We start from the raw sequence: 230,686 nt of genomic DNA on the forward strand, positions 1-230,686 counted from the left end.
ACCCCGACAGCCAGCACCCGCTCAAGGGTTACGTGACCCAGCATATCGAGCCCCGGCATTTGAACGATGGCGACGTAGACGTCTACCTGTGCGGCCCGCCGCCGATGGTCGAAGCGGTAAGCCAGTTCATCCGCGAGCAGGGCATCGCGCCGGCCAATTTCTACTACGAAAAATTTGCCGCCAGCGCGGCGTGACTGTCTTCGCTGCGACATATTTTTGTAGCAGCTGGCGAAGCCTGCGTTCGGCTGCGAAGCAGTCGTAAAACCTGAGCGCGAGGTCTTCCTGGAATACCGCGTCGCCTGATATCACGACTGCTTCGCAGCCGAACGCAGGCTTCGCCAGCTGCTACGGATCGCGTTTTGTGCAAGTGAGGGATATATGAACAGATTTGTTGAAAAAGTCGTGCTGATCACCGGTGCCGCGCAAGGCATCGGCCGGCGGGTTGCCGAGCGAATGGCCGCAGAGGGCGCGCGGTTGATTCTGGTCGATCGTTCGGAGCTGATATTCGAGGTGCAACAGCAATTGGGCCAGGCCCATCAGGTGCTCGCGCTGACCGCCGATCTTGAGCAGTACAGCGAATGCAGTCGCGTGATCAAAACCGCCGTCGAGCGCTTCGGGCGCCTGGATGTACTGGTCAACAACGTCGGCGGGACGATCTGGGCCAAGCCGTTCGAGCATTACGAAGAACAGCAGATCGAAGCCGAAGTCCGGCGCTCGCTGTTTCCGACGTTGTGGTGCTGCCATGCCGCGTTGCCGTTCATGCTGGAGCAGGGCAGTGGCGCCATCGTCAGCGTGTCATCGATCGCCACCCGCAGCATCAATCGCGTGCCTTACGGCGCGGCGAAGGGTGGAGTGAATGCACTGACCGCGTGCCTGGCCTTCGAAACCGCCGGGCGCGGGGTTCGGGTGAATGCCACGGCCCCCGGCGGAACCGAAGCGCCACCGCGTGCGATACCGCGCAACAGCGCCGGGCAAAGCGCCCAGGAGAAAGTCTGGTATCAGCAGATCGTCGACCAGACCCTCGACAGTAGTTTGATGAAGCGCTACGGCACGCTGGATGAGCAGGCGAGCGCTATCCTGTTTCTGGCCAGCGACGAGGCCTCATACATCACCGGGATGATCATGCCGGTGGGCGGTGGCGATCTGGGCTGAGCACCTTACAAGCGGCGCTGAAACGCTTTGACGATTCGCAGCGTGGCGTCGCTGGTTTTCAGGTTGTGGACGGCGTCCAGCGGATGCCACATGCAATCAATAATCTCGTTGAGCGGCCGGGCTTCATGCAGGTTCAGCACCGACGCTTCATAAACATGGTGGCGGGTGCTGCCGTCCTCCAGTTCCATCAGGTACAGCATGCCGTCGACCCCAAGCCCGGTTTCTTCCGCCAGTTCCCGCACGGCGGCATCCATTTTGGTTTCGCCTGGCTCGACCTTTCCGCCGGGCAAGGTCCAGCGACACCTTGGCTTGCGCACCAGGAGGACGTGTCGGTCTTGCTCGCAAATAACGGTGGCGCGTACTTTCATGTGTTACCTGATTGCCCGTTTGTCATAAAACAGTCATAAAACTGCAATATTCGGGCCGAGGCCCCGTATTTCGGCGGTTTCAAGGGTTGGAGTTGTCGTGCAAGCCGAAAGTGCCACCCGATGTCGCGACGTCTGGTCGGCACCCGCGCCGGGGCCGGGTGTAAGGTAGGCCAGTCAATCTTTGATTTTCACTGCCCAAAAGGAGGTGACTATGAGCATTGAGATGCTGACCAAGATGCACATCAACGGTTACGACGTACTCAGCGTGAACCACGGCCCATGGCGGGTGTGCACCAAAGGTGACCGCCTGGGTGCCTTTGGCAGCCGCGAAGAGGCACTCGCATTCGCCGCGTCTTTGCCGGCCTACAAGGTTCGGGCGAGTCGGCCGGCGCGTAGCCAGTAGTTAATGTCGTACGAGTAGCCCCGGCCTGTGCCGGGGCTTTTTTATAGGGAGCGACCGGTTACCGCCATCATTGCCCATGCCGCCGGAGGGCCGGGAGAGGCGTTATTGAGGTTTCGTTCGGCTGATGCGCCGCGCCTTGACCTCCTCGGCGTAGCGCTTCAGCCGTTCTTCGTCCCCCTGGAGCACTTCCCGCAGCCGTAGGGCTACTTGGGCATCCACTTCATTGCCGGCCTGGCGAAACTGCTCCGCCAGGCGCAAAAGTTCTACCGCCGACCACCGCAGATTCGACTCCACGCCCTGGAGGTCGCGCCGAAGTTCCTGTTCGAGTTCGTTAAGCCACATGATGATCTCCTGCAAAATCCCCGCTACGAAAGATTAGCCCCGTTTGCCGCGCCGGGTGTTCCGTTCGTAAGGCCGCGTGGCGGTCTGTCGCTTTTACCAATCGTTCGCTGGATGTCTTTGCAACGACGCGTTACATTCGCCGTTTTTCAGGATAAGGAAGCATCATGCGGATGTTGATAGCAGGGGTAGCGGTGGCTATGTTGGCGGGTTGCTCATTGCCAGCGTCCCTGGTTCCCGGCGAGCCCAATGTCAGCAAATACAGCAGCAAGCCGCCCAAGGAATACGTCGCGTGCGTGCTGCCGTTGTGGCAACAGCAGATTCCCAAGACCACTCAGATTGGCATTTCCAACGGCTATCGCCTGACCGCGCCGAGCATCATCACGGCGGACGAGATCCTGGATATTGTGAAGTCGAAGGATGGCAGCCGGGTGTCGTTGTATCAGGGGCCGCCGTGGGCGAAATCGGCGGCGATGCGGCAGGCGGTGCGCGACTGCCTGTAAGACTGGGTATTGAATATGCAAAAAGCCGAAGCCGGATGATTCCAGCTTCGGCTTTTTTTGTGGCGAGCGAGCTTGCTTGCCACAGTTAGTTAGTCAGTGATGTCGGTCAGCGTAATGCTCTGTTCGCTGCCGATGCCTTTCTTCTCCCGTCGATCCCCCAGCCATTCATCTACTTGCCCGGCAAACTCCGGCGGGGCCTTGCGCCCGACCTTCCGGGCCAGGTCCAGAATGGTGGTCTGGGCGAGGGCGTCTTCCATACGTTTCTGCGCGGTCATCATTGCCCCGTGCACTGCGCAGCCACCGTCCAGCGCCCAGGCCGGCGCCGAGCCTTCGAACAACGCGCAACGGCCACGAATCTCGCGGCAATCGAAGATCAGCTTCTGGCCGTCGATGGCGTTGACGATATCCAGCAGGGTGATTTCATCGGCAAACCTGGCCAGTTTGAAACCACCGCGCACGCCTTCGGTGGCCACCACCAGTTTGGCCTTGGCCAGTTTGGTGAAGATCTTGGCCAGATAATCCAGCGGCACGCCTTGCAGCTCCGCGAGGTCGCGCACGCTCGCCTCGCGGGAGTCTCCGCCATTGCCCACCAAAAAAAGCAGGCAATGAATGCCGTACTCAACGCCTGCGCTGTAAAGAGACATAGTGATCTCCGACTAATGTAGTCGCAAATATTAGCAGCGGAACGGGAGGGCGGCAACGCGCTTCATCGGCTGCGGTTGCTGGGAGCTTCATGTTTTGAAGATGAGCCGGGCCAGTGATGGCCGGTTTAGAAGGGTTGAACAAACAGATCTGAAAAACCGATTGGAATGATCAGTAATGTTGACTTGTTTGATTTAAAGGCGACCAATAGAGTCGTAGTTGTTCGGTCAGCAGCGGTCGTTGACCCTAAACAAATTCATTACCTGGTTTTCCACTCGGAGTTAAAAATGAAACAACAGATTCTGGTCATTGGTGCAGGTTTCGGTGGCATGTGGACGGCTTTGAGCGCTACGCGTCTGTTCGATATTCACAATCACGACGCCGTTGAAGTGACCGTTCTGGCCCCGCAGGCCGAGCTGCGCGTGCGTCCGCGCTTCTACGAACCGAACGCCCATCAACTGGCGGCGCCGATTGGCGAGCTGTTCGACGCGGTCGGCGTGAAGTTCCTCCAGGGCGCCGCTGAAACCATCGACGTCGAGCAAAAACAGGTTGGCTATATTGATGCTTCGGGTGCCAAACAGGTGTGCAGCTACGACAAACTCGTTCTGGCCACTGGCAGCCGCCTGGCGTCATCCAACACCCCGGGCGTAATCGAACATGCCTTCGACGTTGATCAGATCGAACAAGCCGTGCGCCTGGAAAACCACCTGAAATCCCTCGCCAACCTGCCAGAAAGCAACGCTCGCAACACCGTTGTCGTGGCTGGTGGTGGTTTCACCGGGATTGAAACTGCGACTGAAATGCCCGCCCGCCTGCGAGCGATCCTGGGTGATCGCGCCGACATCAATGTGATCATCGTTGATCGCGGCGAAAAAGTCGGTGCGTCCATGGGTGCTGAAATCAGCCAGTCGATCGCCGAGGCCAGTACCGAACTGGGTGTGAGGTGGCAGCTGAAATCGACGGTGGTGTCGGTTGATGAAAACGGTGTGACTTTGGCCGACGGCCAGCGCATCGAAGCCAACACCGTGATCTGGACCACCGGTGTGCGCGCCAGCTCGCTGACCGAACAGATCCCGGGCGAACGCGATAACCTTGGCCGTCTGCACGTGGACGCGCACCTGAAAGTCATTGGCCAGGACGATATCTTCGCCACCGGAGACGTGGCTTATGCAGCCTCCGACGACATCGGCAACCACGCGCTGATGACCTGCCAACACGCCATCGTCCTCGGTCGTCATGCCGGCAACAACGTGGCCGCGCAGATTCTCGGCGTAGACCCGACGCCGTACAGCCAGCCCAAGTACGTGACGTGCCTGGACCTGGGCGCTTGGGGCGCGGTGTACACCGAGGGTTGGGATCGCCAGGTGAAACTGGTGAAGCAGGAAGGCAAAGAGCTGAAAACCCAGATCAATACCGTGTGGATTTACCCGCCAGCGGCCAATCGTGAAACGGCGTGGGCGGCGGCAGATCCGCTGATTCCGATCGCTTGATGAGCGCAAGTCCGCACAAATAGTGTTGATATATAAGGGCTTACGATTTTAATTAACCGAACGGTGTGCAGAAAAATATTGTTTCAAAGTGTTTTAGTAGGTTAATATTGCCCTGCGTTCACCACCACGGTTTATGCATTTTTAAGTCCCAGGCGTCCATCAGCTGCCTGGGATTTTTTTTTGCCTGCGATTTGTGTCCTTCAAAAGAAGTGGCGATCAAAACGCATATTGCAACCGGGTGTAGTAGTAGCCGCCGGTAAAGCCGAACGGCGAATAGCTGCCCCAGTTGTCGCCGAACGATGAGTTGGATACGCCGATGTGGTCCGGGTATTTGTCGAACAGGTTCTGCGCGCCCACGGCCACGGTCAGCTGTTTGCTCAGGGCATAGGCGACGTCGAGGTCGGTGATCCATTTGGCTGAGTACTCGCGGTCCAGGCTTGGATCGCTCGAACTGTTGACCTCGGTGTAGGTGCCATAGCGGGTCAGGCGCAGGTTGACGTCGAAGTCGCTGATGCCCCAATCGGCGGCGAAAATCATCTTGCTGCTCGGCGAGGTCTTGGTGATCAGCGCCCGGGATTGGCGACCCATCAGTTGAAAATTCCCCAGCGCAGTCAGCTGCTCCGGGGTGTCGTTCACGCTGAGGATCTGCGTGTGGTTGTAGTTCAGCGCCGCCGTCCATTTCACCGTGCCGTAGCGATTCAGGTTCTGCCGATAATTACCCACCACATCGACCCCGGAGGTGCGGGTGTTGGCGCCGTTGGTAAAGTACTGCGCACCCGCCGTGGCCGGTACGCCGATGCCGTCGAGCAGGGCGGCGACGCCGGGACCCTGGAAGCGTTCGCTGAGGACCAGGCGATCACGCAGGTTGATCACGTAGCCATCGACAGTCAGGCTCAGGTCTTCGCTTGGCGTCAGGGCAAAACCGAGGCTGAAGTTGGTCGAGCGTTCGGGTTTCAATGCTTCGGCGCCCAAGGCCTGAGCACCCGCAGAGTCCACCGGCAAAATCACGTAGTTATAGGACTGGTAGACGCCATTGATGGTGTCGAACCCGGTCGAGCGTGCGGTGAAAATCTGGTTCGCCAGGGACGGCGCACGAAAGCCGTTGCTGACGCTGCCGCGCACCGAGAACACCGGGTTGAACTCGTAGCGGGTGCTGAGCTTGCCGCTGCGGGTGCCGCCGACGCCTTCGTTGTAATGCTCGTAACGCCCGGCGACGCCGACGTACCACTGTTCCACCGGATAGAAGCCGAGATCGATGTAGCTGGCGACGCTGTTGCGGCTGACTTTCTGCGCATCTTCCGGGGTGATGCCATTGGTAACCTGCGCCCCCGGATCGGGACGTTGCCCGGCCCGTGGATGGCCGGCCGGGAACACGTAGCCGCCATCGATATACGAAGCTTCGGAGCCGGCGCGGGTTTCGTAGCTTTCGCGCCGATGCTCGAAACCGAAGGCCACGTCCATGGGTTTGGCCAGGCCGATTTCGTAGCTGTTTTTCAGGTCGAGGTTGCTGGTCAGTTGATCGGCGATGTAGATGCCGGAAGTGAACTTGTTCGGGGTGTTCTCGCCGAGGGACGGGTTCTGATTGTTGTAAGTTCGTTGCTTGGCGTAGTTGCGCCCGTAGGTGCTGCTCAGGTCCCAGGCCCAGCCGCCGAAGTTGTCGCCCTTGGCGCCGAACGCGGACTGGAAGTCGGTTTCGTTGACCAACCAATAAGGGCTGTAGCCATCGGGATAACCATTGGGGCCGGTGGTGATGGTGTTGCGCCCGCTGGGCAGGCGGAAGTTCTGGCCGTCGTTGTTCTCGCGGGTGGCCACAGTCGAAAACGAATACAGGGTCAGCGCATCGCTCAGCGGCAAGTCGAGGTTGTAGCCGGCATCGGCCAACTGACTGCGCGGCAAGCCGTAGCCCTTGTAGGTGTGATGGCTGGCGTCGGCTTCGCGCGGGTCGGGCGAGCCGTCCGCCTGCGGGTAGTAATGGGCGCTGTAGCCGTTGCTGCCGGCCTTGTTGTCGCGCTCCTGATAGCGGGTGTCGAGGGACACGTTGAGCACTCCTGCCTCACCGACCTGGAAACCATAATTCAGCGCTTCCTGGCCGGTGCCGCGCTTGCCGTCGTAACCCTGGCCGAGGGTGGTGTCGGAGCTGCCGCCGGTGGTCTGCTTGAGGATGATGTTGATCACCCCGGAGATCGCATCCGAACCGTATTGTGCCGCCGCGCCGTCGCGCAGCACCTCGATATGGTCGATGGACGCCACCGGGATCAAGTCCAGATCGCTCGGCGCCGCGCCGCTGTTGATCCCGTTGATATTCAGCGTGGCGCTGGTGTGCCGACGCTTGCCGTTGACCAGCACCAATACATGGGAGGCGGTCAGTCCGCGCAGGGTCGCCGAGCGCACCACGCCGCTGGCGTCCCAACCGGCGCGGTCCGGTAGGTTGAACGAGGGAATGAATTTGCTCAGCGCCTCGAGCAGGCTCGGTTTGCCGACGGAACGCAGTTGTTCGCCGGTGACCACATCGATCGGTGTCGGGCTGGTGGTAACGGTGCGTTGCTCGGCGCCACGGTTACCGGTCACGACGACGGTGTCGAGGGTCGGCGCTCCGGTTTCAGCGGCTTCGAGGCTGAACGAGGTCAGGCTGCAAGCAAAGGACAGCGGCAATAATAAGGGGCGATAAGCAGGTACTGGGCAGTTGCGCATAAAGGTGAAGCTCCTGGATTTCGGGTGTTGTCCGTGTCATTTCTTGCGTGCGGCGACGGCTTCGATTTCCACCAGGCCACCGGGCAGCGGCAGCGCTACGACTTGAATCGCCGTGCGGGCCGGTTTGTTCGGTTGCGCAGTGCTGCCGAAGAACGGCGTATAGCCTTCCTGCAAACCGGCGAAATCGAGCTTGTTGCCCTTGGCCGGATCACCCACCAGGAACACCCGCAGTTGCACCACATCGCCAAGGTCCAGGCCCTGGCTTTGCAGTACGCCTTTGAGTTTGTTGAGGATCGAAGTGGTCTGGGTCGCCGTATCGCCATAAGCGGCGAAGGAGTCTTTAGGTGCTTTCGGGTCATGCAGATCGGCGAGTAAACCGCTGACGAACAGCAATTCGGTTTGCGCCGGCACCGACACTGCCAGCGAGATCGGGAAGTTAGAGTTGGGCAGGGCGATGCGTTTGATTTCATCGGCCTGGCTGGTGAGGGCGGTGGCGGTCATGAGCAATCCTGTGAGCAAAGTAATGGCTTTCATGGGTTATTCCTTTAAATGAGTCGATGACCTGTGGGAGCGGGCTTGCTCGCGAAAGCGGTGTGTCAGGCAACATTGATGGCGGCTGATACACCGCTTTCGCGAGCAAGCCCGCTCCCACAGGGTTTGTGCTTGACTGACTGGCTTCAGGCAGCAACGCCCGATTGAGTGCGCTCCGCATGTCGTCCAATCAGCCCGACGATGCGTCGCGCCGAGTCGGCGGCGCTGTTCTGCCAGATGCCGACGCCGCCGTGGGCGAGGGCGTCGCTGGCCAGGTAGGTGCGGCCTTGCGGTTCGTTGAGAATCTGATAGGCGCTCTCGCCAACCTCGTCGTTGACGATCCACGGGCCTTTGCTGAACGGCACCTTGGCCCAGTTGATCGCCACCGGTTTTTGCAGTTGCGCGCTGTACCCGGGGTGCAGCAGTTCGACGGCCTGCCGGGACGAGGCAAACTGTTCGGCGAGGGATTTTTTGCTGAAGGCCTGGGCTGATTCGCTGGTGTTGTAGGCCGCGACCAGAATGCCTTGGGCGCTGTTCAGGCGATCGCTCGGATACCACAGGCCTTTGACTTCGTGATCCAGGTACGAGAGGCCGCCGTAGATGTTGAAGTCGGTTTCCCAGAAACGCGGCGACTGCCAGGCGACTTTGTTGGCCTGATCGCTTTGCGCGCTGAGAATCGCTTGCTTGAACGGCGGGCTGAAGTTGCTCGGCAGTTTCGCCAGCAGCGGCAGCGGCACCGTGACCACGGCGTAATCGGCGCTCAGGGTTTGTGTCTTGCCAGTCTTGCGATCCCGATAAGTGATGCGGCTGCCGCTCTCGGAAGTCTGGATATCGCTGACCTCGGCGTTGAAACGCACCGCGTCCTTGAGCTTGTCGTAGAACGCATAGGGAATTCGGTCCATGCCGCCAACCGGTTGGAACATGGTCGAGGAAAACTCCGGGATTTCATCGAACACCAATGCGCCCCAGAGCTTGGGATTGAGCAAGGTTTGCAGCTCCAGCGGTGCGCGGGTCACGCCGGTTTGATCGCCTGCGCCGGGTACGCGGGTGTAGCCGGAGCGCACCGAACCCTTGTATTGGAAATCGGCGTTGAGGTCGCCGTAGACCTTGAGGAAATTCAACAGTGCCTTGCGGTCGTCGACGCTCAAGTCCTGGTCGAGAGCTTTGCGGCTGACGGTCCTTGCCAGCAACTCTGATAACTGACCGCGTGTGTCGTTGACCGCTTGGCGCAACTGGAACGCCGGTTTGCTCGGGTCCGGCAGGGCCAGCGCGTTGCGGCTGCTGTTGACCAGCACTTGCAGCTCGACACCCAGCTCACGGCAGTAGCCGAGAATGGTCTGGTGGTGGCTGGGAATCCGTGCCGGGCCGGCGTTGAAAAACTGCCCATCATCGAAGTCGACGGTCTGGCTGACGCCGTCGTCGAAATCGACTTTCGTGCCACGCCGCAAAGTCCAGTTGCGTCCGCCAACCCGCTCGCGGGCTTCGAGAATCGTCACGTTGAAACCGGCCTTGCGCAGCTCATAGGCACTGACCAGTCCGGAGATGCCGGCACCGACGATCACCACGTTTTTACCTTTGCCACTGCTGCCCAGTTGCAACGGTTTGAAGCTCGCCGCCACGGCCTGAGGCGTGAGCCCCAGCGCGCCGAGAGCGCCGACAGCGGCACCATAACCGCCGACGGCGGCAATGCGGGTAATCAGTTCTCTGCGGGTAAAAGCCATTGTGTTGCTCCTTGGCATGAAGAGGTGTGGATCCTGCGTAGGAGCTGCCGCAGGCTGCGATCTTTTGATCTTGATCGTTAAAAGCAAGATCAAAAGATCGCAGCCTGCGGCAGCTCCTACGGGGTGTTTGTGTGAGGTTTAGAGGTCGTAACGCACCGACAACAACAGGGTTCGCGGGTCGTTGATCGAGTAGTAGCGAGCGCCACTGGACGGCACGTAGCCGACCGATTGCGGGTAGGCGCGGTCGAGCAGGTTTTTCACCGCCAGCGTGGTGGTCCAGTGACCGTCGCTGGAGATGTAGCGGGTGTTGGCGTTCCAGAAGGTCTGCTTGGGGATTTCCTGCACGTCGTCGTTCAACGCGTTGGCGTAGGACTTGGTCTGGAACTGCGCGTCGGTGCCCGCCAGCCAGGTGCCGGGCAGTCCGGCCGGGATCGTGTAATTGAGGCCGAGGCTGGCGTTCCAGCGTGGCGAGAACACCAACTGCTTGCCGTTGGCATCGACCCCGGGACCGCTGGCGTTTTCGAAGTCGTCGTACTGGCTTTGCAGGTAGCCGACGTTGGCGGTCAGTTGCAGGTCGCGGGTCAGGGCGGTCAGGGTTTCCAGCTCGACGCCGTAGGTGTGGGCCTGTCCGACGTTGGTCCGCAGGCTCACGCCCAGCGCCGGGTCGTAGGCGTTGGTTTGCAGGTCCTTGTAGTCGTTGTAGAACACCGCGACGTTGGCCCGCAGGCGCTGGTCGAAGAAGTCACCCTTGAAGCCGGTTTCCCAGGTGGTCACGTCTTCCGGCGAGAACGCCTGTTCGGCGGCGGCGCGGGTTGGTGCGCGGTTGTCGTAGCCGCCAGCCTTGAAGCCTTTGGCGACGTAGGCGTACTGGTTCAGGTGCGGAGTCCAGGCATATTCGAAGCCAATTTTCGGGCTGGTGGACTGCCAGGATTTGCTCGAATCAGCGGTGAAGTTGGTCTCGGTGATCTGCCGGTTGGTGTTGATCGCGTAGTTGGTGTAATCGAAATTCTTGTGCTCGCGGGTAAAGCGCAGCCCGGCGATCAGCGACAGTTGCGGGGTGATCTTGTAACTGCCCTGACCATACAGCGCGTAGCTTTCGGTGTTGGTCGTGCTGTATTGGCCCTGGCCGATCACCCGGTTGCGCGCCACGGAATAAGTGAGGTTGTCGCGGTCGGCTTCGAATTTTTCGCGGTACAGGTACAGGCCGGTGCTGAAGCTGAATTTGTCGTAGTCGCCGTTGAGCTGGAATTCCTGGGTGGCGTAGTCCTGCTTGTAGGTGATCAGGTTGTTCTGGATCAGCGCGGCTTGACCGGAGTTGTCGTAGTCCACCGGCTGGTTGAACGCCGAATAGGCACTCACCGATTTGAAGCTCAGGTTGTCGTTGATCGTATAGATCGCGCGCAGTACCGAACTGCCTTGATCGAGGCGGTTCTTCGGGTCGAGGCTGCTGTAGGTCTTGAATTTGTCGAAGTGGCCGTTGGCATCAAACGGCGTGTAGCTGGTGGTGTCGCCACGGTCGAAAGTGCCGGCAAGGGTCAGTTGCACATCCCACGGCGAATCGATGGGGTTGAAGCGCAACTTGCCGCGATAGGACTGGATGTCGACGTTGTTCACATCCTTGCCGCGCGTCGGGTTGGAGACGGTGCCGTCGCGGGTCAGGCGGATCGCCGAAAAACTGCCGAACAAGGCGTTGTCCACCAGCGGTCCGCTGATCAGGAAGCGGCCGTTCTGCGCGTTGTAATTGCCGGCGCCGAGTTCGAAGAAACCACGGGTTTCCTGGGTCGGATCGCGGGTGATCACGCGGATCGCACCGGCGCTGCTGTTGCGTCCATAGAGCGTGCCTTGGGGGCCGCGCAGCACTTCGACGCGCTCGACGTCGTTGAAGTCGAGCATCGAGGAAATTGCCCGCGGGATGTACAGGTCATCGGCGTACACCGCGACGGCGGACTCCTGGATCGGGTCGGTTTCGCCGATGCCGCGAATGCCGTAGGTCTGGGCGCTGTAGGAGATCGACTGGCGGCTGAGGGTCAGGTTCGGTACTTGCCCGGAGAGGTCGCGGATGCTTTTGATCTGCTTGTCGTCGAGGGTTTTCTCATCGAACGCCGAGATCGCCAGTGGAGTTTTTTGCAGGTCTTCGCTGTGGTGTTCGGCGGTGACCGTGACAACAGGGAGGGCACCATCCTTGGTGTTTTCATCGGCGTGGGCCGACAAGCCGAACAGGGCCAGCGAGACGGCCAGCGTCAGACGGTTTGCAGTGAAGGTGTTGTGCATGGTGAGCCCCAGGTGTGTAAGTGCAGCGTTGGCGATGTCAGTTTTTTTTAGGCAAAGCGTTGCCGTGGCCATGGTTTGAAAGCCATGGCGGTGGGGGCTTTAGCCGTTTTCAGGTTTTGGGTGTGGCGGTTGACCGTGGAGTGGTGTCGGCCGGAAAAACATGCAGTTCCGTGGGCCTCCACCTGGTCAGGGGTCGGTGATGGTTGTAACAATATTTGTATAATACGGCGCTGTAAAAGTCCGATTAGTTATAAGTTAATTATAAAAAATAGGCATTAAGTGTTTAGTTGAAATGCGTAAAGCTGATGTTGTTGTGGCGGATGATAAAACGCCTTCGCGGGCAAGCCTCGCTCCTACAATTGGAATGCATTCCCTTGTAGGAGCGAGGCTTGCCCGCGAAGGCGGCAGAACGGCTGGAATCAATACCCGCGCTGTACGTTCGCCAGATTCTCCGGCGCCAACCCATTCAAGAAGCGCTCAAGATTGGCCAGGAAACTGTCCGCAATCTCATGCCGGCTGTTGCTGGAAATCGCCGAGGTGTGCGGCGACAGGCGAACCCTAGGGTGGGAGTAGAGCGGATGTCCATCGGGTAGCGGTTCCGGCTCGGTCACATCCAGCGAAGCGAGTCCAATCGCGCCGCTGTCCAGCGCTTCAAGCAACGCCCCGTGATCGAGCAAACCACCCCGGGCAATGTTGATCAGGTGCAGGCCTGGCTTGGCGCTGGCCAGCACCGCGCTGTTGACGATATGCCGCGTCGCACCGGTCAAAGGCGCGGCCAGCACCAGGTGATCGGCGCGGGCAAACAGATCATGGATATCCCGCGCGGACTCTACGCCTTCGACCTCGAATGGCGTTTCACTCTGTCGCAACGCGACCACATTAATGCCCAAGGCATGGGCCTTGGTCGCCAGGCTGCGGCCAATCGCGCCGAAACCGAGAATCCCCAATGTGGTGCCCTTGAGCGGCGTCAGTGCGGTGAAATTCCACTGTGAGTCATGCACCCAGATGTCCGGCAGATGCTTGGCGGCGGCGAAGATCGCAGCCAGGGCGAACTCGGCGATGTTCTCGGCGGCGCTGCCGCGCGAAGTGCTGACTGGCGGGCCGTTGAACAGCCATTTGGGGTAGAAGTCGATGCCGGACGACACCACTTGAATCCACTTCAAACCGTAGGGCCAACCCGGTGGCGGTGTGTCCGGCGCCAGGTAACCGCGCACGTTGATTGGCCGCGCCAGCAGAATGCTGACCTCGGCTGGCAAGTCGCTGGGCACGCCGGCCGGGACGTCCAATACCTCAGCGCCCGGGTGTGTGAGGGCGAGGCGTTGGCGGATCACCTCATTGAAATCTGCGTCCAGTTGGCTGGCGATCACGAGCTGGCTCATTGGCTGTCCTTTGGCTGGCGCTGGGCGAATACGGCTTTGCCGACGCCTTGCAGCACGGCGTCGTTTTGCGGGGTGTGGACGCGACTGCACAGCACATCGCGGTAATGCCGTTGCAGCGGATTGTGCCGCGACAGACCGGGATTGCCGGATGCTTCAATGGCCAGCTCTACGGCGCGGATCGCGTTGCCGGTCACCAGGAATTTCAGCTGCGCGGCGTTGCTCGCGGGGGTGCGGCCCTCGGCGGCGGCATCCAGCAGGCTGCGATTGGCGAACAGCAACGTGTCGATGTGGCCGACGGTCTCCTGAAAACGCGGCAAGGTGGAGAGTGCCGCACCGAGGTTGGATGGCTTGCGTTGTTCGAGCCAGCCGACCAACCAGTCGCGGGCAGCTTGGGCAACGCCGTCGTAGACCGACGACAGCAACACCGACATCCACAGGAAGCCATCGCCATCCAGTTCCGGTTGCGGCGCACTCCACGGGCTGACGCTGACGGCGTGATCCAGCGGCACCAGCACGTTGTTGAATACCACTTCATGGCTGCACGTGGCGCGCATGCCGAGGTGATCCCAGTCGTCGATGATGCTGATCCCCGGCGTGTCCTTGTGCACCAGCCAGGCGCCGACTAGCGGATCTTCATCGGTGCTGCGCGCCCAGACGCTGAACCACGTCAGGCCATGGCTGCCGGTGGAATAGATCTTGCGCCCGCTGATGCGCCAACCGGCGGACGTGCGTCGGGCAACCGTTGCCGGCAACCCACCGCGAGCCGGGGTGCCTAGGTCGGGCTCGACCCGCAAGGCATTGATCAGCGCGCCGTGCTCGACGGCGTCTCGGGCCACTTGCAGACGCAGGGTTTCGGGCCAGGTTTTGCTGTCCTGCAGGCGTGTGTGTTGCAGGTATTGCATCACCAGGATCAACGCTGTCGAGGGTTCACCCTTGGCGATTGCGCTGATTGCCTTACGTGCCTGAACCAGACTCGCGCCGCCACCGCCGAGGGCTTTGGGCACGGTCAGCGCGACCAGACCGTGCTCGTGCAGCAGCTTGAAATTGTCGTGGGGGAAGGCGCCGCTTTCGTCATAGACGTGCGCCGTGGCGCCGAGTTGTGCGCCGAGGGTTTCCAGCAGTGCTTCGAAATTGGCCGCTTCGATGGAGCGCAGCGGCGGGGCGTGTTGAGAAGAAAGACTCATGATGGAATCACTCGATCAAAAATGGCTTGGAATCGATATCTATGCCGGCGCAATCAACTGTGGCGAGGGGGTTTACCCCCGTTGGGTCGCGAAGCGGCCCCAGCATTTTTTCAGTCATACCGTGCCAGCAGGTTTTGCGACTGCTTCGCAGCCGAACGGGGGTAAACCCCCTCGCCACAGGGTTTTGCGCTCGGCCTTAGGACTCATATCGGCAACAACTTGAACTGCCGATCCCACAACGGCCCGACATCCAGCCGTTCACTCAGCACCCCGGCATCAAAGAACAGATCCGCGACTTCCTGCTGCGAGGCAATCGCCTGATCGTCCACTTCGAGGACTTTCCACGGCTGGCTGCGGCTGTTGTACATGTCGAGGAACACCGCTTTGTCGACGCCGAGCAACTGCGCGGATTTGCTCGCCCACGGCTCGGGGTTGTTGTTGATCCATTCCAGTGTGCGTGCGGTGCGTTGCACATAGTCCTGAATCGCCTGCTTGCGCAGCGGGTCTTCGAGAGCGGCGGGGCGGGCGGCCATCAGATAGTTGCCGGACAAATAACCCTGCGCAGTCTTCAACACCCGGGCGCCGCTGCGGAATTTCGCCAACTGGATAAACACCCCATAAATCACCCACGCATCGAGCTGGCCGCTCTGGAACGCGCTGAAGCCATCCTGCGGCGTGAGCGCGACTGCGGTGATGTCCTTCATGGTCAGGCCCTGTTCCTTCAGGGCCTTGATCAGAAAGTAGTGCGAAGTGGTCGAGCGCACGTACCCGACGCGTTTGCCGCGCAACTGGCCGACGGATTCGAGTTTTGAATCCTTGGGAATCAGGAACACTTGGTTGTTCACGTCGCCCTGAATCACCGCGATCAGCTTCGGTTGGCGATGGCTCTGGATCGAGAAAATCGGCGGGATTTCGCTCATGGAACCGATATCCAGACTGCCCGAGGCCAGTGCTTCGACGATCAGGTTGCCGCCGGCAAATTCCGCGTAATCGACCTTGTAAGGGCGGTTGGCGGTGCCGGCGTCTTCGGTGAAGTACGATTCCTGGCCGCGATAGGTGGCGACGCCCAGGGTCACGTCCGAGAGCAGGGTGTTTTGCGCGAATGCACGCGGGCTCAAGCCGAGCGAGGACAACCCCAGCGCGCCGACGGCAATCGAACTGGCCGTCAGGAAGCCGCGACGATTGAACTGCCCCTGTGAGATGTTTTTCGTCATGGTCAGACTCTGGTCAGATAGCGAGTTGCAAGGCGGTTTGCCCCAGCAGTTGTTCAACGGCGTGCAGCACCGGGTCGGCTTCGGTGCGCACCAGCCAGTCGGGGCTGACCTCGGCGAAGGCCACGCTGCCGTCCCGGGCGATCACCACCACGGTCGGCTGCGGCAATTCCCAGGTGCCGGTGCCGGTGGTTTCGCCGATACTCTTGCCTTTGGCCAGCGCGGCGTTACGCGAGGCTTCATCGAAGCTGTAAAGAATGCCCAGGCGCCGGCCGAGCTGGTTATCCGGGTCGCTGGCTACTTGCAGGTCGAGGGTGTGGCGGGTCTTGATTTCGATCAGGCGCTCCGGCACTTGCGGGCTGACCGCCACCAGCGGCACCCCCAGCGCATGCAATTGCGGATAGAGCCGGCGCTGGTAAAAGGGCAGGGCGATGTTGCACGCCGGGCAGCCGGCGAAGCGGAAGAAAATCAGCACCGCCGGACCGTTCGCGAGCAATTCGTCACGGCTCAGGCTGCCGCCTTCGACCTTCAGCAAAGTGAACGGCTCCAGCGTGTCGCCGACCCTGACGAAATCGTCGACCCTGGCTTCATCCACCAAGCGTTGACGCTGATCGATATTGATTTGCAGGGCCGCCGGCTCCCAGGTCGCCACGCGTTCGGCATGCAGGTTCGCGAGCAGTTGATTGAGGGATTCGCTCATGCCACTGCCTCGCTTTTCTCTTGAACTTGAGGGGTGGTGTGACGGTTGGCGGGCACGTCGAGCCCAAGGTTGTCACGCAAGGTGGAGCCGCTGTACTCGTCGCGGAACAGACCGCGCTGTTGCAGCACCGGCACCACCAGTTCGGTGAAATATTGCAGGCCATCGGGCAGCAGCGAGTTGATGATGAAGCCGTCGGCGGCGCCTTCTTCGAACCAGGTCTGCAACGCATCGGCGACCTGCTCCGGCGTGCCGACGAAGTCTCGACGTGGTCGTGAGAAGCGCAGGGCGACCTGGCGCAAGGTCAGGCCTTCGTCCTTGGCCAATTGTTTGATCCGGTCGGACCCGCCTTTCTGGCTGTTGGAACCCAGATCACCCAGTTCGGGGAACGGTGCGTCCAATGGATACTGGCTGAAGTCATGGTCATTGAATGGCCGGCCGAGCGCGACAATCGCATCCTCGATGCCCACCAGCTCCACTGCTTGCTGATAACGGCTTTCGACTTCCGCTTCATCGCGACCAACGATCGGGCGGATGCCCGGCAGGATCGACAGTTTCTGTGCATCCCGGCCGAAACCGCTGGCGCGTTGTTTCAGGTCGTTGTAGTAGGCGCGGGCTTCGTCGAACGACTCGGGGCTGACGAAAATCGCATCGGAGTTCTCGGCGGCGAAATTGCGTCCGTCCTCCGAGGTGCCGGCCTGGAAAATCACCGGCTGACCTTGCTGCGAGCGCGCAATATTGAGCGGGCCTTTGACCGAGAAAAATTCACCCTTGTGCTCCAGCGCGTGCAATTTGCCGGGGGTGAAAAACTCGCCGCTTTGCTTGTTGTAGGCGAAGGCGTCGTCTTCCCAGGAATCCCACAAACCCTTGACCACATTCACGTGCTCCTTGGCGATGCGGTAGCGCACGGCATGCGGCGGATGCTCGGTCTTGCCGAAGTTATCGGCGGTGCCGCTGAGCCACGAGGTCACCACGTTCCAACCGGCGCGACCGCCGCTGATGTGGTCCAGGGAGGCGAACTGGCGTGCGACCTGGAACGGTTCGGTGTAGCTGACGGTGACGGTCGCCACCAGGCCGATATGTTTTGTGGTGGCCGCCAGCGCCGAGAGGATGGTCAGCGGCTCGAAGCGATTGAGGTAGTGCGGGCTGGATTTTTCGTGGATGTGCAGGCTGTCGGCGATAAACACGAAGTCGAACTTCGCGCCTTCGGCCAGTTGCGTCTGCTGCTTGTAGAAATCGAAGTTCACGCTGGCGTTGGGCTGCGCCTGCGGGTGGCGCCATTCGCCCCAGCCGTGGCCGACGCCATGCACCATCGCGCCGAGTTTCAATTGACGTTGTTTGCTCATGGTTCTACTCCTGAATTAGCGCGATGCCTGGGTGGTCGGGGCACGCTGGGCGTTGAAGCTCTTGTCGAAGCCTTGGGAGACGTCGATGTGTTTGGTCAGAATTCCTTCTTCCTGATAGATGTCCGCAGTGGTTTGCAGGCCTTTGATCACTGTGTCGTCAATGGTGACTGGCTGCATGTGCGTGCCCTTGGCCACGGCGACGTGCACGGCCAGCGGCAGGCCGGTGACCTTGGCCTGGGCGGCGGCGTATTCCTCGGGATGGTTGTTGATCCAGCGGTAGGCGCGATCGACCCGGGCGACGAAATCGTCGAGTTGCTGGCGCTTGCCGGCGATCGCCTGGCTGGTGGCGGCGAGGTACAAATGGTTGGTCAGCAGGGAGTCGCCGCTGGCCAGAACCTTGGCCTGGCTTTGGGTGGTGGCAATCGTGGTGTACGGGTCCCAGGTCGACCAGGCATCGGCGCTGCCGTTGTCCAGCAGGATTCGCGACTCGCTCGGCAGCAGGTAGATGAACTGCACGTCGTGGGTGCTCAGGCCGACGCTGCGCAAGGCCTTGATCGCCAGGAAGTGGCCGATGGAACCGCGAGTGGTGACGATCCGCTTGCCCTTGAGGTCGCTGGCGTTGTTCAGGGGCGAATCCTTGAGCGCTAGGATCGCGGTGGTGTAGCGACCTTCGGCGTGGATGATGCTGACGACTTTCAGCGGTGCGCCGGCGCCGAGGGCGAACACGTAAGGCGCATCGCCGAGGGCGCCGATGTCCACCGCGCCGGCATTCAACGCCTCGCCTAACGGTGCGGCGGCGGGGAACTCGGAAAACTGGATTTCGTAGGGCACATCCTTCAATTCGCCGGAGACTTCCAGCAGCACTTTGATCGAGGATTTTTGATTGGCCACCAGCAGCGGTTGCAGGTCGGCGGCGTGACTGGTGGCGGTGAAGCCCAGAGTGCAGAAGAGGCTCAACAACAGTGGTTTGAGTGACATGAGATGCTCCAGGCGAGTTGTTGTGCTTCGTATTGCCTCCGCCTGGAGAAGGGGTCGGTCTGGAGTTGACGTTATCTCTATAAAAAGCGCTTGGGAAAGTCTTTCTGGTTATATGCTAATTATTAAGTAAGCTGATTATAGGGATGTTCAATATGAAATAAATGCATTTAGTTGAGGCCGAAACACAAATTCCCTGTGGGAGCGGGCTTGCTCGCGAAGGCGCCGTGTCAGCCGACATCAATGTTGAATTTGAAACCGCCTTCGCGAGCAAGCCCGCTCCCACAGGGGATCTTCGTCGTGTGCAATATTTGCGTGCACAGCAAATCCCTTGTGGGAGCGAGCTTGCTCGCGAAGGCGGTGGGTCAGGCAACATCACCGTTGACTGATCAGCCGCCATCGCGAGCAAGCTCGCTCCCACAGGTCTGCATCGTCAGAAGTTGTAGGCCAACCGCGTGTAGTAATACGCGCCGCCAAATCCAAACGGTGAAAACTGTCCGTATTTGTAGGCGCCGGCCCAATCCTTGATGCCGTTTTTATCCGGGTACACGTTGAACAGGTTGTTCGCGCCCAACGCTACCGTCAGGTGCTTGGTCAGGTCGTAGGCCGCGTCCAGGTCGGTGATCCATTTGGCGCTGAATTTGCGGTCGTTCACCGGGTTGTTGTCGCCCTCGGTGTAGCTGCCGAAGCGGGTCAGCGCCAGGTTCAGGTTGTAGTCGGTAACTTTCCAGTTAGCCGCCAGGATCAGTTTCGATTGCGGCGTGGCGACGGTCAGGTCCTTCTGCAGACGGCGGTCGAACAACTGGTAATTCGAGCCCAGGCTGGTGAGTTTGGCCGGGTTGTCCTGGAGCTTTTCGATCTTGGTCTGGTTCCAGTTGTAGGCGGCGCTCCAGCGCACCTGGCCGTATTCATCCAGTTGCTGGCGGTACTCGTTGATGATGTCGATGCCGCGCGTTCGGGTGTCCACCGCGTTGGTGTAGTACTGGGCAAACAGTCCCGGCGACAAGCCGTTGGCGACCAGGATCTGCGAAACTGCCGGGCCGCCCAACAGGCTGGTGGAGACGATGCGGTCGCGAATACCGATCTGATACAGGTCGGTGGTCAACCGGTAGTTTGCCGTGGGGTCGTAGGTGAAACCGAGGCTGTAGTTCAGGGATTTTTCCGGCTTGAGCTTTTCCGCGCCCAGGGCCTGAGCCTCCGGAGTGTCCACCGGCAACACCTTGACCGGCACCGAAACCTGCTCGCCATTGACCACGCCGCCCGAGGTGAAAGTCGACGAGGCATAAATAGTCTGCGCCAGGGACGGTGCGCGGAAGCCGTTGTTGACCGTGCCGCGCAGGGCGAAGGCGTCGGTGATTTTGTAGCGGGTCGAGAACTTGCCGCTCCAGGTACTGCCGATGTCCTGGGTGTAATGCTCATAGCGCGCAGCGGTGCCGACGTACCACTTATCCGTCACGTCCAACCCCAGATCGACATAACTGGCGACGTTGCTGCGACTGATTTCCCCGGCGTCGGCGGTGCTGGTGCCGTTGTAGGAGGCCAGGCCCGGCAGCGGCGTACGGCCGGCAAACGGTCCGCTGGGGATCACATAATCACCGGGGGTGTAGGACGCAAAGTCACCCGGCTCGATCTGGTATTTCTCCCAGCGGTATTCAAATCCGAAGGAAGTTTGCAGCGGATTTTTCAGGCCGATGTCGAAGCCGCGACTGAAGTCGAGGTTGTTGGTCCACTGATCGAAAATCTGCGAGGCCAGGTTGAACGAGGTCGGGCTGGTCGGCCCCAGAGACGGGTTGAGGGTGTTGTTGGCATTCAGGGTCGAATCGTCCTCGCCCCAGGTCGAACTGGCGTCGTAGTTCCAGCCGCCGACCTCGCCCTTGAAGCCGCCCGCCACCTGGAAGTCGATGGTGCGGTTGCGCCGTTGCGCGTGCACGCCGTCGGGGTAGGGCGTGTTCGGGTCGCCCGCCAGGGACGTGATGTCGTTGGGGCGATAGTTGCCGGTGACCTTGGTGGTTTCCATGTAGCTTGCGGTGGAGAACGAGTAGAACTTCAGATCATCCTGAATGGGCAGCTCAAGGTTATAGCTGGCGTTGGTGACCTTCTCCCGGCCCAGCCCATAGCTCGGGTTCCAGCCGTGGCGATTGACGGTCTGGTCGCGGCTGTCGGGGAAACCGGGTGATGAATAAAGATTGCCGGTGGCACTGCCGGTGCGGTCGAAGGGTTCCTGTTCCTTGCTGTCCAGCGCCAGGTTGGCGAATCCGTCATTTGGCAGCGCCAGGCCGTAGTTGACCGTCTGGTGCACGGTGTCGCCATCGCCACTGCCGTAGCGTCCGAACGAGGTTTCGGCGCTGCCACCGCTGTCGTTTTCCTTGAGAATGATGTTGATCACCCCGGCGATGGCATCCGAGCCATATTGCGCCGAGGCGCCGTCGCGCAGCACCTCGATATGATCGATGGCCGAGACCGGAATCAGGTCGAGGTTGACCGGCACCGCCGCCGTGCCGATGCGCGCCAGGTTGTTGATCAGCGCGGTGTTGTGCCGGCGTTTGCCGTTGACCAGCACCAGCACCTGATCCCCGGACAGACCGCGCATGGTCACGCCGCGCACCGACCAGGACGTCCCGCCGCCATTGATCGCCGGCAGGTTGAAGGAGGGCAGCAGGCGTGCGAGCAATTCCTTGAGGCCGACTTTGCCGCTGGCTTGCAGTTGCTCGGCGCTGATCACATCGATCGGCGAAGGGCTGTCGGTGATGGTGCGCGGTTGATTGCCACGATTGCCGGTCACCACCACGGTGCTCAGGGTTTTGTCCGGCTCACTGGTTTCGGCATGCACCTGAAGGCTTGCCGTCAGCAGGCTCAAGGCTGCGGCGGCGTAATAATCGTATTTCACTCGGGGGCTGGATGAGGTCATGACGCGAATTCCTGAAAGATTGCACGCACAGGCAAAAATACCGATCAGCTAAAAATCGCCAGCCAAACATGCTTCCCGTAGCAGCTGCCGAGGCACGAGGCTGCGTTCGGCTCGTAGCAGCTGTCGAGGCACGAGGCTGCGTTCGGCTCGTAGCAGCTGTCGAGGCACAAGGCTGCGTTGGGCTCGTAGCAGCTGTCGAGGCACAAGGCTGCGTTGGGCTCGTAGCAGCTGTCGAGGTACGAGGCTGCGTTCGGCTGCGAAGCAGTCGCCAAACCTGAACACGCGGTCTGCCTGAAACACCGCGTCGACTGGTTTCACGACTGCTGCGCAGCCGAACGCAGCCTCGCAGGCTCGGCAGCTGCTACGGGGCGTTTGGTGGCTAGTTGATCGGCATTGGGTTGCCGGGTCTTTTCTTGGGGGGTGAGGTCAGGCCGCGTTGGCGCGTTTTACCCGATGTGGAATGTCGTCATAAGCGATGAGGACCCGTTCCATGCGGCGCGGATAATCGCCGTAGTTGTAGACCGGGTAGTGCAGCGTCGAGCGGTTGTCCCAGAACGCCACGGAGTTTTCACGCCATTTGAAGCGAACCTGATGCTCGGGCTTGTTGAATTCCAGCAGCAGCCGATCGATCAGTTGCTTGCTCTTTCCCGGCGTCCAGCCGATCACCGAAGGGTTCTGCGAGAAGTTGATGAGCAAGCCATCCTCGCCGGTTTCCGGGTGGGTGCGCACCAGCGGATGCGCCAGGATCGGGTAGTCGTAGCCCACTTTATCCAGGGCTTTCTTGAAGTCGTGGACCACATACACATCGTCGATTTCTGCGCGCAGGTCATCCGGCAATGCGCGATACACCGCGCCGGTGTCGGCCCACAAGGTATCGCCGCCCACCGGTGGCAAATCCACGGCGCGCAATATCGCGCCGAGGGTCGGGCGCAGCAGCCAACTGGTATCGGTGTGCCAACGGCCGCTGATCTTCGGACCATAAAGCTTGCGTTCATCCTGGGCTTGAATCAGGTGCGCTTGCGGTTGCGTCGGATCGTTTTGCTGGGTGGTCGGGTGCACGTACAGCTCACCGAATTCCCGGGCGAAGGCGATCTGCTGTTCGGTGCTGATCACCTGGTCGCGGAAGAAAATCACTTTGTGCTCCAGCAGCAACTGGCGCAGTTCATCGCGCAGGGCTGGGGTCAGCGGCTGGCTCAAGTCGAACCCGGAGATTTCGGCGCCGATGGTCGGTTCCAGGCGGGTGACCTGCAAGGTTGGTTGTGGCTGTAAGTCAGTGCGGTGCAAGGCAGAAGGCATGGTGAAACTCCTCTCGGTTGTGGGTTCAGCCTCCGCCTGGAGAGGGGTCGGATGTTTGTGTGTGTGACGTGTTTTTGTAGCAGCTGTCGAGCAGCGCGAGGCAGCGTTCGGCGGCGAAGCCGTCGTGAAATCGGGCGACGCAGTGTTTCAGATAAACCGCGTGCACAGGGTTTGCGACGGCTTCGCCGCCGAACGCAGCCTCGCGCTGCTCGGCAGCTGCTACAACGGGTTGTAGTTAGATTACGAAAAAGCCATGGGTGGCGTCGCGAGCCAGTTGCGCGACCAAGCCATATTCCCAATCCAGATAGGCTTGCATCGCTTCGCGCGGGCTGTCGGTGCCTTCGTACGGGCGGCGATAGCGGTCGATGCGCGGCGAGGCCAGGTGCGTTTCGCCTTCCTCCAACGGCAGTTGTGCAGCGATCCAGCTGGCCGTGCCGCCCTTGAGCAGGAACACCGGTTTTCCGGTCAAGGCCTCGACGTCAGCCACGGCCAGCCGAGCCAATTGGCTGCTGCCACAGGTCAGGACGTAGCGTTCTGCTTTTGGCACATTGGCCAGCGCTTCACGCAACTGCCCGCGCAATGCCCACCACGCGCCGGGGATGTGGCGTTTGACATAGTTGGCGCTGCTGGTGAAATCCAGCACCACGCTGTCGCCATGGGTCAGCCATTCGGCCAGGGTTTCCGGGCTGATTTCCTCGGCTTGCCGGGGTGCAGGGGCCGGCGCCTGCCAGGCACCTTTTTCGCTGAAATGCGCAGGCTGCGCATCGTCCAGCACATGCACCTCCCAACCCAGTTGCGACAGCCAGGACGCCGACATGTTGGCGCGCACGCCGTCGTCATCCACCAACACCAGACGTGCGCCGCGCACACTGGCGAAGTGATCGGTTTCCTGCACCAGTTGGCCGCCGGGGGTCGAGCGTGCAGCGGGTAGGTGACCCGCTTCGAATTCCTCCGGCGTACGCACGTCGAACAGGTAAGTGCTGCGGGTCGATTCCTGCTGCCAACGCTGAAAATCTGCCAGGCTGGCGCGACCGACCAGGGCGTTGTCGGCAACGCGACGGGCATCCTGAGCGGCAATGTGCCGGTGTTCTTCGCTGGTCGGTGCAAATCGGCGTGACTGACCGTGTTGCAGTTGTTGACCGGCGAGGGTCCAGCCGATGGTGCCGTTGCGCAAGGCCGACACCGGGTTCGGAATGCCTGAGTTGATCAGCGATTGAGTGCCGATAATGCTGCGGGTACGCCCGGCGCAGTTGACGATGATCCGCGTCGTCGGGTCCGGCGCCAGTTCGCGGGCACGCAACACCAGTTCCGCGCCCGGAACGCTGATCCCGGTGGGAATGCTCATGGTCTGGTACTCGTCGAAGCGCCTGGCATCCAGCACCACCACGTCGGCTTCGCTGTCGAGCAGCGCCTGAACCTCTTCCGCCGCCAGGGACGGCGTATGGCGCTGGCTTTCCACCAGTTCACCAAACGCTTTGCTCGGCACGTTGACGTCGATAAACAACTCGCCACCGGCCCGGCGCCAACCGTCCAGGCCACCTTCCAGCAGGGCGACATTTACATAGCCCAAACCTTGCAGGCGCTGTGCGGCGATCTGTGCCAACCCTTCGCCGTTGTCGTAGACCGTCACGGCGGTGTCGAGCCGTGGAATCCGCGAGTACACCTCCAGCTCAAGTTTCGACAAGGGAATATTGGCCGCGAACAATGGGTGCGCCTCAGCGAAAGGCGCTTCTTCACGCACATCCACGAGGGCCAGTTCTTCCTTCTTCAGCAGAGCCTTGCGAATGTCGGCGAAGGTGCGGGTCAGTACGTTGCTCATAGGGCTTGGCTCTCTTTGGACAGATCCCAGATGTTGGGGAGAAAGGCGTTGGAATAACCGGAGATAAACAGTTTCTCGCTGCCGTCGGGCTGATACACCGCGCGGCGCACGGCACCGATGTTGGCGCCGTAGACATGAATGCTGATCGAGACCTGATCTTCAAACGCGTTGCTGACTTGATGGATGTCGCCAATCTTCGGCGACACGGCCTCGACCTGACCGGGTTGCAACTGAATCCGGTTGCCCTCGGGCACCAGCGTGCCGTCGGTGTGACGGGCGAACCCCTGGGAATACTCTGCACCGCGCAACATGCCGATCAGGCCCCAGACCCGATGATCGTGGATCGGCGTGCGTTGTCCCGGCCCCCAGACAAAACTGACCACACTGAAACGCTGCCGCGAATCGGCGTGCAGCAGGTATTGCTGATAGCGCTCCGGGTCGGGGCGGGCAAAATCTTCCGGCAGCCAGTCGTCATGGCTGACCAGTTGGCCGAGCAGTTTGCCGCCGCGATGCAACAGGTCACCCTCGCGCGGGTTGCTGTCGATCAATTCCGCCAGGGCGCCTATGAATGCTCTGAGTCTCTCCGGGTGTCGGGCCTGGGTCATGGCGATTCCATCGTTGGTTTCGAAGGTTGTTGTGGTTATCTAAGCATAATGATTGGTCTTAATATGCAATTTTTATATGATTAGGTTATAGCTGAAAGGAATTTAGAACCCATCTGAATAGCGTTAGACGTTATCGATAGAGGCACACGTACGCTTCGGGCTATCCAGATGCCAGCAATGGAACTATGCTTTTCAGACATCTTATTGACTGTTCTCTATGTGCGGCCCAAATGAAAATTGATGATATCGATGCCTTCGTCGAAGTGATCCGTTGCCAGTCCATCAGCCATGCCGCCGAGTCGTTGCAACTGACTCAACCCGCGATTACCCGGCGGGTGCAGAACTTCGAGCAAGCGTTGGGCGTGGAATTGTTCGACCGCAACACCAAACCGCTCAAGCCTACTTTGATCGGAACCCGGGTGTATGAACAGTGCCGTTTGATCCTTCGGGAGATGGACGCATTGCGTGAACTCGTGGCGACGGACGCACCGCCCACCGGGCTGCTGCGCCTGGGCGTGCCGCAAACCATCGGCGACGTGGTGCTGCTCGATGCCCTCAAGCATCTGCGCGTCGAGTACCCGGAATTGCGCGCCCAAGTGGCGACGGGCTGGGGCAGTCAACTGGTGGGCAAGATCGAACGCGGTGAACTCGACGCGGCGGCAGCGCTGTTCCCGGCGGGCAAGATTTTCCCGGACAACATCGTCGGCGAGTCCATCGGCAAGATGGAACTGGTGGTGGTCTGCGCCAAGGCCGAGGTGCCCAAGCGTCCGTGCAAACTGGCCGACGTTTACCAGAGTGGCTGGATTCTCAATCCCGACGGCTGCGGTTTCCGCGCCGGGTTGCAGCGGACCTTATCGGATCAAGGTCTGGCGCTGCGGGTCAACCTGGAAACCTTCGGCACCGAGTTGCAGCTGGGCCTGGTCGCCGATGGCCTGGGCCTCGGCTTGGTGCCGCGTCCGCTGCTGGAACGTAGTGCGCATTTCGATCAGTTGGCGGTGGTGCCGCTCAAGGATTTCAAACCGGTGATGGACCTGTGGCTGATCTACCCGCACTTCCTCGGCAACCTGCAAGGACCGGTGGATGCCTTTGGCAAACTGGTCGCCGGCTCGCTGCAGAAGATCAAGAGCGCCGCATGACGGAGGGCTTAAGACATAAAAAAAAATGATAATTAGCTTAGATTAAAATGTGCTTTTTATTATTTTTTTGCTTCCCATAGGCTGGCTGCAATTCTTAAGGCCATCCAGGAAGTTTTGCCATGAGCAGCGTCAGCCCGTTGTCCAGTGTCTCGAAAAATGTTCGCCAGCGCGTCACCCCTGAAGAATGGGAAGTACGGGTCAAACTGGCCGCGGCCTATCGGCTGGCGGCGTTGTTCAAGTGGACCGACCACATCTACACGCACTTTTCCGCACGGGTGCCGGGGCCTGAAGAGCATTTCCTGATCAACGCCTTCGGGCTGCTGTTCGATGAAATCAGCGCCTCCAACCTGGTCAAGGTCGACCTCGACGGCACCATCGTCGACGACCCCACCGGCCTCGGCATCAACTACGCCGGCTACGTGATCCACAGCGCCATCCACGGCGCGCGTCCCGACCTGCAAGCCGTCCTGCACACCCACACCCGCGACGGCATCGCGGTCTCGGCTCAGCGCGACGGGCTGTTGCCGATCTCCCAGCATTCCATCGCTTTTTCCGGGCGAGTGGCCTATCACGGATACGAAGGCATTGCCCTGGACCTCGACGAGCGTGAACGGCTGGTGGCGGACCTGGGGGATAAAAGTGTGTTGATCCTGCGTAACCACGGTTTGCTGACGGCGGGTGTCAGCGTTGAACACGCGTTCCAGCAACTGCAAAGCCTGGAGCGCGCCTGCAATATCCAGATCGCGGCCCAGGCCGGGGGCAATGCCGAACTGGTGTTCCCGCCGGCCGAAGTGGTGGCCAAGGTCGAGCAGCAGGCGGAGGCATTCAAGAGTGGAACTGGGCCGGGCGTGGCGCGGCACTGGAATGCGTTGATCCGGCAACTTGAGCGGACTGATACCGCTTACAAAGATTGAATTAACACCACAACCCTTGTGGGAGCGGGCTTGCTCGCGAAAGCGCTGGATCAGTCAATATTGATGTTGGCTGACACTCCGCCTTCGCGAGCAAGCCCGCTCCCACAGGGGGATTATTTATGACTCGCGATCCGCCAGCTCTTCCAGCAAATCCGCAGCAGGCACAAAGAACAACCCGCCCGTGACCGCCGTGCTGAAGTCCAGCAAACGGTCATAGTTGCCCGCAGGCCGGCCGACAAACATGTTCTCCAGCATCAGCTCAATCGGCTCCGGCGAGCGCGCATAGCCGATGAAGTACGTGCCGAACTCGCCCGCGCCAGGCCGGCCGAACGGCATATTGTCGCGCAGAATTTTCACTTCCTGGCCGTCCTGGGTGATGGTGGTCAAGGCGCTGTGGGAATTGCTTGGCTTGGCCGCATCATCGAGTTCGATATCCGACAGCTTGGTCCGCCCGATCACGCGTTCCTGCGCCTCGACGGACAGCGCGTTCCACGCGTCCATCTTGTGCAGGTACTTCTGCACCAGCACGTAGCTGCCGCCGGCAAACGCCGGGTCTTCATCGCCAATAATGGTGAATTTGGCCATGTGCCGATCATCCGGATTTTCCGTGCCGTCGACAAAACCGATGATGCTGCGCATGTCGAAATAGCGGAAACCCTGGACCTCATCGACCACCGAAACCGCATCGCCCAGCGCCGAGAGCAACTGCGTGGCCAGTTCGAAACACAGGTCCATCTGGTCCGCACGAATGTGCAGGAGGATGTCCCCCGGCGTTGCCACCGCGCGGCGTCCTTCGTCACCGAATTCGCGGAAGGGGTGCAGCGCATTCGGACGTGGGGTGCCGAAGAGCGTGTCCCAGGCGCTGGAACCAAAGCCGCAAACGCAGGACAGGTAACCGGTCGGCACGCGTTTGCCGACGGAGCGGGTGAGGGCGGCGATATCGCCACACCAGCCGCGGACTTTTTCCGCGGCATCGCTGCCGGGTGCCACGGTGGCCACGATGAAAATCGCGCTTTTGGTGATCGGGGCACAAACGGCTTGAGGATCAGGCGTAGGGTTGGTCATGGTGTGAGCACTGTCGTTGATGCGAAGTGCAAAGACAGTAGCAGGATAAAGGCTGTGAATCAGCCTTCGAGACGCTCCGGTCTGCTCGCGAAAGTGTCTTGTCAGTCACCAGCAATGTTGACTGTGAAATCGCTATCGCGAGCAAGCTCGCTCCCACAGGGGAGTGGCTTTGTCTGCGATGGTGGCATTACGCAGGGCAAATGTGGGAGCGAGCTTGCTCGCGATGAGGCCAGCTCAGTCAAATCAATGCCGCCTGTCAGGCCGCCTTCGCGAGCAAGCCCGCTCCCACAGGGATTAGTGGTGGTACAAAAAATTTGCATGCACCGCAGACCCCTGTGGGAGCGAGCCTGCTCGCGAAGAGGCCATCACATGCACCGCTCAATCAAGCCATTCAAGCGACTTTCTCCGCCGCCTGCCGCTCCCGCTCGGCCACCAATTGGCGAACCAGCGGGATCAGACGCTTGCCATAGTCGATAGCATCATTAAGCGGATCGAAACCGCGAATCAGGAACGTGGTGATACCCAAGTCGTAATAATCGAGCAACGCTTCGGCGACCTGTTCCGGCGTGCCAACCAGCGAGGTCGAATTACCTTGCGCCCCAAGCAACCCGGCAATCCCGGTCCACAGCCGCTTATCCAGCCGCGAGCCTTGCGCCGCTGCCGCCAACAACCGCCGTGAGCCTTCGTTCGGCGGTTCGCGGCGCACGAAGCCATTCTTTTCCGCCAACGCCGTAGCCTGTTCCAGAATGCTTTGGGCGCGTTCCCAGGCCTGCGCTTCGGTGTCCGCCAGGATCGGGCGCAGCGACAGGCTGAAGCGAATACTGCGTCCATGCTTCGCCGCTTCGGCGCGCACCTGGTTCACCACTTCACGCACCTGTTCGTAGGTTTCGCCCCACAGCGCGTACACGTCCGCATGCTTGCCCGCCACCGCAATGGCCGCCGCCGACGAGCCGCCGAAATACAGCGGAATGTGCGGCTGCTGCGGCGACTTAACCGCCGAGTGCGCGCCTTCGACCTGGTAGTACTTGCCCTGATAGTCGAACGGCTTCTCGCTGGTCCATTCCTGGCGCAACACGTCGAGGTATTCATCGGTGCGGGCGTAGCGTTCGTCCTTGCCGATGTAGCTGCCATCGGCCCTTAGTTCGCGGTCATCGCCACCGGTAATGATGTGCACGGCGGTGCGACCGCCATTGAACACATCGAGAGTATTGAACTGTCGCGCAGCCAGGGTCGGCGCGGCGAAGCCCGGGCGATGCGCGATCAGGAACTTGAGGTTTTTCGTCACGCTGGCGGCGTGGGAGGCAATCAGCGTGCTGTCCGGGCTGTTGGAGTGGAACGCCACCAGCGCGCGGTCGAACCCGGCCTCGTCATGGGCGCGGGCGACGGTTTCCACATAGTCGGGTTGCAACACCGGGCCGCTGCGCGGATGGATCTCCGAGGAATGGTGGCCGCCGATGTAGCCGATAAATTCGATGCTCATGCTGAGTTCCTTGTCTTTAGATAGAGATAGGCGTGATTCACCTCCACCGGGCAAGGGGTCGGTCCGTGGTGTCGAAAGTAGGCGCTGCGAGGGCGGGCTGTGAAATGCCGTTTTGTTCTAAGTTAATTATTAATTTAATGAATCATAAGAAATTACAGATATCAGAAATCCGCATTTTAATCGGGGTCGGAGATGCACGCCGCGAAGGGCGCGGGCTGAACGCTTTAATTATGCAAATAATTTATCTGGATAGTGTTCTATCTGATTTTTAATCATATTAGGTTATTCCTAAAAAGAATTTCACTGGCGTTTTTTATGCGAATAGCATGAATCCGAAGCCATGATTTTGATGAGGAAGGAAGCCTGATGACCGAAAAGACCTTCGATACACCGAGCGCCAGTAGCTCATTTTCCGTCAATAAGGCGATTGATAGCCCACGTGCGTCGCGGCTGATCCCCAACTGGCTGAGCAATTGGCGAACCCCGGAAGTTTTCCTGCGCTTGCTCAGCCCGATCGCACTGCTGTTGTTATGGGAGCTGGCCTCGCAGTTTGGCCTGATCCCGCAGCGGGTCATCGCCGCGCCGTCACAGATTGGCGGCACGCTGTGGGCGATGATCGTCTCCGGTGAGCTGGGCAAGCATTTGCTGGTATCCCTGCAGCGCGCGCTGTTGGGCTTGAGCATCGGGGTCAGCGTTGGCGTCGTCGCCGCGCTGATCACCGGCCTGTCAAAGCGCGGCGAGGTGATCCTCGATTCGCCGATGCAAATGCTGCGCACCATTCCTTCACTGGCGCTGGTGCCGCTGTTCATCCTCTGGTTCGGCATCGGCGAGTTCACCAAGATCGCGCTGATCGTCACCGGCACCACCTTCCCGGTGTACCTCAATCTGTTCTCCGGCATTCGCAACATCGACCCCAAATTGATCGAGGCCGCCAACACCCTCGGCCTGAATCGTCGCGAGTTGATCTGGCACGTAATCCTGCCGGGCTCCTTGCCTTCGTTCTTTGTCGGCTTGCGGTATTCGTTGGGGATTTCCTGGCTGGCCCTGGTGTTTGTCGAGCAGATCAACACCACCGCCGGCATCGGTTTCCTGGCCAGCGATGCCCGGGACTTCATGCGCACCGACGTGATCGTTATCTGCCTGTTGATTTACAGCGTCCTCGGTTTGTTGATCGACGGACTGATCCGCACGCTGGAGCGTTTCGCTTTGGCCTGGCGCCCATCTTTTGTGAGGAACTGACATGTCGAACGTCGATATTCTGGACGCACCATCAACAGCGCCCGTGCAACTGCGTAACGTCGTGCGCCAGTTCGGTCAGCAACGGGTCATCGATGGCCTGGACCTGGACATCGCACCGGGCGAGTTCGTCGCGTTGCTCGGGGCCAGCGGTTCCGGCAAGACCACTTTATTGCGCAGCCTGGCCGGGCTCGACAGCATCGACAGCGGCCAATTGCGCGTGCCGAAGGCACGGGCGGCAGTGTTCCAAGAGCCACGTTTGATGCCCTGGAAACGCGCCTGGAAAAACGTGATCCTCGGCCTGCACATCCCGAATGCCAAGGAGCGCGCAGTGCAAGCCTTGACCGAAGTCGGGTTGGCCCATCGCCTGGAAGCCTACCCGGCAACCCTCTCCGGCGGCGAAGCGCAGCGAGTGGCGCTGGCCCGTGGCCTGGTGCGCGAGCCCAAGCTGTTGCTGCTCGACGAACCGTTCGCCGCCCTCGATGCCCTGACCCGGATCAAGATGCATCGATTGATCATCGAATTGTGGCGCAAACACACGCCAGCGGTGCTGCTGGTGACCCACGACGTGGACGAAGCGATCCTGCTCGCCGACCGGGTCATCGTGCTGGCCAACGGCAAGATTGCCGAGCAGTTGACCATCGACTTGCCCCGCGCTCGCGACACCGGGCAAGACGGTTTCCAGGCCATTCGCGCACGGCTGCTGAGCTTGTTGGGTGTGGAAGTGGAAAGCGCTGCGGTAGCTGAACGTCAACCCGTGCTTCGGCGGTTTGCCCATGCTTGATCGACCTCTATGGAAATCGGCGGTGCTGTTGCTGTCAGGTGCCGCGCTGTTGCTCGGTGGCTGCGGTGATGCCGTCGAACCCAAAAAACAGGCGGACTTGTCCAGCGTCAAACTGATCCTCGGCGATCAAGCCAAGGGCCTGCGCACGGTGGTCGAAGCCGCCAATGCGCTGGAGGGTATTCCGTACAAGGTCGAGTGGGCCAACTTCCAGGGCGCCGCGCCGTTGTTCGAAGCCTTGCGCGCCGGTGCTGTCGATCTGGCCCCGGCCGGTGATACGCCTGTGCTCGCGGCCGCTACCGGTGGCACGCCGCTGCGCATCGTCGCGGTACGCCGCAGTCAATCCCGAGGCATCGGCATTCTGGTGCCGCAGGATTCGCCGATCCACAGCGTCGCCGATCTGAAAGGTCGCAACGTGGTGGTGTCGTCGGCCCGGGGCAGCATTTCCCAGTACCTGTTGATTCGCGCACTGGCCAACGCCGGGGTCGATGAGAAGGACGTCAACGTCGGCTTCGTCCTGCCCACCGACGCCTTGTCCGCGTTCAACGCCGGCAAGATCGAAGCCTGGGCCACGTTCGGTATCTACCAGGCGTTTGCCGAGCAGCAGGGCGCCCGGGTGTTGATCAGCGGCGAAGGCATCAACACCGGACTGACGTTTATCACGGCCTCGGATGAGGTGTTGACCGACCCGCTAAAACGCCAGGCCCTCAGCGATGTGTTGCAGCGTTTCGCCAAGGCCTTCGAATGGGCCCGGCAAAACCCCGACGAGTACGCGCGGGTGTTCGCCAAAGCCAACGATGTACCGCTGGAAGTTTCGCAGCGGCTGCGCAGTTGGGGCGATGAATCGCTGGTGCCGGTCGAGCCACGGGATGTCCAGGCCTTGCAGCAGGTTGACGATTTATTCGTCGAGAAGAAGATCTTTCCGCACCGTGTGGACGTGGAGAAATTCACCGATGCGCAGGTGTTTTCCAGTGAGTCATTGGCGCTGAGTCGAAGCACTTCCGCCCAATAAAACCGGGTTGATCCTCAACAACGCTCCTGTCTCTGGCAGGGGCGTTTTTGTGCTTCCAAACCGGTGAAAGCCTTGGTGAAGCGAACCTAAGCTAATGCAAAAAAGATATTTATTACGAGTTTTTAAGATCGTTTAGCTTGGATGCATCGCCACACAAAACAGCGTTTCACATGGGAGTGAACCATGCCGCATCCACTGGACATCACCACCTTGCCGACCCTCGACCTGTCATTGCTCGACGGCACCCCGGAGCAGCGCCAGGGCTTTCTCGACGACCTGCGCCACGCCGCCCGGGATGTGGGTTTTTTCTACCTGACCGGGCATGGCATCGACGGCGATTTGCTGAGTCAGGTACAGAACCACGCTCGTCAATTCTTTGCCTTGCCTGACAGCGAAAAGACCGCGGTCGGCATGATCAACTCGCCACACTTTCGCGGCTACAACCGTGCCGCTTCGGAGATCACTCGCGGCAAGCCTGACTTGCGCGAGCAGTTCGATCTGGGCGCCGAGCGAGACGTATTGCCGCAAGATGAAAACAGCCCGTTCTGGGCGCGCCTGCAAGGCCCCAATCAATGGCCGGCCGCACTGCCGGCGCTCAAGCCGTTGCTGCTGGATTGGCAGCAAGCGATGACCCGCATGTCCCTGCGCCTGCTACAGGCTTTCGCCCAGGCGCTGGCGTTGCCACATGACGCGTTCGACCGCTTGTACGGCGACAAGCCTAACGAACACATCAAGCTGATGCGCTATCCGGGGCAGGGGCCTGGCGGCAGCCATCAGGGCGTCGGCGCACACAAGGATTCGGGTTTCCTGAGCTTCCTGCTGCAAGACCAGCAGGCCGGTTTGCAAGTCGAAATCGAAGAGGGCCGCTGGATCGATGCGCTGCCCCGGGACAACACCCTGGTGGTGAACATCGGCGAATTGCTGGAGCTGGCCACCAACGGTTATCTGCGTGCCACGGTGCACCGCGTGGTGTCGCCGCCAAAGGACAGCGAGCGCTTGTCGATTGCGTTTTTCCTCGGCGCGCAACTCGATGCGGTGGTGCCGCTGTATCCGTTGCCTACCGCACTGCTGCGCGAAGCGCGGGGCCCGGCGAGTGATCCGGACAATCCTTTGTTTCGCGATGTGGGCTGGAATTACCTCAAGGGCCGCCTGCGTTCCCATCCAGATGTCGCCCAGCGTTTTTACGCCGATGCACTGATCCCCAAAGCACTGTCTGCCTAATCAAAAAAGGACTGCGAACATGTTGAAAAAAACAGGATTGACCCTGGCCGTGCTGGGCGCTCTGGTGACCTCTTTCAGTGCCTTGGCCGTGGAGCCATTGCGCGTTGCAGCGGACCCGGTGCCTCACGCACAGATTCTGGCGTTCGTGCAAAAGCTCGACCCAAAACTGAACCTCAAGGTGATCGAGATCCCCAACGGCGTGAACTCCAATGAGCTGCTGGTGCACGGCGATGTCGATGCCAATTACTTCCAGCATTTGCCGTACCTGAAGTCCCAGGAACAGGCCCTCGGCGAAAAACTCGCGGTGGCGGCGACCGTGCATATCGAACCGCTGGGGATCTATTCCCATCGGCATAAAACCTTCGCCCAGGTGCCGCAACAAGGCACCGTGGCCGTACCGAATAACGTCACCAACCTGAGTCGCGCGTTGTACCTGTTGCAGGACTACGGCCTGATCAAACTCAAGGCTGGGTTCAACGACCCGGCCACCGATCAGGCAACGCCGAAGGACATCGCTGAGAACCCGAAACAGCTGAAGATCCTCGAAATCGAATCGCCACAAATCCCTCGCGCCCTGGATGACGTGGACCTGGCGGTGATCAACGGCAACTACGCGCTGGAGGCCGGTCTGTCGCCGGCCAAGGATGCCCTAGGGCTGGAGAAGGCCGAGCACAACCCTTACGCGAATATCCTGGTGACCACGCCAAAATTGCAGGACGACCCACGGATCAAGCAACTGGCCAAGGACCTGACGTCGCCGGAAGTGGCCAAGTTCATCACCGATAACTTTGCCGGTTCGGTAATCCCGGTGGTGCCGGTGAGCGTCGCGGCCAACAAGCCATGATCGTCGTCGAGCAGTTGAGCAAAACCTACGGGCCAGGGCAGGCACCGGCGCTGGATCAGGTGTCCCTGAGCATTCCCGATGGCGCGATCTACGGGATCCTGGGGCGCAGCGGGGCGGGCAAATCGACGCTGCTGCGTTGCCTCAATCTGCTCGAACGGCCCAGCGCCGGGCGCATTCTGCTGGATGGCGAGGACCTGACGGCGCTGTCCGACATCGAACTGCGCCGCCAGCGCCAGCGCATCGGCATGATCTTTCAGGGCTTCAACCTGCTGCACTCGCGCAACGTCTTCGACAACATCGCCGTGCCGCTGGAAATCGCCCGCGTCGGCAAAGCCCAGCGGCAGGCGCGGGTCAAGGAATTGCTCGATCTGGTGGGCCTGAGCGACAAGGCCCAGGCGTTTCCTTCGCAACTGTCCGGTGGGCAGAAACAACGGGTGGGCATTGCCCGGGCCTTGGCGGCGCGACCGGCGTATCTGCTGTCGGACGAAGCCACCAGCGCCCTCGACCCGGAAACCACTGCTTCGATTCTTGAACTGCTGCGCGACATCAATCGCCAATTGGGCCTGACCATCGTGCTGATCACCCATGAGCTGGACGTGGTCAAGTCGATCTGCGATCACGCTGCTTCGCTGGCTCACGGCCGATTGGTCGAGGCCGGGCCGATTACCGAATTACTGGCCAATCCGGATTCCAGCCTTGGCCGCTCACTGCTGCCTGGGTACAGCACACCGTTGGGCAGCGATGCCCTCGACCTGAGTTTTTTCGACAACCTGTTGGCCACCCCGGTACTCAACGAACTCAAGCAACAAGGCGTGGAACTGGACTTATTGGCCAGCGGCGTCGAGTCCATTGGCGGGCGACGCGTGGGGCGCCTGCGCGTGGCGTTCCGGCAGCCTGCGGATGAGCCGAAATTGAACCAGGTGGTGGCGTTTCTCAAGCAACGTGGCGTCAGGGTGGAGCGCTCATGAACCGTGTGATCGACTGGAACGAAATCCTGCAACTGGTGCTGACGGCCACCGGTGAAACCCTGTACATGGTGCTGTTGGCGGGATTGTTTACCTTGCTGATCGGCTTGCCGCTCGGTGTGTTGCTGTTCATCAGCCGCAGCGGCGGCTTGTTCCCGATGCCGCGACTCAACAAAGGCCTGGGCAGTCTGGTCAACGTGGGTCGCTCGCTGCCCTTTGTGGTGATGCTGATTGCCCTTATCCCGCTGACTCGGCTGGTGGTCGGCACGACCCTGGGCAGCACCGCCGCCGTAGTGCCGATCACCATCGGCGCCTTTCCGTTCTTCGCGCGCATCGTCGAAAACGCTCTGGACGAAGTCGACAAGGGCCGCATCGAAGCGATCCTCGCCATGGGCGGTGACATCTGGCATGTGATTTTCAAAGTGCTGCTGCCCGAAGCGATGCCGGCGTTGCTGGCGGGCATCACGCTGACGCTGGTGATGCTGATCGGGTTTTCTTCCATGGCCGGGGTCATCGGTGGCGGCGGACTCGGCGACCTGGCGATTCGCTACGGCTACCAGCGTTTCAATAACCAGGTAATGGTCGCCACGGTGGTGGTGCTGGTGATTCTGGTGCAGAGCGTGCAAAGCCTCGGCGATCGGTTGGTTCGCTCGTTGGCGCACCGTCGATGAGGCCGCTGGCCGTGGCGCCCGAGCCGCTGATTCGTGTGCGTGAACTGAGCAAAACCTTTGGCGCCAGCCGCGCGCTGGATCGGGTCAGCCTGGAAATTTATCCCGCCGAAGTGGTGGCGCTGCTGGGTGCCAACGGCGCGGGCAAATCGACTCTGGTGAAGATTCTCGGCGGCAGTCAGGCCGCCGATTCCGGTGAGCTGTGGGTCGATGGCCAACCCCGGCATTTTGCCTCGCCACTGTCGGCGCGGCGGGTCGGGATTGTCGCGGTGCATCAGCAGGTCAACGATGGCATTGCCCCCGGTTTGAGCGTGGCGGAAAACCTCTTGCTCGATGAACTCTGCCAGCCCGGCGCGGACTTCTGGCTCAACCGCAAGCGCCTGTTCGAACGGGCCGCGAGCATCGCTGCCGGCCTCGGGCTGGAGCTGCCGCTGGAGCAACCGATCGAACGCCTCGGCCAAGCCGAACGGCAACTCGTGGTGCTGGCCCGGGCCTTCGCCCTGCAACCGCGTTTGCTGATTCTCGATGAACCGACGGCGGCGCTCTCGGACGTCGAGGCCCAGCGGTTGTTCGGGTTGATCGACACCTTGCGCAGTCGCGGGGTGGCGATTCTGTACATCTCCCATCGTTTGTCCGATCTGCAGCGAGTCGCCGACCGCGCCATCGTCCTGCGGGATGGTCAATTGGCTGGCGAGTTCAGCGCCCGGCAGTTACCCGAAGCAGTCGAGGCCATGCTCGGGCACGCACTGGACACCCATGTTTATGAACCGCGCACGGCGGGGCGGGAAGTCCTGACTTTGCTTGGGGCGAAAATCGCTCCGCAAAAGCAGGCTTTCGATTTGACCTTGCGCGAAGGCGAAGTGGTGGTGCTCACCGGACTGCTCGGCGCCGGCAAAACCGAGATCGCCGAAGTGTTGTTTGGTCTGCGAGAAGCGGCGGCCGGCAACTTGCAACTGGATAGCGTGGACTGGCAACCGGGATCACCACGGGAAGCGATTCGCAGCGGTGTGTTTTTCGCCGCCGAGGATCGCGCCAGCCAGTCGTTGATTGCCGACTTTTCCCTGCGCCGCACCCTGACGTTGCCGTTCCTCGAACGCTTCACCCGTGGCGGTTTTATCCGCAATCGGGCGGAGGCCGCAGCGGTGGAAGCGCAGGTCGCGGCACTCGGGATCAAGACGGCCGGTATCGACGTGCCGATGAATGCACTGTCCGGCGGCAACCAGCAGAAAGTCGTGCTGGGCCGCTGGTTGCTGGGGGAAGGGCGGGTATTGATTCTTGATGAGCCGTTCCAGGGTGTCGATGTGCGCGCCCGCCGCGAGATCGGCCAATTGCTGCGCGACAGTGCCGCTGGCCGCGCCACCCTGGTGATCTGCGCCGATGTCGACGAAGCCCTGGAAATCGCCGACCGGATTCTGTTGGTGCGCGATCACGCCGTGGTCGCCGAATACCCCCGCGCCGGCCTGAGCCGCGCCACGCTGGTGACAGCGCTGGCCGGCGTCGAAGCCACGTTTTCACCTGTTCAAGCCACGCCAAGGAGTAGAGCGAGTGCCTGATTCGAGTTCGTTGTTATCGACTGCCCCCGCACCAGGGGAGCGCCTGCTGCAAGCGCTGATTCGCTATGGATTGCTCTGGGTGCTGGCGCTGATCGTGGTGTTTTTCAGCTTCGCCGAACCGGCGTTCCTGCGGGTCGGCAACCTGTTCAGCATCTTGCAGTCGGTGTCGATTGTCGCGTTGCTGGCCTTGGGCGTGACCCTGACCATGGCGGTCGGCGGGCTCGATTTGTCGATTGGTGCAGTGGCGGCGATGAGTTTGATGATCGCCAGTTACGTGATGGTGGTGCTCGGTTGGGGCGCGGTGCCAGCGGTGCTGATCAGCCTCGCGGGCGGCGCGCTGGTGGGGCTGCTCAACGGCTGGCTGATCGTGAAGATGCGGGTGCCGGACATCCTCGCCACCCTCGGCAGCATGTTTCTGGTGATCGGCGTGCAGTTGATTCCTACCGGCGGGCGTTCGATTGCGGTGGGCATGACCCTGCCCAATGGTGATGAGGCCGAAGGCACCTTCAGTGCGTTGTTTCTGGCCCTCGGTCGCGGGCGGCTCTGGGACACGGTGCCGATCCCGGTGTTGATCACCGCCGTTGTGGCGTTGGTGGTGTGGCTGTTTCTGGAGCGCACGCGCATCGGCCGTTTGTTCTACGCCATTGGCGGCAACGAGCAGGCTGCACGTCTGGCGGGGGCGCCGGTGCAGCGATTCAAGTTGCTGGCTTACGTGCTTTCAGCGGTGCTCGCATCGTTGGGTGGATTGTTGCTGGCGGCGCGTTTGGGCCGGGGCGATGTCAGCTCCGGCAATGGCCTGGTGCTCGATGCGCTGGGCGCGGCGTTGATCGGTTTTGCGGTGCTCGGGGCCAAGAAACCGAATGCCTTCGGGACTCTGGTCGGCGCATTGCTGGTGGCCACGTTGCTGAATGGCCTGACCATGCTCAACGCGCCGTATTACGCCCAGGATTTCGTCAAGGGACTGGTGCTGGTGCTGGCCCTGATGTTCACCTTCGGCCTCGCGCATCGGGCGCGTTGAGCCGCTTTTAACGTTTGACCAAGGAAGCTGTATGCGCGGATCACTCAAGGTTTTTGTTCGTCATTGCCTGGCCACCGCCGTGTTCTCGGCGCTGGCGCTAAATGCCCAGGCCAAGGCACTGCCGGGGGCTCCGGCGCCGTTCGACAAGGGCAATGTGCAAATCGCCCTGGTGGGTTATCTGTTCTCGGGGGATTTCACCGAAGCCTATTTGCGTGGCGTCGAGAAACAGACCGAAGCCCTGGGCGCGACCTTGCGCGTGTTCGACGCCCGGCAGCAGGCGGCCAGCCAGCGCGAGATGATCGATCAGGCGATTGACCTCGGCGTGGACGGCATCATCGTCCAGCTCGGTCTGGCAGAAACCCTCAAGGGCCCGATTGACCGGGCCATCGCCAAAGGCATCAAAGTCGTGGCGTTCGACGTCGACCTGAACACCCCGCAAGTCACCCAGGTCGAGCAGGATCACCACGCCCTGGCGCGTCTGGCACTGGATCAAGCGGTCAAGGACAACGGTACGCGCTTCGATGCCGGTTACGTCTACATCAGCGGCTTCACCCCGATGGAGCGCCGCGACGAGATTTGGAGCCAGGTCAAAGCCGCGAATCCGGGGATCATCGAAAAGGCGCGCTTCGGTACGCTCAATCCACCGATTGCCAACTCGGTCGCGGATCAGGCCAGCGCCGTGTTGCGCGCCAATCCGGGGATCAGCGTGATCTTCGCGCCGTTCGACGAGTTCGCCAAAGGCGCGAAAATCGCGGTGGACGAGGCGGGTCTTGGCAAGAAAGTGAAAATCTACAGTGCGGATATTTCCACCGCCGATATCCAGATCATGAAAGAGCCGGACAGCGCCTGGGCCGCCACCGCGGCGGTGAATCCGCAAGTGGCGGGGGCGATCAGTGTGCGCAGTCTGGCGATGCTGATTGCCGGGGAGAATCCGGGGCATAAAGTGCTGGTGCCACCGACCTTGATTACCCGGCAACAATTGTTGGATCTGGATGTGAAGAACGTTCGGGACCTGGCGCAGAAACTGCCGGCGTTTGGTGATACCGCAAATGTGGCGCGGACTTCGTGGATTCCTGCTGCGGACTAAGGTAATACACACAATTCCTGTGGGAGCGGGCTTGCTCGCGAATACGGTGTATCAGTCGACATTAATAGCGCCTGACACACCGCATTCGCGAGCAAGCCCGCTCCCACAGTTTTATTGTGTTTGACTTGATGTGGCTTGCGTTAGTTAGTTGGTTTTTTGCCGATATAACCTAAGTAGTATTGGTTCTTTTCCAAACTTCACCCCCTCGTCTAGCATCGCCCCTGTACTAACTCTGGGGTTCTACAGTTCGGGTGCTATTGCACTTGAAAACATGCTTTAACAGCGTTCGCTGCCTTCCTGATTACTAAAACTACAGCAGACATTGCCGTGCACTTTTTGCCGACTTCTTTTTGTTGGCAAGGGCCGGGTATTAGCTGCGATATAAGGAGCTGTTCCATGTATCACCGTTCTCGTTCATTACTCGCCGCTGCTGTCGTCACAGCAATGGCGCAACTTCCCGTGCAGGCCGAAGAAACTTCCGCACGCGCCGACGACGACACACGGCTGGGGACCGTGTTGGTTACCGGCACCCGTGGCACCGCGCGAACGGTGCTGGATTCGCCGGTGCCGGTGGACGTGCTGACCGCCGAAGACCTCAAGTCCGCCGGGGCCAGTAACGGCGAACTCGGCCAGGCGTTGCAGACGTTGTTGCCGTCGTTCAGTTTTCCGCGTCAATCCAACTCCGGCGGCGCCGACCATGTGCGGGCCGCGCAGTTGCGCGGCATGAGTCCGGATCAGGTGTTGGTGCTGGTCAACGGCAAGCGCCGCCACACTTCAGCGCTGGTCAATGATTCGTCGAAGATCGGCCGGGGCACGGCGCCGGTGGACTTCAACTCGATTCCGATCAGTGCGATCAAGCGCATCGAAGTGCTGCGCGACGGCGCCGGCGCGCAATACGGTTCCGATGCGATTGCCGGGGTGATCAATATCATCCTCGACGACGCGCCGGAGGGCGGCGAAATCTCCACCACTTACGGCGCTTACCACACCCATCAGGATGCGATCGGCAAGACCACCACCGACGGCCAGAACAGCATGACCACGGCCAAGATCGGCACACGACTTGGCGAGGAGGGCGGGTTCATTCGTGGCGGCACCGAGTACAAGGATCGCGACCCGACCAACCGCGCCGGTTTCGACGGTTTCGCCGACACGCCGGGCCAGCGCAACTACGTGATGGGCGACGGCATCGCGCGAGACGTGAACGCCTGGTTCAACTCCGAATTGCCCCTGGCCGGCGGCAAGGCCTATTCCTTCGGCACTTACAACGAACGTCACACCACCGGCGCGGAGTTCTATCGCTACCCGTCCGAGCAGCCGCAGTTCTATCCTAACGGTTACCTGCCGCAATCCCTCGGCGACAACCAGGACATCTCCGCCACCGCCGGTTTCAAGGGCTTGATCGGTGACGATTGGGACTTCGACAGCAGCGTCACCCACGGCCGCAACCACTTCGATTCCGCGACCCGGCGCACCCTCAACGTCACCCTCGGTGCCGACTCGCCGACCCGGTTCGACACCGGCGAATACGAACTGCGCCAGACCACCGCCAACCTCGATTTCACCCGCGAGTTGCGACTCGCTGGACGTCCATTTGTGCTGGCCTTGGGCGGTGAATATCGCTACGAAAACTACCTGACTTTTGCCGGCGACGAAGCTTCGTACATCGGCACCGGCGCGGACGGCGCGAACGGTTTACGCCCGAGTGAAGAGGTGGACCTGGATCGCAACGTGTTCGGCACCTATGCCGAGTTGTCCGGCGACGTCACTGACCGTTTGTTCGTCGACGCCGCCACGCGCTGGGAGCGTTACGACGACGCCGGCAGCAAGCTCACTGGCAAGCTCAGCGGACGCTATCGCCTGACCGATCAATGGGCGTTGCGCGGTGCGGTCTCCAACAACTTCCGTGCGCCATCCCTGGCGCAGATCGGCTTCCAGAACACCACCAGCAACTTCGGCGACGGCGGCACGCTCACCGACATCCGCGTGCTCTCGGTTAACGACCCGATTGCCCGTGCCCTCGGCGCTGAAAAACTCGATCCGGAAACCTCGAAAAACTTCAGCCTCGGCCTGACCGCGCAACTCAGCGAGCGCTTCGATGCGTCCCTCGACGTGTTCCGCATCGACGTCAAGGACCGCGTGACCCTGTCGCAACGCATCGGCAGTGACGCGCTGGAGCAGTACATCAACGACAACTTCGGCGTGGCCGGCGTGCACGACGTGAACTTCTTCACCAACGCCGCCGACACCCGCACCGACGGTGCCGAACTGGTGCTCAACTACCACCAGCCGTTGTACGAAGGGTTACTCGGATTGACCACGGCCTACACCTACAACCACACCAAAGTCACCAAGACCAAGGGCACACCGTCGCAACTCACGGCCCTGGGGATCGGCAACGACGCGTTGGTCGGCGTCGAGGAACGCAACACCCTGACCGACGCCGCGCCCAAGGATCGCTTCATGATTTCCGCGAATTGGGCCAGTCAGCACTGGGGCTTGCTCGGACGCCTGACCCGTCAGGGCGAAACCACTCGGGTCTTCGATTTCGGCAATTCGCAGCCGGAGCAAACCTACGGCGCGGTCTGGCAACTGGATGCCGAAGTGCAATACAAATTCACCCCCAAGTTCGACATCGCCTTGGGCGGCAACAACCTGACCGACAACTACCCGGAGCGCTCCAAGTCGGAGATCAACTACGGCGGCAACCTGCCGTATGACGTGCTGTCGCCGATCGGCACCAACGGCGCGTACTACTACGCTCGCGCTACGTATGGGTTCTGAACAAGCGCAACAGCGGGGGCCGAAGCGGCATCTGCCGGTGTTCCAGGCGTTGCTGGTTACGCTGGGCATGGTGATCACCACTGACATCCTGAAAACCGCGCCGACCGTGGCGTTGAACGTGGGGCCCGAGTATTTCTATTGGGTCTGGGTGCTTGGCGGTGTGTGCTCGATGGTCGGGGCGCTGTGTTTTGCGGAGATGGCCACCGCGTTTCCCCATCCCGGGGGCGACTACCACTTCCTGCGCACGGCTTATGGCGAACGACTGGGGTTTGTGTTCGCCTGGTCGCGCTTTTCGGTGATGCATACAGGGTGGATCGCGCTGTCGGCGTTTATGTTTGCCGACTACTTCAACGCCATCGTGCCGCTGGGCACCTATGGCTCGGGACTGTTTGCCGGCGGGGTGATTGCTTCGCTGGTGCTGCTCAATCTCACGGGCAAACACATCGGGTTCATCACCCAGACGGTACTGGTGGCGTTGCTCACTGTGGGGTTTCTGAGTATTGCCGGCGCGGGTGTCTGGCTGACGTGGCGCGGCGTTGAAGTGCCGGTTCCGGCTGTATCGGTAGCGCCTGAACAAACCGGCATGGCGGGGTTCTCTTCGGCGATGATTTTCGTGTTCCTGGCCTTTGGTGGCTGGAGTGACGCGGCGACCTTGTCAGCGGAAGTGCGCGACGGTCGGCGGGGGATGCTCATCGCCATGCTGGGTGCGTTGACTGTGCTGATGAGCATCTATCTGGCGTTGAACTGGGCGTTTGTCCAAGGCCTGGGGTTTGCCGGTCTGGCCGCCAGCAATGCGCCGGCAGTCGAGTTGCTGAACCGTGCATTCGGCGCGCCGGGCGGGGTGTTGATTGTGCTGATGGTCGGGATCGCGGCGGTCGCCAGCATCAACTCGACGCTGCTGGTGGGCGCCCGGACCACGTACGCTGCCGCCCAAGATGTGCCGCAGTTGCAAGGGCTGGGCGACTGGGACGAACGACACGGCGTTCCGCGCAAGGCGTTGTTGGCCGAAGGCGCGGTGGCGCTGTTGCTGGTGCTGCTCGGCAGTTTTACCCAGAGCGGTTTCAACACCATGGTCGAGTACCTGACCCCGGTCTACTGGTTGTTCCTGAGCCTGAGCAGCGTGGCGTTGCTGATACTTCGTCGACGTTTTCCCGACACGCCACGGCCGATCAAGGTGCCGTTGTATCCGCTGTTGCCCCTGCTGTTTTTCGCCCTGTGCCTGTACATGCTGTATTCCAGCGTGACGGCGGTTGGTTATGGCGCGTTGCTGGGCATCGGCGTGTTGCTTTTTGGCGTTGTGCTGCTGGGTGGGCTGAGCCGCTGGGCGTCACCGTCCCAGCGGGCGCCGGCAGCCTAGAAAGAAACTTGCGCCGGTTGCGACAGCCGCAGCACCGACAGGTCGCCGGTAATCCGCTTCCACGCGAGGCGAATCGCTTCGATGTCCTTGTCATGCCGCGCGTCGTTTTCGTGAAGAATCACGATGACTTTGGTGCCCAGGCGCTCCGGCTCCTTGGCGCCGTGGTCGCGCCATTGGCCGTAGGCGTCGAGCACGCTGAAGCCGTCCGGAAAACGCGGCGTGACTTCCTGATCGAGAAACTCGCGCCAGCGCGCGGGGCTGATCACACCTTCCTTGCCTTCCAGTGGCCCCACCGAAAAATACAACTCGGTGCGCAACCATTGCGCCTGCGCCGGACGCGTGGCGTCGCCTTGCAGGGTTGAACTGGCGGGATCTTTGGTATGAACGGAAACCGGTGTCGGGCTGGCACACCCGGCGACCGCCAGGAACAGTGCAGCCAGTAAAAGGCGTTGAGGCATGGAACGTCCTTATTTAGCGAGTTGGAGAGCGTGGCTATTATAAGGTGGCGGCTTAATAGCTAGAAAAGATTAAAAAGTCAGGCTGGTGGTAACTAACGGAATAAGCGAGCGAATGAAAAAAGTTGGCGCTGGTTAGAACGAATATTTCTTTCAGTTATTTATATAGCTTCCGGTCGAATATCCATGACCGATAAAAACACGTCGCAGTACTTATCTTTTCCGTGATAGCCATCAATAAGCTGCTACAGCAGTCGCAAGTGTCCCGTGCACGACACTAAGTCGGCTCCGGCGTCCGTTTTTGCTGTTTTATCCCCCTCTTGTCGCCCGGTCGGCAATCTTTAGAATCCACTCCATCAGCTTCATCCAACTATTCAATCCTTCGGGGAACAACACCATGATGAACGCCATGCAGATGCAAATGCCGATGAACGCCAACATGCCAATGATGCCGATGATGGGCATGCCGATGATGATGGCGACCATGACCTGCGACATGATGGACGACGGCATGATGTGCAAAATGATGCCGGCTGCTGGCATGGACATGGCGATGTTCAAGAACAGCGCTGAAATGATGCAGATGATGATGAACTGCGGCATGCCGATGATGATGCATTGCGGCAACATGAGCATGATGTGCATGTCCCAGGCGGCCATGACCATGCCGATGATGAACATGATGATGCCAATGCCGATGATGGGCATGCCGATGCCATCGATGAAATGCGTCATGGAATGCACCATGATGGACGACAGCATGATGTGCAAAATCATGCCGATGGCCGGCATGAACATGGACATGATGAAAAACTGCTGCACCCTGATGATGAAAATGATGAACGACTGCAGCATGCCGATGATGATGAGCTGCAACGGCATGCCGCTGATGTGCTGCACCTGCTGATACCGGGCAGCATAAAAAAAGCCCCCGCAGGCCATCAGGCCGCGGGGGCTTTTTTATATCTGAAATCACCAAAAATCAAAATTGTAGGAGCGAAGCTTGCTCGCGAAAGCGGTCTTTCAGTCGACATCGTTGTTGTCTGACACGCCGCCTTCGCGGGCAAGCCTCGCTCCTACAGTGGATCACGGTCGTACACAAAATCTGCGCACGCAGCCGATTTCCTGTGGGAGCGGGCTTGCTCGCGAAAGCGGTCTTTCAGTCGATAGTGTTGTTGTCTGACACGACGCCTTCGCGGGCAAGCCTCGCTCCCACAGGGGACAGGGGAATGTGGTTCAGTCCAGGCGTTCGGGGTAGGTCACTACCAGATACGCGACAGCCTCACTGTCCGCCGGGTTGCGATAGCGGTGGGGCTGGTCGGCGTAGAACAGGATCGAATCGCCGGTGGAGAGAAGGTAGCGTTCATCGTTGACGCTGATTTCCAGCACGCCTTGGGACACCACCAGGTTCTCCTGGACGCCGGGGCCATGGCCCTCGGAAACGTCCTCACCCAGCGGGCTCAAGCGCAGTTCGTAAAACTCCGATTGCCGCGCCACGTCGAACGGAAACAGCGCCCGACTGACAAACGCACCACTGGCACTGACCAGGCGTTTGCTCTGGCTTGCCGACAAAACCGCCACGCCTTCAAAGGCGCGGTGCTCAAGAAACGCGGCCACCGACACTTTCAGACCCTTGGCGATTTTGCACAGGACTTTGATCGACGGCACGCTGCGCCCGGATTCGATCTGCGCCAGCATCGCCCGGCTCACGCCGCACTGGCGGGCGAGGGCGTCGAGGGACAGATGCCGCTTGCCGCGCAGGCGTTGCAGGTTCTGCGCGACACGCTCGCAGATCGGGTCTTCTTCCTGTGATTCCAGGTTATTCAAATCCACGACAGGCTCGTCGGCGCTCGCCAGAAAGCGCGAGGGTTGCTGCCCGTTCACGCGTGACGCGTCTCGGAAGTATTGGCCGCTTGCACCCATTGAAAGGCCTGCAAACCGGCGTTGCGTGCGTACATTTCCCACATGGCCCGTGCCCGTTGCTGAGCCTGTTTGCGTTTGCGGTAGCTGGCGAAGTCGATGACGTTGGCAGTCGGATTCATGGGGCACTTCACTGTGTGATGAATGACGGGATGAGCTGACAGTACGCGAATATTTTTATAACGATAAATACTGATTTTGTATTTATTAATTCTTTTTGGTTCTTATAGGGGCCGCGACAGGACGCAAGTGTTGGTGGAGCAACAGGGATTCGGCAGGCTGTGCTTCGGCGATACAAGGGGCTAAACCGGTGGTGTGGTCTAACTGATTGATAGGTCAGCATTTAGTGGCTGGCACGGAGGCTGCAATGGCTGTTTGCAGTCAGCCCCCCGAAGAGATCGCCCCATGACCCAGACACTGCCCCAGGCCTTGTTATTGCAAGCCGCCACCCGAGGTTCGGCGATTGCCCTGCGTTACAAACAGTTAGGAATCTGGCAGGTCCGGCGCTGGAGCGATGTGGCGCAGGACGTCAGCCGTCTCGCTGCGGGTTTGCAGCAACGCGGGTTCAGTCACGGCGATGACTTGCTCATTATTAGCCAGGCCAGAGCCGAAGCCTTGTTACTGGCACTGGCGGCGCAATGGCTGGGCGGCAGTGTCACGCTATTGGACCCGGACCTTGATCACCGGCATCTATTGGCCACGCTGAAACCAGCGTTTGTTCTGGCCGAAACTCTCGACGCCGTGCAGCAGGTTCGCAACGCCGATCACGCGCCTCGGGTTCTGTTGTACCTCGACGGACGTGGCCTGAATGCCGCCACCGATACCGGGTTGAGTGCGTATGCCGACTTGACGGTGGGCATCACGGCCGAGCCACCGGCCCCCGCCACGGAATCAGCGTCCACGGCGTTTGTTTTTCACCGCGTTAATGACAGCCAGTCCCAGCGCTTGAGCCACGGCCAGTTGCTGGAGGGCGCGCGCAAATTGGTCGCGCGGGAACACCTCAGCGCCAATGAAGAGGCGCTGGCCGCGCGAGTGTTCGCCGCCAGCGGCCAGGCCCGTTATCTGCTGGCTCCCTGGCTGAGCGCCGGGTTCTGCCTGAACTTTCCCGAAGCCCTGGCCACCCGCGACACCGACCGCCGCGAGCTCGGGCCGACCTTGGTGCTGGGCACCCGCGAATCCTATGCGCGCCTTGAACACTGGGCCCGGGAACGCTTGCCGTTGCCGGGCACGCTCAGTCAATACCTGTATCGCTGGGCGATGGTCCCGGATGCGCACGGTATTCGGCGCTGGCTCGGCCATTGGCTGATCCGTCGGCCCTTGCTTGATGTGTTAGGCATGAGCCGTTTGCGCGTGCCGTTGCTGGTGGGGCCGGCGCTGACCGAGGACAGCGCGGCGTTCTTCGCGGCGTTGGGGATTCGCCCCGGCCACTGGCAAGAACCGTCCACACCGCGTGAACCCGCCGAAGTTCCGGCCCACCTGATTCCTCACTCCGTCTGACGAGCCACCATGCGCGCGACTACTGAATCCATATTATTGCGGCTCGATGACATCTCCCTATCGTTCAAGGGCGTCAAAGCCATTACCTCCATCAGCTTCGCCGTGAAGACCGGGGAGATCTGCGCCCTGATTGGCCCGAATGGCGCCGGCAAAAGTTCGTTGCTGAACGTGATCAATGGCGTCTACCAGGCCCAGAGCGGCAGTGTCAGCTATGCCGGCCAGACCCGACGCCGCATGCGTCCGCATCAGGCTGCCGAGGGTGGGATTGCCCGCACCTTCCAGAACATCGCGCTGTTCAAAGGCATGAGTGTGCTCGACAACGTGCTGACCGGGCGCAACCTCAAGCGCCGCAGCAGTTGGATCGAGCAAATGTTGCGCATTGGCCGCGCCCCGCTTGAAGACGACGAGCAACGCCGCCACGCCGAAAAAGTCATCGAGTTCCTGCGCATCCATCCCTGGCGTCATGTGCTGGTGGGCAAGTTGTCTTACGGTTTGCAAAAACGCGTGGAACTGGCCCGGGCGCTGGCCGCTGAGCCGAAGTTGCTGCTGCTCGACGAGCCGATGGCCGGCATGAACGCGGAAGAGAAGGGCGAGATGAGCCAATTCATCCGCGACATCAACCGTGAGTTCGGCACCACCGTCGTGCTGATCGAACATGACATTAGCGTGGTCATGGGCCTTTCCGATCACGTAGTGGTGCTCGATTACGGCCGCAAAATCGGCGACGGCACCCCCGAGCAAGTGCGCGCCAACCCAGAAGTGATCGCGGCCTACTTGGGCACACGACGTTCCCGCGCGGAGGCTCGCTGAGCATGGAATTTTTCTTTGAAGTGCTGATCGGCGGTTTGCTGGCCGGCGTCATGTACGCCCTGGTGGCGATCGGGTTTGTGCTGATCTACAAGGCCTCCGGGGTTTTCAACTTTGCCCAGGGCGCGATGGTGCTGTTTGCCGCGCTGACTTTCGTCAGTCTGCTGGAGCGCGGCTTGCCATTCTTCTGGGCGTTTGTCGCGACGCTGGCGAGCATGGTGGTGCTGGCGTTGCTGATCGAAAAAATGGTGCTGCGGCCCCTGGTGAATCGCCCGCCGATCATCCTGTTCATGGCCACCCTCGGGCTGTCTTACATGATCGAAGGCCTGGCGCAATTCCTTTGGGGGGCGCAGGTGCATGGCCTGGAATTGGGCATCCCGGATGAGCCACTGGAAATTCGCGGGATGCTGCTTTCGCAGTTCGACCTGTTCGCCGCCGGCACCGCCGCGACCTTGGTGATTGCCTTGTCACTGCTGTTCAACAAAACCCGGGTCGGTTTGTCCTTGCGCGCAGTCGCCGATGATCCGCTCGCGTCCTTGGCCGTGGGCATTCGACTGCCACGGATCTGGGCTTTGGTGTGGGCAGTGGCGGGTTTCGTGGGACTGGTGGCGGGGCTGCTGTGGGGCGCGCGTCTGGGAGTGCAGTTCTCGTTGTCGCTGGTGGTGCTCAAGGCGTTGCCGGTGTTGATCATCGGCGGTTTTTCTTCGATTGGTGGCGCGATTGTCGGCGGCTTGATCATCGGCGCGGCGGAAAAAATCGCCGAGATATACCTCGGCCCGATCATCGGCAGCGGCATCGAAAACTGGGTGCCTTACGTCCTCGCGTTGCTGTTCCTGCTGGTGCGGCCTGCCGGGTTATTCGGCGAGCGCGCCATCGAGCGGGTCTGACTTTTTTCAAGGAATGCCTCCATGCTTTATCAAGAAGCCGGTCAACTGAACAGCACCTATGCGGCCGAGCGGCGCACGTTTCGCTTGCGCCAGGATCGCCTCGGCCTGTGGCTGCTGTTGGCGTTTGCCTTCGTCGCCGTGCCTTGGCTGGGCAATGACTATTGGTTCAGCGCGATTCTGGTGCCGCTGCTGGTGTTGTCCCTGGCGGGGCTCGGTTTGAACCTGCTGACCGGCTATGCCGGACAACTCTCGCTGGGCTCGGCGGCGTTCATGGCGGTGGGGGCGTTTGCTGCCTACAACCTGCAACTGCGCGTGCCCGGTTTGCCGTTGCTGGTGAGCTTCGCCCTCGGCGGCTTGATCGCGGCGTTGGTGGCGGTGTTGTTCGGCTTGCCGAGCCTGCGGATCAAGGGCTTTTACCTGCTGGTGGCGACCCTGGCCGCGCAGTTTGTCGTGGAATGGGTGTTGACCCGTTTCAGTTGGTTCACCAACGACAACGCCTCCGGGGTTATCACTTCGCCGCCGCTGTTGATCGCCGGGCTGGATTTCAGTTCGCCAAGGGGCCGTTACGTGCTGACCCTGGCGGTGGTGGTCGCGCTGTTCTGGCTTGGCAAAAACCTGGTCCGCAGCGAGTTGGGCCGCAACTGGATGGCGGTTCGCGACATGGACACCGCCGCTGCGGTAATCGGCATCCGCCTGTTCAAGGCCAAGCTGTTGGCGTTTGCCATCAGCGGCTTTTACCTCGGGGTTGCCGGGTCGCTGTGGGCCTTCGCTTACCTGGGCACAGTGGAACCCCACGGCTTCGACCTCAGCCGTTCATTCCAGGTGTTGTTCATCATCATTATCGGTGGCCTGGGCAGCGTGCTCGGCAACTTTCTCGGCGCCGCGTTCATCGTGCTGTTTCCGATTCTGCTGGCCAATGTCTGCGGGTTATTACCGGCGGGGCTGATCGATTCCGGCCAGTTGGAAAACATCCAGAAAATGCTGTTCGGCGCACTGATCATCGCCTTTCTGATCAAGGAACCCGAAGGCCTGGCCCGACTGTGGCAGCGCTTTCGGCAACGGGCCAGGGTCTGGCCGCTGCGTTACTGATTGCTTTCATCCCTGACAAAAAACACCATCGATCTCCCACGAGGAACTGCCTTCATGACTCACCGCACAACGCTGCGCCGCCTGGCACTGGGCCTGGCTTTACTGACTGCCGGCCTGAGTGCCGGGGTCCAGGCTGCCAACGAACAGTATTTCCCGTTGCAGAGCTATCGGGTCGGGCCTTATGCCGCTGGCGGCACCGGTTTCTTCGGCGGGTTTATCGACTACCTGCAATACATCAACGCCAAGGGTGGGGTGAATGGGGTCAAGTTGACCTGGAGCGAATGCGAAACCGAGTACGTGGTGGAGAAGGGCGTCGAGTGCTATGAACGCCTCAAGGGTGGCTTGAACGGTGCGCCGGCCGCCGCCACCAACCCGCTGTCGGTGGGCATTGCCTACGCGACTCTCGACCGCTCGACCGCCGACAAATTGCCGCTGATCACTATCAACCACGGGCGCACGGATTCCACCGACGGCAGCGTGTTCCCGTATGTGTTCCCGTTGCAGCTCAACCCGTATTCCGAAGTGTCGGCGATCATCAATTACATCGGCGAGCGTGAAGGCGGGGCGGACAAACTCAAAGGCAAGAAAATCGCCGTGCTCTACCACGGCTCTCCGTATGGCAAGGAAACCAACGGCGTGCTGGAGACACTGGCGAAAAACGCCGGTTTCGAACTGACCCTGCTGGAAGTGCCGCACCCCGGCAACGAGCAGCAATCGCAATGGCTGAACATCCGTCGCCTCAAGCCAGACTGGGTGATCCTGCGCGGTTGGGGCGTGATGAATCCGGTGGCGTTGAAGTCGGCACAAAAAGTCGGGTACCCGGCGGATCACATCATCGGCAATATCTGGAGCAACTCGGAAGAAGACGTGGTGCCGGCCGGCGCGGCGGCCAAGGGTTTCATCGCGATCACCACGCACCCGTCGGGCACCAATTTCCCGGTGCTGCAAGGCATCAAGCAAAGTGTGGTGGACGCCGGCAAAGGCAACCTGGCCGATCCGAAACGTTTCGGCACCGTGTACTACAACCTCGGCGTGGTGAACGGCATTCTCAACGTCGAAGCCGTGCGCCTGGCCCAGGAAAAGTACGGCAATAAACCGCTGACCGGTGAGCAGGTGCGCTGGGGCTTCGAACACCTGAATCTCGACGATGCGCGCTTGCAGGCCTTGGGTGCGAAGGGGCTGGTGCAGCCGCTGAAGCTGTCGTGCGCCGATCATGAAGGCGGCGGTGCGGTGCGCTTCCAGCAATGGGATGGGCAACGCTGGAACCTGATCAGTGATTGGGTCCAGGCCGACCGCGCCTTGTTGCGGCCGATCATCGAAGCTTCCGCCGCGCAGTACGCCAAGGAAAAAGGCATCACCCCGCGCAATTGCAGCCAGGAGCAATAAAGTCCGATGAGCCAGAGCCCGATAGCCGACCCGCTGCTGAGCGTGGAGCAGGTTGAAGTTTTCTACGAACAGTCGATTCTTGCCTTGCGCGGCGTCTCGTTGCAGGTCGGCAAAGGGCAGATGGTGGCGTTGCTCGGGGCCAATGGCGCCGGTAAAAGCACCACGCTGAAGGCGATTTCCAGCCTGGTGCGCGCCGAACGCGGTGAAGTGACCACAGGGCGGATTGTCTATCAAGGGCAAGAGATCACCGAGGCCGACCCTGCCAGTTTGGTGCTGGCGGGTTTGGCGCAGGTGCTTGAAGGGCGGCACTGCTTCACGCACCTGAGCGTCGAGCAGAACCTGTTGATCGGCGGCTTTGCCGGGCGACCTTCACGCAAAGTGCTGAGTCAGCGGCTGGAACGCATCTACGGTTACTTCCCGAGGTTGCGGCTGTTGCGCAAACGCCTCACGGGCTACACCTCCGGCGGCGAGCAGCAAATGGTCGCCATCGGGCGTGCGCTGATGTCCGAGCCGCGTCTGTTGCTGCTGGACGAACCGTCCATGGGGTTGGCGCCCCAGGTGGTTGAGGAGATCTTCGATATCCTCTCCCGGCTTAACCGCGAGGAAGGTTTGAGCCTGCTGGTGGCCGAACAGAACATCAACATCGCGCTGGATTACGCTCAGTACGCGTTTGTGCTGGAAAACGGCAGGGTGGTGGACGAAGGTTCAGCGGCCGAACTGGCCGCGCGGGAGGATTTGCACACTTACTACCTGGGGGCTGTGGGGTAGCCTGGTACACCGCGTTATCGTTCTTCGCGAGCAAGCCCGCTCCCACATTGTTTGGTGTTGTTCGAAAGATTTGCGGTCAACACCGTCCCCTGTGGGAGCGGGCTTGCTCGGGTAGAAACCGGGGACATCCTTTACGTTTTAAACCGGAGACATCCTTTACAGGTGCGAAATGCTTGGGGTCAGTGCGGGGCTGGGCTACTTCATCCTGGATACGCGGGATCGACTGGCCTATTCGGAACTGATGGCGATGGTGCTGCTGATCGGTGTGCTGGGCTTTGCCTTTGATGCGCTGGCCAGAGGACTGCATCGGCGTTGGGGTCACACGAGTCTGGCCTAGGTATCTTTCGAGGCTGACGGGCAGTCTTGTATATGCGTTTATTGAATAAACAAAGCTTTAAATATTCCTTTTAGTGTTGTTACGGGCAGTGCACTTTGAGCGCCTGCGCATCCGTGCGGATTTTGTTTTCCCTTTCTTGCAATGACTTTGAGGTGTTCATGGCAACTCCCTTCAAACGCTCAGCGTTGACACTATTGGCAGCCTCCCTGGCGACGGCGAGCCTGTTGCTGAGTCCCGGCGTTCAGGCCGAAGGCAAGATCAGCATCGCCCAACAATTCGGCATTGGTTATCTGATTCTGGATGTGGTGCGCGATCAGCAACTCATCGAGAAACAGGGCAAGGCGCAAGGCCTCGATATCAAGGTCGACTGGAACAGCATCTCGGGTGCCACGGCGATGAACGAGTCGCTGCTGGCCGGTGCGCTGGACGTGGTGTCGGCCGGTGTGCCGCCGATGCTTACGATCTGGGACCGCACCAAGGGCAAGCAGAACGTCAAGGCCATCGCATCGCTGGGCTCGATGCCCAATTACTTGCTGACCAACAATCCGAACGTGAAGAGCCTCAAGGACTTCACTGAAAAGGACCGCATCGCCGTTCCGGCGGCGGGTGTGGGTTTCCAGTCGCGCACGTTGCAGATCGAAACGGCGAAACAGTTTGGCCCAGAGCATTACAAGAAATTTGACGATATCTCGATCAGCCTTGCCCACCCGGATGCAACAGCGGCGCTGATTGCGGGCGGCTCGGAAATCAACGCGCACTTTTCCAGCCCGCCGTTCCAGTATCAGGAACTGCAGAATCCCAACGTGCACAAGGTGCTGAGCTCCTACGACGTACTCGGCGGCCAGGCCACGTTCAACGTCCTGTACACCACTGAAAAATTCCACGACGAAAACCCGAAGACCTACAAGGCCTTCTACGACGCGCTGGTTGAAGCCGAGAAAATCATCAAGGCCGACAAGCCCGCAGCGGCCCAGACCTACATTCGCGTAGAGCAATCGAAACTGGCCCTGCCGCTGGTTGAGAAAATCGTCTCCGACCCGGAAATCGATTTCACCGTCGTGCCACAGCGCACCTTTATCTATGCCGAGAAATTGCAGGAGTTGGGTGTGTTGAAAAACAAGGCGGCGAGCTGGAAGGATTATTTCTTTGAAGAAGCCCATGGCGGGGCGGGTAGTTGAAGCCGGGTTAGCGCTAACGTTGCCAGAAGCGGCGCGAAGGGGCCGGTACATCCGACACATCCTCTGTGCCTGGAATACCGCTTTCGCGAGCAGGCTCGCTCCCACAGTTGATCGAGGGTTAATCAGATATTTGCGTACCACCACACTCTCCTGTGGGAGCGAGCCTGCTCGCGAAGAGGCCGGTGCATCCGACACATCCTCTGTGCCTGGAGTACCGCTTTCGCGAGCAAGCCCGCTCCCACAGTTGATCGAGGGTGAATCAGATATTTGCGTAACACCACAAACCCCTGTGGGAGCGAGCCTGCTCGCGAAGGGGCCATCCCAGTCAACATCCAGGTTGACTGTTACACCTTCTTCGCGAGCAGGCTCGCTCCCACAGGGTGGGCGTTATGGCTTCCAGATGTTGACGTCTTTGGCATCCACTGCTTTAGGCAGTAACCCCTCGGCAAAAAATGCATCGGCAATTTTCTGCTGTTCGCCCAGTTGGTCAGCCTTCACCGGTTGTACCTGGTAACTGCGATGGGCGTTCGCCGCCTCGACGGTTTCCACATCCAGGTTGCCCCACAGCGGCCCGAGTACTTGTGCGGTATCGCGCGGGTTGTGTTTGATCCAGTCGCCGGCCTTGTGCAGTTGGTCGTAAACCAGTTTCAGGACTTCCGGGTGTTCCTTGGCGTAGGCATCACTGGTCAGGTAATAACGTTTGTAGCTGGCCAGCCCGGCGCCGTCTGCCAGGGTGCGGGTCGGCAGTTGGCGTTGCACGCCAGTGAGGAACGGTTCCCAGGTGACCCACGCATCGACCTTGTTGTTCTCGAAAGCCGCCCGGCCATCAGCCGGGGACAGGTACGCCGGCTCAATGTCGGAAAACTTCAAGCCAGCCTTGTTCAGCGCAGCGATCAGCAAGTAGTGGGAGCCCGCCGCTTTGGTCACCGCGATTTTCTTGCCTTTCAAATCTGCCAGTTGCTGCAATGGCGAATCCTTGCGCACCACAATCGCCTGGGCCGAAGGCGAGGGCGCTTCCTCGGCAAAGTAGGTCAATTTGGCCTGCGCGGCCTGGGCGAAAATCGGCACGGTATCGGCCACGTCGGCGCTGATATCGACGTTGCCGACATTCAACGCTTCCAGCAGCGGCAAGCCACTGGAGAACTCATGCCAGGTCACGTCGATGTTGTTTTGCGCGAGGGTCTTTTCCAGGGTGCCCTGGGTTTTCAGCAGGGTGATCAGGGTCGATGACTTCTGGTAACCGATGCGTACCGTTTCCCGGGCTTGAGCCGGCAGTGCGAAGGACAAGGCCAGTGCGACAACCAGACCGGACAGGACAGCATTCTTGAGGGGTTTTGACATGGCGAACTCGACAGTTGGCAATGGAGAAGGTGGCGAACTGTCGTGAGCATAGGGTTCTAAGAATTATTCTTTAAATAATTTTTAGATATTAGCTTAGGGGTTTTGCATATGCGATTCAGGAATAAATAAATCGTTATTTATTCCTTTTGTAATCTGCCGAAGCAGTGCATTTTGAAGGCCTGCACCTCAGTGCGGTTTCGCCCCACATCAGACAGGAAGCCTCAACATGACTATTAAAGCGATCAACGTTCGTAACCAGTTCAAAGGTGTAATCAAAGAAATCCTGGAAGGCGAAGTGGTCTCGGAAATCGACGTGCAAACTGCCTCCGGCATCGTCACCTCGGTGATCACCACCCGTTCCGTGCGCGATCTGGAATTGAAAATCGGCAGCGAAGTGATTGCGTTCGTGAAATCCACCGAAGTATCGATTGCCAAGCTCTGAAACCGAGCGAAATACCCTTTCCGTAGCAGCTGCCTACGTCGTTCGCTTGTAGCAGCTGTCGAGGCACGAGGCTGCGTTGGGGGTGTAGCAGCTGTCGAGCCTGCGAGGCTGCGTTCGGCTGCGAAGCAGTCGTGAAATCAGGCTGCGCGGTGTTTCAGGAAGACTGCATGCTCAGGTTTTACGACTGCTGCGCAGCCGAACGCAGCCTCGCAGGCTCGACAGCTGCTACGGGCGAACGGCCTCGACAGCTGCTACGGAGGGGGATGGCTTATCGGGAAATCAACCCGCGCTCAATCGCGTAGTTGAGCAGCGCCGCCGGTTTGTCGATGTTGAGTTTGCGGCGAATGCTCAGGCGATGGGTTTCCACGGTGCGCACACTGATATCCAGTTCGCGGGCCATTTCCTTGTTGTTCATGCCCAACACCATTTTGCACAGCACCTCGCTTTCACGCGGGGTGAGCTCGTTGTCGGCAGGGCGCTCGGCCGCCAGTTTCTGGGCGATTTCCGCGCTATAGAACGTGCCGCCACTGGCAATCGCTTCGATCGCGGCGATGATTTCGCGCGAAGGCGAGTTCTTCAGCACATAGCCGCTGGCGCCCGAGCGTACCGACTCGCTCACGTACTCGTTGTTGTCGTACATGCTCAGGATCAGGATCTTGATCTCCGGGTGCTCGCGGCGCAGTTGCCGGGTCAGCTCCAGGCCATTCATGTCCTTGAGACCAATATCCACCAGCAGCAAATCCGGCTGGGTCTCGCGGACCATTTCAATCGCGCTCGCGCCACTGTCGGCTTCACCGACGATGGCGAGAAAATCCACCACCGTCAGCAACGCACGGATGCCGTCACGCACCAGTGAATGATCATCGACCAAAGCGACGCGGATCGGGAAGGGCAGGCTCATCAATGCAGCTCTCTTATTGTTGTGTGAGGATGATCGGCTTCAAGCGGCCGTCATGCTCATCGGGATAAGGACGTTCAGTTCACTTCGGCCCGGCGTTGAATGCAGATCGAGTCGGCCACCGAAGTGCTCGACTCGTTCACGGATATTGCGCAAGCCAATCCCGGCGTTCAGGCGATCGACGCGGTTGACGTTAAAGCCGACGCCGTTATCCACGACAACCAGTCGCAACGCCTCTCTGGAACCCTGCAACGTGATCGACACCGAGCTGGCCTGGGCGTGCCGTTCAATGTTGGTCAGGCCTTCCTGGGCGATGCGGAACACGGCCACGGCGGCGCCGTCCACCAGATCACAGTCGAACAGGTCGCTTTCGTAGTTCACCTGCAAGCCACTGCGCTGCTGGAATTCGGCGGCCAGTTGGCCGATGGCGGCGGGCAGGCCGAGGGTGTCGAGCAACGATGAACGCAAGTCATGGGAAATGCTGCGCACCTCGCCGATGGCACTGCCCAGACGCTCCGTGGCTTCGCGCAAAATACTCAGGCCATTGTCGCGACCGGCCTCGATCAGATGGCTGGCCAATTCGAACTGAAATTTGATCGACACCAGCAATTGGCTGATGCCGTCATGCAGTTCCCGGGAAACCCGCGAGCGCTCCTCTTCCTGCAAGCTGACGATGCGCTGGTTGAGGCGCTGGAGTTTTTTGTCGGCCAGGCGATGTTCGCTGACGTTCAATGTCATGCCGCTGACGAACACCAGCAGCACCGCAATCAGTGCGACCGCGGCAATCGCCAGCATGGTGCCGTGGATGCCATTGGCAACTTCATCCCGGGCTTGTTGCGTAGCCTGCTCGACGTCTTCGAGGTAGATGCCAGTGCCGAGCATCCAGCCCCAACGGTCGAGCATCACTACGTAGGCGAGTTTGTCGGTGACCGCGCCGGTCGATGGTTTTTTCCAGGCGTAGCGTTGGAAACCGGCGCCGGATTCGGCGCTTTTCAGCAGGGCTTGAATCACTGGCAGACCGTGCGGGTCGGTCATGTTCCACAGGTATTTGCCCACCAGGTCCGATTGCCGTGCATGCATCAGGCTGCGGCCCTGGCGGTCGTAGACGAAGAAATAACCGTCGATACCGAAGCTCAGTTTGCGCAACTCTTCGAGCACTCGCTGCTGCGCGACTTCGTCACCCTTGCCTTCGGCATACAGCGGCTCGATCAGGCTCTTGGCCATTTCTACGTAGTTTTTCAGTTCCGCGCGTTTGCTGGCGAGGATGCTGTCCTCGATCAACTGCGCCTGCTGCTCGCCGAGCTGGCGATTCTGGAACATGACCAGGGCGCAAATCACTGCAATCGCCAGGATCAGCGGCAGGATGCCCAGGGCAACGATTTTGTGTTTGAGCTGCATATCTACTCCTGTCCAGACCGGGCGACGGTGCGGCAGGGCCGTTGGTGGGTGGCGTGGTTGGCGCATCATAGGCCAAAAAGATCTTCACTTCCCCAGCGTAAAGCGCCGTCGGACTAATGGATAAATCCGCTCTGCGTAGTACTACGTAGAAGAGCCTTACGTAGTACTGCGGATTTCACTGATGGCGACATGCGCGGATATTAGGCACGCTCGCATAACGGGCACCATTATAAAAATTATCGCCGCGGCCTATCGGACTGCCGGCAGGAGACACGCAATGACCCGTCTGGTTAAACACCTCGCCTGGTTTGTCGTGGCTGTCATTGGAGCGATTGCGCTGAGTGTCGTGGCCTTGCGCCGCGGCGAAGCGATCAACGCCCTCTGGATCGTCGTCGCCGCCACCGCCATCTACCATGTTGCCTACCGCTACTACAGCCTGTTCATCGCCACCCGGGTGATGCAACTCGACCCCAATCGAGCCACTCCCGCAGTTCTCAACAATGATGGCCTGGACTACGTCCCGACCAACAAACACATCCTTTTCGGTCACCACTTCGCGGCCATTGCTGGCGCGGGGCCTTTGGTCGGGCCGGTATTGGCGGCGCAAATGGGCTATTTGCCCGGCACGCTGTGGCTGATCGCCGGTGTAGTGTTTGCCGGTGCGGTGCAGGACTTCATGGTCCTGTTCCTGTCCACACGCCGTAACGGTCGCTCTCTGGGCGATATGGTCCGTGAAGAAATGGGCCGCATCCCCGGCACCATCGCGCTGTTTGGCTGCTTCCTGATCATGATCATCATCCTTGCGGTGCTGGCGCTGATCGTGGTGAAAGCCCTGGCCGATAGCCCGTGGGGCATGTTCACCGTGATGGCGACCATCCCGATCGCGATGTTCATGGGCATCTACATGCGCTACATCCGCCCGGGTCGCATTGGTGAGATCTCGGTGATCGGCGTGGCGTTGCTGCTCGGTTCGATCTTCGTCGGCGGGCAGATTGCTGCTGATCCAGCCTGGGCCAAGGTCTTCAGTTTCACCGGTGTGCAAATCACCTGGATGCTGATCGGCTACGGTTTTGTCGCGGCGGTGTTGCCGGTGTGGCTGATCCTGGCGCCGCGTGACTACCTGTCGACCTTCCTGAAAATCGGCACCATCCTGGCGCTGGCCGTCGGGATACTGGTGACCATGCCCGAGCTGAAAATGCCGGCGCTGACCCAATTCATCGACGGCACCGGGCCGGTGTGGAAGGGCGGTCTGTTCCCGTTCCTGTTCATCACCATCGCCTGTGGCGCGGTCTCGGGTTTCCACGCGCTGATCGCTTCCGGCACCACGCCGAAACTGCTCGCCAGCGAAGGCCATGCCCGTTACATCGGTTACGGCGGTATGTTGATGGAATCCTTCGTCGCGATCATGGCGATGGTTGCTGCCTCGGTGATCGAGCCGGGCGTGTACTTCGCCATGAACAGCCCGGCCGCTGTGGTCGGTGGTGACGTGATCCAGGTTGCGCAAACCGTCAGCAGCTGGGGTTTTGCGATTACTCCAGAAGCGCTGCAAGCCGTCGCCCATGACATCGGTGAAACCACCGTGCTGGCTCGCGCCGGCGGTGCACCGACCCTGGCCGTAGGTATCGCGCAGATCCTGCACAGCGTGCTGCCGGGTGAAAACACCATGGCGTTCTGGTACCACTTTGCGATCCTGTTTGAAGCGCTGTTTATCCTGACCGCTGTCGATGCTGGCACCCGTGCCGGACGTTTCATGCTCCAGGATTTGCTTGGCTCCTTCGTTCCGGCGCTGAAACGCACCGAGTCCTGGACTGCCAACCTGATCGCCACCGCCGGTTGTGTGGCGATGTGGGGTTACTTGCTCTATCAAGGCGTGATCGATCCGCTCGGCGGGATCAACACCTTGTGGCCGCTGTTCGGCATCTCCAACCAGATGCTCGCCGGCATCGCGCTGATGCTTGCCACGGTTGTGCTGATCAAAATGAAACGCCAACGCTACATCTGGGTGACCTTGTTGCCCGCCGCGTGGTTGCTTATCTGCACCACGACTGCGGGCTTCATCAAGCTGTTCGACGCGAATCCGGCGATTGGTTTCCTGGCCCTGGCCAAGAAATACAGCGACGCATTGGCCAACGGCCAGATCCTCGCGCCGGCCAAGGACATTAACCAGATGCAGCATGTGATCTACAACGCGTACACCAATGCAACGCTGACCGCGCTGTTCCTGTTCGTGGTGTTCAGCATCCTGTTCTATGCGCTCAAGGTCGGTATCTCCGCCTGGGGCACCAAAGAACGTACGGATAAAGAATCGCCATTCCAGGCTGTGCCGGACGTGTGATCGAGGATTGCCACGATGTTCAATGACCTGAGTCGCCTCGGTAAATACCTCGGTCAGGCCGCACGCCTGATGGTCGGCATGCCCGACTACGACAACTACGTCGAGCATATGCAAACCAAACACCCGGACAAACCGGTGATGGACTACGAGATGTTCTTTCGGGAGCGTCAGGAAGCACGTTACGGGAGCAAGGCCGGGCCGAAGTGTTGTTAAGCCGATAGCCCGGTAGATGCAATTCCCCCTGTGGGAGCGGGCTTGCTCGCGAAGGCGGTGTGTCAGTCAGCATTTTTATCGACTGACACACCGCCTTCGCGAGCAAGCCCGCTCCCACAGTGGTTTCTGGTCGTTCACAAATGCCCGGTTCAACCCGATCAAATGTGGGAGCGAGCCTGCTCGCGAAGGCAATCTGTCAGTCGATATCTTTGTTGGCTGACACTCCGCTTTCGCGAGCAGGCTCGCTCCCACATTTGGTTTGTGTTGTTAGTGCCCAAACACCCGGATAACCCTCTGTAGGAGCCAGGCTTGCCGGCGAAGGCGTACTCAAGAACGCCTTCGCCGGCAAGCCTGGCTCCTACATATGCGTTTTGGGGTGTCAGTGGCCCTGATTGCTTTTGATTAGATCGTAGGCCCTGCGCACCAGCGGGTTCACGGTGTTCGGCCGGATCCACAGGTGATACGTCACATCCGGCAGCCGCGGTAACCCATCGTTTTCCCCCAGCACCCGCATGTCCGGCCCGAGCATTTCCATGCTTCTCGGGGTCACGCCCAACCCTGCGCGGGTCGCGGCTTTGATGCCGATCAGGTTTGACGCCAGATACGCCTGACGCCAGGGAATGTTCGCGCGTTCCAGGGCTTCCAGCGCATAACGCCGATAGATGCTCGGCTCATCCACCAGGATCAGCGGCAACGGTTCGCCAGGGTTGTGGATGTACTGCGCCGAACAGATCCACCACACCGGCGAGGTGCGCAAGGCGAAGCCTTCGAGATTGGGATCGGCGCGGGTGGAGATCACCATATCGACTTTGCCACGGTGCAGGTCATCCATCAAAAACGGACTGCGCCCGACATCGATCTCCAGGCGCAAGCGCGGTGCCGAGCGCGCAATGTGGCTGAGCATCGGCGGCAGGATGGTGTCGGCAATATCGTGAGGCGAGCCGATGCGCAACACGCCGCTCAAGCTGCTTTCGCGCAGGGAATTCAGCGCATCGTCATTCAAGGAAAGCATCTGCCGCGCATGCCGCAGCAACTGCTGGCCGGCTTCGGTGAGCTGTTTCTGTCGCCCACGTTTCTCGAACAGACTCACGCCAACCTGCTGCTCCAGGCGTTGCATATGCTGGGTGACGGACGATTGCGTGCGGTCCAGTTGCGCGCCGGCTTCGGCGAAGCTGTGGTGATCGACCACGGCGATAAAGGTGCGCAGTAATTCGAGATCAAGGGTCGACATGGCGGCTGCTTTTTATATCAAGGGTGCAAACCTAAACATTACATATTTTTATGTGTTTGTTGATGGGTATTTTTCGCAAAGACCGTGAGCCCCAATAAATACGGCGATATAAGCGTTTTGCTCAAAAAGGAAATACTGCGAGTTATAACGATATTAGATATTTGTATTTCCGTTACCTGGGCGCTGTACCCAGGATGCCCACTCAATCAGGTCGGGGAACGCCGATCATCCATGAGGGGGAAATCCATGTTGCTCGAGCGCTCACCCGTAAAACGATTATTGCCTGTGATGCTGGGCGCCCTGATCTCCTTGTCCGGCATCACCGCCGCGCAAGCCGATGCGACCCTGGACAAGATCCAGGAACGCCACGTGTTGGTGGTCGGCGTGCTGCTGTCCGGCGGCCCATTCGGCGGGATCGATCCCACTAGCCAGAAACCTCGTGGCTTGAACGTTGACCTCGCCAACGAACTGGGCCGGCAACTCGGCGCCGAAGTGCAACTGGTGCCGGTGCTGCCCGCCAACCGCGTGCAATTCCTGCAGCAGGGCAAAGTCGATTTGCTGATCGCCAACATGGAATGGACCGCCGAACGCGGTGAGATCCTCGGCTTTGTGCCAACGCCGTTCTATCGCGTTGGCGGCACTGCAGCCGTCCTCAAGGACAGCAAGATCACCCGTTGGGAAGACCTGAAGAATCAACCGGTCTGCACTTCCCAGGGCAGCAGCTACGTCAAGCCGCTGACCGAGTTGGGCGCCGAAATCAAAGCGTTCAAGAGCTCGTCGGAATCCTTGCTGGCCCTGCGCGGCAACAACTGCGTCGCCGCCGTGCACGACGCCACGCTGATCAACCCGCTGATCGCCGACACCTCCGAATGGCAGGGCTATCGCGCGATCTCCCCGGAACTCAACCCGGCGCCGTCGGTGATCTGGACCCGTCGTGGCGAGAGCGACACCCAGGCCAAACTCGACCCGATCATCAAAGAGCTGCACCGCAGCGGCTGGTTGATCGAGGCCCAGACCCGCAACCACATCACCCCGGCGTCCCCGGCGCTGGTCGAGTTGCAGAAACAGTTCCAGGCCAACGGTGCCTGAGTCCGGCTCCTGGTTTTCAACCGATCAACGCTCAAGGTAGCCGTGCATGAAGCCACTTTTTTCCGCCAGAACCCTGACCACCCTGTGCCTGGCCGGATGCGCCGCACTGGCCGCCAGCCTCGCTCAGGCTGACGCCACCCTGGACAAAATCCAGCAGCGCCACGCCATCAGCGTCGGGGTGATTCTCAGCGGTCCGCCGTTCGGCACCATCGACCCGAAGAGCGGCGAACACCAGGGCTACAACGTCGAACTGGCCAAGGGCATCGGCAAGGTTCTGGGGGTCGAGGCCAACACTGTTTCAGTGCTGGCGCCGAACCGCGTGCAGTTCCTGCAACAGGGCAAGGTCGACATCCTGATCGCCAACATGCAGTACACCGACGAGCGCGCCGAGATTCTCGACTACGTGCCCACGCCTTATGAAGAAGTCGGCGGCGCCGCACTGATTCGCAAAGGTGCGGGCATCACTCAGTGGGCCGACCTGAAGGGCAAACCGGTGTGCGTGTCCCAGGGCAGCAACTTCATCAAACCGTTGCAGGAAACCTACGGCGCCGAGATCAAGGCATTTCGCAGTCAGTCCGAGTCGCTGCTGTCCCTGCGCGGCAATGGCTGCGTGGCGGCGGTGCATGTCAGCCCGACCATGCATGCGTTGCTGAGCGATGCCGAGTGGGCCGGTTATGAAATCCCGCTGCCGGGGGATTTGATCCCGTCGAACTCGGTGATCTGGATTCGCAAGGGTGAGCACGATACCCAAGCCAGACTGGATGCCATCGTCCGCGACTGGCACCGCAGCGGCTGGCTGATCGCGTTGGGCGAACGCACCGGCATGGCGCCGTCCCAGGCTTTGCGTGACTTGCATGAGCAGTATCGCAACGCGGCGCCATTGGCGGTTCAACCATGAGCCAAGGGTTGTTCGCGACATTGCAGCAACTGCTCGGCGCCAGCCATGTGCAAAGTGGCGAAGAGGCTGCGCCGTACCTGACGGACAAGCAGGGGCGCTACGTCGGGCAAGTGATCGCCGCCGTGCACCCGGCCAACACCGAAGAAGTCGCAGCGGTGGTCCGCGCTTGCGTGACGAATGACACACCGATCGTGGTGCAGGGCGGCAACACCGGTTTGATGGGCGGCGCGACCCCGGACGCCAGTGGCCGCGCCGTGTTGCTGTTGCTCGATCGCCTGAACCGCGTGCGCAATGTGGACACCGACAACGACACCCTCACCGTCGAGGCCGGCTGCGTCCTGCAAACCGTACAGGACGTGGCGCGCAACGCCGGACGCCTGTTTCCCCTGAGTCTCGGTGCCGAAGGCAGTTGCACGATTGGTGGCAACCTCGGCACCAACGCTGGCGGCACGGCGGTGTTGCGCTATGGCAACACCCGCGAACTCACCCTCGGCCTGGAGGTAGTCACCGCACAAGGCGAAATCTGGAATGGCCTGCGCGGTTTGCGCAAGGACAACACCGGCTACGACCTGCGCGACCTGTTTATCGGCAGCGAAGGCACGCTCGGCATTATCACCGCTGCGACCCTGAAACTGTTTCCGCTGCCCAAGGCTCAGGCCACGGCGTTGTTGGCGTTCGATTCGCTGGCTCAAGCCGTTAAATTCCTGTCTCACGCCCGTGCCGGTTTCGGCGCCAGCCTGACCGCATTCGAATTGCTCAGCGCCGATTGCCTGGCGTTGCTGCGCGAACAATTTCCCCAAGGCCCGCAACCGTTTCTCGGCGCGGCGCAGCCGTGGTTTGCGCTGCTGGAACTCTCCGATAACCACAGCGAAAGCCATGCCCGCGAAGCCTTTGAAATGGTGCTGGGCGATGCCTTTGAAGAGGAGTTGCTGGCCAACGCGTTGATCGCCGAAAGCCTGGCTCAGAGCGAAGGTTTGTGGCTGCTGCGGGAAAACATGAGCGAGGCGCAGAAGCGTGCCGGGCGCAACATGAAGCACGACATCTCGGTGCCGATTTCCCAGGTCGTGGCGTTTGTCGCGCACACCGATGCGCTGCTGCAACAGCACTTTCCTGGCGTGCGGCATTTCACCTTCGGTCATTTGGGCGACGGCAACCTGCATTACAACGTCGCGCACCCGCTGGATTCGACGGTCGAGGCGCACATGGCGAATTACGCGGCGCTCAGCGAACTGGTGCACGACAGCGCCCACGCCCACGGCGGTTCGATCAGCGCCGAACATGGCATCGGCCAGCGCAAGGTCGGCTTGCTGGATCGCTACAAAAGTCCGGTGGAACTGGACCTGATGCGCCGCATCAAGCACGCGCTGGACCCGAAAAACCTGCTCAATCCGGGCAAAGTCGTGGAGGTGGCCAAGCCATGAGTGTTCGCCTGTCTAAACGCGTGCAGCGCGTCTCGCTGTCGGCCAACGCCGCCGCCAAATCCCAGGCCACGGCGTTGCGCGAGACCGGTCGCGACATCCTTGACCTGACCACCGGCGAGCCGGATTTCGACACCCCGGATCACATCAAGCAAGCCGCGTATGCCGCCATTGCCGCTGGCGCCACGAAGTACACGCCGACGCCGGGAGTGAAAGCGTTAAGACTTGCCGTACAACGCAAACTCCAGCGCGAAAACCGGCTGGAATATCCGCTGGAATCCATCGTGATTGCCAACGGTGCGAAACAGATCATCTTCAACGCCTTCGCCGCGACCCTCGATGAGGGCGATGAAGTGCTGGTGCCGACGCCGTACTGGCCGTCGTTCCCGGACAGCGTGCGCATCAATGGCGGCGAGCCGGTGTTTATCGAGTGCGGACTGGTCCAGGGTTGCAAGCTGACGCCGCAACAGTTGGAGCAGCACATCGGCGAACGCACGCGATGGCTGATCCTCAACGGTCCAGGCAACCCGAGTGGCGCGGTGTACAGCGCCGCCGAGTTGCAGGCATTGGCCGAAGTGCTGCGGCGCCATCCGCACGTGTTGATCTTGCTGGATGAGCTTTACGAACATATTCGTTTTGACGGTCAGCAACCGTTGAGTTTGCTGAACGTTGCGCCTGATCTGCAGCCGCGTTGCCTGTTGGTGGGCGGTGTGTCCAAGACCTACGCCATGACCGGTTGGCGCATCGGTTTCGGTGCCGGACCGCAAGTGCTGACCAGTGCGATGGCTGTTGTGCAATCGCAATCGACGTCGGGCGCCTCTTCGGTCGGACAGGCTGCGGCGCTGGCCGCTTTCGACGGCGGACTGGATTTCCTGCCGGCGCAGGTCGCGGCCTATCAGCAGCGTCGGGACCTGTTGGTCACGGCGTTAAAAGCCGTAAACGGTTTGGAAGTGCTCGAACCCAAGGGCGGTTTCTTCGTGTTCGTCCGCTGCGAAGGCTTGCTGGGACGTTATCGCCCGAACGGCGCGCACCTCGACAGTGACGCCGATGTTGTCGCGTATTTGCTGGAGGAGGGCGTCGCTGGCGTGGCGGGCAGTGCGTATGGCTTGTCGCCGTGGTTTCGCCTGTCCATTGCCACCGCGACTGACAGCGTTGCCGAAGCCGGCCGCCGCATCGCCCACGCCTGCGGGCAATTGCGAGGCGCAGCATGAGTCATCTGTTGGAGCTGTTCGTCCACTGGACCGCCGGGTTTGGTCTCAACTACAACTTCCTGCTGGATGCCTATCAACGCGGCACTCTGGAACAAGGCGCGCTGACCACCGCGTTGCTGTGCCTGTTCACCATCGTCGGCAGTCTGCTGGCGGGTGTCGGGTTGGCGGCGATGTTGACCTCGGGCAAGCCGTGGCTGGCCAAACCGGCGCGGGTGTTCATCGAAGTCACCCGTAACACGCCGACGCTGGTGCAACTGTATTGCGCATTCCTGGTGTTGAACATGCTGTTGACCCAGGCCGTCGGCGCGGCGAATCCACTGACGCCGTTTGCCTGGGTGGTGATCGTGATCTCGCTGCACAAAGGCGCGTTCCACGCCGAAGCCTTGCGCGCCGGGATCGAAGCCGTACCAGCCGTGACCCTGGAAGCCGCCAGTTCCCTGGCCTTCAGCAGCCGCCAGTTGCTGTGGAATGTGCAACTGCCGCTGGCCCTGCGTTTTGCCTTGCCGTCGCTGATCAACAACCTGATCGACTTGGTGAAAATGACCGCCGTGGCCTCGGCGATTGCCGTGGGCGACATCACCTATGCGGCGATCATGATCTGGACCCAGAGCGATAACGTGCTGGAGCTGATGATCCTGATCCTGAGCTTTTTCGGCCTGCTGAGTTTTATCGTCAATTGTGTGGGGCGCCTGCTCGAAGCGCGCCTGAGGATGCCCGGCTATGGCCATTGAATCGTCCGTCAGCGCACCGCTGGCCTGGCCGCGCCGGCATGTCGGCAAGTTACTGTTGTTGGCTGGCGCGGTGCTGTTCCTGCTGTATTTCGCGCCGCAAAGTCCGGTGTTCAAGGCCTTGCTGCAATGGTCGCCGGCTCTCGCGGTCGGCTTTGGTCAGAACATTCTGATCAGCCTGGTGGCAATTGGTTTGGGCTCGGTGCTCGGATTGCTGGTGGGGGCGTTGGCCGTGTCGCCGCTGCGCCTGTTGCGCTTGCCGGCGCAGATCTGGGTGCAGATTTTCCGCAACGCGCCGTGGCTGGTGCTGATCTATTTCACCACCTACGTGTTCCCGTTCGAGATCAAACTCGGCAGCACCTATGTCTCGTTTCCGGACTGGGTCAAGGTCACCATCGGCCTGGCCTTGCCGGCGAGTGCCAACGTCGCGGAAATCTTCCGGGGCGCCATCGCCTCGATCCCCAGCACCCAATGGGAAGCCGCGCGTTCCCTGGCGTTTACCCGTGGGCAGATTTTCCGTTCGATCATCCTGCCGCAGTGCTTCAAACGCATGTTGCCGCCGTGGATGAACCTCTACGCGGTAATCACCATGGGCACCGCGCTGGCTTCGCTGGTGGGCGTGCATGACGTGATCGACACCGCGCAGATCGCCAGCAACACCGTGAACATGACCGGTTTCACCGTGGTGATTTACCTGAGCCTGCTGGTGCTGTTCTTTGCCTATTGCTACCCGATTTCCCGACTGACCCAACGCCTGGAGCGACGTTATGCCTTCTATTGAAACCGTCGCCGAGCCCTTGGTCAGCCTGCGCGACCTGCACCTTTCGTTCGGCGCCAACCCGGTGCTCAAGGGCATCGACCTTGACGTGCATCGCGGCCAGGCCGTGTCGATCATCGGCCCGTCGGGCTCCGGCAAGTCGACGATCCTGCGCTGCATCACCGGCCTGTTGCAGCCCCAGCGCGGCAGCATCCGCGTCGGCAGCACCGAAGTGCACACGTTGGCCAAGGAAGCCCAGCGCATCGAATTGCGCAAACGCGTGGGTTTTGTATTCCAGCAGTACAACCTGTTCCCGCATTTGTCGGTGCTGGAAAACCTGGTGATCGCCCCGCGCAAAGTGTTGGGCCGTAGCCGCGCCGAGGCCGAGAAAGAGGCCCGGGCGCTGCTGGCCAAAGTGCGCATGGAACACAAGGCCGATGCCTATCCGGGCCAGCTGTCCGGCGGCCAGCAGCAACGTGTGGCGATTGCCCGCGCACTCGCCATGCGCCCGGAACTGATTCTGTTTGATGAGGTGACTTCGGCCCTCGACCCGGAAACCGTCGGCGAAGTGCTGACGGTGATTCGCGAGCTGACTGAAGAGGGAATGACCTGCGTGCTGGTGACCCACGAAATGCGTTTCGCCGAGGAAATCAGCGACATCGTCTACTTCACCGAAAACGGCGTGATCGTCGAACACGGCAGCGCCGCACAAATCTTTCAGCACCCGAGCAGCGAGCGCACCCAGGAATTCCTGCGCCATGCCTTAGGTGATCCGGGTCGTCGCCCGGCGAATTCCAATGATCCGTACCTGTTGACCAACCTGAGCCGCTACAGCCTGTCTGTGTAACGAGGAGACAATTCATGAGTACCGATAACCGTGCCGTCGTCATCGAGGATTTCCTCAAGAAAATTCGTGTGATCAATCAACGTGGCGTCGACCGCGCCGCGCTGGTGGAAATTGTTGCCTTGCTCGAAACCCTGGCCGAGCGCCGCGACTTGTTCAACTTCGACGCGTTCCCGGCGCCCGTGCCGGGGCAGGGCAGCACCGCGTTCCGTTACCGCCTGAACGACGATGGCGACACGCCGACGCTGTACCTGAACTCGTTGTTGCCGGGCAAAAGCACAATCGCGCATAACCACGAAACCTGGGCGATCATCAGCGCCGTCGAAGGCCAGGAAATCAACTACGTCTACGGGCGCAGCGATGAAGGTCGCGAACCTGGGTTCACCACCCTGCACCTGGAAAAAGAAGTGATCGTGCAACCCGGCACGTCGATCTCGTTCCTGGGCGAAGACCTGCACGGTATTCGCGTCGAAGGCGAGCAGGCGACCCTGCATTTCCACCTCTATGGCTTGCCGCTGGAATCCCTCAACGGTCGCTACGGCGTCGAAGCCGACGGGCGGATTCTCAACTACAACGCCTCGCAAATGGCGCCGTCGATCAAGGCCTACGCATGATCGATTTGTACTACTGGCCGACCGGCAACGGCTTGAAGATCGGCATCCTGCTCGAAGAGCTCGGGCTGGAATACCGCGTGGTGCCGGTCAACATCCGTACCGGCGAGCAGAAGCAGCCGGCGTTCCAGCGCATCAGCGCCAACGGGCGGATTCCGGCGATTGTCGATCATGCGCCTGAGGCGCTGGACGCACCGCTGAGCCTGTTCGAGTCGGGGGCGATCCTCAATTACCTGGCCGACAAGGCCGGGCGTTTTCTGCCGCCAACCGGGACAGCCGAGCGGCAAAAGGTCCAGGAATGGCTGTTCTGGCAAGTAGGGCATGTGACGCCGTACCTGAGCCAGTTGCAGCTGTTCAAGGAGAAGGCGCCGGAACCGATCCCATTCGCCCTCGACCTGCTGAATGCCGAGGCGACGCGACTGTATCGGGTACTGGAAACACGCCTGTCGGAAGTGCCGTATGTGGCGGGCGAGTACTCCATCGCCGACATGGCGATCTTCACGTGGATTCAGCCGCTGCGCCAGGGCCAGGATTTGGCGGACTACCCGCACATTCACGCCTGGCGCGAACGCCTCAAGGCGCGGCCGGCGATCCAGCGCGCCTATGCCAAGGGCCGCGACATTGCTGCCAACGAGCGCTCCCTCGCGCTTCAATAATTTCTATTTTCAAGCGGGACTTCCATGAGCCAGACCGTAACCCCAGGGCAACTGCAACAGTGGCTGTTCGACGGGCAGGAAATTGCCCTGTTCGACGTGCGTGAGCATGGCCAATATGGCGAAGCCCATCTGTTTTTCGGCGTGAACCTGCCCTATAGCCGCCTGGAGCTGGAGGCCCGGCGTTTGGCGCCGAATCCTCAAGTACGGCTGGTGATTTACGACCAGGACGGTGGCGACGTTGCGGCACGTGCCGCCCGAAGTTTGCAGGCGCTGGGCTATGGCCGCGTGCATATTCTGGAGGGTGGTGCCGAGGGCTGGCAGGCCGCCGGTTTCCAGCTGTTTGCCGGTGTGCATGTGCCGTCCAAGGCGTTTGGCGAGTTGGTGGAGGAGGCCAGTCATACGCCTCACATCACCGCCACGCAGTTGGCCGAATGGCAGGCGCGGGGCGAGCCGTTGGTGGTGCTCGACGGTCGGCCGTTCGATGAATACCGCAAGATGACCATTCCCGGTTCGGTGTGCTGCCCGAATGGTGAGTTGGGCTATCGCGTCCACGATCTGGTGCCAGACGAGAGCACGCCAATCGTGGTCAATTGCGCCGGTCGGACCCGCAGCATTATCGGCGCACAAACGCTGATCAACCTAGGCGTGAAGAATCCGGTTTACGCCTTGGAAAACGGCACGCAGGGCTGGTATCTGGAAGATTTTCAGCTGGAGCATGGCAGCACGCGGCATTACGCCGATGAGGTGTCATCCGCAGCCATGCCAGGTCAACGCCTGGCTGCTGCGCAACTGGCGGACAAGGCTGGGGTGAAAACCGTCGGGGCCGCGCAGGTTGAACAGTGGGCCAAGGAGAGTGGTCGCAGCCTGTTTTTGTGCGACGTGCGCACCGCTGAGGAATTCGCCGCTGGCACGCTGCCGGGCGCGCAACACACGCCGGGCGGGCAGTTGATTCAATCCACCGACTTGTACGTTGGTGTGCGCAAGGCGCGGTTGGTGCTGATCGACAGCGATGGCGTGCGCGCACCGATTGTCGCCAGTTGGCTGCGGCAATTGGGGCATGAGGCGTATGTGCTTGAGGGCGGTGTGGGCAGTTCCCTGGCGTTGCCGGCGCTTGAAGCCGGTGCGCCTGAAGCGTTGCCAACCATCACGACGCAAGCGCTGGCCGACGCGTTGAAAGATGACGCAGTCGCGTTGATCGATCTGCGCCCGAGCATGGTGTATCGCAAAGGTCATATCGCCGGGGCGCGTTGGTCGATCCGTTCGTTGCTGGCGGCCGAGGTCGCCGGTGAGCAACGGCCATTGGTGCTGCTGGCCGACGATCCACGGTTGGCGGCGTTCGCGGCGCTGGAGTTGCCCGAGCATCAGCGCCAGCAAACCCGGTTCGCCGGGAATGTGGCGGGGCTTGAACTGCAAGAGACACCCAACACGCCGCCCGACGCGCAATGCATCGATTTCCTGTTTTTCACCCATGACCGCCACTCCGGCAACAAGGACGCGGCGCGCCAGTACCTGGCCTGGGAAATCGGTTTGCTGGCGCAGATGAGCGAACAGGAAATCGCCAGTCTCAAGCCGCTGCGTGAGCAAACGCCTCGGGTTCGCACTCAACTGGTTCATTCCGCGCGCACGGAGAAGGGCAATGGCGGTCGTGCCGTCAACGTCCCGGTCACACGCTTGAGCACGGTGCTGTTCGACAACCTCGCACAAATGCGCGATGCGCGTTCCCGTCGCGACCACGAGCGTGTCCTGAGTTACGGCGCACGCGGCAATCCGACGGCGTTTGCCCTCGAAGACTTGGTCAGCGAATTGGAGGGCGGCTATCGCACGCGCCTGTTCGGCACCGGGCTGGCAGCGGTGGCGCAGACGTTCCTCGCCTATCTGCGGCCCGGCGATCATGTGCTGATCACCGATGCGGTGTACTCGCCGGTGCGGCGTCTGGCCCGGGAATTTCTTCAGCCGTTTGGTATTGAAGTCGGCTACTTCGCCCCCGACGGCAGCGATCTGTCCGCGAAGCTGCAAGCCAACACCAAAATGGTTTACACCGAAGTGCCCGGTTCGTTGCTGTACGAGCTCTGCGACTTGCCGGCCATCGCCGCCCTGTGCAAACCGCGCGGCATCCTGCTGGCGGTGGACAACACCTGGGGCTCGGGCTACCTGTACCGGCCGCTGACGTTGGGCGCGGACATCTCGATCATGGCGCTGACCAAATACCTGTGTGGCCACAGCGATGTGGTCATGGGCAGCGTCTGCACCCGGGAAGAGGTGTGGCAACCTTTGGCAGCGATGGGCGACACCTTCGGCAACGCGGTCAGTCCCGACGACGCTTATCTGGTGCTGCGCGGCGCCCGCACCCTGGCCACACGCCTCGACGTGCATGAACGCCAGGCCCTGGAAATCGCCCACTGGCTCCAGGCTCAGCCCCAAGTGAAGCGAGTGTTCCATCCGGCGTTGCCCGATCATCCTGGCCACGCCCTGTGGCAGCGTGACTTCAAGGGCAGTAACGGCCTGCTCTCGTTCGAGTTGCGCGACGCTGACGAAGCTTATCTCGAGCGCTTCATCGATGCGCTGCAACTGTTCGGGCTGGGCGCTTCCTGGGGCGGCTACGAAAGCCTGGTCACCGTCGCCGAACTCAAGGAACGCGAAAGCGCCGAAGATCGAGCACTCAATCCGGTGCTGCGATTACACATCGGGCTGGAAGATGTCGAGGCGTTGATCGAGGATCTGCAGCGGGGATTCGCTGCGACAACGTGAGGATTGAAACCTCCCTGGCAGCGAATCGACGGTGAGCGGCCTTACCAGAACTTGTCGCGCTTGACCGGACCGGCATTGCGCCGTTCCGGGCCGGCGTGGTTGCCGATGTCCACCAGCCGGCGTTCTACCAGCACATTCTGCAATGCCTGGCGGGCCACCGGGTCCAGCTGATCTTCGCGCTCCTTGAGTTCCAGCAGGATCGGGCTGGACCAGGTGCGATAGGTTTGCTCGGCGATACGAACGGGGGTCATCTATCTCTCCTTGATTAAGCGCCCGCGATGAAGCGGGAGCTGTTCGATGAGGTAGAAACGTTAGTTGAGGAAACGGGTTGTTGCCAGCCGTGGGGACTGGCGGCTCGTCGTTGAGTAAACACATCTTGAAAAACACTTCTCCACAAGCAGAAAGCCACGTACCTTACCGCGCAAAATAATCAGACATTCAGGGATGATGTGCGTGGGGGCTTATCGACTGCTGCTGGCGATGCTGGTGGCGATTTCTCATATGGGCGTGGCGTTTGCGGGTTTCAATCCTGGCGTCATTGCGGTGGTTTCCTTCCTGCTCATCAGCGGCTTTGTGATGACCTCGTTGATCGAGAGGAACTACAACGCGCCGGAGCAATTTCAACGGTTTTACGCTGATCGGGTATTGCGGCTTTATCCGCAGTTTCTGCTCTACTTCGTCAGCTCCTGCGCCGTGATCCACTTCCTGTTGCCCGGTACGCCCCAAGCGGCGGCGCTGACCATCAACAACATCGTCACCAGCCTGCCGATTGTGCCGATGGGTTTTTATATGTTCGGCATTACCATTCCCGAGATCCTGCCGGCGGCCTGGTCGCTGGGGCTCGAAATGTGTTTCTACCTGCTGATTCCGTTCCTGATCGTCTACAAGGTTCGGGGTATCGCGTATGCGCTGTCCGTGGCGGTATTCATGGTCGCAGCGCTGGGTTACATCAACACCGATGTCTACGGTTACCGACTACTGCCCGGTGTGCTGTTCATCTTCCTTTGCGGCAGCTACCTGTATCGCATGCGTGCCAGGGCAGGGATGATCGTTGCCGGCACCGCCATCGTCGCGGCCCTGATGTTCCTGGCGATTGTCACGGGACTCATTCCCCGGCGGCCCTTCAACGCGGAGGTCACTGCCGGTATTGCCTTGGGCGTTCCGGTTGTCTTTGTGCTGAGCAAGCTGAAGTACCATCGGGTGGATGAGTTGTTGGGGAACATCAGCTACGGTGTGTTCCTCAACCATTTTGTGGTGATGTATGTGCTGCGGGCTTTCTGGCCGGTGGCGTACGACGCATCGATGATCTCGCTGGTCCTGCTGCTTTCGTTCGCGCTGAGCGGGATTTCGTATTACTTCGTCGAACGGCCAGCCCTGAAGCTGCGTCATGCGCTGCGGGCCGGCGTCAGGAATGGCGCAGGTCAAGAACCGCGCGGTGAAACCTTCGCTTAAGCGACCCAGGGTTGGACATTACTTTTCGGAGATAGCGAAAGATGACGCTGGATAACCTTGCGCTGTTTTTGATGATCGTCGAAAAGGGTGGCCTGTCTGCCGCCGGCCGCGAGTTGGGGCTGTCGCCGGCGTCGGTGTCCGAGCGCCTGGCGGTGCTGGAAAGTTACTACGGCGCGAGCCTGCTGACCCGCACCACTCGTTCGCTCAGCCTGACCGATGAAGGTCGCCTGTTGGCGGACGGTGCCCGCCGCTTGTTGGCCGAGGCCGATGAACTGGAGACCAGCATCCGTCTGGGCATGCAAAAAATCTCCGGGCTGATCCGCCTCAGTGCGCCGGTCGATCTCGGGCAATCGCGGATTGTGCCGATCATTGACCGGTTTCTGGCGGAGCATCCATCCGTGACCATCGACCTCAATCTCACCGATGGATTCGTCGACCTGGTCAGCCAGGGGATCGACTTCGCCGTGCGTTATGGAACCCTCTCCGACAGTACCTTGCGCGCCAAACCGATTGGCGAGAACCGCCGCGTCATCTGCGCCGCACCACAATACCTTGAACGCAACGGCACACCTCGAAACCCGGACGACCTGGCCGACCATGACTGCATCGTCATGCGCTTTGGCAGCAACATTGATCGGGTCTGGACGTTCCGGGTGGCGAACGAGGCTTATCGCGTGGTGGTCCGGGGCCGCCGAGTGGCGAATGACGGCGGGCTGGTCCGGCAGTGGTGCCTGGACGGCCATGGCCTCTGCAACAAGTCCATATGGGATGTGCAGGCCGACCTCGCCGCAGGCAGACTCGTGGAAGTGCTGCCTGATTATTCGGCCGGTCAAACCGCGCTGCAGATTGTGTATCCGCCGGTGAGTGTCCTGCCGCGCCGTGTCCGGGCGTTGATCGACACGATCGCTTTGGAGTTGGCGTTAGGTGATGGCTGATTTAGACGTTAAGAATAAATTAGACATAAATTCTAAGCACGGGTAGTCTCAAGTCGTTGTCATCGGCCAACCGATCATCGACCTGAGGAAACAAGCATGGCCACACTTCCGGATTTCCGACTGGAAACCTACTTCTCAAAGTGGGAGTTTTCCGCGCGTTACCACATGACGGCCTCCGATGCGCAAAGCATGTCCATCAAAAACCTGCTGGCACTGGCGGACAACGCGGATCGGGAGGCTTTTGAAACGCTGTCCCTGGGCTACACCCAGACGTTCGGGTCGCCGGAATTGCTGGAGGTGATTGCCTCGACCTACGAACGCCAGACCCCGGCCGACATTCTGTGTTTCGCCGGTGCGGAGGAGGGGCTGTACGTGGCGATGCACGCGATCCTCGACAAGGGGGATCATGCGATTGTCATTACGCCCAACTACCAGTCCTCCGAGACGGTGCCGTTGAGCATTTGCGAAGTGAGCGGAGTCGCCCTCGATCCGGCGCGCAACTGGACGCTGGATATCGATGAAGTCGCGGCGGCGATTCGTCCCAATACCAAGCTGATCTCCATCAATTTCCCGCATAACCCGACGGGCAAGATCCTTGAGCGCGAGCGTTTCGATGCGTTGGTGAAGCTGTGCCGCCAGCACGGAATCTACCTGTTCAGCGACGAGGCTTATCGGTTGCTGGGCGTCGGCGCCGAGCAGCTACCGGCGGTGGCAGATGTCTACGAGCGTGGCCTGTCGCTGGCGGTGATGTCCAAGCCTTATGGGCTGCCGGGCCTGCGCGTCGGCTGGATTGCCTGCCAGGATCGCGACCTGTTGTTACGCATGGAGCGCATGAAGCATTACCTGTCGATCTGCAACTCGGGGCCGAGTGAAGTGTTGTCGCGCATCGCCCTGAAAGCCCGGGAACAGATCCTGGCGCGCATTCACACGCTGATGAGGCACAACCTTGGGCTGCTGGACGAGTTCTTCAAAGAGTTCGAAGAGCGTTTCGAGTGGTATCGCCCCGATGGCGGCTGCATTGCCTATCCGCGTTATCTGGGGGCCGAAGGGGTCGAGCGTTTCACCACCGATCTGGTCGAGCGCACCGGGGTGCTGTTGCTGCCATCGAGTATCTACAAGTCCGAGCTGGGGCCGACGCCGACGGATCGCTTTCGCATCGGCTGCGGGCGGGCGCATATCGAGGAAGGCTTGCAGGTGTTCCGTGATTACCTGCGGGGGCAATGACCCATGACCTCGGCAATGTTTCCGATCTACAGCCTGAGCGAGGTGCGCACGGTGTTGCGGCGCAAGGACATGCTCGACGTGGTGCGTGAGGCCATTGTGCGGCATTCACTGGGTGAGGTCGTCGCGGCGCCCTCCGGCGAGTTGTTGTTCCAGCAGCCTCCTGGCGACTGCCATATCCGCTTCGGTTATTTCCGTGGCGGCGCGGTTTTTGTGGTGAAGATTGCGATGGGTTTCTATGAGAACCCGGCCCGTGGGCTGGAAACCAACAACGGCCTGATGCTGGTGTTCGACGCCCAGACCGGCAAGATCATCGCCGTGTTGAATGATGAAGGCTGGCTCACCAGTTGGCGCACTGCGGCGGCGGGAGCTCTTGCGGCGAAGGCCGGTGCACCGTCGCAGATTACAGCTCTGGGGATTCTCGGCAGCGGGCATCAGGCTGAACATCAGGCGCGCTGGGCGTCGGAGATCCTCGGCACCGATCAGGTGGTGATCTGGGGGCGTGATCCGGCCAAGGCGAGTCGACTGGTCCAGAGTCTTTGTCATCAGGGTTTCAGCGCTCGGACAGCGGCGACCGTGGAAGAGGTGTTCGAACACTGCAATGTGGTGATTACCTGCACGCCATCAACCCAGGCGATCGTGCCCGTGTCGGCGGTGAAACGGGGCACTCACATTGTTGCCATGGGCGCTGACAGCCTCGGTAAGCAAGAACTCGATCCGCGGATTCTGGGCCTGGCACGGGTGATCATGACCGATGACCGTCAACAGTGTGCGCAGCGCGGCGAGCTGGCCCATGCCATTGCCGCAGGGCTGGACACTTCCAAGGCTGAGGTTTCATTGGGGCAGGTGCTGGCCGGAAATGGCGCGGGGCGGATCAGCGATGACGATGTGACCGTCGCCGATCTGACGGGGCTGGCGGCGCAGGACATCGCCATCGCGACCCTGGCCATCGAGTTGATCCAGTCCACGCCGTTGGGCCGGTCTGTCCAAGGCTGAGGTGAGCCCGTACAATTCCCGTCCATTTCAAGGTTTTCCAGTGCTCCTATGGTCGATATCGCCTTCATGAATGCAACGGCAGACGGCATCGCCGCGTTGCTGTTCCCCGATCTGGAAGCGGTAGTCCATGACATCCGCAGCGGCCTGATCACGCACATCGCCAACGGTTTTTCCGAGCGCAAAGTCGGCGACCCTTCGTTGATTGCCGACCTGCCGGAGCTGGACAAGGGCCTGGATGTCATCGGCCCCTATGAAAAGGTCGGGCCCAACGGCCGCATGCTGCGCTCAATCACCATGGCCGCCCGTTCTGACACGGGCGAGATCGTCGCGCTGCTGTGCCTGAATTTCGACGTGACGGCGCTGGCGCAAGTGCAGAAGCTGCTGAGTGGTTTCGCTGCGGGCGTGAAGCCGCAAGCCCGGCCGGAAGCGTTGTTCAGCGCAGACTGGCGGGAAAAACTCAATGAAATCGTCGAGGCCATTTCGGCAGAAAAGTGTGTGCGTCGCAGTGACTTCGGGCGCGCCGAGATCATGTTGGCGCTGATCGAAGCCCGAGCACACGGCTTGTTGGATGTTCGAAACTTTGTCGACTATTTCGGCGAGTACTTCGAGATCTCCCGCGCCACGGTCTACAACTATTTGAAAGCCGTCCAGGCCGCATCGCCGGAATGAAGCAAGAGGCATCGAGTGATGCCTCTTTTCATGTGCGTTACCGGGTCAGGCGCAGGCCTGGCCGAGGTGATTGTCCACTGCGCCAACGATGAGGTGCACCGGAATGTGCTGTTGCGTCTCAACGGACGTGACTTCGAAACTGCCTACGATATGAAGGTGTCGCTCGCTCAGCCCGGTCGACTCTTCTTCCTTTGCCTTAGCCATTCTCGCGTGGTTCATTGCGATTTCATTGAGAGTTGACACGTTACTTCTCCGGGGGGACTGACCAAGGTATTGATTGGGTGGCTGCCGCGTCAGAATTACGTCGTTCCGGGGCCGCCAAGACCGGCTTTTGCAAAGCCCAAGCCAAGATTTGGTCGCTTGCCTTTGCAGGTTTTTGCAGGCGACGAACGGCTTGTCGCGCGGGTTTTTCAAGGCGCACCGACCGTCAGACTGCTTGAATTATCGGCGCTGGCCGGACTCCATGATTCGAGAGGCAATGGTTTCTCGATGGCGGTGTACTCCGCACTGAGGTTAGGCAATGACATCATTTGAAGACTTCAGGACCCAATCGCAGGCGCTTCTGATAGAGCTGGATGCCGCCACGATGGGAATGATGACGTTGGTAACAGCTAAATGTGTTTCCGGGCCGGAATGGGACGCGGCCACGCAAAGGCATCACGATGCCTATGAACGCTGGAATGCTTTCCTGAATATCCCTGGCTAGGACCCGTAACGCGGGCTGTTTGCGGGCCACTCACGAAGACCGGCAGAATCTGTTGATCGAAAGAGCCAAAATGCTCGCCGACAAGATGATGCAAAACAGACAGTGAAAAGAGCCCAGCCACCGCGCTGGGCTTTTCATGACTGGCCGAAGGGAAACGGTTTAGTATTCCTTTCCCACCCCCTCAAGGAACATGGAAGTGAGAAACACCTACACAGTAGGGATGTGCCTTTTTTTATTGACGGTTTTGACGGCTCCATGTGCTTATTCAAGCGCTGAAGACACGTCCGCCGAGAACGCCTCGTTGCTCTGCAAAATCCTCGACGGCAACGACGCCCTGACCCAGGCTTCCGAGTTCTCTGCCGAGAATCGCTCGGTCTACATCTCCGTAGACGCCTCTCCAGAAGAAGCCGAAAAGCTTTGCCCCGTAATCAGCGCCATTGTCGTGGATAACGAGATGGAGTTTGCACAGGGCTGGACGGTGCAGATCAGTTCTCCGGGCAATGACTATAAAGTGGCGGCTGTGTGCCCGTTGTCACTTTAGATCAGCCGTTATTGGCAGCGTTTTGACACCCTGGCCGCGTTCCACCATGGCGCGCCATTCCTGAACACTAGAGCGCTCCAGCATCCTGGCATGCCAGGCGCGCAGTGCTTCGCATTCATCAGGTACCGGCAGTTTCACCAGCGAGGCGAAAATCATGCCGCCGAGTACCGCGATATCGGCCATCGAAAATTCGTTGCCCGCCACGAACGGCCGGTTTGCCAGGACGCCGTTGAAATAGTGCATCCCGCGCACGGCCTTATCGCGCATTCGCTCACCCCATTCACGATTCTGGTAAAGCTCGACGTCCGGCCCAAGACCGGGCGTGGCGTGATGGAAGTAGGTGCTGACCGCATCCAGGAATTCGATTTCCGCACGCTTGGTCATCATGTGGATGATGCCTTTTTCAGCGGGGGTTCTGCCGGTGAGCAGCGGGTTGCCATCCAGCACGTCAAGGTACTGGGTGATGGCGGTGCACTCGGCAATCAGTGTGCCGTCGTCGAGTTCCAGGACGGGCAGTGTCCCGGAGTAGTTGATCGCTAGAAACGCGGGCTTCTTGTGCTCGCCGGTCCATAGATTGACCGGCACGAATTCGATCCGCGACAGCAAGCCTTTCTCTGCCAGCGCAATACGCACACGCGCCGGGTAGGGGCCATCGAACCAGTCGTAGATTTTCATCATCGGGAAGCGGGACACGTCGATATCGGGTTATTCGACGAGCTGATTCAGAGTTATCAAGAGGCGGGACTTCTTTCGACCTGACCTGGCTAAATGCGTCAGTTTGAAGGGGCTCCAGTTGCTGGCACCATTTGCTCCACCAATCCAGGCGTCATGTAGTGCGGTCCGTCGAACAGGTACAGCGGATAACCGCTATAAGCCGCCAATTGCGCTTTCAGTTCAGCGGCGGTCGCGGAGCGGAAGCCACCGCCGAAATTGGGGCGGAAGGCTTCGGCGATGATTCGCACACGGTCTTTGCCCAGGCGCTGACGCAAGGCGTCGGCGTAAGTTCTGGCGACCGGCGCAGTGCGCGCATACACACCGACGCCGTCCTGGAAGAACACGCCGATGTCATTCGGCAGCCACTGTTTGAGCCAGTCGGCCGTTGCGGCGGGGCCGATGTTGGCACCGTCGTAGACGCTGATCCACAACGGTCGCGGCAGCTTGGCCAGCAGCGCCGGCAGTTCTTTGGCGCGGGTCCAGCTCGGGTCGACTTCGGCGGGGAAATACCAGCCGGTGACGTGCAGCGGCGTTGGCAATTTGGCGATGCGTTCCGAGACCGCCGCCAGTTGCTCGATGTTGTCCCGGGAACGGTTCTCGCTGAAATAACCCGCCAGCCCGAGGATCACGTCCTGCGCCCACGGCGCCTTGGCGATGCGCTTCCAATCCGGCAGCACCGGAACGGCAGGCAAGCCCGTGCCGGGAACGAAGGCCTGATCGTCGACGACGGTCCATTGCACCAGCAACTCCCGCGCGCCCAGTTTTTCCCAATGCCCATTGATCCCGACCGTCTTGTTGTCCGGCTGCCAGACGATGCCGACAATCCCCGGGGTCAGGGCCTTGTTGTGGGTCACGTAGAGCATCCCTGTCCCGGCGCTGAGGGTGACGGCGAACAGCAAAGCCGCCGCCGTCGCACGATTGACGGCATAACCGAAGACGTTCACCTCAGAGCCTTCTGGATGTGCTGATGCGCTGCGCCAGAACGCTGCCAACCATCAATTCGAACCTTCATGCAAATCCTCAATAGGAGTAAGTCAGGCGAGCGAACACGCCTTCGGCACGCTCATCGCCCAGCACTTTCACGCGGTATTGCAGGGAAAAATCCACGTAGGAGCGGGGCGCGTTGTAGGCATCCTCGCGGAACCAGTAGCGAACGTTGTTGCCGATCCCGATCCCGCCGGCCTTGCCCGAGGACGAGTCCGAGCGGCCATCGCTATCGGTGCCGCTGTTCATCTTCGAGTCATAGTCGAACGCGGCCACCACATGCGGGAAGCTGACCCAGCGCGAACCGGCGCCGCCGATGGCGTAGCTGCGACCGACCTGCCATTCGCTGTTGAAGTAGTTGCGCGAATCGTTGACGTAATGCCCGGCTTCGGCGAACAACTGCGAGGTCCACCAACTGGAGGCATCCACGCGCAAATCGGTGCCGATGCTGGAACCGTAGCCCAGGCGCAGCAGCCAGTCACCGTCGACGTCCGACGAACCCAGCGGGAAGGTGCGCTCGACGGCGGCCATCACGTTTACCGCAGTGAACGGTTTGACCCTTACACCCACGGCGCCTTGCAGCGCATCGAAACCGGTGTCCGAATCGCCGTTCTTGCTCCACAGCGTGTCGGTGACGCGTCCGTAGAGTTCGACAAAGCGCGCGTTGCGATAACCCAAGGGGCGCCAGGACAGTTCGGTGCTGTTTTGCAGGCTGTCATTGCTGTTGCTGCCACCGCTCGGGGCTGAGCTCAAGCCACTGCTCGAACTGCTGCCGCGATAACTGGTGGTGCTGGTCAACCCGATGGTGCGCGACACATCGGCCACCGCGCGGCGGGTGTCGAAAAGCTGTTGCGGCGACATGTCGAGTTCGCCGCTGTTTTTCGCATCGATCACTCGTTTGAAGTAGCTGACAGCTTGCGCGTCGTCGTTGACCTGCATCGCGTTGTAAGCCGCATCCTGAGTGGCGGCTGGCGTCAATTGATTCCCGGCATCGGCCTTGCGAAACGAGGCGTAGGCGTCGTCATCATTGCCGACCTGAACCGACAGATAAGCCTTTTGCAGGTCAGTCATCGACTCCAGTTCGCCGGTGTCCTGTGCTTGCTGCAGCCGTTCCCGAGCGGTTCGGCGCTGGCCGATGGCGGCATACAGATTCGCCTCCTCGTAAGCGGGCAGGCTGCCGAGGGCCAAGGCTTGGGTGAAGTCCTTGCGAGCACCGGCATCGTCGCCGGTTTGCTGGCGCAGGCGACCGCGTTGGCTCAGCAACTGGGCATCATCGCCATTGGCCGCGAGACCGCTATTGGCCGCCGCAATCGCTTCGGGCAGGCGTTTCTGGTCGGTCAAGGCGCTGACCAGCAATCGGCGATACGCCGGATTGTGCGGTGCCCGTTGGACAGCTTGGTTCGCCAAAAAAGACGCTTTCGCCGGGTCCTTGCGAGCCAGGGCGGTGTAGGCCTGGGCTGCCAGATCGGTACCGCCGTCGCGCTGGTTGCCGGGCCAGATATCGCAGACCAGGCCGAAGGCGCTTTCCTGACAGTTCAGGGCCGGGGCAGGGAAGCGCGCAGCCGTGTTCATGCCTTTGTTTTTCTGGCGCAGCGCGATTCCGGCAGCAAGGCGTCGGCGGACCACTTCGCCGCCTTCATCGGCAACCAAGGGTTGCAGATGATCGAGCGCCTGCTGCGGTTCGCCATGGGCCAGCGCAGTGTCGGCGGCGAAGAAACGAATGTTGCGGGTTTGCGCTTGCGTCAGGCCCTTGATGGCCAGGGCGTGATTCAGGTCTGCCTGTGCCGCCTGGGTTTTGCCTTGGCGATCGAGGGCGTAGCTGCGCAAGATCCACGGCGCAATGTCCTGATCATCCTGGGCCATTGCGGCTGATGCGGCTTGCTCGGCGCCAGGGTAATCCTTGGCGGCGAGCAAAGCGCTGATCAGCAACTGTTGATTGGCGCCGATTCGCGGCGCCCAGGCCACGGCTTTCCTGGCCTGCTCGGTGGCCAGCGGCACATTGCCCGATTCCAGCGCGCGATAACCCTGAACCGCCAACGGCGCGGCCAGTTGACGACGAATCGCCTGGCGACGCATCAGCAACGTATCGTTGCCGGGAAACACCGCCAGTGCCTGATTAGTGGCTTGATCCGCCTCCTGCAACTGCGGCTGACGCTGCAAGGCGTCGATCAGCAGCAAGCGATAATCCAGGCGTTTGGGCGCCTGGGCGATAGCTTTGCGGGCCGACACGGCGGCGGCTTCAAAGTTGTCGCGGTCATACGCCTTGAAGGCCTGGGCGGCCGCGCCGAAACCTGGCGCCTGAGGCGATGGCGAATAGCGTTTCGGATGGTCGCGCAATTCCTTGTCGCGCTGCGCCAGTGCAATCAGCGTATTCAGGCGGGTGATGTCGGCGCGCTGACGCAACGCTTCGCGGGCCTTGGCGATGGCCAGGTCGTAATCTTTGCGTTCGTAGGCGCTGTACGCCTCGTTGGCCGTCACATAGGCCGGACCGGTCAACGGCAGCGGCAGGGTTTCGGCCAGCGCCAGCGCGGGCAGCAGGCCCAGCCCCGTGGCCAGAAGGGTCAGCAAGGGGCGATTCATGCAGGAAGCTCCGCAGGGTAGTGGCTGTGCTGACGTGCCACGGCCTGTTCAATGGTGGCGCGGGGCAGCACGCCGCTGTCGACCAGATAGTCGCCGATGCGTCCGTGAATCTGAGGGCGATAACGCAGCATGGCGCGGCTGAACACCTCGCGATCCAGCAGGCCCATTTCGATCAACAGATCACCCAGCAGCGGCGCGCGGGCGTCCGGCACGGATTGGCCATCACGCACGTTCAGTTGGCGCAGTTGCGCGACGATTTCGCTTTCCCGGGCAATCAATTGCACCGGTTCGCTGCCCAGTTCATCGCTGACCTGTTGCAGACCTTCGTCCGGCAACGGGCTGGCCACGGCGACTTGCGCGCGGCCGTCGGCATTCAGGCCCAGCGGCACCACACGCCAGCGCAGGGCGAATTCATCGTCCAGCGTCTGATTCGAATCCCGCGCCTTGGTGGCCACGTCGAAGACTCGCGGCAGGTCGTTCTGGAACGCGATGGCTTCCGCCAGTGTTTCGTCGTCCAGCCAGCCGTTGCTGAGCAAAATCCGCCCTAACGGCATGTGCCGGGTTTTCTGTTCGGCGAGGGCGCTTTGCAGGTCGGCCTCATTGATTGCCTGCCAGGACAGCAAAACGCTGCCGAGCTTGCGCGGTGCGGCGGCGACCAGGTCGGTGGATGGGAAGTCGTGCATGGTCTTGTCCCACACCAGTTTGCGGTTCATGACCTTGCCGACGATGAACATGCGCCAGGCCCGTGAAGCGGCCATGAAGTTGACGAAGTTGCCCACCACCATGCGCGGGATCGACAGCAAACCATGCTGCCAGCCGTAGAGCACGGTGGTGAAATAACAGCGGTGAGCGATGCGCCAGGCCAGCGCGGCACCGTTGGCCAGCAGCAGGTACTTGATGAAGCCGTTGGTTTCGAACGGCGTCGGGAAACTCACGTCCCACAAGCCGCTGTGGCGCAGGATGATCAGGCCCAGCAACTGCGCCAGAATCACGTAGGCGATGATGCTGACGAACGCCGTGACCACGCCTTTGCGGTCACGAAACAGCAAATAACGATTGGCCAGCGAACCGTTCCAGCCCATTTGCTCCCAGCCTTGCAGGCCGATGCCGAGCGTCCAGCGTGCTTTCTGGCGGAACGCGGTGCGGAAGGTGTCGGGAAAGAATTCGCGCACGCACAACGGCATCCGCAAGGTCGATTCGTAAGGCTTGCGAAACCAGGATTTGCGCAGCACCCGAAACTGCACCGGGAAGCGCACAAAGATCGCATTCATGCCGACTTTGGCCAAGCGCGCACCGACGTCGTAGTCCTCGGTGAGGCTGTCGGTGTTGAACGGCTGGTTCTGGGTTTCCCCGGCCAGCACGCGCAACGCACGATGGGAAAAGCAGGTGCCGACCCCGGCCGACGGCACGGTATCGGTCATGCTTTCGCGCACCACCAGATCCTTGCCATGCCATTCGGCGAACTCGTCCATGTAGGTGCCGGCGACCCATTCGTACCAGTTGCGCTCCAGCGAAACCACGGGCAACTGGATCATGTCCTTGCGCGGCAGCAAGTAGTTGAACAGGCGCAATTCCAGCGGGTGCAGCACGTCTTCGCTGTCGTGCAACACCACGCCGGCGAAGGTCATGCCGTGGGTTTGCTCGTGCAGGAAAATCGCCTGGATCACCCAGTTCAGACAGTCGGCCTTGCAGGTCGGCCCGGCATGCGGGACTTCCACGCGGTGCAACTGCTTGTAGCGCCGGCGCATGCGTTCCACTTCATCGATGGTGCGCTGGTCGTTGATGTAGGTGCCGACGAAGACCACGTAGTTCTGGTAATCCAGGGTCGACACCATGTTCTCGATCATCGGCGCGATGACGTCGTATTCCAGCCAGGCCGGGACCATGATCGCCAGGGGCTGTTCGTCCCGGGCCATCAGTTGCTCGGCGGTCAGCGGCCGGTATTTACGGCCCACGGTGAACTTGCGAAACAGGCGGCGAGACCAGTACCACAGGTCAATGAACAGATCGTCCAGGCTGGAGATCAGGATCAGCACGGCGACCACGATGGTCGCGATCTCCAGGAAGCTGTAGTAGTGGGCCAGCCAGTAGGGCCAATAAAGCGACGTCATCGAAGGGTTCCGTTACTGGCGATTGCGACGGGCGTTACGGCCGGCCAGCAACAGGATGAGAACCAACAGAATGCCGCCCGGAATCAGCCACAACAGCGAAGGCGTGCGCCAGGCGTCGAGGCCTTTCGGTTCTTCGTTGTCGATCAATTGGCTGCCGCTTGGGTCCTGGGTGTTGAAGGTGGTCAGCGCACCGTCGTCACCGAGGATGGCCACATCGCCACGGCTCAGCAGAATCGGTTTGGCGAAACGTGGCGCATCGGCGCCCAGGGTGCGATAGACCAGACCGTGCTGGCCGCCGGCATCCACTGCTTGCAGCGAGGCCAGATGGTTGAGCGGATGCACGTCGAGCAGCACCTGATCCTTGTGGTTGATGCGCAAGCGACCCTGCTCATCGACCTGCACCGATTCCTTGCTGTCCTTGACCGGCAACTCGAAGGCGAGGAAGGCTTTGTCCGGGGTGACCGAGGCTTTCGGGTCGTTGCTGACTTTCAGCTGTGCGCGCAACGGCGAGACACCGGCGGCGTCCGCGACCGAAATCACTTGCCCGAGGCTGCTCGCCGGGTGCTCGAGATAGGCCTGCGGCAAGAGGATTTGCGTGTCCATGGCAAAGCGCGCGGCCATGCCGGAGAAGTCGTCATCCAGTGCGGTTTTTTCCAGCACGATGTGGCTGGTCGGCAGCACAGAGACCGGGAACGCTTGCGGCGTTTCCAGGCAACGATCACTGACCGGTTGGCGCTGGAACGACACGCGCAGCACGTTGGTCGCGCCCACGGCGTAACGCGGGATACGTGCTTCGATGCGTTGCTTCTCGCCGTCGGCCACCAGCTGTTGCGCGCCAATCAGGTAATCGTTAAGAAACAGCGAAGCCACTGGCGCAGTATCGGAGGCACCCGGTGCGGCGGACACATCGATCACCGCTTTTACCGGCAGGCGACCGTCATAGGCCACGCTGCCCAACGGGAACGAAGTGCTCCAGTCGGATTTCGCCAGCACGTCGATGGCGCCAGTGTTGCCGCCAAGGCGCGACAAGGCCACACGGCCGTCGGCGCTCAATGGCAACTGGGCTTCGCTGACCGTCAGATCACGGCTGCGGGCCAGTTTGTTCCAGGCCGAGCTGAACAAGGCCAATGCCTTGCCGGTCGCTTGCGGCGCGATCATCAAGACCGGACGGGTGCCCAGCAGGCTCAGGCGCACAGTGTCCGTACCGCCGACCGCCAGGCCGGCATTGATATGCCGTTCGCGCCATTGCGTGAAAGCGGCGGCGGCCGTGGCGTCGAGGCCTTGAATCTGGCTCTGCAAGGCATCCAGGGATTCGTTAACCGCTTTGACCAGTTGCGGGTCGTTGATCGCCAGGTCGGCCTGGACGTTCGGGGTTTGGCCCAGCATCAACAGCGCGCCGATTTGTGCCGGGTTCGCCAACACCTGCGGGCCCTTGCCGTTGAGGCTGGCGAACGCAGGAATGGCCAGCAGCTCAGCCGGGATGCGCAGGTTGCTCAGGTCAACACTGTCTTGCAGCGCCGGGAAGGGCTGGATGCGGCTGTGTTTGCCGATGCGTTCCAGCGCCACGCCGAGGCGCCAGGCCGCGTCGTAGCTCTCAGCCGACAAGGTGCCCGGCGCGACCATGATCCCGGGCTGGCCCGGCAATGCGGTCCAGGCGGCGCCGACGTTCTGCAACTGGCTGGCGTCGTAGCTGTAGGTGAGGCGGGTGTCCGGTTCGATACGCAAGACGTTGCCGATGGCGCGTTGGTCTTCGCACAACACACGCGATACCACCGACGACCAGGCAATGCCCAGGCGCACCGAGCCGCTGTCCCGGGCTTTCTTGTCCACGCCCAAGGTGGCGCTGGCGTCGCCCTGAGGCTCGCTGAGCCCCTCGGCGCGCACCGGATAACCGTCCAGCGACAGCAGCAAGGTGTTGCGACCGCCCTCGCCATTGAGGTAGCTGGCGTTGAAATTCAGCGTGGCATCGGTCAGCGGCACACCGGCCGGTACCGGCAGATACAGTTCGCGTCGGGCATCGGTGGAACCGAGGATGATCGGTGCGTCGATCCCCAGATCGCTCAAGCGGATCTCACGCTCCTGCCGGGTATCGGCATTGAGTCGATTGATCGCCTGGGTGAGCGGGTTGTCCGCGGCCAAGGCAAAGGTCGGCATGAGCGCGAGCAGGCTCACGCCACAGGCAAGGGCGCTGAACGCACCCGTATGGATGGCAACGGAAGGCTTCATTCAGGTAGATCTCGAGCTGATAAGGGGGAATACGGTTCGGTTTATTGAGAGGTGAAAGCCGGTTGTCTTTTTTCGGTCACAGACACCGTCGACGGGTAATGCAGAAACTTGGGCAATGGCAGTCGCGCCACGAGGAATTCATCGACCGGACGACCCATGAGTGCATCGACGATGCGTGCACTGGCCTGGCCGTCGCCATACGGGTTGGCCGCCTGGGAACAACGACGCCACAGCAGGTCGTCATCGAACAGCGCGTTGACCCCGGCGATGATCGAGTCCGGCGCGGTACCGACCAGGCGCACAGTGCCCGCCGCGACCGCTTCCGGGCGCTCGGTGACATCGCGCATCACCAACACCGGTTTGCCCAGGGACGGCGCTTCTTCCTGCACGCCACCGGAGTCGGTGAGGATCACATGAGCCCGCTGCATCAGGCGCACAAACGCCAGGTAGTCCAGCGGCTTGATCAAGTGCACGTTGGGCAGACCGCCCAGTTGCTCGGTGACCGGGCCGATGACATTCGGGTTCAAGTGCACCGGGTAGACGATCTGGATGTCCGCGCGTTGCGCCAGATGGCTCAGGGCCTTGCAGATGTCGAGGAAGCCTTCGCCGAAGTTTTCCCGACGATGCCCTGTCACCAGCAGCACCTTGCGATCGGCTCGCAGAAACGAGAATTGGCGGTCCAGGCTGGCGCGCAAATCAGCGTCCTGCTCGATGCGCCGGGCGGTCATTTGCAGCGCGTCGATCACCGTGTTGCCGGTGACGAAGGTGCGACCCTGCAGGCGTTCGTCGAGCAGGTTCTGCCGCGATTCATCGGTCGGCGCGAACAGCATGTCCGCACCGAGGTCGATGCAGCGCCGGTTCATTTCTTCCGGCCACGGGCTGTAGATATCTCCGGTGCGCAGCCCGGCTTCGACATGGCCGACCGGGATGCGCCGATGGAACGAGGCCATTGCGGCGACCATGGCCGAGGTGGTGTCGCCATGCACCAGCACACGGTCCGGGCAGGTCTGTTCCAGCACCGGATCAATCGCCGCGTAGAGCGCCGCCGTCAGCGAGTTGAGCGTCTGGTGCGGCGTCATCACATCAAGGGTGTAATCGGCCTGGAGGTCAAACAGATCCAGCACCTGCTTAAGCATGCTTTGATGTTGGCCCGTGATGCAGATCTGCGAATGAATGCCAGGTTCTGCAGCAAGGGCTTTGACCAAAGGCGCCATCTTGATGGCTTCTGGGCGGGTACCGAAGATCGAAAGGATTTTAATCCTTGGATGATGACGAGCGATGAGAGGCCTTCCTTGCGCAGTTTTAGTGCGCAGCACAAGAGCAGACCCAAGTTTTTGTTTAACTTGAGCGAGCTGGTGTTATTGGATTTTAGTTAAAGCCGGGAGGGCATCAGCGTGATGGCTGATGTTCACTTCATGTGAGAGGGGTGTATCGCCTGGAACCCGGAAGCGGCCGGATTATTAGCATTGAAGATAGGATTGTTAAAGCGTTATATGCGCTTTTTTATTAAATAAATAAGATTGAAACTTTCATGTTTGAGGTCGGTCTTTTGTTGTTTTGTGTAATTCGTGGAGAATCATTTTTAGTTGTGATTTAACTTTTAAAGTATTGTTTTTAAAGGATTATTTTTAATGTGTGTCCGTTCGTCAGTGCGCGTGAATTATTTGTTTAGTCTGGTGGTCGCGATTTTTAAGTTGGGCGATTGGATTTGTCGCTCAGTCACTTAAATGGCGCCTGAATGTTGTCACTCTACTACAACGAGCGGTCCGTAGTAGTAAGTTTGTTGCAATTGATCTGTTGTGCGTATTTGCAGTGTAGAAGAGTTTAGTTGTAATAGTTGAACTTTTCCAAAGTGCGCAATTCACCGTTGGCAAAAAAAACAGAATTACCTGCAATGGAAACAGCACCTACCCATTTGGAGTATGGCGCCGCCAGGCAATCGGCTGAATGATCGGCATCACAACTATTCGAGAGGGATGCGTTCATGCCGATTTCAAAACCAGCCGTTTTGACCCCTGCCGAGCAGGCCAATCTGACCCGTGCGGACAAGGCGCATTACATGCACGGCTACCACGTGTTCGATGACCACGCGGAGCAGGGCGCGCTGAACATTGTGGCCGGTGAAGGCGCTTACATCTACGACGCCGACGGCAACCGATTCCTCGATGCAGTGGGCGGCATGTGGTGCACCAATATCGGCCTGGGTCGTGAAGAAATGGCTGACGCCATCGCTGACCAGGTGCGTCAATTGGCCTATTCGAATCCCTTCTCCGACATGGCGAATAGCGTCGCCATCCGCTTGTGCGAGAAACTTGCGAGCCTGGCGCCGGGGGATCTGGATCATGTGTTCCTGACCACCGGCGGTTCGACGGCGGTGGACACCAGCTACCGGTTGATTCAGTACTATCAGAACTGCCGGGGCAAACCCGAGAAAAAGCATGTAATCGCCCGGCATGGCGCCTATCACGGCTCCACTTGCCTGACGATGTCGATTGGCAACAAGGCCGCGGACCGGGTCCCGGAGTTCGATTATGCCCACGATAAAATCCATCACGTTTCCAGCCCCAATCCTTACCGGGCTCCGGAGGGCATGGATGAAGCGCAACTGCTGGAGTTCCTGATCGGCGAGTTCGAAGACAAGATCCTGAGCATCGGTGCGGACAAGGTTGCCGCGTTCTACGCCGAGCCGATCATGGGCTCGGGCGGCGTGATCATTCCACCAGAAGGTTATCTGCGGCGGATGTGGGAGGTGTGCCAGAAGTACGACATTCTGTTTGTCGCGGATGAAGTGGTGACGTCCTTCGGGCGCCTGGGCAAGTTCTTTTCCTCCCTCGATGTGTTCGGTGTGCAACCCGACATCATCACCACCGCCAAAGGCCTGACTTCTGCTTATCTGCCGCTGGGCGCCTGCATCTTTTCCCAACGCATCTGGGACGTGATCAGCGAGCCGGGCCAGGGGCGCTGTTTCACCCACGGCTTTACCTACAGCGGTCATCCGGTGTGCTGCACGGCGGCGCTGAAGAACATCGAAATCATCGAGCGGGAGAACCTGCTGGCGCATGTGGATGATGTGGGCGCGTACTTTGAGCAGCGCCTGAAGACCCTGGAAGGCTTGCCGCTGGTGGGGGACGTGCGCTGCAAGAAATTGATGGCTTGCGTTGAATTCGTCGAAGACAAACGCACGAAAAAGCTGTTTCCGGAGGCGTTGAACATCGGCGAGAAAATCCATCTGCGCGCCCAGTACAAAGGCTTGCTGGTGCGGCCGATCGTGCACCTCAATGTGATGTCGCCGCCGCTGACGATCAGCCATGCGCAGGTCGATGAGATCGTCGAGACGCTGCGCGAATGCATCCTCGAAGTCGCCGTTGAGCTGCAATGCAGCGGTGATTACGCCGGGCAATGAGCCGGCGTTTCGCACCTTTGCGCGGGGAGGGGGCAATCGCTAGACTGGCCGGCATGAACTCATCGGCCCCCCCTCATTCGATCACCCTGGCACTGCATGCGCTGCACCAATGGCATGTGGAACTCGAGCGCGCGTTCCAGCATGGCGCCGAGCCCGATGCGCTGCGGCATTTGGTGGTGGCGCTGACGGCGCTGGCGCCGGTCGAGTCGGTGATGATCAGCCTGGAGCGCAAGGACTGTCCGCCCAGGTTGCTGTATCAGCAAGGCATTCCCGAGCAGCACCTGGACGCGATCCTCAATCGCTACTTCTCGGTGGGCTACTTGCTCGATCCTTTCTGCCTGGCGGTGGACAGTGGCCTGGCCCAAGGCTTTTATTCGCTGGCCGAAATCGCCCCAGATGACTTTTTCGACAGCGATTACTACAAGACCTATTACCTGAACCTGGGCTGCACCGAAGACAGCTATTACATCGTCAACCTGGACGACCACAGCAAGATTTCCGTCAGTCTGTTCCAGGGCATGGGCGCCAGCAGCTTGAGCGCCGACCAACTAGATGTGCTGCGGGCCGTCGAGCCGATGGTGCGGTTGTTCATCCGCCGGTGCGGCTACATTGACCAGCAGCGCGATTCAATCATGACGCCAGCGGCGTCGACGGCAGTCAATCAGCGCATCCAGGTGGCGATGGCGCAGTTCGGCTGTGACGTGCTGACCGAGCGCGAACGCGAGAGTGCGCACATGGTCTTGCGCGGGCACTCGATCAAATCCGCCGCTCGGGAAATGGGCATCTCCCCCGAGACCGTGCGCATGCACCGGAAAAACCTGTATTTGAAGCTGGGCATCAACTCGCAGTCGGAGTTGTTTGCGCTGTTTATCGAGTGGTTGCAGAAAGCTTAGAGCGGCATCGCAACCCATCCTGTCGACCCAAAAAGTGCACCTACCCATTTGGAGTATGGTGCCGCCCCCGCAATGGCTAAATAGTAAAGGCGCACGCTTCCTTCAGAAGAAAAACACCAAAAGGTGAATAGAAATGCGAACTGCGCTAGCCATCCTTTCCAGTCTGTTGCTTTTCCCTGTGTGCTCGGTGACTCATGCGGCGGAGGCGGATGACACGCTGCGCATCTACAACTGGTCGGACTACATCGGTGAACACACCCTGGCGAATTTCCAGAAGGCCACCGGGATCAAAGTCATCTACGACACTTTTGATGGTTACGAAACAGTCCAGGCCAAACTGCTGACCGGCCACTCCGGTTATGACCTGGTGATGCTCAACGCGTCGCTGGTTCCGCCGTTGATCAAGGCAAACGTGTTCCAGCCGCTGGACAAGAAGCAGTTGCCGAGCTGGAGCAACCTGAACCCGGAGATTGTGCAGAAGTTGCAGGCTTACGACCCGGGGCTTATCTATTCGGCGCCTTACACCTGGGGCAGTAACGGGGTGACCTACAACGTCGACATGATCAAGGAACGGATGCCAGATGCGCCGATCGGTTCACTGGCGATGCTGTTCGATCCGAAAGTGGTTTCGCGCTTCGCCGATTGCGGCGTGACAATGCTCGATGCTCCCACCGAAGTGCTTCCGCTGGTCCTGCAATACCTTGGCCGCGACCCGCAAAGTGCTTCCGCCGAAGACCTCAAGGCCGCGCAGGACGTGCTGTTGGCGGTCCGCCCGTACATCAAGAAGTTTGATTCGGTGAGTTACCTCAACAGTTTGCCCAACGGCGACACTTGCCTGGCGATGACATGGTCGGGTGACGCCGCCACCGCACAGGCGCGGGCGAAAGAAGCGGGGCTCAAGACCAACTTGTCGTATTTCGTGCCCAAGGAAGGTTCGCTGATCTGGTTCGACGACCTGTACATCCCGAAAGATTCGACGCATGCCGCGAATGCGCACAAGTTCATCGAGTTCCTGTTGCAGCCGCAGAACATGGCCGACGTCACTAACTTGATTCACTACGCCAACAGCAACTCGGCGGCGACCGCGTTAGTCGATGCCGATGTGCTGGCCACGGCGGCGATCTACCCGGATGACGCGACACGCCAGCGCCTGTTCACGCAAAAGACCCACGACGCCCAAGGCATGCGGGCCATGACCCGGGTGTGGAACAACGTGAAGACCGGCAAGTAAGACCGGCGCGCTACCGATGGATTAGGTAGGGAGTTGTTCGAAGATGTAACAACTTCCACCCGTCTCCCTCTCGGTTCGTGAAAAACCAGAAATTAATCAATGAATTAAGTCCTGTAACGCATGTTACAGGGACTTTTGGCACGGGATTGCCGCCTTACTGAACACTTGTTTAGTATCGGCAGCAATTCAACTCCCGCAACTCAAAAACAATAAGACGAGGGCCGTTCATGACTTCTCATTCGACACTGCTGAGCCGGGTAGAAAACGGCATCGCCTGGGTCACGCTCAATCGCCCGGAACAGCGCAACGCGTTGGACATTCCGACCCTGAAGGCCTTGATCAACCTGCTCGACGAGCACGATGCCAACCCTGACGTCCGGGTGCTGGTGTTGACGGGTTCCGGCAAAGGCTTTTGCGCGGGCGCCGATGTGGCCGAATGGGCCGATGCGGAAAGCCGCGGCATCCTCGAAACCTACGGCTGGACCGAAACCGCCCACACCTTGATGAACCGCCTGCACGGTTTCAGCAAACCGAGCATCGCCGCCATTAACGGCATCGCGGTCGGAGCCGGGATGGATTTGACCCTGACATGCGATTTTCGCCTGGCCGCCCAATCCGCGCGGTTCAAGGCCGGCTACACCAGCCTGGCCTATTCGCCGGATGCGGGCGCGAGTTGGCACCTGCCACGCCTGATCGGCGCCGAACAGGCCAAGCGCCTGCTGTTCCTCGATGAAATCTGGAGTGCCGATCGCGCATTGGCTACCGGTTTGGTCAGTGAAATCTGCGCCGATGAGCAGTTGCTGGACAGCGCCGCCGAGCTCGCAACGCGCCTGGCCAACGGCCCGACCTTCGCCTTCAAGCAGACCAAAGTGCTGATCCGCGACGGCGCCCAACGCAGCCTCGCCGAACAGCTTGAGGCCGAGCAGGCCGCCGGTTTGCTCTGCGGTCGCAGCCATGACGGCGCCGAAGCCCTCAAGGCTGCCGTGGAAAAACGCACCCCTCACTTTATCGGCCGCTAATCCAACAGCAGGGACGTACAGCCATGAATTTCCAACTGACTCAAGAGCAGGACATGCTGGTGGAAGCGGTGCGGCGTTTTGTCGAGAAAGAGCTGCTGCCCCACGAAGAAACCGTCGACCGCGCCGATGCCGTGCCGCCGGAACTGGCCGCGCAGATTCGCGCCAAGGCAATCGCCGCAGGTTTCTACGCCTTCAACATGCCGGAAGAGGTCGGCGGTGGCGGCCTCGATTACCTGTCCCAGGCGCTGGTCGAGCGTGAGCTGTCGAAGGTGTCGTGGGCGCTGCATGTGTTCGTCGCGCGTCCGTCGAAAATCCTCATGGCTTGCACCGGCGCGCAGGTCGAGGACTATCTGTTGCCCTGCGTGCGCGGCGAGAAGGTCGACTGTTTTGCCCTGACCGAACCGGGCGCCGGCTCCGACGCCAACGCGATCAAGACCCGCGCCGTGCGGGATGGCGATGACTTCGTGATCAACGGCAGCAAGCATTTCATCAGCCACGCCGGCCATGCCGATTTCGCGATTGTGTTCGCGGTCACCGACACCTATGAGCACAACGGCCGCCAGCGCAACGCCGTGACGTCGTTCCTGGTGGATCGCGACACACCGGGGATGACCATCCGCCGTGGCCCGAAATGCGTGAGCAATCGCGGTTATCACACCAGCGAGATCTTCTTCGACGACTGCCGCGTGCCGGCCTCCAAGGTGCTGGGTGAAGTCGGCAAAGGTTGGGAGGTTGCCAACGCCTGGTTGACTGCGGGCCGGGTGATGGTGGCGGCCAACTGTGTCGGTCAGGCCCAGCGTGCGCTGGACGTGGCGCTGCAATGGGCGGCGGACCGCAAACAATTCGGCCACGCCATTGGCACCTACCAGGGCATCTCGTTCAAGTTGGCGGACATGGCCACCGAAATCCGCGCCGCCGAACTGCTGGCGCTGCATGCCGCCTGGAAAATGGACCAGGGCACCATGACCGACGGCGAGGCCGGCATGGCCAAGCTGTTCGCCAGCGAAGTATTGGGCCGCGCGGCCGATGAGGCGGTGCAGATTTTTGGCGGCATGGGCCTGATGGACGAAGGGCCGGTGGAGCGCATCTGGCGCAACGCGCGGATCGAGCGGATCTGGGAAGGCACGTCGGAGATCCAGCGCCACATCATTTCCCGCGAACTGCTGCGGCCATTGCTGCGTTGATCGGTCGAGGAGAATCCCATGTCAATCAGAGACAATCTCAAGCGCATGCTGGCGCCGCAGCATTTGGCGTTCGTCGGCGGGCGCAGCATGGCGCGGGCGTTCAAACGCTGCGCCGATGGTGGTTTCCAGGGCCAGATGTGGTTGGTCAATCCGCAGCACGAGAGCCTGGAGGGCATTCCTTGCGTGGCATCGGTTGCGGATTTGCCGTGCGGGCCGGATGCGGTGTTTATCGCGACCAATCGCGAACTGACGTTGAACTGCGTCGCCGAACTGGCGCTCAAGGGCGCCGGCGGAGCGATCTGCTATGCGTCCGGCTTCGCTGAAACCGGCGAGGAAGGCCAAGCCCTGCAAGCGCAACTGTTGCAAGCTGCCGGCGACATGGCGCTGCTCGGGCCGAATTGCTACGGCTTGCTCGACTATCTGCACAGCGCCGCGTTGTGGCCGGTGGCCCATGGCGGCAAAGCGGTGGAGAGGGGCGTCGCGGTGCTGACCCAGAGCGGCAATTTCGCTTACAACCTGAGCATGAGCGATCGCTCGCTGCCGTTGGCCTACATGGCCTCGGTGGGCAATCAGGCGCAGTTGGGCGTGGCGGAATTGATGGACGTGCTGCTCGACGAGCCGCGTGTGACAGCCATCGGTCTGCACCTCGAAGGGCTGAAGAACGTTCCCGGTTTTGCCCGCGCCGCACACAAGGCGCTGGAGAAGGGGATTCCGGTGATCGCCCTGAAAACCGGCGTGTCGCAGATCGGCGCGGAGCTGGCGTTGAGTCACACCAGTTCCCTGGCCGGTTCGGATGCGCTTTACGACAGCCTGTTCGAGCGTCTCGGGGTGATCCGGGTCAGCGGGCCGGTGAGTTTTGTCGAAACCCTCAAGGCTGCGGCCTGCGGTCGTCTGCCGGCGGGTCCGAGTCTCGCGGCGCTGGCCTGTTCCGGTGGCGACGCAGGATTTATCGCCGACTACGCCGAACGCAACGGCCTAACCCTGCCAAAATTTGACGACTGCCAACGCGCGGATCTGGCGCAGGTGTTGCCGAGCTACGCCAACCTGGTCAATCCGCTGGACTTCACTACGGCGATCTGGGGCGACCGCGACGCGCTGGAAAACATGCTCGAGAGCGTTTTGCGCACGCCGGCTGATGCGGCATTGCTGGTGCTGGATTACCCGGCCGAATCCACCGGTGAACGCAAGGAATGCGACTTGCTGCTGGAGTTGTTTTGCGAGTTGCTGGAGCGGCATGGCAAGACCGGTGTGGTGACATCGGCGTTCCCCGAATTGCTCCCGGCCAGTGCCCGCGATCGGCTGCATGCCCGTGGCGTTGCTGCGCTGCAAGGGATTGAAGATGGTTTGGCGGCGTGGGGGCGGATCGCCCAGTACCAGACGCGCCGCCGGGTGTTGCTGGCCAAGGGTGAATCGGTGCTGGCGCCGATCTGTCCGGCTGCGTTGGTTTCTGAAGGGCAGTTGCTGGATGAGTGGCAATCCAAACAGGCATTGCGTCCGTTTGGCCTGCCCTTGCCGGAGGCGCGGCTGTGCCGTCCCGAACAGGCGCTGGAGGAGGCCGAGCACCTTGGTTATCCGTTGGTGCTCAAAGTGGTCAGCGCCGATCTCCCGCACAAAACCGAGGCCGGTGGAGTTGCTCTCAACCTTAAAGACCCGGCGGCGTTGCAATCAGCGCTGGAAAGCATGCGCGGCAATCTCGCAAAACATGCGCCGGGACTGTTGTTCGATCAGGTGCTGCTCGAACGTATGGCGTCGCCGCCCTTGTCTGAGTTGATCGTCGGGATCAAACGCGAAACAGGTTTCGGCCTGGCGCTGGTGATTGGGGCGGGCGGCATTCTGGTCGAGCTGCTCAAGGACAGTCGCAGCCTGTTGCTGCCGACCACCGACCAAGCCATCCACGACGCGCTGCTGAGCCTGCGCTGTGCGCCGTTGCTCACCGGGTTTCGCGGTGGGCCGGCGGTGGACTTGCCGGCGTTGGTCCGTGCGATTCGTGCCGTGGCGGATTACGCCGGCGAAAACGCCGAGCGCTTGCTGGAACTGGATGTGAACCCTTTATTGGTCAATGCCCAAGGCGCGGTGGCGGTGGATGCACTGATCCGCCTGGCCTGAACACTGACTGCATCATCGATTGCCATAAGGCTGCTCAAATGAACGTTTTGATTCTCCACGCCCATCCCGAACCGCAATCCTTTACCAACGCGTTGCGCGATCAGGCGGTGCAGACTTTGCAAGCCCAAGGGCACGCGGTCCAGGTGTCGGACCTCTACGCCATGAACTGGAACCCGGTCGCCAGCGCTGAGGATTTCTCCGACCGGGACAACCCCGACTATCTGGTCTACGCCCTCGAACAACGCCTGGGCGTGAAGACCAAAAGCCTCGCCCCGGACATCCAGCAGGAACTCGACAAATTGCTGTGGGCCGACCTGCTGATCCTCAACTTTCCGATCTACTGGTTCTCGATGCCGGCGATCCTCAAGGGCTGGATCGACCGGGTGCTGGTGTCCGGCGTGTGCTACGGCGGCAAGCGCTTCTACGATCAGGGTGGGCTGGCGGGCAAGAAAGCGCTGGTCACCGTGACCCTCGGCGGGCGCGAGCACATGTTCGGCGAGGACGCGATTCACGGTCCGCTGGAGGAAATGCTGCGCCCACTGCTGCGCGGCACGCTGGCGTATGTCGGCCTCGACGTGCTGCCGCCATTTGTGGCGTGGCATGTGCCTTACATCAGCGCTGAAGCTCGCGGACAGTTTCTGCTCGATTACCAGCGGCGCCTGGAGAATCTGCATCAGGATTCGCCGCTGGTGTTCCCGCGCCTGGCGCAGTTTGACGAGGCGCTGTATCCGATTCGTTGATGTCGTGAGGGCACGAGCACCATGGCCGAGGAAGCGCGTTTTCTGCGAATGGACCCCAATTTGCGCAAGGCCAATCTGGTGGCCGCCACGCTGAGGTGCCTGAAAAAGTACGGCTTTGTCGGCACCTCGATCCGCAAGATTTGCGCGGAGGCCGGGGTGTCGGTGGGTTTGATCAGTCATCACTACGCCGGCAAGGATGAACTGGTCGCCGATGCCTATCTGCACATCACCGGGCAGGTGATGCGGCTGTTGCGCGAGTCCGTGGCCGCTTCGGGTGACGGCGCGCGACGGCATCTGTCGGCGTTTTTCGAAGCGTCGTTTTCCTCGCGCATGCTCGACCCCGAGCTGATCGAAGCCTGGCTGGCGTTCTGGGGCGCGGTGAAAACCGCGGATGCGATCAACCGCGCCCACGATCATTCCTATGGCGAGTATCGAACCATCATGGGCGAAGCCTTGACCTTGTTGGCCCAGGAGCAGGGCTGGGACGGTTTCGACAGCGGTCTGGCGTCCATCGGCTTGAGTGCGTTGCTGGACGGTTTATGGCTGGAATGCGGGCTCAATCCGAGCACTTTTACCCCGGCCCAGGGCGTGCTGATTTGTGAAGCGTGGGTAGATGGCCTGCAAATGGGCGGGTTTCGGCGTTTCATCGCGCACTGATATCGGCTTGTTGATCAACTGTTCAGCAGTCGCTACAGTGCAGGTCTTCGCGCTTCGCAAAATTCCAAAAATCGGCCGTTCGCGGCACGAACAGGAGCCAGGTCATGAAGCTGATGCCGTGCGTGTTGGTGGTGAGTGAAGATCCTTTGCTCCGAGAATCGTTACAGGCTTTTCTGGGCGGGCAAGGGTATGAGGTTCACTGCGCTGACAGCGCTGATCAGGCCGATACGTGCCTTGAGCGTTTCCCGGTGGGGCTGGTGTTGCTGGATGCGCGTTTGCGGGGCAGCAACTCACTGGACCTGACTCGCCAATGGCGTGAGCGCTCGGAGGTCGGGATTATCCTGGTGGGTGGCGATGACGGAGAACGTCTCGCGGGACTGGAATGCGGCGCCGATGATTACCTGACCCAACCTTTGCCTTCACCCGAACTGCTTACCCGCGCCCGAAATCTGCTGAGGCGCGTGCACCACGCTCAATTGCTCGCGCAACCTGCTGCGCACCTCAAGCGTTTCGCCGACTGGACCCTGGACACCGATCGCCGCCGCCTCAAAGGCTGCGACGGTCGCGAAACCCTGCTCAGCCATGGCGAGTTCCAGTTGCTCAATGTGTTCATGCGCAACAGTGGCCACACCCTGAGCCGCGACCAGTTAATGGACCAGTTGCGCAACCGCGAATGGCTGCCCAACGATCGCTCGATCGATGTGCTGGTGGGGCGCCTGCGTCGCAAGCTGCATGACGACCCGGCCGAACCGGAATTGATCATCACCATTCATGGTGCCGGCTATCTGTTTACCGCCGGCGCATCGCTGGCAGCCTGAGCATTCAGGAATGTTCGAAGATGTAACAACTGGCTGTTAGCGATTCGTTTCGTCTATATGAATTCCTTTAAAAACAATGAATTAAATTATGTTTGTGATGTGAGTTAGCAAGACAGTAAAAGCTTGCCTCTCTGTTGAACGAGTGTTTAGTATCGACACCATCCTTCATCACTTCAGAACAATAAACCGAGGGCTGGCATGAGATTCCAATCGACTCCGCAACCTGTTTCTTCGAGCCTCACCGGCGGTCAGGCATTGGTGCGTCTGCTGGCCAATTACGGCGTCGACACCGTGTTCGGCATTCCTGGTGTGCACACGTTGGAGCTGTATCGCGGACTGCCCGGCAGCGGCATCCGGCACGTGCTGACCCGGCATGAGCAGGGCGCCGGATTCATGGCTGACGGTTATGCCCGGGTCAGTGGCAAACCCGGCGTGTGCTTCATCATTACCGGCCCCGGCGTGACCAACGCGGCGACCGCCATCGGCCAGGCTTATGCGGACTCAATTCCGATGCTGGTGATCTCCAGCGTCAACCACACTTCAAGCCTCGGCAAAGGTTGGGGCAGCCTGCATGAAACCCAGGATCAACGGGCAATCACCGCGCCCATCACCGCGTTTTCGGCGGTGGCCCTGAGCACCGACGATTTGCCTGAATTGATCGCCCGCGCCTTCGCGGTGTTCGACAGCGAGCGGCCACGTCCGGTGCATATTTCGGTGCCGCTGGACGTACTGGCCGGGGCGATCAGCCGTGACTGGAGCGCAGAGGTGGTGCGGCGTCCCGGACGCGGTCTGCCGGAAACGGGCGCGCTGGATGACGCGGCCCGGCGCCTGCAACAGGCCCAGCGTCCGATGATCATTGCGGGCGGCGGTGCTTTGGCCGCGGGGGATGAGTTGCAGGTTTTGAGCGAACGTCTTGCCGCGCCACTGTTCACCAGCGTCGCCGGCAAAGGCCTGCTGGCAGCGGATGCGCCGCTGAATGCCGGCTCCAGCCTGTGCGTGCAACCCGGTTGGGACCTGATCGCGCAAGCGGATGTGGTGCTGGCGGTCGGTACCGAAATGGCCGACACCGATTATTGGCGCGAGCGCCTGCCGCTCAGTGGTGACGTGATCCGGGTCGATATCGATCCACGCAAGTTCAACGATTTCTATCCTTGTGCCGTCGCCCTGCATGGCGATGCCCGGCAAACCCTCGAGGCTTTGCTGGCACGCTTGCCTGACGAGACGAGGGATCCGCGTGAATCAGCAACGGCGGTGGCTGCTTTGAAAGCGGCGATCCGCAGCGGTCACGGTGAATTGCAGTCGATCCATCAACAGATTCTGGACCGTATCGCCGCCGCGATGCCCGCCGATACCGTCATCAGCACCGACATGACCCAACTGGCCTACACCGGCAACTACGCGTTCGCCAGCCGGGGCATCCGCAGTTGGCTGCATCCCACCGGCTACGGCACCCTCGGGTATGGCTTGCCGGCGGGCATCGGTGCGAAATTCGGCGCGCCGCAACGGCCCGGTCTGGTGCTGGTGGGGGATGGCGGGTTTCTCTACACCGCGCAGGAACTGGCCACCGCCGTCGAGGAGCTGGACAGCCCGCTGGTGGTGTTGCTCTGGAACAACGACGCCCTGGGGCAGATTCGCGACGACATGCTCAGCCTGGACATCGAGCCGGTGGGTGTATTGCCGCGCAATCCGGATTTCCCGCTGCTGGCCAAAGCCTTCGGCTGCACGGTGCACGAACCGCAAAGCCTCGACGAGCTGGAACGCGACCTGCGCCGTGGTTTTGCCCATCCCGGCATGACCCTGATCGAGCTCAAGCACGCCTGCGCGTGTCGATAAAACCCAGCAAAAGTCCTACTGAAATAACGGCTCGACTGTCGTGAAAACGACCTGTTTACGCTGAACACGAACCACCATGAGTTTTCTGTTGAACGACTGTTCAGCGTCGGCTATGTTGGCTCCACCACCCCCGGTTGGTTGCGGGCTTGCGTTTCTTCCCTTCGAACGAGGCACTGGCATGCGGTTTTCACCCTTTGTTGAGCGGATTTCAGGCGATGGCGTCGCCGCCTGGGATATTCACAATGCAGCGTTCGAAGCCCGGCGCCGTGGCGAAGACGTGATCATCCTCAGCGTCGGCGACCCGGATTTCCCCACCCCGGATTTCATCACCGACGCCGCTATCCACGCCTTGCGAGAAGGCGACACCCACTACACCGAAATCGCCGGTCGCCAAGCCTTGCGCGAAGCCATCGCCACCCGCTACAGCGGCTTGTTCGGCCGTGAAGTGAACGCATCCAACGTCATCATCGTCGCCGGGGCGCAGAACGCGTTGTTCGCCACCTCAATGTGCCTGTTGAATGTCGGCGACGAAGTGATTGCCCTGGACCCGATGTACGTCACCTACGAGGCGACCCTCAAGGCCTCCGGCGCAACATTGGTCCGCGTGCCATGTTCGGCGGACGCGGGTTTTCGCCTCGACGCCGCCGTCCTCGCCAAAGCCATCACCCCCAAGACCCGGGCGATTTTCTTCTCCAACCCCAACAACCCCACCGGCGTGGTGCTGAGCCGCGAAGAACTGCAAGGCATCGCCGACCTGGTGATCGCCCATGATTTGTGGGTGGTGGTGGACGAGGTCTATGAAAGCCTGACCTTCGAACGCGAACACCTGAGCCTGGCGTCGTTGCCGGGCATGGCCGAGCGTTGCGTGGTGATCGGCAGCCTGTCGAAATCCCATGCAATGACCGGTTGGCGCACCGGTTGGATCATTGCCGATGAAACGATGGTCGCCCATGCGGAAAACCTGGTGCTGAGCATGCTCTACGGCTTGCCGGGGTTCGTCATGGAGGCTGCGCTTAAAGCCGTGGAGTCCCATGAAGAAGTCACCCACGGCATGCGCGAAATCTATCGCCATCGCCGGGATCTGGTCGTCGCTGGGCTATCGGATTGCCCAGGCATTTCCGTACTCAACCCCGACGCCGGCATGTTTGTACTGGTGGACGTGCGCGGCACCGGGCTGACTTCATTGGAATTCGCCTGGCGCCTGTTGCGCGAGGCGCATGTCTCGGTGCTGGATGCGGCTGCATTCGGTGAGCCGGCGCAAGGCTTCGTGCGGATCTCGTTCACCCTAGGCGAAGAACGACTGGCCCAGGCCTGCCAGCGCATTCGCGACTTTGTCCTGGTGCTTAACGGCGAGGCACCACGGCCCGTGACCGCCCACGTCACCAGCGCCGCAACGCCTGAGCCGGTCGCCGCCCGGACCATGATCGAAGTCGATGGCCTGCACAAACGCTTCGGCAATATCGAGGTGCTCAAAGGCGTCTCGCTGACCGCCCGCGAAGGCGATGTGATCTCCCTGATCGGCGCCAGCGGCTCGGGTAAAAGTACTTTGCTGCGCTGCATCAACATGCTCGAAGTGCCAGACCAGGGGCGCATTCTGGTGGACGGCGAAAGCATCCATCTGAACTTCGATCGCCCGGGCGCACCGCTGGTGTCGGACGCCAAGCAACTGGTGCGGATTCGTTCGAGCCTGGGCATGGTGTTCCAGAACTTTAACCTCTGGCCCCATCGCACGGTGCTGGAAAACCTCATCGAAGCGCCCACCCAGGTCCTGCGCGAAAGCCGTGCCGAAGCCACTGAACGGGCCGAAGCCTTGCTGGAGCGCGTAGGGCTGGCAGCCAAGCGCAACGAGTACCCGGCGTTTCTCTCCGGGGGACAGCAACAACGAGTGGCCATCGCCCGCGCCCTGGCCATGCGGCCCAAAGTCATGCTGTTCGATGAACCCACCTCGGCACTTGACCCGGAACTGGTCGGCGAAGTGCTGCGGGTGATCCGCTCCCTCGCGGAAGAAGGCCGGACCATGATCCTGGTGACCCATGAGATGGCTTTCGCCCGCGATGTGTCGTCCAAAGTCGCCTATTTGCACCAAGGGCTGATCGAAGAAACCGGTTCGCCGGATGAAGTGTTCGTACACCCACGCAGCGAACGTTGCCGGCAGTTCGTCAACGCTCATCAGACTCGCTAACGCATCATAAAAAGACGGGGAAAAATCATGGGAAATCGACGTTTGGCAAACTTCTTGACCGGCGTGGCCTGCGTCATGCTGGCCGGCATGAGCGCGGCGCAAGCCCAACCGATCAGGTTCGCGGTCGCGGCAGAACCCTATCCGCCGTACACCGAAAAACAGGCCAATGGTGAGTGGAAAGGCTTCGAAGTCGACCTGATTCACAAGCTCTGCAGCGAAATGAAAGCCGAGTGCGAGATCAAGGAAGTGGCATGGGACGGGATCATTCCATCGCTGCTGGCGAAGAAGATAGACGTGATTTTCTCCTCCATGTCCGTGACCGAAGAGCGTGAAAAACAGATCGCGTTCAGCAAGGCTTATTACGACTCGGTGATTGCGATTGTCGGGCCGAAGGACGCTTCGGTGAAGAAGTACCCGGATGACCTCAAGGGCAAGACCATCGGCGTGCAGAACTCGACGGTGAGCGCGAGTTTCCTCAAGACCTACTACGAAAAAATTGCCGACGTTAAGTACTACGACACCCAGGACTCGGCCAACGCCGACCTGATTGCCGGTCGCATCGACCTGATGATGGCGGACGGCACGGCCATGGCAGCCTTCGTCAAGACCCCCGATGCCAAGGACCTGGCGTACCTCGGCCCGGTGCCGTATGACCCGATCTTCGGCAAAGGCGTGGGCGCCGGTCTGCGCAAGGACGACACCGAGCTCAAGGCCAAACTCGACAAGGCCATCACCTCCTTGCTGGCCAGCAAGGACTACGACGACCTCTCTGAGCATTACTTCGGCACCAGCGTGAAACCTGCGTTCTGACACCAAGTACTGCAAACACAATCCCTGTGTAGGAGCGAGGCTTGCCCGCGAAGGGGCCTTCGAAGCCGCCAGAAGCTTCGCGGGCAAGCCTCGCTCCTACATGGGTTCGGTGAGGTTTTCAGGGGCGCCGACGGGAAACAGGAGAGCCAACAATGTTCGAGTTGATCAATTTCAGCGAAACAGGGTGGGGCGGGGCGCTGCTCAAAGGGTTGTGGATGACCCTGCAGATTTCGGCCGGAGCGTTTGTGCTCGGGCTGTTGATCGGGCTGGTCGTGGCCTGCCTCAAGCTCAACGCGCCGAAACCGATTGCGACGCTGATGCGCGGCTACACCACGTTGTTCCGCGCGGTGCCGGAGTTGTTGCTGATCCTGCTGCTGTACTACGTCGGCTCCATGTTGCTCAACTCGCTGATGACCCAGTTGGGTTACGGCGTGGTGAATGTCAGCGGACCGCTGGCGGCGATCGTAGTGCTGGGTCTGGTGCAGGGCGCGTACGCCTCGGAGATTTTCCGCGCGGCGATCCAGGCGATTCCGTTCGGCCAGATCGAGGCGGCGCGGGCGTTTGGCCTGAGCGGGTTCGGTCTGTTCCGGCGCGTTACGTTGCCGATCATGGCGCCGTTCGCGATGGCGGGGATGGCCAACCTGTGGATCAACCTGATCAAGGATAGTGCGTTGATCAGCGTGGTCGGCACTAACGAGCTGTTGTACACCGCCAAGCAAGGCGCGGGTTCCACGCGTCATTATCTGTTGTTCTACCTCACGGCCGCGGCGATGTATTACGCGGTGACGTTGGTGTCCAACTACCTGTCGGGACGGCTTGAGCGACGCATTCGTCGCTGGATGCCTTTGGCTGAGTGATTGAAATGATTCCAGCGTGGATAGTTGAATACGCAGCGCTGTTGGGCCGAGGGTTGCAAACGACCGTTACCCTGCTGTTGCTGTCCAGTGTGTTCGGTTTCTTGTTGGCCATCCTGGTGGCGCTGGCGCGCATCTCCAGATACAAGGTGATCGCCAAGGCCAGCCTGTTCTACACCAGCGTGTTTCGCGGCACGCCGTTGCTGATCCAGATCTACATTTTCTACTACGGGCTCGGCAGCCTGTTTGCGCAGTTTCCGTTGATTCGCGGCAGCTTCCTTTGGCCTTACCTGCGTGACGGTTACTGGTACATCGTGTTCGCCCTGGTGGTGTCGATGGGCGCCTATGTCGGCGAGGTGATTCGCGGCGGCCTGCTCGCGGTGCCAAGAGGTGAAATGGAAGCCGCTTCGGCGTTCGGCATGACCTCGCGTCAGTCGCTGTTGCGGGTGCGTTTACCTCGGGCGATGCGCTTGTTGTTGCCGACCTTGGCCGGGGAAACCGTGATGCTGCTCAAGTCCACGGCACTGGCCTCGACCATCGCGGTGATCGATTTGCTCGGCGCCGCCAACGTGGTGCGGGCGCAAACCTTGCAAGTGTATGAACCGTTGCTGCTGGTGGCGGGCGTGTATGTTTGCCTGACTTTCCTGATCGAGGCGTTGTTCGGGTTCGTCGAGCGGCGCGGGACGCCCGTGCGCAGGTCGGTGTAATGAGTTCGCCAAAGATCGTCGACCGCTCGTTGCAGGGCATCGGCCTGTGCACCTTGGGCTACGCGTTCCTGGCGTTGCAGGACGCGGTCATCAAGTGGCTGGTGGCCGACTATTCGGTGGTGACTATTCTGTTCTGGCGCAGCCTGGTGGTGGTCGTGGCTTGTCTGCTGGCGGGGCGCCTGCGCCTGATCCAGCGGGCCTGGCGTTCGCCGAGCCGACGCTTGCTGGTGGTGCGCGGTTTGTTGTCGATCGTGGCCTGGCTGCTGTATTACACGGCGGCCCGGGACCTGACCCTGGCCGAGATGACCACGCTGTATTTTTCCGCGCCGATCATGGTCACCGTGCTGGCCGCGATGATCCTCAAGGAACGCGCCAGCGGCTGGCAGTGGTTCAGCCTGATCATCGGTTTCGTCGGCGTGATCATCGCCTGTCGCCCGAGCCACATCGCCGATCCGTTGCCGATCATCCTCACGCTGTTGGCGGCGATGTGCTGGGCGTTCACCTACATCCAGTTGCGTCAGGTCGACGACCAGACTTCGGTGCTGGAGCAGATGCTGATCACCAACGTGGTGTTTGTGATTTGCATGACGGTGGCGCTGCCCTGGACCCACACCCCGGCGCCGACCCCGGTCTGGCTGGGCATGCTGGCGGCCGGGCTGGTCGGCGGCATCGGTCAGTTCCTGCTTTTTGCCAGTTTCCAGCGCGCGACCGCGACCTTGCTGGCGCCCTTCGAGTACACCGGGCTGATCTGGGCCTTCGCGCTGTCGAACCTGATCTGGGGCACGTTGATGGACGTGTCACTGATGATCGGTGCCGGGCTGATCGCGGTCAGCGGCACCTTGGCCATGCTCTTCGGGCGCCACGCTTCACAGGACGTCGTCGGTGCTGAATGCTCCGTGACGCAGCCCCTTTATCCAGCAACGACAGATGTGGAGGCCGTTGGCGGGGCTGAAGGTTTCGGGGTTCAGGCACCACTCGATCCAGAGTCCGTCGAGCATCGCCGATAAGCCAATGGCCGCCAGGCGCGTGTCGTGGATCACAAAACCTTCGCTGGCCGCCAGATCGTCGAGCAATTGGCGCAGCAGATCGAGGTAGGCGCGGTAGCTTTTTTCGTGGGTCTGGCTGACGTGTTCCGAATGCCGGATCAGGCTCCAGAACACCACCCAGACCCCAAGCAACTGCGGGTCCATGACCCGTGGCGAAAACGAGCCGACGAGGAAGGTGTCCATTTTTTCGGCCGGTGTATTGGCCTGCTGGACTTCCTGGAGCAAGGCGCTGGTCAGCTCGCTGGCGAGGGTCTGGTAGGTGTCGGCGATCAGCGCATCGATGCTGCCGAAATGGTGATTGAGCAGGCCGACGGACACCCCGGCCTCGGTCGCGATACGGCGCACGGAAATACCCGCGTGGCCGTCGCGGGCCAGGCAACGCAGGGTGGCGGCGATCAGCAGTTCGCGGCGCGCGTCGGCTTCAACGCGACGGAATTTTGGAGAGTCGGTGGTCACAAGCGAATCCTTGGGTGCAGTGCCTGGTTGGCGAGCTTAGTTGAACGTGCGTTCAAGTTCCAGCGCCGACTACGGCAATCCAGGGTTTTTTAACGATCAACACGGGAGGACAAGCGGATGGCGCAGGATATTTCGTTCAGTGTGCGCAACAACAATGGCGATCCGGCGCGGGTCGGCGCCTGGCGTTTTGAAGGCGATGGCAGCGGGCCGAAGGTGCATTTGCAGGCGGGGGTGCATGCCGATGAAATCGCCGGGATGCTGGTCCTGCACCTGTTGATGCAACGGCTGAAAGTCGCCGAGGCCGAGGGTCGGCTCAAGAGCCAAGTGACGGTGGTGCCGCAAGCTAATCCGCTCGGCATCGGGCAGTTTCGCCAGGGGCGGATTCTCGGGCGTTTTCACGACGCCACCGGGCATAACTTCAACCGTGCGTTTGATCTGTCGGCGGCGCTGGAGCGACCTTCGACCAACGTCCAGGAGTGGCAAAAAAGCCTGGTGCAACTGGCGGCCACGGCGGATGTGATGCTCGACCTGCACACCGATGACGAAGCCTTGCCGTACCTCTACGTGCACCGCCGTTTCTGGCCCCGAGGTCGTGAACTGGCCGTGGCGATGAAAATGGAGGTGGCGATTATCTGGGATGACGGCGGCGACGGTTCTTTCGAAGAAACGATCATTGCGCCGTGGCTGCGCGAGGGCGTCACCGAGCAGAAAATGGCCGCGACCCTGGAGTTGCGCGGGCAGGGCGACGTCAGCGATCACTTCGCCGAACAAGATGCGCAGGGCTTGTACGCGTGGCTGTGCGCGATCGGTGCCATCGATGAGGCCGTGACAACCGGTGACTGGCCCGTCGAAACCATGCAGATGAGCCACATGGAAACTCACCTCGCGCCACAGCCTGGAGTGTTGATTTTCGAAAAGGAACTGGGGGATGTCGTCGAGGCAGGGCAGCGCTTTGCGCGGATCCTCCAGCGCCCCGGCGACCCTGCTTCCGAAGTGGTGTTGTACGCCGAACAGGCCGGGCGAATGGTCACGCGCTACCGGGATCGGCTGGTGTCGCAAGGCATGGTCGTCGCCAAGTTCACTGGCAGCCGGGAATCGCGGCATTGGAGCGGCGGGTTGCTGGATCCAAATTGAGGCCGGAGCCTGACCTCATCCAAGCGCCGCTCGAAGGCTTTACGGCGGCGCTTTCCGTCAGATGAGCCTGCAGGAATGAAGGAAAAATCTGAAAGATATTTTTCACTTTTGTAACTTTTTGTTTGCTTCACCGCCAAAATCCATGGTTATTATCCGGCGGCGCACCAGGCCAAAAGCCTGGCGCCAAAGGATTGCCATGTGTCCACAGACCCGGCAATCGCAGCCGATCGGGTCCACCCTAGCGCTGTCACCCCTGCGCAGGCCGTTCCCCGTCGTTGACCCTCAAACGAAAGGTGAGGTTTCAAGTGGTCAAGCGGTATGCATTCGTCGGTGTAGTGGGCAGGACGACCGAAGTCGCCAATGTCCCCGTCAGTTCCCTTGCTGTTTGCGATTCACGCCTTGCAGCGCTGTTCGCCAGCCAAATCCCCCGCAACCCCTTGTGCGCCACTGCGTCCGCTCATGACGTGAGTCCCCGGGCACGCGCCGCACCATCCCCCTGATTTCGCACGACCGACCCGGCACACACTGTCGGGCCTGACTGGCGGGTGATGAACGTCCCAGCCAAACACACAAAAATAATGTAGTCATGGACGGTAGCCTGATGTTCGACAAATCTTCCTTGCGTGGGACGACCTCCGCGCAGCCCAACGCTTTACCCGAAAATCCATCCGACACTGCGGCGCTCGCTTACTGGCGTGAACGGCTGGCCGATGCCCCGACGTTGCTGGAGTTGCCCACTGACCGGCCACGGCCGGCGGTGCAGGGCGATCAAACCGCTTCGCATGCGCTGGTGCTGGATGCGCCGTTGAGCGAAGGGCTCAAGGCGTTAGGTAGGCGTCACGGCAACTCTCTGTTCATGACGTTGCTCGCGGGTTGGGCGGTGGTACTGGCGAGATTGTCCGGTCAGCACAAGGTGATGATCGGCGCGCGCACGGGAGATCTCGGCAACACGCTGCCACTGCGTCTTTCCCTGATCGAGGCTCCGTCCACGAGCCAATTGCTCGATCACACCCGCGCTGTGCTGCTTGGCGCCGAGGAACATCAGGACCTGCCGTTCGAACAATTGCTCGCGCAACTCAACTCCGAACACAGCCCCGCTTATCATCCGCTGATCCAGGTGCTGTTCGCCTGGAATCACTCTGAATCACTGCCTGCCGGATTCGACCTGACGCTGGTGCTGGCCGAATCGGAAGGGCGCATCAGCGGCCATCTGCATTACGCCGCGGCGTTATTCGACGCCGCGACCATCGAGCGTTTTGCCGGATACCTGAACACGGTTCTGCAGCAAATGATCGCGCAACCCGCATGTTCGGTGATGGCGCTGGAAATGCTCGACGCCGCCGAACGCCAACAACTTCTGCACGACTGGAACAGCGCAGAGCAACCGTTCGACGCCAACCAATACATACACGGTTTGTTCGAAGCCCAAGTCCTGCGCAACCCCGACGCCATCGCCGCCCGATTGAACGACGAGGCGCTGAGCTACGGCGAACTGAACACCCGCGCCAACCGCCTGGCCCATCACCTGCGCAGCCTCGGTGTCGGCCCGGACGTGCGCGTCGGGTTGTGCCTGGAGCGCTCGCTGGACATGCTGGTCGGCGTACTGGCGGTGCTCAAGGCCGGCGGAGCGTATGTGCCGCTCGACCCGACTTATCCATCCGCGCGGCTGGTGCACATGCTCGCCGACAGTGCGCCCGTCGTGGTGCTGACCCACGGTCCGTCCGCTGCGGCCCTTGAGCATTCGACCGTGCTGGACATCACCGACACCCGCCCATGGGCGTCGCAGTCACCGAACAATCCTGATCCCCTCGCTATCGGGCTAACGCCTCGGCACCTGGCCTACGTGATCTACACCTCAGGCTCCACCGGCACCCCGAAAGGCGTGATGGTCGAACACCGTGGGCTGATCGCCGTCAGCGCCGCGTGGGAAAAACTCTACGCCTTGGGCGAGCCCCTCAATCACCTGCAAATGGCCGGTTTTTCCTTCGACGTGTTCAGCGCCGACCTGATCCGTGCGCTGGGTTTCGGCGGCACGCTGGTGCTGTGCCCGCGTGAAACCTTGATGGACCCACCAGCGCTGTATCGCCTGCTGAGCGGGGCGCGCATCGGTTTCGCCGACTTCGTGCCGGCGGTGCTCAACCCGTTGCTGGCCTGGGTCGAAGAAAGCGCTCACGACCTGTCGTTCATGCACACCGTGGTCTGCGGCTCAGACATCTGGACCGCCCACAGCGCCCGGCAATTGCGCCGGTTGTGTGGCGATCACGTGCAAATCGTCCAGGCCTATGGCGTCACCGAAGCGAGCATCGACAGCACCTGTTTTGAATTCAACACCGACAGCGTGGCCGACGGTGTGTTGCCGATCGGGCGAGCGCTGGCCAACACGCGAATTTACCTGCTGGATGCCTTGGGCGCACCTGTGCCCGTGGGTGTCGCGGGCGAATTGCATATCGGTGGCGTCGGCGTTGCCCGGGGTTACCTGAACCTGCCACAACTAAGCGCCGAGCGTTTTATCGACAGCCCATTTGTGTCTGGCGAGCGCTTGTATCGCAGCGGCGACTTGGCGCGTTATCGGGCGGACGGCAATCTGGAATTCCTCGGCCGCAACGACTTCCAGGCCAAGCTGCGTGGCTTGCGTCTGGAACTGGGGGAAATCGAGGCGCGTCTGGCGGACATCGCCGGGGTCCGCGAAAGCCTGGTGCTGTTGCGCCAGGACACCCTCGGCGAATCGCGACTGGTCGCTTATTACTGCGAAAGCCAAGGCGCGGCGCTGAGTCCGCGTTCGCTGCGCAAGCAACTCCAAGTCAGCCTGCCGGATTACATGGTGCCCACCGCATACGTGCGCCTGGATGCGCTGCCGCTGACCGCCAACGGCAAACTGGATCGCACCGCATTGCCGATGCCGGATGCCGAGGCCTTCGATCAGCGCGACTATCAGCCGCCGCAAGGTCCACTGGAAATCGCGCTCGCCAACATCTGGGCCGAAGTGCTCGGCGTCGAGCGGGTCGGGCGTCAGGATCAATTCTTCGCCCTCGGCGGTCACTCGTTGTTGGTGATGCGCGTATTGGCTCAGGTTCGCCAGCAACTCGGTCTGGAAGTGGCCCCTTCGGCGCTGTTTGCCGCGCCCGTGCTGGAACAGTTCGCCGAACGCCTGAAACTCAACCAGGACAAGGCTCGCGTCGCGATAGCGGCTGTTGAACGGTCGGGCGCGCAAACGTTGTCGTCTGCCCAGCAGCGCCTGTGGTTTCTCGCACAAATGCAGGGTGGCAACGCGGCGTATCACATGCCGTTGAACCTGCGCTTGCGCGGCCCATTGCAAATCGCAGCCCTGGAACGCGCCTTCAATCAATTGGTGGCGCGGCATGAAGCGCTGCGCACCACATTCATCGCGGTTGAAGGGGAAGGGCGGCAACTGGTCGCGTCGCTTTGGCAGTTCATCAAGCTGTCGGTGGTTGACCTGCAAGGCCAACCCGAAGCGCTTCTCACGCAATTGATCGACGAAGAGGGCGCGAAACCGTTCGACCTGAGCCGTGGACCGCTGATGCGCGTCAGTCTGGTGCGGCTGGCGGAGGACGAGCATGTGTTGCTGCTGACCCAGCACCACATCATCTCCGATGGCTGGTCGATGGGCGTGCTCACCCGCGAGTTGGGCTTGCTGTACGAAGCCGCCATTCAGGACCGCGACAATCCGTTGCCGCCACTGCCCGTGCAGTATGTGGATTACGCGGTGTGGCAACGCCAGTGGCTGACCGGCGAGGTGCTGGCCGAGCAGAGCCGCTACTGGCGCGACACCCTCAGCGGCGCGCCGGTATTGCTGGAACTGCCGGCCGATCACAAACGTCCGCCGGTGCAGGATTACCTCGGCGGTTTTGTGCCGCTGGTGTTCGACCCGACGTTGACCGCGCAGTTGAAAACTTTGTGCATGCAACAGGGCACCACGCTGTTCATGACCTTGCTCGCGGCGTGGTCGCTGGTGCTGTCGCGCCTGTCCGGGCAAACCGATGTGGTGATCGGTGTGCCGGCGGCCAACCGTACCCAGCAGGAACTGGAAGGGCTGATCGGTTTCTTCGTCAACACCCTGGCACTGCGCATGACCCGCTCGGGTTCGCCGTCAGTAGCGCAATGGCTGCAACAGGCACGCGGCGTCGCGCTGGGTGCTCAGGAACATCAGGACCTGCCGTTCGAGCAGGTCGTCGAATTGCTCAACCCGCCTCGCAGCCTGGCCCACAGTCCGCTGTTCCAGGTGCTGTTTGCCTGGGAGCAGGATCAGGATTCGGATCTGGTGTTGTCGGGGCTTGAGGTCAGCCCGGTCGAGAGCAGCCATCATGTGGCCAAGTTCGATCTGCAACTGGCGCTGCACGAGCGTGACGGGCAGATTGTCGGCGGTCTGGAATACGCCTCGGGCCTGTTCGAACCGGCCACGGTGGCGCAATTCGGCGAGTACCTGCGCCGGGTGTTGACCCAGATGGTCGAGAACCCCGAGCAGCCGTTGACCACGGTTGATTTGCTCAGCGAAGAACAGCATCAACAGATCGTCCACGACTGGAACCGCACCGAGCGCGACACCTCGGCCATGCCCGATTGTGTGGCGCGGTTTGAAGCCATTGCCCGGCAAACACCACAGGCAGTGGCGTTGCTCGCGAATGACCGGCAACTGAGTTATGGCGCACTTAATCAGGCCGCCAATCGCCTCGCGCATTACCTGATCGAACAAGGCGTGCGTCCCGAGCACCGGGTCGGTCTGTGCCTGGAACGTTCGCCGGAAATGGTCATCGGCCTGCTGGCGATCCTCAAGGCCGGCGCGGCGTATGTGCCGTTCGACCCGGCGTACCCGAGTGAGCGTCTGGCTTTCATGTTCAGCGACGCGGCGCCGACTTTGCTGTTGACTCAATCGGCATTGCGCGACGCTCTGCCCACGGACACAAATGCCTGCTGTCTGGACACCGATGCGCAGCGCTGGGCGCACTGTCCGGACACCGATCCACGAGTGGCCGTCAGCCCCGACAATCTGGGCTATGTGCTTTACACCTCCGGCTCCACCGGGCGCCCAAAAGGCGTGGCGCACAACCGCCGCGCGCTGGATAACCTGATCGCCTGGCAGCTTGATCAAGCGCAAGCACCGGGCCGGGTCCTGCAATTCGCCTCGCTGAATTTCGACGTGTCGTTCCAGGAAATCTGCAGCACTTTGTGTTCCGGCGGCAGCCTGTTGCTGATGACCGAAGACAGCCGCAAGGACCTCGCCGCGCTGCGTCCGACCCTGGTGGCCGAAGGCGTGCAGCGGGCGTTCCTGCCGTTTGCCGTGTTGCAGCAACTCGCCGGACTGACCGAGGCCGACGCGCCGATGCCGGCCGGTGGCTGCGAAATCGTCACGGCGGGCGAAGCCCTGCAAATCAACGATGAACTGCGCGACTTTGTGCGCGGCCTCGGTGGCGCGCAGTTGCATAACCAGTACGGCCCGACCGAAACCCATGTGGTCAGCCAGTTCAGCCTGTCGTGCAGCGACGCCGAACACTGGCCGGATGCGCCGCCGATTGGCCGTCCGATCGCCAACGCGCGACTGTACGTGCTCGACGTTGATATGAACCCGGTGCCGGTCGGCGTTGCGGGGGAGTTGTACATCGCTGGCGCGTGCCTGGCTCGCGGTTACTTGAACCGCCCGGACCTGACCGCCGAACGCTTTGTGCCGGACCCGTTCAGCGCCAAACCCGGCGCGCGCATGTACCGCAGCGGTGACCTGGCGAAGTTCCAGGCCGACGGCAACGTGCAGTACCTGGGGCGCATCGACCAGCAGGTCAAGTTGCGCGGTTTTCGTATAGAACTCGGTGAGATCGACAGCCTGTTGCAACAGCAGCCCGGCGTGCAGGAAGCGGCGGTGTTGCTGCGTGAAGACGTGCCGGGGGACAAGCGTCTGGTGGCCTACGTGGTCGGCCCGGCGTCCAGCGAAACCCTGCGCGCTGAACTGCAACGGCACCTGCCGGAGCACATGATTCCCTCCGCTTGGGTGTCGATGGCGCAGTTGCCGTTGACCCGCAACGGCAAGCTCGACCGCCAGGCATTGCCTGCGCCGGAACGCAACGCCGGGGCCACTTACGTCGCGCCGCGCGACGACACCGAGCAGCGGATGGCCGATATCTGGGCCGAAGTGCTCAAGTGCGAGCGGGTCGGGATTCACGATAACTTCTTCGAACTCGGCGGCCACTCGCTGCTGGCGACCCGGATGATCTACGCGATCAACCAGCGCATGGGTGCGCAGTTGTCCTTGAGCAGTCTGTTCAAGACTCCGGTGCTGATGGATCTGGCGGCGCAAGTGCAGGCCGGGCGCAGCGATGACACGCAAATCGTCCCGGCCTTCCTGGAGATCGAGGCGGATCGCGATGCTCGACATGAGCCGTTCCCGCTGACCGATATCCAGCAAGCCTACTGGTTTGGTCGCGAAGCCACCGTCAGCCTCGGCGGGGTCAGTGCCCACGGCTACGAAGAACTGCGCATTCCGGATTTCGACGCCGCGCGTTTCGAGCAGGCGTTGAATCGCATGATCCAGCGCCACGACATGCTGCGCGTGGTGTTTCTCAGCGACGGCACGCAACAGGTGTTGGAGCAGGTGCCGACCTACTGCATGCCCCGCAGTGACTTGCGCGGCGTGCCTGCCGACGTCGCGCAACAGACGCTGCAAGCCACCCGCGAGCGCCAGTCCCACCAAGTGCTGGACGCCAGTCGCTGGCCGCTGTTCGAGTTCAGCCTGTCGTTGCTCGATGACGGCATCACCCATCTGCATATCAGCCTCGATGCGTTGATCGTCGACGCGGCGAGCACACAGATTCTTGCCCGCGAGCTGATGGCGTTTTACGTTGACCCGAATCTGATCCTGCCCGAACCGGGCTTGACCTTCCGCGATTACGTGCTGGCCGAACATCAACTGCGCAGCGGCATTCGTTACGAGCAGGCGCTGAGCTACTGGCGCGAACGAGTCACCAGCCTGGCGCCGGCGCCGGACCTGCCGCTGGTGCGCCAGCCGGAGAGCATTGCCAATCCGCACTTCACCCGCCGCGACCGCGACATGCCGGCGGCGCAGTGGGCGCAGCTCAAAGCCGTGGCCAAACAGTTTGCGGTGACGCCCTCGGTGATGCTCCTGACCGCGTTCAGCGAAGTGCTGGCGCTGTGGAGCCGCCATCCGCGATTCACCCTGAGTTTGCCGCTGTTCAATCGCTTGCCGTTGCACCCGGACGTCGATGAAATCATCGGTGACTTCACTTCCTTGGTGCTGCTGGAAGTCAGCATTGCCGGAGCTGCGAGTTTCACCGACAAGGCCCGGGCGGTGCAGGCGCAGTTGTGGCAAGACATCGATCACTCGGTGGTCAGCGGCGTGCGGGTGCTGCGGGAATTGTCCCAGGCCCGTGGCGTGCAGCAGACGGCGATGCCGATTGTGTTCAACAGCACGTTGTCGGAAGCAGCGCCGGAGCTGGCGGAGTTCAACCTCGCGGACGCGTTGAACGCCAAACACATGCACAGCATCACCCAGACCCCGCAAGTGTGGCTCGACCACACCTTGCTGGAGCTGGAAGGACGCTTGCTGTTCAACTGGGACAGCATCGATGAGCTGTTTCCAGCGGGCATGATCGAAGAAATGTTCATCGCCTATAACGCGTTGCTGGATCGCCTTTTGGAACCGGCGGCCTGGGAAGCGAGCACGCCGCAATTGCTGCCGATGGCATGTTTGCCGGCACCCCTAGACACTCAAGAAGCGTTGCCGTTGATGCACGAGTTGTTCGAGCGTCAGGCGCTCACAACGCCGGACGCTGTGGCGGTGATCGCTGCGCAGCGGCAACTCACCTACGGGCAATTGCGCACGGAGGCACGGTCCCTGGGGGCGCTGCTTCAGGCTGAGGGCGTGATGCCCAATCGACTGGTCGCCGTGATGATGGAACGCGGCTGGGAACAAGTGGTGGCGACCCTGGCGATTCTCTACGCCGGTGGCGCTTACCTGCCGATTGATCCGACGCTGCCAGCGGAGCGGGTGCGGCATATTCTTGAGCGCGCCGAAGTCAGCCTGGTGCTGACCCAACCGGCGCTTCTCGGCGTGATCGAGTGGCCCGTGCAGGTCAGCGCCATCGCCGTGACCGATGACGTCATGGTCGAGCACGCGCCGCTGCAACCGGTCAACGTCGCACCGACCGATCTGGCCTACGTGATCTACACCTCCGGTTCCACTGGCCTGCCTAAAGGTGTGGTCATCGACCATCGTGGCGCGGTCAACACCTTGCTCGACATCAACCGACGCTTTGCCGTCGGCCCGGCGGACTGTGTATTGGCGATTTCGTCGCTGAGTTTCGATCTCTCGGTGTATGACTTCTTCGGCACCCTGGCCGTCGGCGCGGCGGTGGTGGTGCTTGAGCCGCAACTGGCCCTCGACCCGGCGCACTGGCGGGACTTGATCGAACGTCATCAAGTGAGCCTGTGGAACTCGGTGCCGGCGTTGCTCGGCATGCTGCTTGAATACTTCGAGGGCGAGGGCGGCACGCTGCCGGCCAGCCTGCGGGTGGCGATGCTTTCCGGTGACTGGATTCCCCTGACCTTGCCGCAACGGCTGTGGGCCTTGCAGCCGACGGCGCAACTGTTCAGCCTCGGCGGCGCCACCGAAGCGTCTATCTGGTCGATCTGCTACCCGGTACAACACGTTGATCCGGCGTGGCGCAGCATCCCTTACGGCAAGGCCCTCGATCACCAGCGTTTTTACGTGCTGGATGAAGCCCTGCAAATACGCCCGACCTGGGTCGCGGGGCAGCTGTATATCGGCGGCATTGGCCTGGCTCAGGGTTACTGGCGCGATGAAAAACTCAGCGCCGGCAGTTTCTTCCCGCACCCGCTGACCCGCGAACGCCTGTACCGCACCGGGGACCTCGGACGTTTGCTGCCGGACGGCAACATCGAATTCCTCGGTCGCGAAGACAATCAGGTCAAGGTCCAGGGTTATCGCATCGAGTTGGGCGAGATCGAAGCCGCGCTCAATCGTCACCCCGGCGTACAAGGTGCCGTGGTGAAAATCCTCGGCAGCACGCTCGGCGAAAAACGCCTGGCCGGCTATGTGCTCAAGGCCGATCCGGCGTTGCAGGCCAGCGACTTCGTCCAGTACCTCGCGGACAAACTGCCGGCGTACATGGTGCCGTCGTCGTTTACCTTTGTGGACGCCTGGCCATTGTCGTCTAACGGCAAGGTCGACAAGAAACGCCTGCCGGAGCCTTCGCAACAGCAGGAGTCCGGCCCGGCGCTGGAAGTCGAGGGCGCGCAGGAACAACGGCTGGTGGCGATTGTGCAAGGCGTGCTCAAGCGTGATGCCATCGCCGGCAACGCCAACCTGCTGAACCTCGGCGCGACGTCGATCGACATCGTGCGCATCAGTAATGCGTTGTCCAGCGAACTGCGTTTCCGTCCGCACGTGGCGCAACTGTTGGCGCAGCCGACGTTGCTGCACCTGATCGGCATGTACCGCCAAAGCCTGGCGCGCCAGGAACTGGTGAGCAATGCGCAGCAGCGTCCGAACAGTCCCGAGGAAGTCATCGAGGATCCGCAACAGCGCGCGCAGTTCAAGGCTGATCAGCGTGGGCGCCGGACCTTTGCCCAGGCGTTGCCGAGCGTGGCGCTGGCATTGCCGCAATCACCAGCATTCACACAGCGTTTCAGCGATTACCGCTCGGTGCGCCAATACGCCGCGCAACCGATTGAAACCCGTGCCTTTGCCGAACTGTTGGCGGCACTTGCTCAGGGTCAACTCGACGGCGAGGTGAAATACCAGTTTCCGTCGGCCGGCGGTTTGTACCCGATCCAGGCGTACCTGTACGTCAAGCCGGACCGGGTGCTCGGCGTGCCCGGCGGCGCGTATTACTACGACCCGCGCGAGCACCGGTTGCTGGCCCTCGACAGCGGGGTGCTCGACCCGGACACCTATGACTATTTCGTCAATCGACCGGTATACGAAAACGCCGCGTTCTCGTTGTTTTTCATCGCCGACATGGCGGCGATCCGTCCGCTGTATGGCGAGCGCAGTCGCGACTTCTGCCACATCGAAACCGGCGCCATCGCGCAATTGCTGAGCATGACCGCCGTCGAACAAGGCCTGGGCCTGTGCGGCGTGGGTTCGATTGAGGAGGCGCAATTGCCGACGTTGTTCGACCTCGGGCCGAGCCATCAATTGATCTACTCGATGGTCGGCGGCCTGCGTACCACGGATGAGCAACACCGCGCCCCGGTCGAGGCCTTTGCGCCCGACCAGCCCAGTGACGACAGCGACATAGAGGAATTTGAGGTATGAACGCCTATCAATTGCTGGAGCTGTTCGCGCGTCACGCCGTGGTCCTTGAAGTGGACGGCGACAAGCTGCGCTGCAAGGCGCCTCGCGGGTTTCTGACAGAAGAGATGTTGCAAGCGCTCAAGCTGCACAAGCCTGAACTGATTGCGTTGCTCGGTGGCCATGACGCCGCTGCGATTCCTTCAAGGGCCGGCGGCGAAACGGATTGGCCGCTGTCGTTTTCGCAGCGGCAACTGTGGTTTCTCGATCAACTGGAACCGGGCAACGCGTTCTACAACGTGCCCACGGCGGTGACCCTCAAGGGGCCGCTGGAAGTGCCGCTGCTGGAGCGCGCACTGAACGAAATGATCCAGCGCCACGAAATCCTGCGCACCACGTTTTGCAGTGTGGATGGCGAACCGCGTCAAGTGGTCCATTCGATGGACGACACCTCACTGTGGCGAGGGAGCTTGCTCCCGCTGGACTGCGCAGCAGGCCCATCTTCGGGGCCGCTTCGCGCCCCGGCGGGAGCAAGCTCCCTCGCCACAGGTTTGGTGTTGGGCGTGACCGACTTGCGCGACCTGCCAGCCGCCGAACGCGAGCAGCAGGTCCGAATGGCAGTCGATCACGATGCCCGCGCTCCATTCGATCTGGCCACCGGCCCACTGTTACGAGCCGCGTTACTGCGCCTGGCCGACGATGAATATCTGTGGCTGTACAGCGTGCACCACATCGTCGCCGATGGCTGGTCAATGGGCGTGATCCTGCACGAAATCGCCACCCTGTACGGCGACTATCTGCGCGGCGAACCGTCGAGCCTCGCGCCGTTGCCTGTGCAATACGCCGACTACGCCTGCTGGCAGCAGCAACGTCTCGGTGGTGATGCGTTAACCGCGCAACTCGAGTACTGGCGGCGCACCCTGACCGACGCGCCGGCACTTTCGACCATCCCCGCCGACCGGCCACGGCCACTGGTGCAACGTTATGCCGGCGCCACGTTCAGCTCATCCCTCGACGGCAACACCCTGCGCGAACTCAATGGGCTGGCCCGACAAACTCAGGGCACTTTGTTCAATGTGTTGATGGGCGCATTGGCCGTGTTGCTGTGGCGACACAGCGGTCAGCAGGATCTGTGCATCGGCACGCCATTCGCCAACCGCAGTAGCCCGGAAATCGAGCCGCTGATCGGGCACTTCGTCAACACTTTGGTGGTCCGCCAACACCTGGATCCGCAGCAAACCTTCGCCGAACTGCTGCGTGACGTGCGCGGGCAGATGCTCGACGTTCACGCCCATCAGGACGTGCCGTTCGATCGGGTGGTCGAAGCCGTCAACCCGCCGCGCGATACCGCTCATTCGCCGTTATTCCAGGTGATGCTGGTATTGCAAAACACCCCCGGCGGCGCGGTGGAAATGCCCGGTTTGAGCCTGTCGCCCTACAGCACCAGCAGCGCCACGGCCAAGTTCGACCTGGCGTTTGAATGGGTTGAACGAGAAGGGCGTCTGAACCTGTTGGTGGAGTACAACACCGACCTGTTCGACGTAGCGACCATCGAACGCCTGAGCGGTCATTACCGGCAGTTGCTCGAACACATCGCCCGAGACCCCAAGCAGCCGATTAGCGCGTTGTCGCTGTTGGCCGAGGCCGAGCGTGAGCAAATCCTGGTGGACTGGAACCGTTCCGAACCACTGACGCAACCAGCCGATTGCGTGCACCGATTGTTCGAAGCCCAGGTCGCGCGCAACCCGCAAGCCTGTGCGGTGGCGTTCGAAGCTGAAACCCTGAGCTACGGCGAATTGAATGCCCAGGCCAATCGCCTGGCGCAGCATTTGCGCAGCCTCGGCGTCGGCCCGGACGTGCGCGTGGCGGTGTGTGTCGAGCGTTCGCTCGAATTGCCGGTGGCGTTGCTGGCGGTGCTCAAGGCCGGCGGCGCGTATGTGCCGCTGGACCCGAATTACCCGGTCGGGCGCCTGAGCCACATGCTCAGCGACAGCACCCCGGCGGTGCTGCTGACCCTCGGCCCGGCGCACGCGATATTGCGCCAGGCCCAGCAAGGTTCAACCTGGGAAGCGCCGGTGCTCGACCTCAAGGCCGACGCCGCGCTTTGGGCCGGTCTGTCGCCGGACAACCCCGACCCGCGCAGCGTCGGTGTCACGCCCGATCACCTCGCCTACGTGATTTACACCTCGGGCACCACCGGGATGCCCAAGGGCGCGATGGTCGCCCATCGCGGCCTGAGCAATCTGCTGCTGTGGTGCTCCCAGGTCTGCGGCGAAACCGGGGTGATGCTGCACAAGATTCCCTTCGGTTTCGACGCCTCGGCCTGGGAAACCTTCTGGCCGCTGGCCACGGGCGGGCGCCTGGTTGTCGCGCGTCCCGGTGGTCATCTGGAGCCTGGCTATATGGCGAAAGTGGTGCGCGAGCAGCGGGTCACGGCGCTGGTGTTTGTGCCAGCGATGCTGCAACTGTTTCTTGAAGTCGATGAGGTCAGCCTGTGCACCGAGCTGACCGACGTCTTCAGCGGCGGCGGTGAGCTGTCGCCAGCCTTGGCCCGGCGTTTTCAGGAACGGCTGCCGCATGCCCGTTTGCACAACGTCTATGGCCCGACCGAAACCACGGTGATCAATAGCGTCTGGACCCTGGAGCCCGGCGCCGAAGTCCCGGCCCTGCAAGTACCGATTGGCCGGCCGATCGCCAACAATCGTTTCTACGTGCTGGACGAGCGCGATGCGCCGGTGCCGGTGGGCGTGACCGGGCAATTGCACATCGGCGGTGTGGGTGTCGCGCGCGGTTATCTGGGACTGGCGCAACTCACGGCCGAGCGCTTTATCGATAACCCGTTCGTGCCGGGTGACCGGCTCTATCGCAGCGGCGATCTGGCGCGTTATCGCCCGGATGGCCAGCTGGAATTCCTCGGTCGCAACGACTTCCAGGTCAAGTTGCGCGGCGTGCGTCTGGAACTGGGCGAGATCGAGGCGCGGCTGGAAGCCTTCGCCGACATCCGCGCCGCCGTGGTGCTGATGGTCGGCGATACGGCGCAGAACCAGCGGCTGGTGGCTTGTTGTGCGGTGATGGAAACCCCGGACGAGGCGACGGTGCACGCGCACCTGGCGGCGACGTTGCCGAGTGCGGTGTTGCCGAGCGCTTATCTGTGGCTCGACACACTGCCGTTGACCGCCAATGGCAAAATCGATCGCGTGGCCCTGACGACCCTCGCCGATCAAGACCTGGCCAACCGTCAGGTCAACCTCAGCAGTCCGCGCGATCACATTGAATTGACCCTGTACCAAATCTGGAAAGGCTTGTTGCTGGCGACCCAGATCGGCATCCGCGACAACTTTTTCAACGTCGGCGGGACGTCCATTGCGGCGATCAAAATGGCCCACCAGATCGGCCAGGCGTTCGCCGTCGAAGTGCCGGTGCGCGTGGTGCTCGGCTACCCGACCATCGAAGCCCTCGGCGGTTGGTTGCGCGCTGGTGCCAGTCCGGCGGCGGTGCAGAGCAATCTGATCGAATTCCGTCGTGGTGCGGGCCAGCGCAATGTGGTGTGCATTCACCCGGCGGGCGGCACCGCGTTTTGCTATTTGTCCTTGGCCAAAGTGCTGCCGGAGGAGGTTGGTGTGTACGGCGTGCAATCACCGGGGCTGAATCCGGGGGAGGCCACCGAGCCGACGGTCGAAGCCATGGCTGAGGCCTATTTGCGCCTGATCGAACCCTTGATTACGCAACCGCTGGTGCTCACCGGGCTGTCCTTCGGTGGCCTGGTGGCTTACGAAATGGCCCGGCGCCTGACAGCAGCCGGACATCGCGAAGTGACCGTGGTGTTGCTCGATACCCAAGGCTCGGATGATCCGGGTTTCCGGCAACAGATCGGCACCGTCGATATGGCCGAGTTCCGCGACAAACTGGTGCGCTTCAATGGTATGTACCCCGGCATCGAAGATGCGCAAGTCGAGCGTTATTTCCATCTCTACAACCACAACCGTCTGGCCATGGCCGGCTACGAATGCGCGCCCCGCGCCGGTCGCGTGGTGCTGATCCAGGCCCGGGAAGGTTTCAGTCGCCAGCAGTTGCATGAGCTGCGGGGCTTCTGGCGTCGGCGTGCCGGCGAGGGCTTCCTGGCGAAACTGGTGAACGGCGGTCACTGGGACATGCTCGAAACCGCTGAAGTGCACCGGGTCTCGCAGACCCTCAAGCAGGAGCTGCAACGCTTCGACGCGCAGGAGGCGAAATGATGAATCCACAGATGCTGACGTTGCTCGCACAATTTGCCGGACAAGTGCGGCGCGATCCCCAAGCCCTGGCGGTCATCGATCAGCAGGTACGCCTGACCTACAGCGAACTGGCCAGCGCCAGCGAGCGCATTGCCCGGGGTTTACAGGCCCGGGGCGTGCAACCGGGCCAGTCAGTGGCGCTGTGCATGCCGCGTTGCTGGCAGTGGCTCGCGGCGATACTCGGCGCGCTGAAAGTCGGCGCGGTGGTGGTGCCGCTGGACCGTGCCAGCCCTTTGAAACGCCGGGACTTGATGCTTGCCGACGCCGGCTGCGTAGGGCTGATCACTCTGGATGAAGAGTGGACCCCGGCAACCGCGCTTTGGCAGGCGAATGTCGAGGCGCTGCTGGATCACCCGGACCACCCGCCACAACCCTTGGCCGACACGTTTGCCGAGGTGAGTTTCCTGTTCTACACCTCGGGCACCACCGGCACCCCGAAAGCCGTGGAAGTCGGCGAGCGGGGCTTGCTGCGCCTGACGCAAACCGAAGGCTATATCGAGATTCGCCCGAAGGACCGTTTTGCCTGCCTGTCGAATCCGGCCTTCGATGCGTGCAGCTTTGAACTGTGGGCGCCGCTGCTCAACGGTGGTTGCTGCGTGATAATTGCCGATCACGACTTGCTGGACGCGCAACGTCTGGCCCGTGTGCTGGAAGAACAGCGGGTCGATAACCTGTTCATGACCGTTTCGCTGTTCAACACCTTGAGCGCGGAATGTCCCGCCTGCTTCGCCAGCCTGCGCCAAGTGCTGATCGGCGGCGAACAAATCAGCGCCGCCGCCGTGCGCGCCTGGTATCGGGCGAATCCCGGCAGTCAGTGCCAGATTTTCAATGTCTACGGCCCCACCGAATGCACTACGTTTGCGTTGTGCTATCCGATTGCCCGTGACTTCAGCGGCCCGTTGGTGCCGATTGGCCGGCCATTGCCGGACACTGGCGTGCAGGTTTTGGATGAGCAGCAACGGCCGGTGGCGGTTGGTGAAGTCGGCGAGTTGTACCTGAGTGGCAGCGGTGTCGCCCGTGGCTATCGCAACCGTGCGGAAGATACCTCCCGCAATTTCGTGCGCCTGGCCAACCTCGATGGGGGCGCCCATGTGCACTACCGAACCGGTGATCGGGTGCGGGTCAACGCCGAAGGGCTGGTCGAGTACATCGGTCGGGTTGATCGGCAGGTGAAGGTCCGTGGTTTTCGCATCGAACCGGGGGAGGTGGAGCTGCAGATTCTTGAGCATCCGCAGGTGGCGCAGGCGTATGTCTGCACCCGGCGACAGGCTGCCGAAGATCACCAGTTGCTGGCGTTTATCGTGCCGCGCGACGGTTTGGAGTACGCCGAATTTGACGCCCATCTGCGGGCGCGACTGGCATCCTACATGCGCCCACACCAGTTGTTTTTGCTGGAGCGTCTGCCGCTGACCGCCAATGGCAAGATCGACCGTGAGACCTTGCTGGCACAGTCGTTGACGCCTTGGCGGCCAATGGTCGAGCAGCGTAATTTCGAGGGTTCACCGGCCCTGAACTGGTTGCTGGCACAGGTTCGTTCGCTGTTAGGGCAACCGGCCCTCAATGCGCACGACGACTGGCTCGGCAGTGGCGGCGATTCGCTCAAGGCCATGCGTCTCCGTTCGGCGATTCGCACCCATTGGCAGCGCGAGATTGCCATCGCTACGCTGTTGAGCGAGCCGTTCGCGGCATTGGCCGAACACCTGATCGGCCAACAGGCCAACTTTATCTATCCTCCCGCGCCAGCCATCAGCAGCGCACGCCGTCTGCCGGCCACCGCCGAGCAGCGCCGCTTGTGGCTGATGCAGCAGCGCACACCGACTTCGACGGCTTATAACGTGCCGCTGATTCTGCATCTGGCTGCCGGTGTCGATGTGTCGGCGCTGGCGTATGCCGTGGGGCAACTGGCGGCGCGTCATCCGGGGCTGCGCACGGCATTCGTAACCGGCGCCGATGGCCTCGATCAAGTGATTGCCGAACAAGGCCCGGTTTGTCGCACCTTCGAACCGGGGCACTTCACCGAAGACACCTGGCAAGCGTTCGCGGCGTTGGTGTTCGGCACGCCGTTCGATCTGGCCACGCCGACGCTGTTCCAGGCCTGGCTGCTGCCGTTCGCCGATGGCAGCTGCCGGTTGCTGCTGAACCTGCACCACATCATCGTCGATGGTTGGTCGATGAACCTGTTGTTCGACGACCTGACGCAGCTGTATGAAGACGCCGTGCGCGGGCGCGTCAGCCCTGAACCGACACCACAACTGACCACGCTGGAATTCGGCCTGTGGCAGGGGCAGTGGAGCGTCGACCCGCATTACCGCGACCAGCGCCGGGCTCTGGCGCAATTGCACCGCCAGCAGGAAGCGCCGTCGCCAACGCTGATGCCGATGCGTGCCGTCGGCCCGGAAGCCAGGCTCTATCGTGCACCCTTGGGCAACCTGCGCAGCGCGGCCCTTGAGCGTTTTTGCAGCCAGCAGCGACTGACCCGTTTTGAAGTGCTGTTCAGTGTCTTCGCCTGGAGCCTTTACGCCCTGACCGGGAGTGAACGCCCACGCATCGCCAGCCCGGTATCGAACCGGCCGCTGGCGGAGTTCGAACAGACGCTGGGCATGTTTGCCAACACCGTGCTGATCCCGACCACCGTCGATAATGCCTTGGCGCTGGGTGAGCAATTACGGCGCCAGACCGCCACCGTGCGCGAGGTGCTGGGGTTGCAGGACGTCGCGTTGGCGGATGTGGTGGAAGACCTGCGGTTATCGTCAGGCACGCCGTTGTTCGACTTCATGTTCGTGCTGGAAAACACCGATTACGCCGCGCTGGCGGGTTCCGGCTTGCAAGCGACGCTGGAATTCAGCGGGCCGTTGCAGGCGAAATGCCCGCTGACCTTGCTCGTCGTAGGGGCTGAATGCTGGTGGGAATATCAGTGCAGCTACTTCGATGAAGCGCAGATGCACGCGGTGAATGAGCTGTTCTGCCGTGGCCTCGACCTGCTGCTGGAATCCCCGGCAGCAGCCCTCGACGATCTGCTCAGTCCTTATCGCCATCACCTGCCGGCAGCCAGCGAAGGCGCCAACGGTACGCCGCCGTTCAACACCTTGGCCGACTGGTTCGAGCATCAGTTACTTTGCACACCGGACGCCACCGCGCTGGTCGCCGGCCAGCAGCGCTTGAGCTATGCCGAACTGAATGGGTTGGCCGACACCTTGACGGCGATCTTGATTGAACGTTATCCGCTGCCGACTCAGGACAACACGCCGCTGCATGTGGTGATGTTTCTTGAAGCCTCGGTCGAGCACATCGTCGCGTTGCTGGCCCTGGCCAAACTCAACCTGACCGCCGTGCCGCTGGATCCCGGGTATCCGCTGGCGGTACAGCGTCAGGTGCTGGAGCAAGCGAATCCGCATTGCCTGTTGTTCAGCACCGCGACCGAGGCGGCACTGGAAAACCTTGATGCCAAGCGCTGTGCCCGGCATCGGGTGGACCTGAGCGCCGAAGCCCAAGCGTTCGAACGTCCGCGTCATGCCGGTGAACGCGCGTTGTACACGCTGTTTACCTCCGGCTCCACTGGCACGCCCAAGGGTGTGCAAGTGCCGGATCGGACCCTGTGCAACCTGTTGCAATGGCAGCGCGCTGAAGGCCAGTTGCCGGCGAAATCGGTGACCTTGCAATTTTCCATGTTGTCGTTCGATGTGTCGTTTCAGGAGATCTTCGGCACCTTGTGCGGCGGCGGCACCTATCACCTGATCACCCCGCGCTGGCGCCAGGATGCTCAGGCGTTGTTGGCGTATCTGGTTGAAGCGCGGATCGAACGTTTGTTCCTGCCGTGCGTGGCGTTGCAGCACCTGGCGCAAACCGCCGTCGCCCAAGGCGTGTACCCGCCGACGTTGCGCGAAGTGGTCACGGCGGGGGAGCAATTGCTGTGCACCGATGCGCTGAAAACCTGGTTCGGCGGTTTGCCGCTGGCGACGCTGTTCAACCACTACGGCCCCACGGAAACCCACGTGGTCAGCGCGTATCGCTTGCCGGCAACTGTCCGTGACTGGCCGTTGCGGGCACCGATTGGCCACGCCGTCAGCAATGCCCGATTGTTGTTGGTGGACGAGCACGACCGCCCGGTGCCGAACGGCAGCCGTGGCTACCTGCTGGTGGCCGGGCCGATGATTTCCCGCTGCTACCTAGCCGATCCGGCGCTGAATACGGCGCGGTTTATCGAACTGCCCCAAGCTGAAGGTGATACTCGACTGTTCTATCGCACCGGCGACTTGGCCTGGGCTGACCCTGAAGGTTGCCTGCACTATCTGGGGCGCGACGACCAGCAGATCAAACTCAGTGGTCATCGCCTGGAACTAGGGCAGATCGAAGCGGCGCTGATGCAGGTGCCGCAAGTGATCAACGCGGTAGTGACGGTCCAGGCCGATCCGCCGAGCCTGATCGCGTACCTGCAACTGGATGGTGAACCGGCGACGGCTCAGACGCTGGATCGTCAGGTCGCCCGGCAACTGCCGGCCCACGTGCGCATCGATGAGTACCGACGGATCGACGCCTGGCCACGCACGCCCAGCGGCAAGATCGACCGCAAGGCCTTGAGCGGGTTGGGCGAGGCGTTGGAGCGCCGTCGTGCGACAGCTCCGGCCACTGCGTTGAGCCCGCTGGAGCAGCAACTGAGCGAGTTGTTCAGCGCGGTGATCGGCCGGGACATCGAGCCCGATCAAACCTTCTTCGAAGCCGGCGCCACTAGCCTTGGCCTGATGCGCTTGCATGCCCGCTACAACCAGGAGCTGCCACACAACGTTGCGATGGCCGACCTGTTCGAGCAAGTGACGGTGAGACGCCTCGCGGCGCACTTGTCCAGGGCGCCATCGGCCCCGGTCGAGCGGGTACGCCAAGCAGATGTCGGCCAGCAACCGATGGCGATCATCGGCATGGCGGTCAACGTCGCCGGGGCGCAGAACCTCGATGAGTTCTGGGCGATGGTGCAGGGCGGAGAGTTGGGTATCGAGCATTTCGAGGCGGCCGAAGGGCGCGTCGGTGCCCGCAGTCAACTCGCCGGAATGCTCGATTTCGACCCCGAATATTTCGGCATCAGTCGTCAGGAAGCGCGCCTGATGGACCCGCAACAACGGCATCTGTTGATGGCCTGTGTGCAGGCGTTGCAACACGCGGCGATCACGCCGTCCGCCGAAGGTCCGCGCATCGGCCTGATTGCCAGTTGTGGCGAAACCACTTACTTCCAGCAGATGCTGCGCGAGACCGCTGACGGTGATTTGCCGGACGGTTTCCAGATGGCGCTGCACCACGACAAGGACTTCCTGGCGACCAAAGCCGCCTACCACCTCAACCTCACCGGTCCGGCCATGAGCGTGCAGGCGGCGTGCGGCAGTTCGCTGATCGGCGTGCACCTGGCCAGTGCGATGCTGCGTCAGGGTGACAGTGACGTGATGCTCGCGGCCGGGGTGCTGATCGATCCGACGTTGACCGACGGTTATCGCCATCGTTCGCAGCACATCTTCTCTAGTGACGGTCTGTGCCGACCTTTCAGTGATGATGCCAGCGGCACCATCGGCGCCAGTGGTTATGGGGTGGTGGTGCTCAAACCCCTGGCTAAGGCTCGCGCCGATGGCGACCGGATTTATGCGCTGGTCGAAGCCTCGGCGCTGAACAACGATGGCCGCGACAAGATGAGCTACACCGCGCCTTCGGTAGCGGGGCAGAGTGCGGTAATTAGCGAAGCCTTGGCCAAAGCCGGGCTGACCGGCGCCGACATCGGTTACATCGAAGCCCACGGCACCGGCACCTTGCTCGGTGATCCGGTCGAGGTCGCGGCGTTGAGCAAGGCGTTCGGCGATGCCCCAACCGGCGGTTGTGCGTTGGCCTCGGTGAAAAGCCAGATCGGCCATTTGGGCGCGGCGGCCGGGGTTGTCGGGTTGATCCGTGCCAGCCTCGCGGTGTTCCATGGCGTGGTGCCGCCGAACCTTGGTTTTGGCCGGGTCAATCCGCAAATCGACCTCGCGAATTCGCCGTTTTATGTACCGACCACGTCGCGGCCCTGGCCTGAAGGTCGGCGGCGTTTGGCGGGGGTCAGCAGCTTTGGCATCGGTGGGACTAATGCGCATGTAATTGTCGGTGCGGCGCAGCACGATGAAGTGTTGGCTGAGGACGTTTTGCCGTGCCTGATGATCTCGGCCCACAGCCGTTCGGCGTTGCTGCGCGATGTAGCGGCGATTCAAGGGTATTTGAACGCTTTCCCCGAGCGTCACTCAGCGGTGCTGGGTCACCTGCAATCAGGGCGTCGTCAATTGCGCTGGCGCTTGGCGATGGCGTATCGGCCGGGGGAGGTGTTGCACACTTCGTCGATCAAGGAGGTGAGCGTGTCGGGCGTGCAATTGAAAGCCGATGGGCACAAAACCCAGGCGCTGATAGACGCGTGGTATGACGGTGCAACCATCGACTGGCCACAGCGCTCGGCGCCACCGCCGTGGGATCTGCCGCCATCATCCTTCGATCTGGAGACCTTCCGTTTTCAGGCCGCAGTTGAACCCGAAAAAGCGATGACCGTTGAGCGACAACCCTTGGCCGACTGGTTCTACCAACGGCAGTGGGTGCGCGTGCGGCGGTTGAACACGGTGGTGGCTACCGAGCGGCGTGAAACGCTGGTCATCTGTAGCAACGAAACGCTCGACACGACATTGCTGGAGAGCCTGAACACCGTCTATCAACGGGTCATTCACCTGCGTGCCGGCAACGGCTTCAAGCGACTCGGCACCGACCGTTTCGAGCTTGATCCGTTGGACGCGCAGGCCTTGTCGCGCCTGCTCGATGAATTAGCTGAGCCCGCATTGGGTGAGCTGGACTGGCTGCACGCCTTGCCGCTGTCGGTAACAGGTGCGGTCAATGAGCAAAGCCTGGCGGCGGCGCAGTGGGCCGGTCTGGACACGGTCAGCGCCTTGATGCAGGCCTGGGGGCAAGCCTCGCGCGCGACGACGTTGCGACTGTGGCTGATGTCGTGGCAGGCGTGTCCGGTAGACGGCGAAGTGATACGTCCCGAACTCGCGGCGCTGGCCGGGATTACCGAAGTGGTGCCCCAGGAATACCCGGTGCGCTGTCACTGGCTGGATTGGCCGACGTTCCGCATGGGCGCGCAGGAGCTGGCGACGTTGCTCGCTGATCCGGCGTCTTTGCCTCGGCGCATGGCGATTCGTGATGGTTATCTCTGGCAGCCACGGTTGATTGCCAGTCCGTTACCGGCGAGCGTTCCGATGGCGAACAGACTGCCCATGGACGGCATGTTTCTGGTGTTGGGCGGCACGGGCGGTATCGGTCGCACGCTAGCCGAACACCTGTTGCAGGCGCCGCAACGGCGCATCGTCGTCCTGTCGCGCCGGGGCGAATTGCCGGCAGCACTGGCGGCGTATGGCTCGCGGATCGACTGTGTACAGGCCGATATCGCCGACCTGGCCAACTGGCCCGCCGTGCTCGAACAACTGGCCCGGTGCTACGGCCGTTTTGCCGGGGTGATCCACGCCGCCGGTGTCGGTGCAGGCAGTCTGATTCGTCAGCGTGACGCCCGCCAGTTGGGCGAGGCCATGGCGGCCAAGACCCGTGGCATGCTCGCGGTCGAGGCCCTGATCTCAACGATGAACCCCGGGTTTGTCCTGTACTGCTCGTCAATGTCGGCGCTGTTCGGCGGCGCGGGGCATATGGATTATGCGGCCGCCAGCGCGTTGCTCGACGGCTTCGCCCATTACCGACCGAGCGCCGCCAGCGATTGCGTGCGCCTGGGCATCAACTGGGACATCTGGCGCGACATCGGCATGGCCACCACCAGCGGCACCGGCGATGCCGCGCATCAGGAGCACCTGACGGTCGGGATGTCGGCAGAAGAGGGCTGCCGCGTGTTCGACCTGGCCATGACGACGCAACTGCCACAACTGCTGATCTCCACCACCGGTATCGACACGGCACGGCGTTTTTATCCGGTTCGGCATGGCGCGGTAATTGCGCCGGTGAATGTGCCGGAAGTGCTGGATCTGCACAGCCATCTGCACGAAAGCCTGTGCAAATGGTTGGGCGTCACCCGCCTCGATGACGACGATTCGCTGTACGAACTGGGGGCGGATTCGCTGACGTTGCTCGACCTGATCGATGAACTGCAAGCAGCCACTGGCGTGGTGTTCCAGCTCTCGCAATTCAGTCACAAGGTCAGCCTGCAAGAGATCCTGGCGCTGGTGGATGCTGCCGCCGTCTGTGTGACGCCAAACGCGCCAGACACCTGGGCCGATGCGGTGCAGATTGATCAGTGGCACGCGGGTGCCGGTCGTGAGTGGCTGTACCTGATTCACCCGGTGGGCGGCGATGTTCAGGCCTACCGTGAATTGGTTTCAGCGCTGCATCCCGATCTGGGCGTGTGCGTGATCGCCGATCCGGCGTTGCGTCTGCCGGACTTACCGAACATCAGCCTCGCCGAGCGTGCTGAATTTTACTTGAAGGCAATTCAGGCCCGGCAAACCAACGGTGGTGCCTGGCGTCTGGCCGGGTGGTCGTTCGGCGCCTGGGTGGCGCAGTCGATGTGCAGCCTGGCGCAGTCATCCGGATTCAGGCAGCCGCTGCTGTACCTGATCGACCCGCCCGCGCCGGATGCCGGGGCAGAACTGGCGAGCATCGATGATCAGGCGATCGGGCAGGTGTTCCAACGCGAGTTTGCCCAGCGTTGGCCGGACGCCGTCGGCCGGGCATTGCCTGAAGACCGGCAGGTCTATATGCAGCGCCTGACCCGTTGCTGCAACCACAACATCGCCAGCATGGCATCCTTCCAGCCACCGCCGTTGACGAACACTTCAGTGCGGATGTTCATCGCCGCGCAAGCCAATCCCTATGGCGTGGGCAATGCCTGGAACGCCGAAGACCTGAAACACGCCTGGCAGGATTTGCTCCCGCAGTTACAGAGTTGGCAGCTGCTGGACACCGATCACTACGGCATCGTCGCAGGCCAGTGGGCGCGAGTGATTGCCGAAATAATCAGCACCGATTCGCAACCCGAGGAGGGCGATCAGCATGAGTGAGACCAACCCGCAATTCGAGGTGGTACGCAACGAGGAAGGCCAATACTCCCTGTGGCCGCTGGGCAAGCCAATGGCCAATGGTTGGACTGAGGTGGGGCAACGCGGGGAACGGCAGGTTTGCCTGGATTACATCGCTGAACACTGGACCGATATGCGGCCGCGTTCGCTTCAGGATTGAACATCGCCCCCCATGTGGGAGCGGGCTTGCTCGCGAAAGCGGCGGCACAGTCAACATTGATGTTGCCTGATACACCGCCTTCGCGAGCAAGCCCGCTCCCACAGGGTTTGGGGATCGGCCATACAAATAATAAGGTGAGGGAACATGGATCAATTGGCATTGAAGGCTATCGAGCGCATCGCGGGGCAATCCCGTGCGCCCTACAACAGCATCACAGTCGACCGTCTGACACCGATCATTGGTGCCGAAGTCGGTGGAGTCGACCTGTCGCAACCGCTGAGCGAAGAACAACTCACAGAAGTCCGTCGGGCCTTCCTGGAAAACCACGTATTGGTCTTTCGCGACCAGCACCTGACCGTGGACCAGCACAAAGCCTTCGGCCGATTGTTCGGTGAACTGCGAGCCTTGCCGGTGGAGGACATCGATGGCGATGACCCCGAACTGGTGGTGATCCGCGCCAACGCGCAATCGCGGTTCGTCGCCGGGGAAACCTGGCACACCGACGGTACGGCGGACCTGGAACCGTCCATGGGCTCGATGCTGTACGTCAAGGAAACCCCGGCCATCGGCACCGGCGGCGATACGCTGTTTGCCAACATGCACCTGGCCGTGGAAATGCTGTCACCGACGATGCAGCAGTTTTTGGGTGAATTGACTGCGATCCATGATGGCGAGATTCCGTGGAAGGGCTTCCAGCCACCGGCCAATCTGCCCAAGACCGAACACCCGGTGGTGGTCCGTCACCCTGAAACCGGGCGCAAGACGCTGTTCGTCAATTCCGGGTTTACCTCGCACATCGTCCAGTTGTCCGGCGGCGAGAGCCAGATGCTGTTGAACATGCTGTTCGATCTGATCGCCCGCGAACCGATCCTCAGTTGCCGCGTACGCTGGGAGCCCAACACCCTAGTGTTCTGGGACAACCGCTGCACCCAGCATCACGCGGTCTGGGATTACTTCCCGCATTCGCGCTACGGCGAACGCGTGACGATCCTGGGCAAACAACCCAAACCTTGAACTCACCATAGAACCCCTGTGGGAGCGGGCTTGCTCGCGAAAGCGGTGTGTCAGTCAATGATGATGTCGACTGACACATCGCATTCGCGAGCAAGCCCGCTCCCACAAGGGGTAAATTTCATACAGGGGAGGTTGCCGGCACCACACCAGGCTGACTAACCCGCAACACCCGATACCCCAACAACCCAATCGGAATACAAGCCAACGCCAACCCCCAGAACAACACCGCGCCCCCGAAATGCGCAATCACCACCGCTCCCAACAGCGGTGCCAACGCTGAACCAAACCCCGCCAACATCGAAATCCCGATAAAACTCCCACGCATCCCCGGCGGCGCAAGGCGATCAATCAGGGTGCCAAACAGCGGCATCACAATGATCTCGGCAAAGGTCGCGAACACAACGGCAAACAGCCACCCAGCCCACCAGGCCCCGGTGTTCAACGCAATCAGGGCGTGGGCGACCATCAGGCAACCCAGCGCCATCAAGTAGGCAGTCTTGTCGGCCAGGGCGATCAGCCAACTCATCAAAAACAGATGCACCACCAGCACCACGGCGGCGTTGGTGAAGCTCATCATGGCGATGATGTGGTTGATGTCGTCGACGCTCAATTGCAGCAGGTAAAAGGTCAGCGGTTCATCGATTTGCGCGTAGACCAGCACCAGGAAAAAGTTGGCGACGATGATCGACAGGAACAACTTGCTGCCGAGGATCGCGTGGAAAATCTCCCGCAGCGGTGGCGAGGCGGTTTTGCTCAGGTGCGGGTTACGCAAACGCGCCCGGGCTGCGTTGATAATCGTCAGGGTCAGCACGGCGTAGACGCACACGGCAATGCCAAACACGCCGTCGCTCTGATGGTTGGCAAACCACAGGCCGATCAGCGGGCCGATGGCCGCCGCGCAATTGACCACGTAATAACGGATGTGGAACAGGAACGTGCGCTGGGCATCATCGACCGCCGTGTCACTCAGCAGCATGCGCAGCAGCGGTTCGAGAATGCTCTGGGACAACGCCATGCCGATGATCGCCACGAAGTAACTGGTTTGCCCCGGCAGCAGGCCCATCAACAGGTAACAACTGGCGCACAGCGCGCAGCCGAATAGCATCAGGTTGCGCGAGTTGAAGCGATCGCCCAGCAAGCCACTGAGCGGCGACAAGGCAATCGAGATCAGCGCGCCGAGCGCCAGTTGCGCGCCAATCTCGGTGATCGGCGTGCCGAAGCGTTTGTTCATCGCCACGGCAATGAATGGCCAGATCATGAACGAGGCGACACGGGCCAGCCCAATCCCCAGCAACAGCCAGCGGGTCGGATGAGGCAGGGCGCGCAACGAGGCCAGGGTGCCGGAGTTCGGACGCTGGCTCATCAGGTGAGCCGAAGCTGGTAGATCAGGTCGTCAAACCACTGATCGCCAATCTGATAGGCGTGGGGTACGCGGCGTTCGAACACGAAACCGCATTTTTCCAGCACCTTGCACGAGGCGATATTGCCGTCGGTGACGGTCGATTCCAGCGAATCGAGGCCGATGGCCGCCGCGTAGTCGATGATCGCGCGCCGGGACTCAGTGCCGAACCCCTTGCCTTGAAACTCCGGCAGCAGCAGCGTGCCGACCTCCGCGTGGCCCGGCGACAAAATGCGGAAACCGCTGACGCCGAGTTCCTGCTCGCTGGCCTTGTCGACCACCACCAGGCACAACCAATGCTCGGACTGCGGTGTCCACGCCGGGAGCCGGTGATCAAAGCCTTTGCGAATCTGCTCTTCGGCGATTTCGCCGAACACGAATTGCATGGTCTGGGGTTCGGAATGCAGCCTGAGAAACAGCGGCCAGTCGGACTCGACCATGGTCCGGAAATACAGCTGCTCGGTGTGTAACGCCAGCATCCAATGCTCCTTGCGCGATCGAAAAGGGACAGGCTTTTTTACGCGGCGCGCCGGCAAAGATCAATGCAAAGGTGAAACAACCGCGAGGTGCCTTACCCTGCGTTGAACAGCGCGGTTTGCATTGCCTGTGGCGCTTGTCCGAAGGCCCGCAAAAACGCCTGGCGCATGCGTTCGCGATCACCGAATCCGGTCGTCCTGGCGATGACTTCAATGGGATGGCGACCGGTCTCCATCATGATTCGCGCCGCTTCCACCCGCAGGCTCTCAATCGCCTTGGCGGGTGTTTTCCCGGTTTCTTCTCTGAATAAACGACTGAACTGGCGAGGGCTGAGCCGCGCCACGGCGGCGAGCGCTTCGACCGACAGATCATCCGTCAGATTCTCCCGTGCGTAGGCCATCGCCAACTGCACGCGATCAGATTTTGGGTCAAGTTCCAGCAGCGCAGACAGTTGGGAATGTTCGCTGCCACGGCGCTGATAGATCACCAGTTTGCGCGAGATCCGTCGGGCCAGGTCGCTGCCCAGATCGTTCTCGACCATGGCCAGCGTCAAGTCCAGCGCGGCGCTCATCCCGGCGCCGGTCCACACCTGGCCGTCCACCACGAACAGCTTGTTTTCCTCAAGGCGAATGTCCGGGTAGCGCTTCTGGAAGGCCGGCGCGTGAAGCCAATGCGTGGTGGCGCGCTTGCCGGCCAGCAAACCGGCTTCAGCCAGCACAAAGATGCCGGTGCACAGCGAGACCACCCGCCGCGATTGCGCGGAGGCGGCCCTGACGAATTCAAGCAGGCTGGTGTCCGGCAACTGGAACTCAAGGTAGCCGCTGACAATCAGGGTGTCATATCCCTCTGAGCGGATCGGCGTGCTGTTCACCGAAAAGCCCTGGGAAGACATGACGGCGCCGCCGGTTTCCGACACGAGATGAAATTCGTAGGCCGGTTCATCGTGCAGCAGGTTTGCACATTCGAATACCGAGCCTACGGACAGGCTCAGCGGTTGAAAATTTGGATAAATCACCAATGCAACGCTGTGCATTCCATCTCTCCAGGAGGCGACAAGTTGGTGATTGTCGGGGTTGGTCCGGCAAACGGCAACTGACATCGTGACAGCCATGTCCGGAATCCTTGCGGATTTGACATTGTGCAACTTTTGCCCGGCTCCTAACATTCAACTCAACGAGCTAGACGACTAGTCTACTCAGACAGTTGGATAGGAAGATGAACGTCAGCAAAAGTGTAAGGCAGCATATTCTCGATACTGCACAACTGATTGTGAGTCATAAAGGTTTTACCGCAGTGGGATTGAATGAAGTACTTCAGGCCGCCGATGTTCCCAAAGGCTCGTTTTATCATTACTTCAGTTCCAAAGATGCATTCGGTGTTGCGCTGCTGGATAACTACTTTGAAAGTTATTTGAACGACGTGCGGCAGATTTTTCAGGAACCGAAGGCGTCGCAACGTCAGAAGTTAATGCGGTATTGGCAGTGCTGGATCGACAACCAGACGCAGCAAACAGAGGCCGGCAAGTGCCTGGCCGTCAAACTCGGGGCCGAGGTGGCGGATCTTTCCGAACCGATGCGATTGGCCCTGGATCGCGGCACATCGCAAATCATCAGCGTGCTGGCCGCCGCGCTGGATCGCGGCATTGAAGATGGCTCGTTGACGATTGATGAAGCTCCCGAGCGCATGGCGCTGCGCTTGTACGCGTTGTGGCTGGGGGCGAGTGTCATGGCAAAGATAACCCTTACAACCGTTGCATTCGATGAAGCGATGCTGATGACGCGAACGTTGTTGGGATGCGCTGAACAAAACTGATAACCACACTCTCCGAGGAAGCACACATGAAAGTATTAATGGTATTGACCTCCCACGACCAACTGGGCAACACCGGCAAGAAAACCGGTTTCTGGCTCGAAGAATTCGCCGCGCCGTACTACGCCTTTACTGATGCGGGTGCTGAAGTGGTGCTGGCGTCGCCAGCTGGCGGGCAGCCACCGCTGGACCCGAAAAGTGATGAGCCCGACTTCCAGACCGAATACACCGCACGCTTCAAGGCCGACCCGGCGGCGCGGCAGGCCCTGGCGTCTACCGTGAAACTGGATTCGGTTTCGCAGGCGGATTTCGACACGGTGTTTTACCCAGGTGGTCACGGCCCGCTGTGGGATCTGGCGGAATCGAGCACATCCATTGCGTTGATCGAAGCCTTTGAGCGCGCTGGCAAACCCATCGGCTTCGTGTGCCACGCCCCGGGCGCCCTGCGTCACGTCAAGGCTGCCAACGGCGAGCCGTTGATCAGGAACCGCCGCGTCACCGGCTTCACCAACTCGGAAGAGGCTGGCGTTGGTCTGACTGAAGTGGTGCCGTTTCTCATTGAAGATGAATTCAAGGCACTCGGCGCCCAGTATGAAAAGGGCAGTGACTGGGCATCGTTTATTGTCGAAGACGGCCTGCTGGTCACCGGGCAGAATCCGGCAAGTTCCGAGGCAGTTGCAAAAGCACTGCTCAAGTTGCTGGCGTGATCTAACCCGCTAACACTTACTTTTCGAAAATTTATAAGTCACGTGCTGACGACTGGTTGGCACGTCGGCCAACTGTTTCCTGAAAAGTTAATATTTTGGAGTTGATGTCATGAGTAACCTGTCGCGCAGCATTGCGCCGGCCAATCTGTTTGAAGGTCCTTATTATCTGAGCATTGCCGGCGAACTTGTCGAGACGAAAGATTCATTCGCAGTAATAAATCCAGCAACAGGTTTAGTATTGGCTAACGCGCCTGCGGCAACTTCCGAACAACTTGACCAGGCCGTGACGGCGGCCAAGTCTGCGTTCAAGCGCTGGTCGCTTCTCAGTTACGACGAACGCCAGAGCTACCTGAATGCCTATGCCGACGCACTGGAAGTTCACCGCGATGAACTGGCCCGTTTGCTGACGTTGGAGCAGGGTAAACCGCTCAAAAGCGGAGCCGAGCCGGAAGTCGATCAGTCGATTTCATGGATTCGCCAGATTGCCGCCCGACGCATTCCAGTCGAAATCCTTGAAGACACCGACAGCCACATTGTCGAACTGCACCACACGCCGCTGGGCGTGGTTGGCGCGATCACACCGTGGAATTTCCCGGTGCTGCTGGCGCTGTGGAAGGTCGCCCCGGCGTTGCTCACCGACAACACCATGGTGATCAAGCCTTCGCCGTTCACGCCGCTGACCACGCTGCGCTTTGGGCAAATTGCGCAATCGGTATTCCCGCCGGGCGTGTTGTCGATTGTCTCCGGCGGCAATGAACTCGGGCCGCAAATGACGGCTCACCCGGACATCGCCAAGATCAGCTTCACCGGCTCGACGGAAACCGGCAAGCACGTGATCCGCTCGGCTGCCGGCACCGTCAAGCGCCTGACCCTGGAAATGGGCGGCAACGACGCCGCCATCGTGCTGCCCGATGCAGACTGGAAAGCCGCCATCCCCCAGCTGTTCTGGGGCGCGATTGGCAACTCAGGCCAATGGTGTGTGGGCATCAAGCGCCTGTACATTCACCGGTCGTTTCACGAAGAGTTCGTCGCGGCATTCGTCGAGTACGCCCGCCAACAGAAGCTCGGCGACGGCCTCGATCCGGACGTGACGATTGGGCCGATGCAAAACAAGATGCAGTTCGACAAGGTCCGCACCTTCCTCGACGACATCAAGGCCAACGGGCAGAAGATCGTGCTGGGCGGCGAGGTGGACGAGGGGCGGCCGGGTTATTTCATTCCCGTGACGGTGGTGGACAACCCGCCGGAGAACTCGAAAATCGTTCAGGAAGAACAGTTCGGCCCGATCGTACCGATCATCGTGTATGACGAGGTGGACGATGTGATCGAGCGCGCCAACGACAGCCCGTTCGGCTTGGGCGGCTCGGTGTGGGGACGCGATACCCGGTTGGCCGTGGCGGTGGCGAATCGCCTGGAGACCGGCATGGTGTGGGTCAACGAGATGCACACCCAAGGCGTGGACATCCCGTTCGGCGGCCACAAACAATCCGGCGTGGGCACCGAGGGCGGGCATGAAGGTCGGCTGCTGTTCACCAACCCGAAAACGCTGCTGATCAAGAAGTAAATCGGCAGCCGTTCCCGACGGTGTAAACGAGAAATCCCGGAGACATTCACGTGTCCGGGATTTTTCAGATTCTCGGTCAAAAATAGATGACATTGCTTGAACTCATGGCGCCAGCGGCCGAATCGAGTGAACCCGATCCGGCCGCCGAACTGATCGGCTAAGCCAAATCATCAGCCGCGTGCCGCTCAGGCACCTGGCTCGCCTCATCGCCCCACGTGCGGTTGACTCGCTGGCCACGGATCACCGCCGGCCGATTGGCAATCTCTTCCGCCCAGCGCTGCACATGGGTGTATTCGTGGGCCGACAGAAACTCCGCCGCCGAGTACACGTTGTCTCGCACCAATTGGCCGTACCAAGGCCAGACCGCAATATCGGCGATGGTGTAGCTGTCACCGGCCAGATAAGGGCTTTCGGCCAGACGACGATCGAGCACATCCAGCTGACGCTTGGCCTCCATGGTGAAGCGGTTGATCGGGTACTCAAGCTTCTCCGGCGCGTACGCGTAGAAATGCCCGAAACCGCCGCCCAGGTAAGGCGCCGCGCCCATCTGCCAGAACAGCCAGTTCAAGGTTTCGGTGCGTCCCGCCAGATCGCTGGGGAGGAAGGCGCCGAACTTTTCCGCGAGGTACAGCAGGATCGAACCGGACTCGAAGACACGAATCGCCGGCTCCACGCTGCGGTCCAGCAAGGCCGGGATTTTCGAGTTGGGATTGATCTCGACAAAACCGCTGGAGAACTGGTCGCCCTCATTGATGCGGATCAGCCAGGCGTCGTATTCGGCTTCGCTATGCCCGAGCGCCAGCAGCTCTTCAAGCAGGATGGTGACCTTCACGCCATTGGGCGTGGCCAACGAATAAAGCTGCAACGGATGCTTGCCGACGGGGAGTACTTTTTCATGGGTCGGCCCGGCGGTCGGGCGGTTGATGCTGGCGAATTGTCCGCCGGATGGGGCGTTGTTTTTCCAGACCTTGGGAGGTACGTAAGACGCTTTGCTCATGAGACGAACCTTATGGGTTACTGACTGTGATCACGAGAACGTGGATGAACAGTTCTCGTAGCGAACAGGCTTTTTTACTCGGCACGCCTGCAAAGATCAACGCAGCGGTCGAAAGAACGCGCGGATATCCTCGGCCAGCAACTGTGGTTGTTCCATCGCGGCGAAGTGCCCGCCCTTGGGCATCGTGGTCCAGCGCTGCAGGTTAAAACAGCGCTCGACCCAACTGCGCGGCGGCATCGGCAGTTCGGCGGGGAACAGCGCCACGCCGGTGGGCGGTTGCACCAGTTCCCCGGAGGCAAACGCCAGCGGACGAGCGCGACCTTCGACATACGGTCGCAGCGACGAACCGATGCTGCCGGTGAACCAGTAAACGCTGATGTTGGTCAGCAGCGCGTCGAGGGCCACGGCGCGTTGCAGATCGCCGGAGCCATCGGTCCACGCCTGGAATTTCTCGACGATCCATGCCGCCAATCCGGCCGGCGAATCGTTGAGGCCGATGGCCAGCGACTGCGGCTTGGTGCCGTGGAGTTTGGCGTAGGCGCCCTCGGCGTCGGCAAAGGCTGCGCCACGATCGAGAAAAGCTTGTTCTTCTGGGGAGATCGGCGGCTGGTCCGGACCCAATGGCGGGCGATAGGAGCCGGGCACGTAGTTCAGATGAATCCCGCTGATCTGCTCGGGGAAACGCCGCCCCAGCCAGGTCGAGACCCCGGCGCCCAGATCGCCGCCCTGAGCGCCAAATCGCTCATAGCCCAACCCGGCCATCAGCGTCGCCCACAATTCGGCCACTTCATACGGGCCAACACCTTTATGTTTCGGCGCAGGCGAGAACGCAAAACCCGGCAGCGACGGCACCACCACATGGAACGCATCCGCCGCGTCGCCGCCATGGCTGGCCGGGTCTGCGAGCAAGGGGATCAGGCGCTGCATCTCCACGAACGAACCCGGCCAGCCGTGGGTCAGGATCAAAGGCAGCGGCGCGGGTCCGGTGCCGGGTTGATGAACGAAATGCACCGTTTGCTCGCCGATTTGGGCGAGGTATTGCGGCAATTGATTGAGCTGCGCTTCCTGGGCACGCCAGTCAAAACCCTCGGCCCAGTGCGCGAGCAACGACTGCAAAAAACCCAGCTCCGTGCCCTCGCTCCAGCCCTGGCCGTCGATGGATTCCAGCCAACGGGTACGCCGCAGACGCTGGTGCAAATCGGCGATGTCAGCGTCGGGGATGGCGATCTTGAACGGCTGGAGCTGCATGGGCGGTCTCACTCCTGAGAGGGGATTAAAGTTGTCCGTAACTTACGCCAATTTGCGCGTTGTGATCACGCAGAGGTTATTTACTCAAAAACGATCCAGCCTGTAAGGCCGGATGGCCGGCAATTCATGGGATGTGGCGATGGCCCCGGGCGCAGCGATTTGAGCAATAAGCTCAGCCGTCACCGCCGCCTGCGTCAGCCCCAAATGCTGGTGACCAAAAGCAAGCAACACTTTGCCATCGCACACCCGGTCGATGATCGGCAGGGAGTCCGGCAAGGACGGGCGAAAGCCCATCCATGGCGTGGCCGCTTCCGCGCTCAGGTCACGGCTGAACAAGCCTTGGCTCAGGCGATGCAATTGCCAGGCGCGTTGCATGCTCGGCGGGCTGTCGAGGCCAGCGAATTCGACGGTGCCGGCCAACCTCAAGCCATCGGTCATCGGCGTCATGATGAACTTGCGTTCCAGTGAGGTGACGGCGAACGGCAGGCGATCATGCTCGTGAGGCAACATCAGGTGATAGCCGCGTTCGGTGTCCAGCGGGACTTTCTTGCCGGTCAGCGCTGCGGTGAGTTTCGCCGAGTGGGCACCGCAGGCGATCAGGACCCGGCGGGCGGAGAGGTGGCCTTGGTTGGTGATCAGCGAGACACCGTGCTCGTTCAGGTGTCCGCCCTGGACTTGTTGCTTGAGGAATTGCACGCCGCTGGTTTTGGCAGCGTGCACCAGTTCGCCAACCACGCGAAAGGGGTCGAGAAAATGCCCGGTGCTCGGGAAGAACAATCCGCCCTGAATCCGCTCGCTGAGTTGCGGGGCCATGGCGCTTACGGTCTTGGCTTGCCAGTAATCGACGGGCACTTCCTGCTGGCGCATGCGTGCTTGCAGTGCTTCGATTGCCTGACGCGAGTCGGCGTGCTCGAACACCAGCAATGAGCCATCCTCCCTCATCAAGTCCGGACGGGCGATGTCCTCCAGCAACCGACGCCAGGCGCCAAGGCTGCTTTCGTTGAGCGCGCGGATGCCGGCCACGGTGCGCTGGAAGGGCGCCGGGCGCAGGTTCAGTAGCAGCCGCGTAAACCAGGGCAGGGCGCGAGGCAGGTATTTCCAGTCCAGGCGCAACGGTCCCATCGGGTCCATCAACATGGCGGGCAGGCGCTTGAGGATCGACAGGTCGGCGATGGGAAACACCTGCTCGGTGGCCAAGTGCCCGGCGTTGCCGAACGAGGCGCCATGACCGGGTTCCTGTTGATCGATGACCACCACCCGCAGCCCTTGGCGTGACAGTCGCAAGGCGCAAGCCACGCCGATGATGCCGGCACCTATGACCGCAATGTCGGGACACTCAGCGGCGCGATCAGACATCGTTCTGCTCGGTCGACCAGTGTTCGTACCACTGGCGGAACAGTGCGTACTGGTTCTCGGCGTAACGACGCTGGGCAGCGCTGAGCACATCGGTGTCGTTGAAGTGCAGGGTGTATTCCTTGTCGCCGTTGAGCACCATCAAGTGCTTGTAATAGAGCACCAGGTCGCAGCCTTCATCGAACGACGACAACACGGATAATGCCGATTCCAGTTCCCGGGCCAGGCGACGAGCCTTGGCATCACCGTTGGCCGCTTGCTTGCTCAGGGCCACCAGTTGCAGCACTTCACGCGGCAGGGCATTGCCGATGCCGGTGATGGCGCCGGTCGCGTTGCAATTGACGAAACCGTGCACGACTTGCGTATCGACACCGACCATCAAGGTGACGTTATCGTCCTGGGAGGTGATGTTTTCAGCGGCGTAGCGCAGGTCTGCGGCACCGCCAAACTCCTTGAAGCCGATCAGGTTCGGGTGTTCGCGGCGCAGTTCGAAGAACAGCTCGGCACGGGTGGCAAAGCCGTAGTAAGGGCTGTTGTAGATCACCGCCGGCAGCTTCGGCGCGGCATTCAGGATGGCGGCGAAGTGGGCTTTTTGCGCGGTTGCCGAGGCGCCACGCGACAGCAGGCGCGGGATCACCATCAAGCCGTGGGCGCCGACTTTGGCGGCGTGGGCCGCATGGGAAATTGCCTCGCGACTGTTCACGGCGCCGGTGCCGACGATGGTCGGAACACCCGCAGCCACCAGGCGTGCCACGCCTTCCTGGCGTTCGGCTTCAGTCAGCAGCGGCCAGTCGCCCATGGAGCCGCAGTACACGACCGCACTCATGCCGATATCAATCAGTTCCCGAGCCTTGGCCACCAACTTGTCAAAGTCCGGTTTGCGCTCGGCGGTGCACGGGGTCATCAGGGCAGGGATGCAGCCAGTGAAAATGTTACCGCTCATGGTGATCACTCCAGAATTATTGAGAGGGAAGTGCCGCGTGGTCGCTCAAATGCCCCACGCGAAAGGATCCTGTTCGTCGATCAGCAGCGTGCTGTCGGCGGTCATGAACGCCTGGCCGGTAATGAACGGGCGGACGCGCTCGCCTTCCCATTCGTAACTGCCGATGAACTGGCTGTCGGTGATGCTGGCCTGGACCCAAGGCTCACCGGCGGCGAGTTTTCCATCCGCCGCCAGACACGCGAGTTTGGCGCTGGTGCCGGTGCCGCACGGCGAGCGGTCGTAGGCTTTGCCGGGACACATGACAAAGTTGCGGCTGTCGGCCTGATCGTCGTCGGCAAACAACTCGACATGGTCGATGACCGCGCCGTCTTCGCCATGGATGCCTTGGGCCTCCAGGGCCTTGAGCATCGCCCAGGTGTATTCGGTCAGGGCTTCGACGTTGTCGAGTTGCAGCACTTTTGCGTGATCGGACACCAGGAAGAACCAGTTGCCGCCCCAGGCGATATCGCCGTACACACGGCCATGTCCCGGAACGTCGACCGGCACCTGTTGGCGGTGGCGATAGGCGGGCACATTGCGCACGGTCACTTTGCCGTCGTCGTGCAACGTGGCGCTGACCGGGCCGACGGGCGTGTCGATCTTGTGCACGCCGGGCTTGATATACCCCAGGTAATGCAACGAGTTGACCAGGCCGATGGTGCCGTGACCGCACATGCCGAGGTAGCCGGCGTTGTTGAAGAAGATCACGCCGCAAGTGGCGTCCGGCGACACCGGTTCGCAATACAGCGCGCCGACCAATACATCGTTGCCGCGCGGTTCCAGCAGGCAGGCACGCCGCCAGTGGTCATGCTCGTCGCGCAGGGCATCGCGTTTCTCGACCATGCTCTGGCCGGTCAATTGCGGAAAGCCACTTATCACAAGGCGCGTCGGCTCGCCGCCAGTGTGAGAGTCAATGACATGAACCAGTTTCATAAACCTTTCCTTGAGGAGTGCGCAGGCAATGGCCATAGCCTGGACTTGGCGCCACGCGGGCGATTGATCTTTTCAGTGGGTGCGGATGACGAAATCAGCACAATGCAGGAGTGCTCGACACTGCACCCGCGACGGGGCAATCTCGGGTCGGGTATTGAGAGGGTGAAACTGATGACGCAGAACGCGTTGGCGATGTTGTGCCAGGGGAGCGAGGGGAATCGCCCCGAAACCATCGAAGCATTATTGGCCGGCGTGGCACCGCTGTTGCCGATGCTGGACGTGATTCCGAACGCGACGATTTTTATCAAGGACGTCCAGGCGCGCTACGTCATGGCCAACCGGGCGCTGGTGCAGCGCTGTAACTTGAAACAGCTGCATTCCTTGCTCGGGAAAACCAGCGCGGAGGTTTTTCCAGCACAGTTAGGGCCGGGTTATACCGAGCAGGATCGACGGGTGCTGGAGCAAGGACTGGTGCTGGAAGATCAGCTGGAGCTGCACTTGTACGGCAGCCGCGAGCCCGGTTGGTGCCTGACGCACAAGCGACCGCTGTTCAACCACAACGGTGAAATCATCGGCCTGGCGGGCATCTCGGTGGATTTGCAATCGGCCAGCGACACGCACCCGGCGTACCAGCGTCTGGCGGCCGTAGACGAATATATCCGCACGCATTTCAATCGACGTGTCACCTTGGCCGAACTGACGCGGATCGCCGGCATTTCCGTGGCGCAACTCGAAAGGTATTGCAAGCGGGTGTTCCACCTGACGCCACGGCAGATGATCCAAAAGGTTCGTCTGGAACACGCGCATCGTTTGCTGCACACCGACATTCCCATCACCGAAGTCGCGTTGCAGTGCGGCTACACCGACCACAGCGCGTTCACCCGCCAGTTCAAGGCGTTGACCGGGTTTACGCCGCGTCAGTATCGGCAGGCCACCGGAGATTAACGTTAGATACGCCTGTTGACGAAACTCACTCCAAAAAGCTTCGATCAAACAGGTACAGGCTGGCAGGCTTGAGATTCTCCACGGTGGCTTGCGGCCGGCCACCGTCACCGCTCTTTTTGCGCCCGGTTTCCTGCAGGTAGCCAGCCTCGGCCATTTTCAACAAACGCTGACGAATGCTGGTCTTGAGTACGGGGCGCTCGAGCACCAGCGAGAAGATGTTCACCGCTTCCGGCGCGCTGAATTCACTGCCGAGGAACATCAGCGGCAGGCTGCTGTAGAGGGCTTTCGACAGCAGTCGTTCCTGCACGGCGGCCACCAGGCTGTTGTGGTCGAACGGCAGTTTTGTCGAGGCGTCCGCCACCTCCTTGAGCGAAAAAAACTTCTGATGCTCTGCGAGCGGTACGTCTTCGCTGACGATGGCGAGATAGAACGTGGAAGACGACCAGCAGCGCGGATCGCGGAACGCATCGCCAACGGTGCCGACCTGTTCGATCCAGGCCAGCGGCATGCCGACCTTGTTCGACTGGCGCAAACGCTCGACGGCATCGCCCAGAGTCAGGTCTTCGACACCGCCGTTGACCACGATTCCGGGCAGCGCCCAATGGCCGGCGAATGGCTCGGCTTCCCTGCGGTTCAAAAGAATTTCAAGCGCCTGGGTTGCCCGGCAGTAGCGCAGGACGCAGAGGTCGATGGTGTGCAGGTAGGCACTGGCGTGGGCGATGCGGTCTGGCATGTCAGTTTCCGTGAGCAGCGTAGAGATCGTAGTTTACCGGGTTCATGCCCGGAGCCAGCCATTGACTGGGCAGTGACTCGCCCAAGGCCAGGCGTTCGCGTATTTGCGTGCTGTGGACCTGGATTTTTTCCTCCACGCAGAGGATAGAAAAACGCTCCAGCAATTGCGCGCCGCGATAGAACGTGGGTAACAGCCGTGCCACGTCCTGACCCACCACCAGCGCAATCTGTTTGCCGTCCAGGGCCAGGCTGTCAGCGAGGTGGGCGAGCAGGGTGTAGCTGTAAATCGGCCCTTCGACGCTGCGCGCCACGTCCTGTTCGACTCGACTCGCACACAGTTCGGCGTGGCACAGCGGCTGCACATGTTCAACGATCGACTCCAACCATTCCAGGCGAAGCGCGTAATCGGCCATGCGTTTGCCGTAGGGGTGCCTGAAGCTAGGGGCGACCCATACGCGCCGGGCCTGGGTTGATGCCTCGATCATCGCCTGGGCATGACCGGCGTGCGGCGGATTGAAGGCGCCGCCATAAAGGGCAATCTCAAACATGGCTGATCTTCCTGATTGGTACATGACGTGTACCTTATCATCAAAATTTCTTCAGGCGAAACACTGCGTCATTCTTTCTTTTCCTGCGCATAAAGATTGTTGAACGAAATTATTTTCAGAAAGCGGCTTGTCTTGTAAGTACATGACGTGTACCTTTCGATCCATGCAAAGGAGAGACACGACATGAACAGCCTGACCGTGAAAACCGCTTCCTTCGATGTTGATGCACAAAAGAGCTTTACGCCGTTGTGCCCTGATGAACTTCCTGTCACCGGAGGGGACCAGATTGGCGGCGAGCTGAACTTCATGGCCTCCCTCGGTAGCCTGCGTGTCGGCAGCAAGGATGCGCATTCGCCGCACGCCCCTTGGGTGGTTGCGCAGCACTCGCAAATGCTTCAGCCGACCGGTCTTGAGCACGCCGACGTGACGTGGGTCAGCCATTGCGTCCCCGGCACTGAAGGCTTTGGTTTGCTGGACGAGTTGCCGACCCCTTACGACTACGACTACTTCGTGTGGAAGGGCGTCGAGCCGGACCTTCACCCCTACGGCGCCTGTTACCACGACCTGCACGGCAAGTTGTCTACCGGCGTCATCGAATACTTGAGAAGCCGGGATGTGCAGCAGGTCATCGTCGGTGGCCTGGCCCTGGATTTCTGCGTCAAGACCACCGCGCTGCAACTCGCGGCGGCCGGTTTCAAAGTGATCGTGCATCTTCCGGCCTGTCGGGCCATCAGCGAGGAGGGCGCCACCCAGGCCATTCAAGACATGCTACAGGCGGGCATCGCGGTTGCCGCGACTCGCGAAGCCACCGCCCAATGGGCAAGCGCATAAGGATATCAACATGGACAGTGCATTCGATTCAGGCAATGGCATGATCCAGAGTCTTCTGGACACCGATTACTACACCTTCACCATGATGCAGGCGGTCCTGCACCAACACCCGAATGTCGAAGTGGAATACCAGTTCATCGTGCGCTCCAAAGAGCGGCTCGGGCACTTGATCCCGCAGATTCGCGAAGAGCTGGAGAAGCTCGCCGGACTGCAATTGCGCGAAGGTGAACAGCGGTTCCTGTTCAACAAGCGTTTCCGCGAGTACCTGACACCGGACTTCGAACAGTTTCTGGGGCTGTTCCGCTTCAATCTGCGCTACATCCATGTCTCGGAAATCGATGGCCAACTGAACATCCGCGTTCGCGGTCCGATGCTGCATTGCATCATGTTCGAGCAGCCGGTGCTGGCGATGGTCAGCGAGTTGCGCAACCGAGAGAAGTACCCCGAAGTCGAGCTCGCCGACGTCACTCGCCAGCTGTACCGGAAGTTCGAATGGCTGGAGAAAAATGCCAGTCGCGAAGAACTCGCCGAGTTGCGTGTCTCGGACTTCTCGACCCGTCGGCGCTTGTCGTTCCGGGCCCAGCGTGAAGTGGTGAACGTGATGCGCAGTGATTTCCCCGGTGTTTTTGTCGGCACCAGCAACGCTCACCTGGCGTATGAATTCGACTTGCCACTGATCGGCACCATGGCCCACCAATGGCTGATGGTGCACCAGCAACTCGGGCGGTTGCGCGAGAGCCAGAACGCCGCGCTGGAAAATTGGGTGCACGAGTACCGTGGCCGGCTCGGTATCGCACTGACCGATTGCATCAGCACCGATTTCTTTCTCAAGGATTTCGACCTGTACTTCGCCAAGCTCTACGACGGTCTGCGCCAGGACTCCGGTGACCCGATTGTCTGGGCCGACAAGGTACTGGCGCGCTACAAGGAACTGGGCATCGACCCACGTACCAAGGACTTGATGTTCTCCGACGGCCTGAACTTCGAAAAATGCCTGCCGATCCTGCGTCACGTTCGCGGCAAGGCAAAATTCGGGTTCGGCATGGGCACCAGCCTGGCGTGCGATGTCGAGGGTGTCGAACCGTTGAGCATCGTGATGAAACTGGTACGGGTTCACGGTGAGCCGGTGGTGAAGTTCTCCGACGATCCGATCAAAAACGTCTGCGAAGACGCCTCGTTCCTGCGCTACGCCGCCCAGGTGTTCAACGTGACCCTGATCAATCCACAACTGGGAGCCTGATATGACTACGCAACGGCAAGGCACCATCGCCCGGGAATTAGGCATCAACCGTCAACTCACAAAGGGTGGCGAGTCCGCGGAAATCGCACGGCGTATCGACTTTATCAAACAGGTGTTGCGCGACTCCGGTTGCAAGGCGCTGGTACTCGGTATCAGCGGCGGCGTTGATTCGCTCACGGCTGGGCGCCTGTGCCAGTTGGCCGTGGAGCAACTGCGCGACGACGACTATGACGCGCGCTTTATCGCTGTGCGCCTGCCTTACAAGACTCAGGCCGATGAGCGCGACGCCCAGGCTTCCCTGGATTTCATCCGGCCGGACTTGATCACCACCAGCAATATCGCCGCGTGCGTTGACGGACTGATGGCCAGTATCGCCATCGACGGCTTGCAGCCCAGCGCCGAACTCGTCGATTTTGCCAAAGGCAACGTCAAGGCCCGGGCCCGGATGCTGGCGCAATACGCGATTGCCAACTTCAGTAACGGGCTGGTGGTCGGCACCGATCACAGCGCGGAAGCGTTGATGGGGTTCTTTACCAAATTCGGCGACGGAGCCTGCGACCTGGCGCCACTCTCGGGCCTGACCAAGACTCAGGTGCGGCTGCTGGCCGATGGACTGGGCGCGCCGGATTATCTGGTGCGCAAGGCGCCGACGGCGGACCTCGAAGATCTGGCGCCGGGCAAACTGGATGAAGCCGCGTACGGCTGCACTTACGAGGAGATCGACGCCTACCTGATGGGCGAAACAGTATCGCCGCAGGCACGGCAGATCATTGAAGGCGCTTACCTGAAAACCGCGCATAAGCGCGCACTGCCTCGCGCCCCTGTTACCGACAATCCAACGGTAACCGGCATGTCTTGAACCGTCTCCTATACTGTCTCGCGTCGACAGGTTCAACGCAGTTCCTGAACGCCGTTGAACTTCCCTCTGAACTCACAGTAAGGAGAACGAACATGGCAATCCGCATAGGCGACGAAGCACCGGATTTTACCGTCGAAAGCACCGAAGGCACCCTGCATTTCCACGAGTGGATCGGCGACAAGTGGGCGATTCTGTTCTCGCACCCCAAGGACTTCACCCCGGTGTGCACCACTGAACTCGGTTACATGGCCGGCCTCAAGCCTGAGTTCGACAAGCGCAATACCAAGGTGGTCGGACTCAGCGTCGACCCGGTCAGCAACCATGCGAGCTGGGCCAAGGACATCGAGGAAACCCAGGGGCATGCGGTCAACTATCCCATGATCGGCGACGAAAACCTGGTGGTGGCCAAGCTCTACGACATGATCCATCCGAACGCCAGCGGCGGTAACCGGACCGCAGTGGACAACGCCACCGTGCGCTCGGTGTTCATCATCGGCCCGGACAAGAAGGTCAAGGCGATGCTGATCTACCCGATGAGCGCCGGGCGCAATTTCGATGAAGTACTGCGCCTGCTCGATGCCCTGCAATTGAATGCCAAGCACACCGTCGCCACGCCGGTGAACTGGCGGCCGGGTGAAGACGTGATCATCCCGACGTCGGTCTCCGATGAAGACGCGCGCAAGAAATACCCGGATGGCTTCAGGACGGTGAAACCGTATCTGCGCACGGTGGCGCAACCGAAGTAATCCGCCCCAGGCTTGAAAAATGGATCTGTGAAAACAGGTCCATTTTTTTTGCCTGATCAAGGCGTGCTTGAGTCGAGCACACTTTGCGAAGCGATATACATCCCATGTGGGAGCGGGCTTGTGTGGCGAGGGGGCTTGCCCCCGTTGGGTCGCGAAGCGGCCCCAAAACCTGCAGCTGTGATATGTCAGGCAAACGGAGTGAATTGTTCACGACTGCTTCGCAGCCGAACGGGGTGATGCGGCATTCCGACGAGCCCCCTCGCCACACAAGCCCGCTCCCACAGATTTGATGTGTTTATATGCAATAGTTAAATATAGAAAATAGATATGATCATTGTTTTTCATAATTAGGATAGATCAACAAAGCATTTCACAAGCGTATTCCCAGCGCCTAAGGTCGTTCTTCAACGGCCAGCAGAGCTGCCATCTCCGGGGGAATATCCAGATGTCCACTTCACCACGACAACTCAAATTCGGCGCCATTCTCACTGGCGTCGGTACTGCCCAGAACGAATGGCTGCACCCGGAAATACCCGGTGATGCGAGCATCGATATCGACTGGTATCGCCAGCAGGCGCAACAAGCCGAGGCGGCGAAATTTGACTTGATCTTCATCGTCGACAGCCCGTACATCACGCCGGATTCGGCGCCGCATTATCTGAATCGCCTGGAACCGCTGACATTGTTATCCGCTGTCGCGGGGGCGACGTCGAAGATCGGGCTGGTTGCCACACTGACGACTTCCTATACCGAACCGTTCAACGTGGCTCGGCAATTTGCCTCGCTGGACCTGATCAGCGGCGGTCGGGCCGGCTGGAATGTGGTGACCACCGGGCTCGAAGGCGCCGCGGGGAATTTCGGGCGCGAACAGCACATCGACCATACCGAGCGCTATCGCCGGGCCGGTGAACATCTGCAAGTGGTGCAAGGGTTGTGGGATTCCTACGAAGACGATGCGTTTGTGCGCGACAAGCAGAGCGGGGTGTTTCTCGACCCGCAACGTCAGCACCGTCTCGATCATCAGGGCGAGTTCTTTTCCGTGACCGGTCCATTGAACATCGCCCGTTCGCCCCAGGGCCAACCGGTGATTTTCCAGGCCGGGATTTCCGAGTCCGGGCGCAACCTGGCGGCGAACTTTGCCGAAGGGATCTTCGCCGGCGTGGACAATTTCGAGGACGCCCGCGCTTACTATCAGGACATCAAAAAGCGCACCGCTGCGGCCGGTCGCAACCCCGATCATGTGACGATTCTGCCGGGCATCGCGCCGATCATTGCCGACACCGACGAGCAGGCCCAAGCGATCGATCGCGAGCGCCACGGTGAACTGGATCTGTACAAGGCGCTGGTGCAACTGGGGCGGCCGTTCAACTATCACGACTTCTCCCAATACCCGCTCGACGAAGCATTTCCGGAGTTGGGTGAGCTGGGCAGCAACGGTTATCGCGGGCATGCCGAACACATCAAACAGGTGGCTCGTGAGCAGGGGCTGACCCTGCGTCAGGCGGCCTTGCGCTTTGCCGCTCCGTTTTCGAATTTTGTCGGGTCGCCAAAAACCGTGGCCGACGAGATCGAGCGCTGGTTTGTCGAAGGGGCGGTCGACGGGTTCAACATTCGCGTCGGTGCGCCAGGGGAGTTTGCCCGATTCACCAACGAAGTCCTGCCGTTGCTACGTGAGCGCGGGCTGTTCCGCAGCGAGTACAGCCACAGCACGTTGCGTGGGCATCTGGGCTTGCCGGTGCCGGTCAATCGCCACAGTGCGGCGCGCGCTGTGCAAGCGCCTGCCGCCAGTCAACCTTTACACGCGGTGGGCGCGTAACGGCGTTGCCGCAACCGGCGATCTATCGGCCACTGGCGGATTTGAACACCCCGCTGAGCACGAAGGCGTAGCGTTCCGGGCGGATATAGAAAGTGGTGCGGTCGCAGCAGCGGCCATCCGCAAACCAAGAGGTGCGTTCCATCACCAACAGCGCGGCGCCGCGTTTGACGTGCAGCGCGCCGGCCAGGCTTTTGTCCGCTTCTTGCGCACGGATCGCCAGGTCGGCGCGGGTGACCGCCAGGCCGGTGATCGACTCCAGAATCGAGTAGATCGGTTGATGTTCAACCTCCGTCCAGACCACGCTGGCCAGTTCAGCCGGTAGATGGCTGCGGCCCAGGGCGATAGGTTCTTCATCAACGAAATGCAGGCGCTCCAGCAGCAGGCAATCGCTCGCTGCTTCAAACAAACCGCGCAAGGCTTCCGGGACGGGCTGCAGCGTATGGCTGATCACCTGCATGCTCGGTTTGAGTCCCTGCAACAGCAAGGCTTCATGAAAACTGCGCAACGCATCCAGGCCATGGCGAACCTGTTTCGCCGCCACGAACGTGCCTTTGCCTTGCTTGCGCTCCACCACGCCGTCGTCGCTGAGCTTGCCCACCGCAAGGCGCACCGTGACGCGGCTCACTCCAAAGCGTTCGCCCAGTTCGGCTTCCGACGGCAGTTTGCCGGACGGTTCAAAGTCGCCGCGCTGAATCTCTTCCAGCAATCGATGGGCGATCTGTTCGTAAAGCGAGGTGCTGCTGTCGCGAAGAATGGACGTGGACACGGTCGGCTTCCATGTTCCCTGGAGTGGGGCGGTGCGCCTTATGTTGATCAGTCAAGCCAGACTCGAACCTGTGGCGAGGGAGCTTGCTCCCGTTGGACTGCGCAGCAGTCCCTTTTGAGGGCCGCTTCGCAGCCCAGCGGGAGCAAGCTCCCTCGCCACAGATGACTCGTTTCTAGCTCCATCTCTTACTGACTGGCATAAGGCAGTGCGCCTTCACTTCTAAGGTTATAAAAATAGGTTATTGGGACAACTTGTATTAATACGTATTATGTCAGGCATTCCCATTGTAAACGACCTGACGACACTTGCCATGCCCGAATCCCTGCCTTACGCACCGCCGCAAGCCGACGCCCTCACGGTCAATGACATCAGCTTCAGCTACCCCAACGGGCATCGGGTGTTCAGCGCTTTCAGCCTGAACGCGAAACCCGGTGAGTTCGTCGCGATCCTCGGGCCGTCCGGCTGCGGGAAAACCACGTTGCTGAATCTGTTGTCGGGTTTTCAACAACCGCAAAGCGGCCAGATCAGCATCAACCAGACTGCGGTGCGGCCTGAGCGCTCGGAGTTGGGCTATGTGTTCCAGGCGCCGCAGTTGTTTCCCTGGTTGAGCGCGCTGGAAAACGTGCGTTTCGGCCTGCGGATGACGGCGCAACTCAGCGAGGATCAACAGCGAGCGCAGGCCTTGCAGTACTTGCGCCTGGTCGGTCTGGAGAGCGCGGCGCAGCGCTTGCCCCATCAGCTTTCCGGTGGCATGCAGCAGCGCGTCTCCCTGGCCAGAACCCTGGCATTGGAGCCCAGCGTGTTGCTGATGGACGAGCCTTTTGCCGCGCTGGATGCCATCAGCCGCAACAGCATGAATGAAGAGACCCTACGGATCTGGGCCGAACTGGGCCAGACGGTGCTGTTCATCACCCACGACATCGACGAAGCGGTGTTCCTCGCGGATCGGGTCATCGTGCTCAACATCGCCCCGGGCGGCATCCATAGCGAACTGGATATTCATCTGCCGCGCCCGCGTTCGAACCTGAAAACCCGTCGCCTGCCGGCCTTTCTCGATTACCGCAATGAGCTGATGGAACGTATTTCCCACGTCATGGAAACGTCCGAAGCCATCGCCAACCCCACCCGTCAACCCGAGTTAACCGCATGATCAAACGTTCGCTGCTTGCTCTTTCCTTGTCTGTTGCCGCATTGGCAAGCAGCACATTTGCCGTGGCCACCGAAGAGAAGCCCTTGCGTGTGGGTTACGTCTTCGCCATGGCCAACGCCCCGGCGCTGATCGCCGACAAACAGGGTTACTACCGTGAGGAAGGCTTGAATGTCGATCTCAAGGCCTTGGGCGATGGCCCGGTTATCCAGCAGGCACTGGCCGCCAATGAGCTGGACGTGGCCTATGTCGGCACGCCGCCGGTGTATCAATGGTTCTCCCGAGGATTGCAAAGCCGGATTCTGGCCAAGGTCAATTACGGTCAGGCGGCGGTGATTGTCGATGCAAAAAGTCCGATCAACAGCCTGGAGCAACTCAAGGGCAAAAAACTCGCCGGGGTCAAGAAGGGCAGTGGCATGGACGTGCTGTTGCGCGGCTATGTGCTGAAGGAAAAGGCCGGACTCAACCCTGACAAGGACCTGGACATCATCGACATGCCACCCGGCAACATGAACGCAGCGCTGGAGCGCGGCATTGTCGATGCGGCGTTTTCCTGGGAACCCTTTGTCAGTCAGTCATTGCTGCGCGGGTCGAGCCGGATTCTGCTCGACGTCAATCAGGCGCTGCCGAATTACCCGTGGTACGTGGTGATCGCGTTACCCAAAACCTTGCAGGAGCGACCGGAAGACGTGGTCAAGCTGCTGCGTGCGCACCGCAAGGCCATCGCATTCCTCAACGAGCATCCCGATGAGTCAAATCGAATCATCGCCGAGGCGTTCAAGCTTGAAGCGGTACAAGGTCCCGACGGCAAGACCATTGCCCCGGAAACCATCGTCGCCCAGGCGCGGACCCGATTGGGCTGGTCGGCTGATTTGCAGGCTGCGGACATCCAGTTCATTCAGCGCCTGATGAATTACTCCCATGACCTGGGCTTTATCGACACCACGCTCAAGACCGAGCAGATCGTGGATACCTCCTACCTGGAAAAAGCCTCGCGCTGAGTCTGAGCCTGACATGTCCTTGCCAAAACCGAATTGGGGATGGGCTTCGCTGCCATTCTTGCTATTGATCTGGATCGCCCTGGCGAGTCGTTTTCCCACTTACATCCTCCCGCAGCCCTGGGATGTCGCGCGCGAGGCAGTGCGCTGGCTCAGCGACAGTTCGCTGTGGCAGCACCTGCGGGCGAGTGTGCTTGAAGAGATCGGCGGCTTCTGCGCTGCGGTGGTTGTCGCGATTCTGTTGGGTACGGCCGGCGGCTTGTCTTCGCGCTTTCGCGATTTCATCTCGCCGCTCAACAGCCTGTTCATGGCGATCCCGCCGATCGCCTGGGCGCCGTTGATCATGATCATTTTCGGCCTGGGTTATGTGTCCATCGTGCTGGTGATTTTCATCGCTGCGGTATTCCCCATGGCGGTGACCATCCAGGAAGGCGTGCAGAGCATTCGCGGCGGCGAAGTCCGCGCGGCGCGCACCTTGGGCGCCAATCCCTGGCAACTGCTGGCCCACGTTTATCTGCCGGCTTCATTGCCCTTCGTGACGGCGGCTTTGCGCATCGGTTTCAGCCAGGGTTGGCGCGCTTTGGTCGCCGCAGAAATGATCGGCGCGTCCCAGGGCATCGGCTGGATGGTCTCCACCGGCGGGCAGATCGGCAACAGCAGCCAGGTGCTGCTGGGCATTGTGCTGATCGGCCTGATTGCCTGGCTGATGGAGAGTTTTGTGTTCCGGCGCATCGAGCGCCACTACCAAAAATGGCGCGTCCAGTAGCAGCTGTCGAGCAACGCGAGGCAGCGTTCGGCGGCGAAGCCGTCGCAAAATCAGCCTATGCGGTGTGTCAGGCAGACCGCGTATGCAGGGTTTACGACGGCTTCGCCGCCGGACGCTGCCTCGCGGTGCTCGACAGCTGCTACGGGGCGTGTTTTGAAGCCTTTCATCCACTGCACGAGGTGTCATGTGAGTAACGTTTTCGATCCCCGCGAAGCCGGGCATTACATTGCCCCCCAAGGCCTCTACGAACGCAACAAGAAACGCCCGTTCCTCGGTAGCATCGACTGTGACCGTGACACGCTGGTTGCCGGGCAATGGGATGAAATTACCCTGGTCTACGAGGTCGGTGGAAGTGGTCTGGCGGACGGCGCCTGGTTGAAACTGGCGTTCAAGTTCTACTCCGACTGGGCCCTGTTCCAGACCTCGAATCCGGCCGGACCCAATTACGTCAGCGCCGAGTATCAGGCCGGTGAGTTGGTGCCCGGCCAGAGCCAGGCCACCGTGCAGCACCTGAAAGTACGTTTCGACCAGAAGGGCCACGAACGGCCGTTCCAGAAAGCGATCATCATCGACATCATCGACGGCTATCTTAATCCGGGCGACAAAATCACCATTCGCCTGGGAGACCGCCGTCAGGGCGGAGCGGGGACGCGGGTGCAGAGTTTCGTCGAGAAAGACTTTCGATTCCGGCTGTTTATCGACCCGTTGGGCAGCTCGAAATTTGCCGAAGTGCCGGGCGATCCGTTGTTGAACATCGTGCCGGGGCCGGCGCAGAGCGTGCAGCTGATTGTGCCGCGCCTGGTCAGTGCCGGCGAGGCGTTCGACGTGTTGCTGCGGGTGGACGATGCCTGGGGCAACACCTGCCGCAACCTGCCGCTCAACGGTGTCTTGACCCTGGTTGATCCTGAAGGCGGCGAGCGCCAACAACCGTTTACCCTGGCCAATGAAGGCTGGGCGACGGCGCGGCTAGAGGGTTTTGATCTCGGGGCCGTGGGCGAGTGGCGCTTGTCCGCCGAGGTAGAAACGCCTGGCGTGCGTGGCGCTCAGGCTTTCGTCACCGTCGACCCGGCCGGGACGGCATTGCGTCCGCTCTACGCCGATCTGCATGTGCACTCCGATGACACCGTGGGCACGAATGACACGCTGTACAACCTCAGTTACGGTCGCGATGTCGCCGGCCTCGATGTGCTCGGCTACACCGCCAACGATTTCAATATCACCGAGCAGCGCTGGGATCAGGCGGTGAAGCTGATCCATGAACTCAACGAGCCGGGCCGCTTCGTCTGTTACCCCGGCACCGAATGGTGCGGCAACTCCTGCGCGGGCGGCGACCGCAACGTGGTGTTCCTGCATGATCGCAAGCCTGAGTTTCCGTTCGACAACCAAGGGCGGCTGGTGCGCTCGTTTGAGTGGAACGAGTTCACCGCCGGCACCATCAAGCCAGGCGCCTGGCCGGTGGACGAGTTATACGCCGCCTACGCGAAAGACCCGGAAGGACACCTGATGATGCCCCATGTCGGCGGGCGCCGGTGCAACCTCGACTGGCACCACCCGGAGCTGGAACGCTTGATCGAAGTGGGTTCTGCCTGGGGCCAGTTCCATTGGGTCTACGCCGAAGCCCTGCAGCGTGGCTATCGGGTGGGCGCGGCTGCAAACAGCGATGAACACCAGGGTCGTTGCGGCGGCGGGGTGCCGGCCACGGCGGTGTTCGGTTCTCGTGGCGGGTTGACCGGTGTGGTCGCTGAAGGCTTCGACCGCGCGAGTGTCGGCAAGGCCTTGCGTGCCCGGCGCACGTTTGCCACTACCGGCGAACGTTCGTTTGCCAGCCTGCGTCAGGGCCGGCATTTCATGGGCGAGGTGTTCACGGCGGATTCGAATGCCACGCTGGATTATCGATTGCTGGGCGAGGCGGGCTGGGAGCAGGTCGATCTGTTCGATGGCGAGACGCTGATCTGGTCGCGCAACCTGCACCAGGAACTGGGCTTTTCCAATCAACGCATTCGCCTGCGCTTGGGCGGTGCGCGGATCAAGGATCGTTATCGCGGCGCCTATTGGACCGGCGAGGTTCGCATAACCGGGGCGGTGATCAATGGCTTTCGCGCCCTGGGCCTCGATCATCCCGAGCAAACCGTGTGGCGCAAGGACGCCACGACCCTGGCCTTTCGCACTGACACCAACGGCGACACCGACAGCATCGAAATCGACCTGTCGCAACTGGCCGGTGCGACGTTGCAGGTCCGCAGCCGCATTGACAACTACATCAAGGTCGGCGACCCGTCTGAACCGCAGCCCTACGTGCATGCGCCGACGGTGCTGATGGAACTGTCTGGCGAAGAACTGCTGACGCAATCCCAAGTAATCGAAGAGTTGCCGGGGGCAGAACTGAAAGTTTCCCTGGAACGAACTACCGCCGCGCCGTTGCCTCGCGAGTTGCAAGGGCAGATCGACCTGGCGCACCTCAATCTGCAACCGGGTGGTGAGCATCCGTTGTTCATCTGTGCGCGTCAGCGGGATCAGTCACGGGTCTGGACGTCGGCGTTGTTCCTGACGCTGTCCTGACAGCGGAGCCCTGACTAGAGTGTGCCGTCGGCTGTCACCGGCGGTTCACTGACAGGACTTTCCGCCAATTCAAGGGGGATTTCCAGGGTGAACACCGCGCCCAGTTCAGGGCCATCGCTGTAGACGTTAAGGTGCCCGTTCATTTCCACGGCGGCGAGTGCGCAACTGTGCAGGCCGAAACCATGGCCTTCTTTGCGCGTGGTGAAACCATGATTGAAGATGCGCGACAGGTTCTCGGCAAGAATGCCTTCACCCTGGTCCTTGACGCTGAAGCGCAGCGTTTTACGGTTGATGACGCAGACACTCAAGGTCATTTCCCGTTGCTGCTCGGTGACCTTGGACATCGCATATTTGGCGTTGCTGATCAGGTTGATCAGGATCAACAGCAAGCGGTGCTTGTCGCCAATGATAGTCGGGACCTCGTGGTAGTCCTTGACCACCGTGACATGGTGCCGGCTCAAGGCGCCGGAGTTCATCCGCAATGCATCTTCAAACAGATTGATCACGTTCAAGGGCTCGACCACCCGCGCCGCGCCGGCGTAGGCCTGCTGGGTGGAAACGATGTCCTTGATGTGGTCGATACTCTTGGTCAGTTGCGACAATTCATCGACGATGCCGGACTGCTCGACCGCGATCGAATCCACCAGTTGATTGAAGTACAAGGGCAACAACTTGCCTTTTTCATCGTGGGTGATGAATTGCCCAAGGTCTTCGGCATGCGCATTCATCATGTTTACCGCTTTGCCCAGCCCCAGGGTTTTACTGGTCGACAAGCGATGGGCGATCACATCGGCGGAGACGTTCACGCTATTCAGCACATTGCCGACGTTGTGCAACACATTGGTGGCGATTTCCGCCATGCCGGCCATTCGCGCGGCATCCACCAGTTCGCGTTCGGCCTCGATCAATTCCCGTGTGCGTTCTTCGACGCGTTGTTCAAGGCGCTCGTTGGCGGTTTGCAGTTCCTCGTTGATGTTGTTGATCACCGTGTAACTGCGAATCAAACGTCCGGCCAGGTACACCAACAGGATCGCCATGAGGCTGGCGCAGATGGCCAGGTAAATATGGTATTGGCGGTCCTGTGCTTCCGTTCGCCGTTGGGTTTCGTTCAATAACTCATTGATGCTGTCCAGTTGTTGCGCGACCGGAATTACATTAATCCGGTCGAGCAGGTCGTTAACAATGGGTTGTTCCCGAACGATAGTATTTACATGGGTGACATAGGCGTCGAAGGGGGCTCGGCGCTCGGGAGCGAGCTGGCTCATGTACTGGCTGATAACGCTCAGTTGGTTATCAATGGCCTGGGCGTTGTCGCTGGAGGCATATAACGCGTATTCGAGGGTGGTCAGCGTCAGATTCAGAATATTCCAGGAGTTGGACAGGTATTCCAGCTGTTGTTTATCAGTGATTTGTTTCAATAAATCCTGAATCGAGTCTTCCACCTCGGGCAGCGCATCCAGGGCGGTGCGCAGTGCGGTGTTGTGTTCCTTGAACTGATCAACCAATAGAGTCTTGTTATGTACGGCATCCAAATAACCCTGACGTCGATCATTCCATAAGGTGGCCAGCGGGCCCGAATTGTTCAGTTTGTCCAATTGGTCCCAGCGGTTACCTGATTCGGCCGGCACTCCCAGCTGCAAACTGCTATTGATACCGATTTTAGCCCTGAGGATTTTTACCGCCCAATTGGCATCCAGCTGTTTGAGTTGACGAACAAAGTCCCGGGATTCGAAATAAGTGGAAGTTTCGTAGGAATACGATTTGATCAGCAGGAAGATCAGCGCCGCAAAAATAATCAGCGTTATGGCCGTCAAGCCAGTCCATGTGTAACGGCTGCTGATTTGCATAATGTTTTTCAACTCCCTGAAAACGGTGATTCCCACATCATGCAAATGCCAATGTTGTGCAGATTCTAGTCGTGTGTGGGGAAACTGCTTGCATCAACAGCGAAAAGCCCCGAAACCTGAGAAAGGCGTCGGGGCTTTTATTTCATCTTGAAGGCACTACACATCCCCTGTAGGAGCGGGCTTGCTCGCGAAAGCGTCGTATCAGCCAATACTGATGGCGACTGACACACCGCCTTCGCGAGCAAGCCCGCTCCCACATTGATTACTGGCAGGTTCAAGCGCTAGGCTTGAACGACAGGATATCCAGGTTCTTCTTGCGAAAACTGCTCTGCGGCGTCAGGCGGAAATACCAGTCGCGCAGCCAGCAGGCGACTTTCGATTCAGCCTGTTCGATACCGCTCATAAACCGCGCAGCCTTCACCACCCCGTTGGCTCGCGGGTGTCGAAACGCCTGGTACTTTTCCAGCGCAGCGTTCAGGTCGGACGTTTGCGTCAGGTATTGCGCCAGCACCACGGCATCTTCGATGGCCTGCGCCGCACCCTGGCCCAGGCTCGGCAACATCGGATGCGCCGCATCGCCTAACAGCACCACATGCCCGTCGCAGAATTGCTCCACCGGGTCGCGATCCCGGGCCTGCATTTTCAGGATCGCGCTTTCCGGCGTGGCGGCGATGGCCGCGACCACTTCCGGCGCCCAACCGCTGTAGGCGTCGAGTACCTCCTGTTTGCTGATGTTCAACGCGGCATCCGCCGCATTCGCGTGGTTGCAGGTGCCCCACCAATACGCCTGGCCATCGCCGACATCGCAGAGCCCGAAGCGTTTGCCGCGACCCCAGTAATGCGCCACGTAGCCTTCGCTCATCGTCGGGTGGCTGAAGGGCACGATGGCCAGCCAGGCGATGTAACCGCAGGGACGCGTCGGTGTGTCGCCGAGCATCTGCTGGCGGATCACCGAATTCAGGCCGTCCGCGCCAATCAGCAAATCCGCCTGCCGGGTGCTGCCGTCTTCAAACGACACCTGCACACCATCCGGGCGATGGGTATAGCCCACGCAGCGCAAGCCAGTGGTCAGCGTGTCCGGCGCCAACTGCCTGGCCAAGGCCTGCAGCAGGAGAGGGCGCTGGATATTCACACTCGGATGACCCAGTTGCTCGCCGATCTCGTGGATCGGCATGCGCGTGATCGCGTCGCCATTCTGCTTCTTGAAATAAAACTGTTTGATCACCTGGCCGGCTTGCTCCACCGGAACATCGGCGTCAATCGAATGCAGTGCCGCCATGGCATTGGCCATGATCGACAGGCCGGTGCCACCGGTGCGCAGGGTCTGGGCCGCTTCGAAGACCTCGACCTGCCAACCCGCGCGTTGCAGGGCAATGGCGGCGGTGAGCCCGCCGATCCCGGCGCCTGCCACAATGGCTTTTTTGAGTGCTGTCATGCCGTTCCACCTGTTTCGAGCCCGGATTGACCGGGCGTTGAGTTGTGACCGTCGGTGACGGCTATGCGAATGCAGCCACGCTGTCTGCGCTTTTCACCCGAGCTGCATCAATCCGCGCCTTGATCACCTCGCCAACCCGCTGGATATGCGGCTCGCGCATCATGGTCAGATGGTCGCCTTCGATGGCGATCCGCTCCACGTGCGGCGCAACCGTGCGCCAGCCGCGATACGGATCGCGGAATGCAGTGCCGACCAGTTCATGCGGGGCTTGCAGCACATCCGGCAACTCGACGTCCGCCGCAAACAGCGTCAATGGCAAGTCGAGTGGCGGGAAGCGGTAGTCCAGCAGCGATTGCCAGTTGGCATGGAACACCCGGTACAGCTGATCCAGCGTCGCCAGGGTAATGCTGGCGTCGAAAATCCCTTGGGCGATGCCGTGTTGTTTGATCGCTTCGAAGGCTTGCGGATCGCTCATGGATGAGAAATCCAGGGCTTGATAGGCGTAGTCCTTCTGGCCATCGCCGCTGAGCAATTCCCACATGAACCAGTTCATGAACTCGCTGCGCTCGATCTGCACCTCGCCCTGGCTGATCCGCACGATGGTGTCGAGCAAAAACACGTTATGCAGGCGCCGGCCGCGCCGCTTCAACTCGCTCGCGAGTTCATAGGCGACCACGCCGCCGTAGGACCAGCCGCCAATGTTCAGCGGACCGGTGGGGGCGACCTGCTCAATCGCATCGGCGTAATGCACAGCCTGAGCCTGCACCGATTGCAATGGCGCGCGGCTGTCCCAGGTGCCGGGTGCTTGCAGGGCGTACAGCTGAACCCGATCCTTGAGCACCCGCGCCAATGCGGCATAACACAGCACATGCCCACCGATGGGGTGCACGAGGAACAGCGTTGGCACACGCTTCGCGTTTTTGAAATCCACCAGCGCACCGGTCTGCCCGTGGCCGGCCTCGCTCTGCTGCAACACCTGGGCAAATTCGGCGATGGTCGGCGCCTGGATAAAGTCTGACAGCGACGGCTCGCAGCCTTGATGCCTGGCCAGCATCGCAATCAGCCGGACGGCCTTCAGGGAGTTGCCGCCCAGCTCGAAGAAATTGTCATGGACGCTGATCTCTTCCAGCTCCAGGGTTTCCTGCCAATAGGCCTGCAGCAGGTCTTCCCAGGTGTTTCGCGGCGCGGTGAACGGCCGCAGCAAGGTGGTTTGCACGTCGACCTTTTGCAGGCGCTGGCGATCAATCTTGCCGGTCGGGCCGAGTGGGATATGCGCGATGCTGACCAGGGTGTTGGGCAGCATGTAATCGGGCAGCGTCAGGCGCATTTCGGCCTTGAGTCGATCCAGGTCCAGTTCGCGTCCCGGCATCACTTGAACAAAACCGACCAGATACCGACCGCCATCCGCTGCCTGCTTGTCGATCACCGCCACTTGCTGAATATCGGCACCGAACTGTGCGGAACCGAGCATCGCCACTTCAATCTCGCCCAACTCGACGCGATAACCACGAATCTTCACCTGCGCATCGCTGCGACCCTGATAGATCAGGTCGCCCCAAGGCAGGTAGAAGCCAACGTCGCCGGTCTCGTATAACCGACGGTTCTCACCCTCCAGTTCGCGATAGACAAAGCGTTCGGCAGTCAGGTCCGGTTGATTCCAGTAACCGTTGGCCAGGCACAGGCCTTCGATGAACAAATCACCGCTGACCCCGACCGGACAGGCATTGCCCGCCGCATCCAGCACGTGCATGCGCACGCCATCGATCGGCACGCCAATCGGTGGCATGTTCGGCCAGTCCGCGCTGGCGCCTTCAAGCCGCAGGCTGGTGACCACGTGCGCTTCGGTCGGGCCGTAATGGTTTTCCACCCGGCAGTCGTCGAGGCTGTCGATCAGGTGACGGATTTCAGCGGTGATTTTCAGCTGCTCGCCCGCCACGTTGATCTGGCGCAGCGAAGCGGGGCGGATGCCGAGCTGCATCGCGACTTCGGCCAAGCCCTGGAACGCGACGTAAGGCAGGAACAAGCGATTGATCTCCTGCGCGCCGATAAATTTCAGCAACCGAATGAAGTCGTAACGCAGCGCCTCATCGATCATCACCAGTTCTGCGCCGCTCGACAGGGTCGAGAGGATTTCCTGGAACGAAACGTCGAACGAGATCGGCGAATATTGCAGCGTCTTCAGCGGCGCGTTCGTGGCGTCCTGCTGGCGGGTTTGCCAGCGGATCATATTGCCCAAGGCGTGATGTGGCATGGCCACGCCTTTCGGCCGTCCGGTCGAGCCGGAGGTGTAGAGCAGATAAGCGTTATCGTCTCCGCAAATCCCGGCCGCTATCGACGCCACTCGCTGATGACAGCGCGCCAGATTGTCATCGAACTCGGCGACCACACCTTCCCAGTGCCGCCGCTCGACCTGGCTGCCGAGGGTCGCCACCAGATTGGTCGAGCCGTCACCGGACAGCACCAGACGCGGCTGCGAGTCGTCGAGGATCAGACGAATGCGGTCCTGCGGGTAACTCATGTCAATCGGCACATACGCGGCGCCGGCCTGGATCACACCAAGAAGCGCGATGATCAGTTCGGGGGAACGCGGCATCATGATTGCCACCCGGTCACCCGGACCGATACCGCGCCGGTGCAGCCAACTTGCCAGTTGGGCGCTGCGGTCCGCCAGTTGCCGGTACGACAGACTGGTCTGGGCAAAACTCACGGCGACTTGTTCGTCATATCGCGCGAAGCTGTCCAGCAGCAACGTCGAGAGATTGCCGTGGGTCGCTGGCGCCGTGTGCTCGATGCGCGGCATCCAGTCCGGTATGCGCGGCGGCGCGTCGGGGTTGGCGATCATCAATTCAAGGGTGCGCAGCATGTAATCGGCATAGACCTCGACCTGACTGGTCGCGACACGCGCCGTGCGGTAGTCGGTCTTCAGCATCAGCGAACCGTTGGAGGGGTGACGGCCCGCCGTGGTCAGCAAGTCATAGTTGCTCGCCTCGGTGGTTTCCCAACCGGTGAGGATTTCTTCACCCGGCGCCAGCAGGTCGTTGAGCACGTAGAAATCGACGTAGTTGAACACCACGTTCAGCGCCACATCGGTTTCCCGGTGAATCAGCGCGAACGGGTAGCGCCTGTGCGCAAACACCTGTTGTTCCTGGTGCATCAGACCGCGAATCACATCGAGCCAATTGCTGCCCTGGGTGCTGAAGCGTATGGGCAAGCTATTGAGGAACAGCCCCAGCACTTGAGCGCTGTCCTCAAACTCGGGACGACCATGACTGATCACGCCGCACAACACCTCTTGCTGATTCGACACGATGGCCTGGGCAAAACCGTGGGCCGCCAGCAGCACCGCGCGCAAGGGCAGGTCCTGGTCGCGGCAGAACGCTTCGAGCCGGGCCACATCCGCTGCGGGCATCTCGCGGTAAGCCGATCGGTGCGGCGTCGGGTCCGGGGCCACCGCGTGGGTCCAACTGGTCATCGATGCGGCGGGCGCATCGTGCAGGTAATCGCGCCAGAATTGGCGGTGCACCTCGCTGGCCATGGCGGCCTGTTCGAGTACGACAAAGTCGGCGGGTGTGGTGCTCAGGGCCGGCAGTGGGGTTTCGGAGGTGTAGAGCGTAATCAGGTCACGCATCAACGTGGCGACACTCCAGCCATCGAGAATCGCGTGGTGGAAGCTGAACACCAGATCAATCTCATCCGTGCCGACGGCCACGCCAAATTGATACAGCGGCGCTTGGTGCCAGTCTTCGCGGTGACGTTTGCGTTCCTCGATGTAGGTCGCAACCGCCTGCTCGCGATCAGCAGGGCTCGGCGAAACGATGAGCTGCACCGGCGACTCCACCACCGAATGCACCCGCGCCATCGGCGCTTCGGTATGCCCGACATCGAAGGACATGCGCAACGCCGGGTGCCGCTGGATCAAGGCGCGGCACGCCCGGTCCCAGGCCACGGGGTCCCATTTCAGGCGCAGGCGATAGCGGAAGATGTCGTGATAGATCGCCGAATCCGGGTGCATCATCGAGTGGTAGATCATCCCGACTTGCAGTTGCGACGCGGCAAACACATCATCGAATTCACCGGCGCTGGCCAGGCGAATCGCCTCGGGCACTTGGGCAAACGGTGCCACATGCGCCAAGGGTGCAAGTCTGGTAGAAGTGCCGCCGTGGGCCTCAACGCTTTCGGCCAGTTGCGCGATGCTCGGGTGCTGGTAGATCTGCGCCAGCGTCAGGGCGATCCCTTGCTCACGGGCCTTGACCTGCAAGTGGATGACTTTCAGGGAGTCGCCGCCGAGCATGAAGTAGTTATCGTGGATGCCCAGTTCCGAGCGCTTGAGGTTGTCCCGCCAGAGTTCGGCCAGCGTGTGTTCCAGCGCCGAGCGCGGCGCCGTTGCATCACGGCGACCCAGGGTTTCGTCGGGTTCGGGCAGGGCCTTGCGGTCGAGCTTGCCGTTGACGTTCAACGGGAATTGCTCAAGCTGAATCAGATGCCGGGGCACCATGTAGTCGGGGACTTGCTGCTGCAAGGTTGCCTGCAATGTTTGCGGTGATAGCTCAACGCCCGGCTCGCCGACAAGGTAGGCGCACAACCAGGCATCGCCTTCGGTCTGCTGACGGGCGATCACCACCGCTTCCTTGACGCCTTCGCACGCCACCAGCCGCGATTCAATCTCGCCCAACTCAATGCGCAGGCCACGAATCTTCACCTGGAAGTCATTGCGGCCCAGGTATTCGAGGCTGCCATCCGGCAACCAACGACCCAGATCACCGGTCTTGTACAGGCGCGTTTGAGGATCGGCCTGGAACGGATCACGAATAAACCGCTCGGCGGTGAGTTCGGGGCGATTCAAGTAGCCCCGCGCGACACCGATGCCACCGATGTGCAGCTCGCCGGCAATCCCCGGCGGTAGCGGTTGCAGGTTGCCGTCGAGCACATGCAGTTGGGTATTGGCGATGGGCTGGCCGATTGGCACGATGCCGTTGTGCACGCCGGGCCGGCAATGCCAGGCCGTGACGTCGATCGCCGCTTCAGTGGGACCGTAGAGGTTGTGCAGTTGCACGTTCGGCAGTTGCTCGAAAAAACGCTCCTGCAAGGCATAGGGCAAGGCTTCGCCACTGCACAGCACCTGCTTGAGTGCAGGCAAACGCTTGTGCTCGGCCTGATCGAGAAACACCTGCAACATCGACGGCACGAAATGCAGCAGCGTGATGCCCGCGCTCGCCATGATGTCCATCAAATAGCCGGGATCCTGATGCCCACCGGGCGCCGCCACTACCAGCTGCGCACCGCTGAGCAGCGGCAGGAAAAACTCCCAGACCGACACATCGAAACTGAACGGAGTCTTTTGCAGGACAACGCTGTGCTCATCGACACCATAAGCATCACGGGCCCAGAGCAGACGATTGACCACGCCGTCATGCTGATTCATCACGCCTTTGGGCAGGCCGGTAGAGCCGGAGGTGTAAATCACGTAGGCGAGGTGTTGCGGCGTCAGGCCGAGGACGGGGTTTTCATCCGGTTGCCGGGCGAGCTGTTCGCGGTCGGTGTCGAGGCACAACACCGGCACCGTCACGGCAGGCAGGCTGTCCAGCAAGGCGCGAGTGCTGATCAGGACGCCGGGCTCACTGTCACTGAGCATGTGGCTCAAGCGGTCGGCAGGGTAGCCCGGATCCAGCGGGACGTAAGCGGCTCCCGCTTTCAGAATGCCCAGCAGACCGACCACCATCTCCAGACTGCGCTCCACGCAAATGGCCACGCGGTCGTCCGGGCGGATCCCGCGTTCCAGCAAGGCATGCGCCAACTGATTGGCCTGGCGATTCAGTGCGTCGTAGGTCAGCGACTGGTTCTCAAAGCGTACGGCAATCGCGTCCGGGCGAGCCGCGACTTGCGCCTCGATCAACTCATGCAGCAGCGGCTGTTTCGGGTAATCGACTTCGGTGCGATTCCATTCGTCCAACAATAAGCGTTCAGCAGCCGGCATCAGCTCCAGGGCGTTGACCGGCACATCGAAATCAGCCGCCACGGCGTGCAGAAGGCTCATGAAACGTTGTTGCAGCGCGTCGATCTGCGCGGCATCGAAGTACGCTTCGTTGTAGATGAAATGCATCCACACATCGTCATCCGGCCCGGCTTCACGCACGTGCATCGCCAGGGGATTCTGTTCGTAGCCGTTACTCAGTTTGACCGGGTGGGCGAGGGTGGCGTCGTACCACGTGTCCTGGTCTTGCTCGAAGGACACCACCAGGTCGAACAACTGCCGCCGACCCAGGTTGTGCAAGCCGAGTTCACGGTTCAGTTCGCTCAACGGATAACGCTGGTAGCGATAATCCTGCTTCAGCGTGAGGGCAATCTGGCCGACCAGTTCGGCAAAGGTCAGGTCGGTACCGAGGCTCAGGCGAACCGGGCTCATGCCGACGAACAAACCGACCGTGGCCTTGTGCGCGGCATTCGCGCGATTGAGGATCGGCAGGCCGATCACGATCTCGTCGCGCTGGGCCACCCGGGCGAAGTAGCTGTACAGCGCGCCCAGCATCACATGGAAAATCGACCCTTGGCCGCTGGCCTTCGTCAGTTCGCCGAGACGGTTGTACAGCGCACGCGGCAAGCGCCAGGTGTGGTTCTGGCTCGGCACCAGGCCTTGCCCGACACGGCTTTCAGTACGCGGCGCGAGCAATGGTTCGGGCAGCGTCCGGTATTTTTCCAGCCAATAGTGGCGCTGGCGCTGGAATGCCGCCGAGGCTTTTTCGCTGCCTTGCTGTTCAAGAAAGGCCTGATAACTCGGTGCCGGCAGCATCGGTTCCGAGGCGCTGTAGGCCTCGCTGATAGCTTTGCCAATCATGGCAAATGACCAGCCATCAACGATCAGGTGATGGCAATTGAAGAAAAAGTAATACAGGTCTTCCCGCACTTTCAGCAGTTCGGTGCGATACAGCGGACCGTCATCAAACGAGAACGGTGTTTGCAGGTTTTCTTCCAGCAGCGCCAGTGCGGCGGCTTCGGGATCGGCCTGTGCCGAGACGTCGATCAAGGAGTACGCCGCGCTGACCGAGGCCAGGAAGCGTTGGCGCGGCAACGGATGATCAACCGAGCCCGGCACCAGTTGCGTGCGCAGCGCGTCGTGGCGACTGACCACCTGGTCAATCGCGTGCTGCATCCGCGTGGCATCCACCGCGCCATTGATCCGGGCATAACCGCCGATGTTGTACAGCGGTGAATCTTCGTGCAACCGCTGGTCCAGCCAGATATCCAGTTGCGGAGCCGTCAGCGGGTAAAGCAGGTCGCTCGAAACGGGCGTGACCTGAGTCATAAAGTTCTCCGTGGGCCGGGCCCAAAACTGATGAAAAGCATGAAGACCTTGGCTTCGCGCAGGCGTGGCGAAGCAACGGAGGTCAGGAGTCCGTTGCTGGGATCAGCGGTTAAGGTGTGTCCGGGAAAACCCGGTTACGCGACGCGGTACGTCTTCAGGCGAGCGAGTGCCAGTGCCTCGACCTGCAATGCCGCCGCTTCGCTGGCGCTGTCGCCGCCGGGAATCAGCGCACGATAACGAGCGCAATTGGCGCGCACTTCAGGGCTGGTCAACACCGTGTCGAGTGCCTTGGCCAGCGCTTCGCCGGAGGCCGGCGGCGACAAGCTCACGCCGCAACCCAGACGCTGCATGCGCGCCGCGTTGTCGAACTGGTCATGGGCAAACGGCGTCGCCACTTGCGGTACGCCGGCGGCCATCGCCAGCGCGGTAGTGCCGACGCCACCGTGGTGCACCAGTGCGGCGGTGTGGGGCAGGATGCGGCTCATCGGCACGTAGCGACGCACCAGGATTTGCCCGGCGGCAGCCATTGCCGGGTCCACCGCTTGCCGGGTCAGGAACACCCCGCGGCGGTTGACCGATTTCAGCGCTTCGACGGCAGCGGCGAAATATTCTTCGCCATTGACCTGGGTCGAGCCGGGAGTAAACACCACCGGTGATTCTTCGCTGAGGAAGTCCTCCAGTTCGCTGTCGCGTGGCTGGAATCCGGATTCGTCGAACAGCGGGAAACCGGTCAACACGGTGTGGCTCGGCCAGTCCGATGCCACTTCGGCGAACCAATGCGGGAACAAGCCCAACACCCCGTCGGGTGAGCAGATCCATTCGCTGATAATCCGTTTGGTCGGTGGCAACCCCAGCTCGCGGCGGAAGCGGTTGAGCTCCGGTTTCATCAGCCCGTCGAGAAAGGTTCGCTCGACCAGACGCAGCACCAGGCGTTTCACCGGAAACGGCACAAAGGCTGGCAGGTTGGTGCCCGGCGGATGCACCGAGGGCGAAGCGGCCGACCAGAAACCGAACGGCGAGACCTGTGCGGTGATCAGTGGGATGCCGCGTTTTTCCTGGAGCAGCCGCGCCGAAAACGCCCACAGCGAACCGAGCATCACCGTCTCATCGTCACACGCAGCCTCCAGCAATTGGTACTGCTCGCGCAGCGTGCTGGCGACGGTTTTCCAGAGGGTAGGCAGCGAGGTTCGCGTGCGCCACAGCGCCGGGTCAGCCATGACCGTCTCATAGTCTTCGGCAGTGCCCAGTGGCAAAAACCTGAAGCCACAACGCTCGATCAACGGCGCGAATGCCGCGCTGGCACAAAAGGTAATCCGGTGACCGCGTGCGGCGAGCGCGCGGCCGATACCGACAAAAGGATGAACGTCACCGGCAGAGCCGATGGCCGTAATGATCACATGCATAAGAATCCGTCCTGTTGAGTGATCTGGTGGTCGTGGCCTAGGCCGGGGCGGCGATCAGGTCGCGCGCCGAATAGAAGCCCAGTACCGTGCGTTTTTTCTCCCGGTATTCACAAGGCACCAGCGGCGTGCCCGGCAGGTCGGAAGTGAAGGAGGGATGTTTGACGATCATTTTCCTGCCGCCCGCGCGTAAGCGAACGTATTCACCCGGTTCGAATGTGTTCATTTTCATTGCCCTCACAATGCAACATTCAGTCGTTCGGCCCAGCCTCCGCCCAGCGCCTTGTACAGCCCGACCTCTGAGGTCAGCTGTGCGAGCCGGTCGGTGATCAGCGTTTGCTGGGCACTGAACAGGGAGCGTTGCGCGTCGAGAAAGGTCAGGTTGTTGTCTACACCAATGCGATAGCGACGCTCGGCCAACCGGTAGTAATCCTGGTTCGCCTGCACAAGGTCGCGTTGCGCGGTCAGTTGTTCGCTGTAGGTCTTGCGCGCCGCCAGGCCGTCAGAGACTTCCTGGAACGCGGCCTGGATTGATTTCTCATACTGCGAAACCCGGATGTCTTTCTGGATCTTCGAGTAATCCAGGCTCGCCCGCAGGCTGCCGGCATTGAAAATCGGCAGGTTGATTTGCGGCTGGAACAACCAACTCCCCGAGCCACCCTTGAACAGCCCGGACAGTTGCGAGCTGGAAGTGCCGGCGTTGGCCGTCAGGGTGATGCTGGGGAAGAACGCGGCACGGGCAGCGCCGATGTCGGCGTTGGCGGACTTGAGCAGGTATTCGGCTTGCAGAATGTCGGGACGCCGTTGCAGCAGGTCCGACGGCAGCCCGGCCGGTACTTCGCTGAGCAGGTCGGAGGCGAGCGGCAGACCGGGCAGGTTTTCCGGCACCGAGGTACCGACCAATAGCGTCAGGCCGTTGATATCCTGCGCCACCTGCCGTTGAAATTTCGCCAGATTGGCCCGGGCACCTTCGACGGTGGTCCGGGCCTGGCTGACGTCCAGCGCCGAGGCCACGCCAACCGCATTGCTGCGGGTGGTCAGGCGCAGGCTTTCTTCATAAGACTTGAGGGTGTCCTGGGTCAGCACCAGCAATTCCTGGTCGGCGCGCCAGGTCAGGTAAGCCGTGGCGACGTTGGCCACCAGGCTCAGCTGTGTGCTGCGCCGGGCTTCTTCACTGGACAGGTAAACCTGCATGGCTTCCTGGCTCAGGCTGCGGATCCGCCCGAACAGGTCCAGCTCATAGGCGCTGATGCCCAGGCCTGCGGAGTAGGAACCACTGGTGACCGCTTCGCCGGTGGACGACAGGCTGCCCGGCGTACGCTGGCGCGTCCCGGAACCGCTGGCCGACACCGCCGGGTACAAATCGGCGCGCTGGATCTGGTATTGCGCCCGATAGGCTTCGACATTCAACGCCGCAACCCGCAGGTCGCGGTTGTTGTTCAAGGCGCTCTGGATCAACTGCTGCAATGCCGGATCGCGGAACTGATCGCGCCAGCCTTGTTCGGCAGCATTGCCGTCAGCCTGGGCCGGTGCATAGGCGGGGCTTTGCGGGTACTGCTGGGCGATTGGTGCGGCTGGCCGTTGGTAGTCCGGTATTAACGAACAACCGCCGAGAACAAACGCAACGGCCGCCAGGGACATCGGGGACTTGCTCATTACCAGCCTCATCGTAAGGGAGTCGGGCTTTGCTTTAACGCAGAAGGGTTCGGGGCATTACGCCCCGATCATCCATTTGGCCAGTCCGTGTCGACCACTCACGCCAAGCTTGGCCGCGGCCCGCTTGAGGTAGGTTTCGACAGAGCTGTTCTTGACGCAGAGTTTTTCGGCCATCTCGGGCACGGTGCCGCCGGTCAACAGCCCCAGGCACACCTCTTTCTCCCGCGCCGACAAGGCCACGTCACACAGGGTCAACCGTTCGTTGAAGTCGCGTTGCAGCGGGGTCTGTTCGAAGGCGACGACGGGCCTGGCCATGGGGCTGCCGGTCTTGCGCACGCTGACCTGACGACTGATCCGGGCATGCCGCTCAACCAGCGGCAACAGGGTTTCCGAGAGGTTTTTCAGAAACGATAATTCGCTCAGGGAAAAGTCGCGGTCCGCCAAAGGTCGGTGCAACGTGATGACGCAACGCCGATTGCCCTTGCCCGAAACCAGATTGCATTGATGAGTCGCGTTGGTGAGCTGATAGCCCTTGGCGTCCATCATCGGCGCGTTCATGTGAATCAGGATGGAATCGTCCACTTCAAGAATCCGTTGCAAGAGTGGGTGTTCGTCTCGCTGCCGGGGAGTAATGGAACAGGGAAGGGAGGAGGGCGACGACAGTTCCTCGGGGAGGCCTGCATTACCCAGGGACTGAATGTCGATGACGCTTCCCTGGTTATCGTCTGTAGTCCATTCGCTGAGTTCGACCAGGCTGATGGAAACCGATGTCCCGATCAGTTGGTGCATATTCGCAACGAAGTGTTCATGCCCTACGCTTGAAATCAGTTTCCCTAGTTCGAAATAGATATGCGGATTCTCTATATTTCGTACGCTACTGATTCGATTCATAAGCCTGCATACCAAAATCGCTGGCTGACCTGGTTTCCGACCGCCCGGTCGAAAATAACCCTGCCCCCATGTCAAATTTCCACCGTTGCGTTTCATTGATTTAGTGCACGACTAAATCGATTCAGCGTGGGTGAATTATTAAAACCTACACGTTTATAGGTGTATGTAGGGGGATACAGGGACAGGCATGTCACAAAATTGGCGTCAATAAGCATAGAAGTCGGCCTCCGTGCCGAGAGAAACATTTGTTCGAAACTAGCGTTTGTCAGCGATATAAGCATTTGAAAGGTAGAACCTTTTTTGAAGTGCGCAAGCTGATCGGAGTAAATGATGTGCAAATGGCCATCATTTGTAAGCTGTAGGACAAATTTGTAGGACAAAGCCGACCAACGGTCGGCTTTAAACACGCTGTTATTTGGATTTTCCCTTCAGTGCGTAGGAAATTGCCTCACCGAGGGCGTCGACGTACGGCGCGCGCACCAAAGTGTGGTGCGTGCCCCGCAGCGCTTTGATTGTCACGCGGTCCCCTTGCAAGGTGCGCCAACCCAAAGTCGGGTCGTCTCGCTCCTGCTGCAGCGCGGTGAACAGCGACACCGTTACCGGCAGCTCGGGGCTGACGTAGGCACCCACGGCCAGCCGTGTCGCGTAGGCCACTGCCAGATGGGTGCGCAACGTCGCAGCGTCGATTCCTTGACTCAACTCCTCAGGCAACAAGCCATGGGTCGTGCACAGTGCAAGCATCGGCTCGATCTCGCCGTTCGCCACCAGTGGTGACAGTTGATCGAACAACCCAGGGTCCATGTCTTCGGGCAGCCACGACATCAGGAACTGCGCTTCCGTGAGCACCTCGCGTTCCTCCGCGCCGACCTCGGCGGAGGTGTCGATGATCCCGATGAATTCGACCTGCTCGCCGCTGGCGATGACCTGATTGGCCATCTCATAAGCGATCAAGCCACCGGCCGACCAACCCGCAAATCGATACGGACCTTGGGCCTGCACCTCGCGAATCGCCGCCAGATAACGCGCCGCGATGGCCGGGAGGGTTCTCAACGGCACTTCACCCGCCACAAACCCCGTCGCCGCCAGCCCGTAGACCGGCACCTCGGGGTCCAGGCTCGGCGCGAGGTCACGTGCATAGCCGACTTCACCACCGAGCGGATGCACTAGGAACAGCGGCCGCTGGGAACCGCCACGCCGGATCGGCACCAGGTTATTGCGCGACGTCGGTCGCGATTGCGTGTCGAGGGTGCGGGCGAATCCGGCAATGGTCGGTTCGACAAACAGGTCACGCACGGCAATGGGTTTTCCCAACACCTTGCGCAGTCGCGACGTCATCTGCACCGCCATCAGCGAAATCCCGCCGAGCCTGAAGAAATCGTCATGCCGACTGACCTGCTCAAGTTTCAGCAACTCCAGCCAGATTTTCGCGATGGCCAGCTCGGTGTCACCTTGCGGGGCCTCGAAAGGCAGCTCCTGCACCTCAAGTGTTTCCGGGGCTGACTCGGAGCGGACCAGCGTCGGCAACGCCTCAAGCAGCGCGCCCACCGGCTGTCGGGCGTCGCTGACCAGGGTTTCCAGCACCTGGATGAACAGCACGATGATGTTCTGCACCGTGGCGATATCGAACAGATCACTGGCGTATTGCAGGCTGCCGGTGATGGTCTCGACGTCATCGATCAGCGACAGCGACAAGTCGAACTGCGTGGTGGTGTGCGCGCTGTCCACCGATTGCACCGTCAGGTTCGGCAATTGCAGCGGTGCCGGCGGCGTGTTGTTCAGGCTTAACATCACCTGGAACAACGGGCTGTGGCTCATGCTCCGGGTCGGCTGCAACGTGCTCACAACCTGTTCGAAAGGCAGGTCCTGATGGCTGAAAGCGGCCAGGGTCAGGCCTTTTATGCGGGTCAGCAGATCGCCGACGCTGGCCTCGCGCTCGGTGGTGACGCGCAGCGCCAGGGTGTTGGCGAAGAAGCCGATCAAGCCTTCCAGTTCGGTGCGCGGGCGGTTGGCGACCGGTGTGCCGACCACTACATCGTCCTGGCCACTCAAGTGCGTCATCAGCGTTGACCAACCCGCCAGCAAGGTCATGAACAAGGTCGAGCCTTGGGCCTGGCTGAAGGCACGCAATCGGCTGCTGAGCTCTGGCGGCAACACGCAATCGATGATCCCGCCGGCATAGCTTTGAACCGCCGGGCGCGGACGATCCAGTGGCAGGTTCAGCAGGCTCGGCGCGCCGTCCAGATGCGCGCGCCAGAAGTCGGTTTGCGCCTGCAACGCCGGGCCGTTCAGCCACTGGCGTTGCCACACCGCGTAGTCGGCGTATTGCAGCGGCAGCGCTGGCAACGGATCTTTCAAGCCTTGAGCGAACGCGGTGTACAGCACGGTCAGCTCATGGGCGAGCACGCTGTTCGACCAACCGTCCGAGACGATGTGATGCAGTGTCACGAACAGCACATGTTCCTCGTCGTCGAGCTGCACCAGATAGCCGCGTACCAGCGGGCCGCTGCTCAGGTCGAACAACTCGGATGCGTTGGCATCGCCGAACCTGGCGAGCGCCGCGTCGCGTTGCTCAGGGGCAAGTTCGCGCAGGTCCTGTTCCAGCAGCTGGAAGCGCTGGTCAGCCGGCGCAATCTTCTGCACCGGTTCACCGTCGATCAACTCGAACGTCGTGCGCAAGGTTTCGTGGCGCGCCACCAGGCGATCGAGTGCCTGGCGCAAGGCCGGCGTATGCAACACGCCGTTCAGGCGCAGGGCCAGCGGCAAGTGATAAGCCGCCCCCGCCGCGTGATCGAGATGATCGAGGAACCACAACCGTTGTTGCGAGAACGACAGCGGCAACCGCGCCTTGCGGTTGGCCAGTGGGATCGGTTGCGCTTCGGTCGGCACCGCGGCGTTGACCAGCGCGGCGAGGCCACGCACGGTCGGTGCGTCGAACAACTCGCGCAGGGTCAGGCGTGCACCGAGTTTGCGGCGCAGTCGCGAGAGCAGTTGCACCGCCAGCAGCGAGTGACCACCGAGTTCAAGGAAACCGTCGTGACGCCCGACCTGATCCAGGTGCAGCAGGTTCTCCCAGATCCCGGCGATAGCGATTTCGGTTTCACCTTGCGGCGCTTCATAGGCACGGCTGGCCAAAGAATCCTGGCCCGGTGCGGGCAAGGCGCGGCGGTCGAGTTTGCCGTTGGAAGTCAGCGGCAGCACGTCCAACTGAACATAAGCACTCGGCACCATGTACTCGGGCAGGTTTTTCAGCAGCTCGGCGCGCAACTGTTCAACGGTCACCGCGTCGCCACATACATAAGCAACCAGGCGCTTGCCGTCCTCGGGATTGTCTTCCCGGGCGATGACTACCGCTTCACGCACGCCAGGGCAGGCGAGCAGGGCGTTTTCGATCTCGCCCAGTTCGATGCGGAAACCCCGGATCTTCACCTGGAAGTCATTGCGTCCCAGGTATTCCAGGGTGCCGTCGGCCTGCCAGCGGCCGAGGTCGCCGGTCTTGTAAAGGCGAGCCTGTGGAAGACTGGAGAACGGATCGGCGATAAAGCGCTCGGCGCTCATCTCTGGACGGTTAAGGTAACCGCGAGCCACGCCGGCACCACCGATGTGCAGTTCACCGGCCACACCCAACGGTGTCGGTTGACCGTGAGCGTCGAGCACATGCACTTGGACGTTGGCAAAGGGACGGCCAATGCTCGGTTTTTCGCCGAGGTCTCGGATCAGGTCGATAGTCGCATCCACCGTGGCTTCGGTCGGGCCGTACATGTTGTAGAAGCGGATGCTCTGGCAGTCGCGCAACTTGCTCCACATCGCCGCGTTGATCGCTTCACCGCCGAGCAACACGCTCACCGGTTGGTAGCTGCTGCGTTCCAGCAAACCGGCGTTGAGCAGACCGTCGAGTTGCGAAGGGGTGGAGTCGAAGGCGTGCACCTGATGCTGTTCGAGGAAGTCGAGCAACTCGTTGCCACTGCCGCGAATCTGTTGCGGGATGATCACCAGTTTGTGGCCGGAGAACAGCTGCGAAATGCCCTTGATCGACATGTCGAAGTAGAACCCGGCATTCAGCGCCACCGTGGCGTATTCCGGGCAATGCTGGTGGGTGGTGCGTTGCAGCACTTGCCAGAAGTTATGCACGGAATGGTGCTCGACCATCACGCCTTTGGATTGCCCGGTGGAGCCGGAGGTGTAGATCACGTAGGCCAGGTGATTCGGGGTCAACCCCGGAATAACCGGGTCGAGATCGTAGACAGGATCATCGGCAGCCAGCAGCGATTCGCGCTCATCCAGCAGCAACAATGGCGTTTCACCGACCGGCAGTTGCGTGGCCAGGGCCTGTTGAGTGAGGACGGCGAGAGGCGTGCTGTCGCTGAGCATAAATGCCATGCGCTCAACCGGATGTGCCGGGTCAATCGGCACATAAGCGCCGCCCGCCTTGAGCACACCGAGCAACCCGACAATCATCTCCAGACTGCGCTCGGCACACAGCGCCACACGCTGATCCGGTTGCAGGCCAAGGGCAATCAAGCGTCGAGCCAAGTGGTTGGCGCGACGGTTGAGCTGGGCATAGGAGAGTTGCTGATCCTCATGAACCAGCGCAATCGCCTGCGGACGGGCTCGCACCTGCGCTTCAAACAACCCATGGATCGGCTGCGCCGGAGCGAACTCGGTGGCGGTGTCATTGAAGCGATTGAGCAGTTGCTGACGCTCAGCCACCGGCAGCACATCCAGGGTATTCGCCAGTTGTGCCGGATTGCGTTCCAGCGCTTCGACCAGCGCGGTCACCGCATTCGCCAGATAAGCAGCAATCCGCTGCGGATCAATCCCGGCAATCGACTGCGCCGTCAGCGAGAACCCGGTCTCCTCAGCCGCCACGGCAATTTCAATCGGATAGTTGGTGCGCGTCTCGGAAGCCAAAAACTCCACGCCTTGCCAGTCGTCCATTTCATCGACGATCTCACCCGACGCCGTGACCATATCGCCATGGCGGCAGTTGAGAATCACGGTGAACAGCGGCAACGCCGAATCCACACCGCTGCAACGCTGGGCGAGGGCGAGTGACGCTTGCTCGTGGGTCAACAGTTCACTGAGTTGTTGATAGGCATCCTGCACAATCGCGCTGACGCTGCTGTCCTGCAGGCGAATGCGCATCGGCAAGGTGTTGATGAACATGCCCAGCGCATGGTCGGCGCCGGTGGTGCCTTGGGAGCGACCGGACAACACCGTGCCGAAGATCGCATCGTCGCGACCGCTGGTGGCCGCAACCACCAGGCCCCAGGCCGCATGGAACAGCACCGACGTCGGCACTCCTTGAGTGCGCGCCGTGCGGTGGATCGCGGCGTTGACTTCATCACTCAGGTGCTCAATCGCCCGAGTCACACTGGCGCCATTGCCGCGCACGTCCAGCACCCCGTAAGGCGCGGTGGTTTCATCGACATCCGCCAGCAAGTGACGGAAGTAGGTTTCATGTTCCTCCTGGGAAATCGCCGCTGCCTGGGCGATGAAATTGCGATACGGCTGCGACGGCGGCAGGCTGTCGCGGCGCCCGGCGAGGATGCTCTGGATCTCGAGCATGATCAGGCGCAGGGTCACGTTGTCGCTGATCAGGTGATGGTCGAGCAGGGCCAGCAGCCATTGCTCGCGGACCGGGTCATAGGTCACATACGCCGCGATCAACGGTGCGACCTGCAAGTCGAGGCGCAGATGGTGGGTGTCGGTTTTATCGCGCAGCATCTGCAAGGCGTCTTCACCTTCAGTGCTTTCCAGCGTGATGACCGGCAGGGGTGCATGCCGATGAACGATTTGCACCGGTTGTGGCAGGCCGGACCAGCGCAAGGCACTGCGCAGGATGTCGTGACGGTCGATGACTACTTGAACTGCGGTGAGGAAGTCGTCGAGCAGGCTGCGCTGGTCAAACATGATCACCGAGCGCATCAGATACGCATCGCCTTCCGCCAGCAGCAAGTGGTGGAACAGAATCCCTTCCTGCAACGACGACAACGGGTAGATGTCCTGCACATTGCTCGCGCCACCGGGTACGTCGGCGACGATCTGATCGATCTCTGCTTGGCTCAAGGTCAACAGCGGCAGCATTGACGGGTCGATGGCAGCGCAATCGGCTGGAATCAGGTTCGGTGGCACGATAAACGCCGCGCTGCGCTCGCCAGCCAGCACTTTCGCCATGGCCCGCAGCGTCGGGGCGGAGAACACGGTGCGCACATCGAGCTGCAACCCGGACTGACGCAACCGTTCAATCAGGCTGATCACCAGGAAAGAATGGCCACCGAGTTCGAAGAAGTGGTCATCGCGACCCACCTGTTCAACCCCGAGTAATTCCTGCCAGGCCGCCGCCAGTGCGGTTTCAATTGCACCTTTCGGCGCTGCATATTCACGGCTCACCAGCGACGACAGGCCCGGCGCGGGCAGGGCGCCGCGATCCAGTTTGCCGTTGGTGGTCAGCGGCCAGGTGTCGAGCGTGACGAAGGCACTCGGGACCATGTGTTCGGCCAGCACCTCGGCCAATTGCGTGCGTAACGTGGCCAATTCCGGCGCGGCGTCATCCTCGGCAATCAGGTAGGCGACCAGGCGCTTGTCGCCCGGTACGTCTTCGCGGACCGTGACCACGGCTTCACGCACGCCAGGGCAGGCGAGCAGTTGCGCTTCGATTTCGCCGAGTTCGATGCGGAAACCACGGATCTTGATCTGCGAATCGTTGCGGCCGATGTAGACGATGCCGCCATCCGCGCGATAACGCGCGACGTCGCCGGTGCGATAGAGGCGCTGCGGCCCGTAAGGGTCGGCGATGAAGCGTTCGGCATTCAGCTCCGGGCGGTTCAGGTAATTGCGCGCCACACCGGCGCCGCCAATGTAGATCTCGCCGTGCACGCCGACAGGCACTGGCCGCTGATAGTCATCGAGGATGCGCAGGCACAGGTCCGGCAGCGCGGTGCCGATCAGGCTTGGCGCACCGGCATCGATTTCACTTTGGGTCACTGCGTGATAGGTGGCGTGCACGGTGATTTCGGTGATCCCGTACATGTTCACCAGCCGCGTTTGCGCCAGTGGCGTGCGGGCGATCCATGGCCGCAGGCTGATAAAGTCCAGCGCCTCGCCACCAAAGATCACTTCGCGCAACCCATGCACCTGGTCGCTGCGGCCACTGGCGTCGATGAATTGGCGGAAGGCACTTGGCGTCTGGTTCAGCACGGTCACGTTCTGGCGACAGACCAAGCCATAGAACTCATCCGCCGAGCGGGCCACGTCGGTCGGCACGATCACCAGTTTGCCGCCGTAACTCAGCGCGCCCCAGATTTCCCAGACCGAGAAGTCGAAGGCGAACGAGTGGAAGAGCGTCCAGACGTCATCGCGATTGAAGCGGAACAGCTCGCGGGTGGTGTCGAACAGCCGCGCGACATTGCCATGCTCGACCAGCACGCCTTTGGGCAAACCGGTGGACCCGGAGGTATAGATGACATAAGCCAGATGCTGCGGCAGCGTATCGACCACAGGATTGATATCGAACGATGCATCCGACAGCGAATATTCGTCGCTCTCGGTATTCAACAGCACCACCCGGATATCCAGCGCCGGCAGCACGTCGAGGCAGTCTGGCTGCGCGAGCATCACCACCGGGGCGCTGTCGCTCAGCAGATAGTTGAGGCGTTCGGCCGGGTAGGCCGGGTCCAGCGGCACATACGCGGCGCCGGCCTTGAGCACACCGAGCACGGCGCAGACCATTTCCAGCCCGCGACCGCTGAGAATCGCCACCCGATCATCGGCTTTCACCCCGAGCGCCAGCAGTTGCGCGGCGATGCGGTTGGCCCTGCGATTCAGTTTGCGGTAACTCATGTGTACGTCGCCAAACACCAGGGCAACGTTCTCTGGATGGGTGGCTGCGAACTGCTCAAAACGTTGATGAATCAACAGCCCCGGCGCACGCACCTGCAACGGCGGACGCAGCGCTGGCGACGCCTGGCTTTGCGCCGGGCTCAGCAACGGCAAGGCACGCACCGCTTGATCGGCGTTGTCGAGCATGGCGCCGAGCAGGGTCTGGAAGTGCTGGGCGAAGCGCTCGACCGTCGCGCGGTCGAACAGGTCGGTGGCGAACTCGATCACACCGCTCAACTCGCCACCTTCATCGGCGAGGGTCAGCATCAGGTCGAATTGCGAGGTTTCCCGGGCTTGCGCCAAAGCGGTCAGGGTCAGCCCCGGCAACGCCAGTTCGCCGCCGTCCGGGGTGTTGTTCAGCGACAGCGCCACCTGGCACAGCGGGTTGTGGCTCAGTGCACGGGGCGGCTGCAAGGCGTCGATCACTTGCTCGAACGGAATGTCCTGGTGTTCGTGGGCGGCGAGGGTGGTTTCCTTGATCTGCGCCAGCAACTGGGCGACGCTCGGGTTGTCTTGCAGACGAACGCGCAGGGCCAGCGTATTGACGAAGAAACCGATCAGGGCTTCGACTTCGGTGCTGCCACGGTTGGCGGTCGGCACGCCGATCACCACGTCCGGCTCGTTGCCCAGACGCGCCAGCACCACCGACCACGCGGTCAGCAGCGCCATAAACAGCGTGACGTCGTGTTCCCGGCAGAACTGCTCCAGACGTTCGCGTATTTGCGGCGCAATCACCACCGGCACGTCGCTGCCACGATAGCTTTGCATCGCCGGGCGTGGACGGTCGGTGGGCAGGGACAACAAGGTCGGTGCGCCCCTGAGGTGCTCACGCCAGAACTCGACTTGTCGGCTCAGGCGTTCGCCGCTCAAGCAGCGTCTTTGCCACGCGGCGTAATCGGCGTACTGGATCGCGAGGGGCGGCAGCGGATCGGGCTGTTGTTGGCTGAAGGCGCCGTAAAGCGCGGCGAACTCCTTGACCAGCACGCCAATCGACCAGCCATCGGAGATGATGTGGTGCTGGGTGATCAGCAGGATGTATTCGTCATCGGCCAGGCGCAGCAAGCGACCGCGAATCAGCGGGCCGTTGTGCAGATCGAACGGCGCGCTGGCTTCGCTGTGACTCAGTCGTGCCGCCGTGTGACTGGCTTCTTCGTAGGGCAGGGCCCGCAAGTCCTGCTCGGCGAGGGCAAAACCGGACTCCGGCGCGGCAATCCGTTGCACCGGTTGCTCACCGATCCGTTCAAACGTGGTGCGCAAACTTTCGTGGCGCGCCACCAGTTGATCGAGCGCGGCTTTGAGCGCGGGCAGATCCAGCGTCCCGCGCAGAAGCAAAGAGGCGGGCATGTGGTAAGCGGTGCTCGCGTTCGGATCGAGCTGATCGAGGAACCACAACCGTTGTTGGGAAAAGGACAGTACCAGCGGCGCGTCGCGGTCGACGACGGTGATCGCGTCGGGCTGGACTGATTCAAGGGTGCCGACACTTTTCGCCAGCTCCGCCACCGTTGGATGACTGAACAATTCCCGCAACTTCAATTCGCCGCCCAAGGTTTGGCGAACCCGGGCAACCAATTGCGCCGCGAGCAGTGAATGCCCGCCCAGTTCAAAGAAACCGTCGCGACGACCGACGCGTTCAAGGCCCAGCAGCTCCTGGAAAATCAGCGCCAAGGCCTGCTCGGTCGAGCCTTCAGGCGCCTCGTAACTGCGCTCGGACATGGCATCCAGATCCGGTTCCGGCAATGCGTTCTGATCCAGTTTGCCGTTGGCGGTCAGTGGATACGCCGACAAGCTGACGAAGGCGCTGGGGATCATGTAATCCGGCAGGGTGGCGCCGAGTTGCAGGCGCAGCGCGGCGATTTCCAGCACCACGCCGGGTTGCGGAATCAGATACGCGATCAGGCGCTTGCTGCCGGTTTTGTCATCGCTGGCCAGCACGCGCACTTCAAACACGCCGTCACAGGCCTGGAGTTTCGCTTCGATTTCACCCAGCTCGATGCGGAAACCACGAATCTTGACCTGGGCATCCATCCGTCCCAGATGCACAATTTCGCCATTGCCGAGCAACTTGCCCAGGTCGCCGGAGCGGTACAGCCGCTCACGCGGGCGGAAGGGATCGACGATAAAGCGTTCGGCGGTCAGCTCGGGACGGTTCAGGTATCCACGGCCGACGCCCTGGCCACCGACGCAGATTTCCCCAGGCACTCCGACCGGCATCAGGCGTTGTTGCGCGTCCATGATGTAGGTCACGGTGGTCGGGATCGGCCGCCCGACATTCGAAATGCCCTCGGCGATATCCGCCGCTTCCAAGTGTTTGTAGGTCACGTGGACGCAGGTTTCGGTGATGCCGTACATGTTGATCAGCGCGACATGCGGGAAGGCACGATGGAACGCATCGAGGCGGGCCGGTTCGAGGCTTTCGCCGCCGAGGATCACGTAGCGCAGCTGCGCCAGGGTGACATCCGGGCGGGATGTGGCGACGCCGCTAAGCTGATGGAACGCCGACGGCGTCTGGTTGAGCACGGTGATGCCGTCGCTTTCGATAAACGCGAGGAAGTCCTGCGGATCCCGGCGCAGGGCTTCGGGCACCAGGCTCAGGCGGGCGCCGTGCAGTAGCGCGCCAAACATCTCCCAGACCGAAAAGTCGAAGGCGTTGGAGTGGAACAGCGACCAGACATCATCGGCGTCGAAATGGAACGGCGTGCGGCTGTTGTGCAGCAGGCGGATGACATTGCGGTGTTCCAGCAACGCGCCTTTCGGCTGCCCGGTGGAGCCCGAGGTGTAGATCACGTAACACAGATGATCCGGCGCATTGACGTTCGACAGGTTCACCGAGGCGCGCTGCACTTCGGGCGAAGTCTGAGTGCTCAGGGGGTTGGGGTCGAACACTTCGATGCCCAGTTCGCCCAGTTCTGCGGCCATGTCCGCCAGGGCAATCGCCTTGCGCGCGCCACTGTCCTGCAGCACATACGCGATGCGGTCCGACGGTGAGGTTGGATCGATGGGCACATACGCCGCGCCGGATTTGAGCACGGCGAGGGTGGCGACGATCATGTCCAGCGAGCGTTCGAGCAGGATCGCGACGAGGTCTTGCGGCACCACACCGGCGGCGCGCAGTCGGCGGGCGAGTTGGTTCGACAATTCGTTGAGCGCGCGGTAGGTCAGGCTTTGCGTGCCCATGCTCACCGCGATGCTTTGCGGCGTGCGGCGGGCCTGCTCTTCGAACATCTGATGCAGGGTGGTTTCTTCCGGGTAGGCGGCTTCCGTGTCGTTCCAGTCCAGCGCCTGGTGTTGCTGTTCGCGAGCATCCAGCAGCGGCACCTCATCGACGCGCTGCGTGCTGTCATTGGCGAAGGCTTCGAGCAGGCGCACGTAGTGCCGCGTCATTTGTTCGATGAAGTCTTCGTCGAACATCTGCGCGTTATAGGTCAGGCGGCCCATCCACTGTTGTTCACCGGCCTCGACCAGCAAGTGCAGGTCGTTCTTGCCATAGCCGAGGTTGGTTTCCAGTGTCTGTACCGTCACACCGGCGACAACTTCCGAGGTTTTGGCGGCCTGTTCGAAGTTGAACAACACATCGAACAACGCGGTGCGGCTCATGTCCTTGTCGGGATTCAGCGCGAGCACCAGTTGATCGAACGGCATGTAGCGATGGCGCGAGGCTTGCGCCTGAGTGTCTGCAACCTGTTCAAGCAGGGCCTGCAAAGTCGTGTGGTTGTCGCAGGAGTTACGCAGCACTGACAAATTGCCGATCGGGCCAACCAGTTCTTTGACTGCCAGATCTTCGCGGCAAGTGGCGGTGGTGCCAATCACCAATTCGTCGTGCCCGGCATAGCGGCGCAACAGCGCGGTGAAGGCGCTGAGGGCCAGGGTATTAGCGTCGACGCCGGCCTGTTCGGCGGCAGCGTTCAGGCGCTTGACCAGTTTTGTGTCGATCAGGAACGCATGCGTCGCCTCGGCGTAGGTGTGCACCGCATTACGCGGACGGTTCAGCGGCAATTCCATCGCTTGCAACTTGCCGCGCAATTGATAGGCCCAGAATGAACGCAGGGTTTCACTGACCGCCGCCGGGAACTGGCGCTGCCAGGCGGCGAAGTCGCGGTAGCGCACGGTCAGTGCCGGCAATCGGGCAGGGCGGTCGGCGCAGGCAGCAGCGTAGAGTTCCAGCAGATCGCGGCGGATTACTTGCATCGACGCTCGGTCAGCCAGCAAGTGGTGCACGGCAATCGCGAGCACGGCGTCGTGCTCGTCGCTGTGTACCAACGTGGCCCGCACCAGGCTGCCACCATCCATTTGCAATGGTTGGCGGGTGGATTCCAGTGCCAGCGCGGCGATTTGTTCCGGCAGTGCTTGCACCACCGTCAGTGGCAACACCGCTTCACCGTCGAAACGCTGCCAGGCACTGGCGCCGTCGGAAATCACCCGGCAGCGCAGGATGTCATGCCGGGCCAGCAGCCCGTCGAGGGCGGTTTGCAGCGCCGGCTGATTGATCTCGCCACGCAGCTCCAGCAGCAGCGGAATGTTGTGATAGATCGGGTTGGCGTCGTACAAATAGCCAGTTTCGAAGGTGTCGACGAACCAGATGCGCTCCTGGTGGAACGACAACGGCGTGCGGGCTTCTTCAGGCAGAGGCTGCACCGCCGGGAGATTCAGTTCAGGGTCGAGGTCGAGCGCGCCGATGCGGGTTTGCGGGGCGTCGGTGAAGCAGCTCAACACCCGCTCGAAACGCTGGGCGATACGCTCAATCGTCGCCGCATCAAACAGCGCCGTCGAATACGACAAACTGCACGACAGGCAGTCGCTGGAGTCATCGATGTGCAGCGACAAATCGTGTTGCGTCTGGTCCTTGCGCGACGGCAGGAATTCCAGGGTCAGGCCAGGCAGGCTCAGGGTTTCCGTGTCATTCGCAGCGTTGGTGTAGAGCATGGTCTGGAACACCGGGCTATGCCGGGTACTGCGCGGTGGCTTGAGCGCTTCGACCACTTGTTCGAATGGCGTGTCCTGATAAACCGACGATTCCAGCATCAGCGTGCGGACTTGCAGCAACACCTCATCCAGCGTCGGGTTGGCGTGCAGCTTGACCCGCAGCGCCAGCGTATTAACGAAGAAGCCGATCAGCGACTGCACGTCCTGCCGGTCGCGATTGGCCGCGACCGTGCCGATCACCAGGTCCTGCTGGCCACTGATGCGCGCCAACAACACCGCCCACGCGGCCATCAAGGTCATGAACGGCGTGGCCGCGCGGGCCTGGGCGAAGCGGGTGATGTTGCTGGACAAGTCTGCAGGCAGATCGAAACTCAGGGTCGCACCGCGATAATCCTGCACTGCCGGGCGCGGTCGGTCGGTGGCCACCGTCAGCAAGGCCGGCGCGCCCGCCAGGTGACTGCGCCAGTATTCGACGTTCTTCGCCAAACGCTCACCATCGAGGTGACGGCGCTGCCAGGCGGCATAGTCGGCGTATTGAATCGACAGCGGTGGCAACGGGTCCGGTTGCTGGCGGGCGAAGGCCTGATACAGCGCGGCAAACTCCTTGACCAGCACATCAATGGACCAGCCATCGGAGATGATGTGGTGCTGGGTGATCAGCAGGCGGTATTCGTCATCCGCCAGGCGCAGCAGGCGACCGCGAATCAACGGGCCGTTCAGCAGATCGAACGGCGCAGCAGCCTCGGCGTCGCTGATGCGCTCGGCACTGTGCGCGGCTTCTTCGGCGGACAGCGCGCGCAGGTCTTCTTCGATCAGGCTAAAGCCACACACAGGGCTGGCGATTACCTGCACTGGTTCATCACCCACTCGTTCAAACGTGGTGCGCAAGCTTTCATGCCGGGCGACGAGACGATCCAGGGAGGCCTTGAGCGCAACGAGGTCCAGTGTGCCCCGCAGACGCAGCGCCGCCGGCATGTGATACGCCGTGCTGGCGGTCGGATCGAGCTGGTCGAGGAACCACAACCGTTGCTGCGAGAAAGACAGGGCCAGTGGCGCGCTACGGTCGGCGATGCTGATCGTGTCCGGCGTCTCGGCGACCCGCGCCGCACCGCGTTGCTGGAGAAGTCGCAGCAGGGCGGCACGTTTGAGCTGTTCCAGACTATCGTTTTGGCTGTTCAATTTTTAAGCATCCTTGGAGACGATAGCGAGCAAGTCGCTTTCTGATAACGAAGCCAGTTCCCGCTCGAGATCGAGCAGCACTTCTGACTCGTACAGCGCCAGTTGCAGGGTCGTGATGAGGTCGGCCAGTTCGCGCAGCGACGGGTGTTCGAACAACGCCTTGAGCGTGACGTCGACGCCGAAGTGTTCCCGGGCCCGCAGGGTCAGTTGCACCGCGATCAGGGAATGACCGCCCAACTCGAAGAAGTGGTCGTTGCGGCCGATGCGCTCAATGCCGAGCAGGTTGCTCCACAGCGCCGCGAGTTTCTGTTCGGTCTCGCCTTTGGGCGCTTCGTATTGCAGCGCTTCGGCGGCTTCGATTTCAGCGGCCTCACCGGTCAAGACTTCAAGCGTGCCATCCGCCAGCCAGCGGCCGAGATCGCCAGACTTGTAGAGGCGAGATTGCGGATCGGCGCTGAACGGATTGCTGATGAAGCGTTCGGTGCCGAGGTTTTTCGCACCACCGATATGGATTTCACCGGTGACACCGATAGGCGCCAACTGGCCGGCCGCGTCCAGCACATACAGGCGTGGCTCGCTGATGGACAGGTTGTGTTGCGCCAGCCACTCGGCATCCGGCGCGCTCTGGCTGAATTCAACCAACACCTTTTCGCGTTCTTGCGTCGGCAGTAAATCGAGTTGTGTGAGCAGAACATCCGGGGTGTTTGCCAGCGCCTGGGTCAGTTGCTCCAGGGCGCGCTGCATCATGTCGCAGATGCGCTGCGGGTTGATGCTCGGCGAGCACTGCACGGTCAGGCCCAGGTCATGTTGGTAATCGTTGACCGACACCGTCAGCGGATAGTTGTCGCGCTCCGCTTCGGAAAGGATCCGCGCGCCCGGCCATTGCGTCGGCGCGGCGTCATCTTCGAGTTGATGGCGATAGTTGAACAGGCTACTGAACAGCGGCAGCGAGGCGGGCACCGCGCTGCAACGCTGGGCCAGGGCGAGTGAGGCCTGTTCGTGGGCGAGCAATTCGCTGAGGTCGCGGTGCGTCTCGGCGACCAGCGCATTGGCGCCCAATTGCGCCAGGTTCACCCGCACCGGCAGGGTGTTGATGAACACGCCCAGCGCCCGTTCTGCACCGGCCGAGCCTTGCAAACGACCCGACACCACGGTGCCGAACACCACGTCATCGCGACCGCTGCAACGACCGATCAGCTGCGCCCAGGCCACATGGAACAGCACGGCCGGGGTGATGCCGCGTTCGCGAGCTTGGGCCCGGATCAGACGAGTCAGCCCGTCGTCGAAGCGCATGCTGACTTCTTCGACATCGCTGCCGTCGCCCTGCACATCGAGCAGGCCGAATGGCGCGGTGGGCTCGTCGATATCCGCCAACCGGCGCTGGAAGTATTCCTCGTCGGCTTCGATTGGCGTGGCAAGGATCTGCGCGACGAAATCCCGATAAGGCATCGGCGCGGTCAAGCTGTCGCCCTGGCCCTGGAGGATGGTCTGGATTTCTTCCAGCACGATTTCCAGGGTGACGTGGTCGCTGACCATATGGTGGTTGAGCAAGGCCAGCAGCCAGCGTTGGCTGTGCGGATCACGCCCGATGTAGGCGCGCAGCAGCGGCGCCTGGCTCAGGTCGATGCGCAATTGACGCGGGTCGCTGATGTTTTCCAGTTGCGCGAGGGCGTCGCTTTTTGGATCGAGCGTGACCGTGTGCACCGCCAGTTCGGCGTTGCGCTGCACGATTTGCACCGGTTCCGGCAAGCCATTCCATTGCACCGAAGTGCGCAGGATGTCGTGGCGATCAATGACCTGTTGTAGCGCCGCGACGAAGCGATCCAGGCCGCTGCGCTCATCGAACTCGATCATCGAGCGGATCAGGTACGCGTCGCCGGTATGGCCGAGCAAGTGGTGGAACAGAATGCCCTGTTGCAATGGTGCGAGGGGGTAGATGTCCTGGATATTGGCAATGCCACCGGGCACGTTGGCAACGATGGTGTCGATCTGTGCTTGATCGAGTTCGATCAGCGGCAGCATCGGCGGGGTCAGTTGCGTAGTGTCCGGCAGGATCAGGTTTGGCGGCGCGTGGAAGATTTCCCGCGCATCACGGCCAATCGCCCGGGCCATTTCCCGCAGGCTCGGCGAGGCGAAGACCATGCGCACATCGGCACCGAGGCCGTGCTCACGCAGGCGATCGATCAGGGCCACGGCCATCAGCGAGTGACCGCCGAGTTCGAAGAAACGATCGTGGCGACCGACTTGTTCCAGGCCCAGCAGGTCCTGCCAGATACCGGCAATCACGGTTTCCACTTCACCCTGCGGCGCCTCGTAGGCACGGCTGGCGAACGCGTCGGCTCCCGGTGCCGGCAGGGCGCGGCGATCCAGTTTGCCGTTGGGCGTTAGCGGTAACACGTCGAGGTAAACAAACGCGCTCGGCACCATGTACTCGGGCAAATGCGCGAGTAATTCACTGCGCAGCAGTTCGGCGAGCACCGGTTCGCCGCACAGGTAGGCGACCAAGCGTGTGCTGTCGGATTGGCCGGGGCTGACCTCGCGGGCAATCACGGCGACGTCGCGCACACCTTCGCAACCGGCAAGCACGGCTTCGATTTCGCTGAGTTCGACACGGAAGCCACGGATTTTCACTTGATGGTCGTCGCGACCGAGGTATTCGAGAGTGCCGTCCGCCAGCCAGCGACCGATGTCACCGGTCTTGTACAGGCGTGCCTCCGGCGTGGCGGCGAACGGATCGCTGATGAAACGCTCGGCGCTCAGCTCGGGTTGGTTCAGGTAGCCCCGGGCCACGCCGGTGCCGCCAATGTGAATCTCGCCGCGAACACCGATCGGCACCAGATGCCCGAGGGAATCCAGCACATGCAGCTGCATGTTCCTGATCGGTTTGCCGATGGGGATTGCCTGCTCCCGGTAAACGTCGAGGTCGGCGTCAACCGTTTGCCAGGCCACCACGTCGCTGCACTCGGTCGGGCCGTAGCTGTTGATCACGGTGGGCCGCGGCGCCTGGAGTTTTTCCAGCATGGCCAGCGGGATCGGTTCGCCACCCAGCACCACGCGTTTGAGGCTGGCGAGGGCGTGGGTTTTGTCGGCGTCGACCAGCGCGTGGAAGGCGCTCGGCGACATGTTGATGTGGGTGATGCCCGACTGCGCGATCTGTTTGACGATGGCGGCGGGGTCGAACGGTTCTTCGGCCAGGTGCAAGACACCGCCGACCATCAACGGCGCCAGGATGTTTTTCTGGGTCAGGTCGAAGTTGTAGGAGGACGCGAGCAGCACCGCATCCTTCGCGGTGAACGCCAGATCCTTGAGGTACCAGTCGAGCAGGTTGCGCAGGCCACGGTGTTCAACCATCACGCCTTTCGGCAGGCCGGTCGAGCCGGAGGTGTAGATCACGTAGGCGAGATGGCTCACGGTCAAACCGGCGATCTGCGGGTTGCGGGTGATTTCGTCGCTGCCGATCTCGATGGTGGCGAGGTCAACCGGCACCGCCAACTCAAGCCCTTGTTGGCGGACCAATACACGCGGTGCGCTGTCGGCGAGCATGTGTGCCAGACGTTCCGCCGGGTATTGCGGATCGAGCGGCACGTAGGCGGCGCCGGCCTTCAGGATACCCAGCAAGCCGATCACCATGTCGGCACTGCGGCGGGCGCACAGGCCCACGGTGTCGTCGGGTTTGACCCCAAGTTTGATCAGGCGATGGGCGACGCCGTTGGCCCGTGCGTTCAACTCGGCGTAAGTCAGGGTTTCGCCGGCACTGACCAGGGCAATCGCTTCCGGCGTGCGCGCAGCCTGGGTTTCGAAGATCTTCTGCGGCAGGCGATCCGGGTCCTCGTCGAGAGGCTCGGCGCTCGGGTTGAAGTCTTTCAGCACTTGCAGATATTGCTCGGCGTCCAGCAGCGGCAAGGCGCCGACGGCTTGGCTGGTGTCGGCAAGCATGGCCTCCAGCAGACGCAGGAAGTGCCGGCCCCAACGCTCGATGGTGCTGGCGTCGAACAGGTCGGTGGCGTATTCGAACTGCCCGGCAATGGTCTCGCCATCGTCGTTGAGCGACAGGCTCAAATCCGTTTGCGTCGTGCTGAGTGGCAGGGCGACCGGGCTCAATTGCAGGCCCGGCAGTTCCAGTGTGCGGTTATGCGGCGTGTTGCCGAACACCAGCATCGCCTGGAACAGCGGGCTGTGGCCCAGGCTGCGTTCCGGTTGCAGGGCTTCGACGACTTGCTCGAACGGCAATTCCTGATGGCTGTAGGCGTCGAGTGCGGTGGACTTTATCCGCGCCAGCAATTGCCCGACGCTTGGCTGGTCGCGCAGGTCAACCCGCAGCGCCAGGGTGTTGACGAAGAAGCCGATCAGCGCTTCGGTCTCGGCCCGTGGACGGTTGGCCACCGGCGTACCGATCACCACGTCCGGCTGGTTGCTCAGGCGCGCGAGCAGCACCGACCAGGCGCCGAGCAGGGTCATGAATGGCGTCAGCCCTTGTTGCTGGCTGAAACGGCGCACTGCGCTGCTCAACTCTGGCGACAGGCGCAGCGGTACGCTGGAGCCGATGTAGCTTTGCACTTGCGGGCGCGGCCGATCAGCCGGCAGTTCGAGCAGCGCCGGTGCACCGTCCAGAACCTGGGTCCAGTAGCGGGTTTGGGTGTGCAGCACTTCACCTTGCAACCATTCACGCTGCCACACCGCATAGTCGGCGTATTGCAGCGCCAAGTCCGGCAGCGGATCGTCCAGACCCTGGCTGAACGCGGTGTACAGCGCGTTGAACTCTTCGATCAGCAGCGCGACGGACCAGCCATCGGTGACGATATGGTGCTGAGTCACCAGCAATACATGCTCGTTGTCATCCAGGCGCAGCAGGCGGCCACGGATCAGCGGACCACGGTTCAAATCAAACGGCGCGTGGGCCTCGATTTGCGCGAGTTCCTTGACCGCGTGTTCCCGTGCCTCGTGCGGCAGCCGCTGCAAATCGTGTTCGGTCAGGGTGAAACCGACGTCGGCCAGGGCGAAGTATTGGCCGACCTTATCGTCGTGGCGTTCGAACGTGGCGCGCAGGCTTTCGTGTCGCGCAACGATGCGATCGAGGGCGCGGCGCAGGGCGGTTTCGTCGAGTCTGCCGCTCAGGCGCAGTGCGGCGGGCAGGTGATACGCCGCGCTGGCGGCGTGATCGAGTTGATCGAGGAACCACAACCGTTGCTGCGCCAGCGACAAGGGTGGCGCCTGTTTGCGCGAAACCAGCGGAATCGGTTGCACCAGCGACAAGCCGGCCTGGCTGACGCACTCGGCCATGGCACTCAGCGAACCCTGGGCAAACAGCGTGCGCAAAGCGATTTCGACCCCGAGCACTTGATGCAGGCGGGCCTGCAATTGCACGGTCAGCAGCGAATGCCCACCGAGTTCGAGGAAACCGTCGTGACGCCCGACCTGCTCAAGGTGCAGCAAGTCTTGCCATATGCTGGCAATCGCGATTTCGGTTTCACCTTGCGGCGCCTCATAGGCACGGCTGGCCACGGCATCCTGACCCGGCGCGGGCAGGGCCTTGCGGTCGAGTTTACCGTTCGGGGTCAGGGGCAGGGCGTCCAGTTGCACGTAGGCGCTCGGCACCATGTAGTCGGGCAGGCTTTTCAGCAATTCGGCACGCAGCAATTCCGCCGGCACCGGGTTGCCGCACAAATAGGCGACCAGACGCTGGCTGTTGGCGACTTCCGGGGTGTCGTCGCGAGCGATCACCACCGCTTCACGCACACCGGGGCAGGCCATCAGGGCGTTTTCGATTTCGCCGAGTTCGATGCGCAAACCGCGGATCTTCACCTGGAAGTCGTTGCGTCCCAGGAACTCCAGGCTACCGTCGGCCAGCCAGCGGCCCAGGTCGCCGGTGCGATACATCCGTGCATTCGGCACTGTGCTGAACGGATCGGTGAGGAAGCGTTCGGCGCTGAGGTCGGGACGGTTCAGGTAGCCACGGGCCACGCCGGTACCGCCGATATACATTTCACCCGAGACGCCGACCGGTACGGGGTTGCCTTGCGGGTTGAGCACATAGAACTGGGTGTTGGCGATCGGCCGGCCGATGCTGACCTGATTGCCAAGGGTGTCCTGGGCGCTGACCTGGATTGCCGATGACCAAATGGTGGTTTCGGTCGGGCCGTACACGTTGAACAAGCGCTTGACCTGTCCAGCCAGACGCCGGGCCAAATCGGCAGGCAAGGCTTCGCCGCCACACAGGGCGGTCAGCGATGTATCGCCCGACCAGCCCGAATCGAGCAGCATGCGCCAGCTCGCCGGGGTGGCCTGGGCCAGGGTGACTTCGTTGTGCGCAATCACTTCGGCCAGCAGGCGACCGTCGTGGGCCTGATCGCGGGAAGCCAACACCACCCGCGCACCGCAGATCAGCGGCAGGAACAGTTCCAGGCCAGCAATATCGAAGCCGAGAGTGGTCAGCGCCAGCACGCGATCATTGGCATTCGCCCCGACTTTTTCAGCCATCGTGCGTAACAGATTGACCACGTTGCGGTGTTCGACCATCACGCCTTTCGGCTTGCCAGTCGAGCCCGAGGTAAACATCACGTAGGCCAGGTGCGCCGGGGTCAGCCCCGATATCTCCGGGTTCGGGTCGAAGGCCGGGTCGTTGCCGGCGTCCAGGGATTCGCGTTCATCGAGCAACAACAGCGGCGTTTCGCCGACCTGCAATTGCGCCGCCAAAGCCTGTTGGGTGAGCACCACCAGCGGAGTACTTTCGCTGAGCATGAACGCCGTGCGCTCAACCGGCAGGGCCAGGTCGAGGGGCAAGTAGGCGCCGCCGGCCTTGAGCACGCCGAGCAGGCCGATCAGCATTTCCGGGCTGCGCTCGGCACACAGGGCAACACGCTGGTCCGGTTGCAGGCCGAGGGCGATCAGGCGCCGTGCGAGCTGGTTGGCGCGGCGGTTGAGCTGGGCGTAGGTGAGTTGCTGATCCTCGTAGACCAGCGCAATCGCCTCGGGCCGCACGCGCACCTGGGCTTCAAACAACATCTGCACCGGCTGCGACAGATCGAAGTCAGTGGCGGTGGCATTGAAGCCGCCGAGCAGTTGTTGACGCTCAGTGGCGGGCAGTACGTCGAGGGTGTCGGCCAGCTGCTCGGGGTTGTGTTCAAGGGCCTCAACCAGCGCGGTGACGGCGTGGGTCATGTAAGCGGCGATGCGCTGTGGATCAATGCCTGCGGTGGCTTGGGCGCTCAGGGAGAAGTCTTCGCCTTCATCCGCCACGGCGATCTCGATCGGGTAACCGGTGCGCTCTTCGTTGCTCAGGAAGCGGATGCCTTCCCACGCCAGCACTTGATCTTCATTAGCCAGCGACGCGTCGCCGGTCTGATGGCGATAGTTGAGCAGGGTAGTAAACAGCGGCAGGCCAGCGGACAAGCCACTGCAACGCTGGGCCAGCGCGAGCGATGCCTGTTCGTGGGCGAGCAGGGCGCTCAGATCGCGATAAGTATCGGCGACCAGCGCGGGCGTGGTCTGTTCGTCCAGGTGCACACGCACTGGCAGGGTATTGATAAACACCCCGAGCGCCCGTTCGGCACCCGCCGAACCTTGCAAACGTCCCGACACCACGGTGCCGAACACCACATCGTTGCGCCCGGTGCAGCGTGCGAGCACCAGCGCCCAGGCAATATGGAACAGCACTGCCGGGGTGACGCCACGTTTACGCGCGGCAACGCGGATGTTGCGGGCCAGCGTGGTCTCTAGACGCACGTTGACCATCGAAACGTCGCTGCCGTCGCCCTGAATATTCAGCAAGTCGAACGGCGCGGTGGGTTCGTCGATATCCGCCAGACGCTGGCGGAAATAGGCTTCATGGACCTGTGGCGGACTCGCGAGGGTCTGCGCCACGAAGTCACGGTAAGGCAGCGGTGCCGGCAAGCTGGCGCTGTCGCCATTGAGGATCGCTTGCACTTCTTCGAGGAGAATCCCCAGCGTGACGTGGTCGCTGACCATGTGGTGATCGAGCAGTGACAGCAACCAGCGTGGCGACTGCGGATCCTTGGCGATATGGGCGCAGAGTAGCGGTGCCTTGGTCAGGTCGAGGCGCAGGTGACGTGGATCGCTGATGTTTTCGAGCTGGGCCAGCGCGTCTTCTTGATCATTGAGCGTGACGGTATGCACCGGCAGCACCGCGTGGCGCTGGACGATTTGCACCGCGTGCGGCAGGCCGGTCCATTGCACGGCGGTGCGCAGGATGTCGTGGCGGTCGATGACCTGTTGCAGCGCCGCGACGAAGGCGTCGAGGCGGCTGCGGTCATCGAACTCGATCAGCGAGCGCACCAGGTAGGCGTCGCCTTCATGACCGAGCAAGTGGTGGAACAGGATGCCCTGTTGCAACGGCACCAGCGGGTAGATGTCCTGGATATTCGCGGCGCCGCCGGGGGTGTTGGCAACGATGCGGTCGATGTGTGTTTGTTCGAGCTCGACCAGAGGCAACAGGTCCGGAGTCAGTGCAGTGCAGTCGGCCGGAATGCGATTGGCCGGGGCCTGGAACAGGTCGCGGGTGTCGCGATCAATCGCCTGGGCCATGTCGTGCAGGGTCGGCGAGGTGAATACGGTGCGCACGTCGGCGACCAGATTTTGCTGGCGCAGGCGTTCGATCAGGCTGACAGCCAACAGCGAATGGCCGCCGAGTTCGAAGAAGTGGTCGTGGCGGCCTACGGCATCGACTTTGAGCAAGCTTTGCCAGATCTGGGCGAGGGCGATTTCGGTCGAGCCTTTCGCGGCTTCGTGGGTGCGGTTGGCAAAGGCTGCGGCGTCGGGCGCTGGCAGCGCTCGGCGGTCGAGCTTGCGGTTGGGTGTCAGTGGCAGCGCGTCTAGGCTGACGAACGCGCTTGGCAGCATGTATTCGGCCAGCAGCGGCGCGAGTTGGGCGCGCAGGTTGGCGGCGGTCAAAGTTGTATTGGCTTGCGGGACCACATAAGCGACCAGACGTTTATCCCCCGGTGCGTCTTCGCGGACGATCACGGCGGCTTCTTTTACGCCGGTGCACTCGCCTAATCGCGCTTCAATCTCGCCGAGTTCGATACGGAAACCTCGAACCTTGACCTGGAAATCGTTGCGGCCCTGGTATTCGAGGCCGCCGTCCGGGCGGTAGCGTGCGAGGTCGCCGGTTTTGTAGAGACGAGCGCTGGCGAGGTTGCTGAAGGGGTCAGGCAGGAAGCGTTCGGCGGTGATTTTGTCGAGATTCAGATAACCGCGCGCCACGCCGTCGCCGCCGATGTAGATTTCGCCAGTAACGCCGAAGGGCACTGGTTTCAGGTGCGCATCGAGCAGGTAAATCCGCGTGTTGGCCATCGGCGTACCGATGCTCGCATTGCTGTTCAGCGCTTCAAAGGTCACGTAGCTCGCGGTGCAGGAAACGGTGGCTTCGGTCGGACCGTAGGTGTTGACCAGTTTGGTGTGCGCCGGGCGGATCTGTTCCCACATTTGCAGTTTTTGCGTGGAGAGTGCGTCGCCGGTGACGTTGATCAGCCGTACGTCGCGCAACTGGTCCTGGGCCAGTTTCGGGTTGTAGTGCCATTCGGCGGCCAGGGTGTGCCAGTGAGCGGCGGTCAGGTGCAGGAAGGTGGGACGGATGTCGTCCTGGGAGGTGCCGAAGATGCTGCGGCTCGGCGCGAGGGTCGCACCGGCAATCAGCGCCGGGAAGATTTCTTCCACCGACAAATCGAAGTTCAGGGTGTTTTGTTGTAGCACGGTGTCGGCATTTGTGAGCCCGAATAACCGAATCGCGTCGAGGGTGTAGTTGACCAACCCACGGTGTTCGATCATCACGCCTTTCGGGGTGCCGGTCGAGCCGGAGGTGTAGATCACGTAGGCCAAATGACGCACGCCGAGGGACAGGATCACCGGGTTGTCGTCGTAACCGTCGGCGATGCGTTCGGCTTTATCGAGCAGGACCACCGGAATGTCCAGAGTTGGCAAATTCGCTTGTAATGCACGTTGGGTCAGCAACACCGAAGGGGTGCTGTCGCTCAGCATGTAGGCCAATCGTTCAGCCGGATAAGCCGGATCCAGCGGCACATAACCCGCACCGGATTTCAGGATCGCCAGCAAACCAACCAGCATTTCCGCGCCACGTTCGACGCAAATCGCCACCCGATCATCCGGACGAATGCCCAAACCGATCAAGTGATGCGCCATCTGGTTGGCCTGACGATTGAGTTCGGCGTAGCTCATCTGCTCGCCGTCAAACACCACCGCGATGGCATCCGGTTGCGCTTCGGCCTGGGCTTCAAACAACTGGTGAATGGTTTTGTCGCGCGGATACGGAGCGCGTGTGGCGTTGAGGTCAACCAGCAAACGCTGGCGCTCGCCGGCATCGAGCAACTCGATCTGATCGACCTGCGCCTGATCGTCGGCCACCATGCCACGCAATACCCGTTCGAAATAACCGAGATAACGCTGCACCGTGCGCTCATCGAACAACGCCGTGGCGTATTCCAGCGTGCCGAGCAGTTGCCCGCCGACCTCACCGAGTTCCAGCGACAAATCGAACTTGGCTACACGGTTGGTCATGCCCAGGGTTTCGAGTTTCAGCTCACCGAGCACCAGGTCGTCGCCGTTGGCGGTCTGCCAGGACAACATCGCCTGGAACAACGGACTGTGAGCCAGACTACGCACCGGGTTCAGCGCTTCCACCACTTGTTCGAACGGCAGGTCCTGATGGGCCTGGGCGCCGAGGGTTTGCGCCTTGACCCGAGCCAGCAGATTCTCAACATTCAGGGCGCCGGAGACATCGACCCGCACCGCCAGGGTGTTGACGAAGAAACCGATCAAGCCTTCGACCTCGGCGCGCAGACGGTTGGCCACCGGCGAACCGATCACCACTTCGTCCTGCCCCGAGAGACGGCTTAACAACGCCGCCCAACCCGCCATCAACGTCATGTACAACGTGGTGCCGTGGCGTTGGCTCAGGTTTTTCAGGTCTGCGGTCAGATTGGCGTCGAACGCGACTGACAGCGCAGCACCGGCGTAATCCTGTTCCACCGGGCGCGGGCGATCGGTCGGCAACATCAGCAATGCCGGCGCATCGGCCAGACTTTGTTGCCAGTAATTGTTCTGGGTTTGCAGCACTTCACCGCTCAACCAGCGACGTTGCCACACGGCGTAGTCGGCGTATTGCACCGCCAGCGCCGGCAGTGGATCGTCCAGGCCATGGCGGAACGCTTCGTACAGCGCCGCCAGTTCGTTGGTCAGCACGCCAATCGACCAGCCATCCGAGACGATGTGATGCATGGTCACCAGCAACACATGGTCCTGAGCATTCAGGCGAATCAAGCGCCCGCGAATCAACGGGCCGTGTTCCAGATCAAACAGCTCGGCTTCTTCCTCAGCCGCCAGAGCCTGCCATTGCGCTTCGGTATCGGTCTGACCGCGCAGATCGTATTGGCGCAGGGCAAAGCCACTGTTCGCCGGGGCGATGCGCTGGACAGCGTCCTCGCCTTGAGCCTGGACGAAAGTGGTGCGCAACGCTTCGTGACGGAACACGATGCGATCCAGCGCCCGTTGCAGCGCGTCCGTATCCAACGTGCCGCGCAAACGCAGGCCCGCCGGCATGTGATACGCCGCGCTGCCACCTTCCATCTGTGCCAGGAACCACAAGCGTTGCTGGGCGAAGGACAGCGGCAGATCTTCCTCGCGGGAAACCGTAACGATCTCCGGCAAGGTGCTGCGACTGGCCTCGGCGACGGCTTGCGCCAGTGCGGCGAGTTCAGGCTGGGCAAACAAGTCAGCCAGACCGAGTTCCACGCCCAGTTGCAAACGCACCTGGGAAATCAACTGAATCGCCAGCAGCGAATGGCCACCGAGTTCGAAAAACTGATCCTGACGACCCACCTGCGGCAAGCCCAACAAGTCTTGCCAAATCTGCGCCAGGGCAATTTCGACTTCACCCACCGGGGGTTCGTAAGTGCGGGTAACCAGCGACGCCAGATCCGGCGCCGGCAATGCCTTGCGATCCAGCTTGCCGTTGGAGGTCAGCGGTAGCGCATCGAGGCGCACATACGCCGCCGGTACCATGTACTCCGGCAACAACGCTTGCAGGTGCGAACGCAGGGTTTCAGTCTCCAGCGCTTCATCGGTGGTCGTGTAATAGGCCACCAGACGTTTCTCACCCAACGCATCTTCGCGCGCCAGGACCACGGTTTCTTTCACATCAGGGTGGTTGGCCAGCTTGGCTTCGATCTCGCCCAACTCGATACGGAAACCGCGAATCTTCACCTGGAAGTCATTGCGGCCCATGTACTCGATCGAACCATCCGCCAACCAGCGACCCAGGTCCCCGGTTTTGTAGAGGCGAGCCTCGGGATCCTTAGAAAACGGATCGGCCACAAAACGCTCGGCACTCAGTTCCGGCAGGTTCAGGTAACCCCTGGCTACGCCAACGCCACCGATATTGATTTCCCCGGCGACGCCCTTCGGCGTGGGTTCGCCAAAGCTGTCGAGGATGCGGATCTGGATATTGGCGATTGGTCGGCCAATCGGCACGCTGTCGCCGCGATCGGTCGGACGGCAGTGCCAGGCGGTGACGTCGATGGCGGCTTCGGTCGGGCCGTAAAGGTTATGCAGCTCGACCTCGGCCAGTTGTTGTTCGAAGCGCTTTTGCAAACTGCGGGGCAGGGCTTCGCCGCTGCACAGCACCCGACGCAGGTCGGGGAAGCCTTGGCTGTCGCGGTCTTCGAGGAACAGCTCAAGCATCGACGGCACGAAGTGCAGCATGGTGATGCCGGCGCTGCGAATCACTTTTGCGATATAGATAGGCTCCTGATGGCCGCCCGGACGCGCCATCACCAGTTGCGCACCCGCGAGCAACGGCAGGAAGAATTCCCAGACCGACACGTCGAAGCCGAATGGGGTCTTTTGCAGGACCCGGTCGGTTTCATCGACGCGGTATTCATCCCGCGCCCAAAGCAACCGGTTGACCACCCCGCGATGCTCGTTCATCACGCCTTTGGGCATGCCGGTCGAACCCGAGGTGTAGAGCACGTAGGCCAGGTGTGTGGCGTTGAGGCCCGACACGTGCGGATTGGTGTCGGGGAAATCATGGGCATCGCGATCCAGCACCAATACCGGCACGCTCAGCGCGGGCAGGGTCGCCAGCAGCGCTTCGCTGCTCAACACCGCCAGTGGTGCGCTGTCATCGAGCATGTATTCGCGGCGAGAAACCGGTAGATCCGGATCAATCGGCACGTAGGCGCCACCAGCCTTGAGGATCGCCAGCAGGGCAATCACCATCTCCGGACTGCGGCGCAGGCATACGGCAACCCTTGCGTCAGGGCCGACACCCAGTTCGATCAGCCGATGGGCCAGCTGATTGGACTGGCGGTTGAGTTCGGCGTAGCTCAACACCTGACCGCTGTCGTCGCTGACTGCATTGGCCGCCGGACGCAGTGCAACTTGTTGCTCGAACAGTTCGTGGATCAATAGATCCCGGGGATAGTCGCGCTCGGTGGCGTTGAACTCGCCGAGCAGTTGCTGCCGCTCTGCCGCAGGCATGATCGGGAAGTGCCCGACCGGCAACGCGTGGTGTTCGATGACCGTTTCCAGCATCGAAAGAATGCGCTGTTGCAGCTGCTGCACTTCGTCGAGGGTGAAGAACGCGGTGTTGAAGTTGAAGTCCAGGTACACGTCTTCGTTCGGGTGGTAGTCACGCACAAAAATCGCCAACGGCGTGCGCTCATATCCGTTGTCGAGGGTGAACACCTCCGACGGCATGCCACCGAAATGGATATCGCCGTCGAGGCTTTCGAAGGACAGCGAGATGTCGAACAGTTGCCGACGGCCTTGCTGCGCCAGTTTCAGCGAACGGTTCAACTCGGCGATCGGGAAGCGCTGGTGGCGGTAGCATTTGCGCAGCTGCGTGGCGACGACCTGCATCAGGTCCAGCAACGAGGCTTGCGGGTCGACTTCAAGCAGGATCGGGCTGAGGGAGGAGAACATGCCGACCGTGGCCTTTTGGCGCGCGGTGGTGCGGTTGTGCACGGGCATGCCGATCACGATCTCGTCCACGCCTTCGGTGCGGCAGAAGTAGGTGGCGAGAACGGTCATCAATACGTGGGCGAGGGACATGCCATGGCCACTGGCGAACTGCGCCAACCCGTCGAACAGCGCCCGGGGCATCATCGCTTGCGCCTGCGCACTCGGGGCGATGCCGCTGCCGGCGACTGCAACCCTTTGCTGCAACAGCGCCGGTGGCAGTTGGGCAAACTTCTCATGCCAGAACGCCCGGTCGCGTTCGAAACGGGTCGATTCGATGTAGCTGCGGTCTTCGGCGAGGAAGGAAATGTAGGAATGCCCTTCGGGCGGGTTGTCGTCACCGGCGAGCAAACCGTTGTAGGCATCACTGACCGCATGGCCGATCAACGAGACACTGGCGCCGTCCGTGACGAGGTGGTGATAGCGGTTCAGCCAGTAGAAACGTTCCGGGCCGCAGCGCACCAATCGCGCTTCCCACAGCTTGCCGGTCAGTTTGTCGAACGGCTTGCGGAAGGCTTCACGCACGTAGGCCATGGCCAGTCCGGCGGCGGTGTCTTCCTCGGAAAAATCGACGACGTCGAGCTTCACTTCGATCGACGGCAACACGCTCTGGCGCGCGACGCCACCTTCATGGCTGAAGCTCAGGCGCAGGGCATCGTGCCGATTGGCGATCAGTTCGATGGCTTTTTCCAGCAACTGCACATCGATCCGACCCTTGATCTCCAGGACCATGCCGATGTTGTAGTAGGGCAGTTCCGGGTGGGCCATCTGATCGAGCCAGATGCCTTGTTGGACCGACGCCAGCTCATGGGGCTGGTTGTCATTTTCGAGGTCGTTGGAAAGCGCCATATCGGTAGACGAAGCCATATCGGAAACACCTGTTTCTAAGTCAATTAAGGCTCGTCTCCGTTCGATGGGCAGATATACCTGAGGGGCTGGGCTGAGCATCGACGTGACGAAACGTAGGTCGTGGAGAGGGCGATTTTCGCGGCGCGGACTGGTCGTTCGAGCGCCTTGACGGTCTCTCCACAGGGTCGGAAAAAATTAGAACATCCACGGCCGACTGTCTGTCATGGGAAGCAGGGACAAGCGTGCCGATGCACCGGCGCGGCGCTTTGGATCTGGGGAGTGGGCTGCTATAAAAGCCCGAGCAAAATCTTCAGCCAGCCCGTGTCCGGCTCTCGACTGTCTCGAGAAAAATCGATGCTTTCCCAGAGACCGAACGCCATCCCTTGGGTGTACTTGCGAGAGCCATTGAAATGAACATGACAGCCGAAACGGACCGTCCTGCGGTCAAGCCCTGGAGCCTGACCCGATTCCCCAATTACGCTGAAGCCGCGGCGGTTGAAGTGATCGATGCGCATGCAATCTCCAAAGCCGATTTCATGCGTATCTATGTCACCAAGAACCGTCCCTGCCTGATCAAAAACGCCGTGCGCCACTGGCCGGCGTTCACCAAATGGACCGACACCGAGTACCTGCGGGCGAACTCGCCCAATAGCCCGGTGGTGGTGCGTTCGGCGATGGTCTCAGAGGTGATCGGTTGGTCCGGGCCCGAGGTCAAAGCCGCGTTGACCGAACAGGCAGACGCACGCCACCGGGACATCTTGTTCCATGATTTTCTCGACGAGTTGAAGGTTGAGGGGGGACCGTTGGTGGCTGACAGCTGCGGTTTCACCGAAGGCGCGGCGTTCGAGAAGATGAAGGACGACGTCGCGGGCATGCCGTTCATGCCGGTGCTGAGCAAAGCCCGACGTTACCCGTCTTATCGCGGTTTCCTGTACCGCGATTCCTATACCGACTGGCACTTCCATGCCACTGACGAAACCTTTATGACTCAGGTGATCGGTGCCAAGGAAATCCTCTTGTTGCCGCCCGACGATGCGAGTTGGGAAGGCTTGCGGCCGGTGATCGAGAACGAGGGTTACCTGTTCAATATCGACACCGAGCGTTTCCCCGGCACCCGCGCATTGCGCCCGACCCGCGCTGTGGTCGAACCGGGCGATGCGCTGTATATCCCGGCGCTGTGGTGGCATGCGGTGGAGTCGATTGGCGAAGATTTCGGCATCACCGTCGCCGCGACCTTCGGCACGCCTTTGCACATCAACGGTGACCTGCGCTATCCCATCGCCCGCAAAGTGGCGCGCACGTATCTGTTCACGCCGGCGGCACCGCTGGTGCTCGGCGCGGTGGTGTATTCCCTGGCGTACCGCTTGCTGCATGGCGTTGCGCGCCTGGTCAAACGGTGATCTTCAAGTCGGCCCGCCCAGACTTTTCCCTTGGGCGCGGTTTCTATTTCCTGTGGATGGGCGAATCCCTCGCGGTGATCGGTACCGCGCTGATGGAGTTCGCCCTGGGTGTCTGGGTCTACAACCACACCGGATCCGCCGTGGCGTTTGCCAATGTGGTGTTGGCCGCGACGTTGCCAGCGATCATTTTTTTGCCGTTGGCCGGAGGATTGGCGGATCGGGTCAGCCACAAAGTCATCATTGTCTGTAGCGACGTGCTGCTCGCGGCGATGCTGTTCGTGGTGATGGCGTTGCTCTGGACCGATCGACTGGAACCGTTGCATCTGTATGTGTTCAACGCGTTGGCGTCGATCGTCAGTTCGTTCCGGCAGCCGGCTTATCAGGCGGCGGTCAATTCGATCGTCAAGCCGGACAAATTCACTCGTGCCTCGGGGTTGATGGGCATCAGCAAGAACGCCTCGGCGCTGGTGGGGCCGCTGTTGGCTGGCATCCTGATGGCCCAGGCCGGGTTGGTGACGATTGTCGCGATTGACCTGATTACCTTCTGTTCAGGCACGTTGCTGGTGATCAAGGCGTTTTCCCATGCGCGCGCGCCCGTAATTAAAAGCGGCGGTGCGAGTGCGGGATCGGTGATGCGTGGCGCAGTGCGCAATGTCACTGATGCGTTGGGCTTCTTCAAAACCGAACGGTTGATGGCGGGATTGCTGGTCTACACCATGCTGCGCAATGCGTTGTTGTCGATGGTGACGTTGATGATCACGCCGTTGCTGCTGTCGATGCACACCAGCCAGACGTTGGGCGTGGTGTACACCTGGGCGGCGTTGGGCGGATTGTCTGGCGCTGGATTGTTGATATTTGTCGGTAATCCGGGGCGGTTGATGGTGTTGATTGCCTGTGCCGACCTGGTGTTGTCGCTGTGTGTGGTCAGCATTGGTCTGGTGTCGGGCACGACGGCCTACTGCGCGGTGGTGTTCGTAGCCATTGCGGCGGCCAGCGTGGCTGATGGTGGTGTCAGTGCGCTGTGGATGCGCAAGATCCCGACCGGGTCGCGGGCCAGTGTGTTTGCGCTGATCAGCATGTTGATCATTGCGGCTACCAGCATTGCGATCTTTGGTGGCGGCTTGATTGTCGATCACTGGTTCCAGCCGGCACTTGAGCCGGGTGGGCGATTTGTCGAGTCCATCGGTGGCTGGCTCGGCGTCGGCAAGGGCCGGGGCGTGGCGCTGCTGTTTGTGGTGGCGGGTGCGGTGAGTGTGCTGCTGTGCCTGGGCACGCTGATCTATCGGCCGATGCGGCGACTGGATCGGCTGGTGCGGGATGAGGACAGCAGCGCATTAACCCCCGCCGATGCGGTTCTGTAGGAGCGAGGCTTGCCCGCGAAAGCGGTGTGCCAGTCAGCATGAGTAGTGACTGGGCCGACGCCTTCGCGAGAAAGCCCGCTCCTACAGGGATCTGTGGCGACCACAGATCTTGTGAACATCCCCAAAACAAATGTGGGAGCGGGCTTGCTCGCGAAGGCGGTGTGTCAGGCAACACAATGATTGCCTGTGCCACCGCCATCGCGAGCAAGCTCGCTCCCACAGGGTCCGGGGTTGGTCACAAATCCTGCGAACTACGCGAAACAAATGTGGGAGCGAGCTTGCTCGCGATGAGGGCGTGTCAGTCAACATGAGCAGTGACTGATACGCCGCCTTCGCGAGCAAGCCCGCTCCCACAGGGGGTTGGTGTTAGGTTAGGGGGTTTAGTGTTTCAGACCTCAGCCAATTCAAGCGTTGCGTCGATGAACTCAAACGCTGTTTTCTTCGACTCCGCCGCCCGTTCGAAGAACGCCAAATGGCTGCCGTCCTTTTCGATATGCAACGTCGCCCCTTCAATGGACTGCGCAATCAATCGCGACCCACCGATATGCGTGGTGCTATCGCTGTCCCCAGCCACCACCAGCGTCGGCACGGTGATCCGGGGCAGGATCGGGAGCAACTCGGTTTTGTTCAGTGCATCGTTGAGACGGGCGTAACGGTAGAAAAGCTCCGGGTTGACGTAAGGAAACAGCACCGTATGAGCGATCGGTTCCGGCGTGGTCGCCAGCGTCTTCTGGTCAACGAACATCGCCTGCAGGTCCTGAGCCTCCTCCCGGTCCTGCGCGGCGGTTTCCATTAGCCATTCGAAGTTTTGCTGGTGTGGCGTGCGCAGGCTGTCATCGCCCAGGTTGTAGTCGCCGTGCCACAGGCTCAACGACTGCGCGCGTTCGCCATGCACGGCCGCGGCGCACAGCACAATCGCCGCACCACCGCAGATGCCCATCAGGTGTGCACTGTGCAACTCGAAATGATCCATCACCGCGAACAGATCGGCGACCTGGTCATGGGTATCGACACCCACCTGGTCGAAGGCTTCACAGTCACCAAACAACCCCCGGGTTTCCCAGGTCACGACAAAGTACCGTTCGCTCAGCGCGTCGAACCAGTCGCGGCAAAGGTCAAACGGCATGCCGCAGGGCAGGGCGAGGACGATGGGCGGGCGTTGCCGATGGTTGCTGGCATAGACTGCCAGCGGGACGCCATCCCGGGTGATCAGGCGCGACATTTCGATCTGCGGCACGGCGCCGCTGAAATCGAAAGACGCCAGCACGGCCTCAAATCGCTCCGGCGCATCGAATGCGTCATAGCGAAAGTCCAGGGCCTGGGAAATCTTCTTGCTGATAAACAATTCGAACGACGACAGTTGCGCCGACGCGCCGTGCAAATACTGCACGGCGCTGACGCCAACGTGGGCCAACGCGCGAGTCACGGCGTGCTCTGTGGCGACCAGCGCCGGGGAGGCGGCGACAGGTGTGCTGTCGTCTCCCCCGGCGAAGAAACACAGGCGAACCGGAGCCGGCAGGTTGGCGGCAAGATGCCGGAGCATCCTGACTGTCTCGCACAGGCGCGTTGCGGCGTCGGTGGGAAGGGACATGGAAAGGGTGCTCCTGTTAGGCAACGTTGCTTGAACCGACTTTATTCCGAGCCGAATTTCTTGCCTCGGGTGGTCTCGGTCACCAGGCGGTTGTAGTCCGGAGACGAATTACCGAGCACCTGCACCGCGCCGTATTTCTCCAGGCTGATCTTGCCGCCGTACTCTTCGATGTGGTCCGAGTCCGGGTAAATTTTCACGAAGGACGGCACGTAGCGCGAGGCAAACCCCATGCGCATTTCCTGGGATTCGCCGCTGTGCGGGTAGGAGGCGTGCATCAGTGTGGACCAGAAAATGATGAACTGGCCGGCCTTCATTTGCATCGGCACGGCAGCGGCTTCGTCAGGCTTCCAGTTCTCGTCGATCTGCAACTGGCGGTAGTCGTAGCCGAAGAAACCACGACGAACGCCGTCCTTGACCACCCCGGTGGCGTTCTCGGGGTCATAGCTCATGCGCTTGGTTTCGTCGTAATTCATGCTGTTCTGCGTGCCCGGAATGAATTGCAGGCAGCCGTTGGCGATATTCGCGTCGGTAAACGCAGTCCACACGGTAATGGTGCCGCCGAACTCTTCGTTCTCCGGCCAGATGATTTGCGGTTTGCCCGAGGCGTTCGCGAAGGTGTCGGCTTGGTGCCAATCGGTGCCTTCATCGCCCGGGTATTTCGGGAAAAATTCGGTACGCCAGCACAGCACTTCAGGGCCGAGGATGCTTTGGATGCGGTCGGTGATTTCGGCGCGGCAGATATGGTCGGCGAGGAAATCGTCATCCAGGTGGCGATCATAGTTGGCGATGTTGGTGGCGCCCGAAATCGCATCCAGATCCTGATAGGCCGCAGCGCTGCGGTCGAGCAGGCGCAGGCGGGTACGTTTCCAGGCTTCTTTCATTTCTTCCGGGGTGTAGGCCGTGAAGGGGCCGATGAAGCCGTTCTTTTCGAACGACTCTCGTTCTTCCTTCGTCAGATTGAATGTTCTAACCGCGACTTCAGACATTTGCTTCTTCCTTTTGGTGGTGGGCGTGAACAAGCGAATTAATGCAGCCAGCGAGGACCTTGGCGGTCGCACCATCGGCAAGAACGCCTGGGTCCAGATTGATTTGGTAATGCGTTTTAAGCTTGCTCAGCGAACGGATCAGCGCCAGGGAGGTGCCGCCGAAGTCGAAGAAGTCATCGTTGAGACCGATGCACTTCAGGCCGATGTCGTCGGACCAGACCCGCAGCACGAACTTCTCATGCTCGGTAAGCCCTGATTGCACAGGCGCGGACGTCTCGGCCAACGGCGAAGGCAGCTGCGCCTTGTCGATCTTGCCGTGGGCGGTCATCGGCAAGGCCGGGAGCACGATGTAGGCGGAAGGGCGCATGTAGTCGGGCAGGTTGTCCGACGCCAGTGCCGCGAGTTGCGCACGGGATTGTTCGGTCCAGGCACTCGGGCCGTCGGTGGGCACGACGTAGGCGATCAGGCGCCAGTCGCCATCGCCATAATCGTGAGCGCCGACGTGGCAGGCCGAGAGGGCGGTGCTGGTTTGCAGGCAGGCTTCGACTTCACCCGGCTCGATGCGGAAACCACGGATCTTCAGCTGTTCGTCGCAACGCCCGACGTAGCGATATTCGCCATCGGCGCCCTGCATCAACAGATCGCCCGTGCGATAGGCCGGGCTGGTGTGGCCGGGCAGGGTGACGAAGCGTTCGGCACTCAGCGCAATTCGATTCAGGTAACCCTGCGCAACGCCGGCACCTTCGATATACAGTTCGCCGGTCGAGCCTTGGGCTACCGGCACCTGATTCACATCCAGCAGGTTGAGTTTCCAGCCATCCAGTGGCTGACCGATAGACACCATCGCCGAGCTTTCCAGATCCTGGCCGCGCACCCGTTTGTAGGTAGTGTGAACCGTGGCTTCGGTGATGCCGTACATGTTGATCAGCGCGGGCTTTTCATCGCCGTGACGCTCGACCCAAGGACGCAGCACCGTGGCCGGCAAGGCTTCGCCCCCGAACACCACATAGCGCAGGGCCAGGCGATCCTTGGCCAGGCGGTCAACCTCGTCGAGACCACGGAACGCCGAAGGGGTCTGGCTGAGCACGGTCACGCCGTTGCGCACCAGCCACTTGCGGAACGATTCCGGCGAGCGCGACACGTCGTAAGGCACCACGGCAACCTGGCCGCCATGGGCCAGCGCGCCCCAGATTTCCCACACGGAAAAGTCGAAACCGATGGAGTGGAACATCGACCAGACATCGGTTTTCGAGAAACCGTACGAGCGTTGCGTGCTCTCCAGCAAGCTACTCACGTTGCCATGCGCGACCAATACGCCCTTGGGTTCACCGGTCGAGCCGGAGGTGTAGATCACATACGCCGGTGCTGTCGCCGCATTGAGTTTTGGTGCGGTTGTTTCGACTTCAGGGCCGCTCAGCAGAGCGTCAAGGTGCAACACACGCAGCGACGGAGTTGCCGGAACGCTGGCGACATCTTTCGAGGAAATCATCAAGCTGATGCCGCTGTCGCGCACGATGTGTTCGAGGCGTTTGGCCGGGTACAGCGGGTCAACCGGCACATAGGCGGCGCCGGCTTTCAGAATGCCGAGCAGGCCGATCACTAGGTCGGCGCTGCGCTCCAGGCACAGGCCCACGAGCATGCCGTCAGTCACCCCTTCATGACGCAGGCGTGCCGCGAGTTTCGATGAAACGGCTTCCAGTTCCGCATAGCTCAAGGCCCGGGTTTCGTCGGACACAGCCGTTCGCTCGGGAAATTCGCGGGCCTTGGCACTGAACAACTCATGCAGCAACGCTGCGGGTTTGAGAGGCGATGACGCGGAGTTCAGCGCCCCGCCCGTGTTGGTGATCGGCATGACTAACGCTCCAGTGAATGGGGAAAGGTGCATCGCGGTGGCCTCGACAGGCGAGGCCATTCGACAGCCCACCGGACAGGTATCCAGGGACCGACCGCGATTCGCAGCTGCCGTATTTCAGCACCGTGTTCAAGCGCATGTCTGTCGCGGGAAATGGGGACAAGCGCAAGTCGGGAAGGGGATAGCGCAAATCCCGTAGCAGCTGTCGAGCGAAGCGAGGCAGCGTTCGGCGGCGCAGCCGTCGCAAAATCCGCCAACGCGGTGTTTCAGGTAGACCGCGTGCTTTGGGTTGACGACGGCTTCGCCGCCGAACGCTGCCTCGCTTCGCTCGACAGCTGCTACGGGGGCAATGTATGGCCGGGATTCAGTGGGGTGTCCCTGTTTGCAGTTACAGACATGACCCACCCGCAATGTTTTGATCCTTGCGCGATCGATCCATATGGCTTGGGAGTTGTGCATGAATCTTGAAACTGCGGCTGTTGGTTGGGCTGACAACGGTCTGGATGAATCAGTCCGGCTTTCTTTGTTGAACCCCGGGCTGACCTTGCCGGTGGTGATCGAACCGGTCACCCCTGGCCTGGATTTCGCGGCGTGGGCCTCGGCCCGGCGCGAGGCGGTCGAGGCCTTGTTGTGTCGGCATGGCGCCGTGCTTTTTCGCGGCTTCGGGCTCGACACGGTGGCGTCCTTCGAAGCCTTCGCCGAGGCACTGTCACCCGGTCTGCACGGCAGCTACGGCGACCTGCCGAAGAAGGAGGGCGGGCGCAATGTCTATCGTTCGACGCCTTATCCCGAGCGCGAAATGATCCTCTACCACAACGAGAGTTCGCACCTCGAAAGCTGGCCACGCAAGCAATGGTTCTTCTGCGAAAAACCATCCCGCGTCGGCGGCGCAACACCCCTGGTGGACATCCGCCAAATGATCCGCCTGCTGCCCGCCGAGATCGTCGAGACCTTCGAGCGCAAGGCGCTCTCGTACAGCCGCACCTTCACTAAGGGCGTCGAGCCGAGCTGGCAGAACTTCTTCGGTGTCGACGACCCCGCAGTGGTCGAGGCCCGTTGCTGCGAGCAGGGCACCGACTGCGCCTGGCTCGACGCCGATACCTTGCAGATTCGCACCCGCTGCCCGGCGGTGATCAAGCACCCGGTGACCGGGGAATCGGCGTTTTTCAATCAGGTGCAGCTGCATCACCCGTTCTGCCTGGGCGAGGAAATGCGCGAAGACCTGCTCGACATGTTCGGTGAAGACCGCTTGCCACGCATGGTCAGTTACGGCGACGGCACACCCATCGAAGACGAGGTCATGGCGTTGCTCGGCGAAGCGTATGAGTCCTGCGCGGTGCGCTTCGACTGGCAGAAAGGCGATGTGGTGATGCTCGACAACATGCTCACCGCCCACGCCCGTGACCCGTATGAAGAGCCGCGCCTGATTGTGGTGGCCATGGGCGAGATGACCGCCAGAAACGATGTCTGGCAGGAACAATAACTGCGGTCGGGTGCCAGGCATTTACGGTTTTGTACCGGCAATCCGGGACAGCCGTTTTGCTCACGCTCCGTACACTTGATGCCCTGCGGTGAGCCCATTTGAGGATAGCGATCAATGAAAGGCGAGAAGAAAGAGAAGAAGCCAAAGAAGGACAAAAAGCCGAAACCCGGCTCGGTCATGCGTCTGTTGTGGCGCAGTCATCCTTGGCTGACCTTCTTCACCTTGATCACCGGCATCATCAGCGGCGTGGCGTCCATCGCCGTGGTCAGCGTGATCAACAAAGCCATTCATGAAGAAGGCTCGCGCACCGATGCACTGATCTGGTTTGTCGGGCTGAGTGTGGTGGCGCTGATCTTCCGCAACGGCGCCGCGCTGTTTCCGGCCTACGCCAGCATGCGCATCATGACCCGGTTGCGCATCGCCCTGTGCCGCAAGATCCTTGGCACGCCGCTGGAAGAAGTCGACCGCCGTGGCCCGCCCAACGTGCTGACCATGTTGACCAACGACATCCCGCAGTTGAACACCACACTGGTGGTCATGCCCACGGTGTTGATCGAGGCGACCGTATTTATATTCGGCATCGCCTACCTGGCGTACCTGTCGTGGGTGGTGTTCGCCTTGACCCTGACGCTGATGGTCGTCGGCGTCATCCTCTATATGTTCTTTTTCCTGGGCGGCATTCGTTACTCCGGCCGGGTCCGTGATGAGTTCACCTCGTTCAACGAATACACCCATGCCCTGGTGTTCGGCCTCAAGGAACTGAAGCTCAACGGCATCCGCCGCCGCTGGTTCGCCCGTTCGGCGATCCAGGCGTCTTCCACGCGGGTGGCGCGCTTCAACTTCATTGAGCGTCTTTGGTACACCGCCGCCGACAACGTCGGCCAGTTCACCCTGTCGCTGTTGATCGGTTGCCTACTGTTTGCCGCGCCATTGGTTATCGCCCTCGACCCGAAAGTCATGACCGCGAGTGTCCTCGCGGTGCTCTACATCATGGGACCGTTGTCTTTGTTGGTCGGGGCGATGCCGGTCCTGGCGGGTGGACGGATTGCGTGTACGCGTCTGGCCGAGTTTGGCTTCTCGATCAACGACCCGCACCCGGACCCGGTTGATCCGGAAGTACCCGCGACGCTGTTGCTGGAACACAAGAAATACTGGGACAGCATCGAACTCAAAGACGTGCGCATGCACTACCAGGACAAAGTCACCGGGACCGGTTTCGGCCTGGGGCCTATCGATTTGAGCATCCAGTCCGGTGAGCTGATCTACATCGTCGGCGGCAACGGTTGCGGCAAAAGCACCCTGGCCAAAGTGATCTGCGGCCTCTATATCCCGCAAAGCGGCGAAGTCCTGCTCGACGGCACAGCCATCAACGATGACACCCGCAGTGATTTCCGCGACCTGTTCTCCGCGGTGTTCTCCGACTTCCACCTGTTCAATCGCCTGATCGGGCCGGACGAGGAAGAGGGTAGCCCCGCGCTGGCCCAAAAGTACCTGGAAACCCTGGGCCTGGCGGACAAAATCAAGATCGACGGGCTCGGCTATTCGACCACCAAGGAGCTGTCGTACGGCCAGCAAAAACGCCTGGCGCTGGTCTGCGCGTACATGGAAGACCGGCCGATCTACGTACTGGATGAATGGGCTGCCGACCAGGATCCGCCGTTCAAGAAATTCTTCTATGAAGAGCTGCTGCCGGACCTCAAACGGCGCGGCAAAACGGTGCTGATCATCACCCACGACGACCAATACTTCCAACTGGCCGACCGCATCATCAAGTTGGCCGACGGGCACATCGTCTCCGATATCAACTGCACCGCCCGCGACAAAAGCTTGAGCTCCCTGGCGTAGCACCACGCCAAATCTTCCGACACCGCCCCCGAGCCTGACCACAGGCCGGGTCGGCGCATTGATTCCGTACCCACTCCAAGCGTGCCCGGTGCTGTGTGTTCCGGGCGGCACTGACAAATCTTCGAGAAGGAACTTATGAAATTTATCGCTGCTCGTGCGTTGGGCGACTTTGTCGCGACAGGTTTTTCCTTGGTTGAGGCCTTGCGTGCCATGGAGTGCGGAGCATGAATCAACGTCTCGATCTGTCCGAAAGCTACCCGCTGACCGCCGCGCAGCGCGATATCTGGCTGGACCAGATGACCCAGGGCGATTCGCCCCTGTACACCATCGGTGGCTACATCCAGATCAAGGGCCGCATCGACCCCGAGCGTTTCCAGCGCGCCATCGAGTTGCTGATTCAAAAGCACGATGCCCTGCGCACCGTGCTGCTGCCCAACGTGGGCGAAGCGGGCGCGCCGATGCAGGCGCTGGCCGCCGCCATGGTGGAAAAGATTGAGCTGCAGGACTTTTCCGGTCACGCGGATCCCGAGGCCGCGGTGCAGGCCTGGATGCAGCAGCAGATCGAAATCGCGTTTCCACTGGATGGCCGTCGGTTGTTCCGTTTTCACCTGGCCAAGCTCAGCGAAACCTCGTTCTACTTCGTCGCCCACGTTCATCACCTGATCCAGGATGGCTGGGGCATCAGCCTGATGTTCGATTCGGTGGGCGAGCTTTACAGCGCTCTGGAGAATAACCAGCAGCCGGATCTATCGGCGCCGTCTTATGTGGAATTCATCCACGACGATGCGCGTTATCGCGACTCCCCGCGTTTCGCCCGTGACCAGGCGTACTGGCTGGAAAAATACCGCGACGTGCCGGAGCCGTTGTTCGTCGCGCGTTACCGCGACCAGTACCCGGATCGCGGGGCGCCGAGCCGCGTAGTGACCCAGCGTTATGCGCATTCGTTGAACGACCGCATCGACGCCTTGGCACAATCGCTTCAGGTCTCGCGCTTCCACGTGCTGCTGGCCGCGCTGTATGTCTATTTCGTGCGTACGCCTGAACGCGATGAACTGGTGATCGGTTTGCCGATCCTCAACCGTTCCAACGCGAATTTCCGCAATACCTTGGGTTTGTTCACCCAAGTGAGTGCCGTGCGTTTGCAGTTCAGCGATGAATTGTCGTTCGCCGAACTGGCGCAAGAAATCGCGCGCACCCTCAAGCAGGACTATCGCCATCAGCGTTATCCGCTCAGCGACATGAACCGTTCGTTGGGCCTGCGTCGTGATGACCGCGCGCAGTTGTTCGACCTGTCGTTTTCCTATGAGCAGGTTGACCATCAGTTCATGTATGGGCAGGCGCCGGCCAGTGTGGTCAAGAGTTCAAGCAACCATGAACAGACGCCGCTGACCATCCATATCCGCACCAGCCCCCACGATGAAACGGCGTGGATGCACTTCACCTACAACGAGGCGTATTTCAAGCAAACCGACGTTGAGGCGATGGTTAAGCGCTTCATGTATGTGCTGGAGCAGGGGTTGGCGGACGGCGCGTTGCCTGTCCATGGTTTTCTGCTGCCGACGCCGGAAGAAGTGCTGACGCTGCAAACCTGGAACGCTATTGAGACGCCGTATGAACAGGACCGCACGATCCATGGTCAGTTTGAAGCCCAGGTACTGGCGCAACCCGATGCGGTTGCAGTGGTTTACGAAGATCAACAACTAACCTACAGCCAGTTGAATGCCCGGGCGAATCAGGTCGCGCATCAGTTGCTGGCGCTGGGCATTCGCCCGGATGACCGGGTGGCGATTTGTGTTGAACGTGGTCTGGAGATGATCGTTGGTCTGATGGGGATCCTGAAGTCCGGCGCAGGCTATGTGCCGCTGGACCCGACGTATCCGCTGGAACGCCTGACGTTCATGCTCGACGACAGCGCACCGGTTGCGCTGCTGACTCAATCGGGTCTGCTTCAATTGCTGCCGGCACTGGAGGCCCCGGTGCTGTTGCTCGATCAGCTCGAGGCGTCGGATCTTCAGCACAATCCCGATGTTAACGTGCTGTCGCAGCACTTGGCCTACGTGATCTACACCTCCGGTTCGACCGGTCTGCCAAAAGGCGTGATGGTCGAGCATCGCAACGTAGCGCGGCTATTTTCAGCGACGCAAGACTGGTTCAACTTCGGCCCGCAGGACGTCTGGGCGTTGTTCCATTCCTTCGCCTTCGACTTCTCGGTCTGGGAAATCTGGGGCGCTTTGATTCATGGCGGACGCTTGCTGGTCGTCCCGCAACTGGTCAGCCGTTCGCCGGCGGATTGCTACGCGCTGCTGTGCGAAGCCGGCGTCACGGTGTTGAACCAGACACCAAGTGCCTTCCGCCAGTTGATTGCTGCCCAGAGCGACACGCTGCATAGCCTGCGGCAGGTGATTTTCGGCGGCGAAGCGCTGGAAACCGGGATTCTCAAGCCGTGGTACGCCCGCGAAGCCAACACCAAGACGCAACTGGTCAACATGTACGGGATCACCGAAACCACGGTGCACGTGACCTATCGCCCATTGACCGCCGCCGACGCGCAACTGGTCGGCATCAGCCCGATCGGCAAGCGCATTCCTGACTTGCGCCTGTACCTGCTCGATTCCCACGGCCAGGCAGTGCCAGTGGGCGTCGAGGGTGAGTTGTATGTCGGCGGTGCCGGTGTGGCGCGGGGTTACCTCAACCGCCCGGAACTCAACGCCACGCGGTTCCTGGACGATCCGTTCAGCGACACGCCACACGCTCGCATGTATCGCACCGGCGACCTTGGCCGCTGGCTGGCGGACGGCAACCTCGAATACCTCGGTCGCAACGATGACCAGGTGAAAATCCGTGGTTTCCGCATCGAACTGGGCGAAATCGAAGCCAAACTGGCGGCCTGCGACCACGTCCGCGAAGCCGTAGTCATCGCTCGTGAAGACGAACCGGGCGACAAGCGCCTGGTCGCCTACGTGATCGCAAAGGGCGGCGAACAACTGTCCGCCACCGAACTGCGCACCCAACTGCTCGGCGCCTTGGCCGAATACATGGTGCCGAGCGCCTTCGTGACCCTGGCCTCGTTCCCGCTGACCGCCAACGGCAAGCTTGACCGCAAGGCCTTGCCGACGCCGGATTCGGCGGCCTATGCCAGTCGTGACTATGAAGCGCCGCAAGGCGCGGTGGAAATCACTTTGGCCGCGTTGTGGGTCGAGTTGCTCGGTGTCGAGCAAGTCGGGCGCCACGACCGTTTCTTCGAACTGGGCGGGCATTCGCTGTTGGCGGTCAAGCTGATCGAGCGCATGCGTCAGGTCAACCTGAGCGCCGACGTGCGTGTGCTGTTTGGCCAGCCAACCCTGGCGACTTTGGCCGCTGCCGCCGGAGCCAGCAGCGGGATCGCCGTGCCGGACAACCGGATTCCCACCGATTGCGCGCGCATCACGCCGGACATGCTGCCCCTGGCCACCCTGCGCCAGGACGAGATCGATCGCATCGTCGCCACGGTGCCGGGCGGTGTGGCGAATGTTCAGGATATCTACGGATTGGTGTCGTTGCAGGAAGGCATCCTCTATCACCATCTGGCCACTGAAGTGGGCGATCCGTATTTGCTGCAAGCCACACTGCGCATGGGCAGTCGCGCGCAACTGGATACGTTTGTGCAGTCCCTGCAATCGGTGATCGAGCGCCACGACATCCTGCGCACTTCGGTGGCGTGGGAAGGGCTGGACGAGCCGGTGCAAGTGGTTTGGCGCGAGGCCCGGCTCGGCGCTTTCGAAGTGGCGCTGGACCCGAGTGAGGGCGACATCGCCGAGCAATTGCAGACCCGTTTCGACCCGCGTCACACCCGTTTCGATTTGCGCCAGGCGCCATTGATGCGTCTGCACTTCGCCGAAGACGTGGCCGGCGCGAGCTGGGTGGCGATTCTGCTGTTCCACCATTTGATCGACGATGCGACGTCGCTGGCGCTGCTCGGCCAGGAAATCGAAGCGTTCAGTGAGGGCCGTTCGGCACAGTTGCCGGCGTCGGTGCCTTACCGCAATTACGTGGCGCAGGTCCGGCTCGGGGCGAGTCAGGTGCAGCAGGAAGCGTTCTTCGGCGAGATGCTGGGGGACGTGGACGAGCCGACCCTGCCGTTCGGTTTGCAGGATGTGCAGGGCGATGGCAGCGGCATGGAAGAAGCGTCTCTGCCGCTGGAAGCCGAACTGGGCCAGCGTTTGCGCGCCCAGGCCCGGCGTCTAGGCGTCAGCAGCGCCAGCCTGCATCACCTGGCCTGGGGCCAAGTGGTCGGGCGTTTGGCCGGACGTCAGGACGTGGTGTTCGGCACGGTGCTGATGGGGCGCCTGCACAGTGGCGAGGATGCCGAGCGTGCCTTGGGCATGTTCATCAACACCTTGCCGTTGCGCGTCGATGCCGGTGATCAAGGCGTGTTGGCAGCGCTGAAAACCACCCACGCACGACTGGCCGCGCTGATGGGCCACGAACATGCACCGCTGTCCCTGGCGCAACGTTGCAGCGGCGTTGCTGCACCGGCGCCGCTGTTTAGCGCGCTGATGAACTACCGCCACGGCGCTGTCGGTGCGCAGGCGCCAAAAGATGCCGGCGATGCGCGACTCTGGGCGGGCGTGACGCTGCTTGGCGGTGAAGAACGCACCAACTTTCCGCTGTCGTTGTCGGTGGATGACCTGGGCCAATCGTTCGGCTTGACGGTGCAAGCCGTCGCCGGCATTGGCGCCCAACGAGTCTGCGGTTACATGCATACCGTGCTGGAAGCGCTGGTCGATGCGCTGGATCACGACACGAATACACCGCTGCACCACCTCGCATTCTTGCCGGAAGTCGAACGCCGACAGGTGCTTGAAGACTTCAATGCCTTTGACGCGAACTATCCGTCGGGGCTGATTCATCAGCTGTTCGAAGCGCATGCGGCGGAGCAGCCGGATGCTATCGCGGTGACCTATGAAGGCCAGCGCCTCAGTTACGCCGAGCTCAATCAGCGCGCCAACCAGATCGCCCATCGCCTGATCGAACTGGGGATTGGCGCAGATGATCGCGTGGCGATTTGCGTGGACCGCAGCCTGGAAATGATCGCGGGCCTGATCGGCATCCTCAAGGCTGGCGCCGGTTATGTGCCGCTGGACCCGGCGTATCCCGCCGAGCGTCTGACCTACATGCTGGATGACAGCGCGCCGAAAGTGCTGCTGACTCAACGCAGCTTGCAGGAACGTTTCCCGCAGCTGAGCGTGCCGGTGATGTTGCTCGACGCCGAGGCGGGTCTCAACGCGCAGCCGCAAACCAATCCCGATGTTCGTGAACTGACCGCGCAGCATTTGGCCTACGTGATCTACACCTCCGGCTCGACCGGTCAGCCCAAAGGCGTGGCCATGGCCCACGGGCCGCTGGTCAACCTGATGCAGTGGCAAATCGCGCAATCGGTACCGGCGCGCACTTTGCAATTCGCGGCTTTGGGTTTTGACGTGGCGTTCCAGGAGGTTTTCAGCACCCTGTGTGCGGGTGCCGAGCTGTCGCTGATCCATGCCGACACGCGCCTGAATTTCCACGCGTTGTTCCAGCATATCGCCCAGCAGAACATCGAACGCCTGTACCTGCCATGTGTGGCGCTGCAAGCCTTGGCTGAATCCGCGATCAGCGACGGTGCAACCGAACCTCTGGCCTGTGGGCTGCGCGATGTCATCACCGCCGGCGAGCAGTTGCGCATCACGCCACAGATCCGTGCTTTCTTCGAGCGTCTGCCGGGTTGCCGTCTGCATAACCATTACGGCCCGACCGAATCCCACGTCACCACCGCGCTGACGCTGCCGGATGATGTGGCGGCGTGGCCAATCTTGCCGGCCATCGGCTATCCGGTGGCCAACACCCGGATCTACTTGCTCGACGAACACTTGCAACCAGTGCCAGTCGGCGTGGCAGGCGAGATTCACATTGGCGGCGCCTGCGTGGCGCGGGGTTATCTGAATCGCCCTGACATGACTGCCGAACGGTTTATTCGCGATCCGTTCTACGCTGATGGGCGTCTGTACAAGACCGGTGACCTGGGTCGCTATCAGGCTGACGGCTGCATCGATTACCTGGGCCGCAACGACGATCAGATCAAGATTCGCGGTTTCCGCGTCGAGTTGGGCGAGATTGAATCGCGCCTCGGCCAGCATCCCGGCGTCAGGTCGGCGGCGGTACTTGCCCGTGAAGACAGCCCCGGCGACAAGCGTCTGGTGGCGTATTTCACCGCACAAACACTGGATACAGCGCCGGACGCTGATTCGTTGCGCGCGCATCTCCAGGCTCTGTTGCCGGACTACATGGTCCCGGCAGCCTACGTGCTGCTGGAAAAACTGCCGCTGTCGCCCAACGGCAAGCTCGACCGTCGCGCCTTGCCGGCGCCTGACGCCGACGCGTTTGCCAGCCGCGAATACGAAGCGCCGATCGGTCATCTGGAAACCACCCTCGCTAGCCTGTGGGCCGAGGTGCTGGGTGTGGCGCAAGTCGGTCGGCATGACCATTTCTTTGAACTCGGCGGCCATTCATTGCTGGCGGTGAAGCTGATCGAGCGCATGCGTCACGCCGGATTAAGTGCCGATGTGCGCGTGCTGTTTGGTCAACCGACCCTGGCGGCACTGGCTGCGGCGGTTGGTGGCAGCACTGAAGTGGTGGTGCCGGCTAATGGCATTCCGCTCGATAGCGCCCAGATCACCCCGTCGATGCTGACGCTGGTCACACTGAGCCAGCAGACGATTGATCAAGTCGTAGCGAAAGTCCCGGGCGGCGTGAGCAACGTTCAGGACATCTACCCGTTGGCGCCGCTGCAAGAGGGTATTCTTTACCATCATATCTCCGCCGAACAGGGTGATCCGTACCTGTTGCAAGCGTCGTTCGCCATGACCAGTCGCGCCCAGCTCGACGGGTTTGTGCAGGCGTTGCAGGCGATGATCGATCGCCATGACATTCTCCGGACCGCCATGGTCTGGGAAGGGTTGGATGAACCGCTGCAAGTGGTGTTGCGCCGCGCTCAACTGACCGTCGAAGAAATTGTCGTCGATCCTGCATTGGGCGACGTCGCCAAGCAATTGGGCCAGCGTTTCGACCCGGCCCACACGCGTCTAGACTTGGGCAACGCACCGCTGATGCACCTGGCCTGCGCCTGGGATGCGAGTCATCAGCGTTGGGTGGCGATTCTGCTGTTCCACCACATCGCCCTCGACCACACCGCACTGGACGTGATGCACGACGAGATGCTGGCGTACCAAAACGGTGAAGCCGAGCACCTGAATGCGGCCACGCCGTATCGCAATTACGTGGCCCAGGCTCTGCTGGGCGTGAGCCGCGAGCAACATGAACGGTTCTTCCGCGACATGCTCAACGACGTCGATGAGCCGACGCTGCCGTTCGGCCTGCATCAAGTGCAGGGTGACGGTCGCGGCATTCAAGAGGTGAAGCTGAACCTTGATCCGCTGTTGAGCCAGCGTCTGCGCACCCAAGCGCGGCTGTTGGGGGTGAGTGCGGCGAGCCTGCATCACTTGGCCTGGGCTCGGGTGTTGGGCCGCGTTTCCGGTCGTGATGATGTGGTGTTCGGTACGGTGTTGCTGGGACGGATGCAGGGTGGCGTGGGCTCGGACCGCGCCCTCGGGATGTTCATCAACACCTTGCCGTTGCGGGTGAAGGTCGGTGCGCAGGACGTGCGCAGTGGCGTGAAAGCCACCCATGCGCGGCTGACCGCGTTGCTTGGTCATGAGCATGCTTCGCTGGCACTGGCCCAGCGTTGCAGCGGGGTGCCGGCGTCGTTGCCGCTGTTCAGCGCGTTGCTGAACTACCGCCACAGTGCGCACCAGGACAACGATGGCGTTGAGCTGTGGGGCGGCACTGAAGTGTTGGGCGTGATGGAACGCACCAACTATCCGTGCATGTTGTCGGTGGACGATCAGGGCGAAGGCTTCCTGTTGAGCGTGCAGACAGCGGGCGCGGTGGATGCCTGGCGGGTCGGCGCTTATATGCAGACCGCGTTGGCGAGCCTGGTGGATGCGCTGGAGTTTGCGCCTGAATCGGCGGTGGATCAGCTGGATATTTTGTCGGCGGATGAGCGTCGGCAGGTGTTGATCGGGTTCAATTCCACTGAGGCGACGTATCCGCTGGATCAGACGGTGCATGGGCTGTTTGAGGCGCAGGTTGAGCGGACGCCGGATGCGGTGGCCGTGGTTTATGGCTTGGAGAGGTTGAGTTATCGCGAGCTGAATAGTCGCGCTAACCAATTGGCGCATCACCTGCGCGGGCAGGGTGTGAAACCCGACTCGCGAGTGGCGATTTGTGTTGAGCGCTCGGCGGAGATGGTCGTTGGGTTGCTGGCGATTTTGAAGGTGGGTGGCGGTTATGTGCCGCTGGATCCTGCGTATCCGCTGGATCGGATTGCCTACATGTTGCAGGACAGCGCGCCGGCTGTGGTGTTGGCTCAAGCTTCGACGCTGGGCTTGTTGGCCGACGCTTCGATGCCGGTGATCGATCTGGGTAGCGGCATTTGGCAGGACGAATCCGTCTCCAATCCCGTGGTTGAAGGGTTGACGTCGGCGCATCTGGCTTACGTGATCTACACCTCCGGCTCTACCGGTCTGCCGAAAGGCGTGATGATCGAACACCGCAACACCGTGAACTTCCTGACCTGGGCGCATCGTTCGTTTGACCATGCAACCTTGGCCAAGACGCTGTTCTCGACCTCGCTCAACTTCGACTTGGCAGTTTATGAATGCTTCGCGCCGCTGACCTCGGGCGGCAGCATCGATGTCGTCACTAATGTGCTGGAACTTCGCGATGACATCACGCTGATCAACACTGTGCCGTCAGCGCTGAAAGCCTTGCTGGAATCGGGCGGACTGAGCGCCAATGTGCACACGGTCAACGTCGCCGGTGAAGCGCTAAAACGCAGTCTGGTGGAGAGTCTGTTTGAACAAACCAGCGTGCAGCGCCTGTGCAACTTGTATGGTCCGTCGGAAACCACGACATATTCGAGCTGGGTATCGATGGACCGCCAGGACGGTTTCGCCGCGCACATCGGCAAACCCGTGGCCAACACCCAGTTCTACTTGCTGGATGAACACCAGCAACCAGTTCCTTTGGGCGTGCCGGGTGAAATCTACATCGGCGGCGCTGGCGTGGCGCGCGGTTACCTGAATCGCGACGACCTGACTGCCGAACGCTTCCTCAGCGACCCATTCCGGCCCAACGCCCGCATGTACCGCACGGGCGACCTCGGCCGCTACCTCCCCGATGGCAACATCGAATACCTCGGCCGCAACGACGATCAAGTCAAAATCCGTGGCTTCCGCATCGAACTCGGCGAGATCGAAACGAAACTCGCCCAGCACGCCGATATCAACGAAGCCGTGGTGCTCGCCCGCGAAGACGTGCCGGGCGACAAACGACTGGTCGCTTACTACACCGCGCCTGAAGCACTGGACATCGACGCACTCCGTCGCCACCTGCAAACGCAACTCCCGGATTACATGATCCCGGCGGCCTACGTCCATCTCGACAAACTGCCACTGACGCCAAACGGCAAACTCGACCGCAAGGCCCTGCCAGCCCCCGACCTGGACGCGGTCATCACCCACGGCTACGAAGCCCCCCTCGGTGAAACCGAAATCACCCTGGCGCGGATCTGGGCGCAAGTCCTCAACGTCGAGCAGGTCGGCCGTCACGATCACTTCTTCGAACTCGGCGGTCATTCCCTGTTGGCCGTCAGCCTGATGGAGCGGATGCGTCAGGCCGGATTGAGTGCCGACGTGCGCGTGCTATTCAGTCAACCGACCCTGGCCGCACTGGCGGCGGCAGTTGGTGGCGAAAGCAGCGAGGTCAGCGTCCCGGCCAACCTGATTCCATCCAACTGCGAACACATCACCCCGGCCATGCTGCCGCTGGTCTCACTGACTCAGGCTGCCATCGAACGCATCGTCGCCACGGTGCCCGGTGGTGCCAGCAACGTGCAAGACATCTACCCGCTGGCGCCGCTGCAGGAAGGCATCCTCTATCACCACCTCGCCGCCGAGCAGGGCGACCCGTACGTGCTGCAAGCGCAATTCGCTTTCGACAACCGCCAGCGTCTGGATGATTTCACCCAGGCCTTGCAGGGTGTGATCAATCGCCACGACATCTTGCGCACCTCGATGGCCTGGGAAGGGCTGGATGAACCGGTGCAAGTGGTCTGGCGCCAGGCCCAATTGTCTGTGGAAGAAGTGACGTTGGCCGCCGCAGAAGGCGATATCGCCGGTCAGTTGCGTGAGCGTTTCGACGCGCGTCACCATTGCCTGGATATCCGTCAGGCACCGTTGATGTGCATCCGCTTTGCCCAGGATGACCAGCGCTGGATCGCGACGTTGCTGTTCCACCACATGGCCCTCGACCACACCGCGCTGGAAGTCGTGCGCCAAGAAATGCAGGCGCACTTGCTGGGTCAGTCGGAGCAGTTGGGCGCGGCGGTGCCGTATCGCAACTACGTGGCGCAGGCACGCCTGGGTGTCAGCCGCGAAGAGCACGAAGCGTTCTTCCGCGCCATGCTCGGTGACATCGACGAGCCAACGCTGCCGTTCGGCTTGCAGGATGTGCAGGGCGATGGCCGCGATATCGAAGAGGCCAAGCAGTCTGTAGACGCGGCGATGAGCCGGCGTCTGCGGGCCCAGGCGCGGCAGCTCGGCGTGAGTGCCGCAAGCCTGGTGCATCTGGCGTGGGCGCAGGTGTTGGGTCGGGTATCGGGCCGCGAAGAAGTGGTATTCGGCACCGTGCTGATGGGCCGCATGCAGGGCGGCGAAGGGGCTGAGCGTGCCTTGGGCATGTTCATCAACACTTTGCCGCTGCGGGTCAGCGTGGGCGGCCAAGGTGCTCGGGCCGCCGTCAAGGCAACCCATGCGCGATTGACCGGGCTGTTGGGGCATGAACACGCGTCGCTGGCGCTCGCCCAGCGTTGCAGCGGCGTGGTCGCACCGACGCCGCTGTTCAGCGCGTTGCTCAACTTCCGGCATTCCGGCGCGGAACCTACGGCTTTGGGCGATTCTGCGGCCTGGAGCGGGATAACGGCGCTGGGTGGGGAAGAGCGTACGAACTATCCGCTGACGTTGTCGGTGGATGATTTGGGGCAGGGGTTCAGCCTGACGGTTCAGGCTGCTGCCGGGATTGGAGCGCAGCGGGTCGGTGCGTTTATGCAGGCAGCGCTGGCGAGTCTGGTCGAGGCTTTGGAAAGCACACCGGATGCCGCGTTGTTTGATCTGGCGGTATTACCGGTGGCGGAGCGTGAGCAGTTGTTGGTCGGGTTTAATGCGACTGAGGCTGTGTATCCGCTGGACGAGACGGTTCATGGATTGTTTGAGGCTCAGGTTGAGCGCACGCCGGATGCCGTGGCGGTGATTCATGGCTTAAACCAGTTGAGCTATCGCGAGCTGAATGAGCGGGCGAACCGGTTGGCGCATTACCTGCGCGGGCAGGGTGTGCGGCCTGATTCGCGAGTGGCGATTTGCGTAGAACGTAGTGCCGGCATGGTCGTCGGGTTGTTGGCGATATTGAAGGCGGGCGGCGGTTATGTGCCGCTGGATCCGGCGTATCCGCTGGATCGGATTGCCTACATGCTGCAAGACAGCACTCCCGCCGTGGTGTTGGCGCAAGCCTCGACATTGGGCTTGTTGGCCGAGGCGTCGATGCCGGTGATCGATCTGGATAGCAGCGTTTGGCAGGACGAATCCGTCTCCAATCCTGTGATTGAAGAGCTGACGTCGTCGCATCTGGCGTATGTGATCTACACCTCCGGTTCAACCGGTCTGCCGAAGGGCGTGATGATCGAACACCGCAATACCGTGAACTTCCTGACCTGGGCGCATCGTTCGTTCGATGACGCTACGTTGGCCAAAACCCTGTTCTCGACTTCGTTGAACTTCGACTTGGCGGTGTACGAATGCTTCGCGCCACTGACGTCCGGCGGCAGCATCAATGTCGTCACTAATGTGCTGGAACTGCGAGACGACATCACGCTGATCAACACCGTGCCGTCCGCGCTCAAAGCCTTGCTTGAATCCGGCGGACTCAGCAAAAACGTGCACACAGTCAACGTCGCGGGCGAAGCGCTCAAACGCAGCCTCGTCGAAAACCTGTTCGAACAAACCCAGGTTCAACGCCTGTGCAACCTCTACGGCCCTTCAGAAACTACGACGTACTCAAGTTGGGTATCGATGGACCGTGAAGAAGGTTTCGCCGCCCACATCGGCAAACCCGTCGCCAACACCCAGTTCTACCTGCTGGATGAGCACCAACAACCGGTTCCTTTGGGCGTGCCGGGTGAAATCTACATCGGCGGCGCTGGCGTAGCGCGTGGTTACCTGAACCGCGACGATCTCACCGCCGAACGCTTCCTTAACGACCCATTCCGCCCCAACGCCCGTATGTACCGCACCGGTGACCTGGGCCGCTACCTGCCAGATGGCAACATCGAATACCTCGGCCGCAACGACGATCAAGTCAAAATCCGTGGCTTCCGTATCGAACTCGGCGAGATCGAAGCCAAACTCGCGCAGCACGCTGACATCAACGAAGCCGTGGTCCTGGCCCGCGAAGACGTCCCCGGCGACAAACGCCTGGTCGCGTACTACACCGCGCCGCAAACCCTCGACATCGACGCACTCCGCCGTCACCTGCAAACCAAACTCCCGGACTACATGGTCCCGGCAGCCTACGTACACCTCGACACCTTGCCACTGACCCCCAACGGCAAACTCGATCGCAAGGCCCTGCCAGCACCAGACCTGGATTCCGTGATCACCCGAGGCTACGAAGCCCCAATCGGCGAAGCCGAAACCACCCTCGCGCAGATCTGGTCAGACGTCCTCAACGTCGACCGCGTTGGCCGCCACGACCATTTCTTCGAACTCGGCGGCCACTCTCTGCTGGCCGTCTCGCTGATCGAACGCATGCGCCAAGCCGGTCTCAGCGCCGACGTGCGCGTGCTGTTCAGTCAACCAACACTCACCGCACTGGCCGCCGCAGTCGGTAACAACCAAGCGGTCAACGTCCCGGCGAACCTGATCCCGGACAACTGCGAACACATCACCCCGGCCATGCTGCCGCTGGTCACACTGACGCCGGAAACCATCGAGCGCATCGTCGCCAGCGTCCCCGGCGGCGCGCGCAATGTGCAAGACATCTACCCGCTGGCGCCGTTGCAGGAAGGCATCCTCTACCACCACATCTCGTCCGAACAGGGCGATCCGTATGTGCTGCAAACCCAGTTTGCGTTCGCAACCCGCGCTCGCCTGGATGATTTCGCGCAAGCGCTACAACAAGTCATCAACCGCCACGACATCCTGCGCACCTCGATGCTCTGGGAAGGCCTCGACCAGCCATTGCAGGTTGTATGGCGCGAAGCACAGCTGATCCAGGAACAAATTCAGGCGCTCGGCGACGACGTTGCGGCGCAACTGCTTGAGCGTTTCGACCCAAGGCATCACCGCCTCGACATCACCCAGGCGCCGATGCTGCGTCTGGTCTACAGCCACGACGCCGCCAGCAACCGCTGGCTGGCGATCTTGCTGTTCCACCACATGGCCCTCGACCATACGGCGATGGAAGTGGTGCAGCACGAGATGCAAGCGTTCCTGCTGGGCGAAACCGAGCAATTGGGCGCGGCGATGCCGTATCGCAACTACGTGGCTCAGGCTCGGTTGGGCGTGAGCCTGGAAGAACACGAAGGATTTTTCCGCGAGATGCTCGGCGACGTCGACGAACCGACGCTGCCGTTCGGCTTGCACGATGTGCAAGGTGCCGGGCAGGGGATCGAAGAGGCCACGCTGGCGCTGGAAAACAGCCTGAGCCTGCGTCTGCGCAGTCAGGCACGCCAGCTCGGCGTGAGTGCCGCGAGCCTGGTGCATCTGGCCTGGGCGCAGGTGTTGGGTCGGGTGTCGGGCAAGGACGATGTGGTGTTCGGCACCGTGCTGATGGGCCGTATGCAGGGCGGCGAGGGTGCTGATCGGGCGCTCGGCATGTTCATCAATACCTTGCCGTTGCGGGTGAATGTCGGCGTTCAAGACACCCGCGCCGGGGTCAAGGCGACCCATGCGCGGCTGACCGGGTTGCTGGGGCATGAACATGCTTCGCTGGCCCTGGCGCAACGCTGCAGCGGGGTCGTCGCGCCGCTGCCGTTGTTCAGTGCGTTGCTCAACTATCGCCACAGCGGCGTGGCCGAAGCGATTTCAGCCGAGGCGATTCGTGCCTGGGAAGGGATCGATGTGCTGGGTGGCGAAGAGCGCACCAACTATCCGTTGATGCTGTCGGTGGATGACCTGGGTGACGGCTTCAGCCTGACGGCGCAGGCCAGCCTTGGCGTCAGTCCGCAGCGGGTTTGCGCTTATATGCGCACGGCGCTGGAAAGTCTGGTGGCGGCGTTGGAGCAGAAGGCTCCGGTGCCGCTGCACAGTGTGTCGATTCTGCCGCAGGATGAACGGGCGAAGTTGCTGGTTGATTTCAATGCGACCGAGGCGTCGTATCCGCTGGACGAGACGGTTCATGGGTTGTTTGAGGCGCAGGTTGAGCGCACGCCGGATGCGGTGGCGGTGATTTTTGGCCAACACCGATTGAGTTATCGCGAGCTGAATGAGCGGGCGAACCGCTTGGCGCATTACCTGCGTGGGCAGGGCGTAAGGCCGGATTCGCGAGTGGCAATTTGCGTTGAACGTTCGGCGGATATGGTCGTTGGGTTGCTGGCGATTCTGAAGGCGGGCGGGGGTTATGTGCCCCTGGATCCGGCTTATCCGCTGGACCGGATTGCCTACATGCTGGAAGACAGCGCGCCGGCGGTGGTGTTGGCGCAAGCTGCGACATTGGGGTTGTTGGCCGAAGCTTCGATGCCGGTCATCGATCTGGATAGCGGGATTTGGAAGGACGAATCCGTCTCTAACCCTTCGATTGACGGTCTGACATCAGCGCATCTGGCTTACGTGATCTACACCTCAGGTTCGACCGGTTTGCCGAAAGGCGTGATGATCGAACACCGCAACACCGTGAACTTCCTGACCTGGGCGCATCGTTCATTCGATGAGGCCACGTTGGCGAAAACGCTGTTCTCGACTTCGCTCAACTTCGACTTGGCGGTCTACGAGTGCTTCGCCCCGCTGACGTCCGGCGGCAGCATCAATGTCGTGACTAATGTGCTGGAACTGCGAGACGACATCACCCTGATCAACACCGTGCCGTCAGCGCTCAAAGCCTTGCTTGAATCCGGTGGACTCAGCAAAAACGTGCACACGGTCAACGTCGCGGGCGAAGCGCTCAAACGCAGCCTCGTCGAAAACCTGTTCGAACAAACCCAGGTTCAACGCCTGTGCAACCTCTACGGCCCTTCAGAAACTACGACGTACTCAAGTTGGGTATCGATGGACCGCGAAGAAGGTTTCGCCGCCCACATCGGCAAACCCGTGGCCAACACCCAGTTCTACCTGCTAGATGAACATCAACAACCGGTTCCACTGGGCATCCCCGGCGAAATCTACATCGGCGGCGCTGGTGTGGCGCGTGGCTATCTCAACCGCGACGACCTCACCGCCGAACGCTTCCTCACCGACCCCTTCCGCACCAACGCCCGCATGTATCGTACCGGCGACTTGGGCCGCTACCTCCCAGACGGCAACATCGAATACCTCGGCCGCAACGACGATCAAGTCAAAATCCGTGGCTTCCGCATCGAACTCGGCGAAATCGAAACCAAACTCGCCCAACACCCAGACATCCACGAAACCGTGGTCCTGGCCCGCGAAGACTTGCCGGGCGAAAAACGCCTGGTCGCGTACTACACCGCACAAGCATCACTGGATATCGATCAACTCCGCCGTCACCTGCAAACCCAACTCCCGGACTACATGATCCCGGCAGCCTACGTTCATCTCGACAAACTGCCACTGACGCCAAACGGCAAACTCGACCGCAAAGCCCTGCCAGCACCCGACCTGGACGCCGTCATCACCCGAGGCTACAAAGCCCCCATCGGCGAAACCGAAACCACCCTGGCGCAGATCTGGTCAGACGTCCTCAACGTTGAACGCGTCGGCCGTCACGACCATTTCTTCGAACTCGGCGGCCATTCCCTGCTGGCCGTCAGCCTGATCGAACGCATGCGCCAGGCCGGATTAAGCGCCGACGTACGCGTATTGTTCGGCCAGCCGACCCTCGCCGCACTGGCTGCCGCCGTCGGTGGCAGCACCGAAATCGTGGTTCCGGCCAACGGCATCCCGACTGATTGCACACACATCACCCCGGACATGCTGGTCCTGACCGAGCTGGATCAAGACGCCATCGACCGCATCGTCGCCAGCGTCCCCGGCGGCGCGCGTAATGTGCAGGACATCTACCCGCTGGCGCCGTTGCAGGAAGGCATTCTCTACCATCACCTGTCCGCCGAGCAGGGCGACCCTTACGTGCTGCAAGCGCGTTTTGCACTGGACAGCCGCCAGCGTCTCGACGCTTTCGTGCAGGCCTTGCAAGGCGTGATCAACCGCCACGACATCCTGCGCACTGCCGTGCTCTGGGAAGGTCTTGATGAACCGCAGCAGGTTGTCTGGCGCCATGCACAATTAGGCCTGGACGAACTCGCGC

Annotated in this window: 144 protein-coding genes and 3 pseudogenes (2 of these 147 running past the window's edge); 87 read left to right on the forward strand and 60 right to left on the reverse strand. The window is 61.2% G+C overall.

Translation table 11 applies throughout. From position 1 onward, the window contains the following. On the forward strand, positions 1–194 hold the 3' portion of the coding sequence (benC, locus tag NK667_RS09055) for a benzoate 1,2-dioxygenase electron transfer component BenC (RefSeq protein ID WP_054614437.1). It extends 820 nt beyond the left edge of the window; 194 of the gene's 1,014 nt are visible here — the last part of the coding sequence; its start codon lies off the left edge, out of view; its stop codon occupies positions 192–194. Positions 195–378: 184 nt separating this feature from the next. Beyond that, complete coding sequence (locus NK667_RS09060) at positions 379–1,152, forward strand: 1,6-dihydroxycyclohexa-2,4-diene-1-carboxylate dehydrogenase (RefSeq protein WP_054614438.1); 774 nt, start codon at positions 379–381, stop codon at positions 1,150–1,152. A 5-nt stretch (positions 1,153–1,157) separates the two neighbouring features. On the opposite strand, the gene NK667_RS09065 is transcribed toward NK667_RS09060, so the two are convergent. Next, positions 1,158–1,520, reverse strand: a complete 363-nt coding sequence (locus NK667_RS09065) for an NUDIX hydrolase (protein WP_054050673.1) — start codon at positions 1,518–1,520, stop codon at positions 1,158–1,160. Positions 1,521–1,731: 211 nt separating this feature from the next. Between NK667_RS09065 and NK667_RS09070 the strand changes: the two genes are divergently transcribed. Continuing rightward, positions 1,732–1,923 carry an SPOR domain-containing protein gene (locus NK667_RS09070; protein ID WP_054050675.1) on the forward strand — a complete coding sequence of 64 codons (192 nt, stop codon included), beginning with the start codon at positions 1,732–1,734 and terminating at the stop codon, positions 1,921–1,923. Between the two features lie 102 nt (positions 1,924–2,025). On the opposite strand, the gene NK667_RS09075 is transcribed toward NK667_RS09070, so the two are convergent. After that, positions 2,026–2,265: a hypothetical protein gene (locus tag NK667_RS09075; RefSeq protein WP_054614439.1), complete on the reverse strand. Its 240-nt coding sequence runs from the start codon at positions 2,263–2,265 to the stop codon at positions 2,026–2,028. Positions 2,266–2,429: 164 nt separating this feature from the next. On the opposite strand from NK667_RS09075, the gene NK667_RS09080 reads away from it, so the two are divergent. Further along, a complete protein-coding gene (locus NK667_RS09080) occupies positions 2,430–2,765 on the forward strand; it encodes a hypothetical protein (protein WP_054050680.1) in 336 nt (111 codons plus the stop codon). An 89-nt stretch (positions 2,766–2,854) separates the two neighbouring features. On the opposite strand, the gene NK667_RS09085 is transcribed toward NK667_RS09080, so the two are convergent. After that, on the reverse strand, positions 2,855–3,409 hold the full coding sequence (locus tag NK667_RS09085; protein WP_054050681.1) for an RrF2 family transcriptional regulator: 555 nt from the start codon (positions 3,407–3,409) through the stop codon (positions 2,855–2,857). Between the two features lie 285 nt (positions 3,410–3,694). Here NK667_RS09085 and NK667_RS09090 point away from each other — a divergent pair, with 285 nt between their 5' ends. Further along, the gene (locus NK667_RS09090) at positions 3,695–4,897 is read left to right on the forward strand and encodes an NAD(P)/FAD-dependent oxidoreductase (RefSeq protein WP_054614440.1); all 1,203 of its coding nucleotides are present in this window, start codon (positions 3,695–3,697) and stop codon (positions 4,895–4,897) included. Between the two features lie 216 nt (positions 4,898–5,113). On the opposite strand, the gene NK667_RS09095 is transcribed toward NK667_RS09090, so the two are convergent. From NK667_RS09095 to NK667_RS09160, 14 genes are all read right to left on the reverse strand, one after another. After that, positions 5,114–7,588 carry a TonB-dependent receptor plug domain-containing protein gene (locus tag NK667_RS09095; RefSeq protein WP_054614441.1) on the reverse strand — a complete coding sequence of 825 codons (2,475 nt, stop codon included), beginning with the start codon at positions 7,586–7,588 and terminating at the stop codon, positions 5,114–5,116. Positions 7,589–7,624: 36 nt separating this feature from the next. Next, a complete protein-coding gene (locus tag NK667_RS09100; protein ID WP_054614442.1) occupies positions 7,625–8,122 on the reverse strand; it encodes a RidA family protein in 498 nt (165 codons plus the stop codon). A gap of 143 nt (positions 8,123–8,265) precedes the next feature. Next, the gene (locus tag NK667_RS09105; RefSeq protein ID WP_054614443.1) at positions 8,266–9,840 is read right to left on the reverse strand and encodes a flavin monoamine oxidase family protein; all 1,575 of its coding nucleotides are present in this window, start codon (positions 9,838–9,840) and stop codon (positions 8,266–8,268) included. Between the two features lie 138 nt (positions 9,841–9,978). After that, the gene (locus NK667_RS09110) at positions 9,979–12,111 is read right to left on the reverse strand and encodes a TonB-dependent receptor (RefSeq protein ID WP_054614444.1); all 2,133 of its coding nucleotides are present in this window, start codon (positions 12,109–12,111) and stop codon (positions 9,979–9,981) included. Between the two features lie 419 nt (positions 12,112–12,530). After that, entirely contained in the window at positions 12,531–13,490 is a 960-nt protein-coding gene (locus NK667_RS09115; protein WP_054050693.1) for a D-isomer specific 2-hydroxyacid dehydrogenase family protein, read from the reverse strand. After that, positions 13,487–14,674: an acyl-CoA dehydrogenase family protein gene (locus NK667_RS09120; protein WP_054614445.1), complete on the reverse strand. Its 1,188-nt coding sequence runs from the start codon at positions 14,672–14,674 to the stop codon at positions 13,487–13,489. The genes NK667_RS09115 and NK667_RS09120 overlap by 4 nt, the downstream gene beginning before the upstream one ends. Positions 14,675–14,877: 203 nt before the next feature. Continuing rightward, complete coding sequence (locus NK667_RS09125) at positions 14,878–15,888, reverse strand: ABC transporter substrate-binding protein (protein ID WP_054614446.1); 1,011 nt, start codon at positions 15,886–15,888, stop codon at positions 14,878–14,880. 13 nt (positions 15,889–15,901) lie between these two features. Continuing rightward, entirely contained in the window at positions 15,902–16,585 is a 684-nt protein-coding gene (locus NK667_RS09130) for a peroxiredoxin-like family protein (RefSeq protein ID WP_054614447.1), read from the reverse strand. Then, the gene (locus NK667_RS09135) at positions 16,582–17,928 is read right to left on the reverse strand and encodes an LLM class flavin-dependent oxidoreductase (RefSeq protein WP_054614448.1); all 1,347 of its coding nucleotides are present in this window, start codon (positions 17,926–17,928) and stop codon (positions 16,582–16,584) included. Before NK667_RS09135 ends, NK667_RS09130 begins: the two co-directional genes overlap by 4 nt. A gap of 15 nt (positions 17,929–17,943) precedes the next feature. After that, entirely contained in the window at positions 17,944–18,906 is a 963-nt protein-coding gene (locus NK667_RS09140) for an ABC transporter substrate-binding protein (RefSeq protein WP_054614449.1), read from the reverse strand. A gap of 430 nt (positions 18,907–19,336) precedes the next feature. Next, the gene (locus tag NK667_RS09145; protein WP_054050705.1) at positions 19,337–21,811 is read right to left on the reverse strand and encodes a TonB-dependent receptor plug domain-containing protein; all 2,475 of its coding nucleotides are present in this window, start codon (positions 21,809–21,811) and stop codon (positions 19,337–19,339) included. 426 nt (positions 21,812–22,237) lie between these two features. Then, positions 22,238–23,107 carry a TauD/TfdA dioxygenase family protein gene (locus NK667_RS09150; RefSeq protein ID WP_054614450.1) on the reverse strand — a complete coding sequence of 290 codons (870 nt, stop codon included), beginning with the start codon at positions 23,105–23,107 and terminating at the stop codon, positions 22,238–22,240. A 235-nt stretch (positions 23,108–23,342) separates the two neighbouring features. After that, complete coding sequence (locus NK667_RS09155) at positions 23,343–24,926, reverse strand: rhodanese-related sulfurtransferase (RefSeq protein ID WP_054614451.1); 1,584 nt, start codon at positions 24,924–24,926, stop codon at positions 23,343–23,345. Beyond that, positions 24,923–25,531, reverse strand: a complete 609-nt coding sequence (locus tag NK667_RS09160) for a cysteine dioxygenase family protein (RefSeq protein WP_054614452.1) — start codon at positions 25,529–25,531, stop codon at positions 24,923–24,925. Before NK667_RS09160 ends, NK667_RS09155 begins: the two co-directional genes overlap by 4 nt. A gap of 230 nt (positions 25,532–25,761) precedes the next feature. On the opposite strand from NK667_RS09160, the gene NK667_RS09165 reads away from it, so the two are divergent. Together NK667_RS09165 and NK667_RS09170 are read left to right on the forward strand one after the other, a co-directional pair. Beyond that, on the forward strand, positions 25,762–26,667 hold the full coding sequence (locus NK667_RS09165; protein ID WP_054614453.1) for a LysR family transcriptional regulator: 906 nt from the start codon (positions 25,762–25,764) through the stop codon (positions 26,665–26,667). Positions 26,668–26,786: 119 nt separating this feature from the next. Next, on the forward strand, positions 26,787–27,581 hold the full coding sequence (locus NK667_RS09170; RefSeq protein ID WP_054614454.1) for a class II aldolase/adducin family protein: 795 nt from the start codon (positions 26,787–26,789) through the stop codon (positions 27,579–27,581). A 117-nt stretch (positions 27,582–27,698) separates the two neighbouring features. Here NK667_RS09170 and NK667_RS09175 read toward each other — a convergent pair whose 3' ends face one another. Then, positions 27,699–28,646, reverse strand: coding sequence for a Dyp-type peroxidase (locus NK667_RS09175; RefSeq protein ID WP_054614455.1), 948 nt, complete (start codon positions 28,644–28,646; stop codon positions 27,699–27,701). Between the two features lie 391 nt (positions 28,647–29,037). Then, complete coding sequence (locus tag NK667_RS09180; protein WP_054614456.1) at positions 29,038–30,126, reverse strand: LLM class flavin-dependent oxidoreductase; 1,089 nt, start codon at positions 30,124–30,126, stop codon at positions 29,038–29,040. 366 nt (positions 30,127–30,492) lie between these two features. Between NK667_RS09180 and NK667_RS09185 the strand changes: the two genes are divergently transcribed. The 12 genes from NK667_RS09185 (at position 30,493) to NK667_RS09240 (ending at position 44,652) form a co-directional block, all read left to right on the forward strand. Next, complete coding sequence (locus NK667_RS09185) at positions 30,493–31,365, forward strand: ABC transporter permease (RefSeq protein WP_054614457.1); 873 nt, start codon at positions 30,493–30,495, stop codon at positions 31,363–31,365. A gap of 1 nt (position 31,366) precedes the next feature. Next, positions 31,367–32,146 carry an ABC transporter ATP-binding protein gene (locus NK667_RS09190; RefSeq protein WP_054614458.1) on the forward strand — a complete coding sequence of 260 codons (780 nt, stop codon included), beginning with the start codon at positions 31,367–31,369 and terminating at the stop codon, positions 32,144–32,146. Next, positions 32,139–33,155, forward strand: a complete 1,017-nt coding sequence (locus NK667_RS09195) for an ABC transporter substrate-binding protein (protein WP_054614459.1) — start codon at positions 32,139–32,141, stop codon at positions 33,153–33,155. Before NK667_RS09190 ends, NK667_RS09195 begins: the two co-directional genes overlap by 8 nt. A 183-nt stretch (positions 33,156–33,338) precedes the next feature. Then, the gene (locus NK667_RS09200; protein ID WP_054614460.1) at positions 33,339–34,376 is read left to right on the forward strand and encodes an isopenicillin N synthase family dioxygenase; all 1,038 of its coding nucleotides are present in this window, start codon (positions 33,339–33,341) and stop codon (positions 34,374–34,376) included. A 19-nt stretch (positions 34,377–34,395) separates the two neighbouring features. Further along, positions 34,396–35,220 (forward strand): MetQ/NlpA family ABC transporter substrate-binding protein, encoded by an 825-nt coding sequence (locus NK667_RS09205; RefSeq protein WP_054614461.1) that lies wholly within the window; start codon positions 34,396–34,398, stop codon positions 35,218–35,220. Next, positions 35,217–36,188, forward strand: a complete 972-nt coding sequence (locus NK667_RS09210) for a methionine ABC transporter ATP-binding protein (RefSeq protein ID WP_054614462.1) — start codon at positions 35,217–35,219, stop codon at positions 36,186–36,188. Before NK667_RS09205 ends, NK667_RS09210 begins: the two co-directional genes overlap by 4 nt. After that, a complete protein-coding gene (locus tag NK667_RS09215; protein ID WP_054614463.1) occupies positions 36,185–36,856 on the forward strand; it encodes a methionine ABC transporter permease in 672 nt (223 codons plus the stop codon). The genes NK667_RS09210 and NK667_RS09215 overlap by 4 nt, the downstream gene beginning before the upstream one ends. Next, entirely contained in the window at positions 36,853–38,406 is a 1,554-nt protein-coding gene (locus NK667_RS09220) for a sugar ABC transporter ATP-binding protein (RefSeq protein WP_054614464.1), read from the forward strand. The genes NK667_RS09215 and NK667_RS09220 overlap by 4 nt, the downstream gene beginning before the upstream one ends. Next, a complete protein-coding gene (locus tag NK667_RS09225; protein WP_054050734.1) occupies positions 38,399–39,424 on the forward strand; it encodes an ABC transporter permease in 1,026 nt (341 codons plus the stop codon). Before NK667_RS09220 ends, NK667_RS09225 begins: the two co-directional genes overlap by 8 nt. Positions 39,425–39,455: 31 nt before the next feature. Further along, the gene (locus NK667_RS09230; protein WP_054050736.1) at positions 39,456–40,511 is read left to right on the forward strand and encodes a substrate-binding domain-containing protein; all 1,056 of its coding nucleotides are present in this window, start codon (positions 39,456–39,458) and stop codon (positions 40,509–40,511) included. 396 nt (positions 40,512–40,907) lie between these two features. After that, complete coding sequence (locus tag NK667_RS09235; protein ID WP_054614465.1) at positions 40,908–43,295, forward strand: TonB-dependent receptor plug domain-containing protein; 2,388 nt, start codon at positions 40,908–40,910, stop codon at positions 43,293–43,295. Further along, positions 43,285–44,652, forward strand: coding sequence for an APC family permease (locus NK667_RS09240; RefSeq protein WP_054614466.1), 1,368 nt, complete (start codon positions 43,285–43,287; stop codon positions 44,650–44,652). Before NK667_RS09235 ends, NK667_RS09240 begins: the two co-directional genes overlap by 11 nt. Here NK667_RS09240 and NK667_RS09245 read toward each other — a convergent pair. Further along, positions 44,649–45,110, reverse strand: coding sequence for a DUF3574 domain-containing protein (locus tag NK667_RS09245; protein WP_054614467.1), 462 nt, complete (start codon positions 45,108–45,110; stop codon positions 44,649–44,651). The two genes, NK667_RS09240 and NK667_RS09245, sit on opposite strands and share 4 nt — an antisense overlap. Positions 45,111–45,504: 394 nt before the next feature. Here NK667_RS09245 and NK667_RS09250 point away from each other — a divergent pair, with 394 nt between their 5' ends. After that, on the forward strand, positions 45,505–46,014 hold the full coding sequence (locus tag NK667_RS09250; protein ID WP_082356701.1) for a hypothetical protein: 510 nt from the start codon (positions 45,505–45,507) through the stop codon (positions 46,012–46,014). A 329-nt stretch (positions 46,015–46,343) separates the two neighbouring features. On the opposite strand, the gene NK667_RS09255 is transcribed toward NK667_RS09250, so the two are convergent. Together NK667_RS09255 and NK667_RS09260 are read right to left on the reverse strand one after the other, a co-directional pair. Then, positions 46,344–46,991 carry a helix-turn-helix domain-containing protein gene (locus tag NK667_RS09255; RefSeq protein ID WP_054050744.1) on the reverse strand — a complete coding sequence of 216 codons (648 nt, stop codon included), beginning with the start codon at positions 46,989–46,991 and terminating at the stop codon, positions 46,344–46,346. Then, the gene (locus tag NK667_RS09260) at positions 46,988–47,149 is read right to left on the reverse strand and encodes a hypothetical protein (RefSeq protein WP_177331428.1); all 162 of its coding nucleotides are present in this window, start codon (positions 47,147–47,149) and stop codon (positions 46,988–46,990) included. The genes NK667_RS09255 and NK667_RS09260 overlap by 4 nt, the downstream gene beginning before the upstream one ends. A gap of 283 nt (positions 47,150–47,432) precedes the next feature. Between NK667_RS09260 and NK667_RS09265 the strand changes: the two genes are divergently transcribed. From NK667_RS09265 to NK667_RS09300, 8 genes and pseudogenes are all read left to right on the forward strand, one after another. After that, the gene (locus tag NK667_RS09265; protein WP_054614468.1) at positions 47,433–48,524 is read left to right on the forward strand and encodes an AMP-binding protein; all 1,092 of its coding nucleotides are present in this window, start codon (positions 47,433–47,435) and stop codon (positions 48,522–48,524) included. A gap of 9 nt (positions 48,525–48,533) precedes the next feature. Further along, positions 48,534–49,334: an ABC transporter ATP-binding protein gene (locus NK667_RS09270; RefSeq protein ID WP_054614469.1), complete on the forward strand. Its 801-nt coding sequence runs from the start codon at positions 48,534–48,536 to the stop codon at positions 49,332–49,334. A gap of 2 nt (positions 49,335–49,336) precedes the next feature. Further along, positions 49,337–50,218, forward strand: coding sequence for a branched-chain amino acid ABC transporter permease (locus NK667_RS09275; RefSeq protein WP_054050750.1), 882 nt, complete (start codon positions 49,337–49,339; stop codon positions 50,216–50,218). 21 nt (positions 50,219–50,239) lie between these two features. Then, positions 50,240–51,307, forward strand: coding sequence for a branched-chain amino acid ABC transporter permease (locus NK667_RS09280; protein ID WP_054614470.1), 1,068 nt, complete (start codon positions 50,240–50,242; stop codon positions 51,305–51,307). Positions 51,308–51,361: 54 nt separating this feature from the next. Continuing rightward, a complete protein-coding gene (locus NK667_RS09285) occupies positions 51,362–52,693 on the forward strand; it encodes an ABC transporter substrate-binding protein (protein ID WP_054614471.1) in 1,332 nt (443 codons plus the stop codon). Positions 52,694–52,699: 6 nt separating this feature from the next. Further along, positions 52,700–53,461 carry an ABC transporter ATP-binding protein gene (locus tag NK667_RS09290; RefSeq protein WP_054614472.1) on the forward strand — a complete coding sequence of 254 codons (762 nt, stop codon included), beginning with the start codon at positions 52,700–52,702 and terminating at the stop codon, positions 53,459–53,461. Between the two features lie 151 nt (positions 53,462–53,612). Then, a pseudogene (locus NK667_RS09295) lies at positions 53,613–53,798 on the forward strand (ABC transporter permease); the annotation flags it as partial. A gap of 158 nt (positions 53,799–53,956) precedes the next feature. Continuing rightward, positions 53,957–54,976, forward strand: a complete 1,020-nt coding sequence (locus NK667_RS09300) for an ABC transporter substrate-binding protein (protein ID WP_054614473.1) — start codon at positions 53,957–53,959, stop codon at positions 54,974–54,976. Positions 54,977–55,363: 387 nt separating this feature from the next. Here NK667_RS09300 and NK667_RS09305 read toward each other — a convergent pair whose 3' ends face one another. After that, complete coding sequence (locus NK667_RS09305; protein ID WP_054614474.1) at positions 55,364–56,317, reverse strand: aliphatic sulfonate ABC transporter substrate-binding protein; 954 nt, start codon at positions 56,315–56,317, stop codon at positions 55,364–55,366. A gap of 226 nt (positions 56,318–56,543) precedes the next feature. On the opposite strand from NK667_RS09305, the gene NK667_RS09310 reads away from it, so the two are divergent. Further along, positions 56,544–56,759 (forward strand): TOBE domain-containing protein, encoded by a 216-nt coding sequence (locus NK667_RS09310; RefSeq protein ID WP_034150404.1) that lies wholly within the window; start codon positions 56,544–56,546, stop codon positions 56,757–56,759. Between the two features lie 268 nt (positions 56,760–57,027). On the opposite strand, the gene NK667_RS09315 is transcribed toward NK667_RS09310, so the two are convergent. Continuing rightward, a complete protein-coding gene (locus NK667_RS09315; RefSeq protein ID WP_054614475.1) occupies positions 57,028–57,660 on the reverse strand; it encodes a response regulator in 633 nt (210 codons plus the stop codon). Positions 57,661–57,699: 39 nt separating this feature from the next. Beyond that, positions 57,700–59,055 (reverse strand): cache domain-containing protein, encoded by a 1,356-nt coding sequence (locus NK667_RS09320; RefSeq protein ID WP_054614476.1) that lies wholly within the window; start codon positions 59,053–59,055, stop codon positions 57,700–57,702. 277 nt (positions 59,056–59,332) lie between these two features. Here NK667_RS09320 and NK667_RS09325 point away from each other — a divergent pair, with 277 nt between their 5' ends. Continuing rightward, complete coding sequence (locus NK667_RS09325; RefSeq protein WP_054614477.1) at positions 59,333–61,390, forward strand: carbon starvation CstA family protein; 2,058 nt, start codon at positions 59,333–59,335, stop codon at positions 61,388–61,390. 15 nt (positions 61,391–61,405) lie between these two features. Continuing rightward, on the forward strand, positions 61,406–61,603 hold the full coding sequence (locus NK667_RS09330; RefSeq protein ID WP_054050768.1) for a YbdD/YjiX family protein: 198 nt from the start codon (positions 61,406–61,408) through the stop codon (positions 61,601–61,603). 379 nt (positions 61,604–61,982) lie between these two features. Here NK667_RS09330 and NK667_RS09335 read toward each other — a convergent pair whose 3' ends face one another. After that, positions 61,983–62,834 (reverse strand): LysR substrate-binding domain-containing protein, encoded by an 852-nt coding sequence (locus NK667_RS09335; protein WP_054050770.1) that lies wholly within the window; start codon positions 62,832–62,834, stop codon positions 61,983–61,985. A gap of 246 nt (positions 62,835–63,080) precedes the next feature. Between NK667_RS09335 and NK667_RS09340 the strand changes: the two genes are divergently transcribed. From NK667_RS09340 to metC, 10 genes are read left to right on the forward strand one after another with little or no spacing between them, the layout of a single operon-like run. Beyond that, positions 63,081–63,923 carry a transporter substrate-binding domain-containing protein gene (locus NK667_RS09340; protein ID WP_054614478.1) on the forward strand — a complete coding sequence of 281 codons (843 nt, stop codon included), beginning with the start codon at positions 63,081–63,083 and terminating at the stop codon, positions 63,921–63,923. A gap of 46 nt (positions 63,924–63,969) precedes the next feature. After that, positions 63,970–64,821: a transporter substrate-binding domain-containing protein gene (locus NK667_RS09345; protein ID WP_054614479.1), complete on the forward strand. Its 852-nt coding sequence runs from the start codon at positions 63,970–63,972 to the stop codon at positions 64,819–64,821. Then, entirely contained in the window at positions 64,818–66,242 is a 1,425-nt protein-coding gene (locus tag NK667_RS09350) for an FAD-binding oxidoreductase (protein WP_054614480.1), read from the forward strand. The genes NK667_RS09345 and NK667_RS09350 overlap by 4 nt, the downstream gene beginning before the upstream one ends. After that, positions 66,239–67,450 (forward strand): aminotransferase class I/II-fold pyridoxal phosphate-dependent enzyme, encoded by a 1,212-nt coding sequence (locus tag NK667_RS09355; RefSeq protein ID WP_054614481.1) that lies wholly within the window; start codon positions 66,239–66,241, stop codon positions 67,448–67,450. Before NK667_RS09350 ends, NK667_RS09355 begins: the two co-directional genes overlap by 4 nt. Further along, on the forward strand, positions 67,447–68,181 hold the full coding sequence (locus NK667_RS09360; protein WP_054614482.1) for an amino acid ABC transporter permease: 735 nt from the start codon (positions 67,447–67,449) through the stop codon (positions 68,179–68,181). Before NK667_RS09355 ends, NK667_RS09360 begins: the two co-directional genes overlap by 4 nt. Beyond that, positions 68,171–68,959 (forward strand): amino acid ABC transporter permease, encoded by a 789-nt coding sequence (locus tag NK667_RS09365; RefSeq protein ID WP_054050782.1) that lies wholly within the window; start codon positions 68,171–68,173, stop codon positions 68,957–68,959. The genes NK667_RS09360 and NK667_RS09365 overlap by 11 nt, the downstream gene beginning before the upstream one ends. After that, complete coding sequence (locus NK667_RS09370) at positions 68,946–69,782, forward strand: amino acid ABC transporter ATP-binding protein (protein ID WP_054050784.1); 837 nt, start codon at positions 68,946–68,948, stop codon at positions 69,780–69,782. Before NK667_RS09365 ends, NK667_RS09370 begins: the two co-directional genes overlap by 14 nt. 14 nt (positions 69,783–69,796) lie before the next feature. After that, positions 69,797–70,393: a cysteine dioxygenase family protein gene (locus NK667_RS09375; protein WP_054614483.1), complete on the forward strand. Its 597-nt coding sequence runs from the start codon at positions 69,797–69,799 to the stop codon at positions 70,391–70,393. Continuing rightward, on the forward strand, positions 70,390–71,046 hold the full coding sequence (locus NK667_RS09380; protein WP_054614484.1) for a glutathione S-transferase N-terminal domain-containing protein: 657 nt from the start codon (positions 70,390–70,392) through the stop codon (positions 71,044–71,046). The genes NK667_RS09375 and NK667_RS09380 overlap by 4 nt, the downstream gene beginning before the upstream one ends. A gap of 24 nt (positions 71,047–71,070) precedes the next feature. After that, entirely contained in the window at positions 71,071–73,794 is a 2,724-nt protein-coding gene (gene metC / locus NK667_RS09385; protein ID WP_054614485.1) for a cystathionine beta-lyase, read from the forward strand. A gap of 41 nt (positions 73,795–73,835) precedes the next feature. Here the strand turns inward: metC and NK667_RS09390 are convergent, their stop codons facing one another. Further along, positions 73,836–74,045: a hypothetical protein gene (locus NK667_RS09390; RefSeq protein ID WP_054050790.1), complete on the reverse strand. Its 210-nt coding sequence runs from the start codon at positions 74,043–74,045 to the stop codon at positions 73,836–73,838. Between the two features lie 202 nt (positions 74,046–74,247). On the opposite strand from NK667_RS09390, the gene NK667_RS09395 reads away from it, so the two are divergent. The 5 genes from NK667_RS09395 (at position 74,248) to NK667_RS09415 (ending at position 79,067) form a co-directional block, all read left to right on the forward strand. Next, positions 74,248–75,246 carry an acyltransferase family protein gene (locus NK667_RS09395; protein ID WP_054614486.1) on the forward strand — a complete coding sequence of 333 codons (999 nt, stop codon included), beginning with the start codon at positions 74,248–74,250 and terminating at the stop codon, positions 75,244–75,246. A 41-nt stretch (positions 75,247–75,287) separates the two neighbouring features. Next, a complete protein-coding gene (locus NK667_RS09400; RefSeq protein ID WP_054614487.1) occupies positions 75,288–76,181 on the forward strand; it encodes a LysR family transcriptional regulator in 894 nt (297 codons plus the stop codon). Between the two features lie 96 nt (positions 76,182–76,277). Beyond that, positions 76,278–77,405, forward strand: a complete 1,128-nt coding sequence (locus NK667_RS09405; RefSeq protein WP_054614488.1) for an aminotransferase class I/II-fold pyridoxal phosphate-dependent enzyme — start codon at positions 76,278–76,280, stop codon at positions 77,403–77,405. Between the two features lie 3 nt (positions 77,406–77,408). Then, entirely contained in the window at positions 77,409–78,398 is a 990-nt protein-coding gene (locus NK667_RS09410) for a Rossmann-fold NAD(P)-binding domain-containing protein (RefSeq protein ID WP_054614489.1), read from the forward strand. 66 nt (positions 78,399–78,464) lie between these two features. Beyond that, positions 78,465–79,067 carry a helix-turn-helix transcriptional regulator gene (locus NK667_RS09415; protein WP_236708570.1) on the forward strand — a complete coding sequence of 201 codons (603 nt, stop codon included), beginning with the start codon at positions 78,465–78,467 and terminating at the stop codon, positions 79,065–79,067. Between the two features lie 45 nt (positions 79,068–79,112). On the opposite strand, the gene NK667_RS09420 is transcribed toward NK667_RS09415, so the two are convergent. Further along, positions 79,113–79,310, reverse strand: coding sequence for a hypothetical protein (locus NK667_RS09420; RefSeq protein WP_054050797.1), 198 nt, complete (start codon positions 79,308–79,310; stop codon positions 79,113–79,115). Between the two features lie 277 nt (positions 79,311–79,587). Between NK667_RS09420 and NK667_RS09425 the strand changes: the two genes are divergently transcribed. Further along, the gene (locus NK667_RS09425; RefSeq protein WP_054614491.1) at positions 79,588–79,773 is read left to right on the forward strand and encodes a hypothetical protein; all 186 of its coding nucleotides are present in this window, start codon (positions 79,588–79,590) and stop codon (positions 79,771–79,773) included. Positions 79,774–79,963: 190 nt separating this feature from the next. Further along, positions 79,964–80,314, forward strand: a complete 351-nt coding sequence (locus NK667_RS09430) for a hypothetical protein (protein WP_054614492.1) — start codon at positions 79,964–79,966, stop codon at positions 80,312–80,314. On the opposite strand, the gene NK667_RS09435 is transcribed toward NK667_RS09430, so the two are convergent. From NK667_RS09435 to NK667_RS09465, 7 genes are all read right to left on the reverse strand, one after another. Further along, positions 80,306–80,989 carry a glutathione S-transferase gene (locus NK667_RS09435; protein WP_054616234.1) on the reverse strand — a complete coding sequence of 228 codons (684 nt, stop codon included), beginning with the start codon at positions 80,987–80,989 and terminating at the stop codon, positions 80,306–80,308. The two genes, NK667_RS09430 and NK667_RS09435, sit on opposite strands and share 9 nt — an antisense overlap. 98 nt (positions 80,990–81,087) lie before the next feature. Continuing rightward, positions 81,088–81,891 (reverse strand): alpha-amylase family protein, encoded by an 804-nt coding sequence (locus NK667_RS09440; protein ID WP_236708620.1) that lies wholly within the window; start codon positions 81,889–81,891, stop codon positions 81,088–81,090. Between the two features lie 157 nt (positions 81,892–82,048). Next, the gene (locus tag NK667_RS09445) at positions 82,049–84,592 is read right to left on the reverse strand and encodes a bacteriophage N4 adsorption protein A (RefSeq protein ID WP_054614494.1); all 2,544 of its coding nucleotides are present in this window, start codon (positions 84,590–84,592) and stop codon (positions 82,049–82,051) included. Then, positions 84,589–86,703 (reverse strand): glycosyl transferase family protein, encoded by a 2,115-nt coding sequence (locus tag NK667_RS09450; RefSeq protein WP_054614495.1) that lies wholly within the window; start codon positions 86,701–86,703, stop codon positions 84,589–84,591. Before NK667_RS09450 ends, NK667_RS09445 begins: the two co-directional genes overlap by 4 nt. A 12-nt stretch (positions 86,704–86,715) precedes the next feature. Next, positions 86,716–88,929, reverse strand: a complete 2,214-nt coding sequence (locus NK667_RS09455) for a hypothetical protein (RefSeq protein ID WP_054614496.1) — start codon at positions 88,927–88,929, stop codon at positions 86,716–86,718. Between the two features lie 41 nt (positions 88,930–88,970). Continuing rightward, on the reverse strand, positions 88,971–90,209 hold the full coding sequence (wecB, locus tag NK667_RS09460; RefSeq protein ID WP_083471368.1) for a non-hydrolyzing UDP-N-acetylglucosamine 2-epimerase: 1,239 nt from the start codon (positions 90,207–90,209) through the stop codon (positions 88,971–88,973). A gap of 544 nt (positions 90,210–90,753) precedes the next feature. Continuing rightward, on the reverse strand, positions 90,754–90,915 hold the full coding sequence (locus tag NK667_RS09465) for a hypothetical protein (RefSeq protein WP_161807663.1): 162 nt from the start codon (positions 90,913–90,915) through the stop codon (positions 90,754–90,756). Here NK667_RS09465 and NK667_RS09470 point away from each other — a divergent pair. The 15 genes from NK667_RS09470 to NK667_RS09545 all read left to right on the forward strand — a co-directional run bounded on the left by NK667_RS09470 (position 90,914) and on the right by NK667_RS09545 (position 108,373). Continuing rightward, entirely contained in the window at positions 90,914–92,332 is a 1,419-nt protein-coding gene (locus NK667_RS09470) for an aminotransferase (protein WP_054614498.1), read from the forward strand. The genes NK667_RS09465 and NK667_RS09470 overlap by 2 nt on opposite strands. Before the next feature lie 53 nt (positions 92,333–92,385). Next, positions 92,386–93,225: a helix-turn-helix transcriptional regulator gene (locus tag NK667_RS09475; protein WP_152980900.1), complete on the forward strand. Its 840-nt coding sequence runs from the start codon at positions 92,386–92,388 to the stop codon at positions 93,223–93,225. Positions 93,226–93,358: 133 nt separating this feature from the next. Then, positions 93,359–94,456, forward strand: a complete 1,098-nt coding sequence (locus NK667_RS09480) for a polyamine ABC transporter substrate-binding protein (RefSeq protein WP_054614499.1) — start codon at positions 93,359–93,361, stop codon at positions 94,454–94,456. 227 nt (positions 94,457–94,683) lie between these two features. Next, positions 94,684–95,475, forward strand: coding sequence for an enoyl-CoA hydratase/isomerase family protein (locus tag NK667_RS09485; protein ID WP_054614500.1), 792 nt, complete (start codon positions 94,684–94,686; stop codon positions 95,473–95,475). 23 nt (positions 95,476–95,498) lie between these two features. Continuing rightward, a complete protein-coding gene (locus NK667_RS09490; RefSeq protein ID WP_054050825.1) occupies positions 95,499–96,659 on the forward strand; it encodes an acyl-CoA dehydrogenase family protein in 1,161 nt (386 codons plus the stop codon). Positions 96,660–96,677: 18 nt separating this feature from the next. Beyond that, on the forward strand, positions 96,678–98,765 hold the full coding sequence (locus tag NK667_RS09495; RefSeq protein WP_054614501.1) for an acetate--CoA ligase family protein: 2,088 nt from the start codon (positions 96,678–96,680) through the stop codon (positions 98,763–98,765). A 38-nt stretch (positions 98,766–98,803) separates the two neighbouring features. Further along, positions 98,804–99,505, forward strand: a complete 702-nt coding sequence (locus tag NK667_RS09500) for an NAD(P)H-dependent oxidoreductase (RefSeq protein ID WP_054614502.1) — start codon at positions 98,804–98,806, stop codon at positions 99,503–99,505. A 21-nt stretch (positions 99,506–99,526) separates the two neighbouring features. Further along, positions 99,527–100,162: a TetR family transcriptional regulator C-terminal domain-containing protein gene (locus NK667_RS09505; protein WP_054614503.1), complete on the forward strand. Its 636-nt coding sequence runs from the start codon at positions 99,527–99,529 to the stop codon at positions 100,160–100,162. A gap of 110 nt (positions 100,163–100,272) precedes the next feature. After that, on the forward strand, positions 100,273–100,980 hold the full coding sequence (locus NK667_RS09510) for a response regulator transcription factor (RefSeq protein ID WP_054616235.1): 708 nt from the start codon (positions 100,273–100,275) through the stop codon (positions 100,978–100,980). A 198-nt stretch (positions 100,981–101,178) separates the two neighbouring features. Then, positions 101,179–102,813: a 5-guanidino-2-oxopentanoate decarboxylase gene (locus tag NK667_RS09515; RefSeq protein ID WP_054614504.1), complete on the forward strand. Its 1,635-nt coding sequence runs from the start codon at positions 101,179–101,181 to the stop codon at positions 102,811–102,813. 178 nt (positions 102,814–102,991) lie between these two features. After that, positions 102,992–104,995 carry an aminotransferase class I/II-fold pyridoxal phosphate-dependent enzyme gene (locus tag NK667_RS32540; protein ID WP_054614505.1) on the forward strand — a complete coding sequence of 668 codons (2,004 nt, stop codon included), beginning with the start codon at positions 102,992–102,994 and terminating at the stop codon, positions 104,993–104,995. A 27-nt stretch (positions 104,996–105,022) separates the two neighbouring features. Beyond that, complete coding sequence (locus tag NK667_RS09530) at positions 105,023–105,805, forward strand: transporter substrate-binding domain-containing protein (RefSeq protein ID WP_054614506.1); 783 nt, start codon at positions 105,023–105,025, stop codon at positions 105,803–105,805. 152 nt (positions 105,806–105,957) lie between these two features. Further along, complete coding sequence (locus NK667_RS09535) at positions 105,958–106,662, forward strand: ABC transporter permease (RefSeq protein ID WP_054050840.1); 705 nt, start codon at positions 105,958–105,960, stop codon at positions 106,660–106,662. 5 nt (positions 106,663–106,667) lie between these two features. Continuing rightward, positions 106,668–107,366 (forward strand): ABC transporter permease, encoded by a 699-nt coding sequence (locus NK667_RS09540; protein WP_054050925.1) that lies wholly within the window; start codon positions 106,668–106,670, stop codon positions 107,364–107,366. Beyond that, positions 107,366–108,373, forward strand: a complete 1,008-nt coding sequence (locus NK667_RS09545) for a DMT family transporter (protein WP_054614507.1) — start codon at positions 107,366–107,368, stop codon at positions 108,371–108,373. The genes NK667_RS09540 and NK667_RS09545 overlap by 1 nt, the downstream gene beginning before the upstream one ends. Here NK667_RS09545 and NK667_RS09550 read toward each other — a convergent pair. Beyond that, positions 108,329–108,868, reverse strand: a pseudogene (locus NK667_RS09550) (TetR/AcrR family transcriptional regulator); the annotation flags it as partial. The gene NK667_RS09545 and the pseudogene NK667_RS09550 overlap by 45 nt on opposite strands. Before the next feature lie 117 nt (positions 108,869–108,985). On the opposite strand from NK667_RS09550, the gene NK667_RS09555 reads away from it, so the two are divergent. The 6 genes from NK667_RS09555 (at position 108,986) to NK667_RS09580 (ending at position 134,797) form a co-directional block, all read left to right on the forward strand. Continuing rightward, positions 108,986–110,002, forward strand: a complete 1,017-nt coding sequence (locus NK667_RS09555; RefSeq protein ID WP_054050844.1) for a M14 family metallopeptidase — start codon at positions 108,986–108,988, stop codon at positions 110,000–110,002. Positions 110,003–110,603: 601 nt separating this feature from the next. Further along, positions 110,604–120,305 (forward strand): non-ribosomal peptide synthetase, encoded by a 9,702-nt coding sequence (locus tag NK667_RS09560; protein ID WP_083471369.1) that lies wholly within the window; start codon positions 110,604–110,606, stop codon positions 120,303–120,305. Next, a complete protein-coding gene (locus NK667_RS09565) occupies positions 120,302–124,516 on the forward strand; it encodes a non-ribosomal peptide synthetase (RefSeq protein ID WP_054614508.1) in 4,215 nt (1,404 codons plus the stop codon). Before NK667_RS09560 ends, NK667_RS09565 begins: the two co-directional genes overlap by 4 nt. Further along, positions 124,513–133,605, forward strand: coding sequence for a hybrid non-ribosomal peptide synthetase/type I polyketide synthase (locus tag NK667_RS09570; RefSeq protein ID WP_054614509.1), 9,093 nt, complete (start codon positions 124,513–124,515; stop codon positions 133,603–133,605). The genes NK667_RS09565 and NK667_RS09570 overlap by 4 nt, the downstream gene beginning before the upstream one ends. Beyond that, positions 133,598–133,783 carry an MbtH family protein gene (locus NK667_RS09575; protein ID WP_054614510.1) on the forward strand — a complete coding sequence of 62 codons (186 nt, stop codon included), beginning with the start codon at positions 133,598–133,600 and terminating at the stop codon, positions 133,781–133,783. Before NK667_RS09570 ends, NK667_RS09575 begins: the two co-directional genes overlap by 8 nt. Positions 133,784–133,927: 144 nt before the next feature. Then, positions 133,928–134,797 carry a TauD/TfdA dioxygenase family protein gene (locus tag NK667_RS09580; RefSeq protein ID WP_054614511.1) on the forward strand — a complete coding sequence of 290 codons (870 nt, stop codon included), beginning with the start codon at positions 133,928–133,930 and terminating at the stop codon, positions 134,795–134,797. 118 nt (positions 134,798–134,915) lie between these two features. Here the strand turns inward: NK667_RS09580 and NK667_RS09585 are convergent, their stop codons facing one another. The 3 genes from NK667_RS09585 to NK667_RS09595 form a co-directional block, all read right to left on the reverse strand. Continuing rightward, the gene (locus tag NK667_RS09585; protein WP_054614512.1) at positions 134,916–136,160 is read right to left on the reverse strand and encodes an MFS transporter; all 1,245 of its coding nucleotides are present in this window, start codon (positions 136,158–136,160) and stop codon (positions 134,916–134,918) included. Continuing rightward, positions 136,160–136,675 carry a GNAT family N-acetyltransferase gene (locus NK667_RS09590; RefSeq protein ID WP_054614513.1) on the reverse strand — a complete coding sequence of 172 codons (516 nt, stop codon included), beginning with the start codon at positions 136,673–136,675 and terminating at the stop codon, positions 136,160–136,162. The genes NK667_RS09585 and NK667_RS09590 overlap by 1 nt, the downstream gene beginning before the upstream one ends. Positions 136,676–136,767: 92 nt before the next feature. Then, positions 136,768–137,706, reverse strand: coding sequence for a GlxA family transcriptional regulator (locus NK667_RS09595; RefSeq protein WP_054614514.1), 939 nt, complete (start codon positions 137,704–137,706; stop codon positions 136,768–136,770). A 182-nt stretch (positions 137,707–137,888) separates the two neighbouring features. Here NK667_RS09595 and NK667_RS09600 point away from each other — a divergent pair, with 182 nt between their 5' ends. From NK667_RS09600 to NK667_RS09610, 3 genes are all read left to right on the forward strand, one after another. Then, a complete protein-coding gene (locus NK667_RS09600) occupies positions 137,889–138,485 on the forward strand; it encodes a TetR/AcrR family transcriptional regulator (RefSeq protein ID WP_054614515.1) in 597 nt (198 codons plus the stop codon). Positions 138,486–138,511: 26 nt separating this feature from the next. After that, entirely contained in the window at positions 138,512–139,189 is a 678-nt protein-coding gene (locus tag NK667_RS09605) for a type 1 glutamine amidotransferase domain-containing protein (protein WP_054614516.1), read from the forward strand. A gap of 109 nt (positions 139,190–139,298) precedes the next feature. Continuing rightward, positions 139,299–140,753: an aldehyde dehydrogenase family protein gene (locus NK667_RS09610; protein WP_054614517.1), complete on the forward strand. Its 1,455-nt coding sequence runs from the start codon at positions 139,299–139,301 to the stop codon at positions 140,751–140,753. 157 nt (positions 140,754–140,910) lie between these two features. Here the strand turns inward: NK667_RS09610 and yghU are convergent, their stop codons facing one another. The 5 genes from yghU to NK667_RS09635 all read right to left on the reverse strand — a co-directional run bounded on the left by yghU (position 140,911) and on the right by NK667_RS09635 (position 146,266). Continuing rightward, positions 140,911–141,750: a glutathione-dependent disulfide-bond oxidoreductase gene (yghU, locus tag NK667_RS09615; protein ID WP_054614518.1), complete on the reverse strand. Its 840-nt coding sequence runs from the start codon at positions 141,748–141,750 to the stop codon at positions 140,911–140,913. A 96-nt stretch (positions 141,751–141,846) separates the two neighbouring features. Then, positions 141,847–142,998, reverse strand: coding sequence for an epoxide hydrolase family protein (locus NK667_RS09620; protein WP_054614519.1), 1,152 nt, complete (start codon positions 142,996–142,998; stop codon positions 141,847–141,849). A gap of 84 nt (positions 142,999–143,082) precedes the next feature. After that, complete coding sequence (locus NK667_RS09625) at positions 143,083–144,354, reverse strand: NAD(P)/FAD-dependent oxidoreductase (RefSeq protein ID WP_054614520.1); 1,272 nt, start codon at positions 144,352–144,354, stop codon at positions 143,083–143,085. Then, entirely contained in the window at positions 144,347–145,294 is a 948-nt protein-coding gene (locus tag NK667_RS09630) for a dihydrodipicolinate synthase family protein (protein ID WP_054614521.1), read from the reverse strand. The genes NK667_RS09625 and NK667_RS09630 overlap by 8 nt, the downstream gene beginning before the upstream one ends. A gap of 45 nt (positions 145,295–145,339) precedes the next feature. Beyond that, positions 145,340–146,266, reverse strand: a complete 927-nt coding sequence (locus NK667_RS09635; RefSeq protein WP_054614522.1) for a 4-hydroxyproline epimerase — start codon at positions 146,264–146,266, stop codon at positions 145,340–145,342. 171 nt (positions 146,267–146,437) lie between these two features. Here NK667_RS09635 and NK667_RS09640 point away from each other — a divergent pair, with 171 nt between their 5' ends. Further along, a complete protein-coding gene (locus tag NK667_RS09640) occupies positions 146,438–147,211 on the forward strand; it encodes an AraC family transcriptional regulator (protein WP_054614523.1) in 774 nt (257 codons plus the stop codon). A 25-nt stretch (positions 147,212–147,236) separates the two neighbouring features. On the opposite strand, the gene NK667_RS09645 is transcribed toward NK667_RS09640, so the two are convergent. Both NK667_RS09645 and NK667_RS09650 read right to left on the reverse strand, forming a co-directional pair. Further along, positions 147,237–147,944, reverse strand: coding sequence for an NUDIX hydrolase (locus NK667_RS09645; RefSeq protein ID WP_054614524.1), 708 nt, complete (start codon positions 147,942–147,944; stop codon positions 147,237–147,239). Position 147,945: 1 nt separating this feature from the next. Next, positions 147,946–148,491 carry an adenylyltransferase/cytidyltransferase family protein gene (locus NK667_RS09650; RefSeq protein ID WP_054614525.1) on the reverse strand — a complete coding sequence of 182 codons (546 nt, stop codon included), beginning with the start codon at positions 148,489–148,491 and terminating at the stop codon, positions 147,946–147,948. A 183-nt stretch (positions 148,492–148,674) separates the two neighbouring features. On the opposite strand from NK667_RS09650, the gene NK667_RS09655 reads away from it, so the two are divergent. The 5 genes from NK667_RS09655 (at position 148,675) to NK667_RS09675 (ending at position 153,983) form a co-directional block, all read left to right on the forward strand. Further along, on the forward strand, positions 148,675–149,322 hold the full coding sequence (locus tag NK667_RS09655; RefSeq protein ID WP_054614526.1) for a nicotinamidase: 648 nt from the start codon (positions 148,675–148,677) through the stop codon (positions 149,320–149,322). 10 nt (positions 149,323–149,332) lie between these two features. Then, the gene (gene pncB / locus NK667_RS09660; RefSeq protein WP_054614527.1) at positions 149,333–150,562 is read left to right on the forward strand and encodes a nicotinate phosphoribosyltransferase; all 1,230 of its coding nucleotides are present in this window, start codon (positions 149,333–149,335) and stop codon (positions 150,560–150,562) included. A gap of 1 nt (position 150,563) precedes the next feature. Beyond that, positions 150,564–151,421, forward strand: coding sequence for an ammonia-dependent NAD(+) synthetase (nadE, locus tag NK667_RS09665; protein WP_054614528.1), 858 nt, complete (start codon positions 150,564–150,566; stop codon positions 151,419–151,421). Positions 151,422–151,513: 92 nt separating this feature from the next. Next, a complete protein-coding gene (locus tag NK667_RS09670) occupies positions 151,514–152,167 on the forward strand; it encodes a peroxiredoxin (protein ID WP_054050904.1) in 654 nt (217 codons plus the stop codon). 445 nt (positions 152,168–152,612) lie between these two features. Continuing rightward, positions 152,613–153,983, forward strand: coding sequence for an LLM class flavin-dependent oxidoreductase (locus NK667_RS09675; protein WP_054614529.1), 1,371 nt, complete (start codon positions 152,613–152,615; stop codon positions 153,981–153,983). A gap of 22 nt (positions 153,984–154,005) precedes the next feature. On the opposite strand, the gene NK667_RS09680 is transcribed toward NK667_RS09675, so the two are convergent. Then, positions 154,006–154,749: a GntR family transcriptional regulator gene (locus tag NK667_RS09680; protein ID WP_054050908.1), complete on the reverse strand. Its 744-nt coding sequence runs from the start codon at positions 154,747–154,749 to the stop codon at positions 154,006–154,008. Between the two features lie 310 nt (positions 154,750–155,059). Between NK667_RS09680 and NK667_RS09685 the strand changes: the two genes are divergently transcribed. The 4 genes from NK667_RS09685 (at position 155,060) to NK667_RS09700 (ending at position 160,219) form a co-directional block, all read left to right on the forward strand. Then, entirely contained in the window at positions 155,060–155,899 is an 840-nt protein-coding gene (locus NK667_RS09685) for an ABC transporter ATP-binding protein (protein ID WP_054614530.1), read from the forward strand. Then, positions 155,896–156,897 carry an ABC transporter substrate-binding protein gene (locus NK667_RS09690; protein ID WP_054614531.1) on the forward strand — a complete coding sequence of 334 codons (1,002 nt, stop codon included), beginning with the start codon at positions 155,896–155,898 and terminating at the stop codon, positions 156,895–156,897. Before NK667_RS09685 ends, NK667_RS09690 begins: the two co-directional genes overlap by 4 nt. Before the next feature lie 13 nt (positions 156,898–156,910). Further along, positions 156,911–157,660 (forward strand): ABC transporter permease, encoded by a 750-nt coding sequence (locus tag NK667_RS09695; protein ID WP_054050914.1) that lies wholly within the window; start codon positions 156,911–156,913, stop codon positions 157,658–157,660. Positions 157,661–157,846: 186 nt separating this feature from the next. Beyond that, the gene (locus NK667_RS09700; RefSeq protein ID WP_054614532.1) at positions 157,847–160,219 is read left to right on the forward strand and encodes a hypothetical protein; all 2,373 of its coding nucleotides are present in this window, start codon (positions 157,847–157,849) and stop codon (positions 160,217–160,219) included. A gap of 14 nt (positions 160,220–160,233) precedes the next feature. Here NK667_RS09700 and NK667_RS09705 read toward each other — a convergent pair whose 3' ends face one another. The 10 genes and pseudogenes from NK667_RS09705 to NK667_RS09745 all read right to left on the reverse strand — a co-directional run bounded on the left by NK667_RS09705 (position 160,234) and on the right by NK667_RS09745 (position 203,581). Then, the gene (locus NK667_RS09705) at positions 160,234–162,066 is read right to left on the reverse strand and encodes a DAHL domain-containing protein (RefSeq protein ID WP_054614533.1); all 1,833 of its coding nucleotides are present in this window, start codon (positions 162,064–162,066) and stop codon (positions 160,234–160,236) included. Positions 162,067–162,340: 274 nt separating this feature from the next. Then, on the reverse strand, positions 162,341–163,501 hold the full coding sequence (locus NK667_RS09710) for an FAD-dependent monooxygenase (protein ID WP_054614534.1): 1,161 nt from the start codon (positions 163,499–163,501) through the stop codon (positions 162,341–162,343). 61 nt (positions 163,502–163,562) lie between these two features. Beyond that, a complete protein-coding gene (locus NK667_RS09715; RefSeq protein ID WP_054614535.1) occupies positions 163,563–170,801 on the reverse strand; it encodes an amino acid adenylation domain-containing protein in 7,239 nt (2,412 codons plus the stop codon). Positions 170,802–170,935: 134 nt separating this feature from the next. Next, positions 170,936–172,204, reverse strand: coding sequence for a glycosyltransferase (locus NK667_RS09720; RefSeq protein ID WP_054614536.1), 1,269 nt, complete (start codon positions 172,202–172,204; stop codon positions 170,936–170,938). A gap of 37 nt (positions 172,205–172,241) precedes the next feature. Then, complete coding sequence (locus NK667_RS09725; protein WP_054049663.1) at positions 172,242–172,427, reverse strand: hypothetical protein; 186 nt, start codon at positions 172,425–172,427, stop codon at positions 172,242–172,244. Between the two features lie 11 nt (positions 172,428–172,438). Beyond that, the gene (adeC, locus tag NK667_RS09730) at positions 172,439–173,857 is read right to left on the reverse strand and encodes an AdeC/AdeK/OprM family multidrug efflux complex outer membrane factor (protein ID WP_054614537.1); all 1,419 of its coding nucleotides are present in this window, start codon (positions 173,855–173,857) and stop codon (positions 172,439–172,441) included. A gap of 57 nt (positions 173,858–173,914) precedes the next feature. Continuing rightward, the gene (locus NK667_RS09735; protein WP_054049653.1) at positions 173,915–174,748 is read right to left on the reverse strand and encodes a helix-turn-helix transcriptional regulator; all 834 of its coding nucleotides are present in this window, start codon (positions 174,746–174,748) and stop codon (positions 173,915–173,917) included. Positions 174,749–175,159: 411 nt separating this feature from the next. Further along, entirely contained in the window at positions 175,160–182,773 is a 7,614-nt protein-coding gene (locus NK667_RS32925; RefSeq protein ID WP_461786851.1) for a non-ribosomal peptide synthetase, read from the reverse strand. Further along, positions 182,771–188,725 (reverse strand): annotated as a pseudogene (locus tag NK667_RS32930) (amino acid adenylation domain-containing protein); the annotation flags it as partial. The pseudogene NK667_RS32930 and the gene NK667_RS32925, both read right to left, overlap by 3 nt. Before the next feature lie 3 nt (positions 188,726–188,728). After that, a complete protein-coding gene (locus tag NK667_RS09745) occupies positions 188,729–203,581 on the reverse strand; it encodes a non-ribosomal peptide synthetase (protein WP_054614539.1) in 14,853 nt (4,950 codons plus the stop codon). Between the two features lie 398 nt (positions 203,582–203,979). Between NK667_RS09745 and NK667_RS09750 the strand changes: the two genes are divergently transcribed. Together NK667_RS09750 and NK667_RS09755 are read left to right on the forward strand one after the other, a co-directional pair. Next, positions 203,980–204,963: a cupin-like domain-containing protein gene (locus tag NK667_RS09750; protein ID WP_236708572.1), complete on the forward strand. Its 984-nt coding sequence runs from the start codon at positions 203,980–203,982 to the stop codon at positions 204,961–204,963. After that, positions 204,960–206,324, forward strand: a complete 1,365-nt coding sequence (locus NK667_RS09755; RefSeq protein ID WP_054614540.1) for an MFS transporter — start codon at positions 204,960–204,962, stop codon at positions 206,322–206,324. Before NK667_RS09750 ends, NK667_RS09755 begins: the two co-directional genes overlap by 4 nt. Positions 206,325–206,712: 388 nt before the next feature. Here the strand turns inward: NK667_RS09755 and NK667_RS09760 are convergent, their stop codons facing one another. Genes NK667_RS09760 through NK667_RS09770 form a run of 3 tightly spaced genes read right to left on the reverse strand, consistent with a single transcriptional unit; the run spans position 206,713 to position 210,753 of the window. Next, a complete protein-coding gene (locus NK667_RS09760) occupies positions 206,713–207,915 on the reverse strand; it encodes an alpha/beta fold hydrolase (protein ID WP_054614541.1) in 1,203 nt (400 codons plus the stop codon). A gap of 41 nt (positions 207,916–207,956) precedes the next feature. Then, positions 207,957–208,901 carry a syringomycin E biosynthesis L-threonyl-[L-threonyl-carrier protein] 4-chlorinase SyrB2 gene (gene syrB2 / locus NK667_RS09765; protein ID WP_054049640.1) on the reverse strand — a complete coding sequence of 315 codons (945 nt, stop codon included), beginning with the start codon at positions 208,899–208,901 and terminating at the stop codon, positions 207,957–207,959. Beyond that, positions 208,894–210,753 (reverse strand): amino acid adenylation domain-containing protein, encoded by a 1,860-nt coding sequence (locus tag NK667_RS09770; protein ID WP_054614542.1) that lies wholly within the window; start codon positions 210,751–210,753, stop codon positions 208,894–208,896. The genes syrB2 and NK667_RS09770 overlap by 8 nt, the downstream gene beginning before the upstream one ends. Positions 210,754–211,210: 457 nt before the next feature. Between NK667_RS09770 and NK667_RS09775 the strand changes: the two genes are divergently transcribed. From NK667_RS09775 to NK667_RS09785, 3 genes are all read left to right on the forward strand, one after another. After that, positions 211,211–212,236 (forward strand): TauD/TfdA family dioxygenase, encoded by a 1,026-nt coding sequence (locus NK667_RS09775; protein WP_054614543.1) that lies wholly within the window; start codon positions 211,211–211,213, stop codon positions 212,234–212,236. Positions 212,237–212,350: 114 nt separating this feature from the next. Further along, a complete protein-coding gene (locus NK667_RS09780) occupies positions 212,351–214,081 on the forward strand; it encodes a cyclic peptide export ABC transporter (RefSeq protein ID WP_082356695.1) in 1,731 nt (576 codons plus the stop codon). 224 nt (positions 214,082–214,305) lie between these two features. Further along, positions 214,306–230,686 carry the 5' portion of a non-ribosomal peptide synthetase gene (locus NK667_RS09785; protein ID WP_063869670.1) on the forward strand. The gene runs 12,527 nt beyond the window's last position, so the window shows 16,381 of its 28,908 coding nt (coding positions 1–16,381); the start codon lies at positions 214,306–214,308; its stop codon lies beyond the right edge, outside the window.

Origin of the sequence: Pseudomonas nunensis (assembly GCF_024296925.1) — a bacterium.
Lineage (GTDB): Bacteria > Pseudomonadota > Gammaproteobacteria > Pseudomonadales > Pseudomonadaceae > Aquipseudomonas > Aquipseudomonas nunensis.

Coding starts and splice junctions, on each gene's coding strand:
- NK667_RS09320 (WP_054614476.1), bottom strand. CDS start 59,055: ATGCAGCTCAAACACAAAATCGTTGCCCTGGGCATCCTGCCGCTGATC.
- NK667_RS09555 (WP_054050844.1), top strand. CDS start 108,986: ATGGCGCAGGATATTTCGTTCAGTGTGCGCAACAACAATGGCGATCCG.
- NK667_RS09350 (WP_054614480.1), top strand. CDS start 64,818: ATGAGCCAAGGGTTGTTCGCGACATTGCAGCAACTGCTCGGCGCCAGC.
- NK667_RS09270 (WP_054614469.1), top strand. CDS start 48,534: ATGCGCGCGACTACTGAATCCATATTATTGCGGCTCGATGACATCTCC.
- NK667_RS09770 (WP_054614542.1), bottom strand. CDS start 210,753: ATGCCGATCACCAACACGGGCGGGGCGCTGAACTCCGCGTCATCGCCT.
- NK667_RS09400 (WP_054614487.1), top strand. CDS start 75,288: ATGACGCTGGATAACCTTGCGCTGTTTTTGATGATCGTCGAAAAGGGT.
- NK667_RS09545 (WP_054614507.1), top strand. CDS start 107,366: ATGAGTTCGCCAAAGATCGTCGACCGCTCGTTGCAGGGCATCGGCCTG.
- NK667_RS09405 (WP_054614488.1), top strand. CDS start 76,278: ATGGCCACACTTCCGGATTTCCGACTGGAAACCTACTTCTCAAAGTGG.
- NK667_RS09260 (WP_177331428.1), bottom strand. CDS start 47,149: ATGAATCCGACTGCCAACGTCATCGACTTCGCCAGCTACCGCAAACGC.
- NK667_RS09575 (WP_054614510.1), top strand. CDS start 133,598: ATGAGTGAGACCAACCCGCAATTCGAGGTGGTACGCAACGAGGAAGGC.
- NK667_RS09355 (WP_054614481.1), top strand. CDS start 66,239: ATGAGTGTTCGCCTGTCTAAACGCGTGCAGCGCGTCTCGCTGTCGGCC.
- NK667_RS09475 (WP_152980900.1), top strand. CDS start 92,386: ATGAACTCATCGGCCCCCCCTCATTCGATCACCCTGGCACTGCATGCG.
- NK667_RS09480 (WP_054614499.1), top strand. CDS start 93,359: ATGCGAACTGCGCTAGCCATCCTTTCCAGTCTGTTGCTTTTCCCTGTG.
- NK667_RS09780 (WP_082356695.1), top strand. CDS start 212,351: ATGAAAGGCGAGAAGAAAGAGAAGAAGCCAAAGAAGGACAAAAAGCCG.
- NK667_RS09185 (WP_054614457.1), top strand. CDS start 30,493: ATGACCGAAAAGACCTTCGATACACCGAGCGCCAGTAGCTCATTTTCC.
- NK667_RS09625 (WP_054614520.1), bottom strand. CDS start 144,354: ATGTCTGATCGCGCCGCTGAGTGTCCCGACATTGCGGTCATAGGTGCC.
- NK667_RS09380 (WP_054614484.1), top strand. CDS start 70,390: ATGATCGATTTGTACTACTGGCCGACCGGCAACGGCTTGAAGATCGGC.
- NK667_RS09440 (WP_236708620.1), bottom strand. CDS start 81,891: ATGCTCTACGTGACCCACAACAAGGCCCTGACCCCGGGGATTGTCGGC.
- NK667_RS09690 (WP_054614531.1), top strand. CDS start 155,896: ATGATCAAACGTTCGCTGCTTGCTCTTTCCTTGTCTGTTGCCGCATTG.
- NK667_RS09340 (WP_054614478.1), top strand. CDS start 63,081: ATGTTGCTCGAGCGCTCACCCGTAAAACGATTATTGCCTGTGATGCTG.
- NK667_RS09115 (WP_054050693.1), bottom strand. CDS start 13,490: ATGAGCCAGCTCGTGATCGCCAGCCAACTGGACGCAGATTTCAATGAG.
- NK667_RS09370 (WP_054050784.1), top strand. CDS start 68,946: ATGCCTTCTATTGAAACCGTCGCCGAGCCCTTGGTCAGCCTGCGCGAC.
- NK667_RS09580 (WP_054614511.1), top strand. CDS start 133,928: ATGGATCAATTGGCATTGAAGGCTATCGAGCGCATCGCGGGGCAATCC.
- NK667_RS09065 (WP_054050673.1), bottom strand. CDS start 1,520: ATGAAAGTACGCGCCACCGTTATTTGCGAGCAAGACCGACACGTCCTC.
- NK667_RS09565 (WP_054614508.1), top strand. CDS start 120,302: ATGAACGCCTATCAATTGCTGGAGCTGTTCGCGCGTCACGCCGTGGTC.
- adeC (WP_054614537.1), bottom strand. CDS start 173,857: ATGAGCAAGTCCCCGATGTCCCTGGCGGCCGTTGCGTTTGTTCTCGGC.
- NK667_RS09150 (WP_054614450.1), bottom strand. CDS start 23,107: ATGCCTTCTGCCTTGCACCGCACTGACTTACAGCCACAACCAACCTTG.
- NK667_RS09290 (WP_054614472.1), top strand. CDS start 52,700: ATGAGCCAGAGCCCGATAGCCGACCCGCTGCTGAGCGTGGAGCAGGTT.
- NK667_RS09240 (WP_054614466.1), top strand. CDS start 43,285: ATGGGTTCTGAACAAGCGCAACAGCGGGGGCCGAAGCGGCATCTGCCG.
- NK667_RS09275 (WP_054050750.1), top strand. CDS start 49,337: ATGGAATTTTTCTTTGAAGTGCTGATCGGCGGTTTGCTGGCCGGCGTC.
- NK667_RS09345 (WP_054614479.1), top strand. CDS start 63,970: ATGAAGCCACTTTTTTCCGCCAGAACCCTGACCACCCTGTGCCTGGCC.
- NK667_RS09145 (WP_054050705.1), bottom strand. CDS start 21,811: ATGACCTCATCCAGCCCCCGAGTGAAATACGATTATTACGCCGCCGCA.
- NK667_RS09235 (WP_054614465.1), top strand. CDS start 40,908: ATGTATCACCGTTCTCGTTCATTACTCGCCGCTGCTGTCGTCACAGCA.
- NK667_RS09775 (WP_054614543.1), top strand. CDS start 211,211: ATGAATCTTGAAACTGCGGCTGTTGGTTGGGCTGACAACGGTCTGGAT.
- metC (WP_054614485.1), top strand. CDS start 71,071: ATGAGCCAGACCGTAACCCCAGGGCAACTGCAACAGTGGCTGTTCGAC.
- NK667_RS09215 (WP_054614463.1), top strand. CDS start 36,185: ATGAACCGTGTGATCGACTGGAACGAAATCCTGCAACTGGTGCTGACG.
- NK667_RS09655 (WP_054614526.1), top strand. CDS start 148,675: ATGAACAGCCTGACCGTGAAAACCGCTTCCTTCGATGTTGATGCACAA.
- NK667_RS09250 (WP_082356701.1), top strand. CDS start 45,505: ATGATGAACGCCATGCAGATGCAAATGCCGATGAACGCCAACATGCCA.
- NK667_RS09305 (WP_054614474.1), bottom strand. CDS start 56,317: ATGTCAAAACCCCTCAAGAATGCTGTCCTGTCCGGTCTGGTTGTCGCA.
- NK667_RS09605 (WP_054614516.1), top strand. CDS start 138,512: ATGAAAGTATTAATGGTATTGACCTCCCACGACCAACTGGGCAACACC.
- NK667_RS09210 (WP_054614462.1), top strand. CDS start 35,217: ATGATCGTCGTCGAGCAGTTGAGCAAAACCTACGGGCCAGGGCAGGCA.
- NK667_RS09500 (WP_054614502.1), top strand. CDS start 98,804: ATGAACGTTTTGATTCTCCACGCCCATCCCGAACCGCAATCCTTTACC.
- NK667_RS09310 (WP_034150404.1), top strand. CDS start 56,544: ATGACTATTAAAGCGATCAACGTTCGTAACCAGTTCAAAGGTGTAATC.
- NK667_RS09180 (WP_054614456.1), bottom strand. CDS start 30,126: ATGAGCATCGAATTTATCGGCTACATCGGCGGCCACCATTCCTCGGAG.
- NK667_RS09060 (WP_054614438.1), top strand. CDS start 379: ATGAACAGATTTGTTGAAAAAGTCGTGCTGATCACCGGTGCCGCGCAA.
- NK667_RS09285 (WP_054614471.1), top strand. CDS start 51,362: ATGACTCACCGCACAACGCTGCGCCGCCTGGCACTGGGCCTGGCTTTA.
- NK667_RS09170 (WP_054614454.1), top strand. CDS start 26,787: ATGAGCAGCGTCAGCCCGTTGTCCAGTGTCTCGAAAAATGTTCGCCAG.
- NK667_RS32925 (WP_461786851.1), bottom strand. CDS start 182,773: ATGCTCGACAACGCCGATCAAGCGGTGCGTGCCTTGCCGTTGCTGAGC.
- NK667_RS09120 (WP_054614445.1), bottom strand. CDS start 14,674: ATGAGTCTTTCTTCTCAACACGCCCCGCCGCTGCGCTCCATCGAAGCG.
- NK667_RS09230 (WP_054050736.1), top strand. CDS start 39,456: ATGCGCGGATCACTCAAGGTTTTTGTTCGTCATTGCCTGGCCACCGCC.
- NK667_RS09090 (WP_054614440.1), top strand. CDS start 3,695: ATGAAACAACAGATTCTGGTCATTGGTGCAGGTTTCGGTGGCATGTGG.
- NK667_RS09645 (WP_054614524.1), bottom strand. CDS start 147,944: ATGCCAGACCGCATCGCCCACGCCAGTGCCTACCTGCACACCATCGAC.
- NK667_RS09160 (WP_054614452.1), bottom strand. CDS start 25,531: ATGACCCAGGCCCGACACCCGGAGAGACTCAGAGCATTCATAGGCGCC.
- NK667_RS09640 (WP_054614523.1), top strand. CDS start 146,438: ATGACGCAGAACGCGTTGGCGATGTTGTGCCAGGGGAGCGAGGGGAAT.
- NK667_RS09600 (WP_054614515.1), top strand. CDS start 137,889: ATGAACGTCAGCAAAAGTGTAAGGCAGCATATTCTCGATACTGCACAA.
- NK667_RS09365 (WP_054050782.1), top strand. CDS start 68,171: ATGGCCATTGAATCGTCCGTCAGCGCACCGCTGGCCTGGCCGCGCCGG.
- NK667_RS09430 (WP_054614492.1), top strand. CDS start 79,964: ATGGAAGTGAGAAACACCTACACAGTAGGGATGTGCCTTTTTTTATTG.
- NK667_RS09675 (WP_054614529.1), top strand. CDS start 152,613: ATGTCCACTTCACCACGACAACTCAAATTCGGCGCCATTCTCACTGGC.
- NK667_RS09075 (WP_054614439.1), bottom strand. CDS start 2,265: ATGTGGCTTAACGAACTCGAACAGGAACTTCGGCGCGACCTCCAGGGC.
- NK667_RS09495 (WP_054614501.1), top strand. CDS start 96,678: ATGTCAATCAGAGACAATCTCAAGCGCATGCTGGCGCCGCAGCATTTG.
- NK667_RS09485 (WP_054614500.1), top strand. CDS start 94,684: ATGACTTCTCATTCGACACTGCTGAGCCGGGTAGAAAACGGCATCGCC.
- NK667_RS09570 (WP_054614509.1), top strand. CDS start 124,513: ATGATGAATCCACAGATGCTGACGTTGCTCGCACAATTTGCCGGACAA.
- NK667_RS09325 (WP_054614477.1), top strand. CDS start 59,333: ATGACCCGTCTGGTTAAACACCTCGCCTGGTTTGTCGTGGCTGTCATT.
- NK667_RS09335 (WP_054050770.1), bottom strand. CDS start 62,834: ATGTCGACCCTTGATCTCGAATTACTGCGCACCTTTATCGCCGTGGTC.
- NK667_RS09375 (WP_054614483.1), top strand. CDS start 69,797: ATGAGTACCGATAACCGTGCCGTCGTCATCGAGGATTTCCTCAAGAAA.
- NK667_RS09595 (WP_054614514.1), bottom strand. CDS start 137,706: ATGCACAGCGTTGCATTGGTGATTTATCCAAATTTTCAACCGCTGAGC.
- yghU (WP_054614518.1), bottom strand. CDS start 141,750: ATGAGCAAAGCGTCTTACGTACCTCCCAAGGTCTGGAAAAACAACGCC.
- NK667_RS09610 (WP_054614517.1), top strand. CDS start 139,299: ATGAGTAACCTGTCGCGCAGCATTGCGCCGGCCAATCTGTTTGAAGGT.
- NK667_RS09735 (WP_054049653.1), bottom strand. CDS start 174,748: ATGAATCGAATCAGTAGCGTACGAAATATAGAGAATCCGCATATCTAT.
- NK667_RS09670 (WP_054050904.1), top strand. CDS start 151,514: ATGGCAATCCGCATAGGCGACGAAGCACCGGATTTTACCGTCGAAAGC.
- NK667_RS09410 (WP_054614489.1), top strand. CDS start 77,409: ATGACCTCGGCAATGTTTCCGATCTACAGCCTGAGCGAGGTGCGCACG.
- NK667_RS09390 (WP_054050790.1), bottom strand. CDS start 74,045: ATGACCCCCGTTCGTATCGCCGAGCAAACCTATCGCACCTGGTCCAGC.
- NK667_RS09450 (WP_054614495.1), bottom strand. CDS start 86,703: ATGACGTCGCTTTATTGGCCCTACTGGCTGGCCCACTACTACAGCTTC.
- NK667_RS09540 (WP_054050925.1), top strand. CDS start 106,668: ATGATTCCAGCGTGGATAGTTGAATACGCAGCGCTGTTGGGCCGAGGG.
- NK667_RS09200 (WP_054614460.1), top strand. CDS start 33,339: ATGCCGCATCCACTGGACATCACCACCTTGCCGACCCTCGACCTGTCA.
- NK667_RS09620 (WP_054614519.1), bottom strand. CDS start 142,998: ATGCAGCTCCAGCCGTTCAAGATCGCCATCCCCGACGCTGACATCGCC.
- NK667_RS09695 (WP_054050914.1), top strand. CDS start 156,911: ATGTCCTTGCCAAAACCGAATTGGGGATGGGCTTCGCTGCCATTCTTG.
- NK667_RS09490 (WP_054050825.1), top strand. CDS start 95,499: ATGAATTTCCAACTGACTCAAGAGCAGGACATGCTGGTGGAAGCGGTG.
- NK667_RS09135 (WP_054614448.1), bottom strand. CDS start 17,928: ATGAGCAAACAACGTCAATTGAAACTCGGCGCGATGGTGCATGGCGTC.
- NK667_RS09530 (WP_054614506.1), top strand. CDS start 105,023: ATGGGAAATCGACGTTTGGCAAACTTCTTGACCGGCGTGGCCTGCGTC.
- NK667_RS09630 (WP_054614521.1), bottom strand. CDS start 145,294: ATGAGCGGTAACATTTTCACTGGCTGCATCCCTGCCCTGATGACCCCG.
- NK667_RS09195 (WP_054614459.1), top strand. CDS start 32,139: ATGCTTGATCGACCTCTATGGAAATCGGCGGTGCTGTTGCTGTCAGGT.
- NK667_RS09715 (WP_054614535.1), bottom strand. CDS start 170,801: ATGACTCAGGTCACGCCCGTTTCGAGCGACCTGCTTTACCCGCTGACG.
- NK667_RS09745 (WP_054614539.1), bottom strand. CDS start 203,581: ATGGCTTCGTCTACCGATATGGCGCTTTCCAACGACCTCGAAAATGAC.
- NK667_RS09315 (WP_054614475.1), bottom strand. CDS start 57,660: ATGAGCCTGCCCTTCCCGATCCGCGTCGCTTTGGTCGATGATCATTCA.
- NK667_RS09280 (WP_054614470.1), top strand. CDS start 50,240: ATGCTTTATCAAGAAGCCGGTCAACTGAACAGCACCTATGCGGCCGAG.
- NK667_RS09360 (WP_054614482.1), top strand. CDS start 67,447: ATGAGTCATCTGTTGGAGCTGTTCGTCCACTGGACCGCCGGGTTTGGT.
- NK667_RS09635 (WP_054614522.1), bottom strand. CDS start 146,266: ATGAAACTGGTTCATGTCATTGACTCTCACACTGGCGGCGAGCCGACG.
- NK667_RS09650 (WP_054614525.1), bottom strand. CDS start 148,491: ATGTTTGAGATTGCCCTTTATGGCGGCGCCTTCAATCCGCCGCACGCC.
- NK667_RS09560 (WP_083471369.1), top strand. CDS start 110,604: ATGTTCGACAAATCTTCCTTGCGTGGGACGACCTCCGCGCAGCCCAAC.
- NK667_RS09710 (WP_054614534.1), bottom strand. CDS start 163,501: ATGACAGCACTCAAAAAAGCCATTGTGGCAGGCGCCGGGATCGGCGGG.
- NK667_RS09110 (WP_054614444.1), bottom strand. CDS start 12,111: ATGCACAACACCTTCACTGCAAACCGTCTGACGCTGGCCGTCTCGCTG.
- NK667_RS09140 (WP_054614449.1), bottom strand. CDS start 18,906: ATGTCACTCAAACCACTGTTGTTGAGCCTCTTCTGCACTCTGGGCTTC.
- NK667_RS09720 (WP_054614536.1), bottom strand. CDS start 172,204: ATGCATGTGATCATTACGGCCATCGGCTCTGCCGGTGACGTTCATCCT.
- NK667_RS09125 (WP_054614446.1), bottom strand. CDS start 15,888: ATGACGAAAAACATCTCACAGGGGCAGTTCAATCGTCGCGGCTTCCTG.
- NK667_RS09155 (WP_054614451.1), bottom strand. CDS start 24,926: ATGAGCAACGTACTGACCCGCACCTTCGCCGACATTCGCAAGGCTCTG.
- NK667_RS09130 (WP_054614447.1), bottom strand. CDS start 16,585: ATGAGCGAATCCCTCAATCAACTGCTCGCGAACCTGCATGCCGAACGC.
- NK667_RS09205 (WP_054614461.1), top strand. CDS start 34,396: ATGTTGAAAAAAACAGGATTGACCCTGGCCGTGCTGGGCGCTCTGGTG.
- NK667_RS09705 (WP_054614533.1), bottom strand. CDS start 162,066: ATGCAAATCAGCAGCCGTTACACATGGACTGGCTTGACGGCCATAACG.
- NK667_RS09455 (WP_054614496.1), bottom strand. CDS start 88,929: ATGAAGCCTTCCGTTGCCATCCATACGGGTGCGTTCAGCGCCCTTGCC.
- NK667_RS09505 (WP_054614503.1), top strand. CDS start 99,527: ATGGCCGAGGAAGCGCGTTTTCTGCGAATGGACCCCAATTTGCGCAAG.
- NK667_RS09465 (WP_161807663.1), bottom strand. CDS start 90,915: ATGAACGCATCCCTCTCGAATAGTTGTGATGCCGATCATTCAGCCGAT.
- syrB2 (WP_054049640.1), bottom strand. CDS start 208,901: ATGTCTGAAGTCGCGGTTAGAACATTCAATCTGACGAAGGAAGAACGA.
- NK667_RS09445 (WP_054614494.1), bottom strand. CDS start 84,592: ATGAATCGCCCCTTGCTGACCCTTCTGGCCACGGGGCTGGGCCTGCTG.
- NK667_RS09300 (WP_054614473.1), top strand. CDS start 53,957: ATGGCAACTCCCTTCAAACGCTCAGCGTTGACACTATTGGCAGCCTCC.
- pncB (WP_054614527.1), top strand. CDS start 149,333: ATGGACAGTGCATTCGATTCAGGCAATGGCATGATCCAGAGTCTTCTG.
- NK667_RS09330 (WP_054050768.1), top strand. CDS start 61,406: ATGTTCAATGACCTGAGTCGCCTCGGTAAATACCTCGGTCAGGCCGCA.
- NK667_RS09760 (WP_054614541.1), bottom strand. CDS start 207,915: ATGTCCCTTCCCACCGACGCCGCAACGCGCCTGTGCGAGACAGTCAGG.
- NK667_RS09415 (WP_236708570.1), top strand. CDS start 78,465: ATGAATGCAACGGCAGACGGCATCGCCGCGTTGCTGTTCCCCGATCTG.
- NK667_RS09190 (WP_054614458.1), top strand. CDS start 31,367: ATGTCGAACGTCGATATTCTGGACGCACCATCAACAGCGCCCGTGCAA.
- NK667_RS09175 (WP_054614455.1), bottom strand. CDS start 28,646: ATGACCAACCCTACGCCTGATCCTCAAGCCGTTTGTGCCCCGATCACC.
- NK667_RS09070 (WP_054050675.1), top strand. CDS start 1,732: ATGAGCATTGAGATGCTGACCAAGATGCACATCAACGGTTACGACGTA.
- NK667_RS09515 (WP_054614504.1), top strand. CDS start 101,179: ATGAGATTCCAATCGACTCCGCAACCTGTTTCTTCGAGCCTCACCGGC.
- NK667_RS09245 (WP_054614467.1), bottom strand. CDS start 45,110: ATGCCTCAACGCCTTTTACTGGCTGCACTGTTCCTGGCGGTCGCCGGG.
- NK667_RS09535 (WP_054050840.1), top strand. CDS start 105,958: ATGTTCGAGTTGATCAATTTCAGCGAAACAGGGTGGGGCGGGGCGCTG.
- NK667_RS09750 (WP_236708572.1), top strand. CDS start 203,980: ATGACAGCCGAAACGGACCGTCCTGCGGTCAAGCCCTGGAGCCTGACC.
- NK667_RS09725 (WP_054049663.1), bottom strand. CDS start 172,427: ATGAACACATTCGAACCGGGTGAATACGTTCGCTTACGCGCGGGCGGC.
- NK667_RS09105 (WP_054614443.1), bottom strand. CDS start 9,840: ATGGCTTTTACCCGCAGAGAACTGATTACCCGCATTGCCGCCGTCGGC.
- NK667_RS09265 (WP_054614468.1), top strand. CDS start 47,433: ATGACCCAGACACTGCCCCAGGCCTTGTTATTGCAAGCCGCCACCCGA.
- NK667_RS09470 (WP_054614498.1), top strand. CDS start 90,914: ATGCCGATTTCAAAACCAGCCGTTTTGACCCCTGCCGAGCAGGCCAAT.
- NK667_RS09080 (WP_054050680.1), top strand. CDS start 2,430: ATGCGGATGTTGATAGCAGGGGTAGCGGTGGCTATGTTGGCGGGTTGC.
- NK667_RS09585 (WP_054614512.1), bottom strand. CDS start 136,160: ATGAGCCAGCGTCCGAACTCCGGCACCCTGGCCTCGTTGCGCGCCCTG.
- NK667_RS09095 (WP_054614441.1), bottom strand. CDS start 7,588: ATGCGCAACTGCCCAGTACCTGCTTATCGCCCCTTATTATTGCCGCTG.
- NK667_RS09220 (WP_054614464.1), top strand. CDS start 36,853: ATGAGGCCGCTGGCCGTGGCGCCCGAGCCGCTGATTCGTGTGCGTGAA.
- NK667_RS09085 (WP_054050681.1), bottom strand. CDS start 3,409: ATGTCTCTTTACAGCGCAGGCGTTGAGTACGGCATTCATTGCCTGCTT.
- NK667_RS09100 (WP_054614442.1), bottom strand. CDS start 8,122: ATGAAAGCCATTACTTTGCTCACAGGATTGCTCATGACCGCCACCGCC.
- NK667_RS09590 (WP_054614513.1), bottom strand. CDS start 136,675: ATGCTGGCGTTACACACCGAGCAGCTGTATTTCCGGACCATGGTCGAG.
- NK667_RS09435 (WP_054616234.1), bottom strand. CDS start 80,989: ATGAAAATCTACGACTGGTTCGATGGCCCCTACCCGGCGCGTGTGCGT.
- NK667_RS09425 (WP_054614491.1), top strand. CDS start 79,588: ATGACATCATTTGAAGACTTCAGGACCCAATCGCAGGCGCTTCTGATA.
- NK667_RS32540 (WP_054614505.1), top strand. CDS start 102,992: ATGCGGTTTTCACCCTTTGTTGAGCGGATTTCAGGCGATGGCGTCGCC.
- NK667_RS09685 (WP_054614530.1), top strand. CDS start 155,060: ATGCCCGAATCCCTGCCTTACGCACCGCCGCAAGCCGACGCCCTCACG.
- nadE (WP_054614528.1), top strand. CDS start 150,564: ATGACTACGCAACGGCAAGGCACCATCGCCCGGGAATTAGGCATCAAC.
- NK667_RS09165 (WP_054614453.1), top strand. CDS start 25,762: ATGAAAATTGATGATATCGATGCCTTCGTCGAAGTGATCCGTTGCCAG.